This is a genomic window from Pareuzebyella sediminis (assembly GCF_008367235.1).
GTDB classification, from domain to species: Bacteria; Bacteroidota; Bacteroidia; order Flavobacteriales; family Flavobacteriaceae; genus Pareuzebyella; species Pareuzebyella sediminis.
In genome coordinates this window covers 115,343-346,028 of record NZ_VTZS01000005.1, presented here as the reverse complement: position 1 = coordinate 346,028, position 230,686 = coordinate 115,343, and the positions used below count along the sequence as shown (strand labels likewise).

The following is a 230,686-nucleotide window of genomic DNA, read 5'->3' as shown; positions in this document are numbered from 1 at the left end:
TTGAAAACTAAAATAGAGCAGCTAGCTACTACTACTCTTCAACGACATCCCCGGCCCAATTCATAAAACCACCCTCAAGATTGTAGGCATTCTTTATTCCCAAATTGTTCATTAGCGAACAAGCCTGACCACTGCGATTGCCACTTCTACAGTAGACATAGTAGTTCTTATTTTTATCCAATTTTTCAATCTCTGCCATGAAATCAGGGCCTAGATAAAAATCAATATTTCTAGCCTTGGGAATATACCCCTCCTGCACTTCTTCAGGTGTTCTTACATCTAAGATGACCGCGTTGTCATCTTTCGCCAGCTGATCTTCCCATTCTTCTTGTGATAAATCCATAGGTACTTCAATTTTGTAAAGTCTTTCGACACCTTGACAAACTTACACTTCTTTTGGAGCTAATCATTTTTACAAGGCATTCTCTTATATGAGTGTCAAAAATAAGGATTTTGACTTAAAGATATTCTACTAAAGTTTAACAAATAATTGGGATCGTCCTACTTGAGAGCCTTTAAAATAATCATATATTTGTATATACAATTGTAGTATAGACATGAATGTTGAAGAAGTAATTAAAACTGATAAAAAGATTCCTTTGGAGAGCCGGACGATTATTCATTTAAGTTTGGTACACAACCATATAAACGAAGTTATTACTGCTACTTTAAAGCCTTTCGAAGTCTCATTACAACAATTCAACGTTTTACGGATTCTACGGGGTCAAATGGGAAAACCTGCCAACCTCTCGACACTCAATGAAAGAATGGTCACAAAAATGAGCAATACGACCCGACTGGTCGATAAATTAATCAGTAAGGAATATGTGGACCGAATCGTCTGCCCGAGCAACCGCAGAAAAGTAGAAATACGCATTACCCCTGAAGGTGAAAAGGCCCTTTCAAAAATGGATGTGGCCATGAAGGAAGCAGAACGGTACGTCTTAAAAAATCTAGAGCCGCAAGATTTGGAACATTTGAACGACCTATTAGATAAATTTTAGAATAAACCTCAATAATACAAAAATGAGTTATATAGATAATTTGAATTGGCGATATGCCACTAAAAAATTCGACAGCACCAAAGAAATAACTGAAGAAAAATTGGAGGCTTTGCTGGATGCAGCTACGTTGAGCCCTTCATCTTACGGGCTTCAACCTTACAAAATTATAGTAATTGAAGACCCGGTTTTAAGAGCGAGATTAAAACCGGCCGCTTGGGGGCAATCGCAGCTTACCGAAGCCTCGCATCTTATTGTTTTGGCGAATCAAACCGATTTTGGCGAGGAACTTGTAGACGACTATCTACAAAATGTCAGTGAGACCAGAAACATTCCAGTTGAAGACTTAGCCGGATACGCTAGCTTTATGAAATCGAAACTACTGGATCTTACACAAGAGGAAAAGGCAAAGTGGACCGAAAAACAGGCCTATATCGCCTTAGGGAATCTACTTTCGGCAGCAGCGGATATGAAAATAGATACATGCCCTATGGAAGGTTTCGATCGGGAGCAGTTCAACGATATTTTAGGGTTGTCAGATGACAGTTTGAATACTGCCGTCTTGGTTACCCTTGGCTATCGATCAAAGAATGATGAGACCCAACATTATAAAAAAGTGAGGAAACCAAAAAAACAGTTAATCACACATATTTAAAACAACAATTAGAATTATTCAAAACAATTAAAATTATGAAAAAAGAAGTATTTAGTATCGCATTGGCGCTTGTATTTGGTGCCGCATCTGCTACGGAGCCCGTGGTAGAAGAAAAGAAAGAGGTAAAGACTGAAGCAAGTACCGTGACTTGGAAAGCGTATAAGGTTACTGGCTCGCACACCGGCACGGTCGAGCTAAAGTCGGGAACCTTGATTTTTGACGGAGATAAGCTTACTGGAGGCGAATTCGAGGTAGACATGCCGACCCTGATTTCTACCGACATGGAAGGTGACGGCAAAGGTAAACTTGAAGGTCATTTAAAATCTGATGATTTTTTCGCCGTGGACAAACATTCCGTTTCCAAATTGGTATTTAAAGATGTAAAATCAACAGGCAAGAATTCTTATGAGGTTACAGGTGACCTGACCATTAAAGACATTACCAAACCTATTACTTTCGATGTGTCTATCTATGGCAATAAAGCTACTGCTACCATGAAAGTTGATAGAACAGACTACGATATCAAATTTAGATCTGGCGATTTTTTCGAGAACCTGGGCGATAAACTTATCTATGACGAGTTCGACCTTGTAGTCGATTTAGAATTCTAATTAATTTAAACTCTTCTATAAAACCTCGCATTCAAGTTATTTGATGCGAGGTTTAATTTAAAATTTTGGTTTGTCATTTTAAAAATGATTTCTATATTTGAGCCAACTAAGATTTTCGAATTCATTTTTAATGAAACATTTCAAAATAAATACTTGGTGGTGGAACAACTCTCGACAGATTTCGTGAGCTGAGCATCATTGTAGTAAAACTATATAAGGCTTGTCATCACGACAGGCCTTACTTATTTTATATCAATTTCTATGTCATATCAACTAACCACCCATTTCAAACAGATTCTTGCCGACACCATAACACCGGTAAGTGTCTATCTTAAAATTCGAGATCGATTTCCTAATAGTATTCTTCTGGAGAGTAGCGACTATCATGCTAATGACAACAGCTTTTCTTATATCTGCTGTAACCCGATTGCCTCGATAAAAGTAGAAAATGAAAAGGTCATGGAAACGTTTCCTGACGGAACTATAATTGAAACCGTTATAAAAGAAACGACCGACGTAGCAGAAATTGTACATAATTTCAGCCAAAAGTTCGAGACCCAAAACAATGACTTTAAGTTTATCTATAACGGCCTCTTTGGCTATATGGCCTATGATTCGGTGCGCTATTTTGAATCTATCGAACTGAACAAAAAGGAGGGATCTATTGAAATACCCGATATTTTCTATGCCGTCTATCAAAATATCATAGCCATCAATCACTTTAAAAATGAGGCCTATATTTTCGCGCACTGTTTTCAACGCGATTCGAATATTGCCGAAATAGAGCAGATTTTGAATGTGCGTAATTTTGCCTCTTATAACTTCTCTTTGGAAGGAGAACCAATCTCCAATTTACCGGATGAAGGTTACAAAGAGCATGTGCGTTTAGCCAAAAAACACTGCCAACGGGGAGATGTCTTTCAACTAGTGCTTTCAAGAAGATTTTCTCAAGGCTTCAAAGGCGATGAGTTCAATGTGTACCGGGCACTGCGGTCGGTAAACCCTTCCCCTTATCTATTTTATTTTGATTATGGTGATTTTAAGATATTCGGAAGTTCTCCAGAAGCTCAATTGATCGTCAAAAACGGAAGAGCCGAGATACATCCGATAGCAGGAACCTTCAAACGGACCGGAAACGATGAGCAAGACGCTATTCTGGCCAAAGAGCTGACCGAAGACGACAAAGAAAATAGTGAACACGTCATGCTGGTCGACTTAGCCAGAAACGACTTAAGTCGTAATGGAAATATGGTCGAAGTCGCAAATTATCGCGAAGTACAGTTCTTTTCGCATGTTATCCATTTGGTTTCCAAGGTTACGGGACAAAAGAAAAAAGATATTCCTACCATGAAAGTGGTCGCAGACACCTTTCCCGCTGGTACGTTGAGCGGTGCACCGAAACATATGGCCATGCAATTGATCGAAAAGTATGAAAAAACAAGCCGGGGGTACTATGGCGGTGCCATAGGCTTTATGGATTTTAATGGGAATTTCAACCATGCCATCATGATACGTACCTTCCTTAGCAAAAACCATCATTTGCACTACCAGGCCGGTGCGGGGCTAGTGGCGGCTTCCGATCCGGAACACGAACTACAGGAAACCTATAATAAACTGGGAGCCTTGACCAAAGCTTTGGAAATTGCTAAAACAATATGAGCATGAAGAAGATTTTAGTAATCGACAACTACGACAGTTTTACCTACAACCTGGTGCATTACCTAGAAGATTTAGACTGTGAGGTAACCGTCAAAAGAAACGATCAGCTGACCTTGGAAGAAGTCGAGGCCTTTGAAAAAATTGTACTCTCTCCCGGACCAGGTATACCTGATGAAGCGGGCCTTCTTAAAGATATTATTGCCAAGTATGCACCATCAAAGAGCATTTTCGGGGTTTGTCTAGGGTTACAAGCTATTGGTGAGGTATTCGGAGGGTCGTTGATTAACCTAGATAAAGTGTACCATGGCACTGCAACTAAAATAAAAGTAATCAAAGATGATATTATCTTTGAAGGAATTCCCAATGAAATTGAGGTTGGCCGATATCATTCTTGGGTCGTACACCCTAATCTACCAGAGGTTCTCGAGGCCACTTCGGTAGACGAAAACGGGCAGATCATGTCATTGAGACATAAGAGCTATGACGTGTGCGCCGTGCAATTCCATCCGGAATCGGTATTAACCCCTGACGGAAAGAAAATGTTGGAAAATTGGGTTAAAAAGAAATAGTAGAATTAGGTGAAATCGATGAACTGAAACCTTAAGATTCGTTTGATTCTTGATAAAAAACCCGCACATAAGTGGATCTATATCCTCATAAATCCTAAAAGAAAAAATAAGAATGAAAGAAATATTGAACAGATTGATCAACCACGAAATTCTTCCGAAGGAAGATGCCAAACAGGTTTTGGTCAATATTGCCAACGGCGATTACAATACCAGTCAAATTGCGGCCTTTTTGACTGTATATATGATGCGAAGTGTGACTATAGAAGAACTCGAAGGTTTTCGAGATGCCCTACTGGAACTCTGTTTGTCGGTAGATTTATCGCAATATAACCCAATAGATCTGTGCGGTACTGGCGGAGATGGCAAAGACACCTTTAACATTTCTACCTTGGCTTCCTTTGTTACAGCGGGCGCCGGTGTGAAAGTCACGAAACATGGAAATTATGGGGTATCCTCAAAGTGTGGAAGCAGTAATGTCATGGAGTTTTTAGGTGTCAAGTTCAGTAATGAAGCTGATTTTTTGGAGAAAAGTATTGATGAAGCGGGCATCTGTGTATTGCATGCTCCCTTATTTCATCCGGCGATGAAAAATGTGGCGCCCATACGACGTGAACTTGCCGTCAAAACATTTTTTAATATGCTAGGCCCTATGGTCAACCCCGCTTTTCCAAAAAACCAAATGGTGGGTGTCTTTAACCTCGAATTGGCTCGAATGTATGGGTACCTTTACCAGAATACGGACAAAAGGTTCACGGTACTGCACGCCCTTGACGGATATGACGAAATCTCATTGACCGGCAATACCAAAACCATTTCAAATAATTCAGAAGGCATTCTAAAACCAGAAGACTTTGGGGTTACGGCAGTTCAAAAGTCCGATATTGTAGGGGGAGATACCATCGAAGAATCGGCACAAATTTTTCTTGATATCCTACAAGGTCGGGGTAGCAAATCTCAAAACGACGTAGTTTGTGCCAATGCTGGGGTAGCCATCGCTACGGTCAAGAATTTGAGCCCAAGAGACGGCTTCGAACAGGCGCAGGACTCTTTAATGAGCGGCAGAGGTTTGAAGGCCTTAAAAAAATTGCAGGAGTTAAGTAAAAACTAGATCATATGCCCAACAGAACAAAGACCTCGCCCACATCCAAATGCTCTTGAGCAAACTCGAAAACTAAGGAAAAATAATGCGTTGAAGTATGAACATACTCGAAAAAATAATTGCTGATAAGCGAAAAGAAGTAGCGCTAAAAAAAAAGGTGGTACCTGCCTCTCAATGGGAGACCTCCTACCTATTTCAACGGCCCTGTATTTCTCTGGTGTCACGGTTAAAGGAAAGTGAAACGGGTATTATCGCAGAGCATAAGAGACGTTCGCCCTCTAAACAAGTGATCAATCAAAACACCAATGTAGCGCAAGTGGCTTGCGGCTACGAAAATGCAGGGGTATGTGGAATGAGCGTGCTGACCGATCTCAAATATTTTGGTGGCTCGTTGGAGGATTTATTGCTTACTAGGGCCGTGGTCGATTTGCCTTTGCTACGCAAAGAGTTTATTGTCGACGAATATCAAATTTTAGAGGCAAAGGCCCATGGGGCCGATGTAATCCTACTTATTGCAGCGGTACTGCAACGAGAAGAAGTCAAAGCACTTTCTGAATTGGCAAAAAATTTGGGACTGGAGGTTTTGTTGGAAATACACAATGAAGAAGAACTGAAAAAGTCGATGATGCCCAGTCTTGATATGATCGGTGTGAACAACCGTAACCTAAAGACCTTTGAGGTGCATTTGGACACCAGCAAAACACTATCCCTAAAAATTCCCGACGATTTCGTCAAGGTATCGGAAAGCGGAATCAGTTCGGTGGAAGCCATTCAAGATTTAAAAAGCTACGGTTACGAGGGTTTTTTGATCGGAGAAAATTTTATGAAGACCTCGAACCCTGGGGACAGTGCGCAAACATTTATAAATGACCTATATCGTACGGTTTAATTAGACGATATGACCGAAATGGATTATAACTATACCCAAAAAAAAGAAAAGCCCACCATACGGGATACGGCAAATCTTAAACTTAAGGTTTGTGGCATGAAAAAGAATCCTTTGGAAGTAACGGCATTGCAACCTGATTATATGGGATTTATTTTTTGGGAACCTTCTCAACGCTATTTCAAGGGCGCCCTACCTCATCTCCCGCACCGAATAAGAAAGGTCGGGGTATTCGTCGATGCCAGTCTATCCACAGTTCTGGAGAGAATTGAGGATTATCAACTTTTATTGGTTCAATTACATGGAAATGAAAACCCGGATTTCTGCGCATCGGTCAAAGAAAAGGCCCCGCATGTTGCAGTCATTAAGGTGTTTTCAATAAAAGACAATTTTGACTTTTCGGTAGTAATGCCCTATGAACCAGTTTGTGACTTCTTTCTTTTCGATACCAAGGGGAAACTTCCTGGTGGTAATGGGTATACTTTTGACTGGAGGGTCCTTGAAAAATACCCTTCGACCAAACCTTATTTTTTAAGTGGAGGTATCGGTCCGGATCAATTAGATTCCATCAAAACATTTTTAGAGCGACCTGAGTCGAAGTACTGCCATGCCCTTGATGTCAACAGTGGATTTGAAATCGAACCGGGATGGAAGGATATAAAACGATTGAAAAGATTTATAGAAGATATGCAACAATTTTAATATTCAAATAAAAGTAGTAACAACAATAAAAACACCGGTGCATGAAAAAACTGCTATTAACTTCAATGATTTTAGTTTGCCTTTGTTGCAACAAAAGTAAAAAGAATGAGGAACATACTGGAAATACACTTGATGTCAAAGCTGAACTGGCATTGATAGAAGAAACGAGAACAGCTTTTCAATTGGCCATTAAAGAAAATAGGTTTGGGGATCTCATGTCGTATGCCACTCAAAATGTAAAGTCCCTAACCCCTGAATGCGGAGCATGGGAGCCGTTTAAAAAGTTAAGAAGCAATCCTTCCGGCCTTTTCAGTTACGACAGTTTGGTTATGAAACCCCAAGAGACTATTATTGTCAGTGATAGTGTGGCCTATGATTTTGGAACGAGTTCCACTTTTTATACCGATGAAAATGGAGAGTCCGTTGAGTTAACGGCTACATTTCTGGCCGTTTTGAAAAAAGATAAAAAAGATGGAATATGGAAGCTCCATCGAGAAGTGGCCAATACCCGGGCACTGGAATAAAAAACTTTAGGGAATACCGCTTAGAACCTGTGGGTTTTAGTTAAGCTAAGTGTTCTGAAACAGATTTTCCACTTGGTGGGAACAATAAAATTAGATATGTCATATCACGCAAACGAAAAAGGATATTACGGAGAATTCGGGGGAGCATTTATCCCTGAAATGCTCTACCCGAATACCGAAGAACTTCGTCGGCAATACATCCAGATTATGCAAGAGCCTTCTTTCAAAGAAGAATTCTCTAAATTACTTAAGGACTATGTGGGTCGGCCGACACCGTTATATTTTGGGGAGCGATTTTCGAACAAGTACCATACGAAGGTCTACCTCAAACGGGAAGACCTTTGCCATACCGGAGCGCATAAGGTCAATAATACCATTGGTCAAATTTTAATGGCCAAAAAATTGGGTAAGAATCGTATTATCGCCGAAACCGGTGCAGGACAGCACGGGGTGGCCACGGCCACCGTATGTGCCCTTATGGGAATTGAATGTGTGGTATATATGGGCGAGATCGATATTGCACGCCAAGCTCCTAACGTCGCACGAATGAAAATGTTGGGTGCTGAAGTAAGACCGGCCCTATCGGGCAGTCGGACGTTAAAAGACGCTACAAACGAGGCCATTCGTGATTGGATAAATAACCCGGTCGATACCCATTATATTATCGGGTCGGTCGTTGGGCCACACCCCTATCCGGATATGGTCGCCCGATTTCAGTCGGTCATTTCTGAAGAGATCAAATGGCAATTGAAAGAGAAAGAAGGCCGTGAGAACCCTGATTACGTCGTAGCCTGTGTCGGTGGCGGCAGCAATGCCGCAGGTGCCTATTATCATTATCTAGACAATGAAGAAGTGGGAATCATTGCCGTCGAAGCGGCCGGAAAAGGTATCGATACAGGGGAAAGTGCTGCTACATCGGCTTTGGGAAAGGTAGGCATCATTCATGGAAGCAAAACCCTATTGATGCAGACTACCGATGGGCAGATTACGGAACCCTATTCCATTTCTGCAGGGTTGGACTATCCCGGTGTGGGTCCGATGCACGCCCACCTATATCGATCCGGAAGGGCTGAATTTATTAGCATTACTGACGACGATGCCATGAAAGCCGGTTTGAACCTCTGCAAGACCGAAGGTATTATTCCAGCAATAGAATCGTCGCATGCCTTAGCGATTTTTGAACAACGAAAGTTCAACCCTGATGACATCGTGGTCGTGAACCTCTCCGGGCGGGGCGACAAAGACCTAGAAACGTATATAGACTATTTTGGACTCTAGAAAGTAAACATAAGCCCACCCATCAATGACAAAAATTCAAGATCCCATTTCCGACACGCCTATCAAAATGAATCGAATACAGCAGAAGCTTCAGGAAAATCATAAACTACTATCCATCTATTTTACGGCAGGGTTTCCATCATTGAACGATACCGTGCCCCTTATTCAAGATTTGGAAAAAAGCGGAGTAGATTTTATTGAAATAGGCCTTCCCTTTAGCGACCCCTTGGCCGATGGTCCTACGATTCAAAAAAGTTCGACCCAGGCACTTAAGAATGGAATGACGACCAAAATTCTTTTTGAACAGCTAGAAGATATTCGCAAATCTGTTGCTATTCCCCTTATCATTATGGGGTATTTCAATCCCATACTAAAATACGGTGTCGAAGATTTTTGTAGAAAATGTAAGGATATCGGCATAGATGGGCTCATTATACCCGATTTACCGGTCGACGTCTATCATTCTGAATATCAGCCCATTTTCGAAAAATATGGACTGATAAATATCTTTTTAATTACTCCGCAGACCTCTGAAGAACGCATCCGGTTCATCGATAGCGTGTCGAAAGGTTTCATTTACATGGTAAGTTCTGCAAGCGTAACCGGTGCCAAATCCGGTTTTGGGGAAGAACAACAACGGTACTTCAAACGTATCGCAGACATGAACCTTTCAAACCACCAGATTGTCGGCTTTGGCATCAGCAATAAGGAAACTTTTCAACAAGCGACCAAGTCAGCCCATGGTGCCATCATCGGATCGGCGTTCATCAAACATGTAATGGCAGAAGGACCTAAAAATGTGGAATCTTTCGTTAAGGGAATCAGAAAATAAGTAAAGAATTTAGTATCCTGGATTTTGTACCACGTTGGGGTTCGTGTTGATTTCACTATCTGGGATAGGCCACAAATATTCATGGATCTGAAAATCTCTGCTGTCTTGAGGATTGGCCATATTATAGTCGCTTATGGTCATCTCTAATCTTTGGGTCCGAATTAGGTCGTCCTTTCGATGGCCCTCAAAACAAAATTCACGTTTTCTTTCCTCCAAGATTAGCTCAAAAAGCCCTGCTTGGCTTAATCCCGATTCAATATTGCCATTACCGGGCCCAAATGCCCTGTACCTGACCTGATTGATCAAATCCAAGGCGTAAGCCGTGGGACCGTTCAATTGATTTTCTATTTCGGCCAACATGAGAAGCACATCTGCATAGCGCAAATAAGGAAAATCAAAACCCCCAGAATCATAGTCCACGGACGACAAATTTTGGTTCCATTTAAAAGGCCTCCAATTATTTCTTTCCTCCAAGTCTATCCGCATACCACCTTCCCTTTTAAAAGTAGCCACATTTATTTCAAAACGCCGGTCAACCAAACCAATTGGAAAACTAACCGGATCGTCAAACGTCTCGTCACCGTACAAATAGATTTCCGGAAAATCCGGTACCAAAAGTAAACGGTCATTTTTGACGGCTCCCATCGGCCCCCAAATCACGCCATAATTGCTACCATTAGCAGCTTCTGAAGACCCATAAGCTATCGTAAAAATAACTTCCGTATTTGCATTTTCGTTGGAAATTGCGAATACATCCGCATAATTTTCCTCTAGTTGATACAATCCCACCAGGGGCGTCAATTGGTCCTTGGCCAAAACATACTTATCTGTCTGAAGTAGGGGAAAACCGGCCATTTGCAAATAGACCTTTCCTAAAAGCGCTTGTGCAGCTGCCCTGGAGGCTTTATTGCTTGTGTAACTAAAGGGAAGGCTTGAAATTGCTGCTTGTAGATCATCGACGATCAATTCATATGTTTCAAGACCACCTTGCTCAAAAACCGGTTGAATATCAAGATTATTGACATAGCTATTTACTACCACCGGGTTTCCGAACATCTTTACCAAATTAAAGTAGTATAATGCGCGTAAAAACCTTAACTCCCCACTTACCTCAACACTATCTATCTCTTCTTCCTTATCGTATTCTCCTGAACCTAATGCGGCCAAACCCCTATTCAATAGGGATATGGCCTGATAATGCCTAGACCAGAACTCATTAATAGTATAATTACTTGAATCAAAAACATAGTTATCAAAGGGGTAGGCGCTAGAATCTTCCATGGGATTATCACGTAGGATATCAGTGCCGATATCGCCCCAATAAAAAATATAACCATCAGCGTCGAAAATTGACCTTAGAATCGCATAAGAATCCGATAAAAGGGTTTGAAGGCTTAACGGAGTTTCCTGAATTGGTTGAGAAGGTGCTACAACTACAAACTCTACACGAATAGTGTTATTGGTCGTCACCGTTACACTCCGGCTAAAGGATTCCCCACTTTCGCTATTTTCGATAGTAATTTCATAAATTCCTATAGCAAGATCGGTGTAGGTAATCGGGCCATCATCTGTAGAAACTTTAGATGGCTGCCCTGGTGAAACCGACACTTCGAACCCGGAAACAAAGGCTTCTTCGGCCGTGATATGAATTTCGAGAGTCCCGACCTCAACCGTGGGTTCATCCACTATTTCATCGTTCTGGTCACAAGCCAGTAATAGGGCTAAAATGAAATATAACCAAACATTATTTCTCATTAAATCAATAGGGTTATTTTTTGGCCATAAAGCTATTTTAAATTTGAATCGCTTCTACACTATACCAAAAATAATTTGGCGTTATTTTTACACCTGTGAAACTCGAGGAATTCATATTTTAAAATTGGATAGATGTACTACCCCTTTTAATACTTTTGTCGATACTATTGGTAGGTGGGTAAATGCCAAATCGAATGTTCGATCAGCAAATGAAAGCAAAGACGTTATGAAGGAAGCTATAAATGATTGGAAAATAGTCAGTCTCCTGTGCCTTACCCTTGGGCTTGCACCTTTCATTCCCGAACCCCATATTTGGGGTAAAATACAGTGGGTATGGGGCGGTGCTACGGGAATGAAATTCATCGATTGGTTCGATGTTCTACTCCACGGCTTCCCTTGGGTACTTTTGTTTCGCCTGCTTATCTTAAAAGTCAAAACGCTACGCACTACAAAATAAATTCAATCATGGCATACTCTTCGGGTAATGAAGAACAATATGAAGTTTGGCTTCGGGGGCCCTTACCTGATATTTCAAGTTATTTGCAACCTGCCGCCCATGCCCTATTACAAGTCAGGGAAGATCTTCGCAAACACACTGAAAATTTCCCTGATAAGTTGCTATGGTCCGAACCCTGCGGAAGGGCATCGATAGGTTTTCATTTACAGCACCTAACAGGCGTACTTGACCGAATGCTCGCATATGATAAAGAAAGACCGCTGTCAAAAGCACAATTCGCCTATCTCAAAAAGGAAGGGCTATCAAATGAGAAGCTGACGACAAAACAACTGGTAGACTCCTTCGATGAAAAGGTCGAAGAGGCCGTAGACTATTTTAAAACACTCCCAGAATCCATTTTGACCGAAAAAAGAACGGTGGGTAGAAAAAAATTGCCGAGCACGGTTATCGGTCTTTTATTTCATGCCGCGGAACACGCTCAACGTCATTTCGGTCAATTATTGGTGACAATAAGTGTTCTAAAGACGGATGAGGCAAAATAATGACCCTGCCTTTTTCATGTGCCAATCATCTTCTGGTAACCGCATAGCACCATAAAGGGAAGCATACCCCCTTATTGATTGTATAGCGAATGTACTCTAGCAAAGCATGCTACCATCTCCCATATAGGGATGACAATTCCCCCTATATATAGCATGTTTTTTTTAAGTTGCCATGCAAATCTACAGCCACTCGGTTTGACTTATGTGGAAGCGGTTAGCAAGAAGAGTTGAGAATGGAATCATATGTTCGATCACAATTTTTCTCATTTTAGTCGTATCACACCAGGTTGATATGATTATAGGGAACGAACTATTGGTCGGTTTGTAACAAAGGAGCACGGTATTTTTCAAAAAAAACACATAACTATCTGTTTATCAATATTTTAACAACATTTTAAAAAGGTTTTAACGCATGTATTCACCCCTATTTCCTATATTAGGTATTAATCATAAAAACAAGATATGGGAATTATGAATGATAAGAGATTTAAAAGGAAGAAGGAACAACACGATCCCACGAATCCTACCGGAAATACTAAAAATAGAAACGACAAGTTCGATATTAACGATAGAACGATTAATGAACAACGCAATAAACAGTAGAGTTTTACACTTTTTAAAATAAAGAGTCAAGTCCTGAAATTGTTTTCAATGATTTCGGGGCTTGTCCATTTTTACCTCCAAAAAAACCCGTAAGGTCAAAGGCCAAACGGGTTTTCAATGTTCATACTTGTTCAGAGCTAGGCCGAATTTCTACTGGCATTAATATTTCCGTATAATGACCTAGTAACTATTTTCTCATATAACGCATCGTGTTCGGTTTTTTGCCCAATTTTCTGCAAGGCATATTGCTGAATTACTAACAAAGGAAGTACGATGCTTTCCCTTATTTTTATAGACTCGCGAGAAACCGCTTCATTTTCCATCAAAACCTTGCTTCCCGAAATCGTCAACAACATCTTCTTAGATAGTTCAAATTCATCGTGAAGTATTTGCCAGAAAGCACCATATTTCTCATCTTCTTTCATATAACTGGTCAATTCAAAATAACATTTTGACAAAGACATCATACTATTGAGCATCAAAGCTTTGAAGAAAGGCACTTCTTTATAAAGCTTTTTTATTTCCTTTAACCTTCCCTGCTGCTTTAAAGTGTTAATAGCTGTACCTATTCCAAAATAACCAGGAACGTTCTGCTTAAGTTGGCTCCATGAACCTACGAAAGATATTGCACGAAGGTCTGTGAGCTCTAACTGCTTCTTATTTCCCCTTTTGCCAGGTCTACTACCGATATTCGCTTTTTGGTAAAACTTCAGCGTACTTCTATTTTCAAGATAGGGGATGAACATTTCATGCTTTTTCAAGGCATCGTATTTTTCAAAACTCAAATCGGAAAGCTCTTCGATCAGTTTTCGATGGGCGCTCGAAATGACATTTTCTTTCCCAAAGAGGTTATTGGAAAGACCTGCGGTCATCAATTGTTCACAATTATGTATAAAATGTTCCTTAGTGCCATAAGTACTTGTAATGGTTTGACCTTGAATTGTCAATTGTATTTCATTGTTGGCAATACCTTTGGTCTGGGCAGCGTAAAAACGATGGGTTTTACCACCTCCTCTCGCCGGTGGGCCTCCCCTACCATCAAAGAATATCGCACTGACACCATTATTGGAACAAATCTTTGATAAACTTTCCTTCGTCTTTAGTATCGACCAGTTCGCCCTTAAGTAGCCACCATCTTTCGTACCATCGGAAAAACCTAACATAATAGTCTGTTTATCGCCCCTACGCGCTAAATGCTGTCGGTACTCAGGCAAATCGAACAAGATCCGCATCGTCTCCTCCGAACCATCCATCCCCTTCATCGTCTCAAAAAGAGGAATGATATCGAAAGTGATGGCTTTGTTATCCCATCCACACCACCTGAAAAGGCCATATACAAAGAGTACCGAAAAAATATCTTCCGAATTGCTAATAATATATCGATTACAACCCTCTTCGCCATTAGTTGCCTGAATACCTTCCAATTGTGAGATATTTACAATAGTATCTTTGACTATATCTTCATCGTAATCATCGGCATTTAACGTAATTTTCGTATTGATAAGAATATTGACCAGTTCATCCTCTGAAAGCTCATCAAGATGTTCTTTAATCAAATTATTCTTCTTGAGAATTGTTTCAACGACCATCTTATGTTTACTATGGTCTTGCCGAATATCCAAGGTGGTAAAGTGTGTCTTAAATATTTTAACCTTATCTATATAATGATCTAGTTCTTTCAAATAAATACTATGATATTTTTCGACCAAAAGAGCTCTAATGGTCAATAGAGGCTCGAGAATATCTTCAAACTTGACAGTTTTTTTGGTATCGAACATGGCGGTATACAAGTGACCCCTTAACTGTCTAATCGGTTCTTGAACATCTTTGAAGGTGAGTTTCTTCTGAATACGCTTTAAGTCATTGTAATAGCACTTCATAAGGTTGATGCGAAGTTCGTCGGCAACGTCTTTAGTGATATCTGCGGTAACAAAAGGATTACCATCCCTATCGCCCCCGGGCCAAAACCCCAGTTTCACAATGTTGTGATTCTCAAAATCGTCTTTATGAATATTTTCCTTGATATAGGCATAGAGATCACCCACGGCATCATAGTAAATGTGACGAAGAATATAGATAATATTCTTAGCCTCATCCAAAGGCGTCGGTTTCTTGGCATTTATAAGGGATGTGAGCCCCAGTTGTTGTAAGGTAACATCGATTTCGTCTATGCGGTCTTCAAGAATTAAGGATCTAAGATCTGCAATAATATCAAGTATTGCTGGAGTATAGAACTGTGTAGGATGAGCCGTTAAAACGATACGTGCACTAAAAGTCGAAAGCTTCTTGGAAACCTTGTCCCAACTTTTGTTCTTATCGACCAGTTCAAAATAGTCTTTGATAGATAAAGATCTTCTATGTGTCTGTAATTTTGGGAAAGCGGCATCTTCAACACTATCGTACAAAACAACCTGACGTTCTACATACTGAATAATACGGAACATAAAATCTATTCGCTCCTTTTCCGATTCGATATTGGCAAAGTTTTGAAAAAAGGCCTCAAGAATTTCTTGAGGGTTCAGACCTGCGGCTAGTCCTTTTTGACATTGGTCTAACAATAAAGGAATCAACATACCCACATTCTCGATATTGCGATAGGGTAAGTTTAAAAAGAGACTGTTATATACGTTGAACTTGTTGTTTACTGATTTCTTGAATTCAATTAATCTTTCCGATTGTTGCATAAAATGGTTCTAATAGCTTTTTGTTATCGATTTGCCAAATGGCCCATAAATATCGTATTATTCCGTGATTCTTGATCGGAACAATTTTTCATATAACAAAATAGTCTATGTACACCACAAAAACAACAGAGTTCACAACAATAATTTCGTCGACCTCTACCTTGGTTATACTTTTATCCTGTTCTCAAAAACAAAAAGCAAATTTTTTCATTTTCATATAGTGTTCTCGTAAAAGAGCTTGATCTAATTGATCCGGCTCTTTTTAGTTGGAAATGGTAATAGAACAAAGTTCTTTCGTTCTCCGCCTCTGGCTATTCATTCCAAAAAAACCGGACGATATTGGTCCACCCTAAAATCCATGGTATTGTAGTGCGGGTTGTTCTCTTTTATTTTTTTATAGGCGGTCAAGCTACCTACGGCCCTATTTGCTGCACCGGATGGTGCTATTAAAGATACCGTCTTAATCTCACGATCAGATTTAGGAAGTGCAAAACGATGGATTCTCGGTATTTTATCAGAGACCCTCTCCAATTTCACACCATAACTTTTAAGAAGTTTTCTAAAGAAATATTCGGGACCGTTTTTACTGTTTCCACCCATAAAAAGAACCGTTTTCAAATTTTCAAACTTCTGAAGATAAGACACTAAATCACGTAGTTCCACATTAAGCATCCCCAAATCGGAAGCATCTAATGTAATGCGCTCGGCCTTTGCTACAATATCGCAAATACCTATTTTTCGTGCCAATAAAAATTTCTTTCGTTGTGCTATGGCTAGCGGGGTATTCTCATACTTCAACCCGAGATCAAAAATACGGTCAAGAATCGGCCATAACATTCCATTGCGACTACCATAGCAAAAATCGACATCATCCTGTTTAAGTTCTCTAGTAGTGAATCGAGGTGGTGGAAGGGTACCCACCACTAATTTGGTACTCTTTTCAGAAATGAAGGGTCTATACGGGTGGGTATGTAAAAACAAACTATATGCTGTTGAAAATTGTCATCAATAACACAAATATCAAAATTGCAGATTTAAAATTCTGTGATCGTATCCTAAAACTTTAATATTGAATGCAAGTGTAGCCCAATAGGCCAAACGTGCTCATTTGACATTTTGAATTTAAAGATGTAATTTCAGAAAAATATAAAGGATAGCCATGGGTAAAGGAGACAAAAAATCAAGAAGGGGCAAAATTGCCAATAGGTCATATGGCTCTCGAAGACCACGTAAAATCAAACGTAGACCGACTGTAGAAGAAAAAATTGGAATTAAGAAAAAGAAATGAACTACCGAATAAAAACCGGTTCGTTTTCTTTCAACGTACGCTCCTTACTAAACATATAGCCGTCATAGTCAAAACCTTTAAGGGCCTCCATAGTAGTTATATCATTATCGACAATATAGCGCACCATTGCTCCTCTTGCCTTCTTGGCATAAAAACTAATGATTTTAAGTTTATCGTTCTTCCAGTCTTTAAAAATTGGCGTTACCACAGGAACTTTTAGTTTTTTGGTATCAATAGCACCAAAGTACTCGTTACTTGCCAAATTAATGAACAGCTCATCATCCTTCATTTCTGAATTCAATTTCTCGGTAAGAGTCTTTTTCCAGAATTCGTACAAATCTTTTTTTCGCCCCACTTTCAATTTGGTACCCATCTCCAATCTGTAAGGCTGTATAAGGTCCATTGGTCTCAGAAGACCATATAAGCCCGATAAAATTCTTAAGACATCCTGTAGCTTTTTCATGTCTTCTACTGGCATCGTATAGGCATCGAGCCCTTGGTAGACATCACCGTTGAACGCATATATGGCCGGTCTGGCATTTTGAAGTGTAAAGGGTACTTCAAAACGCTGGTTGCGTTCCCAGTTCAGTTCGGCCAGGTTAGAAGATATTGACATTAAATCAGACAGGGCCTTAGGCTTCTTCTTTGCCAGTATTTTGTTCAATTTTACCGCCTCATTTAGAAATTGGGGCTGAGAAATTTCAACATCAGGGTATTTTGATTCGAAATCCAACGATTTTGCCGGAGAAACGACTATTTTCATAACAGTTTGAATGCTTTATAATAAGCCTAAAAATAGTGCCATTTTTTGGGAATACCTATGCCCACCACAAAGAGTTATCAATAGTGCTATCAACGAAATCAATATACTTATCGGGTATGTTGGGCGTAATGACGCCACTTATCTATACAATCTGACATATCTTCGGGAATTTCCGAATCAAATCGCATATGCTTACCCGTTATGGGGTGGACAAAACCTAATGTTTTTGCATGCAGAGCCTGCCTTGGTAAGATTTTAAAAGCATTATCGACGAACTGCCGATATTTGGTAAAAGTCGTACCTTTTAGAATCTTTTCGCCCCCATATCGCTCATCATTAAAGAGCGTATGGCCTATATACTTCATGTGTACACGTATCTGATGGGTACGACCAGTCTCCAATTTGCAGGAGACCAGCGAAACATAACCGAAACGTTCGAGAACTTTATAATGTGTAACCGCTTCTTTGCCTTCGTTTCCTTCAGGAAAAACTTGCATTTGTAGCCTATTTTTGGGGTTACGTGCAATATTTCCCTCAATTGTACCCTCGTCTTGCTCAACATCGCCCCAAACCAGTGCGATATACTCGCGTTCCGATGTTTTATCGAAGAACTGCTTTGCCAAATGTGTCATTGCCGATTCGGTCTTTGCAACGACCAATAACCCTGAGGTATCCTTATCGATACGGTGCACCAATCCGGGTCTTTCATTACTGTTGGCAGGAAGATTATCAATATGGTGCAAAAGGGCATTGATCAGGGTTCCTGAATAATTGCCATGACCTGGGTGCACGACCATTCCAGCTGGTTTGTTTACAACCAGTAGTACCTCGTCTTCATAGACAATATCTAAAGGTATGTCTTCGGGAACCAATAAAAACTCATGCGGTGGATGCTCAAAGAGTACCTTGACCTCATCGTCAGGCTTGACCTTGTAGTTTTGTTTTACGATGCCCCCGTTCACCCAAATATGACCATTTTTAGCCGCCTGCTGAATTTTATTTCGGGTGGCATACTCAATAAAGTTCATTAAAAATTTGTCGACCCTCAAAGGCTCTTGGCCTTTCGAGGCCACAAATCTATAATGCTCAAAAAGTTCGTCGTCGTTTTGGTCTAAGCTATCATCTTCTGACTTCATAATTTATTCCGAATCTGCCTGAATTCTAGCCTCTTCGGGAATGGTACCGTTACCGCAGATGAGTTCGACCTTAGAAGTTTTGGGCAGTTTATCCCCTGGCTTAATATATTTTCCCTTGTGCTTAAGTTGATACACCATATCTTTTCCCAATTCATCGATATAAGTTACACGGGCCACATCAAGACCGACCGCCCTTAACATCGAGGCGGCATTTCTTTGGGTTACTTGAATGATTTTTGGAACTGTTACCTTTTTATAACCAGAAGGGTTTACAGTAAAATAAATTTTTCTATTTTCCTTAACCTTATTTCCTGCAGGAGGATTCTGTTCTATAATAGAAAATCGAGGGTACTCGGGATTGAAATTAGCAGAATCCAAGACCTCATATCTCAAGCCAACCTCTGCAATAGACGCTCTCATTTCCGGGACGGACATTTTTGAAAAATCGGGTACCTCTACAAATTCACCATGATTGGTGGTGCTGTTCAACCACCTCAACACCAAGAAAATCAGCAGAATAGAAACCAATAAAGCAAGTCCAAGCTGAATTAAAAAAACTTTGCTTCTAAGAAAATTGAAAAAGTTGCGCATCCAATTGTTTTTGATCTGACAAATATAAGTAATGCTCCTTACGAATTGAAGTCTATTTTAATTTGTATGTATCTACTATCCCGCCAAACAAAAAACAAACCTATTGAAATAGAAATCGGAAGCTTTTTCTTTACTTTGAACCAGGTAACTAAGAAAACGATGCTATGAAGAAAAATATTGCCATTATCATGGGAGGCTATTCCAGTGAATTCGAGATTTCGCTGCAAAGTGGTAATGTAGTGCACCACTATTTGGACCAGTCTCGTTTCAATACCTACCGGATTCATATTCTCAAAGACAAATGGGTGTATGTCGATACCGATGAACAGGAACACCCGGTAAATCGTCACGACTTTTCGGTAGACTCACCTATTGGCAAGATTACCTTTGATTGCGTGTTTAATGCCATTCATGGTACCCCTGGAGAGGATGGCCTCATGCAGGCCTACTTCGAATTACTAGGTATACCACAAACCTCCTGTAACTATTATCAATCCGCCCTCACCTTTAATAAACGTGACCTACTCAGTGTTCTCAAACCCTATGGTATTAAGGCCGCACCTTCTTATTACCTTAACAAAGGAGACGAAGTGAAGACCGAAGAAATATTGAATGCGGTGGGGCTACCATGTTTTGTTAAAGCCAATAAAGCGGGCAGTAGTTTTGGTATTTCAAAAGTATATTCAAAAAAAGAATTACCGACAGCAATAGAAAAGGCCTACCAAGAGGATGATGAAATTCTCATCGAAGCGTTCTTGGAGGGCACGGAAGTTTCGGTAGGAGTTATTACCTATAAAGGAAAAAGTAAAGTATTACCAATAACAGAGATTGTTTCCGATAACGATTTCTTTGACTACGCAGCGAAATACCAAGGTCAATCCCAAGAAATAACCCCGGCAAGAATTTCGGAAGAGCAGGCCAAAAAAGTTACGGATATAGCGCAAAAAGCCTACGAGATACTAAAAATGAAAGGTTACTCACGTAGTGAGTTCATCTTCGTTGACAATGAGCCTTACATGCTAGAAATGAATACCACACCTGGTTTAACTACCGAGAGTATCTTACCTCAACAGGCTAAAACGGCGGGTATATCGTTGACCGAACTCTTCGGTTGCGCGGTAGATGAAGCTTTAAAATAAAAAAGGGTACCTTTAAATGGTCATTGACAGCAATTATACTAAAAGAGTTCTCAATAAATTAAAAATGACCTAAATCGTAAATGTAACCGATGAAACGCGCAATTTTTCCGGGTTCTTTCGATCCACTGACCTTAGGGCACTATGATATAATACAAAGAGGCATTACAGTATTTGATGAACTGATTATTGCCATAGGCATCAATGCAGAAAAACGATATATGTTCACCTTGGATCAACGCAAACAGTTTATCCAAGAGGCCTTCAAAGAAGAAAAAAAAATAAAGGTGCTTACCTATCAAGGTCTAACCGTCGATTTTTGCAAAAAAATGGATGCAGGTTTTATTTTACGAGGCCTACGAAACCCGGCCGATTTTGAATTTGAAAAAGCTATTGCACATACCAATCGAAAATTGTCGGAAATTGAAACTGTTTTTCTCTTGACCTCCTCCGGAAAATCATACATAAGCTCTTCCATCGTACGTGATGTTATTCGAAATGGAGGAGATTATACGGGCCTCGTTCCAGATACGGTACGTTTTCAAGGAAAAAATGAATAAAGCTATTTCGAAACATCCCTTGTAAGGATTGTGAGCAAGAACTTACAATATGAATTTTTTAGGTTCTTGCCACAACATATAGGAGAATACAAAGAGCCTTCTAGTACTCTCTGTTTTTTAAGCCATTCCCTGTTAATCTAACCTAACACAACGAGTTTCTTAAGGTTCACAACAAACCTTATGATTTTAAATACAAAACCCATTATCTTCGTAGGAAATTTCTCTATGATGTTGAAGGGACCCCAAATCAAGACCAACAACTACCTAATCAAACAACTACCTGAAGCTATTGTTTTTATAAACAAAAAGTTTGAGGTTGTGTATGCTTCCGATAAATGGTTCAAAGCACATGAGTTGGAACCAGGTCTGACATTTGGAAGGAAAATAGGTTCTATATTTTCCCATCTATCGGAGAACTTGGAAGGTAAATTTGAAGAGTCTTTTAAAGATGATGCCGCCTCATCAGAAATCGAGTATAGCTTGCAAACGGCTGCAGGAGATAAATTCTTTAAGTGGACCTGGAACCCTTGGTATGATGAAAGCGAAAATGTTATTGGCCTAATTATATTAACCCAAGACATAACGCTTAGCAAGTTTAGAGAAGAACGTGTTCAAAGACTTCAATCACTTTTAGAGGTCACCGCCGAAGTAGGAGAAATAGGGACGTGGGAATACAACGTCGAGGAGGATAAACTTCTATGGTGTGATATGACCAGAAAAATTCATGAGGTAAGCAACGATTTCGAACCCTCAATGGACAACGCTTTTGACTTTTATAAAGAAGGGTATAGCAAAAATACGATTTCCCTGATAGTGCATAAAGCCATGGAAAGTGGGGAGCCATGGAGCGAAAAATTGCAGATCATTACCGCCAAAGGAAAAGAGATATGGGTTCAGGCGGCTGGAAGGCCTATTTTCAAAAATCAAAAATTGGTCTCCTTGGCAGGAACTTTTCAGAATATTCAAGACCAGATTCAAACAGAGGTCAAAACAAAGGCCAGTGAAGATCTCATGCGAACCCTGATCAATAATTTGCCCTTAAATGTTTACATTAAGGACATCGATTCACGAAAAATTCTAGTGAACAAGGCTGAGTGTGATTATTTCGGCGTAAACAGCCCCGAAGAACTTTTGGGTAAAAGCGATTTTGATCTTTTCGATGAAGACATGGCCCAAATCTCCCGAGATGAAGATATAATGGTAATGGAAACGCTAAATCCAATGCTGGGCAAGGAGACCATAAGTAGAACTAAAGATGGGAAAGTCACTACTTTTTTGACTTCAAAGATTCCACTATCACATAAAGACGGAAAAGCCTACGGCCTAGTCGGAATCAGTTTAGACATATCAGATATCAAGAGAAAAGAGGATGAACTTCGAGATCTTATCAATGTCACCTCTCTTCAGAACAAGAAATTGGTCAATTTTGCGCATATTGTCTCGCACAACCTTCGCTCCCATACATCGAATTTTTCCATGTTGCTCGACTTTCTGGTACACGAAAAAGAAGAAGTTGAAAAGCAAAATATTATCAAGATGTTGGTCAATGCCTCTGATAATTTACTAGAAACACTAGAAAATCTTAACGAGGTGGTTGCCATTAATACAAATGTCAACCTTAAAAAGAGACCTGTGAGTCTTAATAATAAGATACATGTCGTCGAACAGAATCTCATCGCTTTTCTGAAAAACAATAACGCAAAGATTATAAACAAAATTACGGAAGAGCTCGAAATAAAAGGCGTACCCACTTACGTGGAGAATGTATTGATGAACTTCATCACCAATGCCGTGAGGTATAAAAATCCTGAGAGGGATCCTATAATTACGCTCACTGCACGTAGAGAAAAAAATTATTGCATTCTTTCTATCTCGGATAATGGCCTAGGTATCGACCTAAAAAAATATGGCGACAAACTCTTTGGCATGTATAAAACCTTTCATGATCACCCCGACGCCAGAGGTATCGGGCTTTACATTACCAAAAATCAAATCGAAGCCATGAACGGCAAAATCACGGTATCAAGCCAACTAGGAAAGGGAACCACATTCAACATCTATTTTAATGAAACAAATTAATCATATCTGCATTATCGATGATGACCCTATTGTACTATTCGGTATACGAAAAATGTTGAGTCTTGTAGCTGAGTGCAACCATATAAGCTCCCATTCTAATGGAAAGGTTGCCTTAGATGCAATCAAAAGTGATTTTGAAGACAAAGGAGAAATTCCAGATGTCATTTTTTTGGATATCAACATGCCCATAATGGACGGTTGGCAATTTCTAGAAGAATTTATAACCTTACCTATTGAAGAAAGGGTACGTGTCAATATTGTTACTTCCTCCATCGACCCTTTGGATATAGAACGATGGGAAAGTTATAGACAAAAGACAAAGCACTTGATTACCTTCAACAACAAACCGATACGAAAAGAGCAGATCGGGCGTATCACAGAAAAAGCCTGACTACATCAATTACCCACGGGGCTGCTGAATATATTCCCAAATTTAAGTGTCTAGAAACATCGGTTTTTGATCTGAACTACTTGGTTTTTGTTTAATTTTAGGAAATGTATTTTATACTTTATCCTCTAAAGAAGCCAATATGGCAAATTGCTTGGATTGCCTCGCTGTTCTTAGTATCATGTGAAACCAATACGCCTGACAACACAGAGAGCTTCCCCACACATTTTGAGCTGAGTGAAGGAAAAGAGACGGCCACCTATTTTGAGACCATTGATTTTTATGTCCGATTGGCCAAAGATTTTCCGGAGGTCAATATGCAGACAATCGGAGAAACCGATAGTGGTTATCCTTTGCACATCATAACGTACAACCCTGAGGGTGATTTCAATTTTCCTAAAATAAGGAACGACAAGAGCATACTTTTAATCAACAATGGTATTCACCCGGGTGAAAGTGATGGTATCGACGCCACAATGCTTTTGTATCGCGACCTTGTAACCGGCAAAATCAACTCCCCTAAAAATACGGTACTCGTCACTATTCCCATTTTTAACATTGGTGGGTCACTCAACCGTAACAGCACTACCCGGGCCAACCAAAACGGGCCAAAATCCTATGGTTTTCGGGGTAATGCCCTCAATTATGATCTAAATCGCGATTTCATTAAGGGAGATACTGAAAACGTTAGAACTTTTTATAAAATATTTCATTTGATCAAACCAGACGTTTTTATTGACAATCACGTAAGCAATGGGGCCGATTACCAATATACCCTGACCCACCTTTTTACACAACATAATAAATTAGGGGGCGAACTCGGTCACTTTGTGAACGATATTATGATGCCAGCACTCGAAAATGGCCTAATGGAAGATAATATGTTGATCACGCCCTATGTCAATGTATTCAATGCTCCCCCGGAAATAGGTTTTTCACAATTTATGGATTATCCCAGATATTCTACAGGCTATACCACCCTATGGAATACGCTCGGGATGATGGTCGAAACCCATATGCTAAAACCGTACAGGCAAAGGGTTGAAGGCACCTATGCCCTGATGCAGAAAATGATCGAAATTGTTGAAACCGACCATCAAAAAATAAAACTTCTCCGTACAGAGGCGAATCATCTCCAAAAGCAGCTACGCTATTATCCAGTCTCTTGGGAGGTAGATACTACTAAAAGCACGACGATAAGCTTTAAGGGCTTTAAAGCGGATACCCTAACAAGTGAAGTCACCGGTTTACCGCGCTTGAAATATGATCGTAGTAAACCATTCACCAAAAAAATACAGTATCAAAATTTTTTCAAGCCTAAAGATTCGGTCAAAATACCCAAGGGGTACCTCCTTAAAAAAGGTTGGACAAAAGTCATTTCATTGTTAGACTTAAATGAAATTGACTACAGGGTTTTACAAAAAGATTCCGTGTTCAGAGTCGAATCGTATCGAATTGAGGATTATCAGACAGTCAAGTCTCCCTATGAGGGGCATTACCCGCATTACAAAACCCAAGTTAGCAGTACACAAAGGGAGCAACAATTCGAACAAGGCGACCTCTTTATACCAATTGCACAATACGGCATGCGCTATTTATTGGAAACCCTGGAACCCCAGGCCCACGATTCATTTTTTAATTGGAACTTTTTCGATCCCATCTTGCAGCAAAAAGAAGGGTTTTCACCTTATGTATTTGAGGATGAAGCACTACAACTTTTAAAAGAAAACGAAAACTTACGGAATAGGTTTGAACATAAAAAAACCATAGAACCCGAGTTTTCCAAGGATTGGTATGCTCAGCTCGATTGGCTTTTCAAACAATCAGAACATTATGAGGCTTCCCATATGCAATACCCTGTGTATAGGGTAATTAAAAACACCAGTGAATAAGACCTCTTTAAGCCCCGAATAGAATTTTAATATTGGTATAGGAATTTTGTAAAGCTTTCTGAATTTTTTTCGGGCCTTTCCATTTCACTTTTTTTATTCCTTCCTTTTTTTCAGGTCTCAGTTTACCGGTATAATCTGTTTTCATGGCAAACCAATGCACCTCTTTCAAAGTATAGGCTCCACTATTCTTATAAATATGGTAAGTAGTTCTTAGAAAATTCTCGATTCTCAATCCTTTCACTCCTGTCTCCTCCATGACCTCACGAATGGCACAATCTTCAATAGATTCGCCTTTGTCGAGTTTACCTTTTGGCAGATCCCATTTCTCATTTCTGTAAATGAAAAGTACTTTGCCTTTGGCATTCGTTACTACACCGCCGGCAGCCACCGTCAAAGGAATTTTTTTAGTAAACTTTTTAAGTATTTCCTCGTGGTTGGGATGATAAATGTAAGCTTCTTCGATTTTCTTTTTCTTCAAGGCCTTTATAGCGTCTTGAATCGAATCTTCATTGAGCAAATAATATTCACCATTTGCGGTTTCGGAGAGTTTATTTGTTAAAATCAACGGCGATTCGTTAACAAAAACTTTATACATTTGTGTTATGGTTTTAGACAAAAACACCGCTAAAAAAACAGCCGAGCTTCTGCTGCAAATTAATGCAATAAAGTTGAAACCGGAAAATCCTTTTCAATGGGCTTCTGGATGGAAATCCCCAATTTATTGTGACAATAGAATAATTCTTTCGCATCCTATCATTCGAAACTTCGTTCGAGAAGAAATGGCCAAACAAGTGGAAGCACTCTACGGCAAGCCGGATATCATAGCGGGTGTTGCAACCGGTGCGATAGGAATCGGGGTGCTAGTTGCCGATTATTTGAACCTTCCCTTTATCTACGTTCGCCCCGAACCCAAATCCCATGGAAGGCAAAATCAAATCGAAGGTCAGCTTGAACGCAATCAAACGGTTGTAGTCATTGAAGATTTGATTAGCACAGGGAAGAGCAGCCTGAATGCCGTGGATGCCCTGATACATGCAGGCGCCAATATAAAAGGTATGCTGGCCATATTTACCTACGGTTTTCATACGGCCCAAGAGAATTTTGAAAAAAAAGGTATCGCGCTTAACACCCTCAGTGACTACGCGCATCTTGTGGAACAGGCATCTGAAACCCACTTTATTAAAGAAGAACAGCTTAACATGCTTTTAGAATGGCGCAAACGGCCTTCAGAATGGCAACAATAGAGAGTACATGCATATAGAAGCCCCCAAAAAGAATATCTCTAAAGGAGACAAAGAAGTATTCGATTATCTAACAGATTTAAAAAACTTCGAGAAATTAATGCCCGAATCCATAGAAAAATTTGTGGTTTTGAACGAAGATAAATTTCTTTTTTCCATAAAGGGCATGCCTGAAATCGTTTTGGAACGAAAAGAACAAATTCCTTATAATAAAATCGTTTTGGGTGCAGCAAATGATAAACTACCCTTTACTTTAACGGCCAACATAAAATCTACGGAAGACGATGCAAGTGAGGTGACCTTAAGTTTCGAAGGCCAATTCAATGCTATGATGGCCATGATGGTCAAAAAACCCATTACCAATTTTATGGAAACGCTTTCGGAAAATTTGGAAAGGATCCATTCAATATAATAGTTGAATCTCTTTTCGATCAAACTCCCTCAAAACATTGTCTTCAAGGGTAATAATTAATTTTCCCTCCTTGGTGACCCCTGTTATGAAACCCATGAATAATTCATCCGTCGAATTTTTAAACGTTGAGGGCTTAGCCCTTCTGAACAAGTGGTTTTCATAGTGATTTAAAAGGTACCGATATCCATTTCTTTCCCATGATTTAAAGGCTTCCTCTAAATTTGATACGATGTGACACAGCAGTTCCCCAATATCCAAAGCCTTACCCAACAACATTTTTAGCGAACTAGCGTTCTGTAAGTTGTTAAAGTTTTGCTGGTTGACATTAAGACCTATACCTATAATGGAGGTACGAACGAGACCCCCGGAGCATATGTTTTCGATAAGTATCCCGCAAATTTTATGCGAGCCTGACAGAATGTCGTTAGGCCATTTAATACTAAGATTGGGTACCGATATGGCTTTAAGGGTGTTATATACGGCTAATGAGGTACAACAATTCAGTGCAAATTGATCGGAAATGGGAATGTTCATATTTTTCTTTAACACGCTACAGGTAAGGTTTTTGCCAGGTTCTGAATACCATTTTGCGCCCATTTGACCCTTACCTTTCAATTGGTTTTTAGTGGTCACTACCGTAAAATCGTCGAGATATTTAGACTTCGCCAAACTTTTTAAATAATCGTTGGTCGAGTCCGTGGCATCAAGTTTGATTAATTGCATAATCCCTATGATGGGTTATATATTCCATCAATTGTTAAAAACTGGGGTTAAAAGAACAAAAAAATAATAACTTTGTAGAAACTAAAATTTTTGAATGCAGAAAAGCAAAGCCAGTGCAGATGAATTAATTGCATTGATCTTACAGGGAATTGAAGAAGTAAAAGGAAATGATATAAGTTTACTTGACCTTAGGGATATTGAAAATACCGTTTGCGACTACTTTATAATATGTAATGGTACTTCGAATACACATGTAAATGCTATAGTCGGTTCCATCCGAAAAACTGTAAGCAAGGCCATCTCAGATAAACCTTGGCACGTTGAAGGTGAAGATAACGCCGAGTGGGTATTGATGGACTATGTGAACATCGTTGTGCACGTTTTTCAAAAAAACATTAGAGAATATTATGACATCGAGGGCCTTTGGGGAGATGCCAAGGTCACTGAGGTGGAGAGTAGTTTAAACCAGTAAAAAAAAAGAATGGCTAAAGATAGCAATACAAATCCTAAAAAACCGAAATTCAGCTCATGGTGGATTTACGGTTTGATCGCGATACTTTTAATTGGCTTTCAATTTATAGGTAGCGGTAATTTTGCAAGTACAAAGAAAACCACCACATCAGAACTACAGGAATATCTTAGAAACGGTGATGTCAAAGAAATAATGATTATCACCAATACCCGTCAGGCAAAGGTGTACCTTACCGATGAGGCTTTGAAAAAAGATGTTCACAAAGAGGTAAACGATCAGCCTTTCTTGCCTTCAACCGGCAGGGCCCCACAATATGTGCTAGACTATGGTGATCTTCAAAATTTCGAGAATGAAATCAAGAATATTAAAAAAGAAAACAATCTTGACACCATAGTCGATTACGATACGGACAACAACTACCTTATGGATTTGTTGTTGGGCATTCTGCCCTTTGTATTAATTATTGGTATTTGGATATATCTCATGCGTAGAATGTCCGGAGGCGGAGGCGGAGGCGCAGGCGGCCAGATATTCAATATCGGAAAATCGAAAGCCAAGCTTTTTGACGAAAAGACCGATACAAGAACCTCTTTTAAAGATGTAGCGGGTCTTGAAGGTGCAAAGGAAGAAGTAGAGGAAATCGTGGAGTTCTTAAAAAATCCTGACAAATACACTTCTTTGGGCGGTAAGATTCCTAAGGGTGCATTGCTCGTAGGACCTCCTGGAACCGGGAAGACCCTTTTAGCGAAAGCCGTTGCAGGCGAGGCTAAGGTACCTTTCTTCTCCCTATCCGGATCCGATTTTGTTGAAATGTTCGTGGGTGTTGGTGCCTCAAGGGTACGAGACCTTTTCAAACAGGCCAAAGACAAGTCTCCAGCAATCATTTTCATTGACGAAATTGATGCTATAGGTAGAGCCCGTGGTAAAAATAATTTTACAGGTTCAAATGACGAGCGCGAAAATACATTGAACCAGCTATTGACCGAAATGGATGGTTTTGGTACCAATACCAATGTCATTGTGTTGGCTGCTACGAACCGCGCCGACGTGCTGGATAAGGCTCTTATGCGTGCTGGTCGCTTCGATAGACAGATTTACGTAGATCTCCCCGATATTCGGGAACGAAAGGAGATATTTGAAGTACATCTCAGACCTATTAAAACCGCCGAAGCTTTGGATCTTGAATTCTTGGCACGGCAAACTCCAGGTTTTTCAGGTGCCGATATTGCGAATGTCTGTAACGAGGCTGCCCTTATAGCCGCTAGAAAAGAGAAAAAAGCGGTAACCAAACAAGATTTCTTGGATGCCGTAGATAGAATTGTGGGAGGCCTCGAAAAGAAGAACAAGATTATTACGCCAGGCGAGAAAAAAACGATTGCTTACCATGAGGCTGGTCATGCCACGGTAAGTTGGATGCTTGAACACGCCGCACCCCTAGTTAAAGTTACTATTGTACCACGTGGCCAATCATTAGGTGCTGCTTGGTACCTACCTGAAGAACGCCTGATTGTGAGACCTGAGCAAATGCTCGATGAGATGTGCGCTACCATGGGAGGTAGGGCCGCGGAAAAAGTGATCTTCGATAAAATTTCAACCGGGGCCCTTTCCGATTTGGAAAAAGTAACCAAGCAAGCACGGGCGATGGTAACCATATATGGGCTCAATGATGAAATTGGAAACTTGACCTATTACGATTCTTCAGGACAAGACTCTTATGGTTTTTCAAAACCCTATAGTGAGAATACCGCGAGAAAGATAGACGAAGAAATTTCAAAAATAATCGAAGCCCAGTATGAAAGGGCCATAGCGGTACTAACTGAGAATAAAGACAAACTTACCGAATTGGCCGAAAGACTTCTCGAGAAAGAGGTTATTTTCAAGGAAGACCTTGAAAAAATATTTGGCAAAAGACCCTTCGACAAAGAATTTGACCAAAAGGGACAGGAAAAAGTACCGAAAGAAGATGTAGACGAAAGTGCTGAACAAGGAACTTTGGCCGAGGAAGGTGAGAAAAATAAATAAAGAATTTTAACGTTTTTCATATGCAGGAAGGCGCATATCGAGTTTTATAATTGCAAATGGGGCTATTTGACAAATTATTTGGCGGAGGTAAAAAGAAAAAGGGTTCCAAAGAAACTACGGAAACTAGAGGTGCCCATATGCCCGACCTTGTTATACCGGTAGATGAGAAGTTTACGATCCATTTCAAAAAGAACGGTGGCAAGTTTCTATATTGCGATTCATTTTCTGAGATTTCTAGGGCACTTAAGAACATAATTAATGAAAACGACTGGCATGAGCATCCTTTCTTTGCGCTTAATGACAATTTGAAAGAGAAATTTTCAAAGGAGAAAATCAAGTTTACCAATAAATCGAAGGAAAGTGATGTCTTCTTTACTACTTGTGAACATCTTATCGCTCAAAATGGATCAATACTTGTGTGTTCAAACCAGTTAATGGACAATAAACTCCACGAGTTGCCTTATAATGTTATCGTATTCGCTACTACCAGTCAGTTGGTAGAATCTATTGGCGAAGGACTAAAGACAATTAAAAAGAAATATGGCCATAGTATTCCGGCCAACATTACCACTTTAAAGCATTTTCAATCAAACAAAGAAAATTCAGATGATTTTCTCACCTACGGAAGTAGTTCCAAAAATCTGTATCTTTTACTTTTGGAAGATCTGTAGATTATGAGAGAAGTGCTTAGACGCTCGCTAACCGGGGCAGTTTACATTATTTTATTATTATCGGCTGTTTTTTTAAGTTCCGATGCCTTTGACTTTTTGTTCATGGTGTTCGGCTTGGCCTGCTTGAATGAATACAAAAAACTGGTAGCCCTGAGAGGGCTACACATCTATTTGGCCTACATGGCCCTTTGGTGGGCCTACATTTATTTCGTTACTGATATGTTATTGGTCTACGTGTTATTACTTTGTACCATTTTAGTGAATATTGCCTTAATGGTATATCTTTTTTCGAAAAGGGAAAAACTTTTTAATACGGTGCAAAAATTTATCATTGGTTTGTTCTATGTGGGCGGGGGCTGTATATTTCTGACCATGATTCCCTATACCAATGATGACTTTGCCAAATTCTTAATTATAGGTATTTTTATACTTATCTGGGTAAACGATTCTTTTGCCTACATTGTAGGTAGCCTATTCGGTCGCACGAAGCTGTTTCCTAGGGTATCCCCTAAAAAAACAGTTGAAGGTGCCTTAGGCGGCTTGGTATTTGCTCTTGGGATAGCCTATTTGATGGCAAAGTACGAACCCTTGATTAGTCCGTTGCAATGGGTCTGTGTAGCAGCCGTCATCGTTGTTGCGGGAAGTTTAGGGGATTTGGTCGAATCTAAGTTTAAGCGGTCGGCAGGAGTGAAAGATAGTGGCGCTATTTTACCAGGGCATGGAGGAATGCTAGATCGGTTGGATAGTCTTATATTCGCAGCGCCATTTGCATACTTAACGTTAAACATTTTTGCTTATGTTTCATAAGGAGGGTCAAAAGATAATCTTGGCCACTTTTTTCATCGTTTCTGCCATCATCTTGCTTTCGCAGTTTTACGTGAATATCCCATGGTTACGCTGGGGCCTTCAAATTACATCACTCATTCTCCTTATTCTAATTCTACAGTTCTTTCGCAATCCCACACGTAAGACCCTTAAGAACTTCGACGAAATTTTAGCACCGGTCGACGGTAAGGTAGTTGTTATCGAAGAAGTTGAGGAAACGGAGTATTTCAACGATAGACGAAAGCAAGTTTCTATTTTTATGTCGCCTACCAACGTCCATGTGACGCGATATCCTGCAAGTGGGAGCATCAAATATTCTAAATATCACCCAGGTAAATATCTCGTGGCTTGGCATCCGAAATCGAGTACCGAAAATGAGCGTACCACCGTGGTTATCAAGACTCCTAAATTTGGTGACGTCTTATATCGACAAATAGCAGGTGCGATGGCAAGGCGTATTGTAAATTATGCCGAGGTTGGCGAGAGTGTACAGCAAGGAGATGATGCAGGGTTTATAAAGTTCGGGTCTAGAGTCGACCTTTTGTTACCTTTGGACTGTGCAATTACGGTGAGGCTCAATCAAAAAGTAGTCGGGGCAAAAACTTGCATTGCGGCAACTATCAAGAAAGATGAAAACGGAGAAGTTACTTACTGATTTTCAAAAAGCTGTCGAATTTGTTAACGGCCATACCGAACCTATGCCGGCCGACCTTTTATTAAAGTTATATGCGTATTACAGAATTGCAAACAAAAATTTCAGCAACCCTGGAAGCAAGACTCCATTAATCAATGCTTTTAAGGCCAATGCCTTGATTCAGGCTAAAAATCTCTCTCGGGAAGAAGCTATGAAGGCATATATAAAACTAGTAAAGAAAGAATTGATGACCTAGCGATATTTCTTCGCCCTGGTCGAAAGTATTAAAGAAGCATTTCCAGTCTATAGTCTATTTTATTCATAGAGATCATCTAAATCGGCTTCGCAGAGTTCGAGCATAAAATCCCCCATTTTCTTTGTAATATCCTCAAAAAAAAGATGCCCTTTCTCCTTGGTCGACTTGTACGGATTACCGGTACCGGTATCTTCGCTAATTTTCGACCATTCGCGTTCGGCCCATGCCCATCCCTCGGAAAAAGCCTTGATCTTAAAAGATTTGGCGGCCCCTCTACCCCATTTTCCCTTAGGTAATACTAAATCAGGACGCAAGTGGAGCATTAGACTGGTCTCCATCTCATCGGCATGATCGCCCTTTTCTTCAAAATATGCATATTTGTCCAGCACTTGTGGAAAGAAACAGTAACTGATAAACATCTTCGGAAATTTCAAACCCAGCTCCCTGACCAAAGGTTTGAAATTATTACCCCCATGACCATTAAAAATCAAAAGCTTAGAGAGCTTCTGGCGGTCGAGTACTTCGACAATATCGTTTAGAATGGCTAACTGTGTACTGGGGTTTAAATTAATATCAAGATAAATATCGGATTGCCCTGTGTTCACCCCGAAAGGTATAGTGGGCAGCACGATTACCTTCCCTCCTTTTTCCCAAGCCAATCTTGCCGATTCGGCCGCCATATGGTCGGCCTGAATATTGTCTGTTGCATAGGGCAAATGGTAATTATGGGCTTCCGTAGCTCCCCAGGGCAAGACCGCCAAATCAAAAGTTTCATTTTTTAAAGCTTCCCAATTGGTTTCCGCCAGTATATAGGGTCTCATCAAGTTATGTTGGTTTATGGTTTAAATAAACGACTAAGAAACAATACGTATTTCTTTGAGGGTTCAGGGGCGGCATATAACGACTGCAGCGAAAGGGGTATCAATTAAATGGACCTACCATGATATGCGCTCGATACGTGCCTGGATCCATCAACCAGGGCATACCCTTTTCGTGAGGTTTGCCAGGCAAACCTGTTGATTCGGTTGTTGCAAAGGGCGTATAAATAACATAACGAAATTGACCATCGGCAAGATTCCCCGTTTCTTTGTCGTATGCGTCATCGCTGCCATAGTAGACATAAAGCATACTGGGCACCAATGGCATCTGCCATTTTCCTGCGGCCACCTCCGCCCCTTGTATTTCGCGCTTTTCCTTGGTGTTCTTACCTTCGGCAGTCAACTCACGCCCCCTTTTCATAAAAGGCTCCAGTGCTTTTGAATAACACGCTACACTAATACCTTCCTTTTTTGGATCGTCGGCGATACATACAAGGTTATTGCTACCTTCCCTTAAAACCACCAACTCGCCCGAGGCATTGTAACCATAAACCATCGCATCTTCTTTATCAGCTTCGGGCGCCGGTAAGGTAGCCGTTTTTATTTGTACGGGTTCTGGAAGAATATCGGCACTTGTCGTTTGAGAAACACATGAAATGGTGGTAGACAAAGCCATTAGGCATATAAATTCTTTCATAATGGTATCGTTTTCTTAAAGATAACAATCAAACTCGAAAATGCACCAAGAGATTCCATAAAAACAGCACACACTGTAATTATCTTGAAAAACAGAGTATAAAAAAAGAAACCCCACAGCGATACAGTGGGGGAACCGTATATTTACCGCATTTGTGGGGCCTCGTTAACCAAATAAGTTCAAGTTGTTCCTAAAAAAGTAGCTTACGCCGTACGTACGAATTAAGAGACATTGAGTTAGCTATAGACTTAGGGACCACAAAGATACATTCTTAAATGAACAAGTATTCATTTAAAAATGTTAAACTTTTCAAGCTTTTATAGCATCCCAACAAATACCGAAGGTGGTCTCGATTAGGGTCTCGGTCAAGGTAATGTTTTTAGAGACCATATCCCTTGCCAAACTATTGACGTACCCATAAAGCAGCGGAAACAAAAGTTCATTGTCAACATCCTTGATAATACATTCTTTTTTGCCCGCATTCAACAACCTGGAAACGTGCCCTAAAAACCTTTCATCTAAATTCTTAGCTTCCCCTGAAATTAGTGAAGAATAACGAAACTGATGCATGAACACTACATCCGCGCTGTTGACTACGCGAAATTTCAGCACACTCGCCCAAATTGACATCAATTGCTTTTTAAGAGGAAGGTGGGTTATCGAAGGTAAGAGGGAGAGCGTTCCCTTTTGCATCAAACTCTTGTACAGTTCGTTGAGCAATTGTTCTTTTCCGTCAAAATAAATATATAATGTGCCACTTGCGATATCCGCCCTATTCGCAATCGCCGAAATGGTGAGTTTATCCAAGCCCAGCTCCCCGGTCAAGCCGATGGTAGCTTCGAAAATAGCCTCTACCTTCGCGTTATCTTTTGGTCTCACCTTGCTAATATAGCGAAATAAGTGAATAGGCATTCACTTAAATTTATAAGGGATTCGCTTTTTCTTGAGAATCTAGTAATCCGCCGTCCGTGATTCATTATCACTTTCGTACATCCAGGTGTCCGTCCAAACGATTCAAACACCTTACAATTTCAGGCAATTCTCGATCGGCCACTTTGTGCAGCCCCCCTATACTTGTTCTCTCAGGTGAATTTAAAAGACAATTCGTACAGCAAGCCGTCCATCAAGAAAGTAATTGCGAAATAGGACTCCGTATTTTGAAGTTGGTATCTAAAATCTAAAACTTCAAGAGATTAGAGGAAACTTGATCCTAAAAGTTACCATATTACCTCAAACGCTACCCTAAACTGGCCAAACTCTTTTCCAAAGTTTCAATTTTGGCCTCTGCATCGGCCTGTTTCTTACGTTCAAGTGCAATGACATTTTCAGGGGCATTGTTCACAAAACGCTCGTTGGACAGTTTCTTCTGCACCGATTTTAAGAAACCCTTCGTGTACTTTAACTCTTCCTCGATCTTTTTAATTTCCGAGGCTACATCGATAGCGCCGGTAATGGGCACAAAATATTCATTGCTCTTTACCCGAAAGGATAGCGCACCATCTACCATACCGTCAACATAAGATATTTGAGAGAGATGAGTTAGTTTTTGAACCACCGGATCCCAGCTTTTTGAAAAATTGCCCTCGTTGAGCACCATGAGTTCTAAGGGTTCTTTCATTGGAATATTCTTGTCTTTTCTAATATTCCTTACTCCACTGACGACCTCGGAGGCTTTATTGAATTCTTCGATCAACTCCTCATCCATTACTTTTGTTTCCGGCCATTGTGAGACCACTAAAGCTTCTTCAGGAGTTCGCTTTTTAATATGCTGCCAGACCTCCTCGGTCAAAAAAGGCATAAATGGATGCAATAGTTTCAGGTTTTGTTCGAGAAATCCAATCACCGCTTCGTGAGTATGCCGGTCTATTGGCTGTTGATAATCAGGCTTTATAATTTCCAATAACCAAGAACTATAATCGTCCCATACCAGCTTATAAATGGCCATAAGGGCGTCTGAAATGCGATATTTACTGAAATGGTCCTCTATTTCAATCAACGTACTATTAAACTTGGTTTTGTACCATGCAATAGCGATTTTAGAGGCTTCAGGTTGTGGAATTTCCTGAATTTCCCACCCTTTTAACAATCGAAACCCGTTCCATATCTTATTGGCGAAATTCTTGCCTTGTTGACAAAGCTCTTCATCGAACATGAGGTCGTTACCTGCAGCGGAACTCAATAGCAATCCCACCCGAACTCCATCTGCCCCATAGGTTTCGATCAACTTCAATGCATCGGGTGAATTCCCCAACTGCTTTGACATCTTTCGTCGCTGCTTATCCCGCACAAGCCCGGTAAAATATACATTCTCAAAAGGGCGCTCACCACGATATTCATACCCTGAGATTATCATTCGCGCCACCCAAAAGAAAATTATATCAGGTCCCGTGACCAAATCGTTGGTAGGGTAGTAATAGTTGACCTCTTGGTTATCAGGTTCTAAAATGCCGTTGAAAACACTGATAGGCCATAGCCAAGAGGAAAACCAGGTGTCGAGCACGTCAACATCCTGCTTTAGATCTTCTATTGTAAGGTTTTCGTTCTTCGCTTTAGAACGTGCTAAAACCAATGCTTCCTCGGGAGTCTCCGCGACCACAAAATCATCTTGGCCATCTCCGAAATAGTATGCAGGTATCTGCTGCCCCCACCAAAGTTGGCGTGAAATATTCCAATCCCTAATATTTTCCATCCAATGGCGATAGGTGTTCTCAAATTTCTTTGGGAAAAATTTGATTTCATCCGTATTCAAAACAGCCCGTAAGGCTGGTTTTACAAGTTCCTCCATCCTTAAAAACCACTGATCGCTCAAGCGTGGCTCGATAACGGCCTTGGTACGTTCCGATGTTCCTACCTTATTGATATAATTTTCGGTTTTGACCAAGAATCCTTTCTCTTTTAGTTCTTCGGCAATTTGCTTTCGGACTATAAAACGATCTTTTCCTTGATAGTGCAGACCAAAAGAATTTAGCGTAGCATCGGCATTGAAAATGTCGATGGCCTCCAACTGGTGCTTCTCACCAAGGTTTTTGTCGTTCTCATCATGGGCGGGGGTGACTTTTAGGCAACCCGTTCCGAATTCTATGTCGACGTAGTCATCTTCGATAATCGGGATTATCCTATCACAGATAGGAACAATTACCCTCTTTCCTTTTAGATGAGAGTAGCGTTCGTCATTTGGATTTATGCAAATAGCAGTATCCCCCAAAATGGTCTCGGGCCTAGTAGTGGCTATGGTCACTTTTTCATCGGAACCTTCTATGGGATACGACAGGTAGTATAATAATCCTTGCCTTTCCTCATAGATCACTTCTTCATCCGACAATGTGGTCAATGCCTCTGGATCCCAATTTACCATGCGATATCCCCTGTAAATAAAGCCTTTCGCATATAAATCAACAAAAACTTTAATTACCGACCGATACATTTCATCGTCCATGGTGAATTTGGTCCGCTTCCAATCGCAAGAACAGCCTAATTTTTTCAATTGTTCCAAAATCACCCCTCCATATTCATCGGTCCAGGCCCATGCATGTTTCAAAAACGCTTCACGCCCAATCGAATTTTTTTCGATTCCCTCAGACTTTAGTTTTGCCACAACTTTTGCCTCGGTAGCAATAGAAGCATGATCCATTCCTGGAACCCAACACGCATTTTTCCCCTGTAAACGGGCTCTTCGGATCAATACATCTTGCAGTGTATTGTTCAGCATATGGCCCATATGCAGCACACCTGTAACATTTGGAGGGGGAATTACGATGGTGTAGGGCTCCCTATCGTCAGGGACGGAATTAAAATAGCCGTGTTCCATCCAGTAATCGTACCAATGGTTTTCAACTTGGTGGGAATCATATTTAGAAGGGATATTCATATTTTTTGGAACGATTTTTGACAGCTATGTTTCGGTCAAAAATAGAGACCGATAAAATAATGTTAGTTGTTAATAAACTATGGGTGATTTTGCCCACTTTTGAATACGAAACAAAAATAACTAACGTTAGAAGATAACAAAAGAATTTTGGAGGTTCATCTCAAAAGATTTATTTTTGAAATTCCCTAAATTAAATTATGATGAAAAAAATAGTACTTGTATTATTTGTTGGCCTAATGGGTTTAAGCCTTACAGCTCAAGACAAAGCGGCCAAAATCGAGTTTAAAACAGAAACCGTTGATTATGGTGAAATCACTAAAGGATCAGATGGTGTACGCGTGTTTGAATTCACCAACACCGGTACTGCACCGTTGATTATCAGCAAAGTGAGTTCTAGCTGTGGATGCACTATCCCAAAGAAGCCCGAAGCGCCTATTTTACCTGGTAAAACCGGTGAGATTCAGGTAAAATATGATACAAACCGGGTTGGGCCTATCCGAAAGGCGATTACCGTTATATCAAATGCAGATACACCTACCAAAGTACTGAAAATTAAAGGTGAAGTAAAGGCTGCCGAAGGAAAATAAGAGAATCTTTACAACATTTATTAAAAGAAAGAACCCCGGATATAATCAATCCGGGGTTCTTATTTGAGCATATTCTTTAGCACAAAAGTGAAGGTAAGGGCCGAATTATATCTTTCGATCAAAAGTCGAATGCGTTTGCCTTCTTTCTCATTGAGAATCCCAAAAATCTCTTGAAGCTTGTAGCGTTTGACGTCTTTGCCATTTACGGCGAGAATGACGTCTCCCTCCCGAAGACCCGCCCTAGCCGCAGGGCTTCCGGCCCGTATACCCGAAACAACGATTTCTGGCGCCAGGCTTAATCTTGTACGTTCATCAAAAAGCAATTGCACATTACCAAACCCGTTTTTATCGCTTAACACCACTCCCTTGGGTTCAGCAATGGTTTCTGCGATATACCGCATACCATTATGCTCCAAATCGATTCCACTTAAATTATATTGAAAAGGATCGTCATAATTTCGGTTTTTTCTAAATGATATGCTATTCTGCCCGTAATCAAAAACAATATTAAAACGTTTTAGTACCTCGCCACCAATACTACCATTACGACTACCAAAGTTTGTAATTGAGTTCATGGCCTTTATGTCCGGAAAGGCTGCCTTTGCATCTTCCAGGATAAATCTGCCAATTTTAATCCCTTCTACCTTGGTACGTTTTCCGAAAATATCGCCGTTCAGCCCTTTGCCCAAAAAATCGGTATAACTTTTTTCAGGAATACCTATGGTGTCATCTTCAAACAACCATATAGCATCGCTACTTCCAGTGTCCACCAAGAGCTTAACCGATAGATTTTCGGCATCCTTTAAAAACAGATTGCTGTCAACATAAGGTTTTTTCTTGATGACCGATAGTGGAAGCCTTTGTGATGTACTTCTTTCCCTACGCTTATAAAACTCAGGATCATAAAACTTAATCGTTCTACGGGCATAATTGATATCGACCACAAAATCACGAAAAAGCTGGTATCCGATAATTCCATGAATAGGAATTCCGAAAGTGGAGGAAAAGTTCATGCTTTTATCCAAAACGATATACAAAGATTGCGAAGAATTTTCGATTTTTTTCAGCCTAAAGGTATTACCCTTAGAACTCAAGGCTTTAAGCGGGGCGTTATGGCCCAGACCCCTAATTTCGATTTCAGTAACATCATTAATTTGAACCGAATCTTTATCAGAGAGATTGAAAAGGATCGGATTGCTGACGCCAGAGTCAAAAATAAATGAAAGCTCCGTGCCGTTAACCGTTATGGGTATAATCATAAGATTATTAATAAGCTCGAACTTTACTTTTTCATACTTCTGACCTTCTGGAAGATTAAAGGTTTGTCCAAATATTATTATTGGCAACAAAAATAATGGCAATACCGCACCCAAGCTCCGCATTACATTAAACTTTAATAAAACCCGTATCTTACCTAAATTACGATATTTTTAGTCCCCCGCCCATATAATTAACAAAAAACCAACGTGTTGTGCCCTCTTTTATTAAAACGCCAGATGTGGGACCAAGTCTTCCCTGTATGCATTGAAATTCCAAAATATTGATGGCCTCAACTATGCCTGAACTAGTTTGGCGCCAGTAGTATAGACAAAGTGAGGCAATTCTTAGACCAGTGTTAAATGGTTTGAAAATAGTAGGGGCAATTGTGGTTTTATCGCTAGGATTTCCCATTTTTGTGAAAAATTACGATATATGCCATCCATCTCCAGAAAAGGAAGTTCCATGCCCGAATCCCCGATACGAAAATTGGTTCCATTTTCAGAAGAAGCCAAAAAAAAGGGAGTTAAGGTGATACACCTCAACATAGGGCAACCCGATATCGAAACCCCAAAAGTGGCCTTGGATGCCGTAAAAAACAATACTCTCACCGTATTGGAATACAGTCGCACCGAGGGTTCGGAAACCTATCGAGATAAATTGGCACAGTACTACGCCAAACATGACATTCAGATTACGGCTAAAGACATCATCGTTACCACTGGCGGTTCCGAAGCCTTGGCTTTTGCCCTTAACAGTGTATTGGATATAGACGACGAAATTATTATTCCTGAACCGTTTTATGCAAACTACAATGGTTTTGCAACGGCCGCCGGTATTAAAGTTGTTCCCGTTGTATCAAAAATCGATTCGAATTTCTCCCTCCCCCCTATTGAGGAGTTCGAAAAACTAATTACACCAAGAACCAAAGCGATTTTAATATGCAATCCAGGCAATCCGACGGGCTATCTGTATACCCGTGAAGAAATCAAAAAATTGGCAAACATCGTCAAAGCACATGATTTGTTCTTGATTTCCGACGAGGTGTATCGCGAATTTACCTATGACGGAAAAGAACATTATTCAATTCTGCAAGAAGAAGGTATCGAGCAACATGCCATTGTGGTCGATTCAGTTTCGAAACGATATAGTATGTGCGGTGCACGAATCGGCTGTCTCGTCACCAAAAATGAGGCAGTTATTCGAACGGCACTCAAATTCGCCCAAGCACGACTATCGCCGCCCACCTATGCTCTAATAGCCAGCGAAGCCGCCCTTGAAACCCCTCAGGAGTACTTTGACAAAGTAAAGGAAGAGTACCAAGCGCGTAGAAATGTTTTGGTCGAAGAACTCGAAACAATTGAGGGCGTAAAAATTGGCAACCCAAAAGGGGCCTTCTATTGCATTGCCGAATTACCCATTGCCGATGCAGACGATTTTGCCCGATGGTTGTTAGAAGAATATCGCTTGGATGGAGAGACCGTGATGATCGCACCGGCAGCAGGCTTTTATGCCACCGAGGGACTTGGCAAAAACCAAGTACGTATTGCCTATGTACTCGATAAAGAAAGCTTAAAAAGAGCAGTCCATATACTAAAACAAGCCCTAACAAGTTATATAGGTTGATGGATGTTCAAACCGATGTCTCCCTAAAGCCCTACAACACTTTTGGAATCGATGCCAGGGCGCGATTCTTTTGTGAAATCGATTCGCTCAAAAAACTCAAGGAGGCTCTTCAACTATCGGGATACCCCGAAAAATTTATCTTAAGCGGCGGAAGTAACATACTAATTACCGGTGATTTAAATAAACTGGTCTTACATATTGGTCTAAAAGGGATTGAAATTGTCGAAGAAAGCCAAAAAGAAGTATGGATCAAGGTCATGGCCGGAGAAAACTGGCACCAAATGGTATTATGGGCCTTAGATCAGAATTATGGGGGGCTCGAGAATTTATCTCTGATCCCGGGTAACGCGGGTACCGCTCCGATTCAAAACATAGGAGCCTATGGCGTCGAATTAAAGGATATTTTAACGAGCTGTGAGGCAATGGAGGTCGAGTCGAAGAAGATCAAAATATTTACCAACGAGGATTGCCATTTTGGGTATCGTGACTCTTATTTCAAAAATGAGGGCAAAGGAAAATATGTAATTACTTCAATTACCTTAAAATTAACCAAGAATACCCATAAAATAAATACAAATTACGGAGACATTGAAGCTGAGCTCCAGGCCAAGGGTATTTCCGACCCCACCATAAAAGATATTTCGAATGTGGTAGTTTCCATACGGCAAAAAAAGTTACCCGACCCTTGTAAAATAGGCAATAGTGGCAGCTTTTTTAAGAATCCAGTACTAAGTGCATCCGAATTTCTTACATTTACCGAAAACCACCCGCACGCCCCTTTTTATAAAATTGCGGAGGACTGCTATAAGATTCCTGCAGGTTGGCTTATCGAACAGTGTGGTCTTAAGGGCAAGCGATTCGGAGATGCGGGCGTACACAAAAATCAGGCACTGGTTCTTGTCAATTACGGACATGCCACCGGAAAGGATATAATCAATATGGCAGAAAGGGTCGTTGAACAGGTACGTCAAAAATTTGGAATTACCATCTCACCAGAAGTCAATATAATATCATGATGGCGAATTGTGAAAAAGCCAATACGATTACAAAAAAATAACCCCTATTATTTGAAGTAATAGGGGCTATACCAAACCAAACTAACCAAAAACTAAATGTACAGTTACCAATTGTACATTTATTTTATAAAATTTTGAGAATACGCCAATCAAAATCAATTTTTATAAATTAGCGTTATTTCATATACGGTATAAATCGTTGGAACGGATGTCCCCACATAACTTTTTTTCACGACCTACATTACTTTATGAGCACCTTACTTGAAAAACACATTGTCGAACTGCTTCATGAGCGCGATGAAAAAGCGATTTCGTTGCTTTACGAACATTATGGTGATACACTTCTGGGTGTGGCAAACAAAGTGGTACGCGACGAAGAATTGGCCCAAGACGTTTTACAGGAAAGCTTTGTCAAGATTTGGAAAAAGTCCGACTCGTACGACGCCTCAAAAGCTAAGCTTTTTACCTGGCTTTTTCGCATAACGCGTAACACGGCCATAGATAAACTTAGAAGTGTAACTACAAAGAGTGACAAAGAAATCCAAATCGATGTTTCAGACGTATATAATGTAGGCGTCAATAGTATAAATCCTGAGTTTTTAGATCTTCGGGAAAATCTTGCAAAAATTGAGTCTAAATATCAAATTGTGTTGGACGCCTTGTTTTTTCAAGGCATGACACAACAGGAAGCAAGTGATGAACTTGACATTCCTTTAGGCACAATAAAATCAAGGTTAAAAATCGGACTAAGGGAGCTCAAAAAGATTTACGGACCTAACCTGCTGTTGATGTTGTCAATAAACCTGATACACCTAATAACATCATGAAAGAAAAAATTAAAATATTCTTGGATTCTGATATGCTGGAAAATTACCTATTAGGTACATCCAGTCATGAAGAATCCCTGAAAGTTGAAAAGTACATGGCGATGTACCCTGAAGTTCGCCAAGCGTATGACGAACTTCAGGAGAACCTTGAAACACTGGCTAAGTTGCATGCAGTCAAAGCCCCTGAAGAACTAAAGGAAAAAATACTTCGGAGAATCAAAAAGGAAAATAGGGTGCGTAAAAATTTCTATCGTTTTGCGGTGGCGGCTAGCATCGCCCTATTATTCTCGGTCGGGGCATCTTTTTTCTTCTGGGATCAAAATCAAAGCCTTAAAGAAGAAAATATCGTCGTATCCAATAAAATAGACGATTTGGAGGAAACCATGCGTGAACAATTGGAAGATGTAAGAAATCAGTTTATCGTTCTTCAAAATCCTCAGACGAAGAAATATAACGTCAATGGTAATAAAAAGGCGAAGGAACTTAAAGCGGTTGCCTATATCAACCCCGTGAAAAAATTGTCTTACATCAATGTGAGCAAACTTCCCAATTTGCCCGAGGACCAGTGTTATCAAATGTGGGCCGAAGTGAACGGTAAGATGGTTAATCTTGGTATAATCCACGAAGCCGATAGCCAAGAAAAGCTTTTGGCGCTTCCGTATGCAGACAATGCCGTAGGTTATATAACCATTGAGCCCAAAGGCGGCAACAACAGACCTACTGTTGAAAATATTGTAGCGAATATCTCGTACTGAGAACCGATACCGCACAAAAACCAAGGCCTCGAGACTTCCGTTTCGGGGCTTTATTTTGTATCTTTGTCTAAAATTGAACCATGAAACTTGTTTTATTGACCATTGGGTTGTTAGCCCTTGCTTTCGCTGGTATTGCCATTAAAATTTGGTCTAAAAAAGACGGAAAATTTGCTGGCACCTGTGCAAGTCAAAGCCCCTTTTTAAACAATAAGGGAGAAGCCTGCAGTATGTGCGGAAAACTTCCCGACGAACAAGATTGTCGACAAGATGTTGATGCGGAAATCAGTTCGCAAATCTGATTAATTTCTAAAACCTCTTCATTTGGCCAAAGGCGATGATACCCAAGCCATTATTAAAAAAGCACTTGCGGGAAACCAAATAGCGTTTAGTACCTTATTGGATACATTTTGGAATGGAGTCTATGGCTTTCAACTCAAACGAACCGAAAATGAAAACGATGCCGAAGACATCACCATTCAAACTTTTTCGAAGGCCTTCGACAAATTAGACACCTATAACGATACCTACGAATTCAAAACATGGTTGATAACCATATCCAAGAATATCCACGTAGACCTTGTTAGAAAGCGAAAAAAAAACCTAAAAACCGATGGCACCAACGAGGCGGTGAAAAAGGTACTTGATGATGCCCCCACCGCCGAAGACCGTTTAATTACGGGGGAAAATCTTAATAGTCTCCTGCAGCATATTAAAAAACTGAAGCCACATTATCAAGAAGTCATCAATTTACGATACTTCAAGGAATTAAGTTACGCTGCCATGGCAAAAGAGCTTAATGAACCTGTAAACAATGTAAAGGTGAAATTGCTACGGGCCAAAAAACTGCTTGCCGAAGTGATTAAAAACAAACCATAGAAATCCCAAGATTTACTATCGCTTCTGGACTTGTATTTATCGCATTTAAAGAAGCTTTTTTTTATAAATTCCTTTATAGGCACAAAGGCAGCAAATGAGTCGACAAACTACCGCTTTTTTTTCACAAAAGCCCTGAATTAAGTGAACTACAGGGTTAAAAGAACGAAAACAATGTCAGGTATAAGTCTTTTTTTAGTTTGTATATTTGTGAAAACTTAAAATTAAATATGAGTGTAGAAACCGCAGAGCATATAGCGCCCCCGAAAGGCAAACCAAAATGGCTACGTGTTAAGCTACCTACTGGGAAAAAATATACACAGCTAAGAGGATTGGTCGAGAAGTACGATTTGCATACCATTTGCACTTCAGGCAGTTGTCCGAACATGGGTGAATGCTGGGGCGAAGGCACTGCGACATTTATGATTTTGGGAAATATCTGCACTAGATCTTGTGGGTTTTGTGGCGTTCAAACCGGGCGTCCTACTTCGGTTGATTGGGCCGAGCCGGAAAAGGTCGCCAGATCGATAAAGATCATGGGCATAAAACACGCGGTCATCACTTCGGTCGACCGTGACGACCTAAAGGATATGGGTTCTATTATCTGGGCCGAGACGGTAAAGGCCATTCGCCGCATGAATCCGGAAACCACGCTAGAAACACTAATCCCTGATTTTCAAGGCGTAGAAAGACATCTCGATCGCATAATCGAAGTCAGTCCTGAAGTAGTCTCGCACAACATGGAAACCGTAAAAAGGCTAACCCGGGAAGTCCGTATTCAAGCAAAGTACGAGCGTAGCCTAGAAGTCTTGAACTATCTAAACCTAAAAGGTGTCAACCGTACAAAATCCGGTATTATGTTGGGCCTGGGCGAACATGAGGACGAGGTAATACAAACCATGGAAGATTTAAGGGGCGTGAACGTTGATGTTATTACCATTGGCCAATACCTGCAACCGTCTAAAAAACATCTACCCGTAAAAGAGTTCATTCTCCCTGCTCAATTCAAAAAATATGAAGAAATTGGGCTTCAAATGGGTTTTAGGCACGTAGAAAGTGGAGCATTGGTCCGATCTTCGTATAAGGCGCATAAGCATATTGATTAAAATCTGCGTTTGGTATAACGGCTGTGAGTTATGGGTTCAAACCATAACGATTTGGTTACAAACTTACCTTACTAGAAATAAAAGCATTTGGATGTTATTCCGCAAGGCCCATGAAAACAATCAATATAGGCATAAATGGATTCGGTCGTATCGGTCGCACCATTTTTAGGTTACTCAGAGACCATAAAAACCTGAAAGTTACTGCCATCAATGATTTAGCCAATGCCCATACCTTGGCTCATTTGTTAAAATACGACAGTGTTCACGGTACGCTAGGTACCGAGGTACGTAACACCGGAAATACTATCATTGTCGACGGAAAGAAGATTCCAATACTCAATCACGAAACTCCCAAAGATATACCCTGGTCTACCTATAATGTTGACCTCGTTATTGAATGCTCAGGAAAATTTAAGTCTAGTCAAATTTTATCGCATCATTTACTGAATGGCGCAAAAAAGGTAATTCTTTCGGTTCCTCCAATCGGAGAAGATATCAAAATGGTCGTTTTAGGGGTTAATGAGACCATCATTGAGAAAGACGACTCCATTATTTCGAACGCCTCTTGCACCACGAACAATGCCGCACCTATGATCAAGGTTATCGACGACCTTTGCGGTGTTGAACAGGCCTATATAACCACTATCCATTCATACACTACTGATCAGAGCTTGCACGATCAACCCCATAAAGACCTTAGGAGGGCAAGAGCCGCTTCACAGTCGATAATTCCAACTACTACAGGTGCCGCCAAAGCGCTTACTAAAATTTTTCCACACCTTTCAAACGTCATTGGAGGATGTGGTATTCGTGTACCTGTAATAAATGGCTCCTTGACCGATATCACCTTCAATGTGACAAGGGAAACCTCGATTCAAGAAATTAATGCTAATTTTAAGGCTGTGGCAGGCAAGAAGCTGAAAAACATACTTTTATATACGGAAGATCCTATAGTATCTGTCGATTTAAACAATAGTTCTTATTCTTGTACGTTTGATTCACAAATGACATCTGTAATAGGTAAAATGGTCAAAATAATAGGTTGGTACGACAACGAAAGTGGGTATTCCAGCAGAATCGTAGATTTGATACACTTACTAGTGAGAAAAAATTACATTTGATTCCTGAAAATCTACATATCAGATCAAGTTGGTGGCTGTCGATATTGACAGTACTTTTAAGCATTCAGCTTGCCTTTTCCCAAGAAGATAATACGGAAGTACAGGATACCTCGCTCATAAAAAACGTCGAGACCTATTTCAAACAAGCTAGATTGTACAGTAATCGGGCAGAAACCGATCTGGCCCTAGAAGAGCTTGAAAAAGCAGCTAAAGTAGCCGAAGACAATGAAGACATCAAAGCATTGATCGACTGCTACCATAAATTCGCCTTGGTCTATCTGAAGTTAGACAAAGAAGAGACCACATATTTTTATTGGGATAGGGCCAAAGCACTACTCAAAGATATCGAATACCCTTATGGAAATGCGATGCAAAAGTTTATAGAAGGTATTCTTTTGTATCGCGACAACAAAAATTTCCAGGCCATTTTCATGCTAAATGAAGCCAAACAGCTCAACAACGATCGTAATTTTTATAACAATATCTTATTGGTCGAAGGTAACATTTATATGAACCTTGAAAAATACGAAAGTGCCTCTAAAAACTTTAATTCCCTTATTGTAAATACGGATATCTATGAAAGTGAATATCTGGCCACGCGAGCTTACCTAGGTCTCGCAAAACTGAATTTCGAAACGAAAAATTTCGAAGAAAGTGCGATTAACGCGGAAAAAGCGCTAGCACTTGCCAGAGAAAATGATTTTTTCAAGGAAATATTAGAGGCCAACGAAAGGTTGACTTCCGTTTACGAATTGCTTGGCCAGTATTCCTTGGCATTGCAGAACAACAAAAATCTTCTTGGCATTCAAGATTCGTTGTTCAATATTGCAAAAATTAAGACGGAAACGAAAACTGCCGAAAAAATTCAGTTCGATTTCATGAGTGATGAAATTAAACGCCAAGAACAAAAAATAGAAGAACTGAACGAATCAAAAAACAGGTCGGATATTACCTTAATCCTAACTTCAGCCTTACTGATAATTATCACTCTTCTAGCAGTATCGTTATTTAGGAACAACCATATCAAGCTCAAGACCAATGATCTCTTACAAACGAAGAATACAGAATTAAAAGCTGCTCGCGATGCCGCCGTTACTGCCATGGAGGCCAAGACAAATTTTTTGTCTACCGTTAGCCATGAACTTAGGACCCCGCTATATGCCGTAACGGGTCTTACGCATCTTTTACTGGAAGAGAACCCAAACGAAAATCAAAAAGAACACCTAAAAGCACTGAAATTTTCCGGTGACTATCTTTTAAATTTCATTAACGACATATTACAAATCAATAAAATCGATGCTGATAAATTAGAGCCTTTGAATATAGAATTCAATCTTAAAAAGGTTCTTCAAGAAGTCATCGACTCTCTAAAACAAAGTGCAAATAATAATAGTACGGCCATTATATTGGATTATGATGAGAACATTCCAAACCATTTAATGAGCGACCCTCTTAAACTATCCCAGATTTTCATAAATCTCGTAGGAAATGCACTAAAATTCACGAAAAATGGGGAGGTAAGGGTTATCGCTAAGTTGATGAAAAAACTGGACGAAGACGTAACCCTTTATTTTGAGGTAAAAGATAATGGTATAGGTATTTCCGAAGACCAGCAAGAAAATATATTTGAAGGCTTCGAACAAGGTTCGATTCAAATCAATAGGGAATATGGCGGAACGGGGCTCGGCCTAACCATAGTAAAAAGTCTCTTAGGCCTTTTTGACAGTAAGATACAACTGGAAAGTGCTCCTGGTGTAGGTAGCTCTTTCTTTTTCGAACTTGAATTGAAAAGCAAAGAAAGCCTAGTCGACGACGTTTCTTTTGAAATTACTGAAGAGAATTACAATTTTAAAGGCCTACACCTTCTCATTGTGGAAGACAATAAGATAAACCAGGTGATTACCAAGAAAATGCTCACCAAGAAAGAAATGACCAGTGACATAGCCAATAATGGTACTGAAGCTATCGAATTGGCAAAAACTACTCCATATGATGCCATTTTAATGGATATTCATATGCCCGGAATCAGTGGCGAGGAAGCGACCATAGAAATTAGGAAATTTGATAAGGAGACCCCAATCATTGCACTTACGGCCATTTCACTTGACGACAGCCTAGAGAGCTTTTATGCCGCAGGCTGCAACGATGTCGTTACGAAACCATTCAAACCTGAAATATTCTACCAAAAAATAGGCGAAAATATCTTTAAAAAGAAACCGGTCAGGAATTCGGTCTCATAAAAGTTCTCAAGTGCTTTTCAATTACCTTTTCGTCCTCTTTAAAAAACCGAAATGCAATCGGCATATAGTAGATATTATTCAACTGTTGGTTAAGACGTACATAGTCTTTTTCGGTAGTAAGCACAAACTCCTTTTGCCTTAAAAGCGCTATTTCGTTTGCACTAAAAAAATGATGGTCTGCAAATCTCAAGTGTTCAAATCTTACACCTTGATCCCGAAGAAACTTTACCAAGGGTTCTGGATTTGCAATACCCGTAACCAAAGTAATTTCAACCTTTTCAAGGGCAGAGATATCAACTTTTTCTCGATTGCCGATAAGCTGCTTCCCATAATCGATAAATCCAAAAAGCACGTCCTGTCCCGGTTTAGGATTTATTTTATTGATAATACGGGCTCGTTCCCCAGCCTTTAAGGAAAGTGGACATTTAGTTACAACAATGATATCGGCCCGCTTTGCCTCTCCTTTAGCATCCCTTAAATTTCCGGTAGGTAAATACCAATCGTCGACATACAGCTTATCGTAGACCGTCAGTAAGATTGAAAAGTCACATCTGACCCTACGATGCTGAAAAGCATCGTCCAATACTATCACATCGGGCTTCAATTTCTCCTGAAGAATGGAAATGCCGTTTTGTCGATCGGCATCGACTGCGACACTGATTCCTTTAAACTTTTTTAAAATCTGATAAGGTTCGTCTCCCAATTCCTCAACCGTACTGTTTTCATCTCCCAAAATAAAACCCTTGGATTTTCTACGATACCCCCTGCTCAATACGGCCAGTGTAACTTTCTCAAAAAGCACAGAAATCAAAAATTCAACCATCGGGGTCTTTCCAGTGCCGCCCACGCTCAAGTTACCTATGCAAATTATTGGTGTTTCAAAAGTTTTGGAGCTAAAAACTCCTTTATCATAGAGGAAGTTTCTCAGATAGACCACCATGGCATACACTAAAGATATCGGAAATAGTATTTTTCTAAGCAGTTGCACGAGGGCGAAATTATAATATTTTATCTTTAGACCTTATAAAATTTCTTATGATCGTAAAAGAGGTTATTGCCATTCTAGACGAATTTGCCCCTTTGGACTATGCCGAAGACTTTGACAATGTGGGTCTTTTGGTCGGGGATATGAATACAAATGTCTCGGGTGTCTTGGTTACACTTGACACTTTGGAAAATGTTGTCGACGAGGCCATCGAATGTGAGTGTAATCTAATAGTAAGTTTCCATCCCATCATTTTTGACGGGTTAAAGAAAATAACAGGAAGTACTTATGTGGAACGAGTTGTTGTCAAAGCGATTCAAAATAATATTTCTATCTATAGTATGCATACCGCGCTTGATAATGTTTCCCCAGGCGTAAATTCAAAAATCTGTGAGGTTCTTGGAATCTTGAATCCGAAAATATTAATTCCAAAAAAAGGAGTAGTAAAAAAGCTGACCACCTATGTGCCCAAGGCCGATGTAGACGTATTACGCAATGCACTATTCAATGCAGGCGCCGGAAATATCGGAAACTATAGTAAGTGCAGTTTTAGCTCCCATGGCATTGGAAGTTATAAAGCCAACGCTGACGCCCGTCCGGCAAAGGGTATAATTGGCAAAGTTCACTTCGAAGAAGAAACCCAAGTGAACGTTATTTTTTCAAAAGCGGACCAATCCAAAATAGTGACCGCCTTACTTGAAAATCATCCGTATGAAGAGGTGGCGTATGACATATACAGCCTTGACAAAACGCACCCCAATATCGGAATGGGTATGATCGGCACACTGAAAAGACCATTGGAAGGAGAAGACTTTCTTCTTGCCGTAAAACAAAAAATGAATGTTTCCGTCATTCGACATTCCAAGCTACTGAACAAAAAAGTAAGCAAAGTAGCAGTTTTGGGGGGTAGTGGCGCCTTTGCCATCGAGGCTGCCAAAGCTGCAGGAGCCGATATTCTGATCACGGCCGATGTTAAATATCATGAATTTTACAAAGCGGAAGGCAAAATGGTCATAGCCGATATCGGACACTTTGAAAGCGAGCAGTTTACAAAAAACCTTTTAGTTGATTATCTTACAAAAAAAATCCCTAATTTTGCAATCCGTTTATCAAAAAGTATAACAAATCCTATCAAGTATTTATAAAATATATGGCAAAAAAAGAAGACGTACCAGTAGAACAGAAATTAAGGGCATTGTACGATTTGCAATTGATTGATTCAAGGGTAGATGAGATACGTAATGTGCGAGGAGAATTGCCCTTGGAAGTGGAGGATTTGGAAGATGAAGTACTAGGTCTAAAAACCAGAATCGATAAATTAAAGACCGACGTAGAGACCATCAACTATGAAATTGGCGCTAAAAAGAATTTAATAGAAGAGGCAAAGGCCTTAATCAAAAAGTACACAGAACAACAAAAGAACGTTCGTAACAGTAGGGAGTTTAATTCGATCAGCAAAGAATTGGAATTTCAGGAGCTTGAAATACAGTTGGCCGATAAAAACATCAAGGAGTTCAAGGCACAAATCGAGCAAAAAAAAGAAGTTATCTCTGAAACCAAAGAACGGCTCAGTGAACGTGAAGCGCATTTAAAGCATAAGAAAAGTGAGTTAAATGCTATTTTGGCCGAGACCGAAAAAGAAGAAAAGGCTCTTTTAGACCAGTCTGAGAAATATCAAACCGAAATCGAAGAGCGTTTGGTCAAGGCCTATACGCGTATTAGAAATAATGTCAAAAATGGCTTGGCCGTTGTACCAATCGAAAGAGGTGCATCTGGAGGATCGTTCTTTACAATTCCGCCTCAAATTCAGGTGGAAATTGCATCGCGCAAGAAAATAATCACTGATGAGCATAGCGGTCGAATTTTAGTAGACCCGGTGTTAGCTGAGGAAGAGCAAGAAAAAATGGAAAAGCTTTTCGCGAAGCTCTAAGATAATACGAACTTAATTTTAAAGCCGCCCTTGAAAAGGAGCGGCTTTTTTAGTATATTATCTAAAAGATGCTATGAAAAGTTTACCTATGCTTTTTCTTTTGGTTTTTTGTCCGCTCTTTACGATAAAGGCACAGACTTGGGACGATTATCAATGGAAAAATAGAATTCTAATCCTTCGGGATCATTCGCTAGAAGCCAAAAAATTGAATGGACAACTAAAGGTGCTACAGTCTAATGAGAAAGCCTTAAAGGAAAGAGACTTACTATTGTTCCTCATTGTCAATGACGGTGTTTATAAGCCTGATGGTACAAAGAGCCCTTTAAGCCTTGAAGATTCCCAAAGCCGATGGAACTATCAAACCGATTTTACAGGTCTACTCCTCATAGGAAAAGACGGTGGGGTAAAGCTGAAGCGTGATTTTATCGTAAAGCCCGCAGAAATTTTTGAGTTGATCGATGGTATGCCTATGCGAAAAGCTGAAATGAGAAATTCGAAGAGCGACTAGAGCAGGCTCAGTATTTTCTCTTCCACTTCGGTACTGTTCCATTTATTCTCAATATCGGGCATCTGCATCACTTTACCCATAATTTCCTCTTGGGCATCACCTTCGGCCAATGCTTCGGCATAGGGCCGGTCGGAAAATGTCACACGGCTATAGACGGGCACCCACTTATCGGGGTATTTAGCGGCAAAATGACGTTCAATTTTCTTCTGCAGCAAAAACTTAGTATCGGCCGTTTTGCTGCTCATTTCGACAAAGTTTCTATAACTCAGTTCCGCAATGGCGTCGGCATTGGGTTTCCGTTCTTTTTGGTATTCGCTAAAAATCAATTCCCAATCATCGCCATACTTTCGCATGAACTGGTTGAGTACAAAAATATCTTCGAAACCGGCATTCATTCCCTGCCCATAAAACGGTACTACGGCATGGGCCGAATCTCCGACAAGGGCCACTTTGTCCCAATAGGTCCAAGGATAGCATTTCATTGTGACAAGGGCGCTTGTAGGATTTTTGAAAAAATCGACCAACAGGTCGTCAATGGTCTGCATCACGTTGGGAAAATAAGTGAGGAAAAATGCCTTCGCATCATCTTCAGTCTTAATCTTTTCAAAAGAAATATCCCCTTCAAAAGGCATGAAAAGGGTACATGTAAAGCTTCCATCAATATTGGGCATAGCGATTAACATGAACTTTCCACGGGGCCAAATATGAAACGAATTCTTATCTAGCTTATGCGAACCATCGGCGTTGGGAGGTATCGAAAGCTCTTTATATCCCACATCGATAAAATCTTGTGAATAATCGAATCGACTACGTCGCTGCATTTTGTGCCTTACCCTTGAAAACGCTCCATCACAACCGAAAATAATATCGTAATTATATTCTTTCCATTCTCCTTTTTCGGTTTCCCCCGTATATAATTTAGCGTCCGGAAGGCTGACATTCCATACTTTTTCTTCAAACCGAAAGATAACCCCTGCCTCTTCCGCTAAATCTATCATCTTCTTGTTCAGAATTCCCCTCGAAATAGACCAAATGGCCTCACCATCCTTACCGTACTTTTGAAAGTACATGGGTTTACCGATAACGTGCATGGCCCTTTTATCCAATGGAATCCCTATTTCTTTGATTTCTTCATCTATACCAACTTCCTTCAGCGCATTCCATCCCCTATTGCTCATCGCTAAATTTATCGAGCGTCCCGAAAAGGTAATATTTCTAATATCTGGCCTTCTGTCGAAAACGGTAACGGTATGGTTTAATTTTCTCAGATATATAGCCAGAAGTGAGCCAACGAGCCCAGAACCGATAATAGCAATGTTCTTCGGTTTTTGAATCATTATTTTTATTTGAAGCGATTTGTGTTGGCGTCAAAAATACGGTATTGAATTTAAACGATGCTAAAATTCAATACAGGGAGTACTAAGATTTTGAGGTTTCCCCTAAGTATAGTACTACTTTTTGATCCATTCGCCTAAAATTACATATTTGAAAAACTAGACAGCCACCTTACATAAGTCGTTAAATCCGTTGATACGAAAAGTCAATAGGGCAAAGACAGTAACAAACGTTGCGGTAAGAAATCGCTAACGCATTAAATTTTTAAGGGAAGGAAGCACCCCAATTCCCATATAAATTCGTAACATTAAAATGGACATAAATAAATGCCCATGGACATCATTTGGTTTCGTAATGACCTTAGAGTATCGGATAATCAAACGCTGAAAATTGCCTGTGAAAGGCAGAATATATTCGGGGTCTATTGCTTTGATCCCCGATTTTTTGAACGTAATGCATTCGGTTTTAAGCGAACTGAAAAGTTTCGTGCCAAATTCCTGATCGAAACTGTAAACGCCTTAAGGGCCAGCCTGAAACAACTCAACATCTCTTTATTGGTGTACCACGAAAAACCAGAAGAAATTCTTCCCCGCCTGGTTCGATTACATAAAAGTAAAACGATTTATCTTCAAAAAGAATGGACCAGGGACGAAAAGATAATATACAATACCGTTAAGAGTAAAGTCGGACCCCAGACTACATTTGAAGAAGTTTATGATCAATTTCTAGTCCACCCAGACGAAGTACCCTATGATACTGTCAATGCCATTCCGAACGTGTTCACGCAATTTCGCAAAAAAGTAGAAAGCGAAATGAATATACGGAGACCGGTGTCCAGGCCCGACCCCCTACCCTACAACAATCTCATCGCCAACGATACGCATATACCCAACTTGAAAGCACTAGGTCTTCAAGATTTCGGAACCGATGTAAGAACGGCCTTCCCCTTCAAGGGTGGAGAAAATGAAGCAAATCGGAGAATGCAGTACTATCTATGGGATTCGAAAAACCTATCTAAATATAAAAAGACCCGAAATGGACTCGTGGGGCCCGACTATAGCTCAAAATTATCGGCATGGTTGGCCAACGGTAGTCTCTCCGCCAGAACCTTATACTGGGAAGTAGCTCGCTATGAAAGGGAAATCGAAAAAAATGAAAGTACCTATTGGTTGATTTTTGAGCTATTATGGCGAGATTATTTCAAGTATATCGCCTTAAAATACGGCGACAAAATTTTCCGAATCGATGGAATCTTGAATCGAACTTATAATTGGAAGCGATCGGCAAAAATACAAGAGCAGTGGGTCACGGGTACGACCAAAAAACCTTTCGTCGATGCCAATATGAAAGAAATAGCCCGAACAGGTTGGATGAGCAATCGCGGTCGTCAAAATGTGGCTAGCTACTGGGCGAAGTCAATGCACCAGGATTGGCGTGTGGGAGCTGCTTATTTTGAGAGTATGCTTATCGATTACGACGTGCATAGCAATTGGTGCAATTGGATGTATACCAGCGGTGTAGGGAACGATCCGAGAGATCGCATTTTTAATATCGAGAGGCAGGCTAAAATTTATGATCCACAAGGTAGGTTTCAAAACCTGTGGTTACAAGAGCGTTTATTTTAAAAAAACAACCCAATACTATTGAAAACCTTACGTCTCATACTCGGTGACCAACTCAATCAAAAGCATTCCTGGTTCGAATCGGTAGACAAAAATATGGTCTATCTAATGGCAGAAATGCGTCAGGAAACCGATTATGTGAAGCATCACATTCAAAAGGTCACTGCTTTTTTCCAGGCGATGCGCAATTTTCACCAAGAGCTTTCCGAAAAGGGTCATTGTTTTATCTATTTAAAAATTAACGACCCTGAGAATCCGCAGAATCTTGACCAAATTTTACCAAAATACATCGATATAACAGAAGCGGCGAAATTCGAATACCAATTACCGGATGAATATCGGTTAGACCTTCAGATAAAAACCATTTGTTCCAATCTTTCGGTAGAGAGTAATGTCGTCGACACCGAACATTTTTTTACTTCACGATACGAACTCAAAAATTTTTTCTCGGGTAAAAAAACCTTGGTAATGGAAAGTTTCTACCGTATGATGCGCAAGAAACATGGTATTCTCATGATGAACGACCAACCTGAAGGGGGGCAGTGGAATTTTGACAAAAGCAATCGCAAAAAATGGAATGGTGAGCCAGAAATACCACATGAAAGAGGTTTTAGAAAAGACGTCTCGGCAATTCTTGACGAAATTGAAAAAGCCGGTATTCAAACTTTCGGTACTATCGAGGCTGAAAACCTAAGCTGGCCTACCTGCCGAGCAGACTGCTTATCGGCACTCAATTATTTTTGCAAACACTTACTCGTTCATTTCGGTGATTTTCAAGACGCCCTTCATACCGAGGAAAAATTTTTGTTCCATTCGAGACTTTCCTTTGCTATGAACAGCAAGATGATTTCACCCAAAGAGGTCATCGACAAGGTATTGGAGCACTACTATGCACATAGAGATGAAATTCATATCTCTCAAATAGAAGGGTTTACTCGACAGATATTGGGTTGGAGAGAGTATATGCGGGGAATGTATTGGAAAGAAATGCCCGAGTACGCAACCCTTAACGAATTGAAGAATGAGAACCCCCTACCCGACTTCTTCTGGACCGGCGAAACAAAAATGAATTGTTTGAAACATTCGATCGGCCAAAGTTTAGAAAACGCCTATGCCCATCATATTCAGCGACTCATGATAATCGGCAATTTTGCGCTACTTTGCCAAGTTGATCCCCAGCTAGTCGACGCTTGGTATCTTGGTGTCTATATAGATGCCATAGAATGGGTCGAATTAATGAATACTAGGGGTATGAGTCAATTCGCAGACGGTGGTTTGGTGGCTACCAAACCTTATGTGAGTAGTGCTAATTATATCAATAAAATGGGCAATTACTGTAGTGAATGCCATTATCAACACACCAAAAAAACTGGTAAAAAAGCATGCCCTTTTAACGCGCTCTACTGGAATTTTCTCGACGAGAAAAAAGAATTTTTCATCCATAACCAGCGCATGAATATGATGATGAGCCTTTTACAGAAAAAGAATACCGAAGAATTGAAGGCCTTAAAGAAAAGAGCAAAGGAAATCATATCAAATCCAAATCAATACTGATTGGGTTTTTTTGTTTTTAAAAAATCCAAAAAACCGAGCAATCCGTATATATTATAAATATTCCGCGAGAGCGTCCATATATATCCAAAAAGTCCTTCACAACTTACGTATTTTGTGAAGGACTTTTTATTTTTACTTATTCTTTAAAGACGACCAGCGCATTTCAAGATTATTCTAGAATTCCGTCGACGATACCGTATTCAACAGACTCTTCAGCGCTCATCCAATAGTCTCGGTCAAAATCCTTCATGACCTTTTCAAAAGTTTGACCACAATTCTCGGATAAAATTTTTGCTCCGAGTTCTTTTGTTTTGATAATCTCTTTCGCTTGAATTTCAATATTCGATGCTTGACCGCGCGCGCCTCCACTTGGCTGATGAATCATAACCTTGGCATGCGGCTGTATAAAGCGTCTTCCTTTTTTTCCTACAGATAACAAAATAGAGCCCATCGATGCTGCGAGACCAGAGCATATGGTCGAAACCGGGCTTTTTAATTGTTGTATGGTATCATAAATGGCGAACCCCGAGGTGACATAGCCTCCCGGACTATTGATGATCAATTGAATTTCTTTATTGTTCTGTAAATCGAGATACATCAATCGATCGATAACATGCTTTGCCGAATCGTCATCGACTTGCCCCCAGAGGAACACCTTTCTTTCCCCTAAAAGCTTTTCGTCTATTTCTTCTTGTACCTTTCCTTTTTTTGAACCCATTTTTTTTAGTTTTTCAAGCTTCAAAAGTAAGCAAATTATCTATATGGAAAGATACCAAGTTTTTCAAAGCCTAGCTAAAACCTGCTAAAAATTAGACCTACTTTAAAATGATATCAAAAAAGTAGGTATTGGACCATTTCGACTCAATAACCTCAACCGGTACTAGTGTAGCCGAAACCTTCACACCGGTCAAAAATGCATTCTCATTATCTATGGGACAAAGAATTCTTTTGAGAATCCTTGTTCTACTACTGGCATTAAGTAGCACTTTTTGATAGGCTAGAAGATGGGATTGCATGAGATCGTCCGCCTGTTTAGCTCTACTGAAATCGTCGGTTTTTCCTTTGACTTCCTTTTCACCGTGCTCCGCCTTGCACAAGTAGAGATGAAGTTGAAATTGAACGTTGTCTCGAATCTCTTTATCGGTAAAGCCCAACTTGACTTTAGCGACAATGTCCCTAGAAAAACTATGTGGTGATTTTTTTTCTTTTAGAAGTAGTTTAGCGTAGGTAATTTTTGCCATTCGATGGTAAATATCTATATAAAATCTTGTCCTCTTTTTAGAATTAATAGAAAGGACGAAGTCATTAAAGACTCCGCCCTCTCTGAAACAACAACCAACTAGGCTTTTATACGTATTCTACTCTCAACAATTTCCTTAATGGGTATTACTACTTTTCCATCTTGAGTTTTTAGAGTGATAGTAATATTGTCAATCGATTCAATTGTACCTTCCAAATTACTGATACTGATCTGATCGCCCATAGCGAATTTCTTCCGGGTGTAGAATGCTTTCAATACTGCGGAAATGACCTCTTTAGAGCCTAGTCCGAAACCTATGGAAAAAGCCAGCAAAAAAGCGCCCAGAATTATTGTAACATTATTGGTAATGATGGTTGTATCAACACCGGCCTGATTAAGTGCGGTAATTGTGACGAAAATCGTAATCAGATAAAAAACGATATTGCTTATTATTTTGGCCCCGCTCAGTTCAAAAGATTCAAATATTCCTTTAACCGCTTTTCTAATAAAGGTTGCGATATAAATGCCAATCATAAAAAGGGCAAGTGCGCTGAACAATTTGGGCAAATACCGTAATAGATTACCTATTTCTGATGAAATAATGGTCCATTTCATAATGTCAGCGGCAACAACCAAAAAAACAAGGTAAAGCAGCCATTTTAAAAAACCGAGAATCACCTTTGAAACTTCAATTTTTAAATCGTTGTCACCGAACAACCGAGCTTCGTTCAATTTTTCGGTCAGGGTATCGATTTTGATAACGGTAAGGAGCTTTCTAAAACCAAATAGCACCAATTTAGTAATAAGCCAACCCACTAATAAAATGGCCAAAGCACCGATTAATTTGGGTAGGGCTTCACCTACATTCCTCCCCATTGTATTTAGGGAGTCTAAGGTCAAGTTTTTCCATTCGTTAATTGTTTCCATGATATATAATATTGATTAGTGTTAGTAAGCTAAATTAAACGTATTCAATTGTATTTGTTCTTATTATTTGTTTTCAAAAGTCCTTGTACTGCAGAAGGGTAATTGTCGGTAACCAAAAAGGCAAGGTCCATTAATAATTTGGCCATCGCAACGTCGTCCATGACCTTCTGTCTCAATTCCGGGGGAACGGTTCGTAATGAATTTTCAAGCTCCCTAAAAGGATTTTTCTTTTGTTCGGACATTTATCTTGATTTATTGTAGGCTTCTACTAACCTGTTTTTTGCTCTCTTCAATCTCATTTTAACGGCACTTTCGCTGATTTCCAACAATACCATCAGTTCTTTTATCGGTACCTCATCTTGGTATTTGAGAAGAAGTAACGATTTGTCTTCAGGTGATATATGACATAACGCCTTTTTTAAATGTTCGACCCTAAACTGAAGAAAGGTCTCGTCAGGCACGTCGATCAAATAGCCGTTCTGCTCTTCATCTAAGCTTTTGGCCCTGTCTGAAATTTTGCGCTCCTTATTTCTATTCACATGGTTAGTACAGAAATTGTATGTAAAAGAATAGAGCCATGTCTTGAATTTTGATTTGCCTTTGAAGGTTCGCAACTTTACGAAAAGCATTAGAAAAACATCTTGGGTAAGGTCTTTTGCCTCGGCTTCGGATCGGGAGAAGGAATAACATTTATTGTAAACTATCTTGTCGTACCGATCATATAATTTTCCAAAAAGAAGCGGATCATTCGTTTTTACAATATTTTCTACAAGCTCTTCGTCGGAAAGACTCGTTAGTGGGGATTCGTCGTTCAAAGTAATATGGCTATTAGGTCATTCATTTAGTTTAGACACCATTTTTTTTAATAAGTCACTTTATGATATGGCTTTGTATAAAAAATATGCGTTACCTTACAGTTTGAATATCTTTGTAAAAAATTATCCCTATGAAAATTTATTCCATCTTGACAATGATCATGGTTGTCGTCGTCTTTTCCTGCAAGACCGAAGAAAAAAAGGAAACTAAGGCAGCGCAAACCGAAGTTCCTGAAAAAGAGTTATCTATTGTAGAAAAATTGGCCTATGCCAGTGGTTACGAAAATTGGAATCATATCAAAAAGCTAAAATTTACTTTCAATGTAAACGAACGCCCTGGGCGTACATGGATCTGGTTTCCTAAAAAAAATGAGGTAATTGCGATCAGCGACAATGATACTTTGACCTATAATCGAAACGATATGGATAGTACGGCGTATGCTATGAACGGCAAATTCATCAATGATAAATATTGGTTGATGGCTCCAATCAATATTTTATGGGACGAGCAGAGCACCACAACGGAACATACCACTAATGTCGAGGCCCCGATCAGCAAAAAGTCCATGCAAAAACTCACAGTCACCTATAATCAACAAGATGGGTATACCCCAGGTGATGCCTATGACTTTTATTTTGACGATGATTTTATGGTCAAGGAATGGGTCTTTCGGAGAGGAAACCAACCTGAACCTTCCATGATCACAACTTGGGAAGACTACACCGATATCGGAGGTTTAAAATTATCGCAAATGCATAAAAATGGTGATGGTAGTTTCAAGCTCTTTTTTACCGATCTTGAGGTAGAAACGAACTAGTTTTACCTATTAGCTTTCTTTCTATAAAGACCGTAGCTTGCCAGCATAATTAGTAAGGTACCACATAAAAGCACAATAAAACAACTTTTTAGGGAAGACGAATCTGCAATAAATCCTAAAATCGGAGGAGCAATCAAAAAACCTGAATACCCCGTTCCTGCTATAAAGGAAACGCCTTGCGACGAATCGATTCCTTTCACATTTCCACCGATTCTGAAAATTTCGGGCACCATAACCGAAAAACCCAGACCTGCAAGGGCAAAACCCACAATGGCCCAGTAGATGTCGGTGGTCAGTACCAAAAGATAACCCATGAGGGCCAAAACTGATCCTATACCAACGATTTTAACCGATCCAACCCTAGCGCTTATACCGTCACCCAAGAATCGGCCCAAGGTCATCATTGCTTGAAAACCAAGAAAGCCTGCACCCCACAACGCTTCTGGGGCCAAACTGATTTCCTTAAGGTAGAGTCCGCTCCAATCGATGATAGCACCCTCGCTTCCCATGGAGACAAAAGAAATCAAACCTAATAGAAGTAAAGGCTTAAATAGCTTTATACTAAAAGGTTCCTTCTCTACGGGATCTGCAATAATCTGTCTATACCTTCCCTGAAAAAAGAGATTGACCGAGAACACCAAGGCCACCGCGATACCCATATGTAGCAGTGGATTATTTAAAGGGCCGATCATAAAGCTACCCAAACCGGCCAACACCCCACCTAGACTGAAAAAGCCGTGCGAAGCGGACATAAACTTAGTGTTATCCTTTTTTTCAAGCTCCGTGACCAATGTATTCATTGAGATATCCGTGAATCCCATTACAGCACCAAAAATATATAAAGCGCCCATGAGGGTATAATAATTGGGGGCCAAAAACGGCAGCATTGCGACAAGGCAGCATAAAATCAAGCCTAGCCATGTGGCCTTACCTACCCCCATTCGGTTAATAAGGGTCGAGGCAATGGGGAAGACCGTAAAAACACCTAGCGAAAGAAAAAATATGGCTATTCCCAACTGCGATTTATCGATTCCCAAACTTTCTTTGATTATGGGAATATAAATGGCCCATGTTCCAAAAAGAATGTTGAGACTGGCAAAAACCCAAGCCGGGCCGAAGTATCGGGAATTGGTAAGAATAAGTCTAAGGGAACTCATCAACACCTGTTTTATCCATTGTAAGGGCCAAAGTAAATCTATTTCTCGAAATAAGCGAGTACCATACAAAGCTTAAAAACCTGGTTCATATTTTTTTGAATTTTCTACGCAGTGAAAACTCTATAAAATTTGAATATAACCCTTCGAATATCAATACATTAAAACATGAAGAGACTTTAACTAGGCCTATTTGATTTTTAAAACCGATGCGGTTAGTGACCATTATAAGTGTTAAGGTCGAAGAGTTCCTAATTATGTAAGATTTTTTTTCATATTTTGTAGCTTTTAACCAATAGTAGCTATATCGATTATTGTAACCACCTTCTGCAACCCTTTCGTATCGAACTTATTTGAATCAGCAATTCATACCTATGAGATTTAGATTGACAGGTACAGCTTTACTCACAGTTTTACTCCTTTTATTTATTGTAATTAATATCGTACTATGGACACAGGTTTTTAATCGTATAAATACCTATTCCGAAAATATTTACGAGCTGGAAACCCTGCGGGCCACCACAAGACTGAAAGATGCAGAAAATAGGATCAACAAACTCTATGATACGAGTAAAAAGGATGTACTGTTCCTAAAAGACCTGATTGAATTTGACCTGAACCAGGAGAAGAGCTTAGCGCAAACTAAACAGAGAATTTTGAAGTTTGTACAACGTAACAAAGAATATTTTCAAGCGCGGTTCATCGACACCCTGGGAATGGAAACCCTGAAAATCGAGAAAATCCAAACAAAAGCAGAAATCAAAGATGAAGAAAATCTGCAAAGTAAGGAAGATAGATACTACTTTAAAGAATCCCTTGAATTAAAAAATGGTCAGGTTTTCGTCTCCGAGTTAAATCTTAATATAGAAAAAGGGAAAATTGAGAAGCCCTACAGACCCACAGTACGCTTTTTTACCCCAGTTTTTGTGAAGGAGAGAAAAATCGGAATCGTTGGGCTCAATCTTAATATCAAAAACTGGTTTCAGGTCTTTGAGGGCAAGAACCTTGGGATATTGAATTCCGAAAACGAAATTTATCTCAATTCAAATGGCATTTTATACGGTAAAAGTACTTTAGATCTTACCGAAACCGATGCACAGGGCCATCCACTCTATTTTTCAAAAAAAATAAGTTTGGAAGGTAATCGTTTTTGGACTCTTTTCACTCGGGCAAACGACAGCGAAATCAACACGAAAGTCCAAAATTTCAAAGTGGAAATGTATGTCAGTGGAGCCGTTCTTACAGTAGGGCTTCTCTTTACGCTCCTAATTTCAGGCATACTCTATAAAAGAAAGAGAAAAATTAAACGATTGAATCAATCCATAGCTAATCGACTTCACGAAAGGGATACATTGATCAGGGAATTACACCATCGGGTCAAAAACAACCTTCAGGTCGTCTCCAGTCTTTTAAGTCTGCAATCAAGTTTTGTAACAGATAAGCAATCAAAGGCCATGCTTCGGTACAGTCAATACCGGATCAATTCTATGGGCATGGTACACCAAATGCTGTATAGTGGCGATAACCTCAACAAAATCGATTTTGAAGCGTATATCGAAGAGCTGGCAAATGCCCTTATTCTATCAATGAAGGGAAGAAATAGCGGTATAGAATTGGAACTAGGTATCAAAGATGTGGTATTGAACATCGACACCGCTATTCCCCTAGGTCTCATCATCAACGAGATTATTACCAATTCACTGAAATATGGGTTTCCAAATACTCCCGGAACAATCACCATAAAAATAGATCAAACCGATTCTGTCTGGTATAGACTGGAAATTGGAGACAATGGTGTGGGGATGCCCGATACCATCAATTTCAGGAATACCAAATCATTAGGTCTTAAATTAATTCATAAACTCTCCCTTCAACTCAGGGGTACTGTAGGAAAAGATAATTCAAAAAAAGGAACAAATTTCATTATTACTTTTCAAGAAATTGAACAAACATTATAACCATGTCATTAAAAATAATAGTAGTCGAAGATAATTTTATCATACAAATGTTTTTGGAAGAGGTAGCCCAAAACATGGGCCATGAAGTTTTAGTCAGCACCGACAATGGGGAAGATCTCTTAGGACTGCTTGATACTATGGTATCGGATGTTATCCTTCTTGATATTGGCATTACCGGGAAACATTCCGGAATTGAAATCGCTGAAATACTCAATGTGAAATACAAGGTGCCATTTGTTTTTGTAACCGGAAATTCGGATCATTCTACAATAAAGCGGGCAAAAGATTCCTCTCCCCTTCACATTATTCACAAGCCTATAGACGAAGAGCAACTTGAAGAAGAATTGGAGACGATTGAGCACAAATTAAGTGCCTCCAAACATCTCGAGAAACATAGGTAAGTCTATTCGGTTCGCACGCCTTGCTTTAAAATTTGCCCGAAACGGTACATATCTTCGAAAGAGCAATAAAAAGGGGCAGGGGCCAGTCTGATCACATTGGGCTCACGCCAATCGACAATGACTCCGTTTTTCATTAAAAAATCGAAAAGTGGTCTACCCTGTCCATGAAGAAATACGGACAGTTGGCACCCTCTTGCATTCGGGGTGATAATCTCAAAAGTACTTTCGGTTTCCTTATCGATTTCATTGAGAATAAATTCCAAATACCCCGTCAGGGCCTTTCGTTTTTTGATAAGAACGTCCATACCGACTTCATCGAATAAGGTCAAGGATGCTAAATAAGGAGCTAGAGAAAGTATGGGGGGATTGCTAAGTTGCCAAGCATCTGCGCTGGGCATTGGTTCGAACTCGGGTTTCATCAAAAAGCGTGTTTCTTTGCTCGTACCCCACCATCCCTCGAATCGGGCGATTTCCTTGTTGTTCAAATGTCTTTCATGCACAAAAGCGCCCGAAGCATTTCCAGGGCCGCTGTTCATATACTTATAACTACACCAAGCGGCAAAATCAACATTCCAATCATGAAGCTCAAGATCCACGTTTCCTACGGCATGTGCCAAATCCCAGCCTACCAGCGCACCAGCATCTTTTGCGGCCTTTGTGATGGCTTCCATATCAAAAACTTGACCGTTGTAATAATTAACACCTCCCATAAGCACCAGGGCAAGTTCATTTCCCAACGCTTCAATTTCACGAATGACATCTTCGGTATGCCAATGGTGTTCGCCCTCACGCTTTTTGACCTCTATCAAGGCCTCCTTCGGATCATAACCGTGATATCTTATCTGGCTTTTGAGCATATATTGATCAGAGGGGAAGGCTTTTTCCTCACACAGAATTTTAAAACGAGGTGCTGTGGGCCGATAGAAGCTCACCATAAGCAAATGAAGATTGACCGTCAAGGTATTCATTACGACTACTTCATGTTGCTTTGCCCCGACGACCTTCGCCAATGGACCGGCCAAGCGTTCATGGTAATCCCACCAAGGCTTTTCCGCATAAAAATGTCCTTCTACCCCCATTTTCGCCCAATCCGCCATCACCTCGTCAATATAGTCCTTGGCGCGCTTGGGCTGCAGGCCTAAAGAATTACCGGTAAAATAAATAACAGGTTGACCATCGACTTCCGGGAAATGAAACTCCTTCCGATAACTTCGAAGTGGATCCTTATTATCCATTGTTCTGGCAAACTGAAGTGTATTTTCAAATTTCATAGTATCCATTTCTTCAAAAATACAACATCAAGAGAATATCCTAAGGTAATTATATATCCTTCGGTTCGACCAAGCGCATCTCAATAAGATGTTTTTTAAAACCGGCTTTTTCATAGGCCTTGATAGCCATCAAATTATCTTCGTAGACCGTCAACCTCACTTCGCTCAGACCCCTTGACGTCGCCCATTCATAAAGATTTTTTACAATTTTTTTATTGATTCCCCTTCCCCTAAATTCGGGTTTGGTATACATAAACCCTAAATAGGCGAACTGCTTATGGTTCAAATAAGACCGTGCTTCCTTGATCAAAGCAAAGCCTGAGGCAATCGGGGAATTTTTATGAACGGCAACGACGACCGCTGCGTCGTTACTTTGAATAAGTTTCCTTAAATCATAATAATGAATTTCCCCTTGCCGGATCGTGGGGTCGAGAGGTCTTTCCTGCTTGATGATTTCTTTTTCAAAACCTAACAAGGCCTCAAGATCGTCTATGGTGGCATTTCTGATGATGATGTCGTTCATTCTTTTTGATTTTAGGCCGCTCTCTTGATGCTCTAAAGTACCATATATTTGTAAATAAAAAATCATGCATTTTTTATCAGAAGTACTTGAAGAATATATTCGACAGCATTCAGAAGAAGAGCCTGAAATACTTCAAGATCTCACTCGGGAAACGCACTTGAAAGTAGTTCGGCCACGAATGTTGACCGGGCATTTTCAGGGTAGGGTGTTGAGCCAATTGTCCAAAATTATCCGGCCCAAGCATATTCTGGAAATCGGGACCTATACCGGCTACTCGGCTATCTGTTTGGCAGAAGGCCTTCGAGAAAATGGCCAATTACACACTATTGACGTTAACGAGGAACTCGCCGATATACAGCAAAAGTACTTTAAAAAGAGTGGTTACGGTCATCAAATTGTACCACACATCGGCGATGCCAAACAAATTATTCCCAAACTAGAACCTTCCTTCGATCTAGTTTTTATCGATGCGGAAAAAAAAGAATACGACGATTATTTTGAACTCGTCATGGAAAAAACCAGATCGGGCAGCGTTATTCTCTCCGATAATGTACTGTGGTCTGGAAAAGTCGTAGAACCATTGGATAAAAAAGATAAGGTTACGCCCTTGTTACTTGACTACAACGAAAAATTAAGGGATGACCCTCGCGTAGAAACGGTGCTACTTCCGATCAGGGATGGCTTAACCTTAAGTAGGGTGCTATAAGCCTTACATAAAGCATATAGAAAAATAGGGCTGAAAGTATTCCGACAGTGGTTCCCACCAATATATCTATGGGAAAATGTACGCCTACAAAAATACGACTCATGGCAAATAAAATAGGCCACACATAAAAAATCCAACTCCAAGAAAACCGGTTTTTTAGGAAAAGTACCACTAGGGTAGTTACCGAAAACGAACTTGCCGAATGCCCAGAAAAGAAACTATAGGTGGTAGGCGTTTTCAAAATGCGTATCAACGTAGTGATATCAGTATTGTTATTGGGGCGAAGTCTTGCCACGGTCTCCTTGGTAAGATCGGTCACCGTGGTTACAAAAAAAATCATGGCCACCAATGTCAAAATCACAAAAATGGCTTCTTTCTTGGGGTATTTAATAAAGATGAGGACAAAAAAGATTATAAATAAAGGAGTCCAAGTATAAAAATCAGTAATGGTGGTCCAAAAAATATCGTATTCTTCAATTCCAAGATTGTTCAAATAAACAAAGGTATCGCTATCCCATTCCAATATTTTTTTGAGCATTCCCTTAACTTACTTTCTTTTAATCGTTCCGGCAACGTCATCGACACTTTTCTTTACTTCATCCATTTCTTTTTTGATATTGTCACCAAGACCGGAGGTAAGGTTTTTCTTGACATCATCGATATCTTTTTTAATGTCCTTTACAAAACTGGTGTCGACCCCTTGTTTTTCGGCGCTTCTTTGAATCTCTTGTTTGATATCTTCGGTAGCATCCTTTAACTGACGCATACCCTTGCCCAAGCCTTTCGCTATGCCCGGAATCTTATCGGCACCGAAAACCATGACCACGATAAACATGATAAAGAATATCTCGCCCCCGCTAATAAATAAAAAGTGCATTAAATACATATCACAAATATAGTGAAGATTAAACATCATTATAAAAAGACGTTGATAAAATAAAAGCCCGTCGGGCATAATCTACCGATCAGCAGGGTATTGCTCCGGTATCAACCTGACAGGCCTTTCTTTTGTAAGAACCTGGTTTATTTGCCCTTGATATTTTCCTTCATTTTATCAAAGTCGGATGGTTCCTCTTTTTTGGGCCACGCATTGTTGGTCACGTCGATATCGGCTGTTTCAGCTTTAGGATCTACAACCACACCGGTTAGCTCTTTTTGCGAGGCGAGCACTACACTGACCTCCTTGTCGTTCTTCCTCCAGATTTCCGGAGGATAGGTAATGTTTTCCGTACTACCATCCGCGTAGGTATACTCGACGATCAAGGGCATTGGTAAACCACCTGGCTTATCATAAGTCACCTCATAAAAATATTTTGGCTGCTTTACGTTGGCCCTTTCTTCGGCCGTCATATTGTCCATCATAAATTCCTTTAACGTTTGCGACGTTTCAGAAGGAAGATTATCTTTCAACCCGGGAGCTACTATATCTCCATCACCATACTCCTCCAAGTAAACTAAAGGTCGCAAATCGGCCTCCGTAAGATTTCGAGCGGCCATATACTCTTGCATTTTTTTGTTGGGTTTGTCGCTTACATAGTATTTTTTGATTCCCTTTACTCCGATATCGACGTAGTCAGTGGTATAAAACCAGCCGCGCCAGTACCAATCTAGATCCACAGAAGAAGCATCTTCCATAGTCCTAAAGAAATCCTCGGGGGTGGGGTGCTTAAACTTCCATCGTTGCGCGTACGTTTTGAACGCATGGTCAAAAAGCTCCCTGCCCATAACCGTTTCGCGAAGAATATTCAAGGCAGTGGCCGGTTTGCCATAGGCGTTCGGCCCTAATTGATATACATTCTCAGGGTTTGACATGATAGGGGCAATGGTACTTTGGTCGCCTCCCATATAGGGTACTATTTTTGAAGGATCACCTCTTCGAGAGGGGTATTTATCGTTCGGTGCAATAGCTTCAGGATACTTCTCCCCAAATTCCTGTTCGGCCATATATTGCATAAACGTATCCAAACCTTCATCCATCCATCCCCATTGGCGTTCATCGGAATTCACGATCATTGGAAAAAAATTGTGGCCGACTTCGTGAATGATTACACTGATCATACCGTACTTTACACGGTCGGAATATGTACCGTCTTCGTTTGGGCGTCCGTAGTTCCAACAGATCATGGGGTATTCCATACCTTGGTTCTTGGCATGTACAGAAATAGCCTTCGGATAGGGATATTCGAACGTATGAGACGAATACGACTTAAGGGTATGTACTACCGCTTTGGTAGAATACTCCTCCCATAGGGGGTTTCCTTCCTTCGGATAAAGGGAAACAGCCATTACATCTCGATTGCCCATCTTCACCGCTTGCATATCCCAAATAAACTTTCTTGAAGAGGCAAAAGCATAGTCCCTCACGTTTTCGGCCTTGAACTTCCACGTCTTCTTCTTGGTTGAAACATTCTTTTCAGCCGCTTCCGCCTCTTCTTGTGTTACGATCAAGACCGGTTTATCGTACGATTTTTTCGCCGCTTCATAACGGCTCATCATCTTTTTGGTAAACACGTCCTTTCGGTTCTGTAATTCTCCCGTAGCATCAAGTACATGATCGGCGGGCACCGTAATGTTTACTTCATAGTCGCCAAAAGGAAGGGCAAATTCGCCACTTCCCCAAAACTGGTGGTTTTGCCAACCTTCCACATCGCTATAGACTGCCATTCTCGGAAAAAACTGGGCTATAACATAGGCCCTGTTGCCATCTTTGGCAAAAAATTCATACCCAGATCGAGCCCTGTTTACGGTATGATCAGGTATGTTATAATTCCACTTGATCGAAAAAGAAATTTGATCGCCACTCTTCAATGGCTGTGGAATATCGATACGCATCATGGTTTGATTAATGGTATAGGGTAATGACCTACCGTTGGCATCACGAACATAATCGATAACAAAACCACCATCAAAAGGTTCGCTCATATATTTACTGGCAAATGCCGCAGGATCCTCGGCCAAGGGAACACCGCCGCCATCACGCAACGGAGATTTTGAGGTCTTTGCCCTTACATTTTGATCTAATTGAACCCATAGATATTCGAGGTTATCGGGTGAATTATTCGTATAGGTAATGGTCTCCTCTCCAAAAATCTTCGCATTTGTATCGTCGAGCTCGATATCCATTTTATAATCGGCCTGCTGCTGGTAATAATCCGGACCGGGAGCCCCCGAAGCCGAGCGGTAGGTGTTTGGAGTTGCAAATTCTTCGTACAATTGTTTGAACTTACTCTGGTTGTAGTGACCTGGCTCTCTTTCATTTACGTCTTGCTCTTGAGCAAAAACCATTCCTGCAAAAAAGAAAAGGAAGGCGGCAAAATAATACTTCATGCTATCTGTATTTGTACATTAATTATAAGTTTCGAAAAATAAAATAATTTAAGGAGCCGAGACCCAAATGTTATAAATTTAACATTCCTTTAGTATCGGATTTAATAAGGACGAAGCTCTTTTTGAGATCTCCTATCCTAAAGTGTACTATATTTTGTTGTTCATCAAAAAGGTCGGTAAGTAGTTCGTTCTCGATTTGAATGCTCTTTGTTTGGGCCAGATCGACGTTTGGCACCTCTATGTAACAAATAACGACGTCATTGTCATATCGTTTTCCGATGTAGGTATACGGCGCGTTTTCTCCATTTATTTCGACCACAAGTTTTGTCCTAAAATATTTTTCTATATACTCATCGGCTACTTTAGACTCGTTCGAGGTTGCCAGTTTGGCTTCAATACCATAGCGTTCGAACAAGACTTTTTCGAAATCATCAATAAAAATTCTGGAAGTGACCTGCAAGGCCCTATCCTCTTTGGAATAGTTGACATTGGTAACGCTTAGGTAGAACTTATGGGCCGTTACAAAAGCGAACAACGGCAACATCAAAATAAGCAGTCCTTTTTTAAGATGTTTCATCGATACCATTTTCAGTGCAAAATTAACAAATCGCGTGCCAAAAATCTATTTTATTCAATATCATTCTGTTGGCGGTAGATAAGGCTCTTTTTCTCAAGAAAATCCCAGATTTTCAATCGGTCGTGGGTATCGACTATGGTCTGGAATTTAGTATCCACTTCACAGAAATAAAAGAAGTCATCGATTTTATCGTCGGGAATCCTAAGTAATTTGGTATAGAGCGAATCTGCATAGTAATTTCGAACCCTTAGGGTACGGGCATAGGTATGATCACGCTCTACCCTTTTCTTTAGCATTTTGGTACGGCCGGTAATAGCGTTGATAATGGGGTTCAAAGATGCGGCGCCCCCTGCCCCTAGTCCAGCAGTCGTTCCACTTACTTTCATCGCCGTGGCCTCCCTCAGCAAGCGTTCGCTTTGTGTGAAGGTTTTGGCATTCGCATTGGGCAGCCCTAAGGTCGATGCCGTGACTACGGGCCTAATGGAAAGTTGCCGGAGATCAGTAGCCATGTCCCCTGATAGATTGTAAGGGGTAACGACCACTTCGTCAAGTTCGGTAAGTGCAGGTTCTAATGGAACAAGCACGAGTTTACTTTTTAAAATGGATATCGTAACCACTATTTCCTTGCGCTTATATTGTACCGCGGAGAAGACCAAGGTGTCGTTCAGTTTGGCAGAAATTTCGAAAAAACCATTACTATCGGTAATTGTAGCCCGCTGGGTAGTGGTATTCAGCACATGCGTCGCCGCCACATCACCATCAGCACTGTAGACCCTGCCCTGTAGTTTATCGGAAAAAAAATCTTGTGATCGTACCACTAGGGAAACCAACACAAAACCGATAAAAAATAGGTTACTTCTCGTCATTCATTTGCTTTCGGTAGGCTTGGCTTTCATTGACCAAATAATCGATCAACTCGAACTCATGGTCTTTGAGCAAAAGGGAATACTCGGGATCGTGTTCATCGACAAAGTAGAGAAAATCATTGATGTTCTCTTGTGGCACCTTCAGATCGACCACAAAGAATTCGTCGTCATAGACCTGACGCAACACCTCGCTCATCTTGAGTTTCGGTCGCTCATCGGGGGTATCTTTTCGCACCGCTTTCGCAAGCGCCTTGTAAATATTTACAAAATTAATGCCGTCTCTCAATCCCCTTTCTTGCCGAGTCAGGGCAATATTCTCTACTTCTGTCGAGCGGTCGATATCGTATTCCACTTCCTTGAACTCTTCGTTCTTGAGCTTGAGAAACTCTTCTTGGTTTTCAGGGGTCACCACCACCTCATCTAGTTCGGTAACCTTTTCGTTGACTTCCACTACCAACCGATTGTTCTGGATTATTTCTTCGGTGACTTTGACCACCTCCAACTGATAGTTGACCGCAGTAAATGCCAGTTCGTCACCCGCCTTTACATGTATGGCAAACTGCCCATTGTCATCGGAGATTACGGCCTCTTCCGTGGTAATGTTGATGATATTCTCATTGGGCACACTTACATTGCGGTACAGCACCGTACCCCTCAAAATTGATCGGTCATCTTCCTGCGCTAGCATGAACATGCATGAAAAAAGAAGACAAATCAGAGTAGGGAATTTTTTCATTGGATTGTTTTAACAATAGATCTTTAATATGCAAGTTTATAAAGAAAATACATGTTTGCGATTTAAAAAAACGGATGTGGCTAAACTTTTGTTAATTTGTGTTACTACAATTTCTTACAATATCATACCATGTTTTACCACGTCAATAGTTCTTTTACCGCAACGAAATGGCATTTCATCCCTTTAATTTAGGTATCTAGATGGATAATTTTATTTTTGTTGACCCTGATTACCTTAAATCTTAATCTTATGCGAAATCGAATACTGTTTCCGATTTTATGTGCTTTACTCTTCATATATGGCTCTGCCGGGGCTCAAGTAAAAATTGGCGATAACCCTCAGACCATCGATCCTTCGTCTTTATTGGAACTTGAAAGTTCGAACAAGGTCTTGGTCATAAGTCGTGTCGACTCTATTCAAATGACACAGATCGTTCCCAACCGAGGGGCCATGGTGTACAATACCACGGCCGATTGTGTTTTTTATTACGACGGCAACGGTTGGATCAATCTGTGCGGGGAAGGAAAACCCATTACCGCCGATCCGATAGTGAACGATATCAGCACCATCGTGATTACCCCGACCGATGATGGCGATAATATTGAGGTCGCCCCGAATAGTATTACCACCGATCAAATCGTAAACGGCAGTATTTTTGCCGAAGACCTGAACCTCGGGGCTTTTGACGGAAGCCTCCTCGTCGACAACTCCATTACCCAGAGTAAACTTTCCGAAAATTCGGTAGGTGTTTTTGCCTTGGATACCGATAATATCGACCTAAACGATTTTCAAAATACTACTGGCTTTATTAGAGGGGCCGATATTGTAAGCAACAATGCCAATAATGCGATTACGGCAGGTACCGATGGGGGCGCTTTTTATGACGATAAGGACATTCTAACACAGGTCGACGCCAACACCTCGGCCATCGCTGCCGATGGTGACCAAAGCATAACCAATGAAATACAAAACCTATCTATTATTGGTGACCAACTCACGATTTCAGGAGCCAATACCATAACTATACCAACTACGGATGGTTCAGATACCCAAATTATCGATGGAACAGCCACTACGGTGACCGGCTCGGGCATTGTGGGCGATGAATATCAGGTCAATGTGGCAGATGATGGTATTACCACTGACCAAATAGCCAATGGTACCATAGAACTTGAGGACTTGGGAGACATGGGCGCTACCGCTGATGGCGACATCCTACAATGGAATTCCGGAGGTTGGTCGATAGCCTCAAGTACGGGCCATACCGGTACGGCCAAATCTGTTTTCTATGCCGGCCCTGATGGAACACCGACTACCGCTGACGATAATGGTTTTGCGAACGACATCGGAGGTTTTTATTATGATCCCGAAGGCAGACAGGTAAGCAGTCAAAGGTACGGTGCCCTTTATTTAGGGTTGGATGGTGGCCCACAATCAACCGTTTCAAAAGTACATATTGCGGATAACTTTCCCGGTGTTGCCTATGCCCTGCAACTTCAAAACCAACGGGGAACCGTGCTGGGAAGAACGACCGGCATTCTCTTTTCCTTGGACAATGTAGGTGCCGCAGGTAAAGGGGCCTTGGTCTATGAATTTCAAAATTCGGGGGGGCGGGGAGATTTTCACTTTTTACAGAATTCTGCAAGCAATACTTCATTACCGGATATCGCTACGGATAAAGCTTTTACTATTAAAAACAATGGCGATATTCAATTATATCGCAACCTCATCGCCATGAACGGAGAAGGGAACCCTGGCGATGTGTTGACCTGGACCGCCGCCGGTTTTACCGAATGGGCTGCTCCGACCGGTGGCGGTGGCGGGGGTACTACCGAACAGGCGGATGGCACGACCATTTTAGGTGCAGGCACCCCTGCAGATCCGTTCACCATTGCCCCGGGAACTGACGGTCAATTCTTGACCACGGATTCCAGCAATAACGTCATTTGGGCGGACTTACCGCCAAGTGGTGCCTCCGCTCTGTTCGACCCAAGTACTATATCTGGTACTGGAGTTTCAGGCGATGAATATACCGTGGCCGACAATGCAATATCCACAATTAAGATTCTCGACAACAATGTGACCACTGACAAGATAGCGGAGGGTACGGACGGGCAGGTGCTTACCACTAGTGGTACCGATGTGGTATGGGCCACCCCGATCGGGGGAGGCGGGGTTACTACCGAACAGGCCGATGGCACGACCATTTTAGGTGTAGGCACCCCTGCAGATCCGTTCACCATTGCCCCGGGAACTGACGGTCAATTTTTGACCACGGATTCCAGTAATAATGTCATTTGGGCGGACTTACCTCCCAGTGGTGCATCTGCTCTGTTTGACCCAAGTACTATATCTGGTACCGGAGTTTCGGGCGATGAATATACCGTGGCCGACAATGCAATATCTACTATTAAAATTGTTGATGCCAATGTCACACCAATTAAAATAGAGCCTAGTACAAACGACGGAGAAGTCCTCCTCACCACAGGTGGAGCCGTAGCATGGGGGCCCGCACCTTCAGCCTCGGTAAGTAGTGATGGGCTAACCCTTACGGGTAACGGACTTACAGGAACTGAGCTTCAAGTAACGGATAACGGAATAAATACCCTGCAACTCGCTGACGACGCTGTGACAACCGCAAAAATCGCCGACGCCACCATACTTGCCGAAGACCTCGCCGACATGGGAGCCGCAGACGGGGAAATCCTCAAATGGAACGGCACCACGTTGACTTGGGAGACCGCGGCCGACGATGCGGGCACTGCGTATACCGCGGGGGCGGGACTTACCCTCACAGGAACGGACCTGAGCGTGAACGATCTTGCAGGAGACGTGACCGGACCTACCTCCGCTACCGTCATAGCGGACGATGCCGTCACAACGGCCAAAATCAACAACGCCACCATACTCGCCGAAGACCTCGCCGACATGGGGGCCGCAGACGGGGAAATCCTCAAATGGAACGGCACCACGTTGACTTGGGAGACCGCGGCCGACGATGCGGGCACTACGTATACCGCGGGGGCGGGACTTACCCTCACAGGAACGGACCTGAGCGTGAACGATCTTGCAGGAGACGTGACCGGACCGACCTCCGCTACCGTCATAGCGGACGATGCCATCACAACGGCCAAAATCAACAACGCCACCATACTTGCCGAAGACCTCGCCGACATGGGGGCCGCAGACGGGGAAATCCTCAAATGGAACGGCACCACGTTGTCCTGGGAGACCGCGGCCGACGATGTGGGCACGACCTATACCGCTGGTGCGGGACTAACCCTCACAGGAACGGACCTGAGCGTGAACGACCTTGCAGGAGACGTGACCGGACCTATCTCCGCTACCGTCATAGCGGACGATGCCGTCACAACGGCCAAAATCAACAACGGCACCATACTCGCCGAAGATCTCGCCGACATGGGGGCCGCAGACGGGGAAATCCTCAAATGGAACGGTACCACGTTGACTTGGGAGACCTCGGTCGACGAAGGAGAAGTAACTGGAACAACAGGTTCTGTTTTCTTTGCGGATACCGATGGAACAGCCACTGAAAACAATTCACAATTTTTTTGGGACAATACGGACAACAAACTATATGTCGGTCCACAAACCGTAGATCCCGATATCGCAGTTAAGTTAAATATAGGAGGTACATCGAGAACCCAGGGTTTAAAAAATTCTGCCGGATCTGAAAATCTGCCCTCCTATCGTTTCACCGACGATCTAAATACGGGTATGTTTCTGGCCGATGCAAATGGAGTTTTAGCATTTTCCACTGCTGGTACCGAAGCCTTGCGTATCGACGAGAACCAGAACGTAGGTATCGGTACCCCTGCACCAACCTCTACGTTGCACGCAGAAGGCTCTTTTTCAACGGCCATTCGTGCGGACAACGGTTCTGTTACGCTTACCGACAACGACCATACTTTAATTTTGAATGGTGTCACCACAATGGTTACGCTTCCCAGTGCCCTAACAACTACAGGAAGGATTTATATCGTCAAGAATACTTCGGGAGTTTCTTCAAATTTTAACACAACTTATGTTCCAGAGAATGGAACTCCTATTAATACGATTCCGGCAAATGGGGTGATATGGCTTCAGAGCGACGGAAATGCATGGCAACAAATACGATAGTATGAAAAGTAGCTTTCTCATTTTCTTACTAATTTCTGGGCTAATGCTCAACGCCCAAACCGCCCTCTATAATACGGGCAACCTGCGTATTCACGATGGCGGGCAGATGGGCTTTCATACCGACCTGATCAACAACGGGCTCTTTGACGAAAATCTCGGGTTGGTGGGCTTTTACGGCCCTGCAGCCCTTCAGGTATCGGGCAATCTGATCCCTACCTTTTTCGATGCCGAGTTTATGGCTCAGAACGGTACCCTGCTGACCACGCCCGTCAATATCTTGAACAATGCGAATTTTATTTTGGGCGATGTACTGACCCCCAGAAACCAATCTTCAATCGGCCTGAATTTTTTAGCGGATGCCTTTCATACGGGTGCGGCCGATATCAGCAAGGTCGATGGCTATGCTTTCGTAAACGGTAAGCAAGAATTTATGTTCCCCGTGGGCGATACCCAACAGTTGCGGCAATTGGTCCTGAAGTCCGAAGCCGTCAATCCGATCGCTAACTGTGCCTATTTTTTCGAAGACCCCAACAGCCCGAGTACCATTTCAGGTGCCTTTAGCACAGGTTCCCGGGAAAGTGCGGTACGCGATGTGAGTATCCGTGAATTTTGGCAATTGGATAGTTCTGTATTCTCCACCATAGAGATTTCGTGGAACGACCGGAGCCAAATTTCCCTCCTGACGGACGATATCAGTGAAATTATTATTGTCGGTTGGAGCAAGTCACGCCAGCAATGGATTAGTTTGGGTGGCAGTGCCGTAGGAGACCTCTCCCAAGGCTTGGCCGTCTCCGACAGTTTTATGCCGAGCGAATATGAGGTGATAACTTTCGGCGTAACGGGACTTCCTAGGGATTTTGTCGATCTTGACGATTACATGGTATCGCCCAATGGAGACGGTATCAACGATTTTCTTGAAATACCCGAATTGGAACTGTCTCCCAACAATTATATGCGCATCTACGACCGCAACGGACTTTTGGTATTCGAAAAAGAGAACTATACCAATGAGTTCAACGGTTTTGCGACCACTAATAATTTTGTGATCAATCGCGACAAAGGGTTGCCCTCGGGCGTTTATTTTTATATTGTAAGGCTCGATGATCTCGATCTGGAGTTTCAAGGGTTTCTCTATTTGGCAAATTAAGCCCGATCAAAACACTAAAGACTTCGTGCTCGACGTTACAAATATGAATACCTTAACATGGGCAAAAGTACCCACCTCAAAGTTTGGCAGTATTTTTGTCATCTTTGGGTGGAGCCCAACTAAAATGTTTCGAAACCTATAAACAATCATCATGCAACGGAGATCATTTATAAAAAAATCAGGTATTGCAGGAATCGGCCTTGCTTCGCTTCCCCAGGTAGCTTTTTCGAATACGGTAGACTATTCCATTCTCGAGTTGATGGGCAAGGAAGATATTAAGTTGTACGGTGAGGGCATCAATTTAAGAAAAGAGGCGCATGATGCTTTTGTGGCCATGAAAAAGGCCGCCTATAATGACGGTATCGATTTAAAAGTAGTCTCTAGTTACCGTAATTTTGAACGGCAACGCCTGATATGGGAACGAAAATATATCAGGTATACCGACGAGGGGATGAAACCCATTCAGGCCATCGATAAGATTATCGAGTATTCGACCATTCCTGGTACGAGCCGACACCACTGGGGTACCGATATCGATATTGTCGACGGATACCGAAAAGTGGAAGGTGATGTACTGGTACCTTCCAAGTTCGCCGAAGGGCAGCCCTATGCCGATTTCAAAAAATGGATGGATGCCAATTCAAAAACCTATGATTTTTACTTGGTCTACACCGATACCCCTGGCCGAAGAGGTTTCAAATATGAACCCTGGCACTACAGTTACGCCCCGCTTTCGATACCCATGCTTACCCAGTTTCGAAGAAAGAATATCCTGAGGCTACTGCAACAGGAAGATTTTGAAGGCAGTGCCCATTTTACCGAAGGGTTTTTGACAAATTATATCGAAGACAATATCTTGGACATCAATACGGAATTATTGTAACTCTCTCGTAAATTGGTTAAAAGTCAGCCCCTCTCATGACTGCCGAGCAAGAAATCGCCAATGCCTAAAACCTACGTTTTCTTCTTAAGAAAGGTGGCTAAATTCGGCGTATCATTCCGTTCATCGATATACGGTTTTAAGAATACGCTGAATACCCGTTAAATTCGTTGAATTACAGCCACTTTAGACAATATTTTTATATTTTTACCGTATCCCAAATTTTAGTCACGCCCCAGATTTAACCCCTTATAGCTTTAATTAATAATCGTACCGAACCCGGTACTTAAATAAAACTATATGGGAACACTATCACACTTCAAAAATTTGTATTTCGAGGCTTTTGAGAATTGCAAACCTCAATTTGTCGTCGTACTCTTAAAAGCGTACTCCGTTTTTTGTGCGCTTATGCTTTTTATGGCCGTCTACGCGTTTATGTACAGGGCTTTACACGGATTCGAGTTTTAATCCCATTCTGTTTCTCTTTTGCGGAAACATTCTTTTTGAAAATGAAAACTAAAAAACCCGTCCACTTGATTGTGGACGGGTTTTTTTGTCAATGGCCTGCTACCCCGTTTAAATTCCCGAAGCCGCTTCAAGAACGGCCATGGCATCTATGGCATTGGAGAGTTCGGCATATTTTTTTACCGAATATCCCTTATCGCTTTTGATGCTGAGATCAGCCCCACTATCGATAAGCAGTTGAAGAATCTCGGCCTTATTGTACCTGGCAGCAAATATGGCCGGGGTCATGCCCAGGGACTTTTTGTTTACATTTTCCCCCAGATCGATCAACCGCCTTACGGTATCAATATCGCCTTGCATGATAGCTTTGCAAAAGGTACTCACATCTACATAGTCAAAAGTGCCTATGGTGTGCTGTGGTTCGAATTCATTGGTTGTTCCAACGGCCATTACGCTAGTCGTTGCTACCAAACAAGCGGCAACTACGGAAAAAATTGTTTTTCTCATGATGAATGATTTTGATTGATGAATAAGTTTAAACTATATAAATATAGACGACCCTTATGGAAAAATGTTTCACGGTTAACAGAGTTATAACTTAATTTTAACAATATTTAAGCACCCATTAGCTGTTTTTTATATTTTTAAGCCTTAAAAAATATCTAAAAACCAATACTTTGACCCTAATCCTGAGAATACCTCAATTTTTAGCTGAAGTTATTCTTTATCGAAACCTACCCGATCGAAGGGTGATTTTTTCGAGCTGATCCACACTTTCCTCAGGGTACACTATTCTTGTTTATATAATACCGAAAAACTTCCGAGGTTATTCAAAAAAGAAAGTCCGATTATTGGCAATTGGTCTCAAATCACAGTACTTTTGAAACACTGATATACAACTATTATGAACAAAAAAGTAATACTTATGATTCTTGACGGTTGGGGAAAATCGCCCGACCCGAAAGTATCCGCTATCGATCAGGCAAACACACCGTTCGTCGATTCCCTATATACCTCCTATGCCAACGCAAATTTGCTGACCGACGGCATGAACGTCGGTCTTCCCGAAGGCCAAATGGGCAATAGCGAAGTCGGCCATATGAATCTAGGTGCCGGGCGTATTGTATACCAAGATCTGGCAAAGATCAACCTTGCCGTCAAGGAAGATAGCTTGAAAGAAGAAAAAGTTTTACGCGAAGCGTTTGCCTATGCCAAAGAAAACGACAAACCAGTGCATTTTCTTGGTCTGGTAAGCGATGGCGGCGTACATAGTCATATCAACCATCTTAAGGGGCTTATAAAAGCCGGTGACGACTTCGGAGTGGACAAAATGTTCGTTCATGCCTTTACGGATGGCCGTGATGTAGACCCTAAAAGTGGTAAAGGTTTTCTAACCGACCTGACCGACTTCTGCGTAGACAAACATACCCGTCTTGCTTCTGTTATAGGAAGATATTACGCTATGGATCGCGATAAACGATGGGAAAGGGTAAAATTGGCCTATGATGTGATGGTCAACGGTGAAGGTGAAAAGTCGACCGACATTGGTGCAACCATGCAGAAAAATTACGATGCCGATATTACCGACGAGTTTATCAAGCCCATTGTCATGACAGACACAGCGGGCCAACCACTCGCGAAGATATCGAAAGAAGATGTCGTTATCTTTTTCAATTTTAGAACCGACCGCGGCCGGGAGCTCACACAGGTTCTTAGCCAGCAATGTATGCATGAATACAATATGCATAAGCTAAAACTGTACTATGTAACCCTTACGAATTACGACGATTCGTTCGAAGGGATTCATGTGGTATATGATAAGGAAAATATCAAGGATACATTAGGGGAAGTCTTGGAAAGGGCTGGAAAGAAACAAATCCGCATCGCCGAAACTGAAAAATACCCTCACGTGACCTTCTTTTTCAATGGAGGTCGTGAAGTTCCGTTCGATGGGGAACAGCGCTTGCTATGCCCATCACCCAAGGTAGCTACTTATGATCTGCAACCCGAAATGAGCGCCTACGATATTCGCGATGCCATTTTGCCCGAGTTACAAAAAGAGGAAGTAGATTTTGTTTGCCTGAATTTCGCAAACCCCGATATGGTGGGACACACCGGAGTTATGGAAGCGGCGATCAAGGCATGCGAGGTTGTTGATGAATGTGCCAAGGCCGTGGTAACGACCGGTTTGGAGCATGGCTATTCTACCTTGGTTATAGCAGACCATGGAAACTGCGACACAATGGTCAACCCCGATGGAAGTCCCAATACGGCACACACTACCAATCCGGTTCCTTTAATTTTGGTCGATAAAGATATCAAGAAGATCAACGACGGTGTACTTGGTGATATCGCCCCGACCATTTTAAAGCTGATGGGAATTCCACAGCCCGAACTGATGACTCAAAAAGCTTTGGTATAAGACTTTCCGTTAAAATGTTACCTTTGCCGCTATGATTAAAATCAAGACACCGGAAGAAATTGAAATGATGAGGGAAAGTGCCTTGATCGTTTCGAAGACATTGGGTATGTTGGCTTCAGAAATAAAACCAGGGGTGAGCGCACTATACCTTGATAAGCTAGCCGAAGACTTTATTCGTGAACAAGGTGCCAAACCCGGTTTTCTGGGGATGTACGATTTTCCGAACACGTTAAATATGAGTCCGAATGCCCAAGTAGTTCACGGTATTCCTACCGATGAACCGCTAAAAGAAGGTGACATTCTTTCTGTAGACTGTGGAGCCCTTAAAAACGGCTTTTATGGAGATCATGCGTATACTTTTGAAATCGGTGAAGTTGCGGAGGAGACCCGGAACCTCTTGAAAGTGACCAAAGAGTCCCTTTATCTCGGTATACGTGAGTTCAAAGTGGGAAACCGTGTCGGAGATGTAGCCTATGCCATTCAAAATTATTGTGAAAGTCATGGCTATGGTGTCGTTCGCGAACTGGTAGGCCATGGTCTGGGTACCAAATTGCACGAGGGTCCTGAAATGCCCAATTACGGCAAAAGAGGAAGAGGTAAAAAATTTATGGAAGGATTAGTAGTCGCCATTGAACCCATGATCAATATGGGCACCCGCCGAATCAAACAATTGAAGGACGGGTGGACCATACTTACTGCAGATGGGCAACCAAGTGCACACTTTGAGCATAATGTGGCCATTGTAAACGGAAAACCAGAACTTCTTTCCACATTTCAATACATCTATGAAGCTCTGGGCATTGAAAGTTCGGAAGAGGATGAGTTTCGACAAACGAAGTTGGTTTTATAACTAGGTTAGCGCTAATTAGTGTCAAAAATATTCAAGCTTATTCTTAATCGTGTACCCCGACCGTGGCTTATTAAACTTAGCTATTTGGTACGTCCGATTTTGGCGCTATGGATGGCGGGAAACCGATACGAAGACCCCATCGATGGTAAAAAATTTAGGAAGTTTCTGCCTTACGGTTATAAAAGCCCGAGGAAAAATGTATTGTCGCCCTCTACCCTATCATTGGAACGACATCGGCTATTTTGGCTCTATCTTGAGAGAGAAACCGACTTTTTCACCAACACCTACAAAGTGTTGCACTTTGCCCCCGAACAACCTTTCTACAAGCGTTTTAGGAAGCTTAGGAATTTGACCTACATAACTACCGATCTCAACTCGCCTTTGGCCGACGTAAAAGCCGATATTTGTCAGCTGCCCTTCGAAGAGGAATCATTTGATATTATCTTCTGCAACCATGTACTCGAGCATATACCAAACGACACCCAAGCCATGCAGGAGCTTTATAGGGTACTCAGAACAGGGGGATGGGGCATATTTCAAATTCCACAGGATTTGCAAAGGGAAACGACTTTTGAAGACGATAGCATTACCGATAAAAAGGAACGTACCGAAATATTTGGTCAATATGACCATGTACGTATCTACGGCCGAGACTATTTTGATAAACTACGCAATATTGGTTTCACGGTAGACGAAGTGGACTATACCGCCCACTTATCGAAGGATGATGTGGAAAAATATCGTCTGGCAGCAGGTGAAATACTACCCTTGGTCAGAAAGGGCCCTAACGCTTGACGACACGTTTTTCAAAACCTGGCGTCATAAATTCTTGGGTATCGCCTTGCTCATCCAAATATATAATATAGGCTTCCAGATCACGCATCGAGGTAAGCAACTTGAGGGCATCGTCCAGATCCATGGCCATAAAAGCCGTAGCATAGGCATCCGCCTTGGCGCAATTATCGGCTATCACAGTAGCCGCCAAGGTATTCGAGTTTTTGGTAAAGCCCGTTTTGGGGTTAATGGTATGTACATATCTTTTACCAGTTAAGGAATCAACTCGAAACTTTCTATAATTGCCGGAGGAGGCCATGGCCCTATCCTTTAAAAAGAGTGTTTTCTTCAACTGTCGCGTATCCCCCATCTGGGGATCATCGATACCTACCACCCATGGCTTTTCCTTTATTCGGTTATCTCCCTTGGCCACTAGTTCGCCCCCCACTTCGAGCAAGTAGTTTTCAATTCCCTTCGTATCCATAAGACGTGCCAGGCGATCAATGGTATATCCCTTGGCAATGGCGTTAAAATCTAAATAAATAGGTCCGCTCTCTTTCTTCAGTGTATTATCTTTCGTAAGGATCACCTTATCGAAACCAACATAATCGAGTAGGCTATCGACGCGCGTACTATCCATCGCTATCTGCGTACCCGGCCCGAAACCCCAAGCGTTGACCAGAACACCCACGGTAGGATCGAAATATCCGTGTGTACTTTGAAACACCTGTTTTGACAATTGGAAAACATCGGAAAACATCGCATCGACCACCACGGTGGTATCACCTCTATTAATCTTAGAAATATCGGAAGTAGGGATATAGGTCGATAATGAACCGTTGACGGCAGTGAAAACCGAATCGATCTCTTTCTGAAAATTTTGGGACTCATGCGTTAAATAAATAAGACTATAGGAGGTACCCAAGGCACCGCCTTGAATTTGGTTCCGAACCAGTTCGGGCTGCTTACCGGTACATGAAACCATTAGTAGGCCGAGGAGGGCGAGAATAATCCTATTCATTGTCCTATTGCTATTAATCCATCGTATGCTACGATGTACGGCTCGTTCAAATAGACGGGAAGTTCTTGATTTTTTGCATTGGAAAGGCCTACCCCTGCATAATACACCTTGGCATTGAACTTTTCGGCATGGTCTTTCATTTTCCCCATCAATTCATCATCATAGGAATTGGGGTCTTCAGGATAAGAAACGTGGCGCACCACAATAAAATGAAGCTCCTTTTCCTTAAGGCATACGAACTGGGGATTCTTTTTGGGTTTGCTGTTTACCCCCATAAACTCAAACCCTTCCGACTCCAATTGCTTGCCCACGATATTCATCGCCAGATTGTGTAGTTCCTGTTCGGTCAACGCTTTGCCCATCAAAAAAGAGATTCAAAAAAAACCGATGTAAGATACATCGGTTTGATTTATATAATTAACTATAGTGAAATTGGTACATCCTACTATCCACCAAAATCGTCAAATCGAATATGTTCGTCAGGTATTCCAAAATCCTCACCCATCTTCTGTACCGCCTTGTTCATCAATGGAGGACCGCAGAAGTACAGTTCGATATCTTCTGGAGCGTCGTGCTTGCTCAAATAATTCTCGATTACACAATTGTGTATAAAGCCGACAAAACCGTCGCCTGGTGCATCAATATCTTCCTTGACCTTCCAGTTGTCTTCCTCCAAAGGCTCCGACAATGCCATATAAAAATTAAAGTTCGGGAAATCCTTTTCCAATTGCTTAAAGTGGTCGATATAGAACAACTCCCTTTTTGAACGCCCCCCGTACCAATACGTAACTTTACGATTGGTTTTTAAGGTCTTGAAAAGATGATACAAGTGCGAACGCATCGGCGCCATTCCCGCACCACCTCCGACGTATAACATTTCGGAATCGGACTCATTGATAAAGAATTCACCATAAGGACCAGAAATCACGACGTCATCACCCTCTTTCAATGAAAAGATATACGATGAAGCGATCCCAGGATTTACATCCATCCAGCCGTTTTTCGAACGGTCCCATGGGGGTGTTGCGATACGAACGTTCAACATGATCTCACGTCCCTCGGCAGGATAAGATGCCATGGAATAAGCCCTTTCTACCGTTTCAGGATTCTTCATGACCAGAGGCCATAAGTTGAACTTGTCCCATTCGGCCTGAAATTTATCGGGAGTTTCATGCTCTTCCGGATGGGCTGTGATATCTATGTCGGAATATTTTATTTCACAAGGTGGAATCTCAATTTGTATATAGCCCCCCGCCTTATAGTTCATGTCTTCAGGAATCTCTACTACAAACTCCTTGATAAAAGAGGCCACATTGTAGTTACGAACCACTTTAGCCGGCCATTTCTTTATACCGAATACCTCTTCGGGAATGGTAATGTCCATATCTTGCTTCACCTTGACCTGACAGGCAAGACGGGCACCTTCATTCAATTCCCTTTTTGAGAAATGTGGAGTTTCCGTAGGTAAAGCTTCACCCCCACCCGAGAGTACATGGCACTCGCATTGAATGCAGGTACCACCACCACCGCAAGCTGACGGTAGGAATATTTTTTTATTTCCTAAGGTCGAAAGTAGCGAACTTCCAGAACCAACCTCGATTTTCTTCTCTCCATTGATGGTAATGGTTACCGGTCCTGAGGGAGATAATTTTTCCTTGGTGAAAAGCAAAAGTGCCACCAAAATCATCAATAGGATTAAAAAGGCTACGACAGTAATCAATATCGTTCCGCCCGTACTTGTAGCTAATAGCATATCTATTTCTATTGGTTTAAAGCGTCATTATAAGAGACTTCTTGTTTTTCGAGCTCTTCTTTTTTCAATTCCTTGGTTTCTGCCGCAGTCGGCCGACTCTCATCTATAGTCTTGTCGCCCGCAGTCGTTTGCTCAACAGCTTCCTCAGTTTCTTCCCCGCCGGTCAACATACCGCCAAAGCTCATAAAACCGATAGCCATCAATCCTGTAATAATAAAGGTTATACCCAAACCGCGTAACGGTGGTGGCACGTTCGAGTACCTGATTTTTTCCCGAATAGCAGCAATGGTCAAAATAGCCAAAAACCATCCGATTCCAGAAGCCAGACCGTAATTGAAAGCGAGACCGAAGGTTTGTATATCCCGAGACTGCATAAAAAGAGAGCCTCCAAGAATGGCACAGTTCACAGCAATAAGCGGTAAGAAGATACCTAACGAATTATAGAGTGCGGGAGAAAATTTCTCCACTACGATCTCTACTAATTGTACCATGGTCGCAATGGTGGCAATAAATAGAATAAAAGAAAGGAAGCTTAAATTATAATCCGCATATTCAGGTCCGAGCCAAGAGAGGGCTCCATCCGCCAAGAGGTAATGATCTAAGAGCCAGTTTAACGGCACGGTCACGGCCAATACGAAAATTACGGCCGCGCCCAGCCCGACCGCAGTAGTGACCTTTTTTGACACCGCCAAGTAAGAACACATCCCTAAAAAGGTTGCGAACACCATATTGTCGATGAAGATAGATTTAAAGAATAATTCAATATGCTCTAGCATAATTCTATGTTTTAAAATGCTTTTTTAATTTTCTTCGATCAAGGCCCTGTTTCTAGAACGCTGTACCCAGATAATAATACCCACGACAATCAAGGCCATAGGCGATAGCAGCATAAAGCCATTGTTTTCATAGCCTATGGAGTACAAACCGGTTTTGGCGATAGGATCGCCTAACACCTTATAGCCCATCAAAGTGCCAGACCCCAAGAGTTCTCTGAAAAACCCTACAATAACAAGGATCACCCCATAACCAGCTGCGTTTCCAATACCATCGAGGAAAGACTTCCAAGGACCGTTACCTAAAGCGAAGGCCTCAAAGCGCCCCATAATGATACAGTTCGTAATGATCAGGCCCACAAAAACAGATAATGTCTTGCTCAACTCATAGGCAAAGGCTTTCAACACCTGATCGACAATAATTACCAAAGCGGCCACCACGATCAATTGTACAATAATCCTTATTTTGGAAGGAATTATATTTCGCATCAAGGAGATGACCACATTTCCTACCCCGAGTACAAAGAGCACTGAAATGGCCATAACAATCGATGCCTTAAGTTCTGCCGTAATGGCCAAGGCAGAACAGATACCCAAAACTTGTATCGTTATTGGATTGTTATCCGTTAGAGGGTCTAATATGAGACTTGTGTCTTTTTTTGAAAGTAATGCCATATCAATTATCCTTTATCCTTAATTGTTTGTAAATAGCCCTTATAAAGTTTTACGGTTTCACTGATCATTGCGGATACCCCATTACCGGTAATGGTAGCCCCGGCCAATGCATCTACTTCATTATCATCCTTTATCTTGTTCAAAGGATCGTTGTTTCCTTTAGCCACGCTTATACCTGCATACTGGGTTCCCTTCATGATGGTTTCACCCGTAAAATCATCCATAAAGTACCGTTGTTTTATATTGGCGCCCAGACCCGGTGTTTCCCCTTTGTGGTCGAAATATACGCCCTGCACCACCATTTGATCGTCAAGAGAGATAAACCCCCAAATGGCATCCCAAAGACCTTTACCGTACATGGGAATTATATAAAATTCCTTTCCGTCTTTCTCACCAATAAAAAGTGGCAACTTAGGGGTTCCGCCAGACTTAGCGACTTCCAATTGTCTTTTCATATCGATAAGATAGGCCTCGTTGTCTTCAGTCACTTTATCACCCTCGATAACAATCTGTTTTTTAATGTATGAGGCAAACTCTTTTTCTACTTCAGTTGTAGGTACAAAATTAACGCTGCCTTCATCTTGATTTTCGTTGACGCCCATCGCGTAAAGAATATTCTGTTGCTTTTCGAACCGCTCGTTCTCTCTAATTTTGCCGCTTAACCCAGAGGCCACGAACGCCAACAATGAGCCCACCACAACCACCATTATAGCGGCAAAAACTACGGTATAGGTATTTTTTTCTGTATTGAATGCCATAATTATGCAGTTTCTACTTGAAGTTCACTTTCTTTACTTTCAGAATCTTTTGGATAAACCGTAGCGTTTTTGGCCCGCTTCAACCTTCGATTGACATTCCCCCTAACCACATAATGATCAATGGTCGGAGCGAAAACGTTCATCAGCAGAATAGCCAAGAAAACACCCTCGGGATACGCAGGATTGAACACCCGTATCATTACCGAAATAAACCCGATAAAAAATCCATATATCCATTTTCCACGATTGGTCTGTGACCCCGTCACGGGGTCAGTCGCCATGTAAACGATTCCGAACGCCAAACCTCCGACAATAAGATGTTTCCAAAATTCAAAGCTCATAAGGCCATAGAATTTACTGCCTTCGCCTATCCATCCTTGATCGACCACTCCATTGAATATCAAGCCCATGACCAAGGCACCTACTACGGCACTAACCATGATGCGCCAACTGGCTATTTTACTGAAAATCAAAAAGAGCCCTCCTAAAAGGATCAAAAATGTGGAGGTTTCTCCCACGGATCCCGGAATAAAACCGAAGAACATATCGGAAACGGAATAACTTATATCGGAATTTTGCGCCAAAGAACCCAGAATGGTCTCTCCTGAAATTGCGTCGGGCGTACCTGCTCTTTCGACTGCTTCGTATACCCAGACCTTATCACCGCTCATCCACGTGGGGTATGCAAAAAACAAAAAGGCCCGTATCGTTAATGCCGGGTTCAGGATATTCATACCCGTGCCTCCAAAAACTTCCTTTCCAATGACAACGCCAAAAACAACGGAGACTGCCAACATCCAAAGTGGGGTATCGATAGGAACGATCAATGGTACCAACATTCCGGTAACCAGATATCCTTCTTCGACTTCATGACCTTTGATCACCGCAAAAATGAATTCCACAAGAAGTCCGACCCCATAAGAAACCACTAATAATGGTAACACTTTGATAAGGCCTATATAAAAATTATCCCATGTCAGGAACGTATCCCATAGGGAGAACTGCAACGGCTCTCCGTTCGCTGCCGCCACAGCCGCATAATGTTGGTATCCGGCGTTGAACATTGCGAACACCAAAACCGGAAGCAAGGCCATGATCACCGTGTTCATGGTTCGCTTTAAATCATCGGCGGCCCTCACGTGAGATCCGGAGTGGGTGGTCTCATCTGGAGTGAACAAAAAGGTGTGCAGGGCATTGAAGGCCGGTGCCATCTTCTTATCACGATAATGATGCTTTAAAATGTGTAGTCTTTTCTTGAAAGTCAGTCTTTTATCTTTCATCTTTTATCCTATTTCTTTATACAACAAATCCAATCCTTCCCGGATGATCTTCTGGTGAGGTTGTTTTGACACACAAACGAATTCGGTCAACGAAAAGTCTTCAGGGGCAACCTCATAAAGCCCCAATTGCTCCATCTCATCAATATCGTTCACCATACACGCTTTGAGCAACTGTAAGGGGTAGATATCCATTGGAAATACTTTTTCGTACATGCCGGTAACCACGAAAGCCCGGTGTTCGCCGTTGGTATTGGTCGTAAGGTCGTACTTCTTATTCGGCTGTAGCCAGGAAAAGGTCAAGGCCCTGGTCGCAGAAATTTTATCGAAAACTGGCTTATTCCATCCAAAGAACTCATAATCATCTCCTTCGGGAATAACGCTAACCGTATTGTTATAAAAACCTAGATGGCCGTCGGGACGGCTTTTCAAGCCGGTCAACACGTCGCCGTTGATTACCCTAAAATTATCTTCGTTCACTCCACTGGCGTAGAGAAAGGTCGAGATTTCGGCACCGATTTTAGTTTTATAATATTTCGGGGTTTTTACCGAAGAACCCGCCAAGGCCACGAGGCGCTCTGGGTTGAACTTGCCCGTCAATAAGAATTCTCCGATAATGATCAAATCTTGCGGGGCAACCGTCCAAACGGTTTCGCCCTTGTTGATCGGATCGATTTTATTGATTTGGGTACCCACCAATCCAGCTGGATGTGGTCCTGAAACCTTGTGCAATTCTATACCTGAAAGCCCGGCCAACGGTGAATTGGACGCTTCTCCAACAGAAACATGTACTTTTCCCGGAGTGAGCTTAGCTAAAGCATGAATGGCGGCCTGCAATTCACTTTCCTTTCCTTGCAACACATAATCGGCTTGAGCGGCCAGAGGTGCGGTAGTGTAACCTGAAATAAAAATAGCTTTCGGATTTGCATCGGGGTTCGCTATAATATCGTAAGGTCGTTGCTTAATAAAGGGCCAACATCCCCCTTCGAGCAAATACGCCTTAATATCTTCCTTCGAAGCCTTTTCGACATTCAAAGGTTGGTGCGTCAATTGGGCTTGCTCTTTATCGGCCAATATCTTTAGATTGAGGATACGTCTTCTGGCCCCTCTATTGATTTCTACAAGCTCTCCACTTACCGGAGAAACGAACTTCATCTCTTCCTTGTTCTTGTTGTAGAAAAGAGGTTCACCCGCTTTTACCTCAGCACCCTCTTTAATCAACATTTTCGGAGTCAATCCATGAAAATCATTAAGATGTATTGCGTAAACATTACTTAAGACGGCTGTTGAAGTTGTTTGCTCTGCGGCACCGACAAGGTTAATGTTCAAACCCTTTTTAATCCTGATGTCTTTAGACATATTAACGTAGACCTTAGGTTAATAAATTCTGCGGCAAAAATAGTACTTAAACGATAGTTATCATAATAAATACCTATAAATTTGGACGGTATAACGATCTAAATTTCTTGGGTACGCTTTTTGTTTACCTTTATGCCAAAAAAAGGCCTTATATGCGCTGCTGTCTTAAACAAATTTTCATCTTTCTCGTATTTTCTTCGCTATACGGACAGGTTCAAGAGGAAATAAATCCCCCGCCGAATATTAAAACCATCATTTTTGGTGGCCCTACGGAAGATCAATTTCCGGTGGTCGAGCTCGGGGAGACCATGCAATTGGAATTTGACGATCTTACTGCGGGCGAAAGTGATTATTACTACAAAATCGTACATTGCGATTATGATTGGACCCCTTCTCAACTTCTTAAATCGCAGTACCTCAATGGGGTCGACAATCAACGCATCATTGATTACTATAACAGTTATTCGACCCTGCAGCCCTATTCTAATTACCGCTTGACCATACCGAACCAAAACGTCAGCCTAAAAGTTAGCGGCAACTATGTGCTCGAGATTTACAATGATCGCTACGAACTACAATTTTCGAGAAGGTTCGTGGTTTATAAAAATATCTTAAAAGTAGGGGCAACCGTCAAACGTTCCCGTGATTTCAACTTCCTCAACGAAAAACAAGTCGTTCAGTTTAACATCAATGCAGGGGGGTTTCAATGGGTCAATCCAAAGAAAGAAATAAAAGTAGCCATTTTACAAAACTTTCAATGGTCTACGGCTATTTACGATATCGCCCCTCAATATACCATGGGAAACGAACTCGTCTACAAGTATGACCAAGAGACAAGTTTTTTCGGTGGCAACGAATTCTTAAATTTCGACACAAGCGACCTTCGGGCGCCAACCTCCCAAATTTCCAGAATTGAGATCGGCGATCTATATAACCACTATCTATTTTCCGATAGGTATCGCCGAAATGAGCCCTACACGTTTTATCCGGATATCAATGGTGATTTCGTCGTAAGAACCCTTCAAGGTGATGATAGTTCGAGGGAAGCCGAATACACAAAAGTACATTTTGCACTGCCCTACGACGAAATTTTAGAACTGGATGAAGTCTATATTTTTGGAAAATTCAACAATTACGCCTTAGAAAAGGAAAACAAGCTGGATTATAATGAAGCCAATGGCATGATGGAGGGTCAGATCGATTTGAAACAAGGTTTTTACAATTATAAATACGTAATTAAGCGAGCCGACGGCACTCTTGACCGCAATGCGATATGCGGCAATTTTCATTTTACGGAAAACACCTATCTCATCTTGGTGTATTACCGGAATTTTGGTGAACTTTACGATAGCATCATAGGTATAGGTACAGCAAACTCCCGCGATATAAGCAATTGATTTTTTTAAAATATCTTTGGGATTAATGGAGAACAAACCGACCGTCACCCAAAAAGGTAGGTATCAACTAAAATACAGGAACACCGAATGTCTTAATTGCGGACATAGGTTAAACCTGACGGATAAATTTTGCCCAAATTGTTCGCAAGCAAATAGTAACAAAAAACTCTCTTTGAAGGACTACTTCGACGAATTTTTTTCCAGTCTCATCTCTTACGATTCCAAATTACTTAAAACCCTTTCGGCACTATTACTGAAACCAGGTCGCATTACAAAAGATTACATCAATGGCAAACGTGTGTCGTATACCAATCCGTTCCGGTTTTTGCTGAGTTTGGCCATCGTCTACTTTCTCTTGGTAAATTACAGTGGAAACTTTTCAGATTTAGATCGGTATGGCGTCAAAACAGAGGAAGACTTTGAAGAATATCTAAACCTTCAACCTCCTTCGGTTAGCGTAACGAATGATGCTGCATTTGATCAGAAAATTGATTCTATACCCTATAAAGGCGATTACCACAGGTTCTTGACCGAAGCCAAAAAAAAAGATTCCATTATCCTTGCAAATCCGCACGCCAATTTTATGAAATTAGAGGAGCAGGACTTCGCAGAAAGAATAATACATAAGATCTCCTTTTTTCGGACTTTCATACTAAAAGACTCCATTTTCAATCTTAAAGATGCCCTGGTCAAATATGAGATTGCCGAAAGCATCGAAAATCAATGGACATTTAATGCAGCTCAAGGTCTTGTCCGTTTACAGCGGGCTCCAGGAAGTTTTGTCAGCACCCTCATTTCGAAGCTCCCCTTTGTGGTTTTTTTCTTCCTACCTCTATTCGCGGTATTCATTTGGTTGGTTTACATCAGAAAAAAATACTCTTATACCGATAATCTGATCTTTAGCTTCCATAATACATCATTGTTGTTTATCTTGCTAATTATTAGTTATTTAATCGATTATATTTTCAACGTGGATAGTAACGGAATCTTTCTCATGATCTTTTCCGTCTATCTGTTTTTGGCCATGAGGAAGTTCTATCGGCAAAACGTATTTAAAACTATTGTTAAATATGTTTTTTTGAATACGATTTTTTTTATATTGGCAGTGTTTTCCTCCGTCATTTTTTTTGCAGGCAATATTTTTACCTATTAGACCGAAAGTCATATGATTACACAGGTAACTAAGGGCATAAAGATTTCAGTACATACTAGTTTTGAAGGAACTTTCTTTAAAAACTACAAGATGCATTTTGCCTTCGGCTATACGATAACAATTGAAAACCAAAGTAAAGATTCGGTTCAGTTGACCTCACGTCATTGGGAAATCTACGATGCCCTTAACGAACTGGAAATTTTGGATGGTGAAGGGGTCATCGGCAAGAAACCGGTAATAAAACCCGGTCAATCGCACACCTATACTTCAGGTTGCCTTCTAGCCTCGCCCATTGGCGCCATGCGCGGGCACTTCAATATGGTCAACTTCACTTCTACGGAGAAATTTAGGGTATTTATTCCCACGTTCAAATTCCATGCCCCGTTTGCGTTGAACTAGCAGTAAATCATAGTACCTTCCTTTTCTATTTCGCATTTTCCTATTCGTTCTTCTGACTTTCTTTAGCTACCTTTGGCGTTCATTTTTTAATCTGAAAATCAATCGTCATGGGAAAAGGATTTTTTCACGTACCGACCGCAATAAACGAACCAATCAAAAGCTACGCTCCGGGATCTTCCGAACGCGAAGAAGTACTACAACAGTACCACACCTATTTCAATGGAAATATAGATGTTCCGCTATATATCGGAAGCAAAGAAATCAAGACCGGAAAAACCAAACCAATGTCGCCCCCTCACGACCACAAAAATGTGGTTGGGCAGTACCATTTGGCCGAAAGCAAGCATGTAAGCGAGGCCATAGAAAATTGTTTGGCTTCCCGCACCGCATGGGCCGATCTGACTTGGGAGCAACGTGCAGCCATATTCCTTAAGGCCGCGGATTTAATTGCAGGGCCCTACAGAGCGAAAATCAATGCGGCAACCATGATCGCACAATCCAAGACCATACATCAAGCAGAGATAGATTCTGCATGTGAACTGATTGATTTCCTGAGGTTCAACGTAGAATATATGTCTCAAATTTATGGCGAGCAACCTGAATCTTCAGAAGGGGTTTGGAACCGGGTAGAATATAGACCGCTAGAAGGTTTTATTTATGCTATCACTCCTTTTAATTTCACTGCTATTGCGGGAAATCTGCCTGCGAGTGCTGCAATGATGGGCAATGTGGTCTTATGGAAACCTAGTGACAGTCAAATTTTTTCAGCAAAGGTGATCGTTGATGTCTTCAAGGAAGCGGGGCTACCCGATGGGGTTATCAACGTTGTGTATGGCGACCCTGTCATGATTACCAAAACCGCTTTAGACAGCCCAGATTTTGCCGGAATACATTTCACCGGATCCACAAAGGTTTTTCAAGACCTTTGGAAACAAATTGGCAACAATATACACACGTACAAAACCTATCCCCGAATAGTGGGTGAAACCGGTGGAAAAGATTTTATCATCGCCCACCCGTCGGCCAAACCTCAGCAAGTTGCAACCGCCATCACGAGGGGCGCCTTTGAATTTCAAGGTCAAAAATGTAGTGCGGCGTCACGGGTTTATTTACCAAAGTCCACCGCTAACGAGATTTTGGATCTAGTCAAAAAAGATATCGAGTCGTTCAACAAACCCGGAAGTCCAGAAGATATGTCCAATTTTATTACCGCCGTTATACACGAAGGTGCCTTTGATAAATTGGCGAAATATATCGATCAGGCCAAAAGTGATCAAAATGCCGAAATTATCGCCGGTGGCAACTATGACAAATCGAAAGGGTATTTTATAGAACCCACCGTGATTTTGACTACGGACCCCAAATATACTACGATGGAAACCGAGCTTTTTGGACCTGTCGTTACCGTTTATATATATGAAGACAAAAATTGGTCGAAAACACTCAAACTGGTTGACGAAACTTCTATTTATGCGCTTACCGGCGCCGTTCTCTCGACCGATCGATATGCCATAACCGAGGCTACCCAGGCTCTACAAAACTGCGCAGGAAACTTTTACATCAACGATAAGCCCACGGGGGCAGTGGTAGGCCAACAACCCTTTGGCGGCGCCCGAGCATCGGGAACCAACGACAAGGCCGGATCATCGCAAAATTTACTGCGTTGGGTATCTCCAAGATTGATCAAGGAAACCTTTGTGAGCCCTGAGAACTACCGCTATCCGTTTTTAGACTGAAAGGATATAAAAATCTAAAATAGGCAAGGCATTTCTAGGGCCATCAAATGGAATCGGACATTTGGAGTTGGAATAGGTCGACAATCGACTTTCACCTTTCCTGTTTTCAAAGAAAAAAATGCACTAGCACATTTTCTTTAGGAAATCAATACTGGTGGAGAACCTACTGTTCGTTCTTTTCTAACTAATCGAATTTCTTTAAAAGCTTTAAGATAACACCAAAACAACGAGATTGAAGGTTCATATTAATCATTGATAAATCAACAAATGATAATTTTTTTTTAATACCTTGTAAACAAACGAAGTACCTCTTAGTTTGACAATCATTTAGTGCTAATCTAAACTTTAAAGAAAATGAAAAAATTATCTGTAGTATTTATGTTCCTTGCCATTTCGGCTATATACGGGCAGGATGACATAGTTCAAAACTCCATCAAAGGTATGTTGACCTATAATCAAGGTCAAGTAGTATCGTTGGCCGAAGCTTTTACACCAGAACAATATAATTGGCGGCCGGCAGAGGGCGTACGGTCGACCGGAGAATCTTTCTTGCATATTGCAGGTGCAAATTATTATTTGGCCTCAAAAATGGGTTTCCCTCCGCCAGAAGATGTCGATATGATGAATATCGAAAAAATACAGGGCAAGGAGAATATCTTGGCCACTTTAAAAAAATCAAATGAGTTTGTTCTTGATAAAATTGGAAAGGTCGAAAGCGGAAAATTTGGGGAAGAGGTAGATTTTGGCTTTGGCAAATTCAACCGCTTATCCGGTCTTCTTATATTTCTTGAACATAACGGAGAACATAAAGGACAATTGATTGCCTACGCCCGATCAAATGGTGTAACTCCGCCCTGGAGCAATTAAACAATCATTCATACCGTACACTACGAGTCCTTTTCCTTTCGAGAAAAGGACTTTTTTTATCACCTGAAAAGAGTATTATTTATCATAAAACAAGGAATAAACCTATTCTTTTTCATGCCAACATACTTTTAATGTAAATTTAACGTTAAGTAATTGTAAATTTTCAGTAACTTTAAAGAAATGGATTACAAAATAAAGGTATGAAAACTATGAAAACACAGAGTGGGCTTCAGCCTTCAAGAAAGTCAGTATTCTCAAAAATTTATGAGTATGCAAAGAATTACTCCAAAAAGTGCAGGCATTCTTTCTACAGCATGTTGTGTGCTTAAAAACTACCCCTTGAACTTAAGAGGCAAATAGACCACCTTTTTGGTCTCGAAAAAATCTTCGTTGAAATACTCGGAAAGCGTAAATATTTCTACGGTTTTATAGTTTTTGAGCTCTTCGGTCAAATTACCCCCCTTCAAATAGAGAATACCATTTCTACGATGGTGAACCGATTCTTTTTTAATTCTACCTTTTACCCAGTGCGTAAAAGTCGGCATCGCAGCTACGGCACGGCTGACAATAAAATCGAATTGGCCCTCAATCTCTTCGACCCGGCTATTCACGGTACTAACATTTTGTAATTGCAGCCCCTTTATGACTTCATCGACCACCTTGATCTTCTTGCCTATGGAATCTACCAAGGTAAACTGAACATCAGGATGCAGGATTGCCAAAGGAATTCCCGGAAATCCCCCTCCCGTTCCGACATCTAATATCGAAGCTCCTTTCTCGAACATCTGAATTTTAGCAATGCCTAGGGAATGCAACACATGGCGTACATAAAGCTCCTCGATATCTTTGCGTGAAACTACGTTGATTTTTTGGTTCCAATCCTTATATAATTCGCTAAGAAGTGAAAATTGATTTCTCTGATGTTCGGATAAATTGGGAAAATATTTAAAAACTATTTCAACCGTCATGCGTATATTTGTATAATTACAAATTTACTATATTCACTAGAGAAAAAATTCTCAATAGTATTTTATAGCAGGGTACTTCTGCTATTTTAGCAAAAAGACATTCATTCTATGGATCAAAAAGCCATTCGATTCTCGCGAAAAGATTCCGCGCAATTTTTTCGGACACTTAACAAAAGGGTCAACGACTATTTCAAGGAAAACAAAATTAAAAAAACAGGCAATTGGCGACTTCATGTTAAAACCGTTATCATGTTCGCGCTGTTTTTAACACCCTATTTTTTAATATTGACACTAGGGCTTCCTAATTGGGCCAATCTTTTGTTGACCATTGTCATGGGAGTAGGTATGGCCGGTGTAGGAATGAATGTTATGCACGATGGCAATCACGGCTCTTACTCCAACAAAAAATGGGTAAACAAGCTTATGGGAAGCAGCATATATATTTTAGCCGGTAATGTATATAATTGGCAGGTTCAGCATAATGTTTTGCACCATACCTATACGAACATTCACGAACATGATGAAGACATGGAAGCGGGTAGAATCCTCCGCTTTTCCCCACATTCAAAATGGCACAGGTATCATAAATTTCAACATTTCTATTCGGTGTTGTTATATGGTCTTCTAACTTTTAATTGGGCCATCACCACTGATTTTCAGCAGATGTATCGTTATATGAAGCGAAAGCTTTCCTATGGAAAATTACCCAGCCCCGTAATCAACTGGAGTACTTTGGTCGTTACCAAAACACTATATCTTACGATTTGGATTATTCTACCATTGCTCATTTTAGATATTGCTTGGTGGAAGATCATCCTAGGCTTTTTTGTCATGCACTACGTAGCAGGTGTCATACTCAGCGTAATATTTCAATTAGCCCATATTGTCGATGAGGCCGACACTCCCCTACCCGATGAAACTGGAACCATGAAAAACACTTGGGCCATTCATCAACTTTTTACCACCGTAAATTTCGGAACGAAGAATAAAATTGTTAATTGGTTCACGGGAGGGTTGAACCATCAGGTAGAGCACCATATTTTCCCCAACATAAGCCATGTACATTACACAAAAATCTCAAAAATTGTGAAAGAAACGGCCAAGGAATTTAATTTACCTTATAACGAATATAAAACTACACGAAAAGCCATAATTTCGCATTTCAAACATTTAAAGGAATTAGGCAAAAAACCTTCTTTACAACTACAATAGCATACAGTTAATAGAAAGTGTATCGGCGTAATCGGCTAAAAGGTATAATGCCCGACTAGACGAGCGTCTTTTTAATCGTAAAAGTATCATGACAACAACAGTTACCCCCAGTCTTTCCGATAGGATCAACAGCGTCACTCCTTCCGCTACCCTTGAAATGGCCGCTAAGGCTCGAGAATTAAGAGCGGCCGGGAAAGATATTATAGGTCTAAGTCTAGGTGAACCAGATTTCAATACACCTGATTATATCAAGGAAGCTGCAATACAGGCTATCAACGATGACTACAATGCCTACACACCTGTTGATGGGTATGTAGAATTAAAGGATGCCATCATTACCAAATTCAAAAGAGACAATGGCCTTCAATATGAACGATCACAAATCGTCGTGTCGACAGGGGCCAAGCAATCGCTTTATAATGTCGCTCAGGTAATTTTGAACAAGGGTGATGAAGTAATTTTACCCTGCCCATACTGGGTTAGCTATAGCGATATCGTAAAATTGGCCGATGGTGTTCCTGTAGAAGTACCTACGACCTTAGAAAATGACTTTAAAATGACACCGGAGCAGCTCGAAGCTGCGATTACCCCAAAAACTAGAATGTTGTGGTACAGTTCGCCTTGCAACCCCAGCGGTTCTATCTATAGTGAAGAAGAGCTTCGGGCCTTGGCAGATGTGCTGCAGAAACACCCACAAATAATTGTGGTCAGCGATGAAATTTATGAGCATATCAACTATGGTGTGACGGCGCATGCCTCTATGGCTTCGTTCGAAGACATGTATGATCGTACCGTCACGGTCAATGGTGTTGCCAAAGCCTTTGCCATGACAGGCTGGAGAATTGGCTATATAGGAGCACCGACCTATATCGCAAAAGCCACTACCAAATTACAAGGACAAGTAACCAGCGGTGCAAACTGTATTGCTCAGCGCGCCGTAATCACGGCCTTGAACGAGTCGCCCGATAGAATACAATTTATGGTCGACAAGTTTAAGGAGCGGAGAAAGCTTATACTAGAACTCTTGAACAATATAGACGGTTTCAAATGTAATGAGCCCGAAGGTGCCTTTTATGTGTACCCAGACATTACCTCATATTTCGGTAAGACATTGAATGGGGTTACTATCGGCAACGCCTCCGATTTTGCCATGTACCTCCTTGAGTATGCCAATGTGGCTACAGTAACCGGTGATGCTTTCGGTAACGGTAATTGTATCCGTATATCGTATGCCGCTTCGGAAGAGGAAATAGTGGAAGCCTTGGCCAGAATCAAAAAGGCCCTGCAGTAACCCAAAAACAGGAGATGTTAAAATAAAAAGAACCCCGATACATGACATTGTTCGGGGTTTTTGCTATATATCAGCATGCGTAAAATGCCTGGCCCATTCAGCCGGCCCATTTCAAAATCAGGTCCGCTTCCAAAAATAAGGTGTTAATAATATCAGAACCGTGAAAAGTTCAAGCCTTCCTGCCAACATTAAAAAGCCACACCACCATTTACCCAAATCCGGTAATCCATTAAAATTACTTACAGGATTCAAGCTACCGAATGCCGGCCCCACATTGCCTAGAGAAGATGCTGAACCTCCAATAGCAGTAACAAAGTCAACACCCAACGCCCCAAGAACCATGGCCCCTATTATGAAGAGTAACATATAGAGCACGAAGAATGCTATGATATTGTAAACGATATGCTCTTTCACCGTTTTTCCGTTATAACGTACCGGTATGACCGCACTAGGATGCAAAGTGCGTTTGAATTCAAGTAGTCCGTTTTTTATAATAAGTACGTGGCGCATTACTTTGATACCGCCGGAAGTAGAACCTGCAGATCCTCCCAAAAACATTAAGCCAAAAAAGAAAACGGTCAAAAAGGGCGTCCAATTTGTAAAGTCCGCCGTAACGAATCCAGTAGTGGTTATTACTGAAATAACTTGAAAAAGAGCATGCCTGAAAGAACTCTCACCATCACCCAGAACTTTGGGGTGATATTCCGTTATCGGCACATCGGCCTTGAGAAAAATAACTATAGCAGCGATTATGGTAAAAGTCAATATAAATATCGCGTAGAACTTAAATTCTTCATCCCTTAAGACGCGTTGTACTTTACCCTTGAACGCAAAATAACTAAGCACAAAATTAGAACCTGCCAAGAACATAAATAAGATGACTATATATTGAATTAACGGTTGGTCGTTCCAATAAGCCATACTCAGGTTCTTAGTGGAAAAACCCCCAGTGGAGAGCGTTGCCAAAGAATGGTTGATCGCATCAAAAAAGCTCATACCCGCAATTTTCAAAAGCAAGGTTTCGGCGAGCGTATAACCTAAATAGATAAACCAAAGCCTTTTGGCCGTATCCGTTATTCGCGGGTGTAATTTATCGGCATTCGGCCCCGGTGCCTCAGCTGCAAACAATTGCATGCCTCCTATGCCGAGGAGCGGCAATATAGCTATGGCCAAAACTATAATTCCCATACCTCCGATCCAATGGGTCAGACTTCGCCAAAAAAGAATGCCTTTGGGCAATACTTCAATATCATCCAAAATTGATGCACCCGTAGTGGTATACCCGGAAACTGTCTCGAAAAAAGCATTGGTGACCGAAGGTATCGCCCCTGAAAACAGATAAGGCAGCATACCTGAAATCGACATAACGAGCCAGCCAAAAGTTACGATGATATATCCTTCTTTTCGTTTGACCTCCTTTTTGTGATCGCGGGTATAAAACATAGCAAAGGTACCCGTAAACATGGTCGTGATAGAGGCCAAAGAAATAGGCAATGTAGCTCCATCGGAATAGATACCGCTGACAAGGGCTGCCAAAAGCATAAACGCACCGTTGCAAAGCAAAAGCAACCCCATAATATGGAATATGATTTTTGAATTAAGGCTCATTTACAAGAACAATCGTTCAATTTTAGGAATAGCCTCGGGCAGACAGCAGACAACTACTCGATCTCCGGCACGTATCTCAAATCCACCAAGGGCGATTATACCATCTTCTCCCCGGATAACACCACCTATAGTTGCGGCCCTCGGAAAATTAAGTTCGCGAATGATCGATCCGGTAACTTTTGAATCGTCCTTTACCACAAACTCCAGAATCTCGGCATTAAGATTATTCAAGCGCATAAGGGCAACAACCTCACCTTTTCGAATGAACCTGAAAATATTATTTGCCGCCAGTAGTTTCTTATTTATTAATGTATCTATACCGATGGAATGGGAGAGTTGAAAATAATCCATGTTTTCCACTAAGGCAATTGTTTTTTTGATATGCTTTGACTTGGCCACTAGACACGACATAATATTGGTCTCTGAATTGCCGGTAACGGCAATAAAAGCATCCATGGAACCTAAACTCTCTTCCTCTAAAAGTTCAACATTTCGTCCATCACCATTAATTACCAGTGCATTGGGCAGATCGTCGGCAAGATCGAAAGCCTTTTCCTTATTTTTTTCGATCAACTTTACGTTAAATCTTTTTGCACAAAGATCTCGGGCTGCCTTAAAACCGACTTTGCTCCCGCCCAAAATCATCACATTACGTATCTCTTCTTTTTTCTTACCGGTAAGTTTGTAAAGCTCGTCGACCCCTTCTTTGGTCGTAATAAAATAGACCTGATCCCCATACTTGAATACCGTATCACCTCTTGGTATAACGGTATATTGAGTTCCCATTCGCTGTAATGCTATCGGCATAAAATGAAGTTCTGGGAATACTTTTGCCGCCTCTTTGACCATTTTACCCACAAATGGAGCCGTTGAAGGCAGAGACACTCCGACCATTATCAATTTACCTTCTTCGAACTCATAGGTGTCGTTAAAGGCTGATTTATTCAACAGCAGCTGAACCTCTGCCGCAGCCAGTTCTTCGGGTGAAATGAGCTCATCGATACCCAACTCTGAAAATCTCAGAAGCTCTTTGTCTTCAATAAATTCGGTGTTTGAAATTCTTGCTATGGTACGTTTGCACCCCAACTGTTTGGCAAGCATACATAAGGTAATGTTCGTGGTTTCGGACGAGGTAACCCCAATGACAAGGTCAGAGGTCTGTACCTGCGCATCCTTCAATACCGAAATCGAAGTGGCATCCCCCCGTAATACCCTGATATCTAAATGGGTATCGGCATACGCCAAACTTTCTTTGTTGGTATCTATTAAGGTTATGTCTTGAGATTCGTAAGAGAGCAGTTTGGCCAAGTGAAAACCAACTTCACCGGCACCTGCTATAATAATTTTCATCCGTTAGCAACTTTGTGTGGACACTCGATTTGAATACACCGCAACATGGTTCTATTTCCACCAGCGATTCGTATGGTCGAATTCACCAGTCAAAATTACGCATTATTTCGGTTGGCATTTTAAAAAGCCACTAAAATGTCACAAATGACAAAAACAGTTTTCATCAGAATGCTTAAACGCTTACTAAATACGATATTGTATCTTTGCGGCAAAAAGCGCTTCATTATGGCCAAAAAGGTTATTCCCTATAAGAATTCGGAACTCGGAAAGAAAGAACAGGTCACCCTGATGTTCGATGCCATTTCTGACGACTATGATGGTCTGAATAGGGTTATCTCCTTCGGAACCGATGTGAAGTGGCGCAGAAAAGTCGTAGCTCTTCTTAAAACCAAAAGGCCAGACCGCATTCTTGATATTGCTACAGGTACCGGAGATTTGGCAATTCATTTAGCCGAAACGGGCGCGAATAATATTGTGGCCTTGGACATATCCCCGGGGATGCTTGCCGTGGCCCAGAAAAAAGTAGCCGAAAAAAAGCTCGAAGATACTATAGAAATCGTCGTTGGTGATAGTGAGAATCTTCCGTTCAAAGACAATAGCTTCGATGCCGTAACAGTTGCTTTTGGGGTTCGTAATTTTGAAAACCTAGATAAAGGTTTGAGTGAAATTTTTCGAGTTCTTGACCAGAAAGGCACTTTGATGGTTCTTGAAACCGCAGTACCCGAAAGATTTCCTTTCAAACAGGGCTATCAATTTTATAGTAGATATATACTTCCAAACATTGGAAAATTGTTTTCCAAAGACAAATCAGCATATCGATATTTAAGCGAATCGGCTTCGGTTTTCCCCCATGGGGAAGATTTCAACAATATTTTGCGTAAAATCGGGTTTATAGAGGTAACGAACAGACCACAAACTTTTGGGGTAGCCTCAATTTACATAGCTACAAAGTAATGTTCTGTCTTTTGAAAAAGGCAACGATAAGAACCGCGGTCACGGCCCTTCTTTATGAAAAGCGGTCTGATTGAATTATTTAATTTTGAATGAAAAGATTGTTTATTTTTCTGGTGGTTACTTTTACGTTTATCCTTCCAATAAACGCCCAGTTTAATTCCGACCCCATTCTTAATCTTGAGAACAAGGATAAAAATCTTTTAAACTATGGTTATTTTTTGGGTTTCAACCAATATGGTTTCAAGTTCAGTTATGAGAACGATCTAGGTGATCAAAGTACTGATATACAAGTGCTGGAAGCTACAGGTTTTAATGTAGGGCTTATCGGTGAACTTAGAATTAATGAGTTTCTAGACCTTAGGATAGAACCGGGACTTTACTACAATGCCCGAAACTTGGGGTTTCCAGGGTTTCAGAATACTGTTGACGGGGCGAGGGACGCTATCAGGGAGGTAAAATCAACTTATATCAACTTTCCTTTATTATTAAAAATGAGTACTCGAAGGCTTGGTAACTGGAAGCCGTTTTTAGTGGCGGGTCCTTCTGCATCATTGAACTTGGGGAGCAACCAAGACAGTCTTGATGATAATAGTAGCGGAACGTTCCGCATGAAAAAATGGACCTATAATTACGAGCTCGGTTTCGGTATCGATTTTTATTTGGAATATTTCAAGTTTACGCCTTCGGTTCGAGGGGTCTTTGGCTTGACAGACGAACTTGTTCGTGACAATGATCCGAATAGCATTTGGACAGGAAACGTCGAGAAAATGAGCACACGTGGAATTTTCGTCAATTTTACCTTTGAATAGCTCGATTAATCCTTACCAAGTATACCAAGTCAAATAACTTATTACCGGTTACCGGCTTCGTTCTAGATACCCCTTACCCTTTTTCACCCCGTTTTATTTCATTAAGTAAAATAGCACTAGCAGTTGCCACATTAAGGCTCTCGGTAGTCGATTGACCGAATTGGGGAATACTTACCTTATGGGATACCCAATTGGCTATCGCATTTGAAATACCGTTAGCTTCGTTTCCGAGAAGCAAAATCCCGGCCAAAGGCAGCTTTACCTCGTAAACGCTCTCGCCGGCCATGAAACCTCCGTATATGGGGGAATTCGCTTCTTGTAGAAATTGCTCTAAATCTACGTATACAATGTTTACCCGTGAAACGGACCCCATGGTAGCTTGTAGCGTTTTTGGATTATAGCAGTCTACCGTAGTATTGGAGCATACCAAATGAGGAACATCGAACCAATCACAAAGACGTATAATGGTTCCCAAATTACCTGGATCTCTAATATCGTCTAAAGCGACAATCCACTGTGAAAAATCAACTTTTTTTGGCATGGGAATCCTGAAAACGGCCAAAACTTTGTTCGGGGTACTGAGACCACTCATTTTTTTTAGGTCGGCCTCGGCGATCAGTTGTATTTCAACACCTATTTCAATTTCTAATTCGGAGTCGGTAGCATAGATACAATACAGATCAAAATCTGATTCAACCAACTCCTTTACGGTCTTTATTCCCTCCGCCACAAAAAGACCATGTCGAATACGATACTTTTTTTGTTGCAGGCTTTTTATAAGTTTTATTTGGCTTTTAACAACCATACAAATAATGTATTTTTGGGGGCTATGGGCATACCATTTCGCATTACCAGAACCTTTGCTAAAATAAGCCTATTATTTCTAGCTATGGTCATCAACTCTTGCAACACGCTAAAAAGGGTAGGCGAAAATGAACTTTTGCTCAAAAAAAATGCCATTTATGCAGATGGTAAAGCGGTTAAGGACGAAAACATCGAAAGTCTCGTATTTCAAGAGCCGAATAGTACTATTTTGGGTTATCCCTTGCGCCTAAACCTCTACTATCTAGCAAAAAAAAATCCAGATTCCTCCTTTCAGGCCTGGCTATATAGAAAAGAAAAGAGAGAGCAGCGCCTCATCGATTTCCTTTCAAAGAAGCAAGTAGATCGCCTTGGAGAATCTTTTTTGGTAAGCGGTCTCAGTGAATGGTTAAAAAAAATAGGAGAGTCTCCCGTAATCATCGATACGGTAAAGACCAAGCGATCCCTCGAAAGACTTAGAGCCTATTACGGTAGTAAGGGTTATTTTAACAACAATACTACCTACGTTATAGATACCGTCAAAAAAAAACGTGGAGCCATCGAATATAAAATCGATTTGGGCCAACCTTTCTCCATCGACTCTATTTCAAGAAACATAGCATCAAAAGCTATCGATTCTATTTATCTTCTTCACACCGAAAACGCTTTTGTTAAGCGTGGAGATCAATTTGACCTGAGTTTTTTTGCCCAAGAACGGGAAAGATTGAGCGCTATATTTAGAAATTCGGGGATTTACAATTTCCAAGAAAGTTCTATTTCCTATGATATTGCCGCTGATACGACGAAATTGGCAGATGACCAAAAAATGAATATCGAGCTGAATATCGAAAACTTCAAAAGACGGGGAGACAGTGCTGTGACCACCTCCGACTATAAGGTGTACAAATTTAACAATGTAAATATTTACACCGACTATTTGTACGATGAAAGGGATAGTGAACAGAAATTTGTGCGCTACGACAATTACACCATCTTTTATCACAACAAATTACGTTTCAAACCCAAAACCCTTGTCAATGCCGTTTTTTTTGAAAAAGACAGTATTTATCGAGAAATTAACCGTACACGTACGTACCGCCAAATCACCAATCTCGGCGTATTTAAATATCCAACGATAACCTCGGTTCCAAGTAGTGAGAACGGGCTCGATGCAAATATATACTTAGCGGCCAGACCCAAATATTCCCTTGGTACGTCTTTCGAGGTTACCCGATCTAACATTCAGCAGGTAGGCCTAGCCCTAAGTCCGTCATTACAGGCACGAAATTTATTCAGCGGTGCAGAAAACCTGAGTATAGCCGGACGGGTAAGTATCGGCTCATCAAACGACCCTAGCATTATTGACAATAGGTTTTTTAATATTCAGGAATATGGAATCGACCTCAACCTTGACATACCCAGGTTATGGTTTCCATTTTTTGATACGAGCAGGATAATTCCAAGCTATACCCTTCCCAAAACCCGAATTTCCCTAGGTACTAGCTTTCAAAAAAACATAGGCCTTGACAAACAAGCCTTTAATACCGTACTAAGTTACAATTGGATACCATCTGAATTTATTAAACATAATATAGAGTTATTGAACGTGCAGTTCGTCAGAAATGTCAACCCTGATCGCTTTTTTAATGTTTACCGTAACTCCTTTTCACAACTGAACTCCATAGCAGCCACTGACGTTTATAGTGGCAACAGTTCGCTTTCTGACTTTTATGAGTCACCTGTAGGTAACACTCCAAGACTCACTATTCCTTCGGGAACAACCGGTTTTACCAATGCCATTTTGAACAACGAGGTGCCTTCTACTCGGGAAGACTTCGAAAGTGTCAGCGTTATTGAGGAAAGAAGACAGCGTCTTACCGAAAACAATCTCATCTTTGCGAGCAACTATACATTGAACCTTAACAATAGAGAAGGTCTTACCGACAATAAATTCTTTCAATTTCGATTCAAGTTTGAAAGTGCCGGCAACCTACTCTCGGCAATTTCCCAGATCATACCCTTCAATAAGAATGAAAATGAAAATTTTTTAGTATTCGGGGTACCCTATAGTCAATATCTAAAGACCGAATTTGATTATGTAAAGTACTGGAGTATTTCGAGAAATAACGTATTGGCCCTTCGAACTTTTTTTGGAATAGCCATTCCCTATGGAAACTCGAACAATATTCCCTTTGTTCGTAGCTATTTTGCGGGCGGGGCAAATGATATTAGGGCATGGTCTCCCTATTCGTTGGGTCCGGGTCGAACAGATGCAATCAATGATTTTAACGAGGCCAACCTGAAAATAAGCCTTAATCTCGAATACCGTTTTCCCTTATTAGGAAATTTAAAGGGAGCCCTATTTGCCGATGCAGGAAATATTTGGAATGTATTCGACAATGTTGAAGATCCTGCAGCTACCTTTACAGGCTTTCGTTCATTGGAAGACATTGCGCTAGGCACCGGTTTTGGGTTGCGCTATGACTTCACCTATTTTGTACTACGTGCTGACCTGGGTTTCAAAACGTATAATCCTGCCGAAGAAATCTCGAAGCGGTGGTTGACCGATTTTAATTTTACGAATGCCGTTCTCCAAATTGGTATCAATTATCCTTTTTAAAAACTGGTTAGCACTACTTAAAAATAAATTTTGTTCCAGTTTACCTTTAGCCCTGAAAATACAGGGCAAATCATGGTTAGCAATAAACAATTCATTATCAATCTCTGCATGTCGCCTATAAAGATAAACTTATAAACACCGATCGCACATAGACATATTATTTTATTACTTTTGTGCCATTCAATACTACAAACTAATAGACCAGAATTATGGCCCACAATATCAAGCCCGGTGTAGCAACCGGAGATGAAGTACAGGAAATTTTTAAATACGCAAAGTCAAAGAGCTTTGCCTTACCCGCGGTGAATGTTATCGGATCGAACACCATTAACGGAGTTTTAGAAACCGCAGCCAGTTTGAATGCTCCGGTGATTTTACAGTTTTCAAACGGAGGAGCCCAGTTCAATGCTGGAAAAGGACTTTCCAATGAAGGGCAAAAGGCCGCTATACTTGGAGCGGTTGCGGGAGCAAAACACGTTCATCAATTGGCCGAGGCTTATGGCGCGACGGTCATTCTTCACACGGACCATTGTGCAAAAAAACTTTTGCCTTGGATCGACGGAATGCTCGACGCTAGCGAAAAACATTTCTCCGAAACGGGAAAATCCCTGTTCAGTTCTCATATGATAGATCTTTCAGAGGAGCCAATTGAAGAGAACATAGAAATATGTAAAGGCTACCTAGAACGCATGAGCAAGATGAACATGACCCTTGAAATCGAATTGGGAATTACTGGAGGAGAAGAAGACGGTGTCGACAATTCTGACGTTGATGATTCCAAACTTTATACGCAACCCGAAGAAGTTGCCTATGCTTATGAAGAACTATCAAAGGTAAGCCATAGATTTACCATTGCTGCAGCTTTTGGCAATGTTCATGGGGTATACAAACCGGGTAATGTAAAATTGACTCCAAAGATCCTTAAGAATTCGCAAGAGTACATCTCCGAAAAATATGGGGTAGGCCATAACCATATTGACTTTGTTTTTCACGGTGGATCGGGATCTACGGTAGAAGAAATTCGTGAAGGCATTAGCTACGGTGTGATTAAAATGAACATCGATACCGATTTGCAATATGCATTTTTAGCAGGGGTTCGGGATTATGTACAGGAAAATAACGAGTATCTTCAATCACAAATTGGAAACCCAAAGGGAAGCGACGAGCCCAATAAAAAATTCTATGATCCCCGGGTCTGGCTTCGTGAAGGAGAAAAATCATTTGTCGAACGTTTGAAGAAGGCCTTTGCCGACCTCAATAACATAAACACCTTGTAGTAACTAGTTTCCGAACGCTAAAATGGATAATATGACAGCTTGGTTCAAAAGAAAGGAAAAAGGCATACAGACAGCTACGGAAGAAAAAAAGGACACGCCGAAAGGCCTATGGTACAAATCGCCTACCGGAAAAATTGTAGAGTCAGAAGTACTTGCAAAAAACTTCTACGTAAGCCCTGAAGACGACTACCACGTTCGCATCGGCAGTAAGGAATATTTTGAAATTCTTTTCGACGATAATAAATTCAGTGAACTCGACACTAAATTAACGTCGAAAGACCCCCTTAAATTCGAGGATACAAAAAAATATTCTGACCGTTTAAAGGCGGCGCAAAAGAAAACGGGCCTTAAAGATGCAGTCAGAACGGCAGTCGGAAAGTCAAAGGGCAAAGATTTGGTGGTCGCTTGTATGGACTTTAATTTTATCGGGGGATCGATGGGGAGCGTCGTCGGCGAGAAAATTGCCCGAGCTATAGACCATGCCATCAAGAAAAAAGTGCCCTTTCTGATGATTTCCAAATCTGGAGGTGCACGTATGATGGAGGCCGCGCTATCGCTAATGCAATTGGCCAAAACCTCAGCTAAATTAGCACAACTTGCCGAAGCTAAAATACCCTATATTTCTTTATGTACCGACCCCACGACCGGAGGCACTACGGCCTCTTACGCGATGCTGGGCGACATTAACGTTTCCGAACCTGGGGCACTTATCGGCTTTGCAGGCCCCCGGGTGGTGAAAGAGGCTACTGGGAAAGAATTACCCGAGGGTTTTCAAACAGCCGAATTCGTTAAAGAACACGGTTTTCTTGATTTTATAGTGCACCGTAGTGCATTAAAGAATAAAATCAATCTTTATATCGATCTTATCGAAAATAAGCCGATACGCACATAGGGTTTTCAATCAAAACACATTCAGATCCCTTTATGCGCCACGTGTGCAAAAGATTATTTTTAGCGTTAATCCTTAAATAATCAATAATAATCTTATATTTGCGCCCTGATTGAAAATCAGTCAGATACATAAAAATCATTTAAAACAATATTGGCATGTATTTAACCAAGGAAACAAAAGCTGAACTTTTTAAAAAGTACGGCGGAAAATCGGAGAACACAGGTTCTACTGAAGGTCAGATAGCTTTGTTCACGCATCGTATCAATCATTTGACCCAACATTTGAAAAACAATCAAAAAGACTTTAACACTGAACGTTCGTTAGTACGATTGGTAGGTAAAAGGCGTAGTCTTCTTGATTACCTAAAAAATAAGGATATTGTTAAGTATCGAGAACTTATCAAAGAATTGAATATCAGAAAATAATTATTCTAAGGGGTCGGAAAATTTCCGACCCCTTATATTATATTCCAAGTCCTCGGAACATTTTGAGGCACACACAAAAAGCTGCACACAGTTTTTCATTGGTCGACACACAACACAACAACTCCGACCTCAAAACGTCGGAAAGACCATTGTTTAACAGTCCGCACTAATGCGGATATTAATTCTAATTTATGATTCCAAAAGTATTTAAAGAGGTCATTGATCTCGGTGACGGTAGGGAAATCTCTATCGAGACCGGAAAATTGGCAAAACAAGCCCACGGCTCGGTTGTCGTACAATCCGGCAATTGTATGTTACTATGTACCGTAGTTTCCAACTACAAAGCAAGTGACGTTGATTTTCTTCCTCTAACGGTAGATTACCGTGAAAAATTCGCCGCTTCAGGTAGATATCCGGGTGGTTTTTTCAAAAGGGAAGCCAGACCCAGTGATGGAGAGGTGCTTACTATGCGTCTTGTAGACCGTGTATTACGACCGCTATTTCCAAAAGATTACCATGCGGAGACCCAAGTAATGATTCAATTGATGTCTCATGACGAAGACGTGATGCCAGATGCAATGGCCGGATTGGCCGCTTCGGCAGCGATTCAATTATCGGATTTTCCGTTTGAATGTGCTATTTCGGAATGTCGTGTTGGCCGTGTAAACGGAGAATTCATAATTAATCCTTCCAGGGCACAATTAGCGGATTCAGATATAGATATGGTTATTGGCGCTTCCGCTGATTCCGTGATGATGGTAGAAGGCGAAATGGGTGAAATCTCCGAAGAGGAAATGACCGAAGCTATCAAGTTTGCCCATGAAGCCATTAAAGAACAATGTGCCGCCCAATTACGATTGGCCGATGCCGTAGGCAGAAAAGAGGTACGTGAATATGAGGGAGAAGCGGAAGATGAAGATTTGCAGAAAAAAGTACACGACCTCACTTATGATAAGGTATATGCCGTAGCCAAGGCAGGCTCTGCAAAACATGAAAGAAGTGCTGCGTTTGATGCTATTAAAGAAGAGGTTAAAGCCAATTTTACCGAAGAAGAATTGGAAGAGATCGGTGATTTGGTTTCAAAATACTTTTACAAAGCAGAAAAGGCCGCCGTTCGCGATCTTACCCTTAATGAAAGCCTTCGCCTAGACGGCAGAAAGACAGATGAGATTCGACCTATCTGGTGTGAAGTAGATTACTTGCCCTCTACCCATGGTTCGGCGATATTTACACGGGGTGAAACCCAGGCCTTGGCCACAGTAACCTTAGGTACTTCTAGAGAAGCTAATCAAATTGACATGCCCTCTTATGAAGGTGAAGAAACATTTTACCTGCACTACAACTTCCCCCCTTTCTCAACGGGAGAGGCTCGACCTATCCGCGGAACATCGCGAAGGGAAGTTGGTCATGGAAATTTAGCGCAACGTGCATTAAAGGGAATGGTTCCGGAAGATTGTCCGTACACCGTACGCGTGGTTTCCGAAGTATTGGAAAGTAACGGGTCTTCATCGATGGCTACCGTTTGTTCAGGAACCATGGCCTTGATGGATGCTGGAGTACAACTCAAAAAACCAGTTTCCGGTATTGCCATGGGATTGATTACTGACATGGAAACCGGAAAGTATGCTGTTTTATCCGATATTCTTGGAGATGAAGATCATTTAGGTGACATGGACTTTAAAGTTACAGGCACCGCAGATGGTATTACGGCATGCCAAATGGATATTAAAGTAAAAGGCCTTTCTTACGAAATCTTGGTCAAAGCTTTAAAACAAGCACGCGACGGAAGACTACATATTTTAGAAAAGTTAACCGATACGATTGCCGCGCCTAACCCCGATGTAAAACCGCATGCTCCGAAGATGGTAACTACGGTAATACCTAACGAATTTATCGGTGCGCTAATCGGACCCGGTGGCAAGGTCATTCAAGAATTGCAAAAAGAGACCAAAACGACGATCGTTATCAATGAAGATCCGGTAACCGAAGAGGGTATCGTAGAAATTTTGGGTACCGACCAAAATGGTATCGACGCCGTATTGGCCAAAATCGATTCGTTGATGTTCAAGCCCGAAGTTGGTAGCGTATATGAAGTAAAGGTGATTAAAATGTTAGATTTTGGAGCTGTAGTAGAATATCAAGATGCCCCTGGCAACGAAGTTTTACTACATGTATCGGAATTGGCATGGGAACGTACCGAAAATGTGTCGGACGTAGTGAACATGGGCGATGTTTTCGATGTAAAGTATATGGGCATCGATTCACGTACGAAAAAAGACCGTGTTTCCCGAAAAGTTCTTCTGCCGAAACCTGAGGGTTATAAAGAAAGACCTCCACGTAGTAATGATAGAAATCGAGGTGGACGCGATAACAGAAGAGATAATCGCGACAGGAAGCCTAGAAATAATTAATAGGTTAAAATACCCATGATTGCAGGCCTCAGTTGAAAAATTGGGGCCTTTTTTATGTCAAACAACGGAAAAATTCCATTTTTTTTTATCCAATTGTAACATTTCTGTCTTTTTTACGTATAAGTATATGCAGTTTACCAATACTGCACTTAATAGAAAGGTAATTTAGATGAGACAGCTCAAAATCACAAAACAGGTAACCAACAGGGAAACCGCATCCTTAGACAAGTATTTGCAAGAAATCGGAAAAGTAGATCTGATTACAGCGGACGAGGAGGTCGAATTGGCACAGCGCATCAAGGCGGGCGATCAAATTGCCCTTGAAAAACTGACAAAAGCCAATCTTAGATTCGTGGTATCCGTTGCCAAGCAGTACCAAAATCAAGGCCTTACTTTGCCCGATTTGATCAATGAGGGTAATCTTGGCTTGATAAAAGCAGCCCAACGTTTTGATGAAACAAGGGGTTTTAAATTCATATCGTATGCCGTTTGGTGGATTCGCCAATCCATCCTTCAGGCCTTGGCCGAGCAATCCCGTATAGTGCGTTTGCCTTTGAACAAGATTGGCTCTATCAACAAAATTAACAAGACCTTTGCTTTTTTAGAGCAAGCACACGAACGTATGCCTTCTGCCGAAGAAATTGCCAAAGAGCTTGATATGACCGTAGAAGATGTGAAACAGTCCCTCAAGAATTCAGGGCGCCATGTATCTATGGATGCTCCATTGATCGACGGGGAAGATTCTAACTTGTACGATGTACTTCGCAGCGGAGAATCGCCGAATCCTGATAAGGAATTGCTGCACGAATCATTGCGTACCGAAATCGAGAGGGCCCTAGAGACTTTGACACCTAGGGAAGCCGATGTAATACGTCTTTATTTTGGTCTCGCAGGTCAGCATTCGATGACCCTAGAGGAAATTGGAGAAACTTTTGACCTGACAAGGGAAAGGGTACGCCAAATTAAGGAAAAGGCCATCCGTAGATTAAAACATACATCTAGAAGTAAAATATTAAAAACATATTTAGGGTAACCTTAAAATACCCCTGGTTCAAGGGATTGAAATTACAAGTTAAATAATCCTTAAATTGGATATTTGGCATATTAGTTGTAATTTTAACGGTAACAACAGTTTATCATGACTGTTCGTTTTTTGATTGATGAATAAACTCCGGCTGATTACCGGAGTTTTTTCATTTTATGGTCTTCTTTACATTTGTCAAAGAATTTGACATGAAACTAAGAAAAGAAGGGCTTTTATACACAAAACTACTTTCAGTCGGTTATGAAAGACGAAAACAATGGTCCCCACCAACCTAACAACCCACTCCACGGAGTAAAATTGGTAGCTATTCTCGAATACCTCACCCAAAAATATACATGGGACGAACTTGCCGAGAAAATAAACATCAATTGTTTTAAAAACGACCCCACGATTAAATCTTCCCTGAAGTTTTTACGCCGTACCCCTTGGGCCCGTAAAAAAGTAGAAGAGCTCTATTTAAAATCGATCTAGGTATAATGGCACTACATATTGTTCTTATCGAGCCAGAAATACCCAATAATACAGGAAATATTGGTCGGTTGGCCCTTGCTACTGGATCAACCCTTCATCTGGTCAAACCCTTTGGTTTTGAGCTTACCGATAAACGACTAAAGAGAGCAGGTCTAGACTATTGGCCCCACCTCGAACTCGTTGTTCATGAAAGTATAGAGGCCTTTTTTGGAAAACATAAAAATAAAAAGATGGCTCTTTTCTCGAGCCATAGTGAAAAAGAGCATTGGTCCATAGATTTTGAGGACGAAATGTTTTTGATCTTCGGCAAAGAATCTGTGGGATTACCACAGAAACTAACCGAAAAATATCCGTACTGTCTTTATAAAATACCTCTTTACAGCCCACATGTTCGCAGTTTGAACCTGGCAAACGCAGTGGGTATCGTGATATACGAGGGCTTGAGACAATTGCGTTGAACATCTTTCGCCTAAATGGCACCATAACAATATTTGCCTTATAGTTTTTTACTACTTTTATAACTAACCTTTTATTCATCTTCAATGCGTAACCTTAAAATTATAAGCGCTACGGTCTTTTGCGCTGCCACCTTCTTTTTTCTCGGTTGTAAAAAAGAAAAATCCGAAATGGCCCTTTTGGAAGAAGAAAAACAAATAGATTTCAATCTTCCCGATAATTTTGAGCTCGAAGACCTATATCATCCCAGCGCCCATGGCCAGGGATCTTGGGTCGCGCTAGCCCAAGGACCGGGAGAAACCATGTTTTCCTGCGATCAATACGGTAAAATTTATCAATTCAAAATACCTTCTGAAGGTGACGTCTTAAAGCCCGACGATGTCGATTCCTTATCGATTGATATTGGTGAAGCCCATGGATTACTTTGGGCTTTCAACAGTCTTTATGTGGCAGTGAACAAAAACTGGGACGATGACGTTCCCGATGAAGATGAAAAAGGTAGTGGAATTTATCGCGTTATCGATAGCGACAATGACGGCAAGCTTGACAAAGTTAACATGTTGTTGAAACTCGAGGGTGCCGGTGAACATGGCCCACATAGTTTTGTGCTCTCTCCCGATGAAAAAGAAATTTACTTTATAGCCGGAAACCATACCCTAATTCCCGAATCATTATTGACCAATAGTAGACTTCCGATAAACTGGGATGAGGACAATCTCTTCAAACCTTATTTAGATGCCAGGGGTCACGCCAACGAAGTAAAAGCACCGGGCGGCTGGATTACCAAGTTTAATCCGGAAGGTACCCAATGGGAATTGATTTCGGCCGGTTATAGAAACGCATTCGACATGGCTTTTAATCCCGAAGGTGAACTTTTTGCCTATGATGCCGATATGGAATGGGATATTGGAATGCCATGGTACCGTCCTACGCGGATTCTTCATGTTACCAGCGGTTCAGAATATGGCTGGCGTACCGGCTCCGGCAAATGGCCCGAGTACTATGCCGATGCCCTCCCGGCCGTGCACAACCTCGAACAAGGATCCCCGACGGCAGTACTATCGGGAACTGCATTGAATTTCCCGTCGAAGTATAAGAACGGGTTGTTGATCGTTGATTGGAGTTTTGGCACCATATACTTTATCGATTTAAAAGAACAGGGAAGTAGTTATACTGCCGATCGTGAAGAATTTCTATCTGGCACTCCCCTGCCCTTGACGGATATGATCGCCGGGTACGATGGCAATCTTTATTTTGCGTCCGGGGGTCGAAGAACCAATTCGCATTTGTTTCGTTTGCGCTACACCGGAACTGAAGAAAGCAGCGGCGAAAAACCGGTTAGCAAAGAGGCATCCAAACTACGTGAACTTCGCCATACCATCGAAAAGTACCATTCCACGCAATCGGAAGCCGGCGTTACACTTGCTTGGGAAAATCTCGGTCATGAGGACCGCTATATTCGGTACGCCTCACGAGTCGCTTTGGAACACCAGCCGTTAGTGCAATGGACCGAACTGTTTCAAGCTGAGCGAGACCCCCTTACCATAATAGAAGCAAGTATTGCCTTGGCTCACCAAGGGGATTCTTCCATACAGTCGATGATACTATCAAAACTAAACCCTATAGTGTTAGAAACATTGCCGAAAGAACAACAATTGGCACTTTTACGGGCATACGAGCTCGTATTTATTAGGATGGGGCAGCCCAACCCTACTGATCGTTCGGCTACCATCCGAAAACTAAAGCGCTATTTCCCACATGCCGATAATGATATGAACCGTGAACTTGGGCAATTGCTCCTGTACCTGAAAGCAGAGGGCACCACACAAGCTTTGGTCAATCTTTTAAAGCGGCACACGGAGCAGAAGACGGCGGAAACCGATAATTTGTTATCTGAGGAAACCTCAATGCGAAGTGAACAATATGGCCCGTTAATTCGTGAGATTATTGCCAAGATGCCACCCAGTGAGGCCATCTACTACGGCGTATTACTAAGCCATGCCGACCAAGGATGGACCAAAGAATTACGGGAAGATTATTTCAATTGGTTTTACGATGTACTGAATGCGCAAGGTGGTTTAAGTTTTAAGGCCGGTATTGAAAATGTACGGCTTGAAGCAATGACCCACGTGCCAGAAAGGGAAAAGGAATATTTTCAGGAGCTTACAGGGGTGTATTCGCCTTCTACCGCTGTTGCCGACCTCCCCCAACCCATCGGGCCAGGCAAAGCGTATAGTGGTAGAGACCTTAATAAAATGCTTTGGGGCGGCGGCATGTCCAATTTTGAAGGAGATTTTGAAGATGGGGAGCGAGCCTTCAAGGCCGGCATGTGTATCATGTGCCATAGAATGCGCGGAGAGGGAGGTGCCGCAGGCCCCGACCTGACCCAAGCACATACCAAATTCAATTCGTATGAAATGCTCTATGCTATTTTCAGCCCCAATGACGAAATATCAGATCAATATGCGCATACCCTGTTCCACTTGAAGGACGATAAAAAAATATCGGGCAGGCTACTATCGGAGGAAGGTGATTCGGTCAATGTGGCACCCAACCCGTTCAACGAGACCTATACGGTACGATTGGCAAAAAGCGATATTACCAAACGTGAACCGTCACCTATTAGCCCGATGCCTTCAGGTTTGTTGAACCGGCTCAACGAAAATGAGATTTTGGCCCTCATGCACTATCTAGAGGCAGGAGGCGACCCCGACCATGAGATATACTCGAAAAAGAATGCCAATCCGTAAACCCCATTTTGAAAAATCAGATAAGGATCGCCATCGGTGAAGGATATTGAAACATGAATTTAATTATTCGAGAAGCGAAAGAGGAAGATGTGGCCGGTATTTTAGGCATCATAAATTATGAGATAAGCAATTCTACGGTAGTGTATGACTACAAAGAGCGTAGCTTGGCCTTCCAACTGAATTGGTACAGGAAAAAAATGGATGAAGGCATGCCGGTTATCGTTGCCGACGATGGTCTTGGGGTCATAGGGTTTGGCACATTTGGTATTTTTAGACCATGGGAAGCCTACAGATTTTGCGTTGAACATTCAATCTATGTGGCCGAGAATGCCAGAGGTAAAGGGGTTGGGAAGCAATTACTTTCGGAACTTATAACTTTGGCCAGAAAAGGTGGGTTTCATACCATGATTGCCGGTATCGATGCAACGAACGAAGGAAGCATACGATTTCATAAACAATTTGGTTTTCAAGAAGTGGGCCTGTTTAGAGAAGTTGGGTTCAAATTTGAAAAATGGTTGGATTTGATTTTTCTCCAGCTTTTTTTGAAATAGTGAGAGGTATATTCTCTGGGATATTTTGCTTAAATCCCGATCAAGGAGTAAATATCATGCCGTGGGATGGCTTTCTCCGTAGAACCTTCCTATTTTATTTTTGGCACCTCTCTAACCACAAAAAAACCATCATTGCCTTGCGTTTGATACAAGGGCATGAAAATATACGCATTCCAGGTACTTATAACCTTCTCTCCATTATGGGTAGCTAAAAACTCTCCTTTTTTAATAGGTTGAAAATTTTGATACCCCGGCTCCATTTGAAACGTATCATTGGCGGTAAGACTATGACGATGAACAATTTCAAAAGTCTTGCGTTCGCTCTCGCGCCCCCTAAGGTTTTGAACCGCTTGGGGAATTTCACCCAGATTTGTCAGATCAAGTTCACAGGCCTGGGCAATGGCCAACCAAATCATTCCTTCATGGTGCTCGACCGCAGCTTCGCTTTCATGCTGCCCACCTTCAAATACAAATCCGGTCACTCCGGTACGGCTAAGATAGTGGTCAATACAGCCAAGTACTATATCAGAGAAACCGCGTATAATATGTACGGGGAAACGATGGGCCCACGAATCGTTGTTCCCTACTTCTTGCACCGATATGTACGGGGGACTATCTGCTGATGTCGTATGGCAATCCAAAAAATAGCGTTGGGAGAATTCTCCTTCGGAATGCGAGTTCAAAGTGTCTATAATTGCAAACATCTCCTTTTTTTCATTGCTGTCCTTCATCCCCGCCGCTATATTTTCCACCGTCCATGTGCGGTTCAGGTCCTCATCAATAAAACGTACGTCGTTGGACAACGCTTTGAGGTTTCCCCGGATTCCCAAGACTTTTCCGGAAATCAAAGGTTTTTCATCTTCCAGGGTTTTGAAAACCCGGTCCAAAGCATAGACACCGCTGGGTTCGTTACCATGTATTCCTGCGCTTATATATAGAATAGGGCCTGCCTTTCCCGAAGAATATTCTCCGATAATCCTTTTTTGAGTTTCTAGCATTGATGATTTGTTTTGCATTTGCCTTATTCTATTAGTCTAAAGTTGCCAGCTCACGATTCGAAATCCCATCTTTATGAACCTTTCTATATTCCACTTTCCGTTCGATAGCTTTGATGACGACATCGGTAAAATCAGGTAAGCCGATTTCTTCGGTATAAGAAAGCCCACCTGGACTCATGCAATTTATTTCGATAAGCTTATCCTTTACGACATCCAATCCTACAAAAAAGAAACCATCCCGAATTAGTTTAGGCCCGGTCAGTTGTACGATCCGTTCTATTTCAGGGGTCATTTCAGCTTTTTCGGCCGAAGCTCCTAAAGCGAGGTTACTTCTAAACTCATCCTCATCTCTGTTAATACGACGGATCAACGCCGGTTGTCCTTCTTTTGTCAAAATTTTACCGTTCATCAAAATGACACGCACGTCGCCCTTGCTGACCTCGGGAAGAAACTCTTGTGCGATGACATAGCCTTTTGCAATGAGAGAATTGACAATTTGATTGAAATTATGCTTTTGTTTGCCAATCAAATAAATACTCTGCCCTCCGGATCCCTCCAAAGGTTTTAAAACAATCTCTTTATTGGAGTTTTTCCAGAAATCAAGAATTACATCTTTGTTACGGGTTACCACACTTTTTGGTTTAATATTTTGGGGCAGTTCTTCAAAATACATTTTATCTACAAAGGAATGTGCCATGGCATTGGCATCGTTGAGCACCAATACACCTTGTTGCTGTATCATTCTAGCAAACGCCAAGCCCGAATGTTCGGCCCAATGTCGACTCTCTGATTCTTCGGTCGGATTATTTCTTACAAAAAGTACATCCAGCTCATTAGAACTTATAACCTTCCATGGAATATCTTCCCCTTGCATCTTTTCCAAGAACTCTTCGGGCGAGTCATAGGCTATATTCTTCGGTACGCTTTTACAACGAATATCTACCGGTGACCCGTGAACAAAGTTAAATCCCCCTACATCCATGACCAAGGCTGTGTGTCCAAGTTCATGGGCTTTTTTTAACAGTACCACTGAGGTACCGACCACTTCCTTATTTAAATCACTTATTACAAAACATATTTTCATCCATCATTATTTTTAGTTGTTAAAACTAGACACAGGTACAACTGATCCTTCTCAACTCATACAAAATCCAAACAAACATCTTCCCGCAACGAACGGATCGAAAGCAAAGCATCTGTCATAAATTAGACGAAAGGAATAGGCTATTCGACGAGCTTGAATACTCGTGATAAGAACTTCAAAATATCAAAAACCGATTACACCATACTGTAAAAATTTTAACTCGTTCGGGTAAATGGCTACGTAAGAGGAGTGTCGAAAAAATAACAGGCGCAGTAAATGTTCAAACACCTTCAAGAAATACTGTGGATTCGTTATACCATATTATGAAGCGGCATTCCTTTTTTGAATTGTCTTAACTTCTGGTCACAGGAGGCATTCAGCAAATAACGGGGCTTTATTTTTGGAGGATGAAGCAACCCTCGATGGGTTAGCTCTTGTACAATGGTCAAATGCCTTAAGGCAAATTTTCCTGCCAATAATGGTTCCAAAGTTCCCCCGTTTGCCAAATGATCGCGGAGTTCCAAGAGACCCTTCAGGTAGACAATATCTTTGAGGAAACCTCCTCCCTGAAACATTCTAGAAGTTATATCGAAGGCACGTTGAGGAGCAAAGCCGTACTCTTTATACAACATACTGAACATGTCGTCAAAATTAGCACCTTTGAGCAGCGCATCGCCCGCCACGACCCTTCCGGCTAAAGTTCTCAGTCTATTTACCCCGAGGGCATCGGCCAAATACTCTGCCAACACCGCAATACCTTCCTGAAGGGCATCATATCCTGCAAGCCCATGGGCCAATTGCTGTAAAGGCTGTCGGGTACCGTTAAAATAGGTTAGTGCGTGGGTACCCAGTTCGTGCTGAATAAGTGCCCTTGCTTCCATTTTGGTCATTCTATACCCCGATGGCAAATACAGTTCCCCTCCGGCCACCATCATAATATTTATGTCGTCGCGAATATGTACCTTGCTTCTAAAGTCAGGAGCCTGCTTTCTGAAGAAATCGAATTCATTTTCGGCAAGTTTTTGAAAATCGTAGGCGTCCATATCGGTCTTCTCGGATGCCAAGTCATCTTCCGCTATATTGTTGAGGATAAGTTGTGCCTCTTTCAATAACTGAGTAGAAATATCTTGATATAGACGAACACTGCTGTAAAAGAAATTCTTCGAACCCCTTTCCTTCAACATAGTCAATTCTTGATCGATTTCCTCACGTTTTTCGTCATAAATATAGGCCAGCGCGGGGTCATCTATTTCATGTATATCCAATTGATATAATTTCCGTTTCAAAATATCGGGGTCGATGGGTAGTAAGCGGTAGTGATAGGTACCAATATTTTTAAAACCATTGTTGAAATAACTTCGTTTCAAATTCTCGATATTTATCGGGGCGACCAAGAGTAAAAACGAGTAGCTATTTTGTATGGCGGTAATCTCTTTATCGATTTTACTGACCTCTTCGTGTATGCGTCTTTTACCTAACGCATGGTAGCTAGCGATTTTCGACGTAGTCTGAACCCTGATGAATTCATAAATCGATTGCTGTAGGGCCTTCGCAAATTGGGTTCTGAATTTTCTGAAAAAAACAGGAAATTCCTTATTCTCCAAAGTTCTATAGACAGGTGGAATTTGAAGGCGAACATACGTACCTCCCTTGACCCTTAGGAAGCTTTCTTCAAATAAGGGAGAACCGTTCTCCGTGTTTTCGGCCGAACTATCCACAATAGTCGCCGTCAGTTTCGCATCGTATCGTATGTCTATTTTCTCAAGTTCCTTGGCCAGTTGATCAAGGGTCGAAGGAAGCTTTTTATATGGACCGGATATAATGAACTCCGTACTTCCCAAATCTCTCTTTTCCAGTTCGACAACGAGAAAGCTTCGAAATCGCTCGGCCATTCTATCTACAAGTTCCAGAAGAAAATCGTGCATATAATCCTCGTCGTCTTTTCCCAAAATCAAAAAAGAGGCCCCTGTTTTTGCCAAACGCATCGTTTGTCTATCCTTTGTCTTTCTTCTATAAACTATCAGATAGGGTACATCATGTTCTAAAAACAAAAAGCCATTGTTCGGAAGCTTCATTTCCGTTCTTCCATGAGGTTCCAACTTTTGCAATTGTTGCGATGCTAATTTCAAGGTGTCCAAAAGCTTACTTAATATTTTGATTACTGTCCCTCAAAATATACAAATTATGAAAAGGTATTTGCGCTATTTAACATGCTTTTGATCTAATCGGTTTTTATGCACGTTGGTTTTTCACATCACTTTCGTAAAGAAAACGGGGCAGTCCGTTCAAAAAGAACGATATCGATTGTGTACCTTTGCAAAAACTGACTTTATCTAGATGAGCAAAGTAAAAATTGCACCTTCATTATTGGCGGCCGACTTCGGCAATTTGCAACGCGATATCGAATTGGTGAATCGGAGCGATGCCGACTGGCATCATATTGACATTATGGATGGGGTGTTTGTACCCAATATATCCTACGGGATGCCTGTGGTAGAAGCTATTGCAAAACATGCGACCAAACCCCTAGATGTGCATTTAATGATCGTAGACCCCGACCGCTACATCAAAACCTTTGCCGATTTGGGAGCTACCAACCTTACCGTTCATTACGAAGCGTGCACACATCTCCACAGAACCATACAAGCTATAAAAGATGCCGGTATGAAAGCTGGAGTAGCCCTGAACCCACACACCAATGTCAACTTGTTAAAAAATGTCATTAAAGATCTCGACCTGGTTTTGATCATGAGTGTCAACCCAGGCTTCGGAGGGCAAAGCTTCATTGAAAATACCTATGAAAAGATCACCGACATAAAAGAAATCATTAAAATGACGGAATCAAAAGCTATCGTAGAAGTCGATGGGGGGGTTAGTGCCAAAAATGCAAAAGCCTTGATCAAGGCAGGAGCCGATGTACTGGTCGCAGGTAGTTTTATATTCAAGAGTGAAGACCCTGAAAAAACAATTAAGGAACTTAAATTGGCTACGGACAGATGGAGCATTTTCGAATTGTAATTATTGGTGGCGGCCCCATTGGAATAGCTTGTGGGCTCGAGGCCAAGAAGAAAGGATTGAGCTATGTAATTATTGAAAAAGGGCCTATAGTGAATTCCCTTTTCAATTATCCCATCAACATGCAATTTTTCTCATCTTCCGAAAAGTTGGAAATAGATAATATTCCTTTTATCAGCAAAGAAGCCAAGCCTAAACGCAACGAAGCCCTGGAGTATTATCGACGTATCGTAACTTCAAATGAGTTGAACATCCACTTGTTCGAAAGGGTACAATCCGTTGAAAAATCCGACGAGGTGTTCAGGGTGGTTTCAAACAAGGCCACCTATACCTCCGACAATGTTATCGTAGCTACCGGCTTTTATGATCTTCCCAACCTATTGAACATACCTGGTGAGCACCTCCCAAAGGTTTCGCATTATTATAATGACCCCCATTTCTATGCCAGTCAGAAGTTAGCGGTTATCGGAGCGAGCAATTCCGCTATCGATGCAGCTTTGGAATGTTGGCGCAAAGGTTCTGAAGTTACCCTTATTATTAGGGGGTATGAAGTGGGCCAGCGTGTTAAATATTGGGTGCGGCCCGATATTATAAACCGTATTGAGGAAGGCAGTATAAAGGCCTATTACAATGCGACCGTAAAAGAAATTCGCAAAACAGAGATTGTTATAGACACTCCTGACGGCGAGGTTATCCTTGAAAACGATTTTGTACTCGCTTTGACCGGATATATGCCGAACTTCGAATTTCTTCAAAATTTAGGCATTGCCCTAAGCGATGACGAAAAAAGGCTTCCTCAGTATAACCCGGAAACTATGGAAACCAATATTCCCGGGCTTTATTTGGCCGGGGTCATCTGTGGCGGTATGGAAACCCACAAATGGTTTATCGAAAATTCCAGAATACATGCACCCATGATTATCGATGCCATTAAAAACAAGGCCGCAATTACGGCCAAGAGCTAAATTATCCCCAAAACCACTATATGGATCTTAAAACCCATTCTACGGCTCTATTAGTCTTTGGAATATTGCTACTGGTGCTCAGCTGCGGTGAAAAAAAGACCAAGGAAGCAAAAACGGCCACGGTCGAAAGTCGGCAACCTATATCCCCCTACGACAGCTTACCAACCGATTTGTTCTTGGGAAAGGTCAGTGTTGAAACCCGAATCGAAGATAGTGAAGTATTTACCGAAGGACCTGCTGTGGATCGTGAAGGAATGGTCTACTTTACCAATGTGCCTGTCAATAAGATTCTAAAATGGAACCCTAAGGAAAAAGAACTTTCCGTATTTAAAAAGGAATCAAACGGTGCCAATGGCCTGCGATTTACCCAAGATGGAGATCTATTGGTTTGTGAAGGAACAACGGGAAAGGTCGTGCAAATATCTATAGAGAAAAAAGAGACTATTGACATGGCTACATCCTTTCAAGAAAAAGCACTACAATCCCCTAATGATTTAGATTATGATAGTGCGGGGCGTATCTATTTCTCTTCTCGGGAAAATGAACCTGACCTGGAAAAAGAAAATGTAAGGGGGGTATACCGTGTCGATCCTGATGGGAGCGTGCATCAACTGCTTGCGGAGCCTCAAATCGATATGCCCAATGGCGTGGTCGTCTCCCCAGATGAAAAAACATTATATGTAATAGAAGCACACCCCGACAGTGACCATGCCCGCAGTATTCTCGCCTTCGACCTTAAAGATGGTACGATTTCAAATTCAAGAGTACTTTACAATTTTTATCCGGGAAGAAGTGGCGATGGTATGAGTATCGATATTGAGGGAAACCTCTATGTAGCGGCCGGTCTGCATACCGAAAGAGGTACCTCAGAAACTCTTGACACCCGACCCGGAATACATGTTATTTCACCCGAAGGTAAACTCTTGGCGTATGCCCGCACCCCGGAAGGAATCGTTACCAACTGTACATTCGGGGGAAAGGACCTTAAAACGCTCTATGTAACGGACGGCACCTATCTTTTAAGTATTCCAACAAAAATACCAGGAAAACCCAGCTATAGACCGCTAAAATAACTGTTCGAAATATATTAAACGGTGACCGGCACGAAGATCCTTATGGTCTTGCGGGGGTCAGGATTGGTTGGCCTGTTTCCAGTTTATAAACAAATGATTTCAGTACTACTTTAAAAAAGTTCCGCATTGCATCTTTTGACTACGAAAATGCATCGAGGCGTCCGTTATTATTACTGTCTACGGCCCATGTGATGGTGACATTTCGATTCGAAAAATAATCCATTCCAGTAAAATACCTTAAAACATAGGTAAATTCGATAGAAGATAAATAATCGGTATAGAAGCCGGGATACTTTATGAAATCTAGGAAAGCGTTATCATTACCGCTGTGAAATTCCGATACGGCCAAGTATCGGGTAGATACATCCTAAAATGTGTGTCCGCCGAGTCCGTTCTTTGTTCAATCCGCTAAGGTTCCTCATCAAAAATAAAATTAGATCCCCCATTCCATTTCATCCTGCCGGTTTTCATATAATCTAACGCCCTAATTTTTTTTGACGGCCTTCAGACCAGGTATCTCCCTATTTACGATGAGCAATAGAAAGAGTAGACCAATAATTACCAGAAAAGCTATTTCCAGTTTGGAGAGCATTTGGTTCATGCTCAGCGATTTTTTAGACATTTGTGTCATTAGCTTTCCTTCGCTAAGTTGCACTTCGGAAAGTCTGTCGAGATTCGCGCTGATGTCACCCAACAAATTGGCCATTCTTAATTTAACATCTTCTTCGACAGGCCCTTGATTTGGGGTTTTCTTGGTTTCCAAAACCACAAGTTTGGCGTAGTTCGCCTTTAATAAATTTAGGTATCTCGATTCATCACGTGTGAGTTTGGTGCTTGCGAAGTCTGAAAGCAGATTTTCAATGTCTTCATCCGCGGCCGGAACACCCCTATTTTCATCTGATTTCGCCAATGATAGTTCTTTCCTATGAAAGATATTGTTCAGTCTATAGATATATTCCTGAACGACCACACGATCTTCGAAAACAGAGCTCACGTTCTGCTCTAGGTTGGCAAAATTTCTGCGATTCAATCTATTGGAGGCAAAAACCAAAAGAAATGCCATTGCCAAAATGAAACCTGCATTGATACGTTGTTTTAAAGTCATCTTGTTATTCATGAGCCTAGATATTAGTGTCACACTTTAGAAATCCTGAAATAAGATCCATCCGGTCCAAAAGTCTAAAAACACTTGGAAGCCGGACGGATTACACTAACCAACCTTAAAGCTAAATTTTTTGTAGCTCCCCAGTCTCCAAGGCATTGTTGAGATGGGCCGATACCACTGTGTGGCTCCCAAAAAATCTTCCGCCGTCAGCACGTTTAATTTTCACCTTTAAGGAACCGTCTTTTTTTTCCTTGATATCCGTTACCATTACTTTGTACCCTTTCATTCCTTTATAATTTGCGATTCCCCCTCTTTTAATAATAAAATTGGCCCTAGGAAAATTGATGTACTTGTACTGCCTAGCTTCAGGGGCGCCAATTTTCAGTATATCGCCTATTTGAATATTCTGAGGCAGAACCGCTTTACCCTCCTGTGCATTCATGAAAAGACCGGAGAAAATGAACATCATTGCTATAATTAATTGTCGCATAACCATATATTTAGAATTTATACTTATTTTTCTTCTTCTAAGACTAAAAATCCATTCCGGATATTGTATCCGGCACCCTCCTATGATTGGGCCCCGACACCTGTACTATTTCTAGTATTTTATGTTTTGGCAGGACCTCTATCGATACTTTGTGCCCAACCGCAAACCCTATTAAATTTGCACCTAGAGTACTTATTACCGACACTTTTCCCTTATCCCTATTTTTCTCCGACGGCAAGACCAGCTGAACGGTAGGGGTTTGTCCGTCTTCATCGGTGAGGGTAACTTTTGAATTTAATCGTACAATTGCACTGGGCATTTCCTCATCGTTTTTAACCAGAGCCTGAGTCAATCCCTCCTTCAATATTTCAAAGACATCTTTCTGCAAAAAATCCTCACAATGCCTATGAAAATTCAATATTCTTTTTAGGGCCACATAGTCTCGCTTTTCAAATACTCGGTTATCATGATCCATTGGTTCGATTTCGATACTTATGGGCGCTACAGTTTGCCTTACTTTCCAACCATTAAAGGCAAAGGATGTACCGTTCTTTATACCAATAGCATATAAAAACATCTATGTAATTGAATATCAATACATTAAAATATATAAAGAAAGAGTAGAGAAGTATTGAGGGTGAGGAAAAGATACCCAAACGGGGCATTATTCCCCGGTTAGTCGTTTAACTTGTTGCGCAGCGTTTTGCGGTCTATGTTTAGAATTTCTGCAGCCTTGGTCTTGTTACCTTCCGTAGCGATGAGCACTTTTTGAATGTACTCTTTTTCCATTTCCCTCAGGGTTTTCAGTCCCTTTTCGGGAAAGTCGATCTGGTATTTCAACGTATCGGGAAGGTGTGGCAGTCTAATTTCGCCATCGCACATGATTATGGCACGTTGTACCACGTTTTCGAGTTCTCGTATATTACCAGGCCAATGATAGCGTTCCAATACTCTGAGGGCGTCAGAAGAAATTCGAGTAGGCCGATCTTTGTATTCCATACCATATTTTTGCAGAAACTTCGCTACCAATAAGAGTATGTCGTTTTTGCGTTCCCGCAAGGGAGGAACATCGATGGTTACCACGGTCAGGCGATAGTACAAATCTTCCCTAAAAATTTGTTTGGCAATGAGTTCTTCCAAATCGCTATTGGTTGCCGCGATGACCCGAACATCCAATCGTTCTTTTTTTCTTGAACCTATTCGAGTTACTTCCTTCTCTTGCAAGACCCGTAACAACCTGTTTTGAACGGGCAAGGGTGCATTGCCTATTTCATCTAAAAAAATAGTGCCATGGTTGGCCGCCTGAAAGAATCCCTCACGGTTTTCGTTAGCTCCCGTAAAGGCGCCTTTGCTATACCCGAAGAGTTCTGCCTCTAAAAGGTTTTCAGGAATCGCACCACAGTTCACAGCGATAAAAGGAGCTCGGGCGAACTTACCTGAATAGTGTACGGCGCGAGCTACGAGTTCTTTGCCTGTACCGCTCTCGCCCCTTACCAATACCGTCGCATGATTGTCTTTTACCCTTTCGATAATTTCAATCACTTTTTGGAACGCCTCGGATGACCCTATCATATCGGCATAGCTATTATTTGAATAATGTGTGATAGGTTTGTACCCGGTTTTGTGCGAGACCTTGTGGGCCAAGGATTTTTTTACGGAATCGGCCAGCTCCATCTTTGTGAAGGGCTTTGTCAGATAATCCAGTGCCCCCGATTTGATTACGCTGAGGGCATCTTCTATAGAAGGGAATCCGGTTACCACTAACTTCGGCATATCGGGATAATGCTCGGCAACATATTTTATGAGTTGAGTACCATCAATTTCCGGCATGTTTATATCGGTAATCAGAAGGTCGATTTCGGTATCTTGCAGGATGTATATAGCTTCCTTTACGGAAACAGCTTTGTAGGTATGGTAATCCATGGAATGCAAATGCCGTTGCAGTAGTTCCAATATTTCGATATCATCATCGACGAGTAATATGTTTTCCTTCTTGAGCAATATAGTTAGGTCTTTGGAAACTCGATGGTAAAGATAGTTCCTGTGGGGTTGTTTTTTTTATGAAGAATCGTTCCTTGATGGCTTTTAACAATACCGTGTACTACACTTAGACCCAGGCCCGAGCCCTCACCCGAAGGTTTGGTCGTATAAAAAGGTTCAAAAATGTGTTGCGCCACATCTTCGGGAATACCAGAGCCCTGATCGGCGATCTTCAAAATGACCTTTTTGTTTTTATCCGCGACATGTACGCTTATCGTACTCTTCGGCGGAGAAAAATAAATGGCATTTACCACGAGGTTGAAAATTACCTGGGTCAACTGTATCTTGTCGATGCGAAGGGTTATGATTTGTTCTGAGACCTTCAAATCACAACTTATATCACTCTGCTTAAGGGTACTACGCATGAGATCGATGGCATCTTCGATAATAGGAACAATATTTACCGTTTCTTTCTCTTGAGGCATTTCACAGGCAAAGAACATTAGTTTTTTTACTACCTCCCGCGAAAATATCGTGTTCGTAATTATTTTTTTCAGGTCTTTGGAAGCCTGTGAGTCATCCGCCACCCGTTCTTCTAAAAGTTCGGCAAAACCTAGGATATTGGCCAAAGGTGTGTTGAGTTCATGGGCAATACCCGCGGTGATCTCCCCTAAAATACGTAAACGATCAGCCTGTTCTACCTGCCTTCTTATACGTACCTCGTTTTCCCTTATCTCTTTTCTTTCCAGAAGATTGCCTACTTCTAGACAAATATTGTCCAACAGCTGCTGCTCTTCCTCCAAAAAATCTTCAAGGGAATATTTCGGGGCCGGGTAGCCTACCTTTATAGAACCATGAGGCTTGTTGAAAGTGGTAATCGGTGATTCCAAGAAAACATAGTCGGTTCCCTTTTCGTCGGTCTTCAAATCGAAATCGACGGTCTTTAAGGCAACATAGGTTTCCTTATCGAACTGCCAAGCCCGTTCCATACATTTTACGATACCCTTTAAGGCATGCTCCACCTTATCATAATCGCAGTTCACGATAAGCGAAGTCACTTCATATAGGCATGTGAGTTCTTTAATGCGTTCTTTGAGCTTTTGTTCCGTCGTATGCACGTCTCGATAAATTGTTACCAATTTACAGAATCGCTGGCATTAGACAATATTTGAGGTGAGATTTACGAAATGGCATCTGATTTTTTTTTTTGGAATTCGCTATTACTCGAATGACTACAACAGGACGTTTCCCCTTTTCTTAGCAACCGGTGCTTTGAGCTTTTTTATATCGCATCAGATATATAATGGGTAGTAGCGATTAGATACCTAAGAGCTATCATTCTTATCAATTTCAAAAATATTTTTAACACGGTGAAACGAGATAGAGCGAACCGCACGAAAAACTCTTAAAGTTCCAATTCATATGGGTATGATTCCATTTTTATTACGCTGGATAACCGATGGCCCTAGTAAAATCATCCCCTCTTCAGGTCATACACTTACCACCTTCTAAAAGCGTGCTTTCGGCAAAACTATCGAAGAATATGAAGAAATAAAGGTCAAAGAATTACTAACTGACCACTAAGCTTCACCCTATAATTACTAGACGAAATTTACAGGGGGCATCACTCACGCTAAATACCACCCATAGTCTTTCCACTGACATTTTCAAGATTCGAGAGTAATCAATTATGTTACTCCGATTCCTTTTTAAAAGAGGGTACGACCATCTTTTTCTTGCTGCCCATACCCGATCAAAATACTACGCTTATCAGAAATTTGACCTCCCATATATTCTATAGACAAAATTACTCTGTAATCAGTTCCAAGACTTCTCTATCGACCTTAGGATGGTCTTTTTCTTTTCTTTCGGATATCGCTCCAGTCGAGACCCATTGCATATTCCTTTGATATCTTTTGATATCGTCTCCCCGCATTGGATCCTGTACCATCAGATAAATCCATTCGTTATCCAAAAGTGCTTTCAAGTTTTCGTTCCTTGAAAGGATTTCAGAAACACGGTCGAGCGGTGCTTTTATGAGTACCGAAAGGCGTACCGGCCGATGGTACATTTCTTGATCACTCTGGTGGACCGACTGAAGCGGTAGTCCCACTTTTAAATCTCCTCCATTACCCTGTACCACTCCAAATCTGCCAGTGACGTTGTGGGTGATTTTAGAGCCTCCCCCAAAAGTAGCATTGTCGACCGTGGAAAAATAGTAATGGTTGTTGATCCATTGGGTGACCACCATGGGTCCTTGCATAATGGCTTCCAGTGCCTTACCTGTAACATCCATTTTCCAGTCATACGAATGTAAAAAGCAACGACCACCAAGGTTTATCTTTTTGGTCAAGTCTCTAGGTGCCACAATGAAACCCGCGTTTTTTGCGAGGCCCCATTCCGGTCTGGTATCTGCCCAATCATTAGCCTTGGTCTGTGCCACAGAGACGCTATTCGAGGCTTTCTGAAGACGATCTTTAGTAGCGGTCTCTTGAGCACGTTTCAAATCGACCCTCAAATTTCTTAATTTGTCTTGATGCGAATCTGGAACCTCAGAATCAAAGATGATAATGTCATCGGTAGTCGTATTATGTTCAGCACCTATGAAGAGGGTCTCATCCGGAATATCAATACCATGGTTCTCCAGAAGCGATTTTCTAACATCCCGCCTATTGGCAATCTTGGCCAACATACGGGCGTTATGCCTTCCAGGACTTGCCGCACAAGCCCCGCAGTCAAGGCTTGAACCGAACGGATTGTTCGCAGAATGGCTTCCGTGGCCCACGAAAATAACTAGGGGCGCGAAATGATTCCAACCTATGAGGTCGAAAGCAGATTTTACAATGGCTACTTTTTCGTTCAAGGGAATCTGGTGAATGTGCGCCTCCTTGTCCGTGGTCTTGTAGATCTCTGGTTGGCAAAAGTTCTCGTGGGATGTGTTCCTCTTTTGTTTCAGAGCGTATACATATCCAGGAATCAGGTTTCTTGCCAATAAGGAAAGACCATAGTAGATTCCCGACCCCTCTACATACCCAAATGCAGAAGGCAACATGTTCTTCATCCTCTTTAAAAAATACTCTTGGAACCTTAGGACTTCCTTTTTCCTTTCATAGGCCTTGAACGTGTTTTTTTGGTTTGTTCTGGGAATTTCAGAAACTTGATAGGCTGAGTTCACTATTGGTGGACAGGATTTACGGGTCAAACCATCTTTCAAGTTCTGATAATCCATGGCTATTCCAAAAAACCCGGCATATCCAAAAGTCTCATAATCGCCCTTCGATTCTACATGTCTCCGTATGATCTCAGATCGGGTATCGATACAAAAAACCAATTGCGCCTCGGGTGCGTCATTTTCGGTTTGGGGTTTTTTTACGGCTATTTTTTCTTCGTTCAATACGCCTACAAGTTGGTCTTGCCAGCTCTTCTCCCAAGCTTTCAACCAGATGTATTGAAGTTTTATATGGTTATCGTCCTTTTGCGGGTTAAGATCTTGGGGCATGATAAAGGCATTCAAATGCCGTGCGATCCACAGACGCACTCCCAAGTAATCCTCTAGTACGATCGGATATTCTTGTTGCCACAGTGAGGCGGATTCTGTTCTATATTTGATATACCCCGTCCATCCTGGCAAAGCTGCCAAATGATACGCAAAAATGTGAGGATAACTTTCCTCGGGATAATCCTCCAATATTTGCATCAACGCTTGAGAGCTGGTTTCCGGTATTTGTCGTATATCTTTTATGCCTATCTCGCCATCGTAGGTTGCGAGTTTTCGCCAAGCCCGGTAAAAACCATCTTTCTTATTCGGCATTTCCCATTCGGCGAGACCTTCATCCATAAAAGCGGCAAGCCACTTTGCCATGATTCTGTCCAAATCGTGGTTCCCATTTTTCACCTTGGTATTTTCCCCGGAGTCCATGAGTTGCAAATAGTATTCAGGAGATTCCGAAAATCCTTTTTCTTTTAGCATTGACCGCAATACCCCTTTGCTGATTTCTTTCTTCTGCCACGCTTGACGAAATTGTGAGCTATCTGGAAATACTCTTGCGTTCAAATGTTTCTTAGCGCTTCGTAACGCTTCTTCAAAGGGCGCTTTTTCATATCCGGAGAGCGGATTAGAGGTCACAAAAGAATAGAGTGGCCATGTTTTTCCAACAATCTTGGAGGCTTCATCGATACTTTTTAGAATGTGCTGCTGGTTCATTAGGAATTTGATTTATACATTAAAATGGACTTTTTATAAGGTTGTGAAAGGTTCATCAGTTTGACATAGAGCCAAGGGATTTTCCGATACACACCTAATTTCATGATGAAAAACCCGGCCAGAAAAACAATACCGAATGCCATTTGTACCATTGAAATAGGCATGGGCACTGCCGCCATCGGAATATCGGTCATGACGATCGAAACCCCATTGTACATTAAGGCATATGTTCCTATACCCGCTATAAAAAGCAAGGGCGGTACAACTATTTTCTGCAGCACCGACAGGCTTTTCTCCTTTCCAATATTGTAAGTTGCCTGCCCCACGGTAATCGCAACAATAAGAGTAAGGAAAATTCCACTGTCGAGTTGCGTACCCTTTCCTGTCCAGATCGCAAAAAGGAACGCTCCGAGAACACCGAAGATCAGAACGATCATGGCTTGAAGCGTCCCTATTTTAATTTGAGGTGGTTTTTGGGGTCTTGAGTGCGCAATTGCTTCCCCGGAGGAAAGAAACAAATAGGCTTTATAAAATCCATGGAGAATGAGGTGCGTTACCGCTGCAGTGAAAAATCCTAACCCGCATTGCATAATCATGAAACCCATTTGGGCAATGGTAGAACAAGCCAGTTTCTGTTTTACATTAACCTGTAGTAGCTTGTTGAACTGTGCAATTATAGCGGTGAGACCTCCAATGACAAATAGAATATTCAAGGTGTTCGAGGCAAAGAGCAAAGCCGCGAACAAGGTCAATAAAATTCCGGAACCGTTTACAAAACCGGCATGCATTAAGGCCGATGCGGGAGTGGGTGCTGTCATCGCGGAAAGCAACCAACGATGGAACGGGTAGATCGCAGATTGTACTAAGGCCGCAGCGATGACCAACAATCCCGCTATCAACTTTATGTAAAATGGTATGAGGTGCAAGGCATTAATCAGACCGCTGAGCGTCATTTCATTACTGTAAAGAGCCAGTAAGCACAAGGCAGCGCTTAAAAAGAGGGTACCTAGCAGAAAATAACGCTGGGTAAATCGGGAAGCTTCTTGAGCTTCCCCCCAATCCGACTCTACACCTATCAATCGAGACATGAAGATACCCATCGACAACCAGCTGAACAACATTAGTACGATATGTTCCGACACTACGAATAACATTACCGAGGTTGTAAATCCTAGAGAAAGCATCATAAACCGGGAATGATATCTAAAACCCTTCAGATAACTGCTCGCGTAGCTGCCAATAAGCCCTCCGAAGAAAGTAACCGTGGTCCAAATAAGTAGGCTGAAACCGTTGAACCTCAAAATGGCTCCATTCCAGTTGGGCAGAGTATTGAAAGAGGTCACCAGATAAAGCATATTTCCTGCAAACAAGAACCATAAGAAAAAAGAGACGGTTTTAGGTAATTGAACCGAAAATAAGGTAGGTGCTTTTTCCTTAGATTCTTCTGGATGCATTTCTTGTTCATTATTTTCAAGCATCATTTTTAGTGTTTTGGAAGATTTTTAATAGTGGTTTGAAGTCTAAGATCAGTTCTTCAAGTACATCGGCTGGAACCTCGCTGATCTTTGACGAATACATGTGGAGACTAGAAAGTGAATATATCATTCGGCTTAGTCTTTTGGTGTTTATTGTATTCAGATAAACCCTGGCCTGATTGAAAATACTTTCGTGCTCTTCGTGGTCTTCAGGTCTGTTTGACCTTATTTCGAACATTAAATGAACTAAATGATCTATTCTATGGTTTACGAGTTTTTGCATCAAGCGACCTCTTCTTTCTTTTCAAGATTCTTAGCGTTGTACGCTTCGATAGATTCGGATTCTATTGTTCTTTTTTGAATACGATAGTCAGGCCCGGGCTGACGGTTATGCTTTTCATTACCCTCATAGGATCTCATTGGTTGATGGGAACTTTTGAGAACTTTACTAATGAATATCAAACCTAGAATAAGGGTACAAATCAATAACCGATCTAAAAATATAGCATTGTGCAGATAAGACCACAGGTTAAAAATTATGAGAACCGCCATCCCCAAAATGGGCAGAGCCAAAGATTTATTTAATTGCATGTTTTAATTTTTACTGTTAGTATTGTTTCATTTCAAAAAACTTGATAGGCGCTGTCGCGATAGCTGACATCTGAAGAGGAAATACCTTTTGAGCTTTTAATCTGCCACCGTGATTTCAAGAGTACCCTGTATTTTCAGGTTATATCCTTTACCTTTATTTGCCATAATGAATTGTTTGGCAAGCTTTCTTTCTTCTTGGAGCTCTTGAATACGACCATCTAAATGGCCTGTTTTGCTGGCATGGTTTCCCTCCCAGATTTGAAGCCTCTGAATCTTATGAAAGTTAATTTTTTCGTCTATCAAGGCACAGACTACATCGCAGGCCTCTGATGCGGTGAATGCCCCTTTTACCAATTGAATTTTTTGTGTTGTTTTTTCAGTCTTTACTGTTTCCACTGTTTCCATTTTTGATTTTTTTAAAAGGTTAATTTTATTTGAATATCAAATCCGGGAACAAAGATTAGAAATTAACTATATATATTTTTATTTATATTTATTATAAAAAACATTAATTTTTTTTATGCATTACACTTTACACCAGCTACAGATTTTCTTGAAAATATCTCAAATACAGAGTATTACGAAGGCTTCGGAAGAGCTTAATTTAACACAACCAGCCGTTTCAATACAGCTTAAAAATTTTCAAGACCAGTTTCCGATACCTCTTACCGAAGTGGTGGGCCGAAAACTTTATATTACTGATTTTGGAAATGAAATCGCACAAGCAGCAGAGAATATTCTTAACCAAGTTGACGCTATCAATTATAGAACTTTGGCCTATCAAGGCAATCTTTCGGGACGTCTAAAAATATCGGTTGCTTCAACGGGCAAGTACGTAATGCCCTATTTTTTATCCGACTTTATGAAGTTGCATTCAGGTGTAGACCTTATTATGGACGTAACGAACAAAACCAAAGTCGTCAAAAACCTGGAACGGAACGAGGTAGATTTTGCACTAGTCTCCGTACTTCCCAAAAAAATGAAAATCAATCGGGTTGCATTAATGCCGAACAAACTTTTTTACGTAGGCAGTACCGAGCTAAAGTTCAAAAACTCCCCTACCAAAAAAAAATTATTCGGTAGTCTTCCCCTAATCTATAGGGAGCCAGGTTCTGCCACAAGAAATGCCATGGAAAATTTCATATCGAAAAATAAATTTTCGATTCGTAAAAAAATAGAATTGACCTCAAATGAGGCGGTCAAGCAAGCTGTACTATCAGGCTTGGGGTACTCTATCATGCCCTTAATCGGAATTAAAAACGAACTCAATAACGGTGACCTACAAATTGTTCCGGTTAAAGGGTTGCCCATTGTCACCACTTGGCATCTCGTTTGGCTAAAATCTAAAAAACTGTCACCGGCGGCCATCGCTTATCTTGATTTTTTAAATTCAAAAAAGCAAGATATTATAGATAAAAGATTTGCCTGGATCGATAATTATTAAGGCAATGATATACTTGTGTAACCCAAAATAATCAAGAAATGTTTTCTTCCACTATTCCCCAAAGGCTATATAATTTCTTTTTTAGATTATACACTTGCGACCCCAAATCCTCAATCCTGTTTTGGTGGTTGCTTACTTGGTCTTCTAGATCCCGAATCATGCTATAAAGTGCAGAGATATTTTTTATCGGATTTTACGAAATTCTAACGGGGATTGATTCGTCCAGTTTTTGAAGGCACGACTAAAAGCGCTTTGCTCTGAAAATCCGGTTTCAAAAGCAATCTCGGCAACACTTCTTGCTGAGTTTTTAAGGAGATCTTTTGAAACTTCTTCCTGGATTCTTTTAACAAGGTCTCTAAAGGTAAGGCCATTTTGAGATAAGCGGCGGGTAAGCGTACGCCTGAAGTACAACAACCGTCGCAGAAAAGGTGGCTTCATTGGATAATTCTACGCCTGTTTAGTGAGCCTGACGATTTAAATAAACACGGGATATTTCCGCTCCTTTTTCAACTCTAAAAAAATAGGTGTTCGACAGCAACATAAAGTACCGTTCGCTTCTATCAAAAATTTCACCGGCCCACGAACAAGTTTTCCATGATAAACCAAGCACACCATAATCTTCGATTTTCATTTGTTGACCCACTCTCACAGAAAATCCAGGACCTATTTCCCGATCTATCAATTCATGAAGTTCAAAAAAGTGATTTGCCGGAACCGCTTGAATTTGCTCAATAGAGTCAATTGGAGTCGATACACCTTTAAAGTCATCTCGTGTCATGCCTTCATTTAAAGCATGATTTATTATTTTACGATATAGACTTATAGAGATGTAATTCATTTTTATTATGCACTAGTTGATATTTATTCCCAAACTTCTCTACATTCTAACGTCCTAAAATACGGTTCGTCCAGGGTTCGTTGTGTGAGTTAACGTTAACATTAGCTCGTACAAACCAAATAGAAAATCGAAAAGTTTTTCAGAAATGTGCGAGAATAGCGGCATTACTTATAGCCACTATTGCTATTTCTTTGTATTTATTCATTTTTGTCTTTTTTATTTCGTTCAAAAATCACCGTTACAATTAGGGCCGCTCCGATCAAAACTCCACTCAACGAGTCCATCAATTCTCCACTTTGAACTGCTCCGTAAATACCGGCTAACATTGATGCTATTCCAATTGCGATTAATAAATATCCTGTTTGTTTTTTCATTTTTTTAAATTGTTTTGGCCAGTTTATTTTTTTAAAGCTTTCAATTTCGTAGTTCTTACTTTCACTCCCGGTTCTGATATTTCACTCCATTTTGTCCTGTTTTCCGGTGTTCCATTTATCAACAATCAGTATTTCAAGTTCAAACTTTGAATTACTTCCTCCAATCAAGCGCAACGGTTATTATAAGAGCAGTAGCGGATTCATACTTGCTTTCTTTTCGTTTTGAAATTTACTAAATTAAAAACAACACATTTTGAGTCAACACCCAAAATCGCCGTTGTTTTATATGTTATTACTTACATTTTTTGATTTTCTTGGTTTCGTTCAGACTATAATCGCAAGACCTATGTTCCGATAGTAGCTGTACAAGTATTTTTCTTGTATCTTCTTAATTAAGTCCTAATTTTTAACCAAGGTCGACTTCATTTAATTGCCCATTATTTTCAATTAATGCCTCATAATACAATTTTTAATTTCCATTTAGGTTCATTCTGAAGTTTTGATAAGTAACCGTTTTAATTAAGGCTTTTTAGATCCCAATCTCGAGCAATTCCTTTTTTAATAATTTCAAAAGCGGTTTCTATGTCATTCAAGTAAAGGGCAAACTGAGCTGTAATTTTGTAATCTTTTAGAAAGAAAAATCGAAAGAATTGAAAATATCATTATATATATTCAATGTTTCTTGAAACTGTTCGTCAATTATGAAATTTTCTGCCCGATTTATTTGCTCATGATACTTTTTCCAGTCCTCTGGTTCATAATAATTTGAATTACTAAAACTGAGGATAGGTAATGAGAAAAATAAAGTTGTCAGCATTCTCATTGTTAGGTGTTTTAATGGTTTACAAGGAATCTGGCTATCTGTTGTTGGGCTTTGCGGCCGTGTTTTGGCAGGTTCAGGAACATGCCCTTATGCTGTGCGGAAGCTGGCTCGTTGGCGCCAAGTTGCAAATCAGAAACTACCTCTGACGAGCAACGCGAGAGGGAGACATCGGTGGCAGCTAAGCCATGATTTTCAGACGTGATTTATTTTGAATAATGTATAGATCTAATTTTACTTCGCCATGAGAGCAATAACTTACAGCCAGTTTTGGGCTTAGTTTTTTTAATAACTAGTGTCATCCAACTTCACTTTACCGTGAAATGTTTTGTATAAAAACAAGAAATAACCAGCTAAAAGAGGTGCGCCAATAAGAACAATGGTTAACATTATACCTAATGATTTTTGAGACGATGCTGCGTTGTAAATTGTCACACTATAATTAGGGCTTATTGTTGAAGGCAGTAAAACAGGATATAGCTGAAGTGCTACTAACATTAAAAGAAAGGACATCGTCAATGAGGAAAAAACTAAGGCATTTCCATACTTCTTTTTGGAAACTAACCGAGGCACATTTGCAACTGCCAAGAAAGCTAAAAGAGGAATAACAAAAGATATCGGATATTCTTTAAACCTGTCAGTTACACCTGGTAAGAATACCAAGGTATATAACGATGTTGCAGCAAAACTTACAATAAAAAAAATCATTCCTTTTTTTAATAAAAAAGTCAATCTTGCATGCAAACGACCCTCTGTTTTTAGCAATAAAAAAATAGCTCCTTGGGTCATAAACAATGATACAGTGGTTAAGCCAATCATAATCGCATAAGGGTTTAAAAACGACAAGAATACTCCGCCGGTGTAACTATAATTTTCAGCTATTTCAAATCCCTGTAAAATGTTAGCTAAAACCACACCCAGTAAAAAGGATATTAAGACGTTAGAGGTAAAGTAAATTATATCCCAAGTCATACGCCACCATGGCATTTCTTCTGCACTTCTGAATTTTATTGCGGAAGACCTCAGTACCAGTAACATTAGAAATAACATAAAAGGCACGTACATGGCAGATAACATAGTCGCATACATTACTGGAAAGCCCGCAAATAATGCGCCACCACCTATTATTAGCCATACCTGATTGGCATCCCACAACGGTCCTATTGCATTGATAGCAATACGTCTGCTTAAATCCTTTCTGAAAAATAGATGCCAAGCGCCTGCACCATAATCAAAACCTTCCAAAATTGCATAACCAGAAAATAGTAATCCTACAACCAAGTACCAAAGTGTAGGATAATCCAAACCTAAAAAAGTTTCCATAATGCCAAGCTTAAACATATTTTAAAAATTCATCTGGATTTTTAGCTTCATCATACGGGCCGTGCTTTATCTTTTTGTTTACACTATAGATAAAGAGTAGAAATAGCATAGTATAGACCACTAAAAATAATATCAGAGAAAAAAGAATCTGGTTTGATGATACCTCTTGTGAGAATCCTTCATCAGTTCTTAAATGACCGTATACAATCCATGGTTGCCTTCCCATTTCAGCAGCAAACCAACCAACTTGATTTGCCAGTTGTGGTAGAATCACAGAAAAAGCGAATATTCTCAATAACCATTTTTTTTCAAATAAGGTTCCGCGCCACCACAATAAACTCGCATAAAGCGTGAGACCTATAAGAAACATACCAATCGAAATCATAATGTGATAAAACTGGAAAACAGCATTTACCTGTCCAGGTCTTTCATCTTTTGGGAATGCATTTAGACCTGTAATCGGTTCCTCAAAATTTTGATGAACTAAAAACGACAGACCACCGGGTAATTTGACACCTGTGACTTCCTGCGATTCGTTGTCGACCCAACCAATTAAATACAAATCTGCGGGAGCTGAAACGTCATAGTGGCCCTCCATTGCAGCAAGCTTGGCGGGTTGATTAACCGCAACACCTTCTGCGGAACTATGTCCTGAAATTAATTGGGTTAAAGAGACTATGGTTGCTAATCCAAGGGCTATTTTGAATGCTTTTTTTGAAATCTCAACATAGCGCCCCTTTAGAAGGTAATAGGCATGTACACTCAATACTAAAAATGCTCCGGCTAAAAAAGCACCCTGCCACACGTGTATAATTCGATCTAAACTTGAAGGATTAAACACCATTGCCCAAAAATCAGTTACTTCAGCTCTGGCTTCGAAGCCTTCACCTACAATATGATATCCTGCAGGTGTTTGCTGCCAACTGTTAGCGACAACAATCCATATAGCGGAAAACATCGAGCCTAAAAAAACTCCTACTGTGGAGATAAAATGTACTTTGGGTGATACTCTGTTCCAACCAAATAGCAAGATACCAAGAAAGGCACTCTCTAATCCAAAGGCAAAGAGACCTTCTGCTGCTAGCGCACTACCAAAAATATCACCTACATATCTAGAATACACGGCCCAGTTTGTACCAAACTCAAACTCCATTATAATACCTGTCGCTACACCGATACCAAAGGTGATAGCGAAAATTTTTAACCAGAAACGAGTTAAAACCTCGTACTGTTTATCGCCAGTCTTTAGGTACATCCCTTCCATAATCACCATAATCAAACCCAAACCAATACTTAGCGGCGGGTAGATGTAATGAAAAGCGATAGTAAAAGCGAACTGAATTCTAGCCAATATCTCTGTTTCCATATTGTAGGATGTTATAAATTATGCCCAACGGCCAAGTATAAGCGCAGTGTGGGATTGAAAGGTTTTACTTTCAATATGGCGTTTAATCGGCGAAAAGTCAAATCGTTTAACCTTGGCACTTTAGCCCGCATCACGTATAGCCAATTTAAGTTTGATTTTGATTAAATTATAGATATAAATCAGAAAGAACAAAAGAGAGGAATAAGGTCAATATAGCCATAGGAAGTTATGATTCCGTCAATATTGATGATACCCCCTCTTTTCCACTAAGAATTCGTTCGGTTCCGTGAGACCTATATCTCGATTTTAAGTTGTTGAAGTCGAAGTGGACAGTCGTTTCCAAAACATTTTCTCATGACTAAAGATAGTAAAATCCATGGCGTGGATATGAGTCAGGATGTATTCGATGTTGAGGGCCCAAATGGAGATCACCATCAGTTTCACAATTCCGCAAAAGGTTTCGGGCAATCCCTATAGCTGTTAAGCGGGGAAGACTTGGTGGTAATGGTAGCTACGGGGTACGACCAATATCTACCGCCACAGTTCCTTTATGGTTCCGGCATCAAAATGTCCGTAGTAAATCCCTTGTCCGTAAAACGTTTTGTACCGATGAAACTGGCCCATATAAATAGCGATAAGAGCGATGCCAGAGCCATTCGGGAATACGCCCGAGCCAATGGGTTTCGCCGTTATGACGGTAAAGGTGCTCTACAGGCCGAGAGCCTTAAATTATTGGCCTTAATGAATATTTATCTACAACAACGTACCCCTATAAAGAACAAGCTTCATGGCCAGAAAGTGTTGGCCGTACCTTCAAAAGTGGTCCATAAGCCTTTAAAACGGGCCCTACAAATAGTCGACAGGGAGCTCGAATCACTTAATGGACGCTGGCTTTCGTTCGTCAAGTTACCCGGGAAAAACAGCTTTCCGATCTAAAGAGCCTACCGGGACCGGGGGGACAGGATCGTCACATTGATGATCATATTGACGGATGGCTTTACCAAATTCGAGAATACGGCCCAATTATGTAACTACGTAGGTATTACTCCGGCTATGTGAGGTTCCCGGAGCGCTGTAAGGGGCAAGAGCAGGATAAGTAAGGTAGGTAACAGAAAATTGTGAAATCTGTTGTTTTTGTGTGCTTTTTCGGCATGCATGTATAACAAGGGGTCCAGGGAAATATGAGGGCCCTGGCCAAGGGAAAAAGTAAGAAAATGGCCTTGATTGCGGTATCGGACAAGTGGTTGAAACAGGAATTTGTCATTGCAAGATCTGGGCTGCCCTTCGATGAGAATTATGTGTGGAAACTAAAAAAACTAGTTTTTAACTCAGTTCTTTGTTAGGCGCTGGGTTTATCTTTAAAATCTGTTTTTTAATTAATTTCTGCTGTTTATTCCCTTTCACTTTGTTCTTTTAAATGATGAATCAGGTCTTTATTCTCTAGTATTTTTTTGTCCGCCCCATTTATTCCTATTTCATACATTGCTTTTCCCAATTCAATCGATTTAATGCTAAAGTTACTTCCTAAAAGTCTTAGGATAGGGTAAAGTTTTCGCATCATACCATACATCAAATTTGGCTCTTTTCTTGGCTCAACCGGATAAATATACCCTGGGCGGATGGCGTAAAATTCCAAGGCTAATTTATCAATTTGATTTTCAGCCATTCCCTTGTAAAGCGCAAATGAAGTCTTGCTTTTTTCAGTTCGGTCGGCTCCCGCTCCACTGAGAAGACAGAGTTTTGCGTTGGGACTATGTTCTTTTAGCATTTTTGCAAAATGAACGGCATAGTCTACCGTAATTTCCTTGAATAATTTATCTGAAACACTACCGGTATAAACTCCAATACAGAAAAAGGCACTATCTATATTCTTGAACAAATCCCTATGGTTGTCGTAAGCTGTAAAATCTTCAATAATTTCTTCTTCTAACTTAGTATGTTCATGGTTCGATGTCCTACGAACTAAAGATATGACCTTATTTATTCTTGAAGATGACAAGCATTCTTCCAATATGATATTTCCAATCATACCTGAAGCTCCTGTAATAAGTACATCTTGCATACTTTAAATTCTGTGCTTAAAATGCGATTTTGAAAGTGATGAAAACAATAAAAATGCTGAAAGTAAAACATACAAAACAATTTCAGTACTATATGCCGTATAACTCCATTGTTCAGACATAAAGTCGAAGGTTTGTATGGTGCACAATACAGCGAGGTTGGAGAAAAGCATTACCATAACAAACGGTGTCCATTTCCATTTTAGGAAATACCCTAATACAAATGCTCCTCCTGTAAGCGTTATCAACAACCAATGGACAAACTGTACGGTCCTTGGATAAGCAGAATTCTGTAGGTGTATCAAAGGCTTAATGCCTGAGAAATATTCAAAAAAACCGCTCAATCCCCAAACTAACATTACCATTGTCCAACTGAGCAACACCATCATTACTACTTTTGATACTATTTTCATTTTGTAAAACAGGCTTAATTCAGGGTTTTTCTAAATTCTATTGGACTCATAGTTGTTTTCTTTTTAAAGATTTTACTAAAGTACTGTGGGTATTCAAAACCTAACGCATAAGCGATTTCGCTGGCGCTTTCGTTAGAATTCAATAGTCTGTTTTTTGCTTTTTCTATAACGTATTGATGAATATGGTCTTGAGTGCTTTGTCCTGTTTCTTTTCGCAATAAATCGCTTAAATATTTAGACGACATATTCAGTGCTTCCCCGCAATATTGAACTGTCGGAATTCCAAATTCCAATTGCTTTTCTTGGTGGTAATAATCTTTTATCAATTGTTCGAACCGACTCGAAATATCCTGATTTAAATTTGTTCTCGTGTAAAATTGTCGGTCATAAAAACGAACGCAATAATTCAACAGCAACTCTATATTTGAAATTATCAAGGTTTGACTATGTTCGTCAATATTATTACTGATTTCTTTCTCGATTTTCTCAGTAATTTCTGCAACTGTTTTTCGTTCTTCATCGGATACGTGCAAGGCTTCGTTTGAAGCATAGGAAAAGAATGAATATTGTTCAATTTTCTTTCCTAGTTCTGATTTTCGAATCAAATCTGGATGAAAAGCTAAGGTCCAACCATGGCTAACTTCGCCTTTTTCGGCTTTTTTAAACTCCATTACTTGGTTGGGTGCTATAAAAATCAATGTACCATCCTGATAGTCATATGAGTTTCTACCGTAGTTTACAATGGTAAAAGCGCAATTATCTTTGAAGCTTATTTGATATAAACCTATTGAATACCTGAAATTGTCAACTTTCAAATTATTTATAGCACCACCCATTCGGTATACTGAAACAAGCGGATGTTTTGGCTTTGCCAAGCCTAAAAACCGATGAATTTCCGATATGGTTTCTATTTTTATAAAATCTTTCAAGGGGCTAATTTTTGCAAAAAAAAGCACACTTAAGAGATGAAAGTGTGCTTTTCTATTTCTTATTGAATGTTTAGGTTTGTTTTCATCATACTCAGAAACTCTGCATCATTCATTTTTTTTCTAGCTTCCAATAGATGTACGGCATCCGGACCCGCGACATATCTTAGCGTGTTCGTTCCGTCAGTCGCGGCATCGTAAATTACATCTGCTACCAGTGCTGGGCTGTTCCTGTTTTCAGAACTCATTAATTTGTTAAAAGTATTCATCACTCCTGATGTAAATTCGTTGTATTCCGCTAATTCTTCATTGTGCTGAAAATCCATCGAACGCCCTGAAAAATCTGTTTTTATGCTGCCCGGTTCTACTATTTTTACTTTTACGCCAATGGGTTCCAATTCGTATTGTAAAGATTCAGAAAAACCTTCAACAGCAAATTTTGTAGCATGGTAAAGTTGCATCATTGGAAAGGTTGTTTTACCGCCAACTGAGGAAATATTGATGAACATTCCGTCTTTATTTTTTCTAAAATGCGGCAATACAGCCCTTGTTACATCAAAGAGACCAAGTACGTTTACATCAAACTGTCTCGAAACATTTTCTCTGGCTACAGATTCAAAAGTTCCCAATATACCGTATCCAGCATTATTAAGAACAACATCAATTTTTCCAAACTTGTCAATTCCTTCGTCAATGGCACTTGCAATACTTGTTAAATCTTGAACATCCAGTTTGGTTACTAAAACATTTTCTAGTGATGTTAGTTCATTTTCTTTCTCAGGACTACGCATTGTAGCAATTACATTCCATCCTTTTGCTTGAAACTTTTGGGCTGTTGCTTTTCCAATTCCCGATGATGCTCCTGTGATTAATATGGTTTTGCTCATTTATAATTCTTTTAAAGTTTTAGAATCAATTCTGAAGCAAAATTATAGCGACTCAAAAGTGTAGATGTATTCAAATTGCTGATTGTTGTATACCTATTTCAGGACGGGTCATAATTGGCCACAGCGATATCGGGTATATACAGTGTGGATTTTCAAGGCTTTGCACTTTCCGATTACCGATTTGTTTATTTAGGGTATTTACTGTCATAGCAGCACTTTTTTCCACATTATGTATAGCCAATGTTACCCATCGTATTTATTCGCTCTTGCTCAACTGTTTTATTTTCATTCTGGCATGTTCATTACCAGCGTTTAGTTCAAGAGATTTTTTATAATTTTCGATTGCTTTTTGAGTATTACCTAATGTTTCATAAGCTTCTCCCAAGCTATCATAGGAATTAGATGACTCAGGGTAATTTTCCGCATTCAAGATGAAAAATTCCAACGCATTGGATTTGTCTTTATCATTTCCACTTTGTAGCATGCGATAACCTAATCGGTTTACAAGATACTCGGGAGGTTGAAAATCCCATGAAAGTCGTTCCGAAAGTGTTTGAAAATGTCTGGTTAGTTGCTCTTTATCTTTCACATCACGATAGGAAATTCCATAGCCTTCAAAAATTGCGGAGATTCCGTTATGAAAAGCAATGATCGGAACGGAGCTATGATCTTCATTTTCGAAGTATTCTAATTTTGCAGGTAATTCACCTTTACATCTACTATTCAATGATTCATATAATCGTACATGTCGATCGCGATTTCTGATATTTCTTTTACCCCAATTGGCAGTGGCAATGTAAATGAACCGTTCAAATGATCGTTCCGTCAGGGAATCTAACTTTTTATCCATGGTTTCTGAATCCCATGTTCCAAAACTTGGATCCACCGCAATAAATGAATTGAAAAGTGTATTTTCTTTCATATATGCATGAGTGGCCAACAAACCTCCCAAAGAATGCCCAAAAAGTATTCGATAGGATTCAGTTCTAAATTTTTGATCCAACTCAGGTAAAAGCTCCTCTTCCAAAAAGCTAAGAAATCTATCTCCACCGCCTGTATTGTTCTCTCTAACTGTAATGACTTTGTCTGGCGTGTAATCTCTTCTTCTATCGACATTTTGAATAGCAACCACGATCATTTCTGGAATTGTCCGGCTTCCATACCGATCTGAGCTCATGTAGTTTACAATTCCTGATATGGACTTAAAGTGCGTATTTCCATCAAGTACAATAAGCACCGGATATCTCTTGTGTGATGATACTTTATCATTATATGAATCAGGAAGACTAATCCAATACTCTCTGTCTTCATTTAAGATGTTAGACTTAAGAGAATGTTTTGTGCCTATTACAATTTGTCCAACATCTTGTGATTTCACCTGATTAATCCCCATTAGCAAAAGGAGTACTATTATAATATTTTTATACATACTGTTGATTTCTATATGATTGGTAACGGTTCGTGTAAAATATGTTTTTACATTTTGTAGCTACAGTTTATTTTTTATAAACCCCACTTTTTAGCTCCAATTTATTACTCTTTAAGTGTTCTAGCAGATTCATTAGTTTCGGCTTAGTAGTTTCTCCCATAAGAACATTTAATCCTATTTTTGGTGGTCCAAATTCTTTCAATTTAGCAACGAGTGAATTGAAAAAATCAATTCCGGCTTGGGTTTGGTCATAAGATTGTTCTCTAGTTAAACCAAATTGGGTTAAAAAATCATTCATTTCAGTTTCTTTGAAAAGAAAACTCATGTCTGCTGTACTTGCCCATGGCATAGGGTATTTGACTTCTCCCTCTTCTTTTTTGAAAATGTCATAATAAAGAAAATATCCCTCTGGTTTAAGAACTCGACTTATTTCTGAGTAAAGCTTTTCTTTGTATGGAATGTTCATTTGGGCATGTTGTGTCCAAACCACATCAAAGCTATTATCCTCAAATGGAAGGTTTGTAGCATCTCCGTGTACAAATGAAGTCTTACTATCTAACTTAACCAGTTTAGAAAGTTCTTTTGCTGTTCTAATATATTCGCTACTAAGGTCTATTCCTGTAGTTCGACAATTATATTCGTCAGCAAGCATCCGACATGGGCCTCCTAGTCCACAACCTACATCCAAAACTGCAGCGCCTTCTATATCTATACTTGCAGCAAGTTCTTTCGATACCGCCGCTCCTCTTACATGAAACTCGTCAACACCAGCAATATCACATCTTTCTACCCCTTTTAGGTCAATACCTTGCTCTTTCAAGCGATTCACAATATCTTCATAAAGCCCTTCCTTGCGGTAGTGATTTTCTATATCTTGATTTAAGTGTTCCAATCTGTTTTGTTTTTATTTCGTTGTTACCAACGTACCGGATATGCGCATTGAGTGACTGGCACGCAATTAACTTTCGGCTTAGAAGTCCAATAAGGTCTCAAACTTATTTCTTAATGCTCCATTGCAATTTCAAGTTATAATCTTCAAATAGGTTTATTTATAACGAATGACAACTTTTTTATATCGCTGTAAAATATATCTTTATATACCCTATTCGGAAGTAAACGATGAAAACAGGCCATGTTTATTTTAAATGTCAAATTCATCAAAATAGCTTTTTTTGCTGTTAGACGACCTAATAAACCGGAGAAGCTGGTGCGACCCTGAAAGGCCACCGGGTACGCCATTATTTTATATTTTAATATTCCCCACTTTATTCCTGTGATATTTTCAAATATACCAGAATCTAATACCTATTTCAACTACATATGTAGCCTAAATATTCAAAAATATTATCTTATAGCTTCTGATTTTCCCCGCACCTCCAATTTAAAAATCTTTTAGCGACAAAGGGAAACCGTTTGGCGCTCAAAAAGTCTCATTTTCAAATTCAAGTAGGGCACAAACCGCCAAAGGGCAAGGACAGCTGGATTTATCTCCGCTACGCGAGTTGATCCTCACAAAGCTCCGCTTTGAAAACCAAAAAGCCCCACTCTCAAATTCAAGTAGGGCACAAACCGCCAAAGGGCAAGGACAGCAGGGATTAACTCCGCTACGCGCGTTGATCCTCACAAAGCTCCGCTTTGAAAACCAAAAAGCCCCACTCTCAAATTCAAGTACACTTGATTTGACGTGAAGCTTTTTGGTTTATTCGTGACCCCGGCAGGATTCAAACCTGCAACCCTCAGAGCCGAAATCTGATGCGCTATTCAGTTGCGCCACGGGGCCTTTATTTTTTAAATAAAATCAGTATGTAAAAATACTTCCACTACCTAGAACTGGCAAATCATTCTGCCAATTTCCGTTTAACGATCACCGATATGGTCTTGCCATCCGCTTGTCCCGCAAGTTCTTTCGAGACGATACCCATCACCTTTCCCATATCTTTCATGCCCGATGCACCTGTGGCATCAATGGTCTGCACTACAACTTTCTCGATTTCGGCTTCGGTCAATTGTTCAGGTAAGAACTTTTCGATCACCGCCACTTGGGCCAGTTCGGGACCTGCCAGGTCTTCCCTACCCTGTTGCTTGAAAATAGCGGCACTGTCTTTTCGTTGTTTGACCAGCTTTTGCACCAGTTTAATCTCATCTTCCTCGCTCAATGTCGTAGCAGGACCCTTTTCTGTCTGGGCTAACAACAAGGCGGACTTAATGGCTCGCAACGATTCCAACGCCACCTTGTCCTTAGACTTCATGGCCGTTTTCATATCTTCCATTACCCGTTGCTGCAAGCTCATTCTACTTTTTATTTAGGAGTGCGAAGATAAAAAATAAACCCGAAAAAAAACTAATTTTCTTCGGGTTTAAAACAAAAGATTGTGGGTTTAATAGTAGGTTTCAGTCCACATTGTCGTGCAAAAAAGAATTATTGGATCGCAACTGAATCTCGTCGTTGCTATCTTCGCCTAAAGTCGTTCTTGACACTTTACTTTCTTCCCTTGGATTCGGGTTTAAATCGATACCTTGACGCTTATAGGCCGGTTCTTTCTCGATTTCCTCGACACTGCCTACGCTGTTCTTGAACTTATAATTGAAATCTTTCAATTTTCTTCGACGCTCATCTGCACGCTCCTTAAGCAGTTCCTCAATGGGGCTGTTCATCGGGTCTACTTTGCCCGTGGCGGACTCGGGTACATTCGAACTTTCAGACGGACGCTGTTCCGAGACTTTCTGCTGCACCAATTTAGGCTCTTGTGGCGCTACTTGGGGTTTTGCCTGGTCGAGCCTATTTTCCAACTCCATATAGTCATCGAGACTATAGCGCTTCTCCCCTCGTTTATTGTACTCCAATACCGGTATCACTTCGACAGGATTCTTTACGTCGATATCCTTTACCTCATCATCAAGGCTAAACGTAATGACATTCTCATGCGCTTCTTCTTCCGCATCTTCATTCTTGGCCAACGGCATATCAAAACTCATGGCCATTTGCTCTTCCTTTAAGGTGCTATCATAACTGACGGTTATCGGATCAACAACCTCGATATCATTGATGGCATCCCTTACGTCTATAATCACAAAATCGTCCTCAAAAATCTCTTTCTTCTCTTCCGCTTTTTCGATTACCTCTTCGTAAAACACGTTAAAATTTTTAATATAGCTGGTGGTGGGAATCAGATCCATACCCAACTCTTCTTCCTCATCCTCTATCAAGGTATGCTTGATGACCGGCTTTGCTTCCGGTTGAGGCTTTGGAAAACTTCTGGACGTCAAATCTTGCTGGGCCTTTTGCTCATCTTCGAGCGTATGGATGATTTTCTTGGCCTCGGTATTCACAATTTCATTCTGTTGGTCGACGTTGAAACCGGTTGCGATGACTGTTACGGCTATGGCCTCTCCCAAATCTTCGTCTTCGCCTACCCCCATGATTATATTCGCACCGTGACCTGCCTCGGCCTGAATATGATCATTGATCTCTCCGATTTCATCTATAGTAATTTCCTGACTTCCGGACACGATAAGCAGCAATACGTTTTTCGCCCCATTTATTTTGTTGTCGTTCAGCAAAGGCGAGTCAAGAGCCTTCGTAATAGCTTCATTCGCCCTACCCGATCCGGTCGACACCGCCGAGCCCATAATGGCCGTTCCACTATTGGAAAGTACGGTCTTGGCATCTCGCAAGTCGATGTTCTGTGTGTAATGATGCGTTATTACCTCCGCAATACCCCGTGCTGCAGTAGAGAGCACTTCATCCGCTTTTGAAAACCCAGCTTTAAATCCGAGATTGCCATAAACTTCGCGAAGTTTGTTGTTATTGATCACGATCAACGAATCGACATTGGCCCGTAATTTTTCTATACCGATACGTGCCTGTTCACAGCGCATCTTGCCCTCGAATTCAAAGGGCATGGTGACGATACCCACGGTAAGCACGTCTAGTTCCTTTGCTTGTCTGGCGATTACAGGAGCGGCACCAGTACCCGTTCCCCCGCCCATTCCGGCCGTAATAAAAATCATCTTGGTCGTTGTGGCCAACATCTGTTTGATCTCTTCCATACTCTCCAAAGCGGCCTGCTCCCCAACCTCAGGGTTGGCACCAGCACCCAATCCTTCGGTCAACGATACACCCAATTGAATCTTAATCGGTACCGGACTATTGTTAAGTGCCTGGGAATCTGTATTGCAGATTACGAAATCGACACCGTTAATGCCCGACTGAAACATGTGGTTTATGGCATTACTACCACCGCCACCGACGCCGATCACCTTGATTACATTACTCTGATTCTTGGGGAGGTCAAATGATATACCCTCAAATTCCGTGCTGTTACTCATAGTATTTTTTTAATTACTGGTTACTTTTTAATTGTGTTGTATTTTATTCTGCATTATCCAAAAAGTCCTTTAATTTTTCAGACCATTTGTCAAATACCGATTTTCTTTGTTTTTGGGGTTCTGTATTCCGTTGCGACTTTTCTTCATGACCTGCCGGAACCAACTCCTTTTCTTCGATTTCCATTTGGCCTTTCGTCTGTTTGGCTTTGTCTTGATTCGACACGGCGTTCATCAACAAACCTACTGCCGTAGCGTATAGGGGACTCGCGATTTCGGTCTGGGAATCTCCTGCCAAATGCTCATTGGGGTAACCGATCCTGGTATCCATACCAGTGATGTATTCTACCAATTGCTTGAGGTGTTTCAGCTGGCTTCCTCCACCGGTCAGAACGATGCCTGCAATGAGCTTCTTTTTTTGTTCTTCATGGCCATAATTCTTTATCTCGGTATACACCTGCTCTATAATTTCCACCACCCTGGCATGAATAATTTTTGAAAGGTTCTTTAAGGTTATTTCTTTAGGTTCCCTACCGCGCAACCCGGGGATGGATACAATCTCGTTGTCTTTATTTTCACCAGGCCATGCGGAACCGAACTTAATTTTCAAAAGCTCCGCCTGTTTTTCGATAATGGAGCAACCTTCCTTGATATCTTCGGTAATCACCCCACCACCAAAGGGTATGACCGCCGTATGACGGATGATACCATCTTTAAAAATCGCCAAATCGGTCGTACCTCCACCTATATCAATAAGCGCAACGCCCGCTTCCTTTTCTTCCTTGCTCAAAACGGCATCTGAAGAAGCTAGGGGTTCCAAAGTAATATTGGCCAAATCAAGACCTGCACTTTTGATGCATCGGCCTACATTTTTAATGGAAGACACCTGACCTACGACGACATGGAAATTGGCTTCCAGCCTGCCCCCGTACATACCGATAGGCTCTTTTATTTCTGCTTGGCCATCCACTTTATATTCTTGGGGAAGCACATGTATGATCTCTTCACCAGGAAGCATTACAAGTTTATAGACCTGATTGCATAGCTTATCGAGATCTTCATCGTTGATTACCTCTTCGGAATCGGCCCGAGTAATATAATCGCTATGGTGTAAACTTCGAATATGTTGCCCTGCAATACCGACCACGACAGAGCCTATTTTTAGCCCTGAATCGGCTTCTGCACCTTCAACGGCCTGTTGGATCGATTTTATGGTCTGGGTAATGTTATTGACCACACCGCGATGCACGCCTAAACTTTTAGATTTGCCGGTACCCAAAACCTCTATTTTGCCATATTCGTTCTTCTTTCCGATGATGGCCACAATTTTGGTGGTTCCAATATCCAATCCTACCGAATAATTACCTACTTCCATATCTTAAATTTTGCTACACACTACTTGATTGTTAAACTCCAGGCTTACCATGTCATACTTGTTCAAGGTCTTATCTTTGTTCGCCTTGGCGTAAAAGGCCTTAAAATTTTTAAACTTTTCTTCCAGATGGTCAACGGCTCCAAGGTTCACCACAAATTGGTTCGTTCGAAAACGCAGTTGATAATGTTTCAGATCAGCAATGTGAATACCGATCACATTTTTTCTCAGGAACTCATCTTGGTTGATATAGTTCAAAATTTCATAGACATCTTCTAGGCTTTCGCCTGTAACCTTACCCGTAATTATTGGCACACGGGCGGAATAGCTCATTGATAATGGCATGCGTTTCCCTTCATCATCAAGGTAAAATTTAGAATCCCCTTCTATACGTCCGATTGGCTTGCGTTGAACGATTTTCGACGCAAGTTTACCGTTTACGGTAAGATACACTTGGGCACTTTTTACCATTTTGTTGGCCTCAATGGCCTTCTCCATAGTATTCAAAACTAATTTTTCTTTGGGCACATTTTTAAGGCTACCGAATTTTTGTATTAACAATTTATTAACCGTACTCTGGGTGATATACAAATTCTGATCTCCCACAAATTCTATAGCTATTCCATCGACCCTCTTATGCTGGTTTCTTTGGTTAGAAAAAGCATATAAGCCGACCACTACCAGCAATAGGGCCATAAGTTTTAAAAAGTTCCAATTAATACGCATGTTCAAGCTCTTTTATAATTTTTTCCACTTCTAGACCAATATCACCCGCTCCCATAGTAATTAGCACTTCAGGGTTTTGTTGTTTTATTTCATTCATGATATCGGACTTTTCAATACATTTTTTGTTAGGATTCTTGATTTTTCCCAACAACCACTCCGAAGTCACTCCTTCTATGGGCTTTTCCCTGGCCGGGTAAATGTTCAATAGTAAAATACCCTCAAATTTCGCAAGGCTTTCGGCGAAAGCATTTACAAAATCCCTAGTTCGCGAATACAGGTGGGGTTGAAAAATAACCAGCGTTTTTTTATTGGGGTGCATTTCGGAAACCGCCTGATACACAGCATCGATTTCAGTAGGATGATGGGCATAATCGTCAATAAACACAAAGTTCTCTTTCCTTATTTTATAAGAAAACCTACGCTGTACCCCTTTAAAGGTTTCGAGTGCCTTGGCAAGGTCGGTTACAGGAATATTCGTCTGTGCAGCCATCGCCAATGCGACCAGTGCATTTAAAAGATTGTGTTTTCCCGGCTTATTGAACTTGACACCCTTTATCGATGTATTCGGTGTGATCACATCAAAAATATAGGTACCTCCTTCTATTGTTAGGTTTTCAATACAGTAGGTTGCATCGTCACCAATTCCATAAGTAATACCGTCTAACGGCAGCCCATTCCGTACAAACAGTTTTCCGTCAGCGCTTATTCTGCTTGCAAACTCTTTAAATCCCTTTTTAATCTCAGCCTCATTTCCGTAAATGTCTAAATGATCGGCATCCATGGAGGTTATACAGGCCACATCTGGGAACAAACGCAAGAACGATCGATCGAACTCATCGGCTTCTACCACTGAGTATTCGGTTCCCTCAAAAACAAAGTTGCTATTGAAATCTTCAGAAATACCGCCCAAGAAAGCTGTAAACGACACGCTGTTCTCTTTGAGCAAATGTGCCAAAATACTGGAAGTCGTCGTCTTACCATGCGTACCCGCCACGGCAAGGCAAAAGGTATCTTTGGTAATCAATCCCAAAACTTCGGAACGCTTTTTTATCTCAAAGTCACGATTCAAAAAATACTGATACTCCGAATGGTCAATGGGTACCGCCGGTGTATATACCACCAACGTACTGGCCGCATCCCGATAGGCCGGTGAAACCTCATCGATACAATCTTCGTAATGCACTTCGATATCCATAGCTACCAATGCCTCGGTAAGGGGTGTTTGGGTCTTGTCATAGCCGGCTACATTTTTACCAATGAACTTAAAATAACGCGCCAAGGCCGACATACCTATGCCTCCGATGCCGATAAAAAAGACGCTATTTATTGTTTTTAAGTTCAACCGTTATGCTTTTAAGCGTTAATTATTCTCATTAGATTCTACTCTTATCCTTTGCGTATCAGTGTTTCTATTTCATCGACGATATCGCCCGTTGCATTGGGCAAGGCCATTCTTTTTATATGGGTCGCAAGTTCCTTTTGTTGACCCTTATTCTCGAATAAATTTGAAAACACCTCCTCAAACTGCTCTTCTAAAACCGTTTCCTTCAACATGAGCGCTGCGTTCTCAGCGACCAGCGCTTCGGCATTTTTAGTCTGATGATCTTCGGCCACATTAGGGGAAGGAATAAATATCACCGGTTTCCCAACAATACAAAGCTCAGATACAGAACCTGCCCCGGCCCTTGAAATTATGATATCTCCCGCCGCATAGGCGTAGTCCATTCGGTTCAAAAAATCAAAAACCTTAACGTGCTCCGATTCGAATTTACGGTACTCCTCGATATACAACTTGCCACATTGCCAAATCAACTGCATCCCTAATTTTTCAAAATAATCAAGCTCTTGAGCTATGAGTTGATTTATGCGCCGTGCACCTAGACTACCCCCTAAAACCAATAGGGTAGGTCTATTCGCATCAAGGTCAAAGAATTTTAAGGCCGTCTCTTTGTCGGTATTCATTACCACCAAATCTCCCCGCACGGGGTTACCCGTCTTCACGATTTTATGCGTCGGAAAAAATTTATCCATTCCCTCGTAGGCCACACATATTTTGCGCACCTTGTTCCTTAATAATTTATTAGTAATACCCGCGAATGAGTTCTGCTCCTGTACTACACAGGGTATCCCTTTGCTCGCTGCCGTGTATAGTACCGGTCCACTAGCGAACCCCCCTGTACCGATTACCACATCAGGTTTAAAATTTCTTACGATCTTACTGGCTCTCATCAAACTACTCAATACTTTTAAAGGAAACATCAAGTTCTTCAGGGTCAGTTTCCGCTGCAACCCTGTAATCCACAACCCTTCGATTTTATAACCGGCGTGGGGTACTTTTTCCATTTCCATTCGATCCTTTGCCCCGACAAACAAAAACTCGGCATCCGGATGCCTCCTTTTCAATTCGTCGGCTATGGCAATGGCCGGATAAATATGTCCACCCGTACCGCCTCCTGAAAGTATGAATCTATAACTGGCCACTTAAAATCTCTAAAGGGTTATGCTCATCGATTATCGCATCGTTCGATTCGACAACTTTTTCTTTATTGCTCGCACTAAGTATGATACCGATGGCCAAACAGGTCATCCAAATACTTGTTCCTCCCCTACTGACCAGCGGCAGGTTCTGCCCTGTGACGGGAAAGAGCTCAACCGCGACTGCCATATTGATGAGGGCCTGAAAAATAATAGGGAGCCCCACCCCAAGCACCAATAACTTTCCGAAAATTGAAGTGCTACCATTGGCCACAACCATGATTCGGAACAATAGAAACAGGTAAAAAAACATTAAGGCAAACCCTCCAACCAAACCATATTCTTCAACGATTATGGCATAAATAAAATCAGAAGAGCTCTGGGGAAGAAAATTCTTCTGAATGCTCTTACCCGCACCCTTACCTAAGATACCCCCTGTTGCAATCGCAATTTTCGCCTTTTCTATTTGGTAGTTTGCCTCGGTATCCTCTGGGTTCGCAAAGCTTTCTATTCTGCTCATCCAGGTATCGACACGATTCGGAAACAAATCCGGTATTGCTTTGACGGTTAGTACAAAGAGTGCCAAGCATATCACCCCTGAACCTATTATTCCCAATAGATATTTAATAGGATACCCTCCTAAAAAACACAGTAATAAGACCATTGAAAAAATTATGGCCGAGGTCGAAAAGTTAGCGGGTAAAATAAGGGCTACCACTAAAAATACAGGCACCCAAAGCGGTAGAAAGCTTTCTTTGAAAGTCACCTTTACATCTCTGACCTTTGATAAATAACGCGCTACGTAAATCATCAAAACCACCGCCGCAAGATTTGAAGGTTGAAATCCACCTACAAAAGGTATATTGATCCAGCGGCTTGCATTCGCCCCATCGATCGTAGTACCCTGCGCCAAAGTGAAGGCCAATAGAATCAATACTATCGGCATGGCTATTAATGACAGACCCTTAAAAAAGTGGGTCGGTATTCTGTGTACGCCATAAATAATACCAAAACCAAGAAACAATAGCATGGCGTGCTTGATCAAGTGACCGAAGGTAGTTCCGTTACCGACCACATAGACCAAATTACTGCTCGCGCTATATACAGGTAAAAACGAGAAAAGTCCCAAAAGTGCCACAACGGCCCAAATGGCTTTATCCCCACTTATATTTTGAAAGAGTGCTTTCACTTGACTAAAGGTTCTTTATCGCATTTTTAAATTGGTTACCACGATCTTCATAGTTTTCAAAAAGGTCAAAACTGGCACATGCCGGTGATAACAGTACCGTATCGCCACGTTCTGCAATTTTATAGGCCACTTTGACGGCTTCCTCCATGGCAAAGGTTTCGACCATAAGGTCAACCACGTTACCAAAAGCGTATTTGAGTTTTTCATTATCCAACCCCAAACAGACAATAGCCTTTACCTTCTCACGTACCAAAGGCATCAATTCTTTGTAATCGTTGCCCTTATCCTGACCACCGGCTATCCATACAATGGGGGTCTTTACGCTATCCAAGGCATAGAAAACGGAATTGACATTTGTTGCCTTTGAATCGTTGATGTACTGTACATGGCCAATTTTCAACACCTTCTCTAGCCGATGTGGTGCTCCTTGAAAGTTGGCGATACTCTCACGTATCGACTCCTTTCTGATGCTTACCAATTTGGCCGCTGTCATGGCGGCCATGGTATTCTTTACATTGTGTTTTCCTTCCAGTGCTAAAGTATCCGTTTTCATTTCCAGTGTCTCGTTAGTTAGTTTCAATATTATTTTGTCGTTTTTTATAAAGGCGCCTTCTTCCAATTCCTTTTGAATTGAAAAGGGCAGCAATTTTGATTTAATGGGATGCGATTCAAGCCAATCAACGATGACAGGATCATCGGAATCATAAATGAAAAAGTCTTCCTCGGTCTGGTTCTCGGCGATTCGGAACTTCGAGGCTATATAATTCTCAAACCGATATTCATAGCGATCTAAATGATCTGGGGTTATATTGGTCAAAATAGCGATGTGGGGTCTAAATTTTTCAATTCCGTCCAATTGAAAGCTACTGATTTCAAGTACATAGAAATCAAAATCGTTTTCGGCCACCATCTTGGCGTAGCTATCCCCAATGTTTCCGGCCATACCGACGTGCAACCCCCCATTTTGAAGTAAATGATGGGTCAGCATGGTCGTCGTGGTCTTCCCGTTACTGCCGGTTATGCCTATCAAAGTGGCATCGGTATACCGGGAAGCAAATTCGATTTCGGAAATTACCGGAACACCTTTTTGATGCAATGTTTCAACCAATGCGACCTTGTCGGGAATACCGGGACTTTTCATGACCAAATCTGCATTCAGTACTTGAGCTTCCGTGTGCTGTTGATCTTCCCAATCAATTTCAAAATGCTTAAGAACGTCTTTATAGGTATCCTTTATCTTGCCCTTATCGGACACAAAAACTTCATACCCTTGCTTTTTCCCCAAAATGGCCGTACCCACACCACTTTCACCACCCCCCAAGACCACTAATCTTTTCATCTTATCGCACCTTAAGGGTTACTATGGTAATTATGGCCAGTAATATGCCAACAATCCAGAATCGCGTAACGATTTTGCTTTCATGATACCCTTTCACCTGATAATGATGGTGTAAGGGAGACATCAGAAAAATGCGTCTCCCTTCCCCGAATTTTTTGCGTGTGTATTTAAAATAGCCCACCTGTATCATTACGGAGAGCGATTCGGCGAAAAAGATGCCACACAGTATAGGTATCAGCAATTCCTTTCGTACGATAATGGCAATCACTGCAATTACGCCCCCAATGGTCAAGCTTCCCGTATCGCCCATAAAGACTTGGGCCGGGTATGCATTGTACCATAAAAACCCGACTAAGGCTCCTACCAACGAGGTAATGAAAACGACCACCTCGCCCGAATTCGGTATAAACATGATATCGAGATAATCCGAAAAAATAATATTCCCGGAAACCCATGCGAATATGCCGAGGGCAAAAACGATGATTGCAGAAGTGCCGGCGGCCAGACCGTCGATACCGTCAGTCAAATTGGCCCCGTTCGATACCGCCGTAACGATTAAAATAACTACTGGAATAAAGATCAACCAGGCGTAGTTTCTTGCGTTCTCCCCCGCCCATCCGATAATATCGCCATAGTCGAACTCATTGTTCTTGAAAAAAGGAACCGTAGTACTGGTAGATTTTATTTCCCGCCCCTCCACATCCTTCACCATGAATTGCTGCGTAATCGTGCTTTTATTATCTTCTTTCATGGTCACTTCGGGGTGAAAATAAAGGGTAGCCCCAACCGCAAGCCCCAAAACCACCTGGCCCATAATCTTAAACCTTCCCTTGAGCCCTTCCTTGTCTTTTTTAAAAACCTTGATATAGTCATCGGCAAAGCCGATAAAACCCATCCACAAGGTGGTCATAATGAGCAATAGGATGTAAATATTTTCTAGTCTGGCGAAAAGCAATACCGGAATCAAAGTAGACATGATAATAATCAGCCCACCCATGGTAGGGGTGCCTGCCTTTTGCTTCTGGCCCTCAAGGCCTAAATCACGAATACTTTCGCCTATCTGTTTGTTTTGTAGAAATACTATAATGCGTTTACCATAAACAGTAGCGATAAGCAATGAAAATAAAATAGCCATGGCGGCACGAAAGGTCATAAACTGAAACAGGCTCGCCCCCGGCAATTGGTATTTGTTCTCCAAAAATTCAAATAAGTAGTATAACATTTTCCGGGTTTCTTGTTTCTAATCTTTATCGTGGTCTTTTTCTTCCTTTGCTATTTATTTGTTCATACTGCGCAAAAGTTCCTTCACTATTTTAAAGTCATCAAAATCAATTCGTTTTCCATTGGTCTCCTGATAGGTCTCGTGCCCTTTCCCCGCCACGAGGATTATATCGCTTTCATCTGCCATTGAACAGGCTGTCTTTATGGCTTGTTGCCTATTTTCAATCGCAAGTATCTTCTTCATATTCTGTGGCTCCACACCGGCCTCCATCGCCTCTATGATAGCCTTTGGTGACTCGCTTCGGGGATTGTCGGAGGTGAAAATCGCTTGAGTACTCATTTCGGAAGCGATATGCCCCATGATAGGCCGTTTCGTATGATCCCTATCCCCACCACACCCAACTACGGTGATGACCTTTTCGTTTCCCGTTCGTAGGGTGCCTATTGTTTCCAGCACATTTTTAAGGGCATCAGGTGTATGGGCATAATCGACTATCGCGGTTATCTTCTTTTCAGAAATAAAGTACTGGAAACGCCCATCTACGGTCTCAAGTCCGCTCAACAACCGTAAGGTTTCCATGGTTTCCAATCCCAACAAATCGGCCGTCGCATAGATTGCCAACATGTTATAGGCGTTGAAATAGCCAATAAGTTTAGACCAGACCTCATGATCGTTTATCTTGAGTAGTTGGCCGGAAAGCTGGTTTTCCAACACTCGACCTCGGTAATCCGCATAGGTTTTTAGGGCGTATGTATATTTTCTGGCCTTGGTGTTCTGCACCATGATATTCCCATTTTTATCGTCGCCATTGGTCAGTGCAAAAGCTCTTTTCGGAAGTTCATCGAACAGTTTCTTTTTGGTATCCCGATATTCGGCAAACGTCTTATGATAGTCGAGATGATCGTGGGAAAGATTCGTAAAAATAGCACCCTCAAAATGTAAGCCTTGGGTTCTTTTTTGATGGATACCATGCGAACTTACCTCCATAAAACAGTATTCGACCCCTGCCTCGTTCATTAAATACAAATGCTCGTTAATGACCAGGGCATCTGGAGTGGTATGACTGGTAGCGTAGGCTTTTTCATCTACCAAAATTTTAATCGTCGACAACAGCCCTACCTTATACCCCGCTTTTTTAAAGAGCTGGTATAGTAAGCTGCTGACCGTAGTTTTACCATTGGTACCCGTGACGCCGATCAACTTCAAGTTTTTGGAAGGATTGCCATAGTAGTTGGAGGCCATGATCGCCAGAGCCGTATGACCATCTTCCACCTCTACATAAGTGACACCATTGATTATCTGCTCCGGTAACGTTTCGCAAACGATAGCCTTGGCTCCTGAATCGATCGCTTTTTGAATATATAGATGGCCATCGGTCAGGGTTCCCTTTATGGCTATGAATACATCGTCCATACCCACTTTTCTTGAATCGAAATGGATGGCATTAACCAATACATCGGTCGAACCGTTTACAGCGTTCAGTCCGGCACCATATAATATATCTTTTAGCAGTTTCAAGATAGTTGGAGAATTATTTTACGTACTTTTTTGATATCGGTACCTTGCGATATTGACTGTTCTTTCACTTTTCCATTTCCCCTGACTTCGACCTGAAGCCCTAGGTTTTCCAATATTGAAATGGCATCCATACCACTCATACCTTTCACATTTGGCACTTTGCTATATTTCTTTTGTGCCTCGGCATAATATTGTTGAAAGGCATTCTCACCTTTCTCATATTTCATGTCTTGCATATCGATCTCGTCGATCAGTGGCGATGTTGCGTATACCTTCTGCGCTATGGATTTGAAAACCGGGCCGGACACATCGGCTCCGTAGTATCCAACACTTTTATCAGGCTCATGAATAACCACAATACATGAGTACTTCGGGTCATCCACTGGAAAATATCCCGCGAACGTAGAAATATACCTGAGCTTATCGGGGTCTTTCGAGGCATAATTCTTTTGCGCCGTACCTGTCTTGCCGGCCATTGAAAAATTCGGGGAGTATAGCCTATGGCCCGTACCATGCTTTTTAGCGACTACATCCGATAATAATTTCCGGACCTGGGCTATCGTTTCCTTGGAACATATAGCAGGATCTATTACATCTTTTTCAAACCTTTCGATGGTAGTGTTCCACTCTTTCACCTCTTTTATTAGCCTTGGTTTCACCATTTCACCATCATTGGCCACCGCATTGTAAAATGCTAAAATTTGCAAGGGCGTCATAGACACCTCATATCCGTAGGCCATTTGGGCCAAAGACAAGCCTGACCATCCTTTATCCCCCGGATACCGAATGAGCGGTGCCCCTTCTCCTTTTATAGGAAGGCCTAATTTTTTGTGTAATCCCATACGCCAAAGCCGATCTACATATTTCTCAGGATCATCCTTATAATTCGTGTGGATCATTTTCGCAAAGGCGGTATTTGAAGAAACCTCAAAAGCCTTGGCCAATGAAATTTTGCCATATCCCCCGTATTTTGAGTCCTTGACCCTGTGGTCATAGATGCGCCAAGACCCTTTTTCAGTATCAATTACGGTGCTGGTGTCTATAACTTTGTCTTCCAAAGCGGCGATCAAAGACATCAATTTAAAGGTAGAGCCGGGCTCATGCGATTCACCAATGGCATAATTGAGCCGCTCATAATATTTTCCGCCCTCGGTTCTTCCCAAATTCGAAATCGCCTTTACCTCCCCAGTCTCAGTTTCCATCACAATAACACAACCATGGTCCGCCTTGTATTTTTCAAGCTGGGCCAAGAGGGCGTGGTGGGCAATATCCTGAATATTGATGTTGATCGTAGAAATAACGTCGTAACCATCTTTAGGCTCTACAATATTGTCCCAGCCTATCGGCTTCCACTGACCATTTGCAATTTTCTGCTTCAGCCTTTTTCCTTCTACCCCCCTTAAATATTCGCCAAAGGCACCCTCGAGTCCGACGCGGGTGTAATACCCGTTTTCATCTACACGCTCATAACCGACACTTCGCTCTGCAATTTTACCTAAGGGATGTTCACGAACCGTTTTCTGCTCAATGATCAAGCCCCCTTTGTATGGACCCTTATTGAAAAGCGGGAAATCTTTTACCGCCATATATTCCGAATAATCCAGATTACGCGCGATAAGGGCGTAGCGGTTCTTGTTCACCTTGGCCTTTCTTAGCAATTGCTGATAGTGCGAAGATGATTTCCCTAACATCCCGGACAGTGCATCGGACAAGGGCACGATATATTTTTTAAAATCGGCGTCGCTAACGGTAACCGCATCGAAACGTATGGTATAGCGAGATACAGAGGTTGCCAAAAGACTCCCATCATCAGAGTAGAGATTACCCCGATTAGGTGCTATAGTGAACATTTTCTCGGTTCGTTGCATGGCCAAGGCCTTATACTTTTCCCCCTGTACCATTTGAATGTTCACCAATTTGAACAGAACGGCCCCGGCAAATAGGAAAAGACAAGCCACAACGAAATACAATCGGGTCAATATGTTTTTTTCGGTGACCGCCACTACTCTATCTGATTTGATTTTACTTTTATTTGATGGGGAGGAACTTCTGAAGGATATAGTCCTTTCTCCGCAACGATCTTCATCACCGTAGACTCCAATTTCAATTGCTGCACGTCAGAACGGACGTCGACAAATTCACTCCGCAATTCCTTTACCTCTTCGTTGAGAGCGGCAATTTGATGTACCTTCTTATCGGCACTATGGGAACTTGCGATCATGACGGTCGCCAAAAAGGATATGAATATGATAAAAAGCCAATTTTTAGGCGCATCACCACTTACCAAAAACTTTCCTTTCAATATGTTCAGTAATCCCGATTTCACAATTCTATTTGGTTATATTAAATGCGCTCCGCAATACGTAATTTTGCGCTTCGCGCTCGGTTATTTCGTTGCACTTCTTCTTTTGACGGTACGATCAAAGGGCCAACCTTTTTAAAAGGCACATCAATGTTGCCGTAAAAATCCTTTTCCGGCTCCCCTTCAAAGCGACCTGCCCTTATAAACCTTTTTACCAAGCGATCCTCTAAAGAATGATAGCTTATTATACTCAGCCTTCCCTTCGCTTTCAGCACCTCAGGCGTCTGACCTAAGAACTCTTTGATCACGGCTATCTCTTGATTGACCTCAATACGAATAGCCTGATAGATTTGGGCCAATATTTTATGCTCACGCCCTTTGGGCAAAAATTTACCGAGCACTTCTTTTAACCGCCTCGTGGTATCTATCTCGGCATGCTCTCTATGGGCGATAATCGTGTTGGCAATGGCATTGGCATTTCTCAAATCACCATACTGAAAGAGTACCTTTCGCAAATCATCAAAACCATACGTATTGACCACGTCATGTGCCGATATCATATTTCGCTTGCTCATTCTCATATCAAGACCGGCTTCAAAACGGGTCGAAAACCCTCGATCCCCTGTATCGAACTGATGGGAGGAAACTCCGAAATCAGCCAAAATTCCGTCCACTTTTCGTATGCCATTGAACCTCAAATACTGCTTGATAAACCTGAAATTCTCGTTGATCAAGGTAAAGCGAACATCATCGATCGTATTTTCAAGCGCATCTTCATCTTGATCGAAGGCAATCAATCTCCCTTCCTTGCCCAAGCGTCTTAATATCTCCTTTGAATGCCCTCCCCCACCGAAAGTAACGTCGACGTAAACGCCTCTTGGCTTTATGTCAAGACCATCTACCGACTCATGCAAAAGCACCGGATTATGATACATCGACCCCATCGTCTCCATCATCGCCCATTACCTCTTCGGCCAAGGCCGCAAAATCTTCCGCCGTATCTTCGAGCACTTTTTCATAACTATCCTTATCCCATATCTCGATGATATTGATTGCAGAGCTTAACACCACCTCTTTACCGATATTGGCTATATCGACCAAGTTCTTCGGAATCAATAACCGCCCAGTGGCATCGATCTCCACTACTTTCACTCCTGCGGAAAACCGACGGATGAAATCGTTGTTCTTCTTTTTAAACCGGTTTTTCTTGTTCATCTTCTGCATCAACAAGTTCCATTCTTCCATAGGATACAATTCCAAGCAAGGCTGAAATACCGATCTTTTGATTACGAATCCATTGTTCAGAATCGGAGACATCTGATTTTTTAGGGCAACCGGCATCATTATCCTACCTTTGCTATCAGCCTTACAATCATATGTTCCAATGAAATTGATCACTTAAAACCCTCTTTTTATGGTACTATAACTCAAAACTACAAATTTTATTACCACATTTTACCACAATTTACCACTTTGTTGATAAATTGTGTGTGTTTGTACTATTTTCTGGTTTCTTCGGTAAGAAGGAATGGATCGATTTTTTTGGGAATTTCGAAATCGACCGAGTTGTCGGATAAGTATTCTATCTTCGTATTAGTACTAAATGTTTATATTTGGCGCAATGACTTTGAAGTATCCTGAATGGAAGAAAAAATAATTACTGACGGAAAATATCGGTATATCGAGATAGGGGAAGGCACCCCTATCATCATTTTACACGGACTTATGGGAGGCCTGAGCAATTTCCATGGCGTTACGGATTACTTTCCTACAAAAGGATATAAGGTTTTGGTTCCCGAATTGCCTATTTATGACATGCCGATGCTCAAGACCAATGTGAAGCAATTTGCGAAATTCTTGGAATCGTTCATAGAATATAAAGAGCTTAAAGACGTCATACTATTAGGAAACTCGCTCGGGGGCCATATCGGCTTGTTACATACCAAGATGTATCCTAAAATGGTCAAGGCTTTAGTTATTACTGGAAGTTCAGGTCTTTATGAAAGTGCCATGGGCGACGGCTACCCGAGAAGGGGCGATTACGAATTCATCAAAAAGAAGGCCGAAAACGTTTTTTATGACCCTGCCGTGGCTACGAAGGAAATTGTCGATGAAGTTTTCGCTACGGTCAATGATCGCAAAAAAATCGTCAAAACCCTAGCCATTGCCAAGAGTGCCATACGCCATAATATGGCGAACGATCTACCTACTATGAAAACTCCAACATGCATCATCTGGGGAAAGAACGACGGGGTGACCCCACCCGATGTTGCCAAGTTATTTCATGAGCTGCTGCCCGATTCGGATCTATTCTGGATCGATAAATGTGGGCATGCCCCGATGATGGAGCATCCAAAGGAATTCAATGAGATTCTTGATGCATGGCTCGAGAAAAAAGGGTTTTAAGCATTTTTAGATCATAAACCCATTTTTGAATGCTCTTAAGGGAGCCTCCAATATTAACCCCTATTTGCAACGTACCTAAGGTGAACATCAAATCAGCAAATTTCATTATTAGCAATACCGATGTAAGCAAGTGCCCTAAAGAACCCTTGCCCGAGTACGCGTTTATCGGTCGGTCTAATGTCGGCAAGTCTTCCCTGATCAATATGCTCACCGAACGTAAAAGCCTGGCCAAGACTTCCGGGCGGCCTGGGAAAACACAACTGATCAATCATTTTAAAATCAACGAAAATTGGTTTCTGGTCGATTTGCCGGGTTATGGGTACGCCAAGGTCTCCAAAAAAAGTAGAAAAACATTTCAAAAATACATCACCGACTACTTCGAAAAACGAGAACAATTGGTATGTGCCTTTGTACTCGTGGATATCCGCCACGAACCCCAAAAAATAGATTTGGAGTTTATGGAATGGCTCGGCGAAAATGGCATTCCCTTCTGTATTGTATTTACCAAGGCCGATAAACTTAAACCAAAGGTCATCACGCAAAATACTTCGGCCTATATCACGCAGTTGTTATCAGGTGCTTGGGAAGAGGCTCCCCACTATTTTATTACTTCGTCAGCGCACGGAAGCGGGCGTCAAGAGCTATTGGATTACATCGATACCATCAACCACAGGTTTTTCGAAGCCACAAATCGTTAAGCGGTTTTTCTTTCCTCTATCAATTTTACCAACTCATCAACATTTTTTAAAACATTCAATTCATCCGGATCAATGAACACTTTGAAATCGGTTTTCGATACGACAAGCGCCACAGGAAAGGTCAACTTCATTTTTGGTCTGGAATCGTACTTCGCGTAAAACTCATCTTTATGTAAAAACTCCATATCAAAAGTTGATGTCTGTCTAAATTTTTTCCACCTTGTATTTTCCATAAACCGCCCATAGGTGACACTCGTAGGTACTTTTACTAATCATCTTATGCACCGTGTCTATAAGGGCATTTGATACCCTGAATCTGCGTTATAAATAAAAATAAGTCTATCTCCCCTCCTATTGGATTTTATTCTAAATCTATCGCTACTTTTATAGGGTACATACCATAATGGCCGAACTCATGATCAAAAAAGTTGCTATTCTTTTTATTATCCTCTTTCCACTATTAGGTCAGTCTCAAGAAAGAGAATGGGCTTACAGTTCAGAGACATTAAAAATTATTGCGATATCGGATTACAGTTTTATACATATCTCCTATCTAAATACAGTAGATTTTGGCAAAGTAGCTTGCAATGGCCTAATATATATGAATAATGGCGAAGCTATCGTATTTGACACACCCATTGATATCGAGACCTCCAACGAATTGATCGGTTGGATAACCCAATGTAAAAACCATGAGGTTAGCGCCGTAGTCGTCAACCATTTTCATGACGACTGCGTCGGGGGTTTGGAGGCATTTCATGAAAAAAACATACCTTCATACGCCAACCAAAGAACACTAGAACTGGCCAGAAAAGAAGGCAACCCGGTGCCAGAACAGGGTTTCGCGATGCAAAATGAACTCATGGTTGGTGGCACCTGCGTTATAAACCAGTTTATAGGAGAAGGCCACACCATGGACAACATAGTTAGCTATATTCCCAACGAATCACTTCTATTCGGTGGATGCTTAGTAAAATCCTTAGGGGCATCAAAAGGAAACCTCAGCGACGCGAACGAGTTCGAATGGAGTCGTACCGTTCAAAAGATCAAACAAAAATATCCAGATTTAAAAACGGTAGTTCCCGGCCATGGTAATTACGGGGGCATCGAGTTGTTGGATTATACCGAAGAGTTATTCAAAAGGTCACATACGCGTAAAAGTAAAAAAATAGAAAATCAATCACAATGAAAAAAATATTACATAAAGCCGATACCCGAGGTATTGCCGATCATGGGTGGCTCAAAAGCTATCATTCCTTCAGTTTCGCCCAATACTATAATCCTGAACGGGAAAATTTTGGGGTACTTCGGGTATTGAACGATGACGAGGTTTCACCGGGAATGGGCTTCGGCACACATGGGCATAGCAATATGGAAATTATATCAATTCCCTTAGAGGGAGATCTTGAGCATAAGGACAGCATGGGCAACACCGCTATTATCAGACAAGGAGATATTCAAGCCATGAGTGCCGGTACGGGTGTAAGACACAGTGAAAAGAACAAAAGCAAAGATCAAAAAGTAAAGTTCTTGCAGATTTGGATAATTCCTAATAAAGCGAATGTCGCCCCAAAATACGATCAAATCACTTTGACTAAAACAAGCCTTCAAAATCGATTTCAACAAATCGTTTCGCCCGACCCTGACGATGATGGCGTTTGGATTCACCAAAATGCCTGGTTTCATATGGGAGAATTCGACAATGGAGCCCAAGAAAGCTACACTTTTAAGGAAAACGAGAACGGACTCTACATCTTTCTTTTGGAAGGTCAGTGCAAAGTAGCTGGTCAGTCTTTGCAACGTAGAGATGGCCTTGGCGTATGGCAAACCGATACCCTCGATTTTTCCTTTATGGAAGATTCCAAAATTCTTCTGATGGAAGTGCCCATGGCGAATTAGGCACTTAACGTATTTGGCCATACTCTTGGGATATAATTCTAACACCCGCTGACTCAAATTCCATCTGTATAGTACTTGAAGTTTGGAATTGCTTTCCGCCTACCACTTCTTCATTTTTGGAAAATATCCTTTCGAATTCCTGCTCCTTGAGAAATAAACATAGTAGTGTCTAAAAAGCTGACGTTGAATCATTTCTACTATAATTTGAACTAAAAGTTCGATTTTACTACCGGGTAATCGTTATATTTATGGTATTCCCCCTCCGTAGTGAACCAAAAGTTTTATTAAAGATTAGGTTATGCCAATTTATATGGACTCACATATCGTTCCAGGCGTGGAGGCGAAACATGTGGCGAAGGCCCACAAAAAAGACCTGGGCATACAAGATCAGTTCGGTTGTCGCAATATGACGTATTGGGTCGACGAAAATCGAGGAAGGGTATTTTGCCTGATCGATGCCCCCAATGAACAGGCCGTTAGAGACATGCACAATCATGCTCACGGGCTGGTGCCCCACGAAATTATACAAGTAAACAGCAAAGTTGTTGAAGCTTTTTTAGGTCGGATAAGCGATCCGGAAACCCATACCGTTGTAGAAGGTGAAGACCCAAAAATTTTTAACGACCCCGCATTCAGGGTATTACTGGCCATCAGTATAAAACACAAAGGGCTACTTTATCATGAACTTGGTAGGGAAAGGGCAAGCACGTTATTAACCCTTTTCTATAGTACGGTAAAACAAAAAATTAAGGAATTCGAGGGTAACGAGGTTCAAATAGAAGGGGAGGATATAGTAGTGTCTTTCGCATCGGTATCGATGGGGGTCTATTGCGCCCATGCCATACAGGCAGCACTGCACATAGCTTCGGTGCCCATTGATTTGCGAATGGGGCTTCACGCCGGTCTTCCCGTAGATAACAGTCTTTCAATATTTGGCAGGACCGTTAATCTCGCCCGGTACCTTTGTACCCTTGAAGGCAAGGAGCGCATCGTAATGTCAGCATTGGTCAGTAATTTGAACCCTACGCATTCGAATCAACATCCGATTGAAGGTGCCGATGTAAGAAACCTATCTTCTTCCGAAGAAAAGATTTTGCTGGCGTTGGCCGATGTTTTCGAACAAAAAGGGCAGAATCCAGATTTGGGCATAGCGGATATTACGAACGACCTTGGCATGAGCAAATCGAGACTCTACCGAAAATGTAAGGCAGCTACCGGCAAGTCTATCAATGCACTACTGCGGGAATTTAGATTACGAAAATCCCTCGAGCTTTTAGGGCTAAAAGACCATAACGTATCTCAGGCATCCTTGGAGGCCGGGTTCAATAGTCCCTCTTATTTTATCAAGTGTTTTCAGCAACGTTTTGGTCTTTTGCCGCTGAGTTACTCTAAAACACTAACTTAAAAACTAGTATTATGCCTCTCTACATGGACATCCACAAAGTTGAAGAGAATACCTTCACTGTCGAAGATATCATAAAAGCTCATATGGAGGATTTGCGTGTTGAACAACAATTCGGTGTCAAACAAAAAATGTATTGGGTAAACGAAAAAGATCAAACCGTATTTTGCCTAATGGAGGGCCCGAATCCCGAGGCTTGCAGACTTGTACATGAAACCTCGCACGGAGGTACCGCCTGCAACATTATTGAAGTTTCCGTAGATGAATATAATTTATTTATGGCCAAGGGCACCACCCCGAAGAATGATCTGGCTTACCAAAAAGACGGAAAATTAGATTTGGGTCTTCGCACGATATTGATGATCGACACCTGCGACCTTTCAGGAGGAGCGATCATTTACCAAAGACATTTGAACAGACTTATAGAAAAATATAATGGTTCATCGGTACCCCTTCCCGAAGGTCAGGAAATGGCATCCTTTTCGGTAGCCTTCAATGCCGTTCAATGTGCTGTTGAAATGGCCAGACACCTGGAGGTGATTTCAAACAAACTTGAATTTCGCATTGCCTTGGCCAGTGGAAATCCCGTTGATGAAAAGGGAACGGATATTTTTCAGGAAACCAAGAAAAAATTAAAGATTCTATGTAATATGGGCCTGCACCGCTTTATCTATATTGATGCCCCGACCAAAGAATTGGCTAATAATGAGCGTAAAATGGCTGAGATCGACTACGGTCATATCAAGGTAATTACTTCGGGAAGTTTTCAATTTTGCACCGAACTTTACGAAATGTTACAAACCACCTACAACAATTCTAACCTTAACAGTAGCGACCTTGCGCGAAAATTGGGAATGAGCAAGGCCCAAACCTACCGAAAAATTAAAGCTCTAACAGGTTTATCACCAAACTCCATGATTAGGGAGTATCGCTTGCGGCATTCACTAAAGCAATTAAAGCAAAACGAAAATACGGTGGCAGAGATAGCTTATGGTTTAGGTTTTAATAGTGCAACCTACTTTACAAGAGTATTTAGAAAACGGTATGGACTTTTACCGACGTCTCTTATGAAACTTGCAGGAGCCTGATTTAAATTCTGGAACGATGCCGTTATTTATGGACATACACCATATTGAATCCATACCTTTTACCGAAGAGGATGCCTATCGTGCCCATCTGCGAGACCTTGCGGTACAGAACAAATATGGTCTCGTTTATAAAAAGTACTATCTGAACATAGAGCAGCGAACGATTTGTTGTCTCATGCAAGGTCCTAGCAAAGAATCATGTGTCGCTAGCCACCAAGAATCCCAAGGTATAGGGCCATGCAATTTGGTTGAAGTTTCCCCTGAAACCGAGTTCTACCCCTATCTTGGTGAAGGCTCCAAAAACGATAAGGATTTGGCCCTCACCCTTTCCGGAGAAGTCGATACGGGCTATCGCACGTTGATGCAGATCAACACCACCAGTTTCGGAAAAAATACCGAGAGGGTATTTGCCGATATCGCCCGTTATGTTACCGACTATGACGGCAACGTAGTCGAGCGCCCAGAGCCTGCTGTTCTGGCTTCGTTCATAAAACCACAAAAGGCGATTTCCTGTGCGGTCATTTTGCGAGATTACCTGCGTGCCATTTTTGACCCGGCACTTTTTACGATTGCGGTAGTTACAGGCAAACCTATAGATAAAAAGGGCAATCGCCTTTTTGAGGATACTTTGAACAGGCTAACGACCCTAAAGTATATGGGTCAGAACGGGAAAGTTACCGCCGATGAAGCCTCCGAAACCTCCTACCGGCGTTTCTCTCATATGAAATATTCGCTACAGCACGTCAATGTATTGTCAAGAGATAACGAAATACTCCTGCGCTCGCTCTACGATTCGGTTCATTTGAATTTAGACAATACCGGTTTTAAAACGGAGCACCTCCAAGATGTGGTCGGGGCAAGTAAGGCACAGGCATACCGCAAAATCAAAGGCTTGACCGGGCTATCGCCCAATGAGTTTATAAGGGAGGTGCGTTTACGTCGTTCCGTGGAGGCCTTATCAAAAAATGGAAAGACCGTAGCAGAAATCGCCTACGCCCATGGCTTCAGTAGTCCGACGTATTTCACGCGGGTCTTTAAAGAACGGTTTGGGCACTTGCCAACAGCCATCGTTAAACAATACTTCGCTTAACATTAAGACTATGCCACTCTACATGGATTTGCACCATATCGACCCCGACATCACCCTAGAAGACCTTAACAATGCACATCTAAAAGATATTGAAGTAGAGAAAAAGTATGGTTTAGAACACAAAAAATATTATGTAAACTTTGAAGAGAAAACCGTTTTTTGCCTCATGTACGGTCCAAATAAAGAGGCGATTCACGACAGCCACGCAGAAGTACATGGCGTGGGGCCCTGTAACGTAATCGAGGTATCTTCATTAACTCCTACGTTTGATTTTAATGCGATGATCGGCGAAGGGGGCGGTAAAAATGAATGGGACGTCGCCTTGACCCATACCGGTGAAATCGATACCGGCTTTCGAAGCTTACTGCTTATCTATATGCGTAATTTGTATGGAGAAGAAAAAGAGTTGTCCCAAGCACTGTTCCAAATAATAAGAAAACACGACGGTACGGTAGTCATGCAGCCAGACAGAAAAATTATGGCTTCTTTTCTTCACGCCCAAGATGCCTTTTTATGCCAAAAGTCCGTTGCCAGTTATATGAAAGTGCATAATACCACAGAATACAACTTGGCCTTGGTTACAGGTAAACCTGTTGATGAAACGGGTTCCGTACTTTTTGAAAATGCCTCGGCCCAACTGCGAGCGTTATGTCTTCTGGGAGGTAACCGAAGTGTCTTTGTCGATACCAAGACAAAATCGCTCTTTGAAAAAGGGTTGGATAATGTTTCGGAATCGAATAACACTCAAGAAAAAGAAATGAGTGCCAAAGACCTTAAATTTTTTATGGAGCTTCACACAATAATCAAAGAATACTTAAAAAGCAGCTCGCTCAAAAGTGACTACATAGGAAAGGCCCTAGGTTTCAGTAAGGCCCAAACCTACCGCAAAATAAAAAGCCTTACCGGAATGGCGCCCAATGAACTGATCCGTGAGGTTCGGCTACGACAAGCTTTGGACGAGCTTAAAAATAAGGACAAGACCATTGCAGAAGTGGCCTATTCTTCAGGCTTTAATAGCCCAACTTACTTTACAAGGGTATTTAAAGAAAGGTTCGGATTGCTGCCGACGGGCTTTCAAAAGCAAACTCGTTGAATTTGGGCACAAGTTTTAAAATGCCATGTAACTTTAAGTGTAACATTTAGTCAAGAACTACATTGTCTTTGAACAACCTCGACCCAAACCTGAATCCCACTATACAATAAACCAAAAGCGACCTAATAAATATCGCCCTTCAAGTATTCGGTTCGAGAAACGTAGACTTGCTCTATATTCCCGGCTGGGTTTCCAATATCGACTAGATGTGGTCTTGTCGCGAACAAGTGGATTTCTTACTCGAATTGGGAAGAATAGTCCGGATCATACTCTTTTACAAGCTGGGTACTGGTCTATCGGAAAAGGTGATGGATCTGTCTATTCTTGAGGAGCGCATGGACGACATCAGGGCTTTGATATATCGGTCGGTTCAGAAAAAGCGGTTTTGTTCCGGCATTCAGAAGGTGGGTCTGTTTCCGCCCTAGTTGCAGCCACTTACCCAAATAGGATGGTATCGTTGATTACCTTCTGTATTTTCGCCACAAGACCAAAAACGGTAATGAACCATTTGTTACAGTATTTGGTTCAAAAAGTACAGGCATGGTTCAATTGTTTCATTCTTTGAAACGAAACTGACATTTTTTTACACCTCCGAATTGTAGCTTTATCATATCGATTTCTTTAAAAATAATCGATACATCCCTTTAACAAATTCCCCTAAAAAAAGAAAACCTAAGACGGGTATGCAATGCCCGTAAGGACCGTACTGTCTAAACTTAAAGAGAAAAAAGATTGAATTGATAGTTGAATAAATATGTCAAACCACTTAAATAAAACTGGCCGACGTTCGGCCAAAAGATTTTATTCGAATGTTGTCAAATGTTTTGCCGGTATGGTATCACTTTCTCTGGTGCTTCTGGTTGCCTGCTACAACGTTTTTCAAAAGGATCCTTCCGAAAATAAGGATTTTCTAACCGGCAATACGGATGTCTATAATGTAGCCCAGCTCGATAATTCAAAAAAGAATGAGGAAATAAAATTCGGGCACCGGATTTTTAACAATTCCCCGAAGTATTTAGGACCAGACGAGGAACATCCGAAGAGAACGTTTTCAGGAAACGGTCTCTCATGCAACAACTGTCATCTGCTGTCTGGCACCAAGCCGTTTGCGGCGCCATTGATAGGAATTACAAAGCGATTTCCTCAGTTTAGGGGCCGTGAAAACAAAATGGGCACTATAGAGGAACGGATCAATGGCTGTATGGAACGTAGTATGAACGGTCGTACGATGCCCTCAAAAGGTAAGGAAATGAAGGCCTTGATAGCTTATTTAGAATGGCTGGGAAGAAATGCTCCCGAAGATGGAAAAATTGATGGTCAGGGTTTCGTTAAGATTCGGATTCCCAATAGACCGGTCGATTTGGATAGCGGTAAGTCGGTTTTTAAAAAATATTGCGTCGTCTGCCATGGAGATAACGGCCAAGGCCAAAAATCTAAAGACGGACAAACGTATACCTATCCCCCGCTCTGGGGCGAAGATTCCTATAACAACGGAGCGGGAATGACCCGTGTCATTACAGCGGCACAATTTATCAAGGCCAATATGCCATTCGGCACCACCTATAAAAATCCGGTGCTGACCGACGAGGAGGCCTATGATGTGGCCGGCTTTATCAACCAACAGGCCAGACCGGAAAAGAGCAACCTCAACCTTGATTTTCCGGACCTCAAGAAAAAACCGGTCTCCACCCCCTACCCGCCCTATGTAGATACATTTTCAATCGAACAGCATCGGGTTGGACCATTTCAACCGATTATGGAATACTATAGAAAAACGCACAGTATCGAGAAAACAAAGTAAGTATATAATCTTAAAACATGATATTATGAAAACAACGGAAAGCAGTTCAAGAAGAAAGTTTATGGGGGCCATGCTCATGGGGGCAACGGCAAGTACCCTGACATTATTTACCGATCCGCTCTATGCGAGCATGCCGGCCTTTGATGATAAGGCCATGGGTGATGCCGAGGCCTGGTTCGAGAATATCAAGGGTAAGCACCGTATTGTGTACGATGGTTCGTATCCCCACAAAGGATTTCCAATTATTTGGAACTGGGCCTACTATTACAGCCATAACGAAACGGGTTCTCAAGACAGTGAAATCACGGCCATGACCGTTTTACGTCACGATGCCATTCCGTTTGCCCTAAAAAGCCAACTCTGGGAGAAATATCCATTGGGCGAAATGTTTCACATAAAACAGACAGACGGCAATGTTTATAAAAGGAACCCATATTACGAACCCCAAGAAGGAGATTTTCCGCTGCCGATGATTCAAGGTATCAAAGACATGCAGGCCCGGGGGGCGATGTTCTGTGTATGTAACCTGGCCTTATCGGTTTATAGTGGGGCCGCAGCACAGCAAATGGGGCTCGATCCCAAGGAGACCTACGAAGAATGGGCAGCAGCCGTATTACCGGGTGTGCAGATCGTACCCTCCGGAGTCTGGGCCTTGGGCGAAGCGCAAAAAAAAGGATGTGGTTACATCTTCGCAGGGGAATAATGCGAAGTGGCAATTCGCTACTCGGTGAATCGAACTCTTTGACATTATACCCTGTTCACGATATTGATTTGAAAAGATTTCCTTGCCATGGAAGGGGTATCAAGTCTCCTCCCCTTTCCGGGGAGGGTTTTAGGTAAGGAGGCTTTGAAAGTTAAAAATTTTAATTATTGCCAAAACGGTTAAATCCATAAAAACGAGAAAAATGAAAAACATGATCATAGTACTGGGAATCTGTCTCATGGCATTCCCATTATGGGCCCAACAAGAACCCATAAAAGTGGTTTTTGACGTCACCAGTGGAAATTCTGATGTTCAGCGTTCCGCTGCACGACACCTCCGGTTGATGTCGGAAACCTATCCCGATTCAGAATTTGAAATGGTAATCTACAGTGGGGCCTATGAAATGGTCGATAACAAATCTTCGGCCGCCGGTGAAACCCTTCGTAAAATAATCCAAAATGATAATGTCTCCATCGTGGTCTGCCGAAATACCATGAAAAGGAAGAATAAAACGGAGGCGGATCTTATTCCGGGGGTAACCACGGTCCCAGATGGCATTTATGAGATTGTGATGCGCCAGCAGCAAGGTTGGGGGTACATCAAGGAGGGTAAATGAAGCCATCGGCGTTCTTGCTGTTAAAATTTTCAAACTACAATGGAAGAAATTCAAATTTTAGGGTATGTGGGCGCTTTGGCCGTAGGGCTTATTTTAGGGCTCATGGGGAGCGGGGGATCCCTTATGGCCGTACCCATATTTACCTATCTCTTTCATATAAGTCCGGTAACGACTACCGCCTACTCCTTATTCGTGGTAGGTACTTCGGCATCCATCAGTACATTGAAGAATTTAAAAAAAGGGCTGATCAATGTTCGATTGGCCCTCATCTTTGCCATTCCCGCATTTATAGCGGTATTCTGTGTACGCCGATTTCTGATACCGGTTCTTCCCGATGAACTGATCCGTTGGGGCAACCTTATAGTTTCAAGGGACACGACCATTATGGTGCTGTTCGCATTATTGTTGTTAGCGGCATCCTTCGCGATGATATTCAAACGCATGCCGAAGGTCGGGTTTGAAGGTAGGATAAAATGCAACGCTACGTTTTTATTTTTGGAAGGCGCCTTAGTCGGGGCAATCACCGGTATTGTTGGTATAGGAGGCGGTTTTTTAATTATTCCCGCCCTTGTATTTTTACTGAAACTACCCATGAGGGAAGCTATAGCGACTTCCTTGTTTATTATTGCCCTAAAGTCGTTGATCGGTTTTTTGGGCGACGTCGGAAATCTTCAAATCAACTGGCTCTTTTTGCTAAGCTTCACTTTCCTATCAATTTTTGGGATACTGCTCGGAAGCTATTTTTCGGTATTTGTTAAAGCCGAAAAGCTTAAAAAGAGCTTTGGTTGGTTTGTATTGACCATAGCCCTGTTCGTACTTTATAAAGAGCTATTTTAAAAGGCGGATTCACCTTTATACCTCCCAAAAAATTAATTTTTTGCTTCTTCTGAACTAAAATTTCTAGAATATCCCCTTAAAATCTTGTTTCTGAGCAATTTGTTACATGGTTTGAAACAAAACTTACATTTTTATTTCAAAAGATACCCTAAATTTAAAGTATTGGAATTCAATACGTTCTAAGCTAATTTATTAACAAGTTACAATACCTCAAGAATTTTGTTCGATTCGGATAAAATAAAGCTCGATTATCAATATGGCCTTTTTACCTCAAAAGGTCTTGAAATTACGTTCGCCGTGTTGGATGTAGAAGTTGATGGACTTGCGGAGACTTATTTTCCCCGTAATGGATTTTCGATTTTAAATTTTTTCACCCAAAATTATGCCATTGAATTCCAAAATTATCAAGGCTCCAGAACCATACCCTATAGATTTTATTTGGCAGGACTTTTTACCAATGTTGCTTTGAAAGTGGCCCATACCGGCAAAGGAAAGGGTTATGCTTTCAAAATTCATCCCGTGATTGCACATCACATGCTTAAAACATCCATGAAAAACCTGGTCAACAAGCAAGTTTTGCTATCGAAGTGGCTAACTGATTCGAAGATTCTGGGTCAATTCGAAAATAATGGGACTCTACGATACCATGAGGTCGGTCGTATGAGCATACTTTTTGACATACTGCTTCCCCCAAAAGAAGTGTACCAAAATGACCCGATGTACCATATCGTTAATTTTATAGCCTCAAAAAAAGGAAAGGTCACTATAAATGATATCACCTCTAAATTTCATATCACCGAAAGGACCTTACATCGGAATTTCACTTATAAAGTAGGGATATCCTTTAAATCATATGCCAAAATATGGCAGTTTGAAAACGCCTTAAAACTGATGCAGGTCAATCCGGAAGAATCGCTATCATCGATTGCTTACAAAAGTGGTTATTATGATATGGCCCATCTGGCCAAAGATTTTCAAAATTATATGGATTGTGCCCCCAAATCGTTACGTCACGAAACTTCCCCCATGTTAAAGAGTTATCTTGATACTCAGGCCATTACTTGATTTTGTCCGATTTTTACAGTAATGACCTAGGGTTCATTTAGTAGTTTACAATTGAATGCCGGTTTTGTCAAAATATGTTTGTGTCAAGTCGACCAAGTTCTCCCATTAAACAAATAATCTTGACTAACAAACCATTCGGTCATTACCTATTGCCCAGTTGGGCATGAACGACTGTATAGATTTAATCTAACCTTATATCTCATGGGTCAATAAACATTTTCAAACGCCTATGTTCGGCCTCTTGAAAAAGAACCTAGAAATGCAACGAAGACAATAAATAGGATACCGTACCCGAATTATAGCAACCCAAAAAACAAATAATTATGATATCAGAAGAAACCAAAAGCAAAAAGATCCTTATCGAAGAATTGGAACCCATTTTTGAAAAATGTGGCGAACGGGCTGCCCATTACGATGCTAACAACCTCTTTTTTCAAGAAGATTTCGACGAACTCAAAGCGTCTGGCTATCTGCTGATGGCCGTGCCTGAAGAATTCGGGGGCTATGGCATGAAAATCGATGAGTGCATGAAATTGACCCGCAAATTGGCCTACCATGCCGCACCCACCGCACTCGGCCTTAACATGCACGTGTATTGGACCGGGTTAGTGGCCGACCTCTGGCGGGCCGGAGACACCTCCTTACAATGGGTTTTGGAAGAAGCCGGCAAAGGCAAGGTCTTTGCCGCCGGCCATGGGGAACGCGGCAATGATAGCCCCGGACTTTATTCGACCTGCACCGCAGAAAAAGTAGCGGGCGGTTACAAATTCACGGGACACAAAATGTTCGGAAGCCTGAGCCCAGTATGGGACTATCTCGGTTTTCACGGGCAAGACAATAGCGACCCTGATAATCCCATGATTATCCATGCTTTTATGCCCCGAGATACTGAAAATTATGAGATAAAAAAAACGTGGGACAACGTCTTGGGCATGCGCGCCACACGATCCGACGATACCTTACTTAACGGAGTTTTCATACCAGATGAATATATCGCCCGTAAGGTAGCCGCCGGATTCGCCGGTGTCGATGGGTTCATCTTGGGAATTTTCGCCTGGGCCCTCTTCGGATTTGGGAATGTATACTACGCATTGGCCCAACGAATTTTGGATACGGTACTGGACAAACTTCCGAAGAAAAATTCTATTTCCTTGGGCAGGCCTTCTATGGCCTACCATTGCGGCATACAACGCGATGTGGCGGATATGGTGCTCGAAATCGAAGGTATCGGTCCGCATCTGGATACCATTGTACGCGAATACGCCGAGGGCAAGGATTACGGCGGCGCCTGGGGCGTGAAGATCGTGGCCGCCAAATGCCATGCCGCCGAAGGCTCATGGCGTGTGGCCGATACCGCGATGGACATTATGGGCGGAGCCGGGCTCATTCACAAGGCTGGTTTCGAACGCCTCTTCCGTGATGCCCGATTGGCGAAAATCCATCCAGCAAATACCTATTTCGCCCGCGAAGTCATGGCCAAAGGCATGTTGGGGCTGGACTTAGATGAAAAGCCGAGATAATTTCAGAATGACTCATCAATAACTTAAAAGTACACGGTTATGAATATGGACAAACAAGACATTTCGACCACGATATGGAATCAGCAAGAATGATTATGATAAGGCAAAATTTAATTTAGATGAATTTTAGAACAACAAAAACTTACCTAAGAATTCTGCTAATCCCCATTGTTTTTCTTATGCACTTGGGCTGTATAGACGCAGATAAAGATATAAAATTCATCGATGATGCCCGCCTGGTCCAGGCCGACGAAACGCCCCAAGAATGGCTTTCCTACGGTCGTAACTATTCAGAGACCCGTTTTAGCCCCCTCGATCAAATCAACGCTTCGAATGTGGACAGTCTCGGCCTGGCCTGGAGTTTGGTTTTGGGCACAAAACGCGGTTTGGAGGCTACCCCGATCGTGGCCGACGGTATCATGTACTTTACGGGAACATGGAGTAAGGTGTATGCGGTAGACGCCAGAAAGGGAGAAGTGCTCTGGGAGTACGACCCTCAAGTGCCCAAAGAATATGGCGAAAAGGTTTGCTGTGATGTCGTTAATAGGGGTGTAGCTATTTATGAAGATACTATCTATGTGGGAACGCTCGATGGCCGATTGATTGCCATTGATGCCAAAAGCGGGCAAATGGTATGGGAGGTGGTAACGGTGGATCAAAGTAAGCCCTATTCCATCACCGGAGCCCCAAGAATTGTGAAGGGCAAGGTTATTATCGGTAATGGCGGTGCCGACTTCGGTGTCAGGGGATATGTTACCGCTTATGATGCAAGGACTGGAGCTCGGCAATGGCGGTTTTATACCGTACCGGGAAATCCGAAAAACGGCTTTGAAGACGAGGCTATGGAAGAAGCGGCCAAGACATGGACCGGAGAATGGTGGGACTACGGAGGTGGAGGCACCCCTTGGGATGCCATGGCGTACGATCCTGAACTAGACCTCCTCTATGTGGGCACTGGAAATGGCTCTCCCTGGAATAGGGATATTCGTAGTCCCGACGGAGGCGACAACCTGTACCTATCTTCCATTTTAGCCCTCGATCCCAATAATGGAAGGCTTATCTGGCATTATCAAACGACCCCGGGTGATTCTTGGGACTATACCGCTACCCAACATATTATTCTCGCCGATTTGTCCATAGATGGCAAGAAAAGGAAAGTGCTGATGCAGGCACCCAAAAATGGCTTTTTTTGTGTGCTCGATAGAACGGATGGGTCGTTGATATCCGCCGAGCCTTATGTGTATACGAATTGGGCCAAGAAAATTGACAAAACAACGGGTCGGCCGGTCGAAACGGAATTTGCACGGTACCCCAAAATGAATTCCCAAATCTCCCCACCTGCTTCTGGAGGGCACAATTGGCAACCCATGGCCTATAGCCCCAAAACCGGACTCGTATACATCCCGGCCAGCGAAGAGGGCATGTTTTATGGCCAACCTACAAATTATAGATTTTTAAACGACTCCAGAACATGGAACATGGGCATTGGCTTCGATCCAAAAAACAAGACGCATTTAGATTCGATGTCGGGCAGGAATTTCGGCAAACTGATCGCCTGGGACCCCGTTGCCCAAAAGGAGAGGTGGAACTATTGGCAGAAGTCCGTTTGGAACGCCGGGGTGCTAGCTTCGAACGACTTGATATTTCAAGGTAACGCGGAAGGGGAATTTATAGCCTTTGAAGCCGCGACGGGTAAAAAATTATGGTCATTCCCGCTAAATTCAGGAATTATTGCGGCCCCGATTACCTATGCTATTGATGGAAAGCAATATGTTTCGATTTTAGTGGGATGGGGCGGTGTCAGAGGGCTTTGGTCAAAGTTCACCGATCAGATCAACCCCGGTACCCTCTTTACTTTTGTTCTGGGAGGTGAAGCCAAAATGCCCGAATTCCCCGAGCAGCCTCAAAAGCAATTGGTCGATATGGATATTGAGGCGACAGTGGTTGAATTGGAACATGGCGGGCAATTGTTTCAGCGCTATTGTGGCAAGTGTCACAGGGGCGGTGGGTCTATTCCTGACCTGACGTACTCTACACCACAGATTTTTGAATCATTTCAACAAATCGTCGGGGAAGGAGCATTGCTCGGACTAGGGATGCCCAATTTTGGTGACAGACTTTCAGAGGATGACATTGGCGACGTTAAGAACTATATTTTAAGTGTTGCGCAATCCAGGATTGAAAATAATCAGAATAGCCATTAGAGGGATACCATAAAAAAGCAAACCAAAAATAATCTTATGAAAATTCTAAAATTCAGAGCGTATGAAACTCAATAAAAACAAAATTCCGACCACCATGCAGGCACCCGATACCACGATGCGCGCCCAACCCAATTATGGCGGCATGACCGTTTGCTTCAATGAATTGCCCAAAGGCACCGATTTCACACCCTTACTTGAAGGTCTGTCCAACGATAGCTGCCATTGTCCACACTGGGGCTACGTTTTGGAAGGGGAAATGCTGATTATCTACGACGACGGAACCAAGGAATTGCTGCAAGCCAACGATGTGTTCTATTTGCCACCGGGCCATACGGCTATCGTACAAAAGGATATCAAGTTCATCGATTTCAATCCCTCGAAGGCCTTTGATGAGGTTATTGCGCATGTGGGCAAAAAAATGGAGGAAATGGAGGATCAATAAAGAATGATACAAGGAGATTTTCTCACGTAACCACAATATTTTTAAAATTAAAATTCCTTTCTGAAGGGTCAAAAGCTACCCGGTACCATACAAATCATGGTCAGTTAGAGTTGACTCGGTTCGGACGGGAGTCAAGGTAATTGCCTTTTACTATAAGAACAATCCATGAAAACCTTAAAACTAATTCTGTTACTCTTCCTTTCAATAAGTTTTACCGCCTGCAAAACCCAAAACCAAAGCACTCAAACCCAAACCGAGACATTCATGGTCGACCGGCCAAAATCGGTCGATATCCGCGGGGAAAAACTCCATTACATCGAGCAAGGCTCCGGGGAGCCCTTAATTTTCATACATGGAACGGTAGGCGATTACCGGGTTTGGATTTCCCGAATGGAACCCTATTCCAATGACACCCATGTCATTGCCTACAGCCGTCGCTATGCGTGGCCGAACAAAAAGGTATTTGATCAAACCGCGGATTATTCCGTCCGGATCCATGCCGATGACCTGTACGCACTGATTCAAAAGATGGGATTAAAAAAAGTGAATCTGGTAGGTCATTCCTATGGGGCCTATACCGCCCTAACCATGGCCTTAGACCATCCCGAAGCGGTAAAATCCATGGTATTGGGAGAACCCCCGGCCATCTCCTTGTTGGAAAATGCCTCCGAAGCGGGCAAGGCCAGTTTCGATACTTTTAAACGAAAGAATCTGGGGTCCGCAGCAACGGCCTTCCAAGATGATGACAACGAAAAGGGAGTAGAATGGTTCTTAAAAGGAGTCTTAGGCGATGGTTTTTCCATCGATGAGGTGCCCCCTGTGGTAAAACAGGCCTGAATGGACAATCTACCAGAGGTCTGGGGCGCGGCGATGACCGATTGAACGTAACTTTGGATACCAATTAAATCAAAAGTCTAAAAATTCCAGTACTGTTATTAAAAGGAGACCTTTCCCCCGACTGGTTCGGTGCGGTTGCAAATGAATTGCACCGGCTATTGCCACTGAGTGAATTGATTACCATTGAGAACTCTTCCCACGGCCTCTATTTCGAACAACCGGAAGCGGTGGATAAGGCTGTGATGGAATTCCTTGAAAATCATTGAACAAATGATAATACGTCATGCATTCGTAACTTTAGGCCATGCAAGCGGTTAAAGTACATTTGCGTAAGCTTCGGAAAACGGATGTCAAACCTATGGCCCAACTTGCCAACAACAAAAAAATCTGGGATAATGTACGCGATGCTTTTGGTCACCCCTATACGGAAAAGAACGCGCAAGAGTTTTTCGAACATCAGGCACAAAGTGATACTGAAGTAGTATTTGTCATTGATTATGAAGGGGAATTTTGTGGTCTTTGCGGCTTGATACGGCAAAAAGATATCTATCGAAAATCCGCGGAAATCGGTTACTGGGTGGGTGAACCGTATTGGGGACAGGGCCTGGCCACGAAAGCGATTTCACTATTGGTTTCACACGCGTTCGAACAACTAGGTTTGGTCCGTGTCTACGCCGGGGTATTCGAATATAATTTGGGATCGATGAGGGTCTTGGAAAAGAACGGGTTTCTGCGGGAAGGTATTTCTAAAAAAGCAATCTTCAAAAATGGTGAATTTTGGGACGAGTATCGGTATGGCTTGGTCAAGGCATAATACGCTAAACGGAATATGCCAAAAGGCACTGAAAAAAGAGGTTTAGCGAGATTTTTTTGACCTTATCAATCTATTTATCTTCTGCCAAACAACCCTTCACCAGCATTTCAAGGCCCCAACGCAAGGTTTCCCTTGATTGTACATTGGTAAGTTTACAGACATCTTTGGTGACCATTATAGCCTCAATGCCCATCAATAGAACGGCAACGTGCGTGAGATTTTTTTTAGCGCCTTCACTGAGACCGGTCTCATTATCATCAAAAAAATTTCGGATGGCCGTAATACGGTTTTGGCCCCTTTCAAGTTTAGGGTCGGACGAAGACAGCATGGCTCCCAAAAACTTTTTTGAGGGTATCTCGTTTCCGAAAATAAAATCGAGGTAGGTTTCCTGTATGCCCAATAATGCATCCATTAGGGGTTGGTTATTGAACTTCACCTTCAAACTATCCCCACTGGGCACATTAAGTTGCAAAATCAATTCAGTCGCGATTGAATCGGTACTGGAGTAATACCGATACACGGTTGCCCTTGAAATTCCAGCCTTGGAAGCAATGGCCTCCATACTTAGCGTACGTTTTGATTTCAACAGTTCGTTGGCCGCCTGTAGAATCTTTCTACGGGTCGTCAGCTTCTGTCTTTTTCTTCCGGAAAGCAAATGTTCCTTTTTCACGAGACAAATGTCTTATAAAATTTTGTAATTAGAAAATTTGTAATTATACTTGTGAGACAAAAATCTCATAAATGAAAAATAACCAACCTTTATGGATTCTAGGACATAAGGTCAACCTACATCCAACTTCGGGTAATTACGATCTCGCGCACTTTCAAACTCCTGCTAAATCACAAGGACCTCCACCTCACATTCACAGCAACTACGAAGAATCGTTTTTGATTTTAGAGGGTGAAATGGAGTTTATGATCAACGGTACGACCAAAACTTTTACAGCGGGGGAATCGATCGATATACCGCCAGGCACTTTACATACTTTTTCAAACACTAGTGAAAGGCCTTGTACGTGGGTAAACATACATAGTCCGAAAGGCTTTTCCGAATTCTTTACCACTTTTGGTGTGCCAGAGAATGAGAACAATGCGATTGAAAAATCGGTCAGTCCTGAAATTATTGAAAAAGTTTTGGCAACGGCACCTAATTATGATATGGCTATTCCACCTCCATCTGGAAATCAATAGCTTCAGGGGATATTAAAATTTAAATTCCTAGCAGCTTCAGCCGTATGTTCTTTTTAAAGCATTCCAACCAAATTGACCAAAGAAAATCATGGCCCTTTGGGGGAAGGGTCTTGGTTTTCTTAAAACCTCCCGACTTTCTTATAACTATCAAACCTTTTACAATTATGAAAACAAAACCATTAAGCATGGTATGCCTAGTAGCGATTTTTCTGATCGCTTGCCATGACAAGAAAAACTCGGAAGCAGAAATGATCGAGACTACAGTTGAATCTCAAAATAACCTTGAGCGCGGAAAATACCTGGTCGATGCATTGGGGTGTGCCGATTGCCATACTCCAAAAAAAATGACTGCCCAAGGCCCAATCCATGATATGGACAAATATCTAATGGGCTTTGACGGCTCACAATCCCTGCCGCCTGTGCCTGAAAATGTGCCCATTGGTCCATGGGTACTTTTTGCCGGCGACCTAACCGCTGCCGTAGGCCCATGGGGCACCTCCTATGCGGGTAACCTCACGCCGCACGAAACAGGAATAGGAAATTGGAGTTTGGAACAATTCAAAAAAGCGCTTCGAGAAGCCAAATTCAAAGGCCTTGACGATTCAAGACCGATAATGCCCCCCATGCCTAAACATTATGCCTATTTGACCGACGAAGATATCACCGCCATATTTGAATATTTAAAGACCATCAAACCGATAGATAATGTAGTGCCCGCCTATCAACCGCCATCATCATGAACAAGGGGGTATCTGTATTCGTTGTTTATAGTGAACGCCTTATTTCAAGTCCAGTTTCTCGGCAAAATAAGCACAGAAATCCTTCATGGTAGCCGTCATTTTTTCATCCTGTGTGGCCTTCATAAACGTATCGGAAAGTGACACCAAAGTTTGGTGGAAGAAAATCTTCATTTCATCAACAGGCATGTCTTTGGTCCACAAATCGATCTTAAGGGACTCCTTGTTTTTACTATCCCAGACGGATAACAACATGGCCTTCGCTTCTTCGTTGACCACGCCCCCATCTTGTGCTGACCAAGTCAACTCCTCGGGAACTCGATTTTCGTCAAGACCGACTTTAAGGGTAATTTCAGAAGTATGTAAATTCGCCATATTATTTTTTGGGTTTATACTTGGATTGTTTGAATAGTTCTTCCGCGGAAATCCGTAACATTTGCTGAAGCGATACCTCGTTATTTTCCATAAACGAACGAACGATCTGCCACCCCATATAGCGCCCGATCCGCCCAGGAGATTCATTGTCAAGTTCCAATCCGAACTTTGAAAAGGGGGCGGGGTCTAAAAAGCGCCTATCCAATGTGTTTTCCGTACTATACAGATATTCTTGCGCTATAAAGTTACGCCAAATAGGCTCTTCGTTTTTTTTGGCCCAAGTCAATTCATCTTCAGTATACTGTATTTTTTGGGCATCGCTATCAAAGGGTATAATCTTATCTTTCAGGTATAGTTCTTTTCCATAATAAATCATATGGGAAAGAAAAGTTCGATCTTGAGGTCGGGGCACGACCTGTTTGGCAAAGGCACTGGCTATATCACTTACCAAATATTGACGATCAAGACCTTTCGCAATATATTTCGGAATATCACGATAAAACCTGTGGTCGGCCCCCAGATAATTATCCAATCCAATCAATAAAAGGCTATCCGTAAGAATAATTCGATTATTATAATCCACTTCGGAAGTTACCGTAATGATTTTTGGAATATTGTAATTCGGAAAATAGAATTTGATATGCTTGAAGAGAAGATCGAGCTTGTCCGACTCATCGTCAAAGTCATCGAAGGCATGTCCTACCTCCGAAAAAAGTTCCAGTTGAATGGAGTCGCTAAGCTTGGCGATCCAAACGCTATCGGCATACTGGGCCGGAAAAAGATAAGGGTATTTTTGCTTTAGATTCGATAGACCTATTGGTTCGACGTTGGCAAACTCTCGTTCAAAACGGTACACCTGAAGGTCTATTTCTATTTTTTCAATTGCTTCGGCTTTCTTATCAGTATCAGCACAACCATAAAAAAGGCCTGAAATTATCAAAACACTAAAAATACACTTTGTAGGAGAAAGTATTCTTCTATACATTTTAATATTTAATGCCAAGACGCTATTTTTAACAGACAAAGTTAGTCGTTTCTTACATAATCTACACCCTATGAAAACAGAAAAGGTCATTGAGTACATTGTAAACTGGTTAAAAGAGTATTCATCTAAAGCAGGCACCAAAGGGTTTGTTATCGGAGTTTCAGGCGGAATCGACTCTGCTGTAACCTCGACCCTTTGTGCCAAGACCGGCCTTGATCTAATGTGTATCGAAATGCCAATCCACCAGGCCGAGAATCAAGTCGACCGTGCATCTCGCCACATAGAATGGCTACAGTCGAATTATACGAATGTAAAGCGGCAACCCGTAAACTTAACCCCGGTTTTCGATAGCCTGATAGCTGCCTTGCCTTCGGTCGACAATGAAGAAGAGCGTTTTATGTCACTGGCAAATACCCGTGCCCGCTTACGGATGACAACACTCTATTATTTTGCTGCCTTACAAGGCTACCTAGTGGCTGGAACAGGTAATAAGGTAGAAGACTTTGGTGTAGGGTTTTACACTAAATATGGTGACGGGGGCGTAGATTTGAGTCCAATTGCAGATTTATTAAAAACCCAAGTATATGAAGTGGCAGCGTCTTTAGGAGTCAACGAAGATATTATTCAGGCACCGCCTACAGACGGACTATGGGGAGATGATAGAACGGACGAAGATCAAATAGGAGCGTCGTACCCTGAGCTGGAATGGGCAATGAAAATGCAAGAAGAAGGAAAAGCTATTGATGATTTTTCAGGTCGGGAAAAAGAAGTATTTCGTATATTCCTGAAATTTAATTCATCGAATCGACATAAGATGATTCCCATACCGGTATGTGAGATTCCTGATTCGTTATTTTAGCAATTTGACCTAAAAGGCGGTTATCTAATCGAATAAAATCATAAAATTCAGGCTTTTATTGAAAAAAATATGAATTTTGTGAAACAAATAAGATATTAAAGCCCTACATTGCATGTCAGTATTTTTAGACGGCTATCCAGCGTTTAATATCGTGAAAAACAAAACAAATGATTAAAGTATTGATTGCCGACAACCATCCGATAATAAGAATGGGTGTTACACATGTTTTGGAAGCTGCCAATGGTTTCGAGGTTATCGATGCCGTCTCTACAACTTCTGAGCTCTTCGAGAAATTGAAGAGTTTATCTCCCGACGTTTTGATGCTTGAGATGGATATTCCTGAAATCAACGGTATTGCAGCCCTTCGAAAAATCAAAAAGGAATATCCTGATGTAAAAGTATTGATCTACAGTGGACAATCAGAGGATGTGTATGCATTGAGTACCATCAGAGCGGGTGCCTTTGGTTATCTATCAAAAGCATCTGATGTGGATTATATTATTTCAGCTGTACAAAAAGTAAGTGAGGGCAACATGTTCATCACCAATGAGCTTGCCCAAAGATTGGCCTTCGACGAGGGAACGCAAAAACCGAGAAGGTTCTTCAGAAAACTTTCCACTCGCGAAGTAGAAGTCTTAAAGCTTTTAGCCAGCGGAAAAAGAAACAAAGACGTAGCAATTGGTCTCAATCTCAACGAAAAGACGGTAAGTACTTACAAAGCACGTTTGATGAAAAAATTGAATGTCGATAATATGGTCGATCTTCTACAGCAGGCCAAGGCTCTTGAGCTCTACTAGTGCTGCTTACCACTAAAATTTATCTAGCCCCGTAAATCTTCATTTACGGGGTTTTTTCATGAAAGGACCCTGTTTAATTTTTCGTTCAACAATTTATTAAGGCGGAGGTAATTCATGATTTCTTCCAAAGTCTCCCGATTATCGGATTCCGCCTCGGTTTCCGAAGTATTCTTTTGCAAGGCCTTCATTCTTTTTTTTATGAGAAAGCACCGTAACGTTAAAATAGTCTCGCTCACCAACTGATTGACCCCTTCTTGCTTACCTTTCGGATAGATATCCTTCCTTTCCCAGTTATGCAATACATATTTTTCTTCCTCCATTAGAATAGAAGAAACTTCAGCGACCATTATTTGATCTAAATCCGATAGAAAAGTATTAATCGAAAAATCATCGCTCTCGTTCAAAGCGGTTATTAATCTATAATAAAGTGCCCTAAAACGTTCATTGGCCAGTTCTATTTCATCCTCTTGTAGATCGAGATATATCTTTTCGTATACTTTCACTTCCAATGATTCGGGTTCCAATACGAGGTTGCCCGCATCGTTCTCCTTGAGCACCAAATCTTCGAATTGCTGTTTTTCGTTGCCATAAAGCAACAGAATCTCAATAATCTTACGTTCTAATTCAAATTGCACATCGACCTTCTCAGCCTTTTCATTTTTAACGACCTCAAAAGTCTTTTGCTCATCCCTGGCCTTTTTTGAAGCATCGGCCAAACCCTTCTTACCAATTTGTGCAAGCGTACTGAAAAGTACCCCTTCGGAGACCTTCATAATATGGGCACATTCTTGAATATAGATTTCCCTTTTGATGGCGTCGGGTATCTTAGCTATACTGTTGACGATATCACGAACCGTTTCAGCCCGTTTTATGGGGTCATTGGCCGCATCCTTGGCCAAAAGGTTTGCCTTGAATTGAATAAAGTCTTTTGCGTTCTCATCTAGGTAGTGCAAGACATCTTCCAGTTCGTTGTTCTTGGCAAAACTATCCGGATCGTCTCCCTGGGGAAAGGTGCAGACCTTTACGTTCATTCCTTGTTCGAGAATCAAGTCTATTCCCCGTAACGAGGCACGAAGCCCTGCTGCATCACCATCAAAAAGCACTGTAATATTCTTGGTCAATCGATTGATCAACCGAATCTGTTCCGAGGTTAAAGCTGTTCCGCTGGAGGAAACCACATTATGTATCCCTCGTTGATACAGCTGTATGACATCAGTATAGCCTTCGACCAAATAACAATTATCTTCTTTCGAAATGGCCTGTTTAGCAAAATAGATACCGTAGAGCACCTTACTTTTGTGGTAAATTTCGCTTTCAGGGGAATTGAGGTATTTAGCAGCCTTCTTATCATTACCTAGAATTCGGCCTCCAAAGCCAAGTACCCTTCCACTCATGGAATGAATGGGGAACATTACCCGGCCTTTAAAACGGTCGAAGGTCTTCGAATTATTCGGGTTTTGAGGATCTTCCTTTACAATGGTAAGACCTGTTTTTTTCAGGTATTCAAGCCTATATCCTTTATCAAGTGCTGTTTTGGTAAATCCATCCCATTGGTCCAGACAATAACCCAGTCCAAATTTATGAATGATATCATCGTCAAATCCCCTTTCCTTGAAATAACTGAGGCCAATTGCCTTGCCCAATTCCGTTTCCCATAACATCTCAGCGAAGTGTTTTTGAGCAAATTCCGAAACCAGGTACATGCTTTCGCGTTCATTGGCTTCCTGCTTTTCTTCATCGGTACGCTCTGTCTCCTCGACTTCTATATTGTACTTTTTGGCTAAATATTTTATGGCCTCCGGATACGTAAAATGTTCGTGTTCCATTAAAAATGCCACTACATTGCCCCCTTTCCCACTACTGAAATCTTTCCATATCTGTTTGACCGGCGATACCATAAAGCTTGGCGTTCGCTCGTCGGTAAACGGACTCAATCCTTTAAAATTGGAGCCTGATTTCTTCAACTGCACAAAATCACCGATAACCTCTTCTAATCGAGCGGTTTCATATACTTTGTCTATTGTCGATTTTGTTATCAAGGATATTCGTTTTTTGAAGAAATGCCAATATACGTAAAGATAGAATTAAAGGAAGTATGGTCTTACATAAAATGCATGCTCAAAGGCTAAATCGATAGGGATACTCTACTGGCGTAAAAAACAATCATTTTGTATCTTAGAGTACATTGAACGTTAACCTCATCTCATGATTCTTTTCTTTGGAACGCGGCCTGGAAAAACGGAAACCATGCGACTTGATACCGTTACTTGTCCATATTGCGAACAAACAGGAACCATTACGGCATCTAAGTCGACCAATTGGTTCCATTTATTTTGGATAAAACTGTTTAAGATCTCAACCAAAATGATTGCCGAGTGCTCTTTTTGCAAGCGTGTTTACTTTGAGAATGAGTTTACAGAAGAGATGGAAAGCGCCCTAAATCACTCTTAATCCAGATCAAACCGTAAGCCTAAAGAAATATTTCGTTGCGCAATAGCTGCATCCTTAAAAATTGGATTCAGATCGTACTTGACATAAAGTTGAACACCGTCGAAACCAGCATAAGCACTTAGACCGTAAATGAAATTTGAAGTGTTGTAATTTCGTTTCAGTTTCTCCTTAACATTTTCCCCATCAACTTCATACTTTAGTTTTTGTCTGGTCGATAAATTCAGACCGGCGTAGCCGCCAAGGCCAAGTCGAAATTGATTATGAATCGAATACCGTATACGATCTTTATTTTTTTTCAGCTTTGAGGGGCCTAACTCGAAATGCAATGGAAAAACAAGGTTGTCGTTCCTGAACTTTGACTTTTTGAGTTCCCTATCAAATTCTTTCAAACGTACTTGATCGTTTTCAATGACAAAATATTGGTTATCCATTATTTTTAATCCATTGAACTGAAACGAAATTCCGTAGTGCAACCGTAAAAAATTAGAATTCTTAAAGACCCTCGTGCGCCATGCCCATCCGATTTCAAAAAATCGGCTTCCTCCAATTTTATAAGGTGAATCGTCTAAAGAAACTCCCTCAATTATGGCATTATTAAGGCCGAAAGCAAGAACGGGATCTCCATAGGTTCTGCGGTCATAGATAACCTTCTTTTGGTTTCCCGAATTGTATTTGATGCCAAACAAGATATCTCCCTGATCATCGTCGGCACCAAAACCGATCTCGATATTGTTGGTTTGCATATTGAGGTCAACGGTGCCCTCACGTTTCAGCAATTCAATCGTATTCTCTAAAATGGCTATTTTATTCTCTATATTGAGGGCGTGCTTTTCGGCGGCCTTATTTTTTAATGTTTGTGCTCTTTCCGTTGAAATTTCCTCCCTTTCCAACCTTTGATTAATTTGTTGCACTTCGAGTTTTAGGGCTTCACGTTCTTCATCGGTCACCTTTTGTTTTTTTTCTTCAAGTTGTGCGATTTGATAGTCTAAGGTTTGGTCTTCTTGGGCCGTTAGCCGGTGCATAAAAAAGATACACACCCATATCACGGAATGGATTACTATAGTTTTCATAGGATTATAATTTAGCACTCCCCTAGCCCCTCCGTACGAAGAGGAGCATAAAGGGAGATTGATTAATGATTGATGAAATTTATTTATTACGGTCTGCAACGGCCGTTCGAACTTTAATGTAGCCTTCTTTTAGGACATCGAATAATTGGTCGCGAAAAGACTTGTCAAGCTCTTGTTCGACATCGGCCAATAACGCTGCGGGGTCAACGGAATTATCTTTGGTGAAAATTTTCTCTTTGAGCAGTTGCTGTTGTGCCTCGTGTAAAAGGGCATCGATTTCCGCCTCGGAAACTGTCGTATTATTCCTTTCCAACATAGCGACCTGAGCGACAATTTCCGAAACTTTTGTATTTATCAAGGCCTCCGATAGGCCCTCATAGGCCTGGGTTACGACCATCACTTTCTCTTGTACCTGGGGTACAGGTTCGATAGCCGCTATCTCTGCTTCTTTCTCATCATGAGCGACCGGCTTTTCGTTTTCTGGACCGTTTGCCACTACTTTGTCGGTGTTCATTTTGATCTCAACTAGGTCATCTATTACAGGGGTATCCTTTTCGTCCCGACTTTCAGAACCGGTTGAATTTTCAACTGTTTTCGACACCACAGAAGGCACGGGAACCGGAACCTTATCCTGTTGAAAGTACCATACGGAAACAAGCAAGACACCGAGCAGTGCTGCAGCAATACCATACCAAACTGGGTACTTCCTTTTTGACCGTTGTTGGGCCTCCAATTTCGCCGAAACGCGTTCCCAAGCACTTTCCGATGGCTTTATCTCTTGATTGCGCAACTGTTCCCGTATATATTTTTCAAATTTATTCGGTGCCATACCCTATTATATTTTGTTCTTTGAATTTCTGCTGTAGCCATTTACGGGCCTTAAAATATTGTGTTTTTGAAGTGCTTTCCGAGATATCAAGCATTTCGGCAACCTCTTGATGCTTATAGCCCTCAATCGCATGCAGCACGAATACGGTTCGATAGCCCTCGGGTAATCCATCGATCAACCTCTGAATATGTTCCACGTCGAATTCCATAGCATCTCTAGTACTAGGTGGACCTACCTTTTCGAAAAGATCTCCATCGTACACCACAAATTGTCTTTTCCTTAAATAGGAAATACTTTCCCGCACCATAATCCTTCTAATCCAACCCTCAAAGCTACCCTGACCCCTGAACGTATGAAGATTTTTAAATACTTTCACAAAACCTCCGACCATTACATCTTCTGCAAATTGAAGGTCTCCAATATATCTTCGGCATACACCAAGCATTTTTGGAGCGTACTTCTCATAGAGGTGTCGTTGTGCCGAGGGTTCTCCTGATACAGCTCTTTTAATAAGCTGCTTTTCGTCTTTGTAAAATGGAATGATTTTCAACGTTAAAAAATTATACTCTATATAGATAGACGCTTGAATTTTGTAAAAGGTTGTCCGCGAAGGGCAATACTAGTAAAAAACTAGGTGCTACAACCTATTGTATCTTGAGGGAAGGCGTAATGCCTCTACTTCTTACGGTCAACCACGTAGTTTACCATCAATTTAAGTGAATCTCTAAATTCAGAATCCGGATAGGTTTCCAACAGTGTCAGGGCTTCCTCTTTAAAATGCAACATTTTATGAACGGCATATTCAAGCCCCCCATGATCTTTGACAAAAGTAATTACTTCTTTGACCCGCTTTTTATCCTTATTATGGTTTTTAACAGAATTGATTAACCATTTTTTATCCGCTTTTGAACAATTATTCAGGGTATAAATTAAGGGAAGGGTCATTTTCTGCTCTTTGATATCGATACCAGTAGGCTTTCCAATTTTTTCTTCCCCGTAGTCAAAGAGGTCGTCTTTTATTTGAAAAGCCATTCCGCACAGTTCGCCAAATTTTCTAAAAGTTTCCACATCGGGAGAATCGGGCTTCACCGAACAAGCTCCAAGGCTGCAGCAAGCTGCGATCAGGGTGGCGGTTTTTTGACGGATGATACTGTAGTAGACCTCTTCGGTAATATCTAAACGCCTTGCTTTCTCTATTTGTAGTAGTTCTCCTTCGCTCATCTCACGCACGGCTACTGAAATTATACGCAAGAGGTCGAAATCACCATGGTCAATCGAAAGTAGGAGGCCTTTTGACAGCAAGTAGTCCCCCACCAAAACGGCAATCTTGTTCTTCCATAAGGCATTGACCGAGAAAAAACCCCTTCGCTTATTACTATCATCGACCACGTCATCGTGTACCAAGGTGGCGGTATGAATTAATTCAATGACCGAGGCTCCTCGATAGGTACGTTCGTTCACTTCCCCGTTATTTAAAAGTTTGGCGGTCAAAAAAACAAACATAGGCCTCATCTGTTTGCCTTTACGATTAACTATATAATAGGTAATACGATTAAGGAGCGCAACCTTTGAAGACATCGCCTCGCGGAACTTGGCTTCAAAAAGTTCCATTTCTCTATTGACCGGCTCCTTTATTTGTGCTACAACCTTCAAGTTGTCGATTTAGTGATTTGTTGGTTCGGGATATAAATTTAGGTAAATAAAGTGGTTTCAGGTTTTAAGTTTTAATCCTTTTGACGGTTAGGAAGCAAAATAGAATAGGGTGTAAATACTATGATTTATTTGCCAATTGACCACAGGCCGCATCGATATCCTTACCTCTAGAACGTCGAACGGTTACCACAATGCCATGGCGCTCGAGCGTATCTACATACAGATCGATGGCTTTATTGGATGCCTGTCTGAAATCACCCTCATCAATAGGGTTATATTCTATTAAGTTTACCTTAGATGGCGCAAAACGGCAAAAATCGACCAGGGCCTCCACATCTCTCAGTTTGTCATTAATACCCTCCCATACTACATACTCATAGGTTATGCGACTTTTGGTCTTGTTATACCAATATTTCAAGGCTTCACGTAAATCAGAAAGGTTGAAAGTTGCATTGAAAGGCATTATAGTGGTGCGAACGGAATCAATGGCCGAATGTAGCGAAACCGCCAGTTTGAACTTAACCCCATCATCTGCCATTTTTTTAATCATTTTGGGCACCCCAGAGGTCGATAAGGTAATACGCTTTGGTGACATCCCCAAGCCTTCAGGAGAGGTTATCTTGTCAATGGCCTGCAGCACATTGTTATAATTCATTAGGGGTTCACCCATTCCCATAAAAACAATATTGGTCAAAGGGCGGTCAAAGTAGAGACGACTCTCGTTATCTATGGCTACCACCTGGTCATATATTTCATCGGGATTTAGGTTACGCATACGTTTCAATCGGGCCGTGGCACAAAAACGGCAATCGAGACTGCATCCCACTTGACTTGAAACACAGGCTGTGGTTCTCGATTTAGTAGGTATCAAAACCGATTCGACAACAAGATCGTCATGAAGGAGAACGGCGTTTTTAATGGTGCCGTCACTACTCCGTTGCATTTGGTCTACCTTAATATGATTGATGGTGAAATTGGACTCTAACATCTGTCTGGTCTCCTTTGAAAGATTCGTCATCCCCTCAAAAGAATGGGCCGATTTATGCCAAAGCCATTCGTAAACCTGGTTTCCCCTAAATGCTTTATCCCCATGGGAAACAAAAAAATCGCGCAACTGTTCCTTCGTGAACGCTCGAATATCTTTTTTTTTGGTTTCCATTGTAATAAGATAAAGAAACCCTTCCTTATTTCCTTTTGGCCATAACGAAGGGTCTAATGTTATAAGATGGGATTCCTGTTTTTTTTGGAAGGTATGCAAAAAACTACCCCTACCTCTTTAGATGATCAACATGGCATCTCCATAGGAATAAAATTTATACTGCTCCAGTATAGCTTCCTTATAGGCCTTCTTCATTAAATCGTGCCCTACAAATGCCGAAACCATCATTAAAAGTGTTGACTTGGGCAAGTGAAAATTGGTTACCATGCAGTTTGCAATACTAAATTCGTAAGGTGGGAAAATAAACTTGTTGGTCCATCCATCAAAAGTATTCAAAGTATGCTCTGAAGAAACGGCACTTTCAAGACCGCGCATTACGGTAGTACCTACCGCACAGACTTTTTTCTTATTTTCTTTCGCCCTGTTTACCACTTCTGTGGCACTTTCATCGATAATCAATTCTTCGCTATCCATTTTGTGTTTGGATAAATCCTCTACCTCGACTGGATTGAACGTACCCAAACCAACATGTAGGGTGACTTCGGCAAAATTCACGCCTTTTATTTCCAATCGTTTTAGAAGATGTTTTGAAAAGTGAAGACCTGCTGTAGGGGCCGCTACCGCACCTTCATGCTTTGCATAAATAGTTTGATACCGATTTTCGTCTTCAGGCTCAACGTCTCTTTTAATATATTTTGGAAGCGGGGTCTGCCCTAACTCACGTAGTTTCCTTCTAAAATCGATATACGAACCGTCATACAGAAATCGTAATGTGCGCCCTCTCGAGGTGGTATTATCTATAACTTCGGCGACCAAGGTTTCATCATCCCCAAAATAGAGTTTGTTTCCAATACGTATTTTACGTGCGGGATCTACCAAAACATCCCAAAGACGTTGTTCTTCATTTAGTTCACGCAGCAAAAAGACTTCTATTCGAGCTCCTGTTTTTTCTTTATTACCGTACAAACGTGCGGGAAAAACTTTGGTATTGTTCAAAACCATGACATCTCCCTCATCAAAATAGTCGATAAGATCTTTGAACATTTTGTGCTCGATCTTTCCAGTTTCACGGTGAATCACCATTAGTTTAGACTCATCTCTGTTTTCAGCGGGATATTCGGCCAATAAATTGTCAGGCAGCTCAAAATTGAAGTGCGATAATTTCATTTTTTAGTTTCAGTGTTTTTCATAAGGTAAATAAGTCCTTATGATGATTATATAACTCCTTATTGCGCAATACAGAACCGAGGTTGGATTTTTTCAGTACCAAGGCACTTCGATTAAAATCATAAAAAGTTTGCGGCTGCAAATATACGATGAGCGAACAGCGGATGTCAAGTAAAACATGGATTATATTAAATATGTGGCAACAAACATGAACCACCATGATTTTGTACAGAAAAAGCACCATAAAAAATCATCGTAAAATACTAAAAACCATAGTTCTACAATGACAATCCGATCCTTGAGAGTGGCTTAAATGGGTTTAACTCCAAAACGTAATTTGTCCAAATCCTTCCAAAAATCTGGATATGATTTTGACACGACCTCGGCGTCATTGATAATTAGGGAAGTTTTTAGGGCTAGTGGGGCAAAGGCCATAGCCATTCTATGATCGTTATAGGTATCGATGGCCACATCTTTCTTTTGGGTGGAAGAAGGGCTTAATGAAAGCGTCTTATGGGTAACAGTGATATGTGCACCAAGCTTGGTGAGCTCGGTATGCAGGGCCTCAAGTCGATCTGTCTCCTTTATCTTAAGGGTGTGCAAGCCCGTCAGATGACAAGATATTCCCAAACCAAAACAAGTAACGGAGACGGTCTGTGCAATATCGGGCGCATTGCTCAAGTCATATTCGAGATGCGTCGGCACATCGTGTTCCGTCTTTTTTAAGATAATTTGATTGTCTTTAAACAGAGTTTGAACTCCGAAATCGGCATATAATTCAGCCAAGATACTGTCACCCTGTAAACTGTTTTTCTTATAGGAGGAGAGTGCTATTTGGGAGCCAACTTCCGACAATGCGACAATGCTATAAAAATAGGATGCGGAGCTCCAATCCGATTCCACGATCAATTTTCTCGGTGTTACTTTTTCTTGGGGCGAGACGTTTATGGTGTTGCCCATAAAAGAATTTTCCACTCCTATTTCAGACAAAAGAGCCAAGGTCATTTTAATATATGGAACCGATGTAATCTTTCCCAATAGCTCGAGTTCCAGCCCATTGACCAAACTTGGTGCGATCAATAGAAGTGAAGATATATATTGGCTGCTGATATTGGCTGGAAGACTTACCTTATTTCTAACAAGCTTCTTCCCTTTGATATGCAGTGGAGGGTACCCCTCATTCTTTACATGGGTGATATCGGCACCCAAAGTGCGTAAGGCTTCTACCAATACTTTTATGGGACGTTCGGTCATTCTCTGAGACCCTGTCAAGGTTACTTCATGACCCTCTTGACAAGCGAAATAACCCGTTAAAAACCGCATGGCGGTACCTGCGTGGTGAATATCGACCTGTCCTTCTTCAATTTGCAACCCTTGTTGCATGACTTGGGCATCATCTGAATTGGATAGGTTTTCTATAGTGATGTTCGGATACAAGGCTTGCAATAAAAGAGAACGGTTCGATTCACTTTTAGAGCCTGTTACCTGGATATCAGAATATAATAGATTGCTCGGAGGGGCGTATAGGTGCAGTTTCAAGAGTGCGATTTTAATAGTTTCAGACCAAAATAAAAGCTCAAATATAGTACTATTTGAGCTTTTCGTTGTTCTTATGGCGATCGTGATCTCTTTTGGTTTTCAACTTCATTTTTTTATCAAATGCCGCTTGAAGATCTATACCGGTCTGATTGGCAAGGCAAAGAGTAACAAAAAGAACGTCGGCCAGTTCTTCGCCTAAATCTTTTGCTTTATCCGATTCTTTTTCACTTTGCTCACCGTACCTTCGGGCTATGATTCTGGCCACTTCGCCCACTTCTTCGGTAAGCTGGGCCATGTTGGTCAGTTCGTTAAAATACCGTACACCATGGTCTTTGATCCAGTTATCTACTTCCTGCTGTGCTTTCGTTATACTCATTGTCCGTTTTAGAGAGAACAATCTGTTCCGCCCCTTTAATAATTATTTGGTTATAGTATTCTTTAATATAGGGGTAATTGATAGCTGCTATTACCGCTTTGTTTACTTCAAAGGTAACGGATAATTGAATGCCATTTGCGGCATTTTGCACCGCATATTTATAAATACCGAGATTATCGGGTAGTTTAATGATAGCGGCCGAGGGTAATGATTCGACCTGATAGCCTTCAGGAAGCTTAATATTTACCATATACCGTTCGCGAAAAGGAAAGCCATAATCTATCGGATATTCACGCTTATCCAACTTAAACGGATTCTCCTCGATTTTAAGGAACGATAAGGGCTGTAGATAAATTTTGTCATTGATCACATCGGCTCCGTTCTCTTGTCGGTAATGAAAGGACTCGGAAACATGGCCCTCATAAGAGTCTACGTTTTTTGCTTCATACTCCGAGATTTCCATACCGGTATATTTGCTTTCCTTGTCCCTGAGGTAATTTTCCAAGTCTTGGTTTTTAAGGCTCTCTCGGAAGCGATATGCCGCATGGTTGGTAAACCTCGAGCGGTAGTTGCCCGAAACAATACCTTCTTGGTCGACTTCCATTTTTACGGAGTACATACTCTCGGCCTTTTGTGGTGCAATATTGAAAATATGTTTCCATACCATATTTTCGTTATCCACGAGAAGCCCGCCCCAATTATAATCACGGATTGGCAATAGGTTTACATCGCTGAATTCCTCGGTGGCATCCATATAGTAGTCTTCACCATCGATTTTAGCATGGGCAATTACAAAATTCAAGCGATCCAAAGTGGGAAAAAAGGGAATGGCATTTTCTTTTGTACTAAGAATAACCGGGTTCGCATGTATACCCGCATATCGCAACATGGCCACCAATAAGAGATTAATGTCGGCCGCATTCCCCTTTTTTTCCTTAATGGTCTTTTTAAGCCCATGCTGAAAGGATTTACCGTCCATTCCGTTCCACTCGGTATTGTCTTTCACATACTTGAAGAGTATGTTGGTGATTTCCAACTTGTCGGTTTTTCCCGATAGGATGGCGTCTAATTCGTCATCAAAAGAACGGGTCTTATCCAATTGATTCTTATAGTCATCAGTATTTCCGATGCTTTTGGCTACATCGCCCCAGCTATGGGCAAAACTCTTGGTAGGATAACCGGGTAAATCAATGGATACTAACTCGAAGAGGGCACCGGCCCTATAATTATGTATGTTATCTACATAACTTTCGGCTTTAAGTGCCGGAACATTCCTTAAATCGAAACTTGTCACTACCACGTCCATTCCGATACGGTTGTCCCGTTTGATGTTTTCTTGTGAGGTAAATGGAACATATCCCTTTTGGGTCTGCCTAAAATTATAACCCTTCGGTGTTCGCAACTCGGCCCTGACCTGTTTGACAGGTATGTCCTTTTGAAAACGAAACTCATCAATAAGCCAATAAAAGGGTGAAGATACATAGTATTCGAATTCGATGACCGACCCTTCCTTGACATTGGGCATTGTAAATTTTACCTGATCGTAGTTAAAGCTGAGCTCACTTTCGAAAATCTGATCCTTGTCCAGTTCCGATTTTACGATTTTGTCTTGCTCTAGGTTGTAGGTATACCCCTTTATTTTCCTGACGCTTTCTTTATCGGACCGACCGTTATAAAGATTTATCTGCTCCGTCGCGTACTCAAATCCTGCTTTATTGTACACTTTGATGCGCTCGTGAATCTCGGTAATCAAACGGGGGTAACCATTGTTCGATTGCATGTAGGTATTCTGGTAGCGATAAAGTACGGCCGCCGGTGCGTCAGGATCTAATGCGTATTCCTTTTCCAGTAACTCTTCCTTACTGACTTCACCAAATTGGATTTCTTGGCACCATAAGGTTTGAACTGAAATGAACGCAAGAAGTAGGGGTAATTTTTTTGTCGATATCATAAGATGGGTTTTATTACAATTTTAGCACTGTCGTTTTTTGACACTTCCTTCATAAAATCACGATAAGCGGTATAATCCGAATTGGGATATGTGCCTTTTTTGACCAAAAATTTTCTCTGGAGAAAAATCTTGCCTTCGCTAAAGGTGAAATCGATCCGATAGTATCCAAATTTATTTTCGACAGTCATTGCTTCAGGCATTGATTCTACTCCATAACCGTCGGGAATCTCGATGCTAAATTCATCTTCATCCAGAAAGCCACGCTGTATTTCAAAAGGCAATTTTCGATCATAATAACGGTCAGGTATGTAGTCAAAATTGTTAAATGCATTAGCGGCGAAAAGAAGACGTTCACCGCTTTTAGAGGCATAATGAGAGGCATCTACCGATACCTCCTCGGTAAATTCTACGGCGCTGTCGTCATTTTGAAAACGATACGTTTTGACCTTCAGGTTATTGATATTATGCCAGTAATTTTTGTAGTGTTCCTGAATTTTATCTTCTGGCCGTTGCGCCAAGGTAAAGTGATTATCGTACTGTATACCACGGGTTCTGATAGTAACATTACCATTAATACTTCCATCGGTCCGTAGCGCATAAGATCCCTGGGTCAGCTGGTAATTCTGCTCATTTGTGTAGGCTACGGTTCTTACAATTTCGCCACCGTCAGGTTTTATCACCAAAACTTTTCTATCGTCCGTAAAATCCCCGATAAACCCGAACGGATGTACTTGCGAAGTACAATCGATCCAATGATATTTTCCTTCATAGGGAACGGCCAAAATAACGTGGTTTCCTTGGGCCAAATCTGGAAATTCCTCTTCGAAATCGACCTTTTCACGGCCTGCTTCGACATGTACATAATAGGCCTCTACGCCAACTGAATTAAGCAACGCCTTTGTATAATTCGACAGGCCCTTGCAGTCACCATACTTCAGTCGGTCGACCTCGATAGCATTAATGGGCTGAATGCCCCCGATACCCACCTGTACACTTATATATCGCGTATTCTCTTGTACGTACTTATAAATAATTTTTGCCTTTTCAAGGTCGTTATTCGCGTCCTTCACCAAAGTCTTGACCTTTTCCTTGGTGGCCGGTAATAGTTCATCGCGACCCTTGAGTAGGTTACCGGACATCCATAGGCCCAAATCTTTCCAAGTATCAATTTTTGCGTCGTAACCCTCATACTGAAAGTTCACGGGTCGCACCATAATCTGCGGTGCTATTTCCTTAAATGATGGAGACATACTTTCTTCCTTGAGAGCAGGGATATTTCTCGCTTCAAAGGAAAAACCTTTATCGTTGTCATCCTTGCTATAGACGATGCCCTCTAAATTTTTTTCCTTTACTGCCGGTTTTAAATCAGGCCGGGCATAATTAATAGACAAGCTGCTTTTCTCCGTGCTGACCCTAAAATCGTCAAGAAATCTCCAAACTGACGGAATTTCACCCGTATTTTTAGTGGTCGTTTCATATGTAAGTTCTATCGTGTAGGGATACTCTATCGGTGTGTAATGATAATACTTGTAGCGGGAATCGGAGTAAAGGGTACTGCCATCAACGGCACTAACGTCTTTAAACTCCTTTTCCTTTATCTTATCGCATTCTTTACCGGAAGCATCGTAAACGACCGCTTGAATATTCTTTACCTTCCGGCCTTTATCATAGCCCACGTAAACAGTTGCATACGCATTTCCTTTTTCATTCAATACGGTGACTGCCCTCTTATGTCTGATATTCATGCTATTAAGTGCAGACAACTCCACTACCATTTCATCGACACGAACCACCGCATTGGCATTTTCGGTCAAGGCTTTATTTAAATTTAAAGCCTGGTAATCAGTTTTTTGTGAAAAAGCTAGGAATCCTAAAAAGAAAAAATAAACTAAAATAAAGTGTCGCATTGGTGGGGGTTCGGTTGATAAACTACAACGCGAAGCACTTATTTTTCTTACAAAAAACAAGAAAAATTCGACAAAACGAAACTATTCTTTGTTCTTCGTATCGATAGCGATCGTAACAGGACCGTCATTGAGCAAAGCCACTTTCATATCGGCGCCAAAAATTCCTGTTTTTACTTTTTTACCCAAATCAAGTTGTACCTGTTTTACGAATTTTTCATAAAGTGGTATGGCAATTTCAGGTTTGGCCGCCTTACTATATGAAGGGCGATTTCCTTTTTTGGTCGATGCATGCAGGGTGAACTGGCTTACCACGATTATCTCTCCCCCTATAAGACTCAGAACCGATTCGTTCATCACACCATCGGCATCGTTGAAAATACGAAGATTGACAATTTTCCGGGAAAGCCATTCGATGTCGTCTTGTGTATCGCCATCTTCTATACCCAGTAACACCAAAAGGCCCATTTCAATTTCTGAGACTATTTTATCCTCTACCGTCACACTTGCACTGGAGACACGCTGTATGATTGCCCTCATGATATCGGTAAATTTCCAAATTTAGAAATCGTAAAAAGCTTATCGTTTACTATCATGGGTATCGATCCTATAATTCTCTTCTTCGCCGGTTACCATCTGCACATAACTGCGATACCTACTCCATGCCACCTCGTCGTTTTCCAAAGCTTCTTTAACCGCGCACAAAGGTTCATCTAAATGAAGGCAATTGTTAAACTTACATTGACCCTTAAGCGCAAAAAATTCTGGAAAATAATCCCCTATTTCCTCCTTTTCCATATCTACGATACCAAAACCTTTTATACCTGGTGTATCTATAATACGAGCACCAAAAGACAAATCGTACATCTCGGCAAAAGTAGTAGTATGCTGACCTTGCAGGTGTTGTTCAGAAATTTCTGCGGTTCGTAATGCCATGGTAGGCTCAAGGGTATTGATCAAGGTTGATTTACCGGCACCGGAATGTCCGGCGAAGAGATTGGTTTTGTGCTGCATGGCTTCCTTGACCTGATCTACATTCTTACCTGTCTTTGCCGAAAGACCTATACACTCGTATCCCACCTTTCTATATAACGAAGCTAGGTACTTCACTTCCACCATCTCCTCGTCACCGTAGGTATCGATTTTATTGAAAAGTAGAACCGCAGGTATCCCATAGGCCTCCGCTGTAGCCAAAAAGCGGTCAATGAAAATAGTATAGGTCATGGGGTTGTTGAGGGTCACTAACAAAAAGGCCTGATCGAGGTTTGCAGCAATGATATGCGTTTGCTTCGAAAGGTTAACAGATTTTCTAATGATATAGTTTTTACGATCTTCTATTGAGTAGATGGTGCCGACGATATCGTCTCCCAACTCATCAATATCAAAGTCAACCCGGTCGCCCACAGCGATCGGATTGGTACTTTTTATACCTTTAATCCTGAACTTTCCCTTGATACGACACTCGTAAAACTTACCATCTTCAGCTTTTACGGTATACCAACTTCCTGTTGATTTGTATACGGTTCCCTTCATGTATTGCGTTTGTTTTACAAAGAAAAGCAATACTTTCATATAATAGTTAGATCTTGGGTCTAGAACATGATGAAATAACCAAACCGAAACAATTTACAGCAACAATAATGAGAAGGATCCCTTTTGTGAAATCAATCCTATTTAATTAACCCTTAAAAGATCAATATGAAAAAAATCCTGTTTATCACCAGTATTCTTTTAGTAGTAAGCACAGAAGTCAATGCCCAACAATTCAAGGTCATTACAAGCGTAGAATCGATTGTTCCTAATGGAATAGGGCGCTCACGCATTATCGATGGCCAAGAGGACAAAGATTTTGAAACCTATACCACCGAACAGACCGAAGAAGACAATACGCGCAATAAATCGAAGCGTAGCGATATACGAGTAAAAGATTTCGAGGAAACCAAACTCTTGAATTTTTATAATATTGGAGGGATACGTTTTCAGAACATCGCCGCTAACGACGCGGTTATTTCCTCAAAATTAACGGCCATGGTAGCCGATGGGTGGGAGTTGGCTTTTGTGACCAGTGCAGTAGAGTCAGACGCCGGAAAAGATGACGGACAAGGCATCTTTATTACCCGATATATTTTCAAGAAAGACTGAAAAGAATATAAAAAAGCAATCTGTTAAGTCCATAAAGACCTTAACAGATTGCTAGCGACTCATATTAATTTATTTCAACAGTAGTATACTAATCGTAAAAGACCGGTTTATCAAGCGTTGATGATTTTCTCTTGATGATTGATAGACTCTTGGTGAATGGCCTTAAACATCTTCAATATAAATTCTTCGCTCAGTCCTTTTGATTCCCCTTCAAGAATCATCGCACCTAAAATTTGGTTCCAACGATTGCTCTGAAGTACCGCAACATTACGTTTTCTTTTCAGTACTCCAATACTATCTGAAATTTTCATTCGCTTACCCAAAGTGTCGATCAGTTGATTATCGATCACATCGATCTGTGCCCGTAAGTTACTAAGCTTCCGGTTGAACTCTGCTTCCGGTGAGCTTTCCTTACGAACGTGCAAATCGCGCATGATCTGAATCAAGGTATCAGGCGTAACTTGCTGTGCCGCATCACTCCATGCATTATCTGGGTCGCTGTGTGTTTCGATCATAAGACCGTCAAAGTTGAGGTCTAAAGCAGTCTGCGATACATCGAAAATCATATCACGCTTCCCCGTAATGTGCGAAGGGTCGTTGATAATCGGCAAATCAGGAAATCTGGTCTGCAAATCGATGGCCAACTGCCATTCTGGAATGTTCCGGTACTTTGTTTTCTCATAGGTAGAGAAGCCCCTATGTATGACACCCAGCTTTTTTATGTTCGCCGTATGCAATCGCTCAACGGCACCTAGCCATAACGACAAGTCGGGATTTACCGGATTCTTGATTAGAACTACCTTATCGGTACCTTCCAAAGCATCGGCAATTTCCTGAACGATAAAAGGACTTACGGTCGAACGGGCACCGATCCAAAGTAAGTCGATATCATGCTCCAAGGCCAATTCCACATGGGCTCGATTCGCTACTTCGGTCGCTGTTTTCATTCCAGTTTCCGACTTTACCTTTTGTAACCATTTAAGTCCGAGAGCACCTACACCCTCAAAATTTCCTGGCCGTGTGCGTGGTTTCCATATCCCGGCCCGGTAATAGTTTACATCGGTATCTTTTAAACTGTTGGCAATACCCAAAACCTGTTCTTCTGTCTCGGCACTGCAAGGTCCGGCAATTACTAGTGGATGGTCCAATCCCAAATCATCTAACCAAGCCCTCATTTGTTTATTATTCTCCATTGTATTCTGATTTCGCTTTTTACTCTATTTATTATTTAATGGTATTCCGTTTAATATTTCCTTTATTTTATTCGTCGCGTTCATTTCGTTGTAGATACCTTTAAAGTCATCCTTTTCAAGTAATTGCTTGAACTCTAGCAAATTCTGGATATACTCTTCCAAGGTCTCCACGACATTATCTTTGTTTTGCTCAAAAATAGGGGTCCACATCGCAGGTGAACTCTTTGCCAACCGCACCGTACTTTCGAAACCACTACCGGCCATGTCAAAAATATCACGTTCGTTCTTCTCTTTCTCAATAACAGTCTTTCCCAACATAAAAGAGCTGATATGTGATAAATGCGACACGTAGGCGATATGCTTATCGTGGGCCTCGGGGTTCATATATCGAATACGCATTCCTATTTGCTGAAATAGCTCTAGTGCCATTTCCTGTAGTTTAAAGGCTGTTTTTTCAACCTCGCAAATGATATTGGTCTTGCCTTCGTACAGATGTTCGATAGCCGCAGAGGGACCTGAAAATTCAGTTCCTGCAATCGGATGGGCCGCTAAAAAATTACGCCGTTTGGGATGTGCTTCAAGGGTCTTGCATATGAGGCTTTTGGTGGAGCCACCATCAAACACCAGGCATTCATCGTTCACGGCATTCAATATTTGGGGAAGTTCCCTGATCATAACATCGACAGGAATTGCGACCATTACCACATCGGCAATTCGCAGCTCGTCATAATTTGATTTGACGTCAATGATTCCTAGATCGACAGCCTCCTCCAAATGCCTTACATTCGTATCGATTCCGTATATTTTCGCATCGGGGCGTATGCGTTTGATATCCTTCGCAAACGAACCCCCAATTAAACCAATACCAATTATAAATACATTCATAACTCTTAACTGCCACACTTATAAAGTGTGATTTATAATCTATCTCCCCATAAAAATTAGCAACAGGCGTTCGACATACCACTAGAATCTATCGATGGCCTCTTGAATCTTATCTTCGGGCACACACAATGAAAAACGAATATACCCCTCGCCGTTGCTTCCAAATATAGTTCCGGGTGTTATAAAAATATTCTTTTCGTACAACACCTCGTCAATAAACGTTTCGGCTGCCTTACTGCCTTTGGGTAATTTGGCCCAAACGAACATTCCCACCGCATCCTTGTCATAACTACAGTTCAGTTTATCCGCCAACCTGAATACCAACTCCCTCCTTCGATCGTACACTTCGTTCAATGTATCGAACCATTCTTGGCTACTGGCCAAGGCACATATGGCTCCTTTTTGAATACCATAGAACATTCCCGAATCCATATTGCTCTTTACTTTCAATATCGCTTCGATATGTTCGGAACTGCCCAATACCATACCTACTCGCCAACCGGCCATGTTAAAGGTTTTGCTCAAAGAATTTAACTCCAAGGCAACTTCTTTAGACCCTTCGATTTCCAAAATACTTAAAGGGTCGCCGTTCAGTACGAAACTATAAGGATTATCATTCACCAATAGAATATCGTTCTTGGCAGCAAATTCAACCAACCGTTTAAATTTTTGCCTACTGGCGGTGGCCCCCGTTGGCATATGGGGATAGCTGGTCCACATAACCTTAACCTTAGACAGGTCTTCTTCCTCCAAAGCATCAAGATCGGGAAACCAATCGCTTTCCCCTTTCAAGCTATAATACTTAGGCTTGGCGCCGACCAAGCGGGTTACCGATGTATAGGTCGGGTATCCTGGATTAGGGATCAAAACACCATCGCCCTCGTTCAAAAAGGCCATGCTGATCATCATGATACCTTCTTTTGAACCCATGAGCGGCAAAACTTCGTTCGATGGATTTATGTTCACCTTAAACTTGCTACGATAAAAATCGCTGAATGCCTGACGTAGCTCTGGGAGGCCTTGATAACTCTGGTATTGATGGGCACCTGTCTCGTTCACCGCCTCCTGAATGCTTGCTATTATTTCTTTGGAAGGCGCTAAATCAGGACTGCCGATACCCATATTGATAATGGGTCGCCCTTCAGCCACCAAACTTCGTACTTCCCGCAGCTTTTTTGAAAAATAATATTCTTCAACAGTATGTAAACGATCTGCTGTACGTATCATATTCTCGCATTTTTGTATTCTCCCAAAATCTTAAAATCCTCCGCCATTATATGTAGGAGACTTTTCGCCTTATCGAAATGCTCGTACTCCTCAAAGGTTACATCAACAAAAAAGGCATATTTCCATGGGGTTTCGATGATCGGCAGGGACTGAATTTTGGTCAGGTTTAGATAACAATCGCTCATTACATTAAGTACCGCTGCCAGACTTCCTCGTTTATGGCTCGTTACGAATCGTAAAGAAGCCTTATTTATTTCATTTTTGGGAAGTTCTTTATTTTTGGTCTTTACGATGATGAAGCGGGTCGCATTGTTCTTGATGGTCTGGATTTCACGCGCGAGAATGTTCAAATCGTATAAATCAGCAGCAACCTCAGGCGCTATAGCCCCGATAGTGCTCCAACCATGTTCATGAATACTTTTAGCTGTTTCGGCCGTATCTACATCTTCCACCAATTTGATATGCGGATAGTCCCTAAAAAAATCTTTACATTGTAACAAGGCCATGGGATGTGACCTTACCTCTTCAATATCTTTGATTTCACAACCGTTTAATACCATGAGATTATGATGAATATTCAGGTAATGCTCGCCAATAATATGCAAGTTGTTATGATAAACCAATGCATAATTTGGAATAATAGAGCCTGCAATACTATTCTCTATGGCCATCACTCCCTTGTCGGCAGTTCCGTCAAGCAATCGATCGACCAAATTATCAAAAGACATGCACTCTACCAGATCGATATCATCACCGAAATATTCTTTCGCCACTTGATGATGATTCGAGCCTTTAATTCCCTGAATGGCTATTTTTAGTTTCATAATGGATGTTTACTACAGCCTCCGACTTGATATTTTACGACCTTGTGCCCATACCGTTATCAGAAAAATCGACAAAAAAAAGTCCCGCTTTTTAACGGGACTTTCATTTTATATCTTGTATCAATATACTATAACAGCCCCGTTCTTCCCTTAAAAAAGAAGTAGAAGAAAAAACCGTTATAAAAATATTGTCCTGACATTGTACACTTAAACTTTGGCTAAAGTAACAATTAATTTTAAAAATCTTATTGTTCAATACACTTTTTATGATTTTAATTGTTTTTTCCGTATTTGGGTTAAACATTCTTTGAAATTTATTGTATTCAGTGCGAATATCAAACCCATTGTGGTACGTGTATATTTCCTACTTTTGGAAAAAATTTTTGGAATTATGTCCATTAGTGTTAAGAACATCACCAAAAAATTCGGTAGCCAAAAAGCACTGGACCAGATCTCTTTCGAACTTAAAAAAGGGGAGATCGTAGGTTTTCTAGGTCCCAATGGAGCGGGTAAATCTACCATGATGAAAATCTTGACCACTTATTACAAGGCGGACGAGGGGCAGGCAACCGTTAACACCTTCGATGTCGTTAAACAACCGAAAAGCGTTCAGCGATGTATCGGTTACCTTCCGGAACATAACCCCCTATATCTTGACATGTACGTTAGGGAATACCTGACCTTTAATGCCGAAGTTTATAGAATAAATAAAAAGCGGATCGATCAAGTAATCGAACAGACAGGACTTTCACCCGAAGTACATAAAAAAATCGGACAACTCTCAAAGGGTTACCGGCAGCGCGTGGGCCTTGCCGCGGCCATGCTTCACGACCCTGCCGTATTGATTTTAGACGAGCCAACGACTGGACTTGATCCCAACCAACTTTTAGAAATTCGAAAGTTGATCAAGGAAATCGGAAGGGAAAAAACCATTTTGTGGTCGACTCATATCATGAAAGAAGTGGAAGCGGTGTGTGACCGTGTCTTGATTATCAATCAGGGAAAATTGGTAGCCGACAAAAAGCTTTCCGAGCTTCGAGACGAAAACGAACAAATCATAGAGGTAGAGTTTGATTATCGTGTGGAAGAAGCTTTCCTCAACCGATTACCACACGCGACCCAGGTCAAGAATCTTGGGGGATTCGTTTATGAAATCATCTTTGACACTTCAAAAGACATGCGTTCGGCGGTCTTCGATTTTGCACATGACAATAGCTTAAAAACCCTTCAATTAAGTAGAAAGAACAAAAATCTTGAAAGTCTTTTTACCGATTTGACGGGTAGTAAATGATTCAAGTACAACTGGTGGCCTATGACCTTATTAAAATTTCAAGGCCAACCCTACACCGTTTTCATTGCTTGTAGGCACTAAATTGAAAGAAGTGCCCTTTGATACGCTTTCGTTATAATTCAGTATAGCCTCTTTTTTGTTTTTTAAGGCCGAATGGTAGAAAATTGATCCAATTACTCCTGTCGCTGCGAAAGCTATTACAGGGCCAGTAACCGGTTTATCGTCGTTTTCATTAACCAAAAACCATATAGCGGAACCAAAATTTGCTGTCCCAGCTATTAGGCCTCCAAGCATTTGTTTTTTAGATTTTTGCCATTCCATCTGAGCCACTTGGCTTTCCGACATTATTTTATCGATTTCCTTCCATGTAAGTTTATCTTTGTCTTGATAAAATTCATGGCCCCACATCCCTGGAAACGAGGTTATTTCTTGGGCATTCATAAACGTACCCACCGCGCAGAAAAGTAGAAGTAATGTAACTTTATTGAATATTTTCATGACATCTTTATTTATTTTTGTTTAAAGTTAAATAATTTTAATTAAACAATTTAAAGTGTGGCGCATAACGACTATTTTTATATGCTAAAGAGCACATCGACTACGTATTCGAAAGACTTGATAAAAATAAGTCCTATAATATTTCAAGTTCATCTTCTATTTTCGGATCGGTACAGTTCACCAAAATCGCAAACACCATTTTCTGATCGGGGTATACAAAAAAGTTAGAGAACCCTTGGCCACTTGAGAGGTAAAAATTGTGAGGTCAATGGTGCATCGAACATACCCTGCAAATGAGCTAAACCCAACTTGGCCACATCCTCACTGGTAGAAAAATAACCGCCGCCGGCAAGCTTATTATTAGTATCGACATGGATTGCCTGCCGGAAACCCTTCTGTCTTTAAAGTAGAAGCCGCAACCACCCTCCTCCCCTAATTCATCACAATAAACTCCATAACTTTTAGGATCAAAGGTCCTATGCATACCCAACGGTTCCAACACCTTTATTTTCACGTACTCTTTAAAAGACGATCCCAACACTTCTTCCATCGCCAGGGAAATAAATACCCAATCAAAACTGGAATAAAAATAAGCGGTACCCGGTTTAAAAAGTAAATCATCATCCTTAAAAATCTCAATACTTTCCTTGATGGAATACGGTTTATTCAGTCCGTATTCAAAACCTCGATATCCCCTGATACCAGCTGTATGGCTCGCCAATTGACGAATAGTAAAGTCCCACCGTTTTTTGGGGTAATAGGCACATATTCGTAAAAAGAAGCATCGAGGTCTATCTGCTTATCATTGGTCATTCGTGCTAGGGCGGTAGCAGCAATAGGCTTGGACACGCTTGCTACTCGAAATACTGATTTCTGGGGGTCGACCGGGTTTTAAAATCGAGGTTAGCAAAGCCATATCTTCGTTGAAATAGGGTTTGCCCATCTTGCAGAACGGTAATAGAAATTCCTGGCACAAGCAGCTCATCAACCATACGGTGTAAAATACGATCTATTTCTGCTTGGGCGTTCAACCCCACATGCCCTTTTAACGAGCGTCTATCAACGAAAAAATCCTTAAGCATATGCGCATCGGAATCATTCGATATAGTGCACTGTAAATGAGAATATATTTTAAGTATGTATGAGTTCAGATAACAAGTATCCCAAAAATCACCATTTTTACCAAGCTTGTGAATCACCTGAAAATCAATCTTCCCTTATACAATTCTTCCACGTCAATCTGATCGGGCCGATTCAAGGAAATCACGTCCCCGGTTCCACGAATAGTGCCGTTAAGGGAAAATTGGGGGTTTATGAACATGTCGTTGCTACCTCTATGATTAAGGCTAATATTTTCTGAGATAAGATTATCGGCCTCGATACGGGAGTCCCCCGCCGCAATACTCAGATTGAGATTTTCCGTAGTTCCTTTAATTTTGAAATAGGCGATACCGTTCACCACGACACTCAAATTTTGGCAATCTATATTCAAATCAAACTCCCCATCGGTAGTTTCCGACTCATTATCAATATAGCTTTCCGAAAGCAAGGTCAAAGTCGGATAGGCCAATACACCGTCACTCTGAACCGACCAACCTGTGCTACTCCTAATCTCATCAATATTGGGAGAAGTTACATAGATGGTGGTCAACCCGTATTCTCTAAAAAAATTGCAGTCGTTTGTATCTCGAAGGAGCAATCTATTCCCCTCTACCACGGCGGAAACCTCATCACGAAGATATTCCCCGGTCTGTACTTCGACCTTTTGTATATTTCCTTGCTTTAGCACAAGGGAGACATTTTCGAAAACGGTGATTTTAGTAAAATCGGGCAGCAACACTTCTTCGCGAATTAAATCCCCGGAATCCTGCAGGCAGTCTGGCGCATTTTCCATAGCACAGCCCAGCAAAAAAAGGGTGGTTACAAAACCACATATTTTAGCAATACCGATGCGTTTCCAAAGGTTCGGAAGCTTCAAATTCAATATCCAAATTCTCAAATTCAAAGGTTGTTTCTTTTTTTATAAATCTAAAAGGTTATAACCTAACCCCAATGCCGAATTCCACTGCTTCTGCAGCGGCACCATGTGACTTTAGGCTCACAACCCCAAAAAAATTGTCGCCGAAATAGCGCTTCAGGCCAAATCGATTGTATACTTTCCCTTCAAAATCATAAGGGTAGTAGATGTAGTAGCCCAACTGCGTTTCGATAGAAAGCTTATTGATAAAAAGCTCATGCCCTATAAAAATCCCTGCACGTTTATAATCCGTATCGGCCGAAATACCATTTTCTGGAAAAGCGATGGACTGAAAACGGATCAGCTCTTTTAAAAAATTGCTCAAAAACACATCACCTCCAACTTGAATTGCACTCTTACGCCCCACTCTTTTATCGATATATCCCGAAAAGATATAGAATGGATATTGCCCATGCCCTATATTATCACTTTCATTAACCCCAGATCGAAATACCAAATTGTACTTTAAGGGCTCTCGAATCTTTTCCTTTTCCCTTATAATATATTCCTTTTCAACTCCATCTAGGGTATAGACGAGTCCGGCATTGAATGCCAAGGTATTGGTCGAGGTGTTCGGCGCCTTTACATTGGCATTTGAATAGTGAACTATAGAAATCCCAGCCTTAAAACCCATACCCCTGTATATGTCTTCCTTATAATAATTGAACATCATATAGGTCGAGCTCAATATACGCGAACCATAGGCATTGTTACGAAAATTGGTCTCACGATGGTATGGTTTGGTGGCGTAGGCAATACCTTGGCCCACCCGGAATTGCAAATTACGTTTGAAAAAGTAAAAATTGAAATGGGCATATAGACCATGGGTTTCCCCCAAGGTCGGGTTGTTGGTATTTTGATAGATGTAAGAAGCGCCCAAATCGGGATAATTGTACCACTGCTGCCAATCTTCGCGACCAAAAGTCTTTCTATTATACCCCAAGATAACGCCATGGGGATGTTTTGTAATCAAATGGGAAATATCTGGATTGTGCAATATAATCGAGCCGTAAAAAACATTAGCGTCAAAGGTATAGCCGTTCTTCCGATCACTTTCTTGAGAAAAGCATTGGAAATGCAGAACTATCAATAACAGAAATACCTTACGGTTCATGGGCGGCAAAGGTAAAATTATTGTGTATTAAAAGGGAACTGATCAAGAAAGGTTTCTTCAAAATTTTAGACTATCAGGGGTTGAACCTGTATACTTTTAGAATACATTCTCCGCTATTGCCTTGATATTATCCGACTTCCCCATGGAGTAATAATGCAGAACGGGAACTCCCTGCGCCTTTAACTCCTTTGACTGTTGAATAGCCCATTCCACACCTACCTGCCGTACCTCTTTATTGTTCGAACAAACGTCTACTGCATCGATCAGGTCCTGTGGAAGATCGATTCTGAACACTTGGGGCAATAACTGTAGGTGACGCTTGACCGCTATAGGTTTTATGCCTGGTATGATCGGTACCGTAATACCATTTTCCCTTGCAGCCTTTACAAATTCAAAAAACTTGTCATTATCAAAGAACATCTGGGTGACCACATAATCGGCCCCGGCATCGACTTTTTCTTTTAAGCGTTTTAAATCGGACTGCAATGAAGGAGCTTCCAAATGTTTTTCGGGATACCCAGCCACACCAATACAAAAATCCGAACAGTCGTCGGTCTCGATGGTCTCATGAAGATACTTACCCTCGCTTAAATTTCGAATCTGCTGAACGAGGCCCCTGGCATAGTTATGTCCGCCCTCGGTAGGTCTGAAATATTTTTCCTCCTTCATGGCGTCTCCCCTAAGTGCCATAACATTGTCGATACCCAAATAATGACAATCAACAAGTACATATTCAGTTTCTTCCTTGGTAAAACCACCACAAAGTAGGTGGGGTACGGTATCGACGCCATATTTATGTTGAATCGATGAGCAGATACCGACCGTTCCCGGTCGCATACGCGTGATTTTCTTATCGTAAAGCCCTCCTTTATCAATATAAACATACTCTTCGCGCGATGTAGTAACATCGATGAAGGGCGGCTTGAATTCCATCAAGGGGTCAATATTGTCATAAAGCTCTTGAATGCTCCGTCCCTTGACAGGAGGTATAATTTCAAATGAGAACAAGGTTTCGCCCTTGGCCCTGTCTATATGTTCCGTAATTTTCATATTTGGTATACTTGATCTTCTTGCTTTATCCCAATTTTCCTTTTTGCGTTCCCACTATGAGGTGGTCGGGCTATTCGCTCTATTTTTTCATCTGCCAAAACACTTTGCTCACCTCCAGATGGCAGATCAGAAAAAGATGCCGCTGCTATCCCTAACGCCGACCAACATGCTATACTAAATCTTTCCCCGAGCTATTACCCGTATCTTTTAATCATCGACCATATTGGGCGCCAACCATTTGGCCGCCTCTTCATATGGAATCCCTTTGCGTTGGGCAAAATCCGCTACTTGATCTTTTTTTATCTTACCCAGACCGAAATATCGGGCCTCCCGATTGGCAAAATAATACCCGGATACGGAAGAAGCGGGCCACATGGCCAAACTATCGGTCAGTTTTACACCAATACGCGCTTCAACACCCAACATTTCCCATATCGTCAATTTCTCTAGATGGTCGGGACAGGCCGGATAGCCCGGTGCCGGGCGAATTCCTTGATATTTTTCATCGATCAATTCATCGTTGTCCAATCGTTCATGGGCCCCATACCCCCAATGTACAGTTCGTATTTCCTTATGGAGATATTCCGCAAATGCTTCTGCCAAACGGTCGGAGAGCGCCTTCACCATAATCGAATTATAATCATCGAGGTCTTTTCGGTATTGTCCGGCAAGCTCGTCGGTACCGAAACCCGTAGTTACACAAAAACAGCCAATATAGTCTTGTCTTCCCGTTCCCTTTGGTGCAATAAAATCGGCAAGGGCATAGTCCGCAACACCCTCCTTTCGCTGCAATTGTTGCCTAAGGGTTCGAAACGTATACTTTTTCGCCTCTTGTGTTTTCGAACCTTCATCGGGCACCAAAACCTCAATATCGTCGTCATTCACCGTATGGGCAGGAAACAAGCCGAAAATTGCCTTACCCTTCAACTTCTTCTCCCTAATAATCTCCTTCAGCATTTTCTGTGCCTCGTTAAAAAGTTCCGTTGCCTGTTCACCGACTACTTCATCTTTCAAGATGTCAGGATATTTACCATGAAGTTCCCAGCTTCTAAAAAAGGGAGTCCAATCGATAAAATCGATCAGCTTTTCCAAATCCATATTCTCAATGACTTGAATACCCAATTGGTTGGGCTTTACGATTTCCGAGGACTGCCAGTCGATCTGAAATTTATTCTCTCTTGCCGCCTCAATGGTCTTATAGATCTTATGCTGCGAGCGATTATTAAATTTTTCCCTAAAAAGGTCATAGTCTTTCTTGATGGCCTGTTTATAAGCTTCAGAGGTCTCCTTTTGTAGCAAATCGCCTACTACCGTGACCGCCCTCGATGCATCGTTAACATGTACCACTGCATTTTTGTACTGGGGATCGATCTTAACGGCCGTATGTGCCTTACTGGTAGTGGCCCCTCCGATCAATAGTGGTATTTTAAAATTTCTGCGTTCCATCTCCTTGGCCAAATGCACCATTTCGTCCAAAGATGGGGTAATTAGTCCGCTCAGTCCAATGGCGTCTACTTGTTCATCGATGGCAGTCTGAAGTATTTTTTCGGGCGGTACCATCACCCCCAAATCTACTATCTCATAATTATTGCACGCCAAAACCACACTGACAATATTTTTACCGATATCATGAACATCCCCTTTTACCGTAGCCATCAATATCTTACCGGCATTTTCCGAATCTCCTTCTTGCGGATTAGCCAATTTTTCTTCCTCAATATAAGGAAGTAAATAGGCCACTGCCTTTTTCATCACGCGTGCGGACTTCACTACCTGGGGCAAAAACATTTTACCACTTCCGAAGAGATCACCGACCACATTCATACCGATCATAAGGTGTCCTTCTATGATTTCAATGGGTCGCTTTGCCGCTTTGCGCGCCTCTTCTACATCTTCCACTATAAATTGATCGATTCCCTTGACCAAAGCCCTGGTAATTCTTTCTTGTAAGGGATCTTCACGCCACGAAAGGTCTACTTTGCTTTCACGTGCCTTTCCAACAACGGATTCGGCAAAATCAAGAAGCCGCTCGGTGGCATCATCGCGTCGGTTCAAAATAACATCCTCGACCTTCTCGAGTAACTCTTTTGGAATATCGTCATAGACCTCTAACATAGTCGGGTTGACGATACCGATGTTCATACCGGCCTTGATGGCATGGTATAGAAAAACCGAGTGCATCGCCTCCCTGACCGGGTTGTTCCCCCGAAAAGAAAAAGACACGTTGCTCACCCCTCCGCTCACACTACAGTACGCAAGGTTTTCACGTACCCACTTGGTAGCTTCGATAAAATCTAGGGCATTACGCTTGTGCTCTTCCATTCCGGTTGCGACCGGAAAAATATTCAGGTCGAAAATAATGTCTTCCGCGGGAAAACCGACCTTATCTACCAAAATATCGTAAGATCGTTTAGCAATTTCGATGCGCCGCTCGTAATTATCGGCTTGACCATCCTCATCAAAGGCCATTACAATCACTGCAGCCCCATATCGCTTTATTAATTTGGCCTGATGAACAAAGGTTTCTTCTCCTTCCTTTAGGCTGATCGAATTCACCACACATTTACCCTGAACCACTTGAAGCCCTGCTTCAATAATCTCCCATTTTGAGCTATCGATCATAATCGGTACGCGGGCTATATCAGGCTCGGCCACGATTAAATTCAAAAACTTGACCATGGCCTCTTTGCCTTCGATCAAGCCATCATCCATATTGATATCAATAATTTGAGCCCCTCCTTCAACTTGGTCACGCGCAATGTCTAGGGCTTCTTCGAACTTTCCTTCTTTAATCAGCCTTAGAAACTTCTTCGAACCGGCTACATTGGTCCTTTCCCCGACATTTACAAAATTGCTTTCTGGGGTTATTACCAAAGGTTCAAGACCACTTAACTTAAGGTATTTTGGCTGCTTTTTTTCCATAGTGGCTTCCTTTCTAAGCAGGTACAACTAGTTTTCGAGGTTCATAATTCTTAACCAGCGTAGATAAGGCCTTGATGTGCTCTGGGGTCGTTCCGCAGCAGCCCCCAACGATATTGACCAATCCTTTTTCCAGATATTCCTTGATTTGTTCTGCCATTTCTTCAGGGGTTTCGTCGTACTCGCCGAACGCGTTGGGCAAACCGGCATTAGGATGGGCCGATATAGGAAGATCCGACTTTTTGGCCAATACTTCTAAATGCGGGGTCAATTGGTCGGCACCCAATGCGCAATTAAAACCAACGGAAAGAAGTGGAATGTGGGCAATTGAAATTAAAAAAGCCTCGGCCGTTTGTCCGGACAAGGTTCTACCCGAGGCATCGGTTATCGTACCACTGACCATTACGGGCACCTTTATATTTCTTTCTTCCTTGACTTCCTCTATGGCAAACAAAGCTGCCTTAGCATTGAGCGTGTCGAAAACAGTCTCCACTAAAAGCATATCTACGCCGCCATCTAAAAGTGCTTCAGCTTGCTGTTTATAAGCTATACGTAGCGCATCAAAAGAAATTGCCCTAAAGCCGGGGTCGTTCACATCGGGTGACATGCTCGCCGTTTTATTTGTCGGACCTATACTACCCGCCACGAACCTAGGTTTATCAGGTTCTTTTTCCGTAAATTCATCGGCGACCTTTTTGGCAATTCGGGCAGCTTCATAATTTAGTTCATAAACTACTCCCTCCAAGTGATAATCGGCCATTGCAATAGTCGTACTAGAAAACGTATTGGTTTCGACAATATCGGCACCGGCCTCGAAATACTTCCGATGTACATCGGCTATGGCTTTTGGCTGTGTTAGTGACAATAAATCATTGTTTCCCTGAAGTGGGTGTTCCCAATCTTTGAAACGCTGCCCCCTAAAGTCTGCCTCTGTGAAGTTATAGCGTTGTAACATCGTCCCCATGGCACCATCAAGCACGAGGATGCGCTTTTGAAGTATGTCGTTTATATTTTTCATTTTATGATCTAGTAAACACTGATTCTACCTTTTTCTCTGCGAAATCCCTCTTTCGACATTTTCTACGAGGCTAGATTTCTATTTCTCTAAAAGTCGGGTATCAAGCAAGGGAAAGAAAAGACAGGTTGTCTCGCTTGTGTTATCTGTCCCTTTCATTTCGGGATAGAATGTAGCACCTTCTTTATAAGAAAAGGGTTGCTAAGGTTTCAACGGTTCTAGTCCCTCCACCTTTCTTGATAACTCTATGATATTTACATTTTAATGAACGGGGGTGCAAAGTAACGCCACATATCCATGAAAACCAAGTAAAGCAGCGGGTTTTTCTATCACAACAAACGCACCTTACGTTCATAAAAAGACCTTCCACCCGGTGTGGGACGGAAGGTCTTTATACGTTAAAACCCTAAGTGGTTTTAAGCTATACTCTGCACGACCTCTTTTTTTGCCTCCTTTTTGCTACCGTCGAAACCTTCAACCCCACCTACGGTCGTATACTTCATTACGAATCGCTTTCCTGGATTGATATGTTGATAGGCAAATTGGCACATAATGGCTGCCTCGTGAAACCCGGAAAGAATCAGTTTTAGTTTGCCTTCGTAGGTATTGACATCCCCGATGGCATAGACTCCCGGTATATTGGTCTGGTAATCTTTTGCATTATTTACTTTAATGGCGTTGCGCTCTATTTCAAGTCCCCAATTGCCCAAAGGCCCTAGTTTTGGTGATAGACCGAAGAGTGGAATGAAATGATCCGTTTCTACATATGTCTCTCCCTTTTCGGTATCGTTGTGTTTGACCACCACAGCTTCTAGATGTTCATCGCCATAGAGTTTTTTGACTTCCGCCTCGGTAAACAATTTGATTTTTCCCAATTTGGCAAGTTCAGAGGCCTTCTCGACAGAATCTAATGCCCCCCGAAACTCGTTTCTTCGATGGACCAGTGAAACCTCTGATGCCACGTCTGCCAAAAATATGGCCCAATCCAGCGCGGAATCACCACCTCCTGAAATAACCACCTTTTTGTTTCTGTATATTTCGGGATCTTTGACCATATAGGCAACACCCTTATCTTCAAAATCGGTGATGTTAGCGATAGGTGGCTTTCGAGGTTCAAACGAACCAAGACCACCGGCGATGACTACAACCGGTGCATTATGCTTTGTGCCTTTATTGGTGGTTACGACAAATGTACCGTCCTCTAATTTATCAAGAGTCTCGGCTCGTTCCCCCAAGGTAAAACCAGGATCAAAAGGCTTGATTTGCTCCATAAGATTATCTACTAACTGACCTGCCAGAATTTCCGGGAAGGCCGGGATATCATAAATGGGCTTTTTGGGATAAATTTCGGAACACTGCCCTCCCGGCTGCGCCAACGCATCTATTAAATGACACTTCAATTTTAGAAGCCCTGCCTCAAATACGGTAAAAAGCCCTGTGGGACCTGCCCCAATAATTAATAAATCTGTTTTTATCATAATATTTGACTTAGCTCTTGTTCTTGATTCTTGATAATCTCACTAATATTTTGTCGATGCCGAACAACTTCCCCAATAATAATAATCGCAGGGTTTGCCAATGTTTTTCGCTGCACTTCCTTTTCAATAGAGGTTATTGTAGCCACAGCTATTCTTTCATTGGCACATGTTCCGTTTTGAATAATGGCTATAGGTATGTTAGGTTTACCCTCTTTTTTATAAATCGCTACGATTTCCGATAGTTTTGACATTCCCATAAGTATCACCACGGTAGCGTTGCTCTTGGCGGCAAGCACTACATCTTCAGAGAGTTTGTGCGCTTTAGTAGTGCCGGTAATTACCCAGAAACTTTCAGAGCCCCCTCTTTTGGTCACAGGTATCTGTTGCATAGCCGGTACGGAAAGGCTAGATGATACTCCGGGTACTATGGCCACTTCGAGACCATGGTTAGCGGCATATTCCATTTCTTCCGCCCCTCGGCCAAAGACAAAAGGATCTCCGCCTTTAAGGCGTACTACGTGACCCTTTGATTTTGCACGGCTCACAATCAAATCATTGATTTGTTCCTGTCGATAGGAATAGCACCCTTTGCGCTTACCCACGAAAATTTTCTCAGCCTTGGGCGCATACGCTAAAAGCGCTTCGTTAACCAAAGCATCGTAAAGAACCACATCTGCGGTCTGCAAAGCCTTTATGGCCTTAAAGGTAATCAACTCAGGATCTCCAGGACCCGCACCAACAACGGTTAATAGTCCTCGATTCGATTGTTGAAATAACAACAAATCAGTTTTATCATTTTCAGCGTAGTTTTCGATATAAGTGCTTTCTTTCCTATTCATAAGTTACACCTCCGCTAGTTCCAATTTTCTAAAAGTCTCCACCTTTGCAAGAAAATCCTTGGCGTCTTCCATATACTTTTTGGCAAACTCCTGGGTCGGCTCGTTTTTGTTCAATTGCAATGCAAGCGTTTCGAAACCGACTCCCAGATCAATTTTACCTGAAGCCACAAATTTCTCATCAAAATCTTTGATGATGCCGGAATGCGTATTCACTTTGGTCTTTTCCGCGGTCAACAAAGCCTTGGCCGAATTCACCATTGAGGTATACGAATAATAAATACTGGCGGCCCATTTCCCAGCTTCAAAATTTTCCTCTGCATTTTGGATTTTCTCCTCACTTTCAAAAAGTAAAGTGGCTATTAGGTCGATAACGACACCAGCACATTCGCCTATCCCAATCTCTTTTTTATATCGGTCGGTATTTCCCCAGTCGATAAAATCTTCGGCAGTCAAATTGGTCACATCAGACAAAGGGGTCAAGAAGTCATAAAAATACATTTGACCCTTTTCGGCATAATAATCAGGATAAGGGACGCCGTTACCATTGGCCTCATAGTCATTTAAAATTAGGCGTAACGCTTCGGGACCTCTCTTACTCGGAATCTTCACCACCTTGTCGGCAAAGCGACCATTTCCGTTTCCGTCGTTGCCACCACCCAAAAGTACCTGAAGTGCAGGAGCCACCAATTTATCCTTCGTACGAACGCTCATCCCTTGAAATCCGATATTGGCCATATTGTGTTGACCACAGGCATTCATACACCCACTGATTTTGATTACCACATCGGGATTGCTTATATATTGTGGATATTCAGCTTTAATCACACGTTCCAGCTCTTCGGCAATACCCGTGCTACTGGCTATTCCCAAATTACAGGTATCCGTGCCTGGGCAGGCCGTAATGTCAAGCGCCCTATTGTAACCGGCCTCGGCGAACCCTAATTTCTTCAATTCGGTATAGAAAAAAGGTATTGCTCCTTCTTTTACAAAAGGAATTAAAATATTTTGACGTAACGATAGTCGTATCTCCCCGGCCGCATATTTCTCCACCAAATCGGCCAACAGGCGCGCCTTATCGGTATAAAAATCGCCCAATAGTACTTTTATTCCTATGGCCGTAAATCCTTCCTGTTTTTGAGGTACAAGGTTCGTAGACTTCCAAGCTTCGAAAGCGGCCATATCATCGACCTCAACTTGAGGAAAGTCAGTATCCGCGACTTTAATTTTCGGATAGGCATCCGCATCAATAGGATAAGATTCTTGGGGAACCGCCTTTTGTTCTTCGGCCAAAAGTTCTTTGAATCCGTCGAGGCCTATATCTTTAATCAAAAACTTCATTCGTGCCTTGGCCCTACTCTTACGCTCGCCGTATCGGTCAAAAACACGGATAACCCCATCCATTAAAGGAATGATTCTATCAGAGGGCAAGAACTCGAAAAGAACATCGGCGTGCCGCGGCTGCGAACCTAATCCGCCCCCGAGCATGACTTTAAAGCCTCTAACACCCTGCTCTATTTTAGCTATAAAGCCTAAATCGTGCATGTAAGAAAGGCCGGTATCGGCATCACTGGCCGAAAAAGATACCTTAAACTTTCTTCCCATCTCTTGGCTGATAGGGTTTCTTAAGAAATATTCGAAAAGGGCGTGTGCGTAAGGCGACACATCAAAGGGCTCGTCTACATCGATACCAGCAGTTTCACTAGCCGTTACATTTCTAACCGTGTTACCACATGCCTCCCGTAGTGTAATATCGTCCTTATCCAATTCGGCCCATAATTGTGGAGTTCGATTCAAATCCACATAATGAATCTGGATATCCTGTCTGGTGGTAATATGAAGACGTCCTGTTGAATACTCGTCGGAGACTTCACAAATACGGTGTAGTTGTTTGGAGGTTACCTTACCATAGGGCAGTTTAATTCGAATCATCTGTACACCTTGCTGCCGCTGGCCATAGACTCCCCTAGCCAAACGAAGGCTACGAAATTTCTCCTCGTCTAACTTTCCCTCGTGAAACTGACGAATCTTTCTTTCCAGTTCTATAATATCCTTCTCTACTATGGGATTCTCTATTTCTGTTCTGAAACTCTGCATGCTAACTTCTTTTCAAAATCTTGGCATTCCCAAGATCGTTCATATTCCTTTTTGCCTATAGATTTTATAGGTTAACTTGATGATCAACTTTAGAAACCTACATCGCGGTTGATTGCTTTATTTGTGCTTATCTATGCAATAAATCCGGCCCCTACCGTGTTGTTCGACTGCGTATCGATTAAAATAAACGAACCGTTGGTACGATGATTCTTGAATTTATCATAGAAAATAGGCTTGTTCAATTTAAAAGTGACTTGGGCAATGTCGTTCATGGCCAAACCGTCTACATTTTCTTCGATTCCTGAATAATCGGGATGAATTTTATGATTAATGGTATTGACCTTTGCCAAAACTTTGTTTACCCCGTGCTGTACCACATATTTTTTACCAGGTACCAACTTATCGGTATCCATCCATGAAATCGTAGCCGTAAACTGCTTATCGATGGTCGGCAAATCTCCAGCCTTCACCAACATATCGCCTCTACTTAAATTAATCTCGTCTTCTAGGGTAATCGTTACCGATGACCTTCTCGAAGCTGTCCTATATTTTTTATCGTGAAAATAGATTTCCTTGATTTTGGAACGGGTCTGGGATGGCAAGGCCACCACCTCGTCACCTACACTCAACTCACCCCCGTACACCTTACCTGCAAAACCTCTAAAATCGTGATGGTCGTCAGTTTTAGGTCGAATGACATATTGTACTGGAAACCTTGGCGTACCTACGTTGGAAACGGCGGCAAGATCTAAGCCCTCTAAATGTTCTAACAAGGTTTCTCCTTGATACCATGGCGTATTCTCGGAACGGTGCACAACATTATCACCTCTCAAGGCACTAACAGGAACAAACGTAATTTTCTGATCTTCATAGTCACGTTTGGCCATCAACTGTTCGAAATCGGCCTTTATCTCATTGTATCTTTCTTCTGAAAAATCGACAAGATCCATCTTGTTTATCGCCACCACTATTTCCTTTACCCGTAAAAGGTTGTTGATAAAAAAGTGACGATGGGTCTGCTCAATAACCCCTTTGCGGGCATCGATTAATATTATCGCGGCTTGAGAGGTAGATGCGCCCGTTACCATGTTTCGTGTATATTCGACATGGCCAGGGGTGTCAGCAATGATATAGCTCTTTTTATCCGTTGAAAAATAAATATGTGCCACATCGATAGTGATACCCTGCTCACGCTCTGCAACAAGACCATCCGTTGCCAAAGAAAAGTCTAGGTAGTCATATCCTCGTTTCTTACTTGTATTTTCTATGGCCTCGAGCTTATCACTGGTCAGCGATTTTGTATCGTAGAGAATTCGACCAATAAGGGTGCTTTTTCCGTCGTCTACACTTCCAGCCGTTGCTATTTTCAGTACTTCCATATCTTTTTAGTATTCAATGAGCGGTCACATGGCGCATTCATCTATTTCACAGACCATCTGCGGCAACCGAAATCTTCAATCTTTTTTTTTAAAAATAACCTTGTTGTTTGCGCTTTTCCATGGCGGCTTCGGAACGTTTATCATCGATTCGTGCACCCCTTTCAGAAATCGTAGAGTCCTTGATTTCCTGTACCACAGCGTTGATATCGGTGGCGTTCGAAAAAACGGCCGCCGTACAGCTCATGTCGCCTACGGTTCTAAACCGCACCATACGCTCCAACACCTCTTCATCGTCTTCCTGATACACATATTCGGAATGCGACCAAATCAAGCCATCACGAAGAAAGACCTTTCTTTTGTGTGCAAAATAAATAGACGGTATTTCAATACCTTCTTCTTTTATGTAGGACCACACGTCTAACTCCGTCCAATTCGAAATCGGGAAAACCCGCACGTTCTGACCTAATTCTATTTGACCGTTCAACATATCGAACAACTCCGGACGTTGATTTTTTTCGTCCCATTGCCCGAAATCATCACGAACCGAAAAAATACGTTCTTTTGCCCTCGCCTTTTCCTCATCGCGTCTCGCCCCGCCAATGCAGGCGTCGAACTTAAACTCTTCTATAGCATCCAATAAAGTGGTCGTTTGCAAAGAGTTTCTACTGGAATAACGGCCGGATTCCTCCTTTACTTTACCTTGATCGATCGAATCTTGAACCTTTCTTACTATCAACTCCAACCCCAGTTCTTCCACCAACCTATCACGAAACTCGATGGTTTCCGGAAAATTATGGCCCGTATCGATATGCATCAATGGAAAAGGAATTTTCGCAGGCCAAAAGGCCTTTTGCGCCAAACGCACCAAGGTTATTGAATCTTTCCCTCCGGAGAACAAAAGCACGGGACGTTCAAATTGTGAAGCTACCTCCCTTAAAATGTAGATGGCCTCGTTTTCCAAAGCATTGACATGGGAAGTACTGGTCAGTTGTCTTTCTTCAAGCTCCATATTCTTAGTTTCAATTTCTGTATCAAACATATCACTGTAACGGTTAGTTTTATTTTTTAGGTATGCAATCCGCACTCGCGATTCTCCAATACTTTGGTCGGATCGAAATATTTGTGCTCGTTGGGTAAATCATTGTCTTTTAAGTATGCATCCAATGCCGTATCGCTCCAATAATAGAAAGGACTCACTTTAAGGACCCCATCTTTACTCAAACTCAAAATATCGAGGGAGTCGCGAAGCGCCGTTTGGCCCTTTCTCAGGTTGGTGAACCAGATGTCGGGTCGATGCGCTTCCATAGCCCTCCGAAAAGGTTCGAGCTTCACTTGCTCCGTAAACTCCTTGTGCCTTGGATCATCAATTTGAGGAATTCCCATAACCACATCGCGATGTGCACTGGTTTGTTTGGGCACATACAAATCGATGTTCAGGTTTAGCCGCTGGATAAGCTCCTCTGCATGCCGGTAAGTATTGGGCGTATTATACCCCGTATCGCACCAAACCACGGGAATATCACCTTTCACTGTGGAGACCGCACTTAAAATGGCGACTTCATAGGGACGAAAATTGGTGGTGACGATGGGATTAACCGCCTGCTCAATAGCCCATGAAATGATATCAACGGGCGAAAGGTCTTTGAATTTCTTATTAAGTTCTAGAATCTCTTGTTCTTTAAAAGCCATAACACTATTTATTTTCCCCAATTAATCTTATTCCATATACGCTCATGAAAAAAGTAAAGGAACATTTTGGTTACAAAATCAATGGAAGCTATGGAAGCTGCTATAGCCACTTCTCCGGTTAGGACATAACTGATCAACAAGGTATCAAGTGTTCCTATGACCCTCCAGCTGACCGCCTTGGCGATACTTCGAATGGGCCTTTCCGATTTTTTATCCGTATCGAATTTACTCTTCGGTGTTTTCTTACCTAAAATCAATTGGTCGATAATCATGGTTTCTATTGCGTCAAATGTACCTTAATATTTCAAGAGTTACCCTCTACCCTCTTTACCCTATCAATATAATAGAGTAAACAAAAATAATATATTTTTTCAGTATGAGCCAAAATAAAACCAAAAAATTAGGTTTATCCTATAGATTTAATAGATTATTGGTGATCGGTGGAGGATTTTGAAGATTTCACACCGTGGTCAAGGACGGTTTTTCCGTTAACCTGTAATAAGGTCTGCCAAAGTATTGTTGCGATAAACCTCAAGATTGGCATCCCGTACTTTCAGCATCAATTTGTTGACGGAACAGGTGTTTTCATCGGGACAGTCATCACACTTCTCGTAAAAATTCAAGCTTACACAGGGTACCATGGCAATGGGTCCTTCTAAAATGCGCATCACATCGGTCATTAAAACCGCTTTGGGGTCCTTGATCAGATAATAACCGCCCCCCTTACCCTTCTTAGATCCCAAAAAACCCGTTTTTCGAAGGGATAGAAGAATACTTTCAAGAAACTTCTGGGAAATATTTTCATGCTTAGCAATCTCGGATATTTGCACGGGTTTGTTATCCTTTTGCGATGCCAGATAGGTTAAGGCCTTTAGACCATATTTTGTTTTTTTGGAGAGCATACCACTAAGATAGGGAAATTAGAAAATAGGGCTTTGGAAACTCTGGAAAAACTATGCCTTTGGTTCTAAAAACTACGCTAAGGCCTGTGTGATATCGGCGATAATATCATCGATGTGTTCGAGTCCGACCGAAACCCTCACCATACCATCCGTAATTCCCGTTTCGGCGCGCTCATCAACGGAAAGTTTACTATGCGTCGTTGAGGCAGGATGCGTTATAATGCTCCTTGAGTCGCCCAAATTGGCCGAAAGCGATAAGAGCTTTATAGCATCAAAGAACTTTTGCCCCGCTCGTATGCCTCCCTTGACCTCGAAGGCAACCACACAGCCCCCGGCTTTCATCTGTTTTTTGGCCACAGCATATTTTGGATGTGATTTTAAAAAAGGATACCTGACCCAGTTCACCTTTTCATGGGTTTCAAGGAATTTCGCCAATGTAAGGGCATTTTCGCAGTGTCGATCTACGCGTACAGCCAAAGTCTCCAAGCTCTTAGAAAGCACCCATGCATTAAAGGGAGAGAGTGCAGGGCCCGTAATTCTTGAAAAACGATACACTTTATCCATAAGCGCTTTGCTGCCGACGGTAATACCCGCCAATACGCGGCCTTGACCGTCCATGAGCTTAGTACCTGAATGGATAACCAAATCCGCCCCATATTTGATAGGTTGCTGTAGATAGGGAGAGGCAAAACAATTATCGATTACCAAAATCAAGTTGTGTTTTTTGGCTATTTGACCCAAAAAATCCAAGTCTAAAATATCTACGCCCGGATTCGTCGGAGTCTCTGCATAAATCACTTTGGTATGGGGCAGAATCAGCTTTTCTATAGAGGCTATTTCATCTACTTTAAAATACGTGTGATCTATATTCCATTTCGGAAAAAAATTGGTAAACAGCGAATGTGTAGAACCGAAAATGCTTCGTGCGGAAAGTATATGATCACCGCTATTCAGAAGGGCGGCCAAAGTTGAAAATACGGCAGCCATACCCGAAGCGAAAGCAAACCCGGCTTCCGCTCCTTCCATCTGACATACTTTTTCAATAAACTCCGAAGAATTCGGGTTCGAATATCTTGAATATACATTACGTTCCTTTTCTTCCGCAAAAGAGGCCCGCATATCTTCGGCATCATCGAAAACAAAACTCGAAGTAAGGTACAGGGGTACAGAATGTTCCAAATTTTTTGAACGTTCAAGCTGCGTTCGTATCGCATTTGTTTCGAATCTATTTTTATTCCGCTCCGTCATTTTTATCTATGTCCTTTTTATCTATGTCCTTTTTCTTTTTTATTAAATCATTGCATGTAGTCATGCTACCCATTTCACAAACCTAACTTTAGTGCCATCCCACTAGCCTTTTTCAGCTATTCTCAAAATATCACCAAACACCCCTCTTGCGGTGACTGCGGCCCCGGCCCCGGCTCCTTGGATCACCAATGGATGTTGACCATATGATTCCGTATAGATCTCAATGATGGAATCAGAGCCCTTCACCTGCCCTAAAGCACTTTCTTTGGCAACTGACACCAACTTTACCTCCAAAATACCCTTTTCTTCCTGTAGATTTCCGTGCAAGTCCCCGACGTAGCGCAATACATGTCCGGGCTTTTGGTTTTTCTTGACCTCATCGAACTTGGCGTCCAAGATATCCAGATGCTGGAGAAAGTTCTCTACCGAACCTTCCCTCAATTTTTCAGGAATAAGGTTTTCTATTAGTATATCGGAAAACTCATTGCTTAGATCGAGTTCCCTGGCCAAGATCAGCAGTTTTCTTCCTACATCGTTGCCCGATAGGTCTTCCCTAGGATCAGGCTCGGTAAAGCCTTTCTTCATGGCGTCTTTGATTATACTCGAAAAGGGTACATCGGCCTCCGAAAAGGTATTGAAAATGTAGCTCAGCGACCCTGAAAACACCCCCTTTATACCAGTGATGTTCTCTCCTGAAAGGTGTAACAACTTTATGGTATCGATTAAGGGAAGCCCCGCTCCCACATTGGTTTCATAAAGATATTGCTTCTGATGTTTGGTCAATTCATTCCGCAACTCTTGATAATAATCAAACCCCAAGGTATTCGCTATTTTGTTAGAGGATACCAAATCAAAACCGCTTTCAACGAAATCGAAATAGTGGGCTACAAATTCGCTATTGGCCGTATTGTCTACGGCTATCAAGTTTTCAAGATGCTTTTCCTTTGCAAAAGAAATCACATCTTCGATCGTATAAGGAACTCCTTTTTCAACGATAGCCGATTTCCAGTTCTTTGGTATACCATGCTTTGCCAAAAGGAGTTTTCTTGAATTCGCTACCGCGAAGACATTCAAGTCGATTCCCTTGCGTTTTTCGATAGTTTTGGTTGATTTTAATATCTGGTCGATTAAAGTACCCCCCACATTACCGTGTCCAAAAATGGCCAAATTGATTTTTTTGTTGATGCCGAAAATCTGACCGTGCATCACATTCAATGCCTTGTGCAGATCTGACTTTTTTACGACCATACTAACGTTCTTTCCTGAAA

Annotated in this window: 225 protein-coding genes, 1 tRNA gene, 1 pseudogene and 1 riboswitch (1 of these 228 only partly in view); of the genes and pseudogenes, 106 read left to right on the top strand and 121 right to left on the bottom strand. The window is 41.5% G+C overall.

Annotated features, from left to right (window positions below; all coding sequences use genetic code 11):
• Positions 1–31: 31 nt before the first annotated feature.
• The gene (locus tag F2B13_RS17750) at positions 32–343 is read right to left on the bottom strand and encodes a rhodanese-like domain-containing protein (RefSeq protein ID WP_149277452.1); all 312 of its coding nucleotides are present in this window, start codon (positions 341–343) and stop codon (positions 32–34) included.
• Between the two features lie 214 nt (positions 344–557).
• On the opposite strand from F2B13_RS17750, the gene F2B13_RS17745 reads away from it, so the two are divergent.
• The 11 genes from F2B13_RS17745 to trpA all read left to right on the top strand — a co-directional run bounded on the left by F2B13_RS17745 (position 558) and on the right by trpA (position 9,816).
• Positions 558–1,004: a MarR family winged helix-turn-helix transcriptional regulator gene (locus F2B13_RS17745; RefSeq protein WP_149277451.1), complete on the top strand. Its 447-nt coding sequence runs from the start codon at positions 558–560 to the stop codon at positions 1,002–1,004.
• Between the two features lie 22 nt (positions 1,005–1,026).
• Positions 1,027–1,656: an NAD(P)H-dependent oxidoreductase gene (locus F2B13_RS17740; RefSeq protein WP_149277450.1), complete on the top strand. Its 630-nt coding sequence runs from the start codon at positions 1,027–1,029 to the stop codon at positions 1,654–1,656.
• 35 nt (positions 1,657–1,691) lie between these two features.
• Positions 1,692–2,267, top strand: coding sequence for a YceI family protein (locus F2B13_RS17735; protein ID WP_149277449.1), 576 nt, complete (start codon positions 1,692–1,694; stop codon positions 2,265–2,267).
• A 261-nt stretch (positions 2,268–2,528) separates the two neighbouring features.
• Positions 2,529–3,926 (top strand): anthranilate synthase component I family protein, encoded by a 1,398-nt coding sequence (locus F2B13_RS17730; protein WP_149277448.1) that lies wholly within the window; start codon positions 2,529–2,531, stop codon positions 3,924–3,926.
• 2 nt (positions 3,927–3,928) lie between these two features.
• The gene (locus tag F2B13_RS17725; RefSeq protein ID WP_149277447.1) at positions 3,929–4,495 is read left to right on the top strand and encodes an anthranilate synthase component II; all 567 of its coding nucleotides are present in this window, start codon (positions 3,929–3,931) and stop codon (positions 4,493–4,495) included.
• 112 nt (positions 4,496–4,607) lie between these two features.
• Positions 4,608–5,603 (top strand): anthranilate phosphoribosyltransferase, encoded by a 996-nt coding sequence (gene trpD / locus F2B13_RS17720; protein WP_149277446.1) that lies wholly within the window; start codon positions 4,608–4,610, stop codon positions 5,601–5,603.
• A gap of 88 nt (positions 5,604–5,691) precedes the next feature.
• Complete coding sequence (gene trpC / locus F2B13_RS17715; RefSeq protein WP_149277445.1) at positions 5,692–6,483, top strand: indole-3-glycerol phosphate synthase TrpC; 792 nt, start codon at positions 5,692–5,694, stop codon at positions 6,481–6,483.
• Between the two features lie 18 nt (positions 6,484–6,501).
• Positions 6,502–7,182, top strand: a complete 681-nt coding sequence (locus tag F2B13_RS17710) for a phosphoribosylanthranilate isomerase (RefSeq protein ID WP_149277501.1) — start codon at positions 6,502–6,504, stop codon at positions 7,180–7,182.
• Between the two features lie 41 nt (positions 7,183–7,223).
• Positions 7,224–7,706 (top strand): Cif family virulence factor, encoded by a 483-nt coding sequence (locus F2B13_RS17705; protein ID WP_149304777.1) that lies wholly within the window; start codon positions 7,224–7,226, stop codon positions 7,704–7,706.
• A 96-nt stretch (positions 7,707–7,802) separates the two neighbouring features.
• Complete coding sequence (gene trpB, locus F2B13_RS17700; protein ID WP_149277443.1) at positions 7,803–8,984, top strand: tryptophan synthase subunit beta; 1,182 nt, start codon at positions 7,803–7,805, stop codon at positions 8,982–8,984.
• 67 nt (positions 8,985–9,051) lie between these two features.
• Positions 9,052–9,816: a tryptophan synthase subunit alpha gene (gene trpA / locus F2B13_RS17695; RefSeq protein ID WP_149277500.1), complete on the top strand. Its 765-nt coding sequence runs from the start codon at positions 9,052–9,054 to the stop codon at positions 9,814–9,816.
• Positions 9,817–9,825: 9 nt separating this feature from the next.
• Here the strand turns inward: trpA and F2B13_RS17690 are convergent, their stop codons facing one another.
• Positions 9,826–11,571 carry a RagB/SusD family nutrient uptake outer membrane protein gene (locus F2B13_RS17690; protein WP_149277442.1) on the bottom strand — a complete coding sequence of 582 codons (1,746 nt, stop codon included), beginning with the start codon at positions 11,569–11,571 and terminating at the stop codon, positions 9,826–9,828.
• A 226-nt stretch (positions 11,572–11,797) separates the two neighbouring features.
• Here F2B13_RS17690 and F2B13_RS17685 point away from each other — a divergent pair, with 226 nt between their 5' ends.
• From F2B13_RS17685 to F2B13_RS20740, 3 genes are all read left to right on the top strand, one after another.
• A complete protein-coding gene (locus tag F2B13_RS17685; RefSeq protein WP_149277441.1) occupies positions 11,798–12,028 on the top strand; it encodes a hypothetical protein in 231 nt (76 codons plus the stop codon).
• Between the two features lie 8 nt (positions 12,029–12,036).
• A complete protein-coding gene (locus F2B13_RS17680; protein ID WP_149277440.1) occupies positions 12,037–12,570 on the top strand; it encodes a DinB family protein in 534 nt (177 codons plus the stop codon).
• Between the two features lie 471 nt (positions 12,571–13,041).
• A complete protein-coding gene (locus F2B13_RS20740; protein ID WP_262713972.1) occupies positions 13,042–13,173 on the top strand; it encodes a hypothetical protein in 132 nt (43 codons plus the stop codon).
• 137 nt (positions 13,174–13,310) lie between these two features.
• Here F2B13_RS20740 and F2B13_RS17675 read toward each other — a convergent pair whose 3' ends face one another.
• Entirely contained in the window at positions 13,311–15,857 is a 2,547-nt protein-coding gene (locus F2B13_RS17675) for a phosphoenolpyruvate carboxylase (RefSeq protein ID WP_149304776.1), read from the bottom strand.
• Positions 15,858–16,172: 315 nt separating this feature from the next.
• Positions 16,173–16,838 carry a uracil-DNA glycosylase family protein gene (locus F2B13_RS17670; protein ID WP_149304775.1) on the bottom strand — a complete coding sequence of 222 codons (666 nt, stop codon included), beginning with the start codon at positions 16,836–16,838 and terminating at the stop codon, positions 16,173–16,175.
• Positions 16,839–17,016: 178 nt separating this feature from the next.
• On the opposite strand from F2B13_RS17670, the gene F2B13_RS17665 reads away from it, so the two are divergent.
• Entirely contained in the window at positions 17,017–17,145 is a 129-nt protein-coding gene (locus F2B13_RS17665; RefSeq protein WP_149277437.1) for a 30S ribosomal protein THX, read from the top strand.
• Position 17,146: 1 nt separating this feature from the next.
• Here F2B13_RS17665 and yaaA read toward each other — a convergent pair whose 3' ends face one another.
• The 3 genes from yaaA to F2B13_RS17650 all read right to left on the bottom strand — a co-directional run bounded on the left by yaaA (position 17,147) and on the right by F2B13_RS17650 (position 19,635).
• Positions 17,147–17,908, bottom strand: coding sequence for a peroxide stress protein YaaA (yaaA, locus tag F2B13_RS17660; RefSeq protein WP_149304774.1), 762 nt, complete (start codon positions 17,906–17,908; stop codon positions 17,147–17,149).
• A 107-nt stretch (positions 17,909–18,015) separates the two neighbouring features.
• A complete protein-coding gene (locus F2B13_RS17655) occupies positions 18,016–19,044 on the bottom strand; it encodes an RluA family pseudouridine synthase (protein WP_149277435.1) in 1,029 nt (342 codons plus the stop codon).
• Positions 19,045–19,047: 3 nt separating this feature from the next.
• Positions 19,048–19,635 carry a PASTA domain-containing protein gene (locus F2B13_RS17650; protein WP_149277434.1) on the bottom strand — a complete coding sequence of 196 codons (588 nt, stop codon included), beginning with the start codon at positions 19,633–19,635 and terminating at the stop codon, positions 19,048–19,050.
• A gap of 164 nt (positions 19,636–19,799) precedes the next feature.
• Between F2B13_RS17650 and F2B13_RS17645 the strand changes: the two genes are divergently transcribed.
• From F2B13_RS17645 to F2B13_RS17625, 5 genes are all read left to right on the top strand, one after another.
• Entirely contained in the window at positions 19,800–20,774 is a 975-nt protein-coding gene (locus F2B13_RS17645) for a D-alanine--D-alanine ligase (RefSeq protein WP_149277433.1), read from the top strand.
• An 89-nt stretch (positions 20,775–20,863) separates the two neighbouring features.
• Positions 20,864–21,331, top strand: a complete 468-nt coding sequence (coaD, locus tag F2B13_RS17640; protein WP_149277432.1) for a pantetheine-phosphate adenylyltransferase — start codon at positions 20,864–20,866, stop codon at positions 21,329–21,331.
• A 180-nt stretch (positions 21,332–21,511) separates the two neighbouring features.
• Positions 21,512–23,410: a PAS domain S-box protein gene (locus tag F2B13_RS17635; RefSeq protein ID WP_232623076.1), complete on the top strand. Its 1,899-nt coding sequence runs from the start codon at positions 21,512–21,514 to the stop codon at positions 23,408–23,410.
• Positions 23,397–23,801 (top strand): response regulator, encoded by a 405-nt coding sequence (locus tag F2B13_RS17630; RefSeq protein WP_149277431.1) that lies wholly within the window; start codon positions 23,397–23,399, stop codon positions 23,799–23,801. The genes F2B13_RS17635 and F2B13_RS17630 overlap by 14 nt, the downstream gene beginning before the upstream one ends.
• Before the next feature lie 104 nt (positions 23,802–23,905).
• A complete protein-coding gene (locus tag F2B13_RS17625) occupies positions 23,906–25,690 on the top strand; it encodes a M14 family metallopeptidase (RefSeq protein ID WP_149277430.1) in 1,785 nt (594 codons plus the stop codon).
• A 7-nt stretch (positions 25,691–25,697) separates the two neighbouring features.
• Here F2B13_RS17625 and F2B13_RS17620 read toward each other — a convergent pair whose 3' ends face one another.
• Complete coding sequence (locus F2B13_RS17620) at positions 25,698–26,285, bottom strand: NUDIX hydrolase (protein WP_149277429.1); 588 nt, start codon at positions 26,283–26,285, stop codon at positions 25,698–25,700.
• A 7-nt stretch (positions 26,286–26,292) separates the two neighbouring features.
• On the opposite strand from F2B13_RS17620, the gene pyrE reads away from it, so the two are divergent.
• Positions 26,293–26,934 carry an orotate phosphoribosyltransferase gene (gene pyrE / locus F2B13_RS17615; protein ID WP_149304773.1) on the top strand — a complete coding sequence of 214 codons (642 nt, stop codon included), beginning with the start codon at positions 26,293–26,295 and terminating at the stop codon, positions 26,932–26,934.
• Positions 26,935–26,941: 7 nt separating this feature from the next.
• Positions 26,942–27,343: an SRPBCC family protein gene (locus tag F2B13_RS17610; protein ID WP_149304772.1), complete on the top strand. Its 402-nt coding sequence runs from the start codon at positions 26,942–26,944 to the stop codon at positions 27,341–27,343.
• Here the strand turns inward: F2B13_RS17610 and F2B13_RS17605 are convergent.
• The gene (locus F2B13_RS17605) at positions 27,335–28,066 is read right to left on the bottom strand and encodes a biotin--[acetyl-CoA-carboxylase] ligase (protein ID WP_149304771.1); all 732 of its coding nucleotides are present in this window, start codon (positions 28,064–28,066) and stop codon (positions 27,335–27,337) included. The two genes, F2B13_RS17610 and F2B13_RS17605, sit on opposite strands and share 9 nt — an antisense overlap.
• 94 nt (positions 28,067–28,160) lie before the next feature.
• Between F2B13_RS17605 and rsfS the strand changes: the two genes are divergently transcribed.
• From rsfS to F2B13_RS17575, 6 genes are read left to right on the top strand one after another with little or no spacing between them, the layout of a single operon-like run.
• Positions 28,161–28,538, top strand: a complete 378-nt coding sequence (gene rsfS / locus F2B13_RS17600; protein ID WP_149277425.1) for a ribosome silencing factor — start codon at positions 28,161–28,163, stop codon at positions 28,536–28,538.
• A gap of 9 nt (positions 28,539–28,547) precedes the next feature.
• Complete coding sequence (ftsH, locus tag F2B13_RS17595) at positions 28,548–30,560, top strand: ATP-dependent zinc metalloprotease FtsH (RefSeq protein WP_149277424.1); 2,013 nt, start codon at positions 28,548–28,550, stop codon at positions 30,558–30,560.
• 56 nt (positions 30,561–30,616) lie between these two features.
• A complete protein-coding gene (locus F2B13_RS17590; protein WP_149277423.1) occupies positions 30,617–31,231 on the top strand; it encodes an LUD domain-containing protein in 615 nt (204 codons plus the stop codon).
• Positions 31,232–31,234: 3 nt separating this feature from the next.
• Complete coding sequence (locus tag F2B13_RS17585) at positions 31,235–32,038, top strand: phosphatidate cytidylyltransferase (RefSeq protein WP_149277422.1); 804 nt, start codon at positions 31,235–31,237, stop codon at positions 32,036–32,038.
• The gene (locus F2B13_RS17580) at positions 32,028–32,711 is read left to right on the top strand and encodes a phosphatidylserine decarboxylase family protein (RefSeq protein WP_149277421.1); all 684 of its coding nucleotides are present in this window, start codon (positions 32,028–32,030) and stop codon (positions 32,709–32,711) included. Before F2B13_RS17585 ends, F2B13_RS17580 begins: the two co-directional genes overlap by 11 nt.
• Entirely contained in the window at positions 32,686–32,946 is a 261-nt protein-coding gene (locus tag F2B13_RS17575; RefSeq protein WP_149277420.1) for an acyl-CoA-binding protein, read from the top strand. The genes F2B13_RS17580 and F2B13_RS17575 overlap by 26 nt, the downstream gene beginning before the upstream one ends.
• A 59-nt stretch (positions 32,947–33,005) precedes the next feature.
• On the opposite strand, the gene F2B13_RS17570 is transcribed toward F2B13_RS17575, so the two are convergent.
• The 4 genes from F2B13_RS17570 to F2B13_RS17555 form a co-directional block, all read right to left on the bottom strand.
• Positions 33,006–33,767 (bottom strand): creatininase family protein, encoded by a 762-nt coding sequence (locus tag F2B13_RS17570; RefSeq protein WP_149304770.1) that lies wholly within the window; start codon positions 33,765–33,767, stop codon positions 33,006–33,008.
• 100 nt (positions 33,768–33,867) lie between these two features.
• Positions 33,868–34,461, bottom strand: coding sequence for a hypothetical protein (locus F2B13_RS17565; protein ID WP_198440158.1), 594 nt, complete (start codon positions 34,459–34,461; stop codon positions 33,868–33,870).
• 309 nt (positions 34,462–34,770) lie between these two features.
• On the bottom strand, positions 34,771–35,373 hold the full coding sequence (locus F2B13_RS17560; RefSeq protein ID WP_149277418.1) for a TetR/AcrR family transcriptional regulator: 603 nt from the start codon (positions 35,371–35,373) through the stop codon (positions 34,771–34,773).
• A 325-nt stretch (positions 35,374–35,698) separates the two neighbouring features.
• The gene (locus F2B13_RS17555; protein WP_149304769.1) at positions 35,699–38,329 is read right to left on the bottom strand and encodes a valine--tRNA ligase; all 2,631 of its coding nucleotides are present in this window, start codon (positions 38,327–38,329) and stop codon (positions 35,699–35,701) included.
• A 197-nt stretch (positions 38,330–38,526) separates the two neighbouring features.
• On the opposite strand from F2B13_RS17555, the gene F2B13_RS17550 reads away from it, so the two are divergent.
• On the top strand, positions 38,527–38,916 hold the full coding sequence (locus F2B13_RS17550; protein ID WP_149277416.1) for a DUF1573 domain-containing protein: 390 nt from the start codon (positions 38,527–38,529) through the stop codon (positions 38,914–38,916).
• Positions 38,917–38,975: 59 nt separating this feature from the next.
• Here the strand turns inward: F2B13_RS17550 and F2B13_RS17545 are convergent, their stop codons facing one another.
• Complete coding sequence (locus tag F2B13_RS17545) at positions 38,976–40,175, bottom strand: PDZ domain-containing protein (RefSeq protein WP_232625263.1); 1,200 nt, start codon at positions 40,173–40,175, stop codon at positions 38,976–38,978.
• Between the two features lie 433 nt (positions 40,176–40,608).
• Between F2B13_RS17545 and F2B13_RS17540 the strand changes: the two genes are divergently transcribed.
• The 9 genes from F2B13_RS17540 to F2B13_RS17500 all read left to right on the top strand — a co-directional run bounded on the left by F2B13_RS17540 (position 40,609) and on the right by F2B13_RS17500 (position 49,737).
• Complete coding sequence (locus tag F2B13_RS17540; protein WP_149304767.1) at positions 40,609–41,799, top strand: pyridoxal phosphate-dependent aminotransferase; 1,191 nt, start codon at positions 40,609–40,611, stop codon at positions 41,797–41,799.
• Entirely contained in the window at positions 41,799–42,815 is a 1,017-nt protein-coding gene (murB, locus tag F2B13_RS17535; RefSeq protein WP_149304766.1) for a UDP-N-acetylmuramate dehydrogenase, read from the top strand. The genes F2B13_RS17540 and murB overlap by 1 nt, the downstream gene beginning before the upstream one ends.
• Positions 42,816–43,063: 248 nt before the next feature.
• Positions 43,064–43,642, top strand: a complete 579-nt coding sequence (locus F2B13_RS17530) for an RNA polymerase sigma factor (RefSeq protein WP_149277412.1) — start codon at positions 43,064–43,066, stop codon at positions 43,640–43,642.
• The gene (locus F2B13_RS17525; protein ID WP_149277411.1) at positions 43,639–44,397 is read left to right on the top strand and encodes an anti-sigma factor; all 759 of its coding nucleotides are present in this window, start codon (positions 43,639–43,641) and stop codon (positions 44,395–44,397) included. The genes F2B13_RS17530 and F2B13_RS17525 overlap by 4 nt, the downstream gene beginning before the upstream one ends.
• An 80-nt stretch (positions 44,398–44,477) precedes the next feature.
• Entirely contained in the window at positions 44,478–44,696 is a 219-nt protein-coding gene (locus tag F2B13_RS17520) for a membrane or secreted protein (protein WP_149277410.1), read from the top strand.
• Positions 44,697–44,718: 22 nt separating this feature from the next.
• Complete coding sequence (locus F2B13_RS17515; RefSeq protein ID WP_149277409.1) at positions 44,719–45,273, top strand: RNA polymerase sigma factor; 555 nt, start codon at positions 44,719–44,721, stop codon at positions 45,271–45,273.
• A gap of 227 nt (positions 45,274–45,500) precedes the next feature.
• A complete protein-coding gene (gene lipA / locus F2B13_RS17510) occupies positions 45,501–46,376 on the top strand; it encodes a lipoyl synthase (RefSeq protein ID WP_149277408.1) in 876 nt (291 codons plus the stop codon).
• Positions 46,377–46,486: 110 nt separating this feature from the next.
• Positions 46,487–47,497 (top strand): type I glyceraldehyde-3-phosphate dehydrogenase, encoded by a 1,011-nt coding sequence (gene gap / locus F2B13_RS17505; protein WP_149304765.1) that lies wholly within the window; start codon positions 46,487–46,489, stop codon positions 47,495–47,497.
• Positions 47,494–49,737 carry a tetratricopeptide repeat-containing hybrid sensor histidine kinase/response regulator gene (locus F2B13_RS17500; protein WP_232623075.1) on the top strand — a complete coding sequence of 748 codons (2,244 nt, stop codon included), beginning with the start codon at positions 47,494–47,496 and terminating at the stop codon, positions 49,735–49,737. Before gap ends, F2B13_RS17500 begins: the two co-directional genes overlap by 4 nt.
• Here the strand turns inward: F2B13_RS17500 and lpxK are convergent.
• Complete coding sequence (lpxK, locus tag F2B13_RS17495) at positions 49,718–50,725, bottom strand: tetraacyldisaccharide 4'-kinase (protein WP_232625262.1); 1,008 nt, start codon at positions 50,723–50,725, stop codon at positions 49,718–49,720. The genes F2B13_RS17500 and lpxK overlap by 20 nt on opposite strands.
• Before the next feature lie 47 nt (positions 50,726–50,772).
• On the opposite strand from lpxK, the gene F2B13_RS17490 reads away from it, so the two are divergent.
• From F2B13_RS17490 to F2B13_RS17480, 3 genes are all read left to right on the top strand, one after another.
• Positions 50,773–51,867, top strand: a complete 1,095-nt coding sequence (locus tag F2B13_RS17490) for a Nif3-like dinuclear metal center hexameric protein (RefSeq protein WP_149304764.1) — start codon at positions 50,773–50,775, stop codon at positions 51,865–51,867.
• Positions 51,868–51,872: 5 nt separating this feature from the next.
• Entirely contained in the window at positions 51,873–52,652 is a 780-nt protein-coding gene (locus tag F2B13_RS17485) for a zinc ribbon domain-containing protein (RefSeq protein WP_149277405.1), read from the top strand.
• Positions 52,653–52,725: 73 nt separating this feature from the next.
• Positions 52,726–53,160 (top strand): DUF4174 domain-containing protein, encoded by a 435-nt coding sequence (locus F2B13_RS17480; protein ID WP_149304763.1) that lies wholly within the window; start codon positions 52,726–52,728, stop codon positions 53,158–53,160.
• On the opposite strand, the gene F2B13_RS17475 is transcribed toward F2B13_RS17480, so the two are convergent.
• Positions 53,157–54,497, bottom strand: a complete 1,341-nt coding sequence (locus F2B13_RS17475; RefSeq protein ID WP_149304762.1) for an FAD-dependent oxidoreductase — start codon at positions 54,495–54,497, stop codon at positions 53,157–53,159. The two genes, F2B13_RS17480 and F2B13_RS17475, sit on opposite strands and share 4 nt — an antisense overlap.
• A 330-nt stretch (positions 54,498–54,827) precedes the next feature.
• Here F2B13_RS17475 and F2B13_RS17470 point away from each other — a divergent pair, with 330 nt between their 5' ends.
• Positions 54,828–56,120, top strand: coding sequence for a DASH family cryptochrome (locus tag F2B13_RS17470; RefSeq protein WP_317132015.1), 1,293 nt, complete (start codon positions 54,828–54,830; stop codon positions 56,118–56,120).
• Positions 56,121–56,138: 18 nt separating this feature from the next.
• On the top strand, positions 56,139–57,671 hold the full coding sequence (locus F2B13_RS17465; RefSeq protein WP_149277401.1) for a cryptochrome/photolyase family protein: 1,533 nt from the start codon (positions 56,139–56,141) through the stop codon (positions 57,669–57,671).
• 169 nt (positions 57,672–57,840) lie between these two features.
• Here F2B13_RS17465 and F2B13_RS17460 read toward each other — a convergent pair whose 3' ends face one another.
• The 5 genes from F2B13_RS17460 to F2B13_RS17440 all read right to left on the bottom strand — a co-directional run bounded on the left by F2B13_RS17460 (position 57,841) and on the right by F2B13_RS17440 (position 60,653).
• A complete protein-coding gene (locus tag F2B13_RS17460) occupies positions 57,841–58,389 on the bottom strand; it encodes a ClpP family protease (protein ID WP_149277400.1) in 549 nt (182 codons plus the stop codon).
• Positions 58,390–58,486: 97 nt separating this feature from the next.
• Positions 58,487–58,912: a hypothetical protein gene (locus tag F2B13_RS17455; protein WP_149277399.1), complete on the bottom strand. Its 426-nt coding sequence runs from the start codon at positions 58,910–58,912 to the stop codon at positions 58,487–58,489.
• Positions 58,913–59,010: 98 nt separating this feature from the next.
• Positions 59,011–59,838: a mechanosensitive ion channel family protein gene (locus F2B13_RS17450; protein WP_149304760.1), complete on the bottom strand. Its 828-nt coding sequence runs from the start codon at positions 59,836–59,838 to the stop codon at positions 59,011–59,013.
• 44 nt (positions 59,839–59,882) lie between these two features.
• On the bottom strand, positions 59,883–60,080 hold the full coding sequence (locus tag F2B13_RS17445) for a hypothetical protein (RefSeq protein ID WP_149277397.1): 198 nt from the start codon (positions 60,078–60,080) through the stop codon (positions 59,883–59,885).
• The gene (locus tag F2B13_RS17440) at positions 60,081–60,653 is read right to left on the bottom strand and encodes an RNA polymerase sigma factor (protein ID WP_149304759.1); all 573 of its coding nucleotides are present in this window, start codon (positions 60,651–60,653) and stop codon (positions 60,081–60,083) included. It abuts the gene before it with no gap.
• Between the two features lie 131 nt (positions 60,654–60,784).
• Here F2B13_RS17440 and F2B13_RS17435 point away from each other — a divergent pair, with 131 nt between their 5' ends.
• Complete coding sequence (locus F2B13_RS17435; protein WP_149304758.1) at positions 60,785–61,471, top strand: hypothetical protein; 687 nt, start codon at positions 60,785–60,787, stop codon at positions 61,469–61,471.
• A gap of 2 nt (positions 61,472–61,473) precedes the next feature.
• On the opposite strand, the gene F2B13_RS17430 is transcribed toward F2B13_RS17435, so the two are convergent.
• Positions 61,474–62,628, bottom strand: coding sequence for an MFS transporter (locus F2B13_RS17430; RefSeq protein ID WP_149304757.1), 1,155 nt, complete (start codon positions 62,626–62,628; stop codon positions 61,474–61,476).
• 371 nt (positions 62,629–62,999) lie between these two features.
• On the opposite strand from F2B13_RS17430, the gene F2B13_RS17425 reads away from it, so the two are divergent.
• Both F2B13_RS17425 and F2B13_RS17420 read left to right on the top strand, forming a co-directional pair.
• Positions 63,000–64,583: a sensor histidine kinase gene (locus F2B13_RS17425; protein ID WP_149304756.1), complete on the top strand. Its 1,584-nt coding sequence runs from the start codon at positions 63,000–63,002 to the stop codon at positions 64,581–64,583.
• A 2-nt stretch (positions 64,584–64,585) separates the two neighbouring features.
• On the top strand, positions 64,586–64,984 hold the full coding sequence (locus F2B13_RS17420) for a response regulator (protein ID WP_149304755.1): 399 nt from the start codon (positions 64,586–64,588) through the stop codon (positions 64,982–64,984).
• Positions 64,985–64,986: 2 nt separating this feature from the next.
• On the opposite strand, the gene kynU is transcribed toward F2B13_RS17420, so the two are convergent.
• A complete protein-coding gene (gene kynU / locus F2B13_RS17415; protein ID WP_149304754.1) occupies positions 64,987–66,255 on the bottom strand; it encodes a kynureninase in 1,269 nt (422 codons plus the stop codon).
• A gap of 49 nt (positions 66,256–66,304) precedes the next feature.
• A complete protein-coding gene (locus tag F2B13_RS17410; RefSeq protein WP_317132014.1) occupies positions 66,305–66,844 on the bottom strand; it encodes a GNAT family N-acetyltransferase in 540 nt (179 codons plus the stop codon).
• Between F2B13_RS17410 and F2B13_RS17405 the strand changes: the two genes are divergently transcribed.
• The gene (locus F2B13_RS17405; protein WP_149277389.1) at positions 66,843–67,484 is read left to right on the top strand and encodes an O-methyltransferase; all 642 of its coding nucleotides are present in this window, start codon (positions 66,843–66,845) and stop codon (positions 67,482–67,484) included. The two genes, F2B13_RS17410 and F2B13_RS17405, sit on opposite strands and share 2 nt — an antisense overlap.
• On the opposite strand, the gene F2B13_RS17400 is transcribed toward F2B13_RS17405, so the two are convergent.
• From F2B13_RS17400 to F2B13_RS17375, 6 genes are all read right to left on the bottom strand, one after another.
• Entirely contained in the window at positions 67,450–68,022 is a 573-nt protein-coding gene (locus tag F2B13_RS17400) for a phosphatase PAP2 family protein (RefSeq protein WP_149277388.1), read from the bottom strand. The genes F2B13_RS17405 and F2B13_RS17400 overlap by 35 nt on opposite strands.
• Positions 68,023–68,031: 9 nt before the next feature.
• Complete coding sequence (locus F2B13_RS17395; RefSeq protein WP_149277495.1) at positions 68,032–68,370, bottom strand: Sec-independent protein translocase subunit TatA/TatB; 339 nt, start codon at positions 68,368–68,370, stop codon at positions 68,032–68,034.
• Between the two features lie 137 nt (positions 68,371–68,507).
• Entirely contained in the window at positions 68,508–70,811 is a 2,304-nt protein-coding gene (locus F2B13_RS17390; RefSeq protein WP_149277387.1) for a M1 family metallopeptidase, read from the bottom strand.
• 70 nt (positions 70,812–70,881) lie between these two features.
• Positions 70,882–71,388 carry a DUF6702 family protein gene (locus F2B13_RS17385; protein WP_317131647.1) on the bottom strand — a complete coding sequence of 169 codons (507 nt, stop codon included), beginning with the start codon at positions 71,386–71,388 and terminating at the stop codon, positions 70,882–70,884.
• A 50-nt stretch (positions 71,389–71,438) separates the two neighbouring features.
• Positions 71,439–72,254, bottom strand: coding sequence for a carboxypeptidase-like regulatory domain-containing protein (locus tag F2B13_RS17380; RefSeq protein ID WP_149277385.1), 816 nt, complete (start codon positions 72,252–72,254; stop codon positions 71,439–71,441).
• Positions 72,241–72,990: a hypothetical protein gene (locus tag F2B13_RS17375; RefSeq protein ID WP_149277384.1), complete on the bottom strand. Its 750-nt coding sequence runs from the start codon at positions 72,988–72,990 to the stop codon at positions 72,241–72,243. Before F2B13_RS17375 ends, F2B13_RS17380 begins: the two co-directional genes overlap by 14 nt.
• A 249-nt stretch (positions 72,991–73,239) precedes the next feature.
• On the opposite strand from F2B13_RS17375, the gene F2B13_RS17370 reads away from it, so the two are divergent.
• From F2B13_RS17370 to F2B13_RS20785, 4 genes are all read left to right on the top strand, one after another.
• The gene (locus F2B13_RS17370; protein ID WP_149304753.1) at positions 73,240–77,130 is read left to right on the top strand and encodes a beta strand repeat-containing protein; all 3,891 of its coding nucleotides are present in this window, start codon (positions 73,240–73,242) and stop codon (positions 77,128–77,130) included.
• 1 nt (position 77,131) lies between these two features.
• Positions 77,132–78,277 (top strand): gliding motility-associated C-terminal domain-containing protein, encoded by a 1,146-nt coding sequence (locus tag F2B13_RS17365; protein WP_149277382.1) that lies wholly within the window; start codon positions 77,132–77,134, stop codon positions 78,275–78,277.
• Between the two features lie 151 nt (positions 78,278–78,428).
• A complete protein-coding gene (locus F2B13_RS17360; RefSeq protein WP_149277381.1) occupies positions 78,429–79,160 on the top strand; it encodes a M15 family metallopeptidase in 732 nt (243 codons plus the stop codon).
• Positions 79,161–79,457: 297 nt separating this feature from the next.
• A complete protein-coding gene (locus F2B13_RS20785; RefSeq protein WP_317131646.1) occupies positions 79,458–79,625 on the top strand; it encodes a DUF6747 family protein in 168 nt (55 codons plus the stop codon).
• Positions 79,626–79,733: 108 nt separating this feature from the next.
• Here F2B13_RS20785 and F2B13_RS17355 read toward each other — a convergent pair whose 3' ends face one another.
• Positions 79,734–80,129, bottom strand: coding sequence for an ankyrin repeat domain-containing protein (locus tag F2B13_RS17355; RefSeq protein WP_149304752.1), 396 nt, complete (start codon positions 80,127–80,129; stop codon positions 79,734–79,736).
• A gap of 397 nt (positions 80,130–80,526) precedes the next feature.
• On the opposite strand from F2B13_RS17355, the gene gpmI reads away from it, so the two are divergent.
• Genes gpmI through F2B13_RS17340 form a run of 3 tightly spaced genes read left to right on the top strand, consistent with a single transcriptional unit; the run spans position 80,527 to position 83,689 of the window.
• Complete coding sequence (gene gpmI, locus F2B13_RS17350; protein WP_149304751.1) at positions 80,527–82,044, top strand: 2,3-bisphosphoglycerate-independent phosphoglycerate mutase; 1,518 nt, start codon at positions 80,527–80,529, stop codon at positions 82,042–82,044.
• Positions 82,045–82,075: 31 nt separating this feature from the next.
• Positions 82,076–82,894, top strand: a complete 819-nt coding sequence (gene map / locus F2B13_RS17345; RefSeq protein ID WP_149304750.1) for a type I methionyl aminopeptidase — start codon at positions 82,076–82,078, stop codon at positions 82,892–82,894.
• Between the two features lie 18 nt (positions 82,895–82,912).
• Positions 82,913–83,689, top strand: coding sequence for a class I SAM-dependent methyltransferase (locus F2B13_RS17340; RefSeq protein WP_149304749.1), 777 nt, complete (start codon positions 82,913–82,915; stop codon positions 83,687–83,689).
• Here the strand turns inward: F2B13_RS17340 and F2B13_RS17335 are convergent.
• The 8 genes from F2B13_RS17335 to F2B13_RS17300 all read right to left on the bottom strand — a co-directional run bounded on the left by F2B13_RS17335 (position 83,679) and on the right by F2B13_RS17300 (position 91,284).
• Entirely contained in the window at positions 83,679–84,689 is a 1,011-nt protein-coding gene (locus tag F2B13_RS17335) for an FAD:protein FMN transferase (protein ID WP_149304748.1), read from the bottom strand. The genes F2B13_RS17340 and F2B13_RS17335 overlap by 11 nt on opposite strands.
• The gene (locus tag F2B13_RS17330) at positions 84,686–85,051 is read right to left on the bottom strand and encodes a Na(+)-translocating NADH-quinone reductase subunit F (protein WP_149304747.1); all 366 of its coding nucleotides are present in this window, start codon (positions 85,049–85,051) and stop codon (positions 84,686–84,688) included. The genes F2B13_RS17335 and F2B13_RS17330 overlap by 4 nt, the downstream gene beginning before the upstream one ends.
• An 83-nt stretch (positions 85,052–85,134) precedes the next feature.
• Positions 85,135–86,442 carry an NADH:ubiquinone reductase (Na(+)-transporting) subunit F gene (gene nqrF, locus F2B13_RS17325; protein ID WP_149277374.1) on the bottom strand — a complete coding sequence of 436 codons (1,308 nt, stop codon included), beginning with the start codon at positions 86,440–86,442 and terminating at the stop codon, positions 85,135–85,137.
• 8 nt (positions 86,443–86,450) lie between these two features.
• Positions 86,451–87,218: an NADH:ubiquinone reductase (Na(+)-transporting) subunit E gene (gene nqrE, locus F2B13_RS17320; RefSeq protein WP_149304746.1), complete on the bottom strand. Its 768-nt coding sequence runs from the start codon at positions 87,216–87,218 to the stop codon at positions 86,451–86,453.
• 24 nt (positions 87,219–87,242) lie between these two features.
• Positions 87,243–87,890 (bottom strand): NADH:ubiquinone reductase (Na(+)-transporting) subunit D, encoded by a 648-nt coding sequence (locus F2B13_RS17315; RefSeq protein WP_149277372.1) that lies wholly within the window; start codon positions 87,888–87,890, stop codon positions 87,243–87,245.
• A 5-nt stretch (positions 87,891–87,895) separates the two neighbouring features.
• Positions 87,896–88,648: a Na(+)-translocating NADH-quinone reductase subunit C gene (locus F2B13_RS17310; protein ID WP_149277371.1), complete on the bottom strand. Its 753-nt coding sequence runs from the start codon at positions 88,646–88,648 to the stop codon at positions 87,896–87,898.
• A 2-nt stretch (positions 88,649–88,650) separates the two neighbouring features.
• Positions 88,651–89,928: an NADH:ubiquinone reductase (Na(+)-transporting) subunit B gene (locus F2B13_RS17305; RefSeq protein ID WP_149277370.1), complete on the bottom strand. Its 1,278-nt coding sequence runs from the start codon at positions 89,926–89,928 to the stop codon at positions 88,651–88,653.
• 3 nt (positions 89,929–89,931) lie between these two features.
• On the bottom strand, positions 89,932–91,284 hold the full coding sequence (locus F2B13_RS17300) for a Na(+)-translocating NADH-quinone reductase subunit A (RefSeq protein WP_149277369.1): 1,353 nt from the start codon (positions 91,282–91,284) through the stop codon (positions 89,932–89,934).
• A 152-nt stretch (positions 91,285–91,436) separates the two neighbouring features.
• Here F2B13_RS17300 and F2B13_RS17295 point away from each other — a divergent pair, with 152 nt between their 5' ends.
• The 5 genes from F2B13_RS17295 to F2B13_RS17275 all read left to right on the top strand — a co-directional run bounded on the left by F2B13_RS17295 (position 91,437) and on the right by F2B13_RS17275 (position 96,836).
• Positions 91,437–92,681 (top strand): type IX secretion system plug protein, encoded by a 1,245-nt coding sequence (locus F2B13_RS17295; RefSeq protein ID WP_149277368.1) that lies wholly within the window; start codon positions 91,437–91,439, stop codon positions 92,679–92,681.
• Between the two features lie 172 nt (positions 92,682–92,853).
• The gene (locus F2B13_RS17290; RefSeq protein ID WP_232625261.1) at positions 92,854–93,834 is read left to right on the top strand and encodes a DUF3667 domain-containing protein; all 981 of its coding nucleotides are present in this window, start codon (positions 92,854–92,856) and stop codon (positions 93,832–93,834) included.
• Positions 93,835–93,846: 12 nt separating this feature from the next.
• A complete protein-coding gene (apaG, locus tag F2B13_RS17285) occupies positions 93,847–94,233 on the top strand; it encodes a Co2+/Mg2+ efflux protein ApaG (protein WP_149277366.1) in 387 nt (128 codons plus the stop codon).
• 107 nt (positions 94,234–94,340) lie between these two features.
• The gene (pruA, locus tag F2B13_RS17280) at positions 94,341–95,969 is read left to right on the top strand and encodes an L-glutamate gamma-semialdehyde dehydrogenase (RefSeq protein WP_149304744.1); all 1,629 of its coding nucleotides are present in this window, start codon (positions 94,341–94,343) and stop codon (positions 95,967–95,969) included.
• Positions 95,970–96,323: 354 nt separating this feature from the next.
• A complete protein-coding gene (locus tag F2B13_RS17275; protein ID WP_149304743.1) occupies positions 96,324–96,836 on the top strand; it encodes a DinB family protein in 513 nt (170 codons plus the stop codon).
• A gap of 332 nt (positions 96,837–97,168) precedes the next feature.
• On the opposite strand, the gene rsmG is transcribed toward F2B13_RS17275, so the two are convergent.
• Positions 97,169–97,804 (bottom strand): 16S rRNA (guanine(527)-N(7))-methyltransferase RsmG, encoded by a 636-nt coding sequence (gene rsmG, locus F2B13_RS17270; protein WP_149304742.1) that lies wholly within the window; start codon positions 97,802–97,804, stop codon positions 97,169–97,171.
• Between the two features lie 108 nt (positions 97,805–97,912).
• Between rsmG and F2B13_RS17265 the strand changes: the two genes are divergently transcribed.
• Together F2B13_RS17265 and F2B13_RS17260 are read left to right on the top strand one after the other, a co-directional pair.
• Positions 97,913–99,016, top strand: a complete 1,104-nt coding sequence (locus F2B13_RS17265) for a fatty acid desaturase family protein (protein ID WP_149277362.1) — start codon at positions 97,913–97,915, stop codon at positions 99,014–99,016.
• An 88-nt stretch (positions 99,017–99,104) separates the two neighbouring features.
• On the top strand, positions 99,105–100,307 hold the full coding sequence (locus tag F2B13_RS17260) for a pyridoxal phosphate-dependent aminotransferase (protein ID WP_149277361.1): 1,203 nt from the start codon (positions 99,105–99,107) through the stop codon (positions 100,305–100,307).
• Positions 100,308–100,424: 117 nt separating this feature from the next.
• Here the strand turns inward: F2B13_RS17260 and F2B13_RS17255 are convergent, their stop codons facing one another.
• The gene (locus F2B13_RS17255) at positions 100,425–101,915 is read right to left on the bottom strand and encodes a TrkH family potassium uptake protein (RefSeq protein WP_149277360.1); all 1,491 of its coding nucleotides are present in this window, start codon (positions 101,913–101,915) and stop codon (positions 100,425–100,427) included.
• A complete protein-coding gene (gene trkA / locus F2B13_RS17250; protein ID WP_149277359.1) occupies positions 101,916–103,265 on the bottom strand; it encodes a Trk system potassium transporter TrkA in 1,350 nt (449 codons plus the stop codon).
• Between the two features lie 225 nt (positions 103,266–103,490).
• On the opposite strand from trkA, the gene ubiE reads away from it, so the two are divergent.
• Positions 103,491–104,219, top strand: a complete 729-nt coding sequence (ubiE, locus tag F2B13_RS17245; RefSeq protein ID WP_149304791.1) for a bifunctional demethylmenaquinone methyltransferase/2-methoxy-6-polyprenyl-1,4-benzoquinol methylase UbiE — start codon at positions 103,491–103,493, stop codon at positions 104,217–104,219.
• A gap of 89 nt (positions 104,220–104,308) precedes the next feature.
• Entirely contained in the window at positions 104,309–105,028 is a 720-nt protein-coding gene (gene porT, locus F2B13_RS17240; RefSeq protein WP_149277358.1) for a type IX secretion/gliding motility protein PorT/SprT, read from the top strand.
• A gap of 73 nt (positions 105,029–105,101) precedes the next feature.
• Here the strand turns inward: porT and F2B13_RS17235 are convergent, their stop codons facing one another.
• Entirely contained in the window at positions 105,102–105,833 is a 732-nt protein-coding gene (locus tag F2B13_RS17235) for a TrmH family RNA methyltransferase (RefSeq protein ID WP_149304741.1), read from the bottom strand.
• Positions 105,834–105,857: 24 nt separating this feature from the next.
• Here F2B13_RS17235 and tamL point away from each other — a divergent pair, with 24 nt between their 5' ends.
• The 10 genes from tamL (at position 105,858) to F2B13_RS17185 (ending at position 118,727) form a co-directional block, all read left to right on the top strand.
• Positions 105,858–108,449: a translocation and assembly module lipoprotein TamL gene (tamL, locus tag F2B13_RS17230; RefSeq protein ID WP_149304740.1), complete on the top strand. Its 2,592-nt coding sequence runs from the start codon at positions 105,858–105,860 to the stop codon at positions 108,447–108,449.
• A gap of 209 nt (positions 108,450–108,658) precedes the next feature.
• On the top strand, positions 108,659–109,726 hold the full coding sequence (gene fbaA, locus F2B13_RS17225) for a class II fructose-bisphosphate aldolase (protein WP_149277355.1): 1,068 nt from the start codon (positions 108,659–108,661) through the stop codon (positions 109,724–109,726).
• 31 nt (positions 109,727–109,757) lie between these two features.
• Entirely contained in the window at positions 109,758–110,618 is an 861-nt protein-coding gene (accD, locus tag F2B13_RS17220) for an acetyl-CoA carboxylase, carboxyltransferase subunit beta (protein ID WP_149304739.1), read from the top strand.
• A gap of 155 nt (positions 110,619–110,773) precedes the next feature.
• Positions 110,774–111,043 (top strand): 30S ribosomal protein S15, encoded by a 270-nt coding sequence (rpsO, locus tag F2B13_RS17215; RefSeq protein WP_149277353.1) that lies wholly within the window; start codon positions 110,774–110,776, stop codon positions 111,041–111,043.
• Between the two features lie 191 nt (positions 111,044–111,234).
• A complete protein-coding gene (locus F2B13_RS17210; protein ID WP_149277352.1) occupies positions 111,235–113,454 on the top strand; it encodes a polyribonucleotide nucleotidyltransferase in 2,220 nt (739 codons plus the stop codon).
• A gap of 169 nt (positions 113,455–113,623) precedes the next feature.
• Positions 113,624–114,487, top strand: coding sequence for a sigma-70 family RNA polymerase sigma factor (locus F2B13_RS17205; RefSeq protein WP_149277351.1), 864 nt, complete (start codon positions 113,624–113,626; stop codon positions 114,485–114,487).
• Positions 114,488–114,739: 252 nt separating this feature from the next.
• The gene (locus tag F2B13_RS17200) at positions 114,740–114,970 is read left to right on the top strand and encodes a VF530 family protein (RefSeq protein WP_149304738.1); all 231 of its coding nucleotides are present in this window, start codon (positions 114,740–114,742) and stop codon (positions 114,968–114,970) included.
• A gap of 5 nt (positions 114,971–114,975) precedes the next feature.
• The gene (locus tag F2B13_RS17195; protein WP_149277349.1) at positions 114,976–115,428 is read left to right on the top strand and encodes a tRNA (cytidine(34)-2'-O)-methyltransferase; all 453 of its coding nucleotides are present in this window, start codon (positions 114,976–114,978) and stop codon (positions 115,426–115,428) included.
• Between the two features lie 84 nt (positions 115,429–115,512).
• Positions 115,513–118,176 (top strand): c-type cytochrome, encoded by a 2,664-nt coding sequence (locus tag F2B13_RS17190; protein WP_149304737.1) that lies wholly within the window; start codon positions 115,513–115,515, stop codon positions 118,174–118,176.
• Positions 118,177–118,229: 53 nt separating this feature from the next.
• A complete protein-coding gene (locus F2B13_RS17185; protein WP_149277347.1) occupies positions 118,230–118,727 on the top strand; it encodes a GNAT family N-acetyltransferase in 498 nt (165 codons plus the stop codon).
• A gap of 89 nt (positions 118,728–118,816) precedes the next feature.
• Here F2B13_RS17185 and F2B13_RS17180 read toward each other — a convergent pair whose 3' ends face one another.
• From F2B13_RS17180 to F2B13_RS17170, 3 genes are all read right to left on the bottom strand, one after another.
• Positions 118,817–119,725 (bottom strand): M14 family metallopeptidase, encoded by a 909-nt coding sequence (locus F2B13_RS17180; RefSeq protein ID WP_232623071.1) that lies wholly within the window; start codon positions 119,723–119,725, stop codon positions 118,817–118,819.
• A gap of 31 nt (positions 119,726–119,756) precedes the next feature.
• Positions 119,757–120,809 carry an ATP-grasp domain-containing protein gene (locus F2B13_RS17175; RefSeq protein WP_149304736.1) on the bottom strand — a complete coding sequence of 351 codons (1,053 nt, stop codon included), beginning with the start codon at positions 120,807–120,809 and terminating at the stop codon, positions 119,757–119,759.
• A gap of 311 nt (positions 120,810–121,120) precedes the next feature.
• Entirely contained in the window at positions 121,121–122,947 is a 1,827-nt protein-coding gene (locus F2B13_RS17170; protein WP_232625260.1) for a flavohemoglobin expression-modulating QEGLA motif protein, read from the bottom strand.
• A 199-nt stretch (positions 122,948–123,146) separates the two neighbouring features.
• On the opposite strand from F2B13_RS17170, the gene rpe reads away from it, so the two are divergent.
• From rpe to F2B13_RS17155, 3 genes are read left to right on the top strand one after another with little or no spacing between them, the layout of a single operon-like run.
• On the top strand, positions 123,147–123,827 hold the full coding sequence (gene rpe / locus F2B13_RS17165; protein ID WP_149277344.1) for a ribulose-phosphate 3-epimerase: 681 nt from the start codon (positions 123,147–123,149) through the stop codon (positions 123,825–123,827).
• Complete coding sequence (locus F2B13_RS17160) at positions 123,806–124,789, top strand: YpdA family putative bacillithiol disulfide reductase (protein WP_149304735.1); 984 nt, start codon at positions 123,806–123,808, stop codon at positions 124,787–124,789. Before rpe ends, F2B13_RS17160 begins: the two co-directional genes overlap by 22 nt.
• 20 nt (positions 124,790–124,809) lie before the next feature.
• Complete coding sequence (locus F2B13_RS17155) at positions 124,810–125,862, top strand: SMP-30/gluconolactonase/LRE family protein (protein WP_149277342.1); 1,053 nt, start codon at positions 124,810–124,812, stop codon at positions 125,860–125,862.
• Positions 125,863–126,346: 484 nt separating this feature from the next.
• Here F2B13_RS17155 and F2B13_RS17150 read toward each other — a convergent pair whose 3' ends face one another.
• From F2B13_RS17150 to F2B13_RS17110, 9 genes are all read right to left on the bottom strand, one after another.
• The gene (locus F2B13_RS17150) at positions 126,347–126,979 is read right to left on the bottom strand and encodes a hypothetical protein (RefSeq protein WP_149304734.1); all 633 of its coding nucleotides are present in this window, start codon (positions 126,977–126,979) and stop codon (positions 126,347–126,349) included.
• Between the two features lie 109 nt (positions 126,980–127,088).
• Positions 127,089–127,457 carry a hypothetical protein gene (locus F2B13_RS17145; protein ID WP_149277340.1) on the bottom strand — a complete coding sequence of 123 codons (369 nt, stop codon included), beginning with the start codon at positions 127,455–127,457 and terminating at the stop codon, positions 127,089–127,091.
• 43 nt (positions 127,458–127,500) lie between these two features.
• Positions 127,501–128,034, bottom strand: coding sequence for a GreA/GreB family elongation factor (locus F2B13_RS17140; RefSeq protein ID WP_149304733.1), 534 nt, complete (start codon positions 128,032–128,034; stop codon positions 127,501–127,503).
• Positions 128,035–128,132: 98 nt separating this feature from the next.
• Positions 128,133–129,461: a sigma-54-dependent transcriptional regulator gene (locus F2B13_RS17135; protein WP_149304732.1), complete on the bottom strand. Its 1,329-nt coding sequence runs from the start codon at positions 129,459–129,461 to the stop codon at positions 128,133–128,135.
• A 2-nt stretch (positions 129,462–129,463) separates the two neighbouring features.
• A complete protein-coding gene (locus F2B13_RS17130; RefSeq protein ID WP_149304731.1) occupies positions 129,464–130,555 on the bottom strand; it encodes a sensor histidine kinase in 1,092 nt (363 codons plus the stop codon).
• Between the two features lie 689 nt (positions 130,556–131,244).
• The gene (locus F2B13_RS17125; RefSeq protein WP_149304730.1) at positions 131,245–133,641 is read right to left on the bottom strand and encodes a DUF2309 domain-containing protein; all 2,397 of its coding nucleotides are present in this window, start codon (positions 133,639–133,641) and stop codon (positions 131,245–131,247) included.
• The gene (locus F2B13_RS17120) at positions 133,641–135,122 is read right to left on the bottom strand and encodes a proton-conducting transporter transmembrane domain-containing protein (RefSeq protein WP_232625259.1); all 1,482 of its coding nucleotides are present in this window, start codon (positions 135,120–135,122) and stop codon (positions 133,641–133,643) included. Before F2B13_RS17120 ends, F2B13_RS17125 begins: the two co-directional genes overlap by 1 nt.
• A 276-nt stretch (positions 135,123–135,398) precedes the next feature.
• Positions 135,399–135,707 carry a hypothetical protein gene (locus F2B13_RS17115; RefSeq protein ID WP_149304729.1) on the bottom strand — a complete coding sequence of 103 codons (309 nt, stop codon included), beginning with the start codon at positions 135,705–135,707 and terminating at the stop codon, positions 135,399–135,401.
• Positions 135,708–135,803: 96 nt separating this feature from the next.
• The gene (locus F2B13_RS17110; protein WP_149277334.1) at positions 135,804–136,112 is read right to left on the bottom strand and encodes a hypothetical protein; all 309 of its coding nucleotides are present in this window, start codon (positions 136,110–136,112) and stop codon (positions 135,804–135,806) included.
• 115 nt (positions 136,113–136,227) lie between these two features.
• On the opposite strand from F2B13_RS17110, the gene F2B13_RS17105 reads away from it, so the two are divergent.
• Positions 136,228–137,151: a LysR family transcriptional regulator gene (locus tag F2B13_RS17105; protein WP_149304728.1), complete on the top strand. Its 924-nt coding sequence runs from the start codon at positions 136,228–136,230 to the stop codon at positions 137,149–137,151.
• A gap of 183 nt (positions 137,152–137,334) precedes the next feature.
• Here the strand turns inward: F2B13_RS17105 and F2B13_RS20830 are convergent, their stop codons facing one another.
• From F2B13_RS20830 to F2B13_RS20530, 3 genes are all read right to left on the bottom strand, one after another.
• Positions 137,335–137,589 carry a helix-turn-helix transcriptional regulator gene (locus F2B13_RS20830; RefSeq protein ID WP_149304727.1) on the bottom strand — a complete coding sequence of 85 codons (255 nt, stop codon included), beginning with the start codon at positions 137,587–137,589 and terminating at the stop codon, positions 137,335–137,337.
• Between the two features lie 19 nt (positions 137,590–137,608).
• Entirely contained in the window at positions 137,609–137,989 is a 381-nt protein-coding gene (locus tag F2B13_RS17095; protein ID WP_149304726.1) for an AraC family transcriptional regulator ligand-binding domain-containing protein, read from the bottom strand.
• Positions 137,990–138,186: 197 nt separating this feature from the next.
• The gene (locus tag F2B13_RS20530) at positions 138,187–138,363 is read right to left on the bottom strand and encodes a hypothetical protein (protein WP_198440156.1); all 177 of its coding nucleotides are present in this window, start codon (positions 138,361–138,363) and stop codon (positions 138,187–138,189) included.
• Between the two features lie 792 nt (positions 138,364–139,155).
• On the opposite strand from F2B13_RS20530, the gene F2B13_RS20525 reads away from it, so the two are divergent.
• Entirely contained in the window at positions 139,156–139,332 is a 177-nt protein-coding gene (locus F2B13_RS20525; RefSeq protein ID WP_198440155.1) for a hypothetical protein, read from the top strand.
• 136 nt (positions 139,333–139,468) lie between these two features.
• On the opposite strand, the gene cydB is transcribed toward F2B13_RS20525, so the two are convergent.
• Together cydB and F2B13_RS17085 are read right to left on the bottom strand one after the other, a co-directional pair.
• Positions 139,469–140,506 (bottom strand): cytochrome d ubiquinol oxidase subunit II, encoded by a 1,038-nt coding sequence (gene cydB, locus F2B13_RS17090; RefSeq protein ID WP_149304725.1) that lies wholly within the window; start codon positions 140,504–140,506, stop codon positions 139,469–139,471.
• A 10-nt stretch (positions 140,507–140,516) separates the two neighbouring features.
• On the bottom strand, positions 140,517–141,872 hold the full coding sequence (locus F2B13_RS17085) for a cytochrome ubiquinol oxidase subunit I (RefSeq protein ID WP_149277328.1): 1,356 nt from the start codon (positions 141,870–141,872) through the stop codon (positions 140,517–140,519).
• A 354-nt stretch (positions 141,873–142,226) separates the two neighbouring features.
• Between F2B13_RS17085 and F2B13_RS20840 the strand changes: the two are divergent.
• A pseudogene (locus F2B13_RS20840) lies at positions 142,227–143,215 on the top strand (transposase).
• 47 nt (positions 143,216–143,262) lie between these two features.
• Here the strand turns inward: F2B13_RS20840 and F2B13_RS17075 are convergent.
• The 21 genes from F2B13_RS17075 to mraZ form a co-directional block, all read right to left on the bottom strand.
• Positions 143,263–143,934: an SDR family oxidoreductase gene (locus F2B13_RS17075; protein ID WP_149304724.1), complete on the bottom strand. Its 672-nt coding sequence runs from the start codon at positions 143,932–143,934 to the stop codon at positions 143,263–143,265.
• Positions 143,935–143,937: 3 nt separating this feature from the next.
• On the bottom strand, positions 143,938–144,345 hold the full coding sequence (locus tag F2B13_RS17070; RefSeq protein ID WP_149304723.1) for a hypothetical protein: 408 nt from the start codon (positions 144,343–144,345) through the stop codon (positions 143,938–143,940).
• A gap of 14 nt (positions 144,346–144,359) precedes the next feature.
• Positions 144,360–145,274, bottom strand: coding sequence for a helix-turn-helix domain-containing protein (locus tag F2B13_RS17065; RefSeq protein ID WP_149304722.1), 915 nt, complete (start codon positions 145,272–145,274; stop codon positions 144,360–144,362).
• Between the two features lie 59 nt (positions 145,275–145,333).
• Complete coding sequence (locus tag F2B13_RS17060; protein ID WP_149304721.1) at positions 145,334–146,158, bottom strand: SDR family oxidoreductase; 825 nt, start codon at positions 146,156–146,158, stop codon at positions 145,334–145,336.
• A 256-nt stretch (positions 146,159–146,414) separates the two neighbouring features.
• Positions 146,415–147,587 carry an alpha/beta hydrolase-fold protein gene (locus F2B13_RS17055; protein WP_149304720.1) on the bottom strand — a complete coding sequence of 391 codons (1,173 nt, stop codon included), beginning with the start codon at positions 147,585–147,587 and terminating at the stop codon, positions 146,415–146,417.
• Positions 147,588–147,654: 67 nt separating this feature from the next.
• A complete protein-coding gene (locus F2B13_RS17050; RefSeq protein WP_149304719.1) occupies positions 147,655–148,479 on the bottom strand; it encodes a class I SAM-dependent methyltransferase in 825 nt (274 codons plus the stop codon).
• Positions 148,480–149,293: 814 nt separating this feature from the next.
• Positions 149,294–149,367 (bottom strand) — tRNA-Arg (locus F2B13_RS17045).
• 58 nt (positions 149,368–149,425) lie between these two features.
• Positions 149,426–149,878, bottom strand: a complete 453-nt coding sequence (locus F2B13_RS17040; RefSeq protein WP_149277321.1) for a GatB/YqeY domain-containing protein — start codon at positions 149,876–149,878, stop codon at positions 149,426–149,428.
• 100 nt (positions 149,879–149,978) lie between these two features.
• Positions 149,979–151,916, bottom strand: a complete 1,938-nt coding sequence (ftsZ, locus tag F2B13_RS17035; protein WP_149304718.1) for a cell division protein FtsZ — start codon at positions 151,914–151,916, stop codon at positions 149,979–149,981.
• 43 nt (positions 151,917–151,959) lie between these two features.
• Complete coding sequence (gene ftsA, locus F2B13_RS17030) at positions 151,960–153,288, bottom strand: cell division protein FtsA (RefSeq protein WP_149304717.1); 1,329 nt, start codon at positions 153,286–153,288, stop codon at positions 151,960–151,962.
• A gap of 3 nt (positions 153,289–153,291) precedes the next feature.
• Entirely contained in the window at positions 153,292–154,011 is a 720-nt protein-coding gene (locus tag F2B13_RS17025) for a cell division protein FtsQ/DivIB (RefSeq protein ID WP_149304716.1), read from the bottom strand.
• On the bottom strand, positions 154,001–155,353 hold the full coding sequence (murC, locus tag F2B13_RS17020) for a UDP-N-acetylmuramate--L-alanine ligase (protein WP_149304715.1): 1,353 nt from the start codon (positions 155,351–155,353) through the stop codon (positions 154,001–154,003). Before murC ends, F2B13_RS17025 begins: the two co-directional genes overlap by 11 nt.
• 44 nt (positions 155,354–155,397) lie before the next feature.
• On the bottom strand, positions 155,398–156,492 hold the full coding sequence (murG, locus tag F2B13_RS17015) for an undecaprenyldiphospho-muramoylpentapeptide beta-N-acetylglucosaminyltransferase (protein WP_149304714.1): 1,095 nt from the start codon (positions 156,490–156,492) through the stop codon (positions 155,398–155,400).
• Positions 156,479–157,675 (bottom strand): FtsW/RodA/SpoVE family cell cycle protein, encoded by a 1,197-nt coding sequence (locus tag F2B13_RS17010; protein WP_149304713.1) that lies wholly within the window; start codon positions 157,673–157,675, stop codon positions 156,479–156,481. The genes murG and F2B13_RS17010 overlap by 14 nt, the downstream gene beginning before the upstream one ends.
• A 4-nt stretch (positions 157,676–157,679) precedes the next feature.
• Positions 157,680–159,014: a UDP-N-acetylmuramoyl-L-alanine--D-glutamate ligase gene (gene murD / locus F2B13_RS17005; RefSeq protein WP_149304712.1), complete on the bottom strand. Its 1,335-nt coding sequence runs from the start codon at positions 159,012–159,014 to the stop codon at positions 157,680–157,682.
• A gap of 1 nt (position 159,015) precedes the next feature.
• Positions 159,016–160,236 carry a phospho-N-acetylmuramoyl-pentapeptide-transferase gene (gene mraY / locus F2B13_RS17000; RefSeq protein ID WP_149277313.1) on the bottom strand — a complete coding sequence of 407 codons (1,221 nt, stop codon included), beginning with the start codon at positions 160,234–160,236 and terminating at the stop codon, positions 159,016–159,018.
• A gap of 54 nt (positions 160,237–160,290) precedes the next feature.
• Entirely contained in the window at positions 160,291–161,754 is a 1,464-nt protein-coding gene (locus tag F2B13_RS16995) for a UDP-N-acetylmuramoyl-L-alanyl-D-glutamate--2,6-diaminopimelate ligase (RefSeq protein ID WP_149277312.1), read from the bottom strand.
• Positions 161,751–163,757, bottom strand: a complete 2,007-nt coding sequence (locus F2B13_RS16990) for a penicillin-binding protein (protein WP_149277311.1) — start codon at positions 163,755–163,757, stop codon at positions 161,751–161,753. Before F2B13_RS16990 ends, F2B13_RS16995 begins: the two co-directional genes overlap by 4 nt.
• Entirely contained in the window at positions 163,757–164,080 is a 324-nt protein-coding gene (locus F2B13_RS16985) for an FtsL-like putative cell division protein (RefSeq protein WP_149277310.1), read from the bottom strand. Before F2B13_RS16985 ends, F2B13_RS16990 begins: the two co-directional genes overlap by 1 nt.
• 17 nt (positions 164,081–164,097) lie before the next feature.
• Positions 164,098–165,012 (bottom strand): 16S rRNA (cytosine(1402)-N(4))-methyltransferase RsmH, encoded by a 915-nt coding sequence (gene rsmH, locus F2B13_RS16980; RefSeq protein WP_232625258.1) that lies wholly within the window; start codon positions 165,010–165,012, stop codon positions 164,098–164,100.
• Positions 164,981–165,454 (bottom strand): division/cell wall cluster transcriptional repressor MraZ, encoded by a 474-nt coding sequence (gene mraZ, locus F2B13_RS16975; protein WP_149277309.1) that lies wholly within the window; start codon positions 165,452–165,454, stop codon positions 164,981–164,983. The genes rsmH and mraZ overlap by 32 nt, the downstream gene beginning before the upstream one ends.
• Positions 165,455–165,697: 243 nt before the next feature.
• On the opposite strand from mraZ, the gene F2B13_RS16970 reads away from it, so the two are divergent.
• On the top strand, positions 165,698–166,462 hold the full coding sequence (locus tag F2B13_RS16970) for an alpha/beta fold hydrolase (RefSeq protein ID WP_149277308.1): 765 nt from the start codon (positions 165,698–165,700) through the stop codon (positions 166,460–166,462).
• Between the two features lie 80 nt (positions 166,463–166,542).
• Positions 166,543–167,160, top strand: coding sequence for a ribosome biogenesis GTP-binding protein YihA/YsxC (gene yihA, locus F2B13_RS16965; RefSeq protein ID WP_149277489.1), 618 nt, complete (start codon positions 166,543–166,545; stop codon positions 167,158–167,160).
• Here the strand turns inward: yihA and F2B13_RS16960 are convergent.
• Positions 167,157–167,393: a hypothetical protein gene (locus F2B13_RS16960; RefSeq protein WP_149277307.1), complete on the bottom strand. Its 237-nt coding sequence runs from the start codon at positions 167,391–167,393 to the stop codon at positions 167,157–167,159. The two genes, yihA and F2B13_RS16960, sit on opposite strands and share 4 nt — an antisense overlap.
• 182 nt (positions 167,394–167,575) lie before the next feature.
• Here F2B13_RS16960 and bla point away from each other — a divergent pair, with 182 nt between their 5' ends.
• The 18 genes from bla (at position 167,576) to F2B13_RS16870 (ending at position 184,571) form a co-directional block, all read left to right on the top strand.
• Positions 167,576–168,349 carry a subclass B1 metallo-beta-lactamase gene (gene bla / locus F2B13_RS16955; protein ID WP_149277306.1) on the top strand — a complete coding sequence of 258 codons (774 nt, stop codon included), beginning with the start codon at positions 167,576–167,578 and terminating at the stop codon, positions 168,347–168,349.
• Positions 168,346–169,059, top strand: a complete 714-nt coding sequence (locus F2B13_RS16950) for a pirin family protein (protein ID WP_149277305.1) — start codon at positions 168,346–168,348, stop codon at positions 169,057–169,059. The genes bla and F2B13_RS16950 overlap by 4 nt, the downstream gene beginning before the upstream one ends.
• A 298-nt stretch (positions 169,060–169,357) precedes the next feature.
• Complete coding sequence (locus tag F2B13_RS16945; protein WP_149277304.1) at positions 169,358–170,464, top strand: nickel-binding protein; 1,107 nt, start codon at positions 169,358–169,360, stop codon at positions 170,462–170,464.
• 11 nt (positions 170,465–170,475) lie between these two features.
• Positions 170,476–171,549 (top strand): nickel-binding protein, encoded by a 1,074-nt coding sequence (locus F2B13_RS16940; RefSeq protein WP_149277303.1) that lies wholly within the window; start codon positions 170,476–170,478, stop codon positions 171,547–171,549.
• Between the two features lie 16 nt (positions 171,550–171,565).
• On the top strand, positions 171,566–172,639 hold the full coding sequence (locus F2B13_RS16935) for a helix-turn-helix domain-containing protein (protein WP_149277302.1): 1,074 nt from the start codon (positions 171,566–171,568) through the stop codon (positions 172,637–172,639).
• Between the two features lie 10 nt (positions 172,640–172,649).
• Entirely contained in the window at positions 172,650–173,732 is a 1,083-nt protein-coding gene (locus F2B13_RS16930; protein WP_198439898.1) for a nickel-binding protein, read from the top strand.
• A gap of 206 nt (positions 173,733–173,938) precedes the next feature.
• Positions 173,939–174,157, top strand: a complete 219-nt coding sequence (locus F2B13_RS16925; RefSeq protein ID WP_149277300.1) for a hypothetical protein — start codon at positions 173,939–173,941, stop codon at positions 174,155–174,157.
• Between the two features lie 407 nt (positions 174,158–174,564).
• The gene (locus F2B13_RS16920; RefSeq protein ID WP_149304711.1) at positions 174,565–175,533 is read left to right on the top strand and encodes a c-type cytochrome; all 969 of its coding nucleotides are present in this window, start codon (positions 174,565–174,567) and stop codon (positions 175,531–175,533) included.
• Between the two features lie 25 nt (positions 175,534–175,558).
• Positions 175,559–176,236 carry a Tat (twin-arginine translocation) pathway signal sequence containing protein gene (locus tag F2B13_RS16915; protein ID WP_149277298.1) on the top strand — a complete coding sequence of 226 codons (678 nt, stop codon included), beginning with the start codon at positions 175,559–175,561 and terminating at the stop codon, positions 176,234–176,236.
• A 202-nt stretch (positions 176,237–176,438) separates the two neighbouring features.
• The gene (locus F2B13_RS16910; protein WP_149277297.1) at positions 176,439–176,852 is read left to right on the top strand and encodes a DsrE family protein; all 414 of its coding nucleotides are present in this window, start codon (positions 176,439–176,441) and stop codon (positions 176,850–176,852) included.
• Positions 176,853–176,891: 39 nt separating this feature from the next.
• Positions 176,892–177,689 carry a sulfite exporter TauE/SafE family protein gene (locus F2B13_RS16905; RefSeq protein WP_149304710.1) on the top strand — a complete coding sequence of 266 codons (798 nt, stop codon included), beginning with the start codon at positions 176,892–176,894 and terminating at the stop codon, positions 177,687–177,689.
• A 219-nt stretch (positions 177,690–177,908) separates the two neighbouring features.
• Positions 177,909–178,754 carry a helix-turn-helix transcriptional regulator gene (locus tag F2B13_RS16900; protein ID WP_149304709.1) on the top strand — a complete coding sequence of 282 codons (846 nt, stop codon included), beginning with the start codon at positions 177,909–177,911 and terminating at the stop codon, positions 178,752–178,754.
• 323 nt (positions 178,755–179,077) lie between these two features.
• Positions 179,078–180,274 carry an acyl-CoA dehydrogenase family protein gene (locus F2B13_RS16895; RefSeq protein ID WP_149304708.1) on the top strand — a complete coding sequence of 399 codons (1,197 nt, stop codon included), beginning with the start codon at positions 179,078–179,080 and terminating at the stop codon, positions 180,272–180,274.
• 119 nt (positions 180,275–180,393) lie between these two features.
• The gene (locus tag F2B13_RS16890) at positions 180,394–182,478 is read left to right on the top strand and encodes a PQQ-dependent dehydrogenase, methanol/ethanol family (protein ID WP_149304707.1); all 2,085 of its coding nucleotides are present in this window, start codon (positions 180,394–180,396) and stop codon (positions 182,476–182,478) included.
• 61 nt (positions 182,479–182,539) lie between these two features.
• Positions 182,540–182,920, top strand: coding sequence for a cupin domain-containing protein (locus tag F2B13_RS16885; protein ID WP_149277292.1), 381 nt, complete (start codon positions 182,540–182,542; stop codon positions 182,918–182,920).
• Between the two features lie 165 nt (positions 182,921–183,085).
• Positions 183,086–183,757, top strand: a complete 672-nt coding sequence (locus F2B13_RS16880; protein WP_149277291.1) for an alpha/beta fold hydrolase — start codon at positions 183,086–183,088, stop codon at positions 183,755–183,757.
• Between the two features lie 68 nt (positions 183,758–183,825).
• Positions 183,826–184,023, top strand: a complete 198-nt coding sequence (locus F2B13_RS20825) for an alpha/beta fold hydrolase (protein WP_149277488.1) — start codon at positions 183,826–183,828, stop codon at positions 184,021–184,023.
• 38 nt (positions 184,024–184,061) lie between these two features.
• Positions 184,062–184,571 (top strand): GNAT family N-acetyltransferase, encoded by a 510-nt coding sequence (locus F2B13_RS16870; RefSeq protein ID WP_149277290.1) that lies wholly within the window; start codon positions 184,062–184,064, stop codon positions 184,569–184,571.
• A 70-nt stretch (positions 184,572–184,641) separates the two neighbouring features.
• Here F2B13_RS16870 and F2B13_RS16865 read toward each other — a convergent pair whose 3' ends face one another.
• On the bottom strand, positions 184,642–185,241 hold the full coding sequence (locus F2B13_RS16865; RefSeq protein ID WP_198439897.1) for a TetR/AcrR family transcriptional regulator: 600 nt from the start codon (positions 185,239–185,241) through the stop codon (positions 184,642–184,644).
• 71 nt (positions 185,242–185,312) lie between these two features.
• On the opposite strand from F2B13_RS16865, the gene F2B13_RS16860 reads away from it, so the two are divergent.
• Entirely contained in the window at positions 185,313–185,762 is a 450-nt protein-coding gene (locus F2B13_RS16860; protein WP_149277288.1) for a cupin domain-containing protein, read from the top strand.
• 164 nt (positions 185,763–185,926) lie between these two features.
• A complete protein-coding gene (locus tag F2B13_RS16855; RefSeq protein WP_149277287.1) occupies positions 185,927–186,502 on the top strand; it encodes a c-type cytochrome in 576 nt (191 codons plus the stop codon).
• 39 nt (positions 186,503–186,541) lie between these two features.
• Here the strand turns inward: F2B13_RS16855 and gldC are convergent, their stop codons facing one another.
• Entirely contained in the window at positions 186,542–186,874 is a 333-nt protein-coding gene (gldC, locus tag F2B13_RS16850; protein WP_149304706.1) for a gliding motility protein GldC, read from the bottom strand.
• Between the two features lies 1 nt (position 186,875).
• Entirely contained in the window at positions 186,876–187,859 is a 984-nt protein-coding gene (gldB, locus tag F2B13_RS16845) for a gliding motility lipoprotein GldB (RefSeq protein ID WP_149304705.1), read from the bottom strand.
• Positions 187,860–187,929: 70 nt separating this feature from the next.
• Between gldB and nadE the strand changes: the two genes are divergently transcribed.
• Positions 187,930–188,718 (top strand): NAD(+) synthase, encoded by a 789-nt coding sequence (gene nadE, locus F2B13_RS16840; protein ID WP_149277284.1) that lies wholly within the window; start codon positions 187,930–187,932, stop codon positions 188,716–188,718.
• 167 nt (positions 188,719–188,885) lie between these two features.
• A complete protein-coding gene (locus tag F2B13_RS16835; protein ID WP_149277283.1) occupies positions 188,886–189,515 on the top strand; it encodes a response regulator in 630 nt (209 codons plus the stop codon).
• 56 nt (positions 189,516–189,571) lie between these two features.
• On the opposite strand, the gene dnaG is transcribed toward F2B13_RS16835, so the two are convergent.
• Positions 189,572–191,554: a DNA primase gene (gene dnaG / locus F2B13_RS16830; RefSeq protein WP_149277282.1), complete on the bottom strand. Its 1,983-nt coding sequence runs from the start codon at positions 191,552–191,554 to the stop codon at positions 189,572–189,574.
• A 166-nt stretch (positions 191,555–191,720) separates the two neighbouring features.
• Here dnaG and F2B13_RS16825 point away from each other — a divergent pair, with 166 nt between their 5' ends.
• Entirely contained in the window at positions 191,721–191,966 is a 246-nt protein-coding gene (locus tag F2B13_RS16825; RefSeq protein ID WP_149277281.1) for a zinc-ribbon domain-containing protein, read from the top strand.
• Here F2B13_RS16825 and F2B13_RS16820 read toward each other — a convergent pair.
• The 12 genes from F2B13_RS16820 to rsgA form a co-directional block, all read right to left on the bottom strand.
• Positions 191,963–193,036: a hypothetical protein gene (locus tag F2B13_RS16820; RefSeq protein WP_149277280.1), complete on the bottom strand. Its 1,074-nt coding sequence runs from the start codon at positions 193,034–193,036 to the stop codon at positions 191,963–191,965. The two genes, F2B13_RS16825 and F2B13_RS16820, sit on opposite strands and share 4 nt — an antisense overlap.
• A 79-nt stretch (positions 193,037–193,115) precedes the next feature.
• Entirely contained in the window at positions 193,116–193,865 is a 750-nt protein-coding gene (locus F2B13_RS16815; RefSeq protein ID WP_149304704.1) for a hypothetical protein, read from the bottom strand.
• Entirely contained in the window at positions 193,852–194,415 is a 564-nt protein-coding gene (locus F2B13_RS16810) for an RNA polymerase sigma factor (RefSeq protein WP_149277278.1), read from the bottom strand. Before F2B13_RS16810 ends, F2B13_RS16815 begins: the two co-directional genes overlap by 14 nt.
• Positions 194,416–194,540: 125 nt before the next feature.
• Positions 194,541–195,518, bottom strand: coding sequence for a polyprenyl synthetase family protein (locus F2B13_RS16805; protein ID WP_149277277.1), 978 nt, complete (start codon positions 195,516–195,518; stop codon positions 194,541–194,543).
• A 118-nt stretch (positions 195,519–195,636) separates the two neighbouring features.
• Complete coding sequence (gene rlmN, locus F2B13_RS16800) at positions 195,637–196,677, bottom strand: 23S rRNA (adenine(2503)-C(2))-methyltransferase RlmN (protein WP_149304703.1); 1,041 nt, start codon at positions 196,675–196,677, stop codon at positions 195,637–195,639.
• A gap of 117 nt (positions 196,678–196,794) precedes the next feature.
• Positions 196,795–197,844 carry a tRNA preQ1(34) S-adenosylmethionine ribosyltransferase-isomerase QueA gene (queA, locus tag F2B13_RS16795; RefSeq protein WP_149277275.1) on the bottom strand — a complete coding sequence of 350 codons (1,050 nt, stop codon included), beginning with the start codon at positions 197,842–197,844 and terminating at the stop codon, positions 196,795–196,797.
• A 309-nt stretch (positions 197,845–198,153) separates the two neighbouring features.
• Positions 198,154–199,383 carry a 3-phosphoshikimate 1-carboxyvinyltransferase gene (gene aroA, locus F2B13_RS16790; protein WP_149277274.1) on the bottom strand — a complete coding sequence of 410 codons (1,230 nt, stop codon included), beginning with the start codon at positions 199,381–199,383 and terminating at the stop codon, positions 198,154–198,156.
• Positions 199,384–199,432: 49 nt separating this feature from the next.
• The gene (locus F2B13_RS16785) at positions 199,433–199,759 is read right to left on the bottom strand and encodes a nucleotide pyrophosphohydrolase (RefSeq protein ID WP_149277273.1); all 327 of its coding nucleotides are present in this window, start codon (positions 199,757–199,759) and stop codon (positions 199,433–199,435) included.
• Complete coding sequence (locus F2B13_RS16780; protein ID WP_149277272.1) at positions 199,725–201,710, bottom strand: DUF3857 domain-containing protein; 1,986 nt, start codon at positions 201,708–201,710, stop codon at positions 199,725–199,727. The genes F2B13_RS16785 and F2B13_RS16780 overlap by 35 nt, the downstream gene beginning before the upstream one ends.
• The gene (locus tag F2B13_RS16775; RefSeq protein ID WP_149277271.1) at positions 201,707–203,617 is read right to left on the bottom strand and encodes a DUF3857 domain-containing protein; all 1,911 of its coding nucleotides are present in this window, start codon (positions 203,615–203,617) and stop codon (positions 201,707–201,709) included. The genes F2B13_RS16780 and F2B13_RS16775 overlap by 4 nt, the downstream gene beginning before the upstream one ends.
• 81 nt (positions 203,618–203,698) lie before the next feature.
• Complete coding sequence (gene dtd / locus F2B13_RS16770) at positions 203,699–204,154, bottom strand: D-aminoacyl-tRNA deacylase (RefSeq protein ID WP_149277270.1); 456 nt, start codon at positions 204,152–204,154, stop codon at positions 203,699–203,701.
• A gap of 39 nt (positions 204,155–204,193) precedes the next feature.
• On the bottom strand, positions 204,194–205,147 hold the full coding sequence (gene rsgA, locus F2B13_RS16765) for a ribosome small subunit-dependent GTPase A (protein WP_149277269.1): 954 nt from the start codon (positions 205,145–205,147) through the stop codon (positions 204,194–204,196).
• A gap of 165 nt (positions 205,148–205,312) precedes the next feature.
• Here rsgA and F2B13_RS16760 point away from each other — a divergent pair, with 165 nt between their 5' ends.
• Positions 205,313–205,756, top strand: a complete 444-nt coding sequence (locus tag F2B13_RS16760) for a hypothetical protein (protein ID WP_149277268.1) — start codon at positions 205,313–205,315, stop codon at positions 205,754–205,756.
• A 110-nt stretch (positions 205,757–205,866) separates the two neighbouring features.
• Here the strand turns inward: F2B13_RS16760 and F2B13_RS16755 are convergent, their stop codons facing one another.
• From F2B13_RS16755 to F2B13_RS16740, 4 genes are all read right to left on the bottom strand, one after another.
• Entirely contained in the window at positions 205,867–206,949 is a 1,083-nt protein-coding gene (locus F2B13_RS16755) for a bifunctional 3-deoxy-7-phosphoheptulonate synthase/chorismate mutase type II (RefSeq protein WP_149277267.1), read from the bottom strand.
• 24 nt (positions 206,950–206,973) lie between these two features.
• Complete coding sequence (locus tag F2B13_RS16750; RefSeq protein WP_149277266.1) at positions 206,974–207,834, bottom strand: prephenate dehydrogenase; 861 nt, start codon at positions 207,832–207,834, stop codon at positions 206,974–206,976.
• Between the two features lie 81 nt (positions 207,835–207,915).
• Positions 207,916–209,061 (bottom strand): pyridoxal phosphate-dependent aminotransferase, encoded by a 1,146-nt coding sequence (locus F2B13_RS16745; protein ID WP_149277265.1) that lies wholly within the window; start codon positions 209,059–209,061, stop codon positions 207,916–207,918.
• Positions 209,058–209,885, bottom strand: coding sequence for a prephenate dehydratase (locus F2B13_RS16740; protein ID WP_149304702.1), 828 nt, complete (start codon positions 209,883–209,885; stop codon positions 209,058–209,060). The genes F2B13_RS16745 and F2B13_RS16740 overlap by 4 nt, the downstream gene beginning before the upstream one ends.
• Positions 209,886–210,276: 391 nt before the next feature.
• On the opposite strand from F2B13_RS16740, the gene gldA reads away from it, so the two are divergent.
• On the top strand, positions 210,277–211,176 hold the full coding sequence (gene gldA, locus F2B13_RS16735) for a gliding motility-associated ABC transporter ATP-binding subunit GldA (RefSeq protein ID WP_149277263.1): 900 nt from the start codon (positions 210,277–210,279) through the stop codon (positions 211,174–211,176).
• 30 nt (positions 211,177–211,206) lie between these two features.
• On the opposite strand, the gene F2B13_RS16730 is transcribed toward gldA, so the two are convergent.
• From F2B13_RS16730 to thrA, 19 genes are all read right to left on the bottom strand, one after another.
• Positions 211,207–211,674 (bottom strand): hypothetical protein, encoded by a 468-nt coding sequence (locus F2B13_RS16730; protein WP_149304701.1) that lies wholly within the window; start codon positions 211,672–211,674, stop codon positions 211,207–211,209.
• A gap of 298 nt (positions 211,675–211,972) precedes the next feature.
• On the bottom strand, positions 211,973–212,395 hold the full coding sequence (locus F2B13_RS16725) for a serine hydrolase (RefSeq protein WP_198440154.1): 423 nt from the start codon (positions 212,393–212,395) through the stop codon (positions 211,973–211,975).
• Complete coding sequence (locus tag F2B13_RS20820) at positions 212,341–212,523, bottom strand: beta-lactamase family protein (protein ID WP_149304699.1); 183 nt, start codon at positions 212,521–212,523, stop codon at positions 212,341–212,343. The genes F2B13_RS16725 and F2B13_RS20820 overlap by 55 nt, the downstream gene beginning before the upstream one ends.
• A 5-nt stretch (positions 212,524–212,528) precedes the next feature.
• Positions 212,529–212,873: a hypothetical protein gene (locus F2B13_RS16715; protein ID WP_149304698.1), complete on the bottom strand. Its 345-nt coding sequence runs from the start codon at positions 212,871–212,873 to the stop codon at positions 212,529–212,531.
• Complete coding sequence (locus tag F2B13_RS16710; RefSeq protein ID WP_232625257.1) at positions 212,870–213,679, bottom strand: head GIN domain-containing protein; 810 nt, start codon at positions 213,677–213,679, stop codon at positions 212,870–212,872. Before F2B13_RS16710 ends, F2B13_RS16715 begins: the two co-directional genes overlap by 4 nt.
• A gap of 31 nt (positions 213,680–213,710) precedes the next feature.
• Positions 213,711–214,805: an acyloxyacyl hydrolase gene (locus F2B13_RS16705; protein WP_149304697.1), complete on the bottom strand. Its 1,095-nt coding sequence runs from the start codon at positions 214,803–214,805 to the stop codon at positions 213,711–213,713.
• A 96-nt stretch (positions 214,806–214,901) separates the two neighbouring features.
• Positions 214,902–215,855, bottom strand: coding sequence for a methylenetetrahydrofolate reductase [NAD(P)H] (gene metF, locus F2B13_RS16700; protein ID WP_149304696.1), 954 nt, complete (start codon positions 215,853–215,855; stop codon positions 214,902–214,904).
• Between the two features lie 207 nt (positions 215,856–216,062).
• Positions 216,063–218,777 (bottom strand): methionine synthase, encoded by a 2,715-nt coding sequence (gene metH, locus F2B13_RS16695; RefSeq protein WP_149304695.1) that lies wholly within the window; start codon positions 218,775–218,777, stop codon positions 216,063–216,065.
• A 13-nt stretch (positions 218,778–218,790) separates the two neighbouring features.
• Positions 218,791–219,792, bottom strand: coding sequence for a homocysteine S-methyltransferase family protein (locus F2B13_RS16690; RefSeq protein WP_149304694.1), 1,002 nt, complete (start codon positions 219,790–219,792; stop codon positions 218,791–218,793).
• Positions 219,793–219,928: 136 nt separating this feature from the next.
• A riboswitch (SAM riboswitch) is annotated at positions 219,929–220,035 on the bottom strand.
• A gap of 170 nt (positions 220,036–220,205) precedes the next feature.
• Complete coding sequence (locus F2B13_RS16685; protein ID WP_149277255.1) at positions 220,206–221,267, bottom strand: NAD(P)/FAD-dependent oxidoreductase; 1,062 nt, start codon at positions 221,265–221,267, stop codon at positions 220,206–220,208.
• Complete coding sequence (gene cobA / locus F2B13_RS16680; RefSeq protein WP_149304693.1) at positions 221,264–222,106, bottom strand: uroporphyrinogen-III C-methyltransferase; 843 nt, start codon at positions 222,104–222,106, stop codon at positions 221,264–221,266. The genes F2B13_RS16685 and cobA overlap by 4 nt, the downstream gene beginning before the upstream one ends.
• Positions 222,107–222,109: 3 nt before the next feature.
• A complete protein-coding gene (locus tag F2B13_RS16675) occupies positions 222,110–224,200 on the bottom strand; it encodes a HEPN domain-containing protein (RefSeq protein ID WP_149304692.1) in 2,091 nt (696 codons plus the stop codon).
• Between the two features lie 131 nt (positions 224,201–224,331).
• Positions 224,332–225,579, bottom strand: a complete 1,248-nt coding sequence (locus tag F2B13_RS16670; RefSeq protein WP_149277252.1) for a sulfate adenylyltransferase subunit 1 — start codon at positions 225,577–225,579, stop codon at positions 224,332–224,334.
• Between the two features lie 88 nt (positions 225,580–225,667).
• Positions 225,668–226,588 carry a sulfate adenylyltransferase subunit CysD gene (gene cysD / locus F2B13_RS16665; protein WP_149277486.1) on the bottom strand — a complete coding sequence of 307 codons (921 nt, stop codon included), beginning with the start codon at positions 226,586–226,588 and terminating at the stop codon, positions 225,668–225,670.
• 56 nt (positions 226,589–226,644) lie between these two features.
• Complete coding sequence (locus F2B13_RS16660) at positions 226,645–227,268, bottom strand: phosphoadenosine phosphosulfate reductase domain-containing protein (RefSeq protein WP_149304691.1); 624 nt, start codon at positions 227,266–227,268, stop codon at positions 226,645–226,647.
• Between the two features lie 8 nt (positions 227,269–227,276).
• Positions 227,277–227,540: a DUF2061 domain-containing protein gene (locus F2B13_RS16655; RefSeq protein WP_149304690.1), complete on the bottom strand. Its 264-nt coding sequence runs from the start codon at positions 227,538–227,540 to the stop codon at positions 227,277–227,279.
• Between the two features lie 216 nt (positions 227,541–227,756).
• Entirely contained in the window at positions 227,757–228,170 is a 414-nt protein-coding gene (locus tag F2B13_RS16650) for an RrF2 family transcriptional regulator (RefSeq protein ID WP_149277249.1), read from the bottom strand.
• A gap of 72 nt (positions 228,171–228,242) precedes the next feature.
• Positions 228,243–229,418, bottom strand: coding sequence for a trans-sulfuration enzyme family protein (locus tag F2B13_RS16645; protein ID WP_149277248.1), 1,176 nt, complete (start codon positions 229,416–229,418; stop codon positions 228,243–228,245).
• A gap of 102 nt (positions 229,419–229,520) precedes the next feature.
• Positions 229,521–230,686: the final stretch of a bifunctional aspartate kinase/homoserine dehydrogenase I gene (gene thrA, locus F2B13_RS16640; RefSeq protein WP_149304689.1), read on the bottom strand. It continues 2,221 nt past the right edge of the window; 1,166 of the gene's 3,387 nt are visible here — the last part of the coding sequence; the start codon falls outside the window, past its right edge; it ends in the stop codon at positions 229,521–229,523.

Coding starts and splice junctions, on each gene's coding strand:
- F2B13_RS17750 (WP_149277452.1), bottom strand. CDS start 343: ATGGATTTATCACAAGAAGAATGGGAAGATCAGCTGGCGAAAGATGAC.
- F2B13_RS17745 (WP_149277451.1), top strand. CDS start 558: ATGAATGTTGAAGAAGTAATTAAAACTGATAAAAAGATTCCTTTGGAG.
- F2B13_RS17740 (WP_149277450.1), top strand. CDS start 1,027: ATGAGTTATATAGATAATTTGAATTGGCGATATGCCACTAAAAAATTC.
- F2B13_RS17735 (WP_149277449.1), top strand. CDS start 1,692: ATGAAAAAAGAAGTATTTAGTATCGCATTGGCGCTTGTATTTGGTGCC.
- F2B13_RS17730 (WP_149277448.1), top strand. CDS start 2,529: ATGTCATATCAACTAACCACCCATTTCAAACAGATTCTTGCCGACACC.
- F2B13_RS17725 (WP_149277447.1), top strand. CDS start 3,929: ATGAAGAAGATTTTAGTAATCGACAACTACGACAGTTTTACCTACAAC.
- trpD (WP_149277446.1), top strand. CDS start 4,608: ATGAAAGAAATATTGAACAGATTGATCAACCACGAAATTCTTCCGAAG.
- trpC (WP_149277445.1), top strand. CDS start 5,692: ATGAACATACTCGAAAAAATAATTGCTGATAAGCGAAAAGAAGTAGCG.
- F2B13_RS17710 (WP_149277501.1), top strand. CDS start 6,502: ATGGATTATAACTATACCCAAAAAAAAGAAAAGCCCACCATACGGGAT.
- F2B13_RS17705 (WP_149304777.1), top strand. CDS start 7,224: ATGAAAAAACTGCTATTAACTTCAATGATTTTAGTTTGCCTTTGTTGC.
- trpB (WP_149277443.1), top strand. CDS start 7,803: ATGTCATATCACGCAAACGAAAAAGGATATTACGGAGAATTCGGGGGA.
- trpA (WP_149277500.1), top strand. CDS start 9,052: ATGAATCGAATACAGCAGAAGCTTCAGGAAAATCATAAACTACTATCC.
- F2B13_RS17690 (WP_149277442.1), bottom strand. CDS start 11,571: ATGAGAAATAATGTTTGGTTATATTTCATTTTAGCCCTATTACTGGCT.
- F2B13_RS17685 (WP_149277441.1), top strand. CDS start 11,798: ATGAAGGAAGCTATAAATGATTGGAAAATAGTCAGTCTCCTGTGCCTT.
- F2B13_RS17680 (WP_149277440.1), top strand. CDS start 12,037: ATGGCATACTCTTCGGGTAATGAAGAACAATATGAAGTTTGGCTTCGG.
- F2B13_RS20740 (WP_262713972.1), top strand. CDS start 13,042: ATGAATGATAAGAGATTTAAAAGGAAGAAGGAACAACACGATCCCACG.
- F2B13_RS17675 (WP_149304776.1), bottom strand. CDS start 15,857: ATGCAACAATCGGAAAGATTAATTGAATTCAAGAAATCAGTAAACAAC.
- F2B13_RS17665 (WP_149277437.1), top strand. CDS start 17,017: ATGGGTAAAGGAGACAAAAAATCAAGAAGGGGCAAAATTGCCAATAGG.
- yaaA (WP_149304774.1), bottom strand. CDS start 17,908: ATGAAAATAGTCGTTTCTCCGGCAAAATCGTTGGATTTCGAATCAAAA.
- F2B13_RS17655 (WP_149277435.1), bottom strand. CDS start 19,044: ATGAAGTCAGAAGATGATAGCTTAGACCAAAACGACGACGAACTTTTT.
- F2B13_RS17650 (WP_149277434.1), bottom strand. CDS start 19,635: ATGCGCAACTTTTTCAATTTTCTTAGAAGCAAAGTTTTTTTAATTCAG.
- F2B13_RS17645 (WP_149277433.1), top strand. CDS start 19,800: ATGAAGAAAAATATTGCCATTATCATGGGAGGCTATTCCAGTGAATTC.
- coaD (WP_149277432.1), top strand. CDS start 20,864: ATGAAACGCGCAATTTTTCCGGGTTCTTTCGATCCACTGACCTTAGGG.
- F2B13_RS17635 (WP_232623076.1), top strand. CDS start 21,512: ATGATTTTAAATACAAAACCCATTATCTTCGTAGGAAATTTCTCTATG.
- F2B13_RS17630 (WP_149277431.1), top strand. CDS start 23,397: ATGAAACAAATTAATCATATCTGCATTATCGATGATGACCCTATTGTA.
- F2B13_RS17625 (WP_149277430.1), top strand. CDS start 23,906: ATGTATTTTATACTTTATCCTCTAAAGAAGCCAATATGGCAAATTGCT.
- F2B13_RS17620 (WP_149277429.1), bottom strand. CDS start 26,285: ATGTATAAAGTTTTTGTTAACGAATCGCCGTTGATTTTAACAAATAAA.
- pyrE (WP_149304773.1), top strand. CDS start 26,293: ATGGTTTTAGACAAAAACACCGCTAAAAAAACAGCCGAGCTTCTGCTG.
- F2B13_RS17610 (WP_149304772.1), top strand. CDS start 26,942: ATGCATATAGAAGCCCCCAAAAAGAATATCTCTAAAGGAGACAAAGAA.
- F2B13_RS17605 (WP_149304771.1), bottom strand. CDS start 28,066: ATGCAATTAATCAAACTTGATGCCACGGACTCGACCAACGATTATTTA.
- rsfS (WP_149277425.1), top strand. CDS start 28,161: ATGCAGAAAAGCAAAGCCAGTGCAGATGAATTAATTGCATTGATCTTA.
- ftsH (WP_149277424.1), top strand. CDS start 28,548: ATGGCTAAAGATAGCAATACAAATCCTAAAAAACCGAAATTCAGCTCA.
- F2B13_RS17590 (WP_149277423.1), top strand. CDS start 30,617: ATGGGGCTATTTGACAAATTATTTGGCGGAGGTAAAAAGAAAAAGGGT.
- F2B13_RS17585 (WP_149277422.1), top strand. CDS start 31,235: ATGAGAGAAGTGCTTAGACGCTCGCTAACCGGGGCAGTTTACATTATT.
- F2B13_RS17580 (WP_149277421.1), top strand. CDS start 32,028: ATGTTTCATAAGGAGGGTCAAAAGATAATCTTGGCCACTTTTTTCATC.
- F2B13_RS17575 (WP_149277420.1), top strand. CDS start 32,686: ATGAAAACGGAGAAGTTACTTACTGATTTTCAAAAAGCTGTCGAATTT.
- F2B13_RS17570 (WP_149304770.1), bottom strand. CDS start 33,767: ATGAGACCCTATATACTGGCGGAAACCAATTGGGAAGCTTTAAAAAAT.
- F2B13_RS17565 (WP_198440158.1), bottom strand. CDS start 34,461: ATGAAAGAATTTATATGCCTAATGGCTTTGTCTACCACCATTTCATGT.
- F2B13_RS17560 (WP_149277418.1), bottom strand. CDS start 35,373: ATGCCTATTCACTTATTTCGCTATATTAGCAAGGTGAGACCAAAAGAT.
- F2B13_RS17555 (WP_149304769.1), bottom strand. CDS start 38,329: ATGAATATCCCTTCTAAATATGATTCCCACCAAGTTGAAAACCATTGG.
- F2B13_RS17550 (WP_149277416.1), top strand. CDS start 38,527: ATGATGAAAAAAATAGTACTTGTATTATTTGTTGGCCTAATGGGTTTA.
- F2B13_RS17545 (WP_232625263.1), bottom strand. CDS start 40,175: ATGATTATACCCATAACGGTTAACGGCACGGAGCTTTCATTTATTTTT.
- F2B13_RS17540 (WP_149304767.1), top strand. CDS start 40,609: ATGCCATCCATCTCCAGAAAAGGAAGTTCCATGCCCGAATCCCCGATA.
- murB (WP_149304766.1), top strand. CDS start 41,799: ATGGATGTTCAAACCGATGTCTCCCTAAAGCCCTACAACACTTTTGGA.
- F2B13_RS17530 (WP_149277412.1), top strand. CDS start 43,064: ATGAGCACCTTACTTGAAAAACACATTGTCGAACTGCTTCATGAGCGC.
- F2B13_RS17525 (WP_149277411.1), top strand. CDS start 43,639: ATGAAAGAAAAAATTAAAATATTCTTGGATTCTGATATGCTGGAAAAT.
- F2B13_RS17520 (WP_149277410.1), top strand. CDS start 44,478: ATGAAACTTGTTTTATTGACCATTGGGTTGTTAGCCCTTGCTTTCGCT.
- lipA (WP_149277408.1), top strand. CDS start 45,501: ATGAGTGTAGAAACCGCAGAGCATATAGCGCCCCCGAAAGGCAAACCA.
- gap (WP_149304765.1), top strand. CDS start 46,487: ATGAAAACAATCAATATAGGCATAAATGGATTCGGTCGTATCGGTCGC.
- F2B13_RS17490 (WP_149304764.1), top strand. CDS start 50,773: ATGATCGTAAAAGAGGTTATTGCCATTCTAGACGAATTTGCCCCTTTG.
- F2B13_RS17485 (WP_149277405.1), top strand. CDS start 51,873: ATGGCAAAAAAAGAAGACGTACCAGTAGAACAGAAATTAAGGGCATTG.
- F2B13_RS17480 (WP_149304763.1), top strand. CDS start 52,726: ATGAAAAGTTTACCTATGCTTTTTCTTTTGGTTTTTTGTCCGCTCTTT.
- F2B13_RS17475 (WP_149304762.1), bottom strand. CDS start 54,497: ATGATTCAAAAACCGAAGAACATTGCTATTATCGGTTCTGGGCTCGTT.
- F2B13_RS17470 (WP_317132015.1), top strand. CDS start 54,828: ATGGACATCATTTGGTTTCGTAATGACCTTAGAGTATCGGATAATCAA.
- F2B13_RS17460 (WP_149277400.1), bottom strand. CDS start 58,389: ATGGGTTCAAAAAAAGGAAAGGTACAAGAAGAAATAGACGAAAAGCTT.
- F2B13_RS17455 (WP_149277399.1), bottom strand. CDS start 58,912: ATGGCAAAAATTACCTACGCTAAACTACTTCTAAAAGAAAAAAAATCA.
- F2B13_RS17450 (WP_149304760.1), bottom strand. CDS start 59,838: ATGGAAACAATTAACGAATGGAAAAACTTGACCTTAGACTCCCTAAAT.
- F2B13_RS17445 (WP_149277397.1), bottom strand. CDS start 60,080: ATGTCCGAACAAAAGAAAAATCCTTTTAGGGAGCTTGAAAATTCATTA.
- F2B13_RS17435 (WP_149304758.1), top strand. CDS start 60,785: ATGAAAATTTATTCCATCTTGACAATGATCATGGTTGTCGTCGTCTTT.
- F2B13_RS17430 (WP_149304757.1), bottom strand. CDS start 62,628: ATGAGTTCCCTTAGACTTATTCTTACCAATTCCCGATACTTCGGCCCG.
- F2B13_RS17425 (WP_149304756.1), top strand. CDS start 63,000: ATGAGATTTAGATTGACAGGTACAGCTTTACTCACAGTTTTACTCCTT.
- F2B13_RS17420 (WP_149304755.1), top strand. CDS start 64,586: ATGTCATTAAAAATAATAGTAGTCGAAGATAATTTTATCATACAAATG.
- kynU (WP_149304754.1), bottom strand. CDS start 66,255: ATGAAATTTGAAAATACACTTCAGTTTGCCAGAACAATGGATAATAAG.
- F2B13_RS17405 (WP_149277389.1), top strand. CDS start 66,843: ATGCATTTTTTATCAGAAGTACTTGAAGAATATATTCGACAGCATTCA.
- F2B13_RS17410 (WP_317132014.1), bottom strand. CDS start 66,844: ATGATTTTTTATTTACAAATATATGGTACTTTAGAGCATCAAGAGAGC.
- F2B13_RS17400 (WP_149277388.1), bottom strand. CDS start 68,022: ATGCTCAAAAAAATATTGGAATGGGATAGCGATACCTTTGTTTATTTG.
- F2B13_RS17395 (WP_149277495.1), bottom strand. CDS start 68,370: ATGTATTTAATGCACTTTTTATTTATTAGCGGGGGCGAGATATTCTTT.
- F2B13_RS17390 (WP_149277387.1), bottom strand. CDS start 70,811: ATGAAGTATTATTTTGCCGCCTTCCTTTTCTTTTTTGCAGGAATGGTT.
- F2B13_RS17385 (WP_317131647.1), bottom strand. CDS start 71,388: ATGAAACATCTTAAAAAAGGACTGCTTATTTTGATGTTGCCGTTGTTC.
- F2B13_RS17380 (WP_149277385.1), bottom strand. CDS start 72,254: ATGACGAGAAGTAACCTATTTTTTATCGGTTTTGTGTTGGTTTCCCTA.
- F2B13_RS17375 (WP_149277384.1), bottom strand. CDS start 72,990: ATGAAAAAATTCCCTACTCTGATTTGTCTTCTTTTTTCATGCATGTTC.
- F2B13_RS17370 (WP_149304753.1), top strand. CDS start 73,240: ATGCGAAATCGAATACTGTTTCCGATTTTATGTGCTTTACTCTTCATA.
- F2B13_RS17365 (WP_149277382.1), top strand. CDS start 77,132: ATGAAAAGTAGCTTTCTCATTTTCTTACTAATTTCTGGGCTAATGCTC.
- F2B13_RS17360 (WP_149277381.1), top strand. CDS start 78,429: ATGCAACGGAGATCATTTATAAAAAAATCAGGTATTGCAGGAATCGGC.
- F2B13_RS20785 (WP_317131646.1), top strand. CDS start 79,458: ATGGGAACACTATCACACTTCAAAAATTTGTATTTCGAGGCTTTTGAG.
- F2B13_RS17355 (WP_149304752.1), bottom strand. CDS start 80,129: ATGAGAAAAACAATTTTTTCCGTAGTTGCCGCTTGTTTGGTAGCAACG.
- gpmI (WP_149304751.1), top strand. CDS start 80,527: ATGAACAAAAAAGTAATACTTATGATTCTTGACGGTTGGGGAAAATCG.
- map (WP_149304750.1), top strand. CDS start 82,076: ATGATTAAAATCAAGACACCGGAAGAAATTGAAATGATGAGGGAAAGT.
- F2B13_RS17335 (WP_149304748.1), bottom strand. CDS start 84,689: ATGAATAGGATTATTCTCGCCCTCCTCGGCCTACTAATGGTTTCATGT.
- F2B13_RS17330 (WP_149304747.1), bottom strand. CDS start 85,051: ATGGGCAAAGCGTTGACCGAACAGGAACTACACAATCTGGCGATGAAT.
- nqrF (WP_149277374.1), bottom strand. CDS start 86,442: ATGCTATTAGCTACAAGTACGGGCGGAACGATATTGATTACTGTCGTA.
- nqrE (WP_149304746.1), bottom strand. CDS start 87,218: ATGCTAGAGCATATTGAATTATTCTTTAAATCTATCTTCATCGACAAT.
- F2B13_RS17315 (WP_149277372.1), bottom strand. CDS start 87,890: ATGGCATTACTTTCAAAAAAAGACACAAGTCTCATATTAGACCCTCTA.
- F2B13_RS17310 (WP_149277371.1), bottom strand. CDS start 88,648: ATGGCATTCAATACAGAAAAAAATACCTATACCGTAGTTTTTGCCGCT.
- F2B13_RS17305 (WP_149277370.1), bottom strand. CDS start 89,928: ATGAAAGATAAAAGACTGACTTTCAAGAAAAGACTACACATTTTAAAG.
- F2B13_RS17300 (WP_149277369.1), bottom strand. CDS start 91,284: ATGTCTAAAGACATCAGGATTAAAAAGGGTTTGAACATTAACCTTGTC.
- F2B13_RS17295 (WP_149277368.1), top strand. CDS start 91,437: ATGCGCTGCTGTCTTAAACAAATTTTCATCTTTCTCGTATTTTCTTCG.
- apaG (WP_149277366.1), top strand. CDS start 93,847: ATGATTACACAGGTAACTAAGGGCATAAAGATTTCAGTACATACTAGT.
- pruA (WP_149304744.1), top strand. CDS start 94,341: ATGGGAAAAGGATTTTTTCACGTACCGACCGCAATAAACGAACCAATC.
- F2B13_RS17275 (WP_149304743.1), top strand. CDS start 96,324: ATGAAAAAATTATCTGTAGTATTTATGTTCCTTGCCATTTCGGCTATA.
- rsmG (WP_149304742.1), bottom strand. CDS start 97,804: ATGACGGTTGAAATAGTTTTTAAATATTTTCCCAATTTATCCGAACAT.
- F2B13_RS17265 (WP_149277362.1), top strand. CDS start 97,913: ATGGATCAAAAAGCCATTCGATTCTCGCGAAAAGATTCCGCGCAATTT.
- F2B13_RS17260 (WP_149277361.1), top strand. CDS start 99,105: ATGACAACAACAGTTACCCCCAGTCTTTCCGATAGGATCAACAGCGTC.
- F2B13_RS17255 (WP_149277360.1), bottom strand. CDS start 101,915: ATGAGCCTTAATTCAAAAATCATATTCCATATTATGGGGTTGCTTTTG.
- trkA (WP_149277359.1), bottom strand. CDS start 103,265: ATGAAAATTATTATAGCAGGTGCCGGTGAAGTTGGTTTTCACTTGGCC.
- ubiE (WP_149304791.1), top strand. CDS start 103,491: ATGGCCAAAAAGGTTATTCCCTATAAGAATTCGGAACTCGGAAAGAAA.
- porT (WP_149277358.1), top strand. CDS start 104,309: ATGAAAAGATTGTTTATTTTTCTGGTGGTTACTTTTACGTTTATCCTT.
- F2B13_RS17235 (WP_149304741.1), bottom strand. CDS start 105,833: ATGGTTGTTAAAAGCCAAATAAAACTTATAAAAAGCCTGCAACAAAAA.
- tamL (WP_149304740.1), top strand. CDS start 105,858: ATGGGCATACCATTTCGCATTACCAGAACCTTTGCTAAAATAAGCCTA.
- fbaA (WP_149277355.1), top strand. CDS start 108,659: ATGGCCCACAATATCAAGCCCGGTGTAGCAACCGGAGATGAAGTACAG.
- accD (WP_149304739.1), top strand. CDS start 109,758: ATGACAGCTTGGTTCAAAAGAAAGGAAAAAGGCATACAGACAGCTACG.
- rpsO (WP_149277353.1), top strand. CDS start 110,774: ATGTATTTAACCAAGGAAACAAAAGCTGAACTTTTTAAAAAGTACGGC.
- F2B13_RS17210 (WP_149277352.1), top strand. CDS start 111,235: ATGATTCCAAAAGTATTTAAAGAGGTCATTGATCTCGGTGACGGTAGG.
- F2B13_RS17205 (WP_149277351.1), top strand. CDS start 113,624: ATGAGACAGCTCAAAATCACAAAACAGGTAACCAACAGGGAAACCGCA.
- F2B13_RS17200 (WP_149304738.1), top strand. CDS start 114,740: ATGAAAGACGAAAACAATGGTCCCCACCAACCTAACAACCCACTCCAC.
- F2B13_RS17195 (WP_149277349.1), top strand. CDS start 114,976: ATGGCACTACATATTGTTCTTATCGAGCCAGAAATACCCAATAATACA.
- F2B13_RS17190 (WP_149304737.1), top strand. CDS start 115,513: ATGCGTAACCTTAAAATTATAAGCGCTACGGTCTTTTGCGCTGCCACC.
- F2B13_RS17185 (WP_149277347.1), top strand. CDS start 118,230: ATGAATTTAATTATTCGAGAAGCGAAAGAGGAAGATGTGGCCGGTATT.
- F2B13_RS17180 (WP_232623071.1), bottom strand. CDS start 119,725: ATGCTAGAAACTCAAAAAAGGATTATCGGAGAATATTCTTCGGGAAAG.
- F2B13_RS17175 (WP_149304736.1), bottom strand. CDS start 120,809: ATGAAAATATGTTTTGTAATAAGTGATTTAAATAAGGAAGTGGTCGGT.
- rpe (WP_149277344.1), top strand. CDS start 123,147: ATGAGCAAAGTAAAAATTGCACCTTCATTATTGGCGGCCGACTTCGGC.
- F2B13_RS17160 (WP_149304735.1), top strand. CDS start 123,806: ATGGAGCATTTTCGAATTGTAATTATTGGTGGCGGCCCCATTGGAATA.
- F2B13_RS17155 (WP_149277342.1), top strand. CDS start 124,810: ATGGATCTTAAAACCCATTCTACGGCTCTATTAGTCTTTGGAATATTG.
- F2B13_RS17150 (WP_149304734.1), bottom strand. CDS start 126,979: ATGAATAACAAGATGACTTTAAAACAACGTATCAATGCAGGTTTCATT.
- F2B13_RS17145 (WP_149277340.1), bottom strand. CDS start 127,457: ATGCGACAATTAATTATAGCAATGATGTTCATTTTCTCCGGTCTTTTC.
- F2B13_RS17140 (WP_149304733.1), bottom strand. CDS start 128,034: ATGTTTTTATATGCTATTGGTATAAAGAACGGTACATCCTTTGCCTTT.
- F2B13_RS17125 (WP_149304730.1), bottom strand. CDS start 133,641: ATGAACCAGCAGCACATTCTAAAAAGTATCGATGAAGCCTCCAAGATT.
- F2B13_RS17120 (WP_232625259.1), bottom strand. CDS start 135,122: ATGATGCTTGAAAATAATGAACAAGAAATGCATCCAGAAGAATCTAAG.
- F2B13_RS17115 (WP_149304729.1), bottom strand. CDS start 135,707: ATGCAATTAAATAAATCTTTGGCTCTGCCCATTTTGGGGATGGCGGTT.
- F2B13_RS17110 (WP_149277334.1), bottom strand. CDS start 136,112: ATGGAAACAGTGGAAACAGTAAAGACTGAAAAAACAACACAAAAAATT.
- F2B13_RS17105 (WP_149304728.1), top strand. CDS start 136,228: ATGCATTACACTTTACACCAGCTACAGATTTTCTTGAAAATATCTCAA.
- F2B13_RS20830 (WP_149304727.1), bottom strand. CDS start 137,589: ATGAAGCCACCTTTTCTGCGACGGTTGTTGTACTTCAGGCGTACGCTT.
- F2B13_RS17095 (WP_149304726.1), bottom strand. CDS start 137,989: ATGAATTACATCTCTATAAGTCTATATCGTAAAATAATAAATCATGCT.
- F2B13_RS20530 (WP_198440156.1), bottom strand. CDS start 138,363: ATGAAAAAACAAACAGGATATTTATTAATCGCAATTGGAATAGCATCA.
- F2B13_RS20525 (WP_198440155.1), top strand. CDS start 139,156: ATGAGAAAAATAAAGTTGTCAGCATTCTCATTGTTAGGTGTTTTAATG.
- cydB (WP_149304725.1), bottom strand. CDS start 140,506: ATGGAAACTTTTTTAGGTTTGGATTATCCTACACTTTGGTACTTGGTT.
- F2B13_RS17085 (WP_149277328.1), bottom strand. CDS start 141,872: ATGGAAACAGAGATATTGGCTAGAATTCAGTTCGCTTTTACTATCGCT.
- F2B13_RS17075 (WP_149304724.1), bottom strand. CDS start 143,934: ATGCAAGATGTACTTATTACAGGAGCTTCAGGTATGATTGGAAATATC.
- F2B13_RS17070 (WP_149304723.1), bottom strand. CDS start 144,345: ATGAAAATAGTATCAAAAGTAGTAATGATGGTGTTGCTCAGTTGGACA.
- F2B13_RS17060 (WP_149304721.1), bottom strand. CDS start 146,158: ATGAGCAAAACCATATTAATCACAGGAGCATCATCGGGAATTGGAAAA.
- F2B13_RS17055 (WP_149304720.1), bottom strand. CDS start 147,587: ATGTATAAAAATATTATAATAGTACTCCTTTTGCTAATGGGGATTAAT.
- F2B13_RS17040 (WP_149277321.1), bottom strand. CDS start 149,878: ATGAGCTTGCAGCAACGGGTAATGGAAGATATGAAAACGGCCATGAAG.
- ftsZ (WP_149304718.1), bottom strand. CDS start 151,916: ATGAGTAACAGCACGGAATTTGAGGGTATATCATTTGACCTCCCCAAG.
- ftsA (WP_149304717.1), bottom strand. CDS start 153,288: ATGGAAGTAGGTAATTATTCGGTAGGATTGGATATTGGAACCACCAAA.
- F2B13_RS17025 (WP_149304716.1), bottom strand. CDS start 154,011: ATGCGTATTAATTGGAACTTTTTAAAACTTATGGCCCTATTGCTGGTA.
- murD (WP_149304712.1), bottom strand. CDS start 159,014: ATGAAAAGATTAGTGGTCTTGGGGGGTGGTGAAAGTGGTGTGGGTACG.
- mraY (WP_149277313.1), bottom strand. CDS start 160,236: ATGTTATACTACTTATTTGAATTTTTGGAGAACAAATACCAATTGCCG.
- rsmH (WP_232625258.1), bottom strand. CDS start 165,012: ATGATGGAGACGATGGGGTCGATGTATCATAATCCGGTGCTTTTGCAT.
- F2B13_RS16970 (WP_149277308.1), top strand. CDS start 165,698: ATGGAAGAAAAAATAATTACTGACGGAAAATATCGGTATATCGAGATA.
- F2B13_RS16960 (WP_149277307.1), bottom strand. CDS start 167,393: ATGGAAAATACAAGGTGGAAAAAATTTAGACAGACATCAACTTTTGAT.
- bla (WP_149277306.1), top strand. CDS start 167,576: ATGATCAAAAAAGTTGCTATTCTTTTTATTATCCTCTTTCCACTATTA.
- F2B13_RS16950 (WP_149277305.1), top strand. CDS start 168,346: ATGAAAAAAATATTACATAAAGCCGATACCCGAGGTATTGCCGATCAT.
- F2B13_RS16945 (WP_149277304.1), top strand. CDS start 169,358: ATGCCAATTTATATGGACTCACATATCGTTCCAGGCGTGGAGGCGAAA.
- F2B13_RS16940 (WP_149277303.1), top strand. CDS start 170,476: ATGCCTCTCTACATGGACATCCACAAAGTTGAAGAGAATACCTTCACT.
- F2B13_RS16935 (WP_149277302.1), top strand. CDS start 171,566: ATGCCGTTATTTATGGACATACACCATATTGAATCCATACCTTTTACC.
- F2B13_RS16930 (WP_198439898.1), top strand. CDS start 172,650: ATGCCACTCTACATGGATTTGCACCATATCGACCCCGACATCACCCTA.
- F2B13_RS16925 (WP_149277300.1), top strand. CDS start 173,939: ATGTGGTCTTGTCGCGAACAAGTGGATTTCTTACTCGAATTGGGAAGA.
- F2B13_RS16920 (WP_149304711.1), top strand. CDS start 174,565: ATGGTATCACTTTCTCTGGTGCTTCTGGTTGCCTGCTACAACGTTTTT.
- F2B13_RS16915 (WP_149277298.1), top strand. CDS start 175,559: ATGAAAACAACGGAAAGCAGTTCAAGAAGAAAGTTTATGGGGGCCATG.
- F2B13_RS16910 (WP_149277297.1), top strand. CDS start 176,439: ATGAAAAACATGATCATAGTACTGGGAATCTGTCTCATGGCATTCCCA.
- F2B13_RS16905 (WP_149304710.1), top strand. CDS start 176,892: ATGGAAGAAATTCAAATTTTAGGGTATGTGGGCGCTTTGGCCGTAGGG.
- F2B13_RS16895 (WP_149304708.1), top strand. CDS start 179,078: ATGATATCAGAAGAAACCAAAAGCAAAAAGATCCTTATCGAAGAATTG.
- F2B13_RS16890 (WP_149304707.1), top strand. CDS start 180,394: ATGAATTTTAGAACAACAAAAACTTACCTAAGAATTCTGCTAATCCCC.
- F2B13_RS16885 (WP_149277292.1), top strand. CDS start 182,540: ATGAAACTCAATAAAAACAAAATTCCGACCACCATGCAGGCACCCGAT.
- F2B13_RS16880 (WP_149277291.1), top strand. CDS start 183,086: ATGAAAACCTTAAAACTAATTCTGTTACTCTTCCTTTCAATAAGTTTT.
- F2B13_RS16870 (WP_149277290.1), top strand. CDS start 184,062: ATGCAAGCGGTTAAAGTACATTTGCGTAAGCTTCGGAAAACGGATGTC.
- F2B13_RS16860 (WP_149277288.1), top strand. CDS start 185,313: ATGAAAAATAACCAACCTTTATGGATTCTAGGACATAAGGTCAACCTA.
- F2B13_RS16855 (WP_149277287.1), top strand. CDS start 185,927: ATGAAAACAAAACCATTAAGCATGGTATGCCTAGTAGCGATTTTTCTG.
- gldC (WP_149304706.1), bottom strand. CDS start 186,874: ATGGCGAATTTACATACTTCTGAAATTACCCTTAAAGTCGGTCTTGAC.
- gldB (WP_149304705.1), bottom strand. CDS start 187,859: ATGTATAGAAGAATACTTTCTCCTACAAAGTGTATTTTTAGTGTTTTG.
- nadE (WP_149277284.1), top strand. CDS start 187,930: ATGAAAACAGAAAAGGTCATTGAGTACATTGTAAACTGGTTAAAAGAG.
- F2B13_RS16835 (WP_149277283.1), top strand. CDS start 188,886: ATGATTAAAGTATTGATTGCCGACAACCATCCGATAATAAGAATGGGT.
- F2B13_RS16825 (WP_149277281.1), top strand. CDS start 191,721: ATGATTCTTTTCTTTGGAACGCGGCCTGGAAAAACGGAAACCATGCGA.
- F2B13_RS16820 (WP_149277280.1), bottom strand. CDS start 193,036: ATGAAAACTATAGTAATCCATTCCGTGATATGGGTGTGTATCTTTTTT.
- F2B13_RS16815 (WP_149304704.1), bottom strand. CDS start 193,865: ATGGCACCGAATAAATTTGAAAAATATATACGGGAACAGTTGCGCAAT.
- rlmN (WP_149304703.1), bottom strand. CDS start 196,677: ATGGAAACCAAAAAAAAAGATATTCGAGCGTTCACGAAGGAACAGTTG.
- queA (WP_149277275.1), bottom strand. CDS start 197,844: ATGAAATTATCGCACTTCAATTTTGAGCTGCCTGACAATTTATTGGCC.
- F2B13_RS16785 (WP_149277273.1), bottom strand. CDS start 199,759: ATGAGTATAACGAAAGCACAGCAGGAAGTAGATAACTGGATCAAAGAC.
- F2B13_RS16780 (WP_149277272.1), bottom strand. CDS start 201,710: ATGATATCGACAAAAAAATTACCCCTACTTCTTGCGTTCATTTCAGTT.
- F2B13_RS16775 (WP_149277271.1), bottom strand. CDS start 203,617: ATGCGACACTTTATTTTAGTTTATTTTTTCTTTTTAGGATTCCTAGCT.
- dtd (WP_149277270.1), bottom strand. CDS start 204,154: ATGAGGGCAATCATACAGCGTGTCTCCAGTGCAAGTGTGACGGTAGAG.
- rsgA (WP_149277269.1), bottom strand. CDS start 205,147: ATGAAGGGAACCGTATACAAATCAACAGGAAGTTGGTATACCGTAAAA.
- F2B13_RS16760 (WP_149277268.1), top strand. CDS start 205,313: ATGAAAAAAATCCTGTTTATCACCAGTATTCTTTTAGTAGTAAGCACA.
- F2B13_RS16755 (WP_149277267.1), bottom strand. CDS start 206,949: ATGGAGAATAATAAACAAATGAGGGCTTGGTTAGATGATTTGGGATTG.
- F2B13_RS16750 (WP_149277266.1), bottom strand. CDS start 207,834: ATGAATGTATTTATAATTGGTATTGGTTTAATTGGGGGTTCGTTTGCG.
- F2B13_RS16745 (WP_149277265.1), bottom strand. CDS start 209,061: ATGATACGTACAGCAGATCGTTTACATACTGTTGAAGAATATTATTTT.
- F2B13_RS16740 (WP_149304702.1), bottom strand. CDS start 209,885: ATGAAACTAAAAATAGCCATTCAGGGAATTAAAGGCTCGAATCATCAT.
- gldA (WP_149277263.1), top strand. CDS start 210,277: ATGTCCATTAGTGTTAAGAACATCACCAAAAAATTCGGTAGCCAAAAA.
- F2B13_RS16730 (WP_149304701.1), bottom strand. CDS start 211,674: ATGAAAATATTCAATAAAGTTACATTACTTCTACTTTTCTGCGCGGTG.
- F2B13_RS16705 (WP_149304697.1), bottom strand. CDS start 214,805: ATGAACCGTAAGGTATTTCTGTTATTGATAGTTCTGCATTTCCAATGC.
- metF (WP_149304696.1), bottom strand. CDS start 215,855: ATGAAAATTACGGAACATATAGACAGGGCCAAGGGCGAAACCTTGTTC.
- metH (WP_149304695.1), bottom strand. CDS start 218,777: ATGGAAAAAAAGCAGCCAAAATACCTTAAGTTAAGTGGTCTTGAACCT.
- F2B13_RS16690 (WP_149304694.1), bottom strand. CDS start 219,792: ATGAAAAATATAAACGACATACTTCAAAAGCGCATCCTCGTGCTTGAT.
- F2B13_RS16685 (WP_149277255.1), bottom strand. CDS start 221,267: ATGATAAAAACAGATTTATTAATTATTGGGGCAGGTCCCACAGGGCTT.
- cobA (WP_149304693.1), bottom strand. CDS start 222,106: ATGAATAGGAAAGAAAGCACTTATATCGAAAACTACGCTGAAAATGAT.
- F2B13_RS16675 (WP_149304692.1), bottom strand. CDS start 224,200: ATGCAGAGTTTCAGAACAGAAATAGAGAATCCCATAGTAGAGAAGGAT.
- F2B13_RS16670 (WP_149277252.1), bottom strand. CDS start 225,579: ATGGAAGTACTGAAAATAGCAACGGCTGGAAGTGTAGACGACGGAAAA.
- cysD (WP_149277486.1), bottom strand. CDS start 226,588: ATGGAGCTTGAAGAAAGACAACTGACCAGTACTTCCCATGTCAATGCT.
- F2B13_RS16660 (WP_149304691.1), bottom strand. CDS start 227,268: ATGGCTTTTAAAGAACAAGAGATTCTAGAACTTAATAAGAAATTCAAA.
- F2B13_RS16655 (WP_149304690.1), bottom strand. CDS start 227,540: ATGATTATCGACCAATTGATTTTAGGTAAGAAAACACCGAAGAGTAAA.
- F2B13_RS16650 (WP_149277249.1), bottom strand. CDS start 228,170: ATGCTCTCCAAAAAAACAAAATATGGTCTAAAGGCCTTAACCTATCTG.
- F2B13_RS16645 (WP_149277248.1), bottom strand. CDS start 229,418: ATGACGGAGCGGAATAAAAATAGATTCGAAACAAATGCGATACGAACG.